Annotated in this window: 161 protein-coding genes, 7 tRNA genes and 6 pseudogenes; 101 read left to right on the top strand and 73 right to left on the bottom strand. The window is 41.6% G+C overall.

What is annotated here, in order from left to right:
* Nucleotides 1-129 precede the first annotated feature (129 nt).
* Together ACG9ZB_RS06805 and ACG9ZB_RS06800 are read right to left on the bottom strand one after the other, a co-directional pair.
* Nucleotides 130-306: pseudogene (locus tag ACG9ZB_RS06805) on the bottom strand (hypothetical protein); the annotation flags it as partial.
* 220 nt (nt 307-526) lie between these two features.
* Nucleotides 527-667 carry a transposase family protein gene (locus ACG9ZB_RS06800; RefSeq protein WP_419325044.1) on the bottom strand — a complete coding sequence of 47 codons (141 nt, stop codon included), beginning with the start codon at nt 665-667 and terminating at the stop codon, nt 527-529.
* A 309-nt stretch (nt 668-976) separates the two neighbouring features.
* Between ACG9ZB_RS06800 and ACG9ZB_RS06795 the strand changes: the two genes are divergently transcribed.
* Nucleotides 977-1543: a TetR/AcrR family transcriptional regulator gene (locus ACG9ZB_RS06795; protein ID WP_419325036.1), complete on the top strand. Its 567-nt coding sequence runs from the start codon at nt 977-979 to the stop codon at nt 1541-1543.
* A gap of 387 nt (nt 1544-1930) precedes the next feature.
* Here ACG9ZB_RS06795 and ACG9ZB_RS06790 read toward each other — a convergent pair whose 3' ends face one another.
* Entirely contained in the window at nt 1931-2731 is an 801-nt protein-coding gene (locus ACG9ZB_RS06790) for a DUF2071 domain-containing protein (RefSeq protein WP_419325034.1), read from the bottom strand.
* 109 nt (nt 2732-2840) lie between these two features.
* Nucleotides 2841-3620, bottom strand: coding sequence for a ferredoxin--NADP reductase (locus ACG9ZB_RS06785; protein ID WP_004696086.1), 780 nt, complete (start codon nt 3618-3620; stop codon nt 2841-2843).
* A 102-nt stretch (nt 3621-3722) separates the two neighbouring features.
* On the opposite strand from ACG9ZB_RS06785, the gene tsaA reads away from it, so the two are divergent.
* Complete coding sequence (gene tsaA, locus ACG9ZB_RS06780; RefSeq protein WP_419325042.1) at nt 3723-4433, top strand: tRNA (N6-threonylcarbamoyladenosine(37)-N6)-methyltransferase TrmO; 711 nt, start codon at nt 3723-3725, stop codon at nt 4431-4433.
* A gap of 5 nt (nt 4434-4438) precedes the next feature.
* On the opposite strand, the gene ACG9ZB_RS06775 is transcribed toward tsaA, so the two are convergent.
* Entirely contained in the window at nt 4439-5695 is a 1257-nt protein-coding gene (locus ACG9ZB_RS06775; protein WP_419325032.1) for an MgtC/SapB family protein, read from the bottom strand.
* Between the two features lie 208 nt (nt 5696-5903).
* Between ACG9ZB_RS06775 and ACG9ZB_RS06770 the strand changes: the two genes are divergently transcribed.
* From ACG9ZB_RS06770 to ACG9ZB_RS06755, 4 genes are all read left to right on the top strand, one after another.
* On the top strand, nt 5904-7661 hold the full coding sequence (locus tag ACG9ZB_RS06770; protein WP_201702831.1) for a GspE/PulE family protein: 1758 nt from the start codon (nt 5904-5906) through the stop codon (nt 7659-7661).
* Between the two features lie 101 nt (nt 7662-7762).
* Nucleotides 7763-8125, top strand: coding sequence for a NirD/YgiW/YdeI family stress tolerance protein (locus ACG9ZB_RS06765; protein ID WP_004696098.1), 363 nt, complete (start codon nt 7763-7765; stop codon nt 8123-8125).
* A 144-nt stretch (nt 8126-8269) separates the two neighbouring features.
* Nucleotides 8270-8932, top strand: coding sequence for a response regulator transcription factor (locus tag ACG9ZB_RS06760; RefSeq protein ID WP_419325030.1), 663 nt, complete (start codon nt 8270-8272; stop codon nt 8930-8932).
* Nucleotides 8932-10269 carry a sensor histidine kinase gene (locus tag ACG9ZB_RS06755; protein WP_419325028.1) on the top strand — a complete coding sequence of 446 codons (1338 nt, stop codon included), beginning with the start codon at nt 8932-8934 and terminating at the stop codon, nt 10267-10269. The genes ACG9ZB_RS06760 and ACG9ZB_RS06755 overlap by 1 nt, the downstream gene beginning before the upstream one ends.
* A 123-nt stretch (nt 10270-10392) precedes the next feature.
* Here ACG9ZB_RS06755 and hemP read toward each other — a convergent pair whose 3' ends face one another.
* Entirely contained in the window at nt 10393-10560 is a 168-nt protein-coding gene (hemP, locus tag ACG9ZB_RS06750; RefSeq protein WP_004696105.1) for a hemin uptake protein HemP, read from the bottom strand.
* Nucleotides 10561-10710: 150 nt separating this feature from the next.
* On the opposite strand from hemP, the gene ACG9ZB_RS06745 reads away from it, so the two are divergent.
* Nucleotides 10711-11610 (top strand): NUDIX domain-containing protein, encoded by a 900-nt coding sequence (locus ACG9ZB_RS06745; RefSeq protein WP_419325026.1) that lies wholly within the window; start codon nt 10711-10713, stop codon nt 11608-11610.
* 12 nt (nt 11611-11622) lie between these two features.
* Here ACG9ZB_RS06745 and ACG9ZB_RS06740 read toward each other — a convergent pair whose 3' ends face one another.
* Both ACG9ZB_RS06740 and mrcB read right to left on the bottom strand, forming a co-directional pair.
* A complete protein-coding gene (locus ACG9ZB_RS06740) occupies nt 11623-12171 on the bottom strand; it encodes a tetratricopeptide repeat protein (protein ID WP_010327157.1) in 549 nt (182 codons plus the stop codon).
* A 21-nt stretch (nt 12172-12192) separates the two neighbouring features.
* Complete coding sequence (gene mrcB, locus ACG9ZB_RS06735) at nt 12193-14589, bottom strand: penicillin-binding protein 1B (protein ID WP_419325024.1); 2397 nt, start codon at nt 14587-14589, stop codon at nt 12193-12195.
* Between the two features lie 151 nt (nt 14590-14740).
* On the opposite strand from mrcB, the gene ACG9ZB_RS06730 reads away from it, so the two are divergent.
* The 3 genes and pseudogenes from ACG9ZB_RS06730 (at nt 14741) to ACG9ZB_RS06720 (ending at nt 16578) form a co-directional block, all read left to right on the top strand.
* Nucleotides 14741-15679: an NAD(+) kinase gene (locus ACG9ZB_RS06730; protein WP_419325022.1), complete on the top strand. Its 939-nt coding sequence runs from the start codon at nt 14741-14743 to the stop codon at nt 15677-15679.
* A 3-nt stretch (nt 15680-15682) separates the two neighbouring features.
* The gene (locus tag ACG9ZB_RS06725; RefSeq protein WP_062033696.1) at nt 15683-15949 is read left to right on the top strand and encodes a YeaC family protein; all 267 of its coding nucleotides are present in this window, start codon (nt 15683-15685) and stop codon (nt 15947-15949) included.
* Nucleotides 15950-16204: 255 nt separating this feature from the next.
* Nucleotides 16205-16578 (top strand): annotated as a pseudogene (locus ACG9ZB_RS06720) (hypothetical protein).
* A 28-nt stretch (nt 16579-16606) separates the two neighbouring features.
* Here ACG9ZB_RS06720 and ACG9ZB_RS06715 read toward each other — a convergent pair.
* Entirely contained in the window at nt 16607-17602 is a 996-nt protein-coding gene (locus ACG9ZB_RS06715; protein ID WP_201702839.1) for a glycosyl transferase family protein, read from the bottom strand.
* A 410-nt stretch (nt 17603-18012) separates the two neighbouring features.
* Here ACG9ZB_RS06715 and ACG9ZB_RS06710 point away from each other — a divergent pair, with 410 nt between their 5' ends.
* Both ACG9ZB_RS06710 and ACG9ZB_RS06705 read left to right on the top strand, forming a co-directional pair.
* The gene (locus ACG9ZB_RS06710; RefSeq protein ID WP_419325020.1) at nt 18013-19356 is read left to right on the top strand and encodes a dicarboxylate/amino acid:cation symporter; all 1344 of its coding nucleotides are present in this window, start codon (nt 18013-18015) and stop codon (nt 19354-19356) included.
* Between the two features lie 143 nt (nt 19357-19499).
* Entirely contained in the window at nt 19500-20642 is a 1143-nt protein-coding gene (locus ACG9ZB_RS06705) for an acyl-CoA dehydrogenase family protein (RefSeq protein ID WP_419325018.1), read from the top strand.
* A 52-nt stretch (nt 20643-20694) separates the two neighbouring features.
* On the opposite strand, the gene ACG9ZB_RS06700 is transcribed toward ACG9ZB_RS06705, so the two are convergent.
* Complete coding sequence (locus ACG9ZB_RS06700) at nt 20695-21213, bottom strand: DJ-1/PfpI family protein (RefSeq protein WP_419325016.1); 519 nt, start codon at nt 21211-21213, stop codon at nt 20695-20697.
* A gap of 451 nt (nt 21214-21664) precedes the next feature.
* Between ACG9ZB_RS06700 and pheA the strand changes: the two genes are divergently transcribed.
* The 4 genes from pheA (at nt 21665) to ACG9ZB_RS06680 (ending at nt 26659) form a co-directional block, all read left to right on the top strand.
* A complete protein-coding gene (pheA, locus tag ACG9ZB_RS06695; RefSeq protein ID WP_004696123.1) occupies nt 21665-22774 on the top strand; it encodes a prephenate dehydratase in 1110 nt (369 codons plus the stop codon).
* Nucleotides 22775-22840: 66 nt separating this feature from the next.
* Entirely contained in the window at nt 22841-23932 is a 1092-nt protein-coding gene (gene hisC, locus ACG9ZB_RS06690) for a histidinol-phosphate transaminase (protein WP_419325014.1), read from the top strand.
* 3 nt (nt 23933-23935) lie between these two features.
* Complete coding sequence (locus ACG9ZB_RS06685; RefSeq protein WP_419325012.1) at nt 23936-26185, top strand: bifunctional prephenate dehydrogenase/3-phosphoshikimate 1-carboxyvinyltransferase; 2250 nt, start codon at nt 23936-23938, stop codon at nt 26183-26185.
* A 108-nt stretch (nt 26186-26293) separates the two neighbouring features.
* Nucleotides 26294-26659 carry a hypothetical protein gene (locus tag ACG9ZB_RS06680; RefSeq protein WP_419325010.1) on the top strand — a complete coding sequence of 122 codons (366 nt, stop codon included), beginning with the start codon at nt 26294-26296 and terminating at the stop codon, nt 26657-26659.
* Between the two features lie 114 nt (nt 26660-26773).
* Here the strand turns inward: ACG9ZB_RS06680 and ACG9ZB_RS06675 are convergent, their stop codons facing one another.
* Nucleotides 26774-27214, bottom strand: a complete 441-nt coding sequence (locus ACG9ZB_RS06675) for a DUF2147 domain-containing protein (RefSeq protein ID WP_411370362.1) — start codon at nt 27212-27214, stop codon at nt 26774-26776.
* Nucleotides 27215-27601: 387 nt separating this feature from the next.
* Nucleotides 27602-28231 (bottom strand): alpha/beta hydrolase, encoded by a 630-nt coding sequence (locus ACG9ZB_RS06670; RefSeq protein ID WP_010327145.1) that lies wholly within the window; start codon nt 28229-28231, stop codon nt 27602-27604.
* A 126-nt stretch (nt 28232-28357) separates the two neighbouring features.
* Between ACG9ZB_RS06670 and yaaA the strand changes: the two genes are divergently transcribed.
* Nucleotides 28358-29137, top strand: a complete 780-nt coding sequence (gene yaaA, locus ACG9ZB_RS06665; RefSeq protein ID WP_159152873.1) for a peroxide stress protein YaaA — start codon at nt 28358-28360, stop codon at nt 29135-29137.
* Nucleotides 29138-29152: 15 nt separating this feature from the next.
* On the top strand, nt 29153-29779 hold the full coding sequence (locus ACG9ZB_RS06660) for a metal-dependent hydrolase (protein ID WP_281962998.1): 627 nt from the start codon (nt 29153-29155) through the stop codon (nt 29777-29779).
* Here ACG9ZB_RS06660 and ACG9ZB_RS06655 read toward each other — a convergent pair.
* Complete coding sequence (locus ACG9ZB_RS06655) at nt 29776-31203, bottom strand: cryptochrome/photolyase family protein (RefSeq protein ID WP_281962999.1); 1428 nt, start codon at nt 31201-31203, stop codon at nt 29776-29778. The genes ACG9ZB_RS06660 and ACG9ZB_RS06655 overlap by 4 nt on opposite strands.
* Nucleotides 31204-32041: 838 nt before the next feature.
* On the opposite strand from ACG9ZB_RS06655, the gene ACG9ZB_RS06650 reads away from it, so the two are divergent.
* From ACG9ZB_RS06650 to ACG9ZB_RS06640, 3 genes are all read left to right on the top strand, one after another.
* Nucleotides 32042-33364, top strand: a complete 1323-nt coding sequence (locus ACG9ZB_RS06650; protein WP_004696144.1) for an NCS2 family permease — start codon at nt 32042-32044, stop codon at nt 33362-33364.
* A 67-nt stretch (nt 33365-33431) separates the two neighbouring features.
* Complete coding sequence (locus tag ACG9ZB_RS06645) at nt 33432-34433, top strand: adenosine deaminase (protein WP_178927684.1); 1002 nt, start codon at nt 33432-33434, stop codon at nt 34431-34433.
* A 54-nt stretch (nt 34434-34487) separates the two neighbouring features.
* The gene (locus ACG9ZB_RS06640) at nt 34488-34850 is read left to right on the top strand and encodes a hypothetical protein (protein ID WP_178927683.1); all 363 of its coding nucleotides are present in this window, start codon (nt 34488-34490) and stop codon (nt 34848-34850) included.
* A gap of 26 nt (nt 34851-34876) precedes the next feature.
* Here the strand turns inward: ACG9ZB_RS06640 and ACG9ZB_RS06635 are convergent, their stop codons facing one another.
* A complete protein-coding gene (locus tag ACG9ZB_RS06635; protein WP_419325006.1) occupies nt 34877-35431 on the bottom strand; it encodes a cytochrome b in 555 nt (184 codons plus the stop codon).
* 236 nt (nt 35432-35667) lie between these two features.
* On the opposite strand from ACG9ZB_RS06635, the gene ACG9ZB_RS06630 reads away from it, so the two are divergent.
* A complete protein-coding gene (locus tag ACG9ZB_RS06630; protein ID WP_035326742.1) occupies nt 35668-36045 on the top strand; it encodes a hypothetical protein in 378 nt (125 codons plus the stop codon).
* Between the two features lie 219 nt (nt 36046-36264).
* Here ACG9ZB_RS06630 and ACG9ZB_RS06625 read toward each other — a convergent pair whose 3' ends face one another.
* Complete coding sequence (locus ACG9ZB_RS06625; RefSeq protein WP_419325004.1) at nt 36265-36627, bottom strand: hypothetical protein; 363 nt, start codon at nt 36625-36627, stop codon at nt 36265-36267.
* 88 nt (nt 36628-36715) lie between these two features.
* Here ACG9ZB_RS06625 and rnhB point away from each other — a divergent pair, with 88 nt between their 5' ends.
* Nucleotides 36716-37303, top strand: coding sequence for a ribonuclease HII (gene rnhB / locus ACG9ZB_RS06620; protein WP_279701222.1), 588 nt, complete (start codon nt 36716-36718; stop codon nt 37301-37303).
* A gap of 48 nt (nt 37304-37351) precedes the next feature.
* Here rnhB and csrA read toward each other — a convergent pair whose 3' ends face one another.
* The 3 genes from csrA to alaS all read right to left on the bottom strand — a co-directional run bounded on the left by csrA (nt 37352) and on the right by alaS (nt 41917).
* A complete protein-coding gene (gene csrA / locus ACG9ZB_RS06615) occupies nt 37352-37606 on the bottom strand; it encodes a carbon storage regulator CsrA (protein ID WP_279701224.1) in 255 nt (84 codons plus the stop codon).
* A 270-nt stretch (nt 37607-37876) separates the two neighbouring features.
* A complete protein-coding gene (locus ACG9ZB_RS06610) occupies nt 37877-39157 on the bottom strand; it encodes an aspartate kinase (protein WP_419325002.1) in 1281 nt (426 codons plus the stop codon).
* A gap of 66 nt (nt 39158-39223) precedes the next feature.
* On the bottom strand, nt 39224-41917 hold the full coding sequence (gene alaS, locus ACG9ZB_RS06605) for an alanine--tRNA ligase (protein ID WP_419325000.1): 2694 nt from the start codon (nt 41915-41917) through the stop codon (nt 39224-39226).
* 392 nt (nt 41918-42309) lie between these two features.
* Here alaS and ACG9ZB_RS06600 point away from each other — a divergent pair, with 392 nt between their 5' ends.
* Nucleotides 42310-43344 carry a type I glyceraldehyde-3-phosphate dehydrogenase gene (locus tag ACG9ZB_RS06600; protein ID WP_419324998.1) on the top strand — a complete coding sequence of 345 codons (1035 nt, stop codon included), beginning with the start codon at nt 42310-42312 and terminating at the stop codon, nt 43342-43344.
* 113 nt (nt 43345-43457) lie between these two features.
* Entirely contained in the window at nt 43458-43763 is a 306-nt protein-coding gene (locus ACG9ZB_RS06595; RefSeq protein WP_126037229.1) for a hypothetical protein, read from the top strand.
* A 9-nt stretch (nt 43764-43772) separates the two neighbouring features.
* Here ACG9ZB_RS06595 and ACG9ZB_RS06590 read toward each other — a convergent pair whose 3' ends face one another.
* Nucleotides 43773-44072 carry an AzlD family protein gene (locus ACG9ZB_RS06590; RefSeq protein ID WP_419324996.1) on the bottom strand — a complete coding sequence of 100 codons (300 nt, stop codon included), beginning with the start codon at nt 44070-44072 and terminating at the stop codon, nt 43773-43775.
* Nucleotides 44069-44815, bottom strand: a complete 747-nt coding sequence (locus ACG9ZB_RS06585; RefSeq protein WP_419324994.1) for an AzlC family ABC transporter permease — start codon at nt 44813-44815, stop codon at nt 44069-44071. The genes ACG9ZB_RS06590 and ACG9ZB_RS06585 overlap by 4 nt, the downstream gene beginning before the upstream one ends.
* A gap of 163 nt (nt 44816-44978) precedes the next feature.
* Here ACG9ZB_RS06585 and ACG9ZB_RS06580 point away from each other — a divergent pair, with 163 nt between their 5' ends.
* Entirely contained in the window at nt 44979-45434 is a 456-nt protein-coding gene (locus tag ACG9ZB_RS06580) for an Lrp/AsnC family transcriptional regulator (RefSeq protein WP_004696172.1), read from the top strand.
* A gap of 88 nt (nt 45435-45522) precedes the next feature.
* Here the strand turns inward: ACG9ZB_RS06580 and ACG9ZB_RS06575 are convergent, their stop codons facing one another.
* Nucleotides 45523-45987 (bottom strand): hypothetical protein, encoded by a 465-nt coding sequence (locus ACG9ZB_RS06575; RefSeq protein ID WP_419324992.1) that lies wholly within the window; start codon nt 45985-45987, stop codon nt 45523-45525.
* Between the two features lie 477 nt (nt 45988-46464).
* On the opposite strand from ACG9ZB_RS06575, the gene ACG9ZB_RS06570 reads away from it, so the two are divergent.
* The 4 genes from ACG9ZB_RS06570 (at nt 46465) to ACG9ZB_RS06555 (ending at nt 50578) form a co-directional block, all read left to right on the top strand.
* On the top strand, nt 46465-47631 hold the full coding sequence (locus tag ACG9ZB_RS06570) for an ATP phosphoribosyltransferase regulatory subunit (protein WP_419324990.1): 1167 nt from the start codon (nt 46465-46467) through the stop codon (nt 47629-47631).
* A 69-nt stretch (nt 47632-47700) separates the two neighbouring features.
* Nucleotides 47701-49020 carry an adenylosuccinate synthase gene (locus tag ACG9ZB_RS06565; protein WP_419324988.1) on the top strand — a complete coding sequence of 440 codons (1320 nt, stop codon included), beginning with the start codon at nt 47701-47703 and terminating at the stop codon, nt 49018-49020.
* 200 nt (nt 49021-49220) lie between these two features.
* Nucleotides 49221-49526 (top strand): hypothetical protein, encoded by a 306-nt coding sequence (locus ACG9ZB_RS06560; protein ID WP_419324986.1) that lies wholly within the window; start codon nt 49221-49223, stop codon nt 49524-49526.
* A gap of 278 nt (nt 49527-49804) precedes the next feature.
* On the top strand, nt 49805-50578 hold the full coding sequence (locus ACG9ZB_RS06555; protein WP_419324984.1) for a M48 family metallopeptidase: 774 nt from the start codon (nt 49805-49807) through the stop codon (nt 50576-50578).
* A 123-nt stretch (nt 50579-50701) separates the two neighbouring features.
* Here ACG9ZB_RS06555 and ACG9ZB_RS06550 read toward each other — a convergent pair whose 3' ends face one another.
* Both ACG9ZB_RS06550 and crp read right to left on the bottom strand, forming a co-directional pair.
* Complete coding sequence (locus ACG9ZB_RS06550; protein ID WP_419324982.1) at nt 50702-51751, bottom strand: NADP(H)-dependent aldo-keto reductase; 1050 nt, start codon at nt 51749-51751, stop codon at nt 50702-50704.
* A gap of 201 nt (nt 51752-51952) precedes the next feature.
* Nucleotides 51953-52660 (bottom strand): cAMP-activated global transcriptional regulator CRP, encoded by a 708-nt coding sequence (crp, locus tag ACG9ZB_RS06545; RefSeq protein WP_159152886.1) that lies wholly within the window; start codon nt 52658-52660, stop codon nt 51953-51955.
* A gap of 147 nt (nt 52661-52807) precedes the next feature.
* On the opposite strand from crp, the gene ACG9ZB_RS06540 reads away from it, so the two are divergent.
* The 3 genes from ACG9ZB_RS06540 to ACG9ZB_RS06530 all read left to right on the top strand — a co-directional run bounded on the left by ACG9ZB_RS06540 (nt 52808) and on the right by ACG9ZB_RS06530 (nt 57716).
* A complete protein-coding gene (locus ACG9ZB_RS06540) occupies nt 52808-53230 on the top strand; it encodes an OsmC family protein (RefSeq protein WP_419324980.1) in 423 nt (140 codons plus the stop codon).
* 390 nt (nt 53231-53620) lie between these two features.
* Nucleotides 53621-56200 (top strand): ATP-dependent chaperone ClpB, encoded by a 2580-nt coding sequence (gene clpB, locus ACG9ZB_RS06535; RefSeq protein ID WP_419324978.1) that lies wholly within the window; start codon nt 53621-53623, stop codon nt 56198-56200.
* Between the two features lie 229 nt (nt 56201-56429).
* Nucleotides 56430-57716, top strand: coding sequence for a DUF945 family protein (locus ACG9ZB_RS06530; protein WP_419324977.1), 1287 nt, complete (start codon nt 56430-56432; stop codon nt 57714-57716).
* A gap of 120 nt (nt 57717-57836) precedes the next feature.
* Here the strand turns inward: ACG9ZB_RS06530 and rlmKL are convergent, their stop codons facing one another.
* On the bottom strand, nt 57837-60041 hold the full coding sequence (rlmKL, locus tag ACG9ZB_RS06525; RefSeq protein ID WP_419324975.1) for a bifunctional 23S rRNA (guanine(2069)-N(7))-methyltransferase RlmK/23S rRNA (guanine(2445)-N(2))-methyltransferase RlmL: 2205 nt from the start codon (nt 60039-60041) through the stop codon (nt 57837-57839).
* Nucleotides 60042-60272: 231 nt separating this feature from the next.
* Between rlmKL and ACG9ZB_RS06520 the strand changes: the two genes are divergently transcribed.
* The 5 genes from ACG9ZB_RS06520 to ACG9ZB_RS06500 all read left to right on the top strand — a co-directional run bounded on the left by ACG9ZB_RS06520 (nt 60273) and on the right by ACG9ZB_RS06500 (nt 65930).
* Nucleotides 60273-60626: a hypothetical protein gene (locus ACG9ZB_RS06520; protein ID WP_419324973.1), complete on the top strand. Its 354-nt coding sequence runs from the start codon at nt 60273-60275 to the stop codon at nt 60624-60626.
* Between the two features lie 286 nt (nt 60627-60912).
* Nucleotides 60913-61929 (top strand): aspartate carbamoyltransferase catalytic subunit, encoded by a 1017-nt coding sequence (locus ACG9ZB_RS06515; RefSeq protein ID WP_419324971.1) that lies wholly within the window; start codon nt 60913-60915, stop codon nt 61927-61929.
* Between the two features lie 10 nt (nt 61930-61939).
* A complete protein-coding gene (locus ACG9ZB_RS06510; protein ID WP_419324969.1) occupies nt 61940-63175 on the top strand; it encodes a dihydroorotase in 1236 nt (411 codons plus the stop codon).
* Nucleotides 63176-63335: 160 nt separating this feature from the next.
* Nucleotides 63336-64793 carry an OmpA family protein gene (locus tag ACG9ZB_RS06505; protein WP_419324967.1) on the top strand — a complete coding sequence of 486 codons (1458 nt, stop codon included), beginning with the start codon at nt 63336-63338 and terminating at the stop codon, nt 64791-64793.
* 111 nt (nt 64794-64904) lie between these two features.
* Nucleotides 64905-65930, top strand: a complete 1026-nt coding sequence (locus tag ACG9ZB_RS06500; protein WP_419324965.1) for a DUF1311 domain-containing protein — start codon at nt 64905-64907, stop codon at nt 65928-65930.
* A 99-nt stretch (nt 65931-66029) separates the two neighbouring features.
* Here the strand turns inward: ACG9ZB_RS06500 and ACG9ZB_RS06495 are convergent, their stop codons facing one another.
* From ACG9ZB_RS06495 to ACG9ZB_RS06460, 8 genes are all read right to left on the bottom strand, one after another.
* On the bottom strand, nt 66030-67439 hold the full coding sequence (locus ACG9ZB_RS06495) for a short-chain fatty acid transporter (RefSeq protein WP_419324963.1): 1410 nt from the start codon (nt 67437-67439) through the stop codon (nt 66030-66032).
* 134 nt (nt 67440-67573) lie between these two features.
* Nucleotides 67574-68203, bottom strand: a complete 630-nt coding sequence (locus ACG9ZB_RS06490) for a 3-oxoacid CoA-transferase subunit B (RefSeq protein ID WP_419324961.1) — start codon at nt 68201-68203, stop codon at nt 67574-67576.
* Nucleotides 68204-68206: 3 nt separating this feature from the next.
* Entirely contained in the window at nt 68207-68911 is a 705-nt protein-coding gene (locus ACG9ZB_RS06485; protein ID WP_004982282.1) for a CoA transferase subunit A, read from the bottom strand.
* 26 nt (nt 68912-68937) lie between these two features.
* Nucleotides 68938-69840, bottom strand: a complete 903-nt coding sequence (locus ACG9ZB_RS06480) for a hydroxymethylglutaryl-CoA lyase (RefSeq protein WP_419324959.1) — start codon at nt 69838-69840, stop codon at nt 68938-68940.
* Nucleotides 69837-71828 carry an acetyl/propionyl/methylcrotonyl-CoA carboxylase subunit alpha gene (locus tag ACG9ZB_RS06475; protein ID WP_419324957.1) on the bottom strand — a complete coding sequence of 664 codons (1992 nt, stop codon included), beginning with the start codon at nt 71826-71828 and terminating at the stop codon, nt 69837-69839. Before ACG9ZB_RS06475 ends, ACG9ZB_RS06480 begins: the two co-directional genes overlap by 4 nt.
* Nucleotides 71829-71848: 20 nt before the next feature.
* The gene (locus tag ACG9ZB_RS06470) at nt 71849-72643 is read right to left on the bottom strand and encodes an enoyl-CoA hydratase/isomerase family protein (RefSeq protein ID WP_419324955.1); all 795 of its coding nucleotides are present in this window, start codon (nt 72641-72643) and stop codon (nt 71849-71851) included.
* Nucleotides 72644-72653: 10 nt separating this feature from the next.
* The gene (locus tag ACG9ZB_RS06465; protein WP_419324953.1) at nt 72654-74255 is read right to left on the bottom strand and encodes a carboxyl transferase domain-containing protein; all 1602 of its coding nucleotides are present in this window, start codon (nt 74253-74255) and stop codon (nt 72654-72656) included.
* Between the two features lie 36 nt (nt 74256-74291).
* A complete protein-coding gene (locus ACG9ZB_RS06460) occupies nt 74292-75464 on the bottom strand; it encodes an isovaleryl-CoA dehydrogenase (protein ID WP_419324951.1) in 1173 nt (390 codons plus the stop codon).
* Between the two features lie 148 nt (nt 75465-75612).
* Between ACG9ZB_RS06460 and ACG9ZB_RS06455 the strand changes: the two genes are divergently transcribed.
* The 8 genes from ACG9ZB_RS06455 to ACG9ZB_RS06420 all read left to right on the top strand — a co-directional run bounded on the left by ACG9ZB_RS06455 (nt 75613) and on the right by ACG9ZB_RS06420 (nt 82468).
* Nucleotides 75613-76239, top strand: coding sequence for a TetR/AcrR family transcriptional regulator (locus ACG9ZB_RS06455; protein WP_419324949.1), 627 nt, complete (start codon nt 75613-75615; stop codon nt 76237-76239).
* Nucleotides 76240-76339: 100 nt separating this feature from the next.
* On the top strand, nt 76340-78028 hold the full coding sequence (locus ACG9ZB_RS06450; RefSeq protein WP_419324947.1) for an AMP-binding protein: 1689 nt from the start codon (nt 76340-76342) through the stop codon (nt 78026-78028).
* 74 nt (nt 78029-78102) lie between these two features.
* Nucleotides 78103-79095, top strand: a complete 993-nt coding sequence (gene bioB / locus ACG9ZB_RS06445) for a biotin synthase BioB (protein WP_419324945.1) — start codon at nt 78103-78105, stop codon at nt 79093-79095.
* A 70-nt stretch (nt 79096-79165) separates the two neighbouring features.
* Nucleotides 79166-79840, top strand: a complete 675-nt coding sequence (locus ACG9ZB_RS06440) for a class I SAM-dependent methyltransferase (protein WP_419324943.1) — start codon at nt 79166-79168, stop codon at nt 79838-79840.
* A gap of 53 nt (nt 79841-79893) precedes the next feature.
* Complete coding sequence (locus ACG9ZB_RS06435) at nt 79894-80691, top strand: thioesterase family protein (protein WP_419324941.1); 798 nt, start codon at nt 79894-79896, stop codon at nt 80689-80691.
* A 91-nt stretch (nt 80692-80782) separates the two neighbouring features.
* Nucleotides 80783-81556: a Rossmann-like and DUF2520 domain-containing protein gene (locus tag ACG9ZB_RS06430; protein WP_419324939.1), complete on the top strand. Its 774-nt coding sequence runs from the start codon at nt 80783-80785 to the stop codon at nt 81554-81556.
* Between the two features lie 127 nt (nt 81557-81683).
* Entirely contained in the window at nt 81684-82190 is a 507-nt protein-coding gene (locus ACG9ZB_RS06425; protein ID WP_419324937.1) for a fatty acid desaturase, read from the top strand.
* Nucleotides 82139-82468: a fatty acid desaturase gene (locus tag ACG9ZB_RS06420; RefSeq protein ID WP_419324935.1), complete on the top strand. Its 330-nt coding sequence runs from the start codon at nt 82139-82141 to the stop codon at nt 82466-82468. The genes ACG9ZB_RS06425 and ACG9ZB_RS06420 overlap by 52 nt, the downstream gene beginning before the upstream one ends.
* A 54-nt stretch (nt 82469-82522) precedes the next feature.
* Here the strand turns inward: ACG9ZB_RS06420 and trmB are convergent, their stop codons facing one another.
* Complete coding sequence (gene trmB / locus ACG9ZB_RS06415; RefSeq protein ID WP_419324933.1) at nt 82523-83239, bottom strand: tRNA (guanosine(46)-N7)-methyltransferase TrmB; 717 nt, start codon at nt 83237-83239, stop codon at nt 82523-82525.
* A 192-nt stretch (nt 83240-83431) separates the two neighbouring features.
* Here trmB and ACG9ZB_RS06410 point away from each other — a divergent pair, with 192 nt between their 5' ends.
* Entirely contained in the window at nt 83432-85885 is a 2454-nt protein-coding gene (locus tag ACG9ZB_RS06410) for an ExeM/NucH family extracellular endonuclease (protein WP_419325040.1), read from the top strand.
* 68 nt (nt 85886-85953) lie between these two features.
* Here the strand turns inward: ACG9ZB_RS06410 and ACG9ZB_RS06405 are convergent, their stop codons facing one another.
* A complete protein-coding gene (locus ACG9ZB_RS06405; RefSeq protein WP_419324931.1) occupies nt 85954-87396 on the bottom strand; it encodes a SulP family inorganic anion transporter in 1443 nt (480 codons plus the stop codon).
* Between the two features lie 219 nt (nt 87397-87615).
* Here ACG9ZB_RS06405 and ACG9ZB_RS06400 point away from each other — a divergent pair, with 219 nt between their 5' ends.
* From ACG9ZB_RS06400 to ACG9ZB_RS06390, 3 genes are all read left to right on the top strand, one after another.
* Complete coding sequence (locus ACG9ZB_RS06400; RefSeq protein WP_419324929.1) at nt 87616-88227, top strand: glutathione binding-like protein; 612 nt, start codon at nt 87616-87618, stop codon at nt 88225-88227.
* A gap of 156 nt (nt 88228-88383) precedes the next feature.
* Nucleotides 88384-88965, top strand: coding sequence for an NAD(P)H-dependent oxidoreductase (locus ACG9ZB_RS06395; RefSeq protein WP_419324927.1), 582 nt, complete (start codon nt 88384-88386; stop codon nt 88963-88965).
* Nucleotides 88966-88980: 15 nt separating this feature from the next.
* Nucleotides 88981-89292, top strand: a complete 312-nt coding sequence (locus ACG9ZB_RS06390) for a putative quinol monooxygenase (RefSeq protein ID WP_419324925.1) — start codon at nt 88981-88983, stop codon at nt 89290-89292.
* 40 nt (nt 89293-89332) lie between these two features.
* Here the strand turns inward: ACG9ZB_RS06390 and ACG9ZB_RS06385 are convergent, their stop codons facing one another.
* From ACG9ZB_RS06385 to ACG9ZB_RS06360, 6 genes are all read right to left on the bottom strand, one after another.
* Complete coding sequence (locus ACG9ZB_RS06385) at nt 89333-90058, bottom strand: hypothetical protein (RefSeq protein WP_419324923.1); 726 nt, start codon at nt 90056-90058, stop codon at nt 89333-89335.
* A gap of 185 nt (nt 90059-90243) precedes the next feature.
* Nucleotides 90244-91029 carry a thiazole synthase gene (locus ACG9ZB_RS06380; protein ID WP_419324921.1) on the bottom strand — a complete coding sequence of 262 codons (786 nt, stop codon included), beginning with the start codon at nt 91027-91029 and terminating at the stop codon, nt 90244-90246.
* A 12-nt stretch (nt 91030-91041) separates the two neighbouring features.
* Nucleotides 91042-91239 (bottom strand): sulfur carrier protein ThiS, encoded by a 198-nt coding sequence (thiS, locus tag ACG9ZB_RS06375; protein ID WP_004696245.1) that lies wholly within the window; start codon nt 91237-91239, stop codon nt 91042-91044.
* Nucleotides 91240-91258: 19 nt separating this feature from the next.
* A complete protein-coding gene (locus ACG9ZB_RS06370) occupies nt 91259-91624 on the bottom strand; it encodes a DUF423 domain-containing protein (RefSeq protein WP_419324919.1) in 366 nt (121 codons plus the stop codon).
* A 128-nt stretch (nt 91625-91752) separates the two neighbouring features.
* The gene (gene rpoH / locus ACG9ZB_RS06365; protein WP_348927987.1) at nt 91753-92622 is read right to left on the bottom strand and encodes an RNA polymerase sigma factor RpoH; all 870 of its coding nucleotides are present in this window, start codon (nt 92620-92622) and stop codon (nt 91753-91755) included.
* A 138-nt stretch (nt 92623-92760) separates the two neighbouring features.
* On the bottom strand, nt 92761-92994 hold the full coding sequence (locus ACG9ZB_RS06360; RefSeq protein WP_419324917.1) for a sulfurtransferase TusA family protein: 234 nt from the start codon (nt 92992-92994) through the stop codon (nt 92761-92763).
* 391 nt (nt 92995-93385) lie between these two features.
* Between ACG9ZB_RS06360 and ACG9ZB_RS06355 the strand changes: the two genes are divergently transcribed.
* Complete coding sequence (locus tag ACG9ZB_RS06355; RefSeq protein ID WP_004648643.1) at nt 93386-93598, top strand: cold-shock protein; 213 nt, start codon at nt 93386-93388, stop codon at nt 93596-93598.
* A gap of 97 nt (nt 93599-93695) precedes the next feature.
* Nucleotides 93696-94847, top strand: coding sequence for an ATP-dependent RNA helicase RhlB (gene rhlB, locus ACG9ZB_RS06350; RefSeq protein ID WP_419324915.1), 1152 nt, complete (start codon nt 93696-93698; stop codon nt 94845-94847).
* Nucleotides 94848-94906: 59 nt separating this feature from the next.
* Here rhlB and ACG9ZB_RS06345 read toward each other — a convergent pair whose 3' ends face one another.
* Complete coding sequence (locus ACG9ZB_RS06345) at nt 94907-95287, bottom strand: hypothetical protein (protein WP_419324914.1); 381 nt, start codon at nt 95285-95287, stop codon at nt 94907-94909.
* Between the two features lie 232 nt (nt 95288-95519).
* On the opposite strand from ACG9ZB_RS06345, the gene ACG9ZB_RS06340 reads away from it, so the two are divergent.
* The 12 genes from ACG9ZB_RS06340 (at nt 95520) to ACG9ZB_RS06285 (ending at nt 107907) form a co-directional block, all read left to right on the top strand.
* Nucleotides 95520-96095, top strand: a complete 576-nt coding sequence (locus ACG9ZB_RS06340; RefSeq protein ID WP_419324912.1) for a nitroreductase family protein — start codon at nt 95520-95522, stop codon at nt 96093-96095.
* Nucleotides 96096-96118: 23 nt separating this feature from the next.
* The gene (locus ACG9ZB_RS06335) at nt 96119-97192 is read left to right on the top strand and encodes an NAD(P)H-dependent glycerol-3-phosphate dehydrogenase (RefSeq protein WP_419324910.1); all 1074 of its coding nucleotides are present in this window, start codon (nt 96119-96121) and stop codon (nt 97190-97192) included.
* 102 nt (nt 97193-97294) lie between these two features.
* A complete protein-coding gene (locus tag ACG9ZB_RS06330) occupies nt 97295-97750 on the top strand; it encodes a phosphoglycerate mutase family protein (protein WP_005400615.1) in 456 nt (151 codons plus the stop codon).
* A 29-nt stretch (nt 97751-97779) separates the two neighbouring features.
* Nucleotides 97780-98919 carry a type II secretion system protein GspL gene (gene gspL, locus ACG9ZB_RS06325; RefSeq protein ID WP_419324908.1) on the top strand — a complete coding sequence of 380 codons (1140 nt, stop codon included), beginning with the start codon at nt 97780-97782 and terminating at the stop codon, nt 98917-98919.
* Nucleotides 98919-99398, top strand: coding sequence for a type II secretion system protein GspM (gspM, locus tag ACG9ZB_RS06320; protein WP_419324906.1), 480 nt, complete (start codon nt 98919-98921; stop codon nt 99396-99398). Before gspL ends, gspM begins: the two co-directional genes overlap by 1 nt.
* A gap of 90 nt (nt 99399-99488) precedes the next feature.
* Complete coding sequence (locus tag ACG9ZB_RS06315) at nt 99489-100499, top strand: quinone-dependent dihydroorotate dehydrogenase (RefSeq protein ID WP_419324904.1); 1011 nt, start codon at nt 99489-99491, stop codon at nt 100497-100499.
* Nucleotides 100496-101080: a CvpA family protein gene (locus tag ACG9ZB_RS06310; protein ID WP_419324902.1), complete on the top strand. Its 585-nt coding sequence runs from the start codon at nt 100496-100498 to the stop codon at nt 101078-101080. The genes ACG9ZB_RS06315 and ACG9ZB_RS06310 overlap by 4 nt, the downstream gene beginning before the upstream one ends.
* A gap of 24 nt (nt 101081-101104) precedes the next feature.
* Nucleotides 101105-102640 carry an amidophosphoribosyltransferase gene (gene purF, locus ACG9ZB_RS06305; protein WP_419324900.1) on the top strand — a complete coding sequence of 512 codons (1536 nt, stop codon included), beginning with the start codon at nt 101105-101107 and terminating at the stop codon, nt 102638-102640.
* Nucleotides 102641-102727: 87 nt separating this feature from the next.
* Nucleotides 102728-104614: a M48 family metalloprotease gene (locus ACG9ZB_RS06300; protein ID WP_419324898.1), complete on the top strand. Its 1887-nt coding sequence runs from the start codon at nt 102728-102730 to the stop codon at nt 104612-104614.
* A 132-nt stretch (nt 104615-104746) separates the two neighbouring features.
* The gene (locus ACG9ZB_RS06295) at nt 104747-105412 is read left to right on the top strand and encodes a hypothetical protein (protein ID WP_419324896.1); all 666 of its coding nucleotides are present in this window, start codon (nt 104747-104749) and stop codon (nt 105410-105412) included.
* 2 nt (nt 105413-105414) lie between these two features.
* Nucleotides 105415-106383, top strand: coding sequence for a 2-hydroxyacid dehydrogenase (locus tag ACG9ZB_RS06290; RefSeq protein ID WP_419324894.1), 969 nt, complete (start codon nt 105415-105417; stop codon nt 106381-106383).
* A gap of 84 nt (nt 106384-106467) precedes the next feature.
* Nucleotides 106468-107907 carry a M48 family metalloprotease gene (locus ACG9ZB_RS06285; protein ID WP_419324892.1) on the top strand — a complete coding sequence of 480 codons (1440 nt, stop codon included), beginning with the start codon at nt 106468-106470 and terminating at the stop codon, nt 107905-107907.
* A gap of 170 nt (nt 107908-108077) precedes the next feature.
* On the opposite strand, the gene ACG9ZB_RS06280 is transcribed toward ACG9ZB_RS06285, so the two are convergent.
* Both ACG9ZB_RS06280 and rpsU read right to left on the bottom strand, forming a co-directional pair.
* A complete protein-coding gene (locus ACG9ZB_RS06280; protein ID WP_419324890.1) occupies nt 108078-108524 on the bottom strand; it encodes a GatB/YqeY domain-containing protein in 447 nt (148 codons plus the stop codon).
* A 33-nt stretch (nt 108525-108557) separates the two neighbouring features.
* Nucleotides 108558-108773: a 30S ribosomal protein S21 gene (rpsU, locus tag ACG9ZB_RS06275; RefSeq protein ID WP_001136722.1), complete on the bottom strand. Its 216-nt coding sequence runs from the start codon at nt 108771-108773 to the stop codon at nt 108558-108560.
* Nucleotides 108774-108918: 145 nt separating this feature from the next.
* Between rpsU and tsaD the strand changes: the two genes are divergently transcribed.
* The 3 genes and pseudogenes from tsaD (at nt 108919) to ACG9ZB_RS06260 (ending at nt 111067) form a co-directional block, all read left to right on the top strand.
* Nucleotides 108919-109935 carry a tRNA (adenosine(37)-N6)-threonylcarbamoyltransferase complex transferase subunit TsaD gene (gene tsaD, locus ACG9ZB_RS06270; RefSeq protein ID WP_419324888.1) on the top strand — a complete coding sequence of 339 codons (1017 nt, stop codon included), beginning with the start codon at nt 108919-108921 and terminating at the stop codon, nt 109933-109935.
* Between the two features lie 176 nt (nt 109936-110111).
* A complete protein-coding gene (locus ACG9ZB_RS06265) occupies nt 110112-110285 on the top strand; it encodes a hypothetical protein (RefSeq protein WP_419324886.1) in 174 nt (57 codons plus the stop codon).
* A 159-nt stretch (nt 110286-110444) separates the two neighbouring features.
* Nucleotides 110445-111067 (top strand): annotated as a pseudogene (locus ACG9ZB_RS06260) (integrase core domain-containing protein).
* A 67-nt stretch (nt 111068-111134) separates the two neighbouring features.
* On the opposite strand, the gene ACG9ZB_RS06255 reads toward ACG9ZB_RS06260, so the two are convergent.
* Complete coding sequence (locus ACG9ZB_RS06255) at nt 111135-112007, bottom strand: ATP-binding protein (protein WP_005400626.1); 873 nt, start codon at nt 112005-112007, stop codon at nt 111135-111137.
* A gap of 204 nt (nt 112008-112211) precedes the next feature.
* On the opposite strand from ACG9ZB_RS06255, the gene ACG9ZB_RS06250 reads away from it, so the two are divergent.
* The 8 genes from ACG9ZB_RS06250 (at nt 112212) to ACG9ZB_RS06215 (ending at nt 115442) form a co-directional block, all read left to right on the top strand.
* On the top strand, nt 112212-113723 hold the full coding sequence (locus ACG9ZB_RS06250; protein ID WP_419324884.1) for a DUF3336 domain-containing protein: 1512 nt from the start codon (nt 112212-112214) through the stop codon (nt 113721-113723).
* A complete protein-coding gene (locus ACG9ZB_RS06245) occupies nt 113698-114522 on the top strand; it encodes a protein kinase domain-containing protein (RefSeq protein ID WP_419324882.1) in 825 nt (274 codons plus the stop codon). The genes ACG9ZB_RS06250 and ACG9ZB_RS06245 overlap by 26 nt, the downstream gene beginning before the upstream one ends.
* A gap of 107 nt (nt 114523-114629) precedes the next feature.
* Nucleotides 114630-114714: transfer RNA gene (locus tag ACG9ZB_RS06240), tRNA-Leu, on the top strand.
* Between the two features lie 35 nt (nt 114715-114749).
* A tRNA-Trp gene (locus ACG9ZB_RS06235) sits at nt 114750-114823 on the top strand.
* A gap of 33 nt (nt 114824-114856) precedes the next feature.
* Nucleotides 114857-114941 (top strand) — tRNA-Leu (locus tag ACG9ZB_RS06230).
* A 189-nt stretch (nt 114942-115130) separates the two neighbouring features.
* Nucleotides 115131-115215: transfer RNA gene (locus tag ACG9ZB_RS06225), tRNA-Leu, on the top strand.
* 35 nt (nt 115216-115250) lie between these two features.
* Nucleotides 115251-115324: transfer RNA gene (locus ACG9ZB_RS06220), tRNA-Trp, on the top strand.
* Nucleotides 115325-115357: 33 nt separating this feature from the next.
* Nucleotides 115358-115442: transfer RNA gene (locus ACG9ZB_RS06215), tRNA-Leu, on the top strand.
* A 129-nt stretch (nt 115443-115571) separates the two neighbouring features.
* Here ACG9ZB_RS06215 and ACG9ZB_RS06210 read toward each other — a convergent pair.
* From ACG9ZB_RS06210 to ahpC, 3 genes are all read right to left on the bottom strand, one after another.
* Nucleotides 115572-115775: a hypothetical protein gene (locus ACG9ZB_RS06210; protein ID WP_004696295.1), complete on the bottom strand. Its 204-nt coding sequence runs from the start codon at nt 115773-115775 to the stop codon at nt 115572-115574.
* Nucleotides 115776-116263: 488 nt separating this feature from the next.
* Nucleotides 116264-116995 carry a hydroxyacylglutathione hydrolase gene (gene gloB, locus ACG9ZB_RS06205; RefSeq protein ID WP_419324880.1) on the bottom strand — a complete coding sequence of 244 codons (732 nt, stop codon included), beginning with the start codon at nt 116993-116995 and terminating at the stop codon, nt 116264-116266.
* Between the two features lie 202 nt (nt 116996-117197).
* Nucleotides 117198-117761 (bottom strand): alkyl hydroperoxide reductase subunit C, encoded by a 564-nt coding sequence (gene ahpC / locus ACG9ZB_RS06200; RefSeq protein ID WP_419324878.1) that lies wholly within the window; start codon nt 117759-117761, stop codon nt 117198-117200.
* Nucleotides 117762-118104: 343 nt separating this feature from the next.
* Between ahpC and hrpA the strand changes: the two genes are divergently transcribed.
* The 3 genes from hrpA to ACG9ZB_RS06185 are packed head-to-tail and all read left to right on the top strand — an operon-like array spanning nt 118105 to nt 123966.
* A complete protein-coding gene (gene hrpA / locus ACG9ZB_RS06195; RefSeq protein WP_419325038.1) occupies nt 118105-122043 on the top strand; it encodes an ATP-dependent RNA helicase HrpA in 3939 nt (1312 codons plus the stop codon).
* Nucleotides 122044-122073: 30 nt separating this feature from the next.
* Nucleotides 122074-123186, top strand: a complete 1113-nt coding sequence (locus ACG9ZB_RS06190) for a beta-ketoacyl-ACP synthase III (protein ID WP_419324876.1) — start codon at nt 122074-122076, stop codon at nt 123184-123186.
* Between the two features lie 6 nt (nt 123187-123192).
* The gene (locus ACG9ZB_RS06185) at nt 123193-123966 is read left to right on the top strand and encodes a 1-acyl-sn-glycerol-3-phosphate acyltransferase (protein ID WP_419324874.1); all 774 of its coding nucleotides are present in this window, start codon (nt 123193-123195) and stop codon (nt 123964-123966) included.
* A 23-nt stretch (nt 123967-123989) separates the two neighbouring features.
* On the opposite strand, the gene ACG9ZB_RS06180 is transcribed toward ACG9ZB_RS06185, so the two are convergent.
* The 3 genes and pseudogenes from ACG9ZB_RS06180 to ACG9ZB_RS06170 all read right to left on the bottom strand — a co-directional run.
* Entirely contained in the window at nt 123990-124268 is a 279-nt protein-coding gene (locus ACG9ZB_RS06180; protein ID WP_419324872.1) for a hypothetical protein, read from the bottom strand.
* A gap of 270 nt (nt 124269-124538) precedes the next feature.
* Nucleotides 124539-125608: pseudogene (locus ACG9ZB_RS06175) on the bottom strand (ABC transporter substrate-binding protein).
* A gap of 33 nt (nt 125609-125641) precedes the next feature.
* A pseudogene (locus ACG9ZB_RS06170) lies at nt 125642-125830 on the bottom strand (ANTAR domain-containing response regulator); the annotation flags it as partial.
* Nucleotides 125831-125848: 18 nt separating this feature from the next.
* Here ACG9ZB_RS06170 and ACG9ZB_RS06165 point away from each other — a divergent pair.
* The 16 genes and pseudogenes from ACG9ZB_RS06165 to ACG9ZB_RS06090 form a co-directional block, all read left to right on the top strand.
* Nucleotides 125849-126016, top strand: a pseudogene (locus ACG9ZB_RS06165) (molybdenum cofactor biosynthesis protein MoaE); the annotation flags it as partial.
* 180 nt (nt 126017-126196) lie between these two features.
* Nucleotides 126197-127618 carry a cysteine--tRNA ligase gene (gene cysS / locus ACG9ZB_RS06160; RefSeq protein WP_419324870.1) on the top strand — a complete coding sequence of 474 codons (1422 nt, stop codon included), beginning with the start codon at nt 126197-126199 and terminating at the stop codon, nt 127616-127618.
* Nucleotides 127619-127682: 64 nt separating this feature from the next.
* A tRNA-Gly gene (locus ACG9ZB_RS06155) sits at nt 127683-127758 on the top strand.
* Between the two features lie 148 nt (nt 127759-127906).
* Nucleotides 127907-128545 carry a 2'-5' RNA ligase family protein gene (locus ACG9ZB_RS06150; protein ID WP_419324868.1) on the top strand — a complete coding sequence of 213 codons (639 nt, stop codon included), beginning with the start codon at nt 127907-127909 and terminating at the stop codon, nt 128543-128545.
* A complete protein-coding gene (cobU, locus tag ACG9ZB_RS06145) occupies nt 128545-129063 on the top strand; it encodes a bifunctional adenosylcobinamide kinase/adenosylcobinamide-phosphate guanylyltransferase (protein ID WP_419324866.1) in 519 nt (172 codons plus the stop codon). Before ACG9ZB_RS06150 ends, cobU begins: the two co-directional genes overlap by 1 nt.
* Nucleotides 129060-130112, top strand: coding sequence for a nicotinate-nucleotide--dimethylbenzimidazole phosphoribosyltransferase (gene cobT / locus ACG9ZB_RS06140; RefSeq protein ID WP_419324864.1), 1053 nt, complete (start codon nt 129060-129062; stop codon nt 130110-130112). Before cobU ends, cobT begins: the two co-directional genes overlap by 4 nt.
* 2 nt (nt 130113-130114) lie before the next feature.
* Nucleotides 130115-130717, top strand: coding sequence for a histidine phosphatase family protein (locus ACG9ZB_RS06135; protein ID WP_419324862.1), 603 nt, complete (start codon nt 130115-130117; stop codon nt 130715-130717).
* Nucleotides 130717-131460: an adenosylcobinamide-GDP ribazoletransferase gene (locus tag ACG9ZB_RS06130; protein ID WP_419324860.1), complete on the top strand. Its 744-nt coding sequence runs from the start codon at nt 130717-130719 to the stop codon at nt 131458-131460. The genes ACG9ZB_RS06135 and ACG9ZB_RS06130 overlap by 1 nt, the downstream gene beginning before the upstream one ends.
* A 271-nt stretch (nt 131461-131731) precedes the next feature.
* Nucleotides 131732-132709: a KpsF/GutQ family sugar-phosphate isomerase gene (locus ACG9ZB_RS06125; protein ID WP_058869901.1), complete on the top strand. Its 978-nt coding sequence runs from the start codon at nt 131732-131734 to the stop codon at nt 132707-132709.
* A 3-nt stretch (nt 132710-132712) separates the two neighbouring features.
* The gene (locus ACG9ZB_RS06120; RefSeq protein WP_419324858.1) at nt 132713-133252 is read left to right on the top strand and encodes a KdsC family phosphatase; all 540 of its coding nucleotides are present in this window, start codon (nt 132713-132715) and stop codon (nt 133250-133252) included.
* Nucleotides 133253-133286: 34 nt separating this feature from the next.
* Entirely contained in the window at nt 133287-133829 is a 543-nt protein-coding gene (lptC, locus tag ACG9ZB_RS06115; protein ID WP_419324856.1) for an LPS export ABC transporter periplasmic protein LptC, read from the top strand.
* Nucleotides 133819-134385, top strand: a complete 567-nt coding sequence (gene lptA, locus ACG9ZB_RS06110) for a lipopolysaccharide transport periplasmic protein LptA (RefSeq protein ID WP_010327067.1) — start codon at nt 133819-133821, stop codon at nt 134383-134385. The genes lptC and lptA overlap by 11 nt, the downstream gene beginning before the upstream one ends.
* Nucleotides 134385-135131, top strand: a complete 747-nt coding sequence (lptB, locus tag ACG9ZB_RS06105; protein ID WP_419324854.1) for an LPS export ABC transporter ATP-binding protein — start codon at nt 134385-134387, stop codon at nt 135129-135131. Before lptA ends, lptB begins: the two co-directional genes overlap by 1 nt.
* Before the next feature lie 262 nt (nt 135132-135393).
* Nucleotides 135394-135990, top strand: coding sequence for an IMPACT family protein (locus ACG9ZB_RS06100; RefSeq protein WP_419324852.1), 597 nt, complete (start codon nt 135394-135396; stop codon nt 135988-135990).
* Nucleotides 135983-136594 carry an acyltransferase gene (locus ACG9ZB_RS06095; RefSeq protein WP_184118261.1) on the top strand — a complete coding sequence of 204 codons (612 nt, stop codon included), beginning with the start codon at nt 135983-135985 and terminating at the stop codon, nt 136592-136594. Before ACG9ZB_RS06100 ends, ACG9ZB_RS06095 begins: the two co-directional genes overlap by 8 nt.
* 128 nt (nt 136595-136722) lie before the next feature.
* Nucleotides 136723-137565, top strand: a complete 843-nt coding sequence (locus ACG9ZB_RS06090) for a universal stress protein (protein ID WP_125273461.1) — start codon at nt 136723-136725, stop codon at nt 137563-137565.
* Nucleotides 137566-137706: 141 nt separating this feature from the next.
* Here ACG9ZB_RS06090 and ACG9ZB_RS06085 read toward each other — a convergent pair whose 3' ends face one another.
* The 22 genes from ACG9ZB_RS06085 to ACG9ZB_RS05980 all read right to left on the bottom strand — a co-directional run bounded on the left by ACG9ZB_RS06085 (nt 137707) and on the right by ACG9ZB_RS05980 (nt 163238).
* Nucleotides 137707-138372, bottom strand: a complete 666-nt coding sequence (locus ACG9ZB_RS06085; RefSeq protein WP_419324850.1) for an O-methyltransferase — start codon at nt 138370-138372, stop codon at nt 137707-137709.
* Between the two features lie 132 nt (nt 138373-138504).
* Entirely contained in the window at nt 138505-139224 is a 720-nt protein-coding gene (locus ACG9ZB_RS06080; RefSeq protein WP_419324848.1) for a peptidase M15, read from the bottom strand.
* A gap of 131 nt (nt 139225-139355) precedes the next feature.
* Nucleotides 139356-139679 (bottom strand): ferredoxin FdxA, encoded by a 324-nt coding sequence (gene fdxA / locus ACG9ZB_RS06075; protein ID WP_004696359.1) that lies wholly within the window; start codon nt 139677-139679, stop codon nt 139356-139358.
* A 206-nt stretch (nt 139680-139885) separates the two neighbouring features.
* Nucleotides 139886-142519 carry a DNA mismatch repair protein MutS gene (mutS, locus tag ACG9ZB_RS06070; protein WP_419324846.1) on the bottom strand — a complete coding sequence of 878 codons (2634 nt, stop codon included), beginning with the start codon at nt 142517-142519 and terminating at the stop codon, nt 139886-139888.
* 250 nt (nt 142520-142769) lie between these two features.
* Nucleotides 142770-144776, bottom strand: a complete 2007-nt coding sequence (locus ACG9ZB_RS06065; protein ID WP_419324844.1) for an esterase/lipase family protein — start codon at nt 144774-144776, stop codon at nt 142770-142772.
* Nucleotides 144777-144909: 133 nt separating this feature from the next.
* Complete coding sequence (locus ACG9ZB_RS06060; protein WP_419324842.1) at nt 144910-145812, bottom strand: ABUW_2363 family tetratricopeptide repeat lipoprotein; 903 nt, start codon at nt 145810-145812, stop codon at nt 144910-144912.
* 123 nt (nt 145813-145935) lie between these two features.
* On the bottom strand, nt 145936-146745 hold the full coding sequence (cysE, locus tag ACG9ZB_RS06055; protein WP_419324840.1) for a serine O-acetyltransferase: 810 nt from the start codon (nt 146743-146745) through the stop codon (nt 145936-145938).
* A complete protein-coding gene (locus ACG9ZB_RS06050; protein ID WP_279737154.1) occupies nt 146738-147586 on the bottom strand; it encodes an RNA methyltransferase in 849 nt (282 codons plus the stop codon). The genes cysE and ACG9ZB_RS06050 overlap by 8 nt, the downstream gene beginning before the upstream one ends.
* A 32-nt stretch (nt 147587-147618) precedes the next feature.
* Nucleotides 147619-151188: a DNA polymerase III subunit alpha gene (dnaE, locus tag ACG9ZB_RS06045; RefSeq protein ID WP_419324838.1), complete on the bottom strand. Its 3570-nt coding sequence runs from the start codon at nt 151186-151188 to the stop codon at nt 147619-147621.
* A gap of 187 nt (nt 151189-151375) precedes the next feature.
* The gene (locus tag ACG9ZB_RS06040; protein ID WP_419324836.1) at nt 151376-151633 is read right to left on the bottom strand and encodes a hypothetical protein; all 258 of its coding nucleotides are present in this window, start codon (nt 151631-151633) and stop codon (nt 151376-151378) included.
* A complete protein-coding gene (locus ACG9ZB_RS06035; RefSeq protein WP_419324834.1) occupies nt 151630-151914 on the bottom strand; it encodes a hypothetical protein in 285 nt (94 codons plus the stop codon). Before ACG9ZB_RS06035 ends, ACG9ZB_RS06040 begins: the two co-directional genes overlap by 4 nt.
* A gap of 113 nt (nt 151915-152027) precedes the next feature.
* Nucleotides 152028-152723, bottom strand: coding sequence for a methionine ABC transporter permease (locus ACG9ZB_RS06030; RefSeq protein WP_004696373.1), 696 nt, complete (start codon nt 152721-152723; stop codon nt 152028-152030).
* Entirely contained in the window at nt 152720-153745 is a 1026-nt protein-coding gene (locus ACG9ZB_RS06025) for a methionine ABC transporter ATP-binding protein (protein WP_419324832.1), read from the bottom strand. The genes ACG9ZB_RS06030 and ACG9ZB_RS06025 overlap by 4 nt, the downstream gene beginning before the upstream one ends.
* 73 nt (nt 153746-153818) lie before the next feature.
* Nucleotides 153819-154691, bottom strand: a complete 873-nt coding sequence (locus ACG9ZB_RS06020) for a MetQ/NlpA family ABC transporter substrate-binding protein (RefSeq protein WP_004696377.1) — start codon at nt 154689-154691, stop codon at nt 153819-153821.
* Nucleotides 154692-155272: 581 nt separating this feature from the next.
* Entirely contained in the window at nt 155273-156556 is a 1284-nt protein-coding gene (gene purD, locus ACG9ZB_RS06015) for a phosphoribosylamine--glycine ligase (RefSeq protein ID WP_419324830.1), read from the bottom strand.
* A gap of 128 nt (nt 156557-156684) precedes the next feature.
* Complete coding sequence (gene purH / locus ACG9ZB_RS06010) at nt 156685-158259, bottom strand: bifunctional phosphoribosylaminoimidazolecarboxamide formyltransferase/IMP cyclohydrolase (protein ID WP_419324828.1); 1575 nt, start codon at nt 158257-158259, stop codon at nt 156685-156687.
* Between the two features lie 91 nt (nt 158260-158350).
* The gene (gene fis / locus ACG9ZB_RS06005) at nt 158351-158620 is read right to left on the bottom strand and encodes a DNA-binding transcriptional regulator Fis (RefSeq protein ID WP_001086304.1); all 270 of its coding nucleotides are present in this window, start codon (nt 158618-158620) and stop codon (nt 158351-158353) included.
* Between the two features lie 380 nt (nt 158621-159000).
* Nucleotides 159001-159900 (bottom strand): DUF3426 domain-containing protein, encoded by a 900-nt coding sequence (locus tag ACG9ZB_RS06000; protein WP_419324826.1) that lies wholly within the window; start codon nt 159898-159900, stop codon nt 159001-159003.
* Nucleotides 159901-159918: 18 nt separating this feature from the next.
* Nucleotides 159919-160821: a 50S ribosomal protein L11 methyltransferase gene (prmA, locus tag ACG9ZB_RS05995; RefSeq protein WP_004696394.1), complete on the bottom strand. Its 903-nt coding sequence runs from the start codon at nt 160819-160821 to the stop codon at nt 159919-159921.
* 114 nt (nt 160822-160935) lie between these two features.
* On the bottom strand, nt 160936-161817 hold the full coding sequence (locus ACG9ZB_RS05990; RefSeq protein WP_419324824.1) for a bile acid:sodium symporter family protein: 882 nt from the start codon (nt 161815-161817) through the stop codon (nt 160936-160938).
* A gap of 44 nt (nt 161818-161861) precedes the next feature.
* Nucleotides 161862-162749 carry a bile acid:sodium symporter family protein gene (locus tag ACG9ZB_RS05985; protein WP_419324822.1) on the bottom strand — a complete coding sequence of 296 codons (888 nt, stop codon included), beginning with the start codon at nt 162747-162749 and terminating at the stop codon, nt 161862-161864.
* A gap of 138 nt (nt 162750-162887) precedes the next feature.
* Nucleotides 162888-163238, bottom strand: coding sequence for a hypothetical protein (locus tag ACG9ZB_RS05980; RefSeq protein ID WP_419324821.1), 351 nt, complete (start codon nt 163236-163238; stop codon nt 162888-162890).
* A gap of 253 nt (nt 163239-163491) precedes the next feature.
* Between ACG9ZB_RS05980 and mnmG the strand changes: the two genes are divergently transcribed.
* Both mnmG and ACG9ZB_RS05970 read left to right on the top strand, forming a co-directional pair.
* A complete protein-coding gene (mnmG, locus tag ACG9ZB_RS05975) occupies nt 163492-165372 on the top strand; it encodes a tRNA uridine-5-carboxymethylaminomethyl(34) synthesis enzyme MnmG (RefSeq protein ID WP_419324819.1) in 1881 nt (626 codons plus the stop codon).
* Nucleotides 165373-165465: 93 nt separating this feature from the next.
* On the top strand, nt 165466-166002 hold the full coding sequence (locus ACG9ZB_RS05970) for a hypothetical protein (RefSeq protein WP_419324817.1): 537 nt from the start codon (nt 165466-165468) through the stop codon (nt 166000-166002).
* A gap of 562 nt (nt 166003-166564) precedes the next feature.
* Here ACG9ZB_RS05970 and ACG9ZB_RS05965 read toward each other — a convergent pair.
* Nucleotides 166565-167566 carry a helix-turn-helix transcriptional regulator gene (locus ACG9ZB_RS05965; RefSeq protein ID WP_419324815.1) on the bottom strand — a complete coding sequence of 334 codons (1002 nt, stop codon included), beginning with the start codon at nt 167564-167566 and terminating at the stop codon, nt 166565-166567.
* Between the two features lie 238 nt (nt 167567-167804).
* Here ACG9ZB_RS05965 and ACG9ZB_RS05960 point away from each other — a divergent pair, with 238 nt between their 5' ends.
* Genes ACG9ZB_RS05960 through ACG9ZB_RS05940 form a run of 5 tightly spaced genes read left to right on the top strand, consistent with a single transcriptional unit; the run spans nt 167805 to nt 171991 of the window.
* Nucleotides 167805-169355 (top strand): circularly permuted type 2 ATP-grasp protein, encoded by a 1551-nt coding sequence (locus ACG9ZB_RS05960; protein WP_419324813.1) that lies wholly within the window; start codon nt 167805-167807, stop codon nt 169353-169355.
* 25 nt (nt 169356-169380) lie between these two features.
* Nucleotides 169381-169983: an alpha-E domain-containing protein gene (locus tag ACG9ZB_RS05955; protein WP_419324811.1), complete on the top strand. Its 603-nt coding sequence runs from the start codon at nt 169381-169383 to the stop codon at nt 169981-169983.
* Complete coding sequence (locus tag ACG9ZB_RS05950) at nt 169980-170759, top strand: transglutaminase family protein (protein WP_419324809.1); 780 nt, start codon at nt 169980-169982, stop codon at nt 170757-170759. Before ACG9ZB_RS05955 ends, ACG9ZB_RS05950 begins: the two co-directional genes overlap by 4 nt.
* 24 nt (nt 170760-170783) lie before the next feature.
* Nucleotides 170784-171518, top strand: coding sequence for a proteasome-type protease (locus tag ACG9ZB_RS05945; RefSeq protein WP_004696423.1), 735 nt, complete (start codon nt 170784-170786; stop codon nt 171516-171518).
* Between the two features lie 47 nt (nt 171519-171565).
* On the top strand, nt 171566-171991 hold the full coding sequence (locus ACG9ZB_RS05940; protein WP_419324806.1) for a BLUF domain-containing protein: 426 nt from the start codon (nt 171566-171568) through the stop codon (nt 171989-171991).
* The last annotated feature ends 192 nt before the right edge of the window (nt 171992-172183 follow it).

Below are 172183 nucleotides of genomic sequence, written 5' to 3'. Positions count from 1 at the left end.
TTTGGGAAAAAAGAAGAGTTTAAGGAAATTTTGGCAATTTTAAGAAGGCAGAAGCCTGATAGGATAAGGGTTCTGTGAAATTTGTCGTGTACAGAGAATTCAGAATCTAGTTTTTCAGTTTTCTTTGCTTTAGATGGCATGAGGCATCCAAAACCCAATTTTTTTTATCCCTAAATACCCCTTATCAACGATAAAAAAGGGCTTAAATTTTAATTTCCTCATGCTTTTTTTAAATATTTTAAAATCATGCATGCTTCCATGACTTCCACATACACTCAGTATTTCACCTGTTGTATAGTGCATAGATAACTGAAATTTAAAGGTATGTCGCTTTTTTTTACCGCTATACCATTTCTTCTGTTTTTTTTGGACGTTGAACTAATATTTCAGTTGCATCAATCACAACAACTTCCCAATCCACTTCATCTCGATTAGGAAGTTGTTTTGGCAAATTAAATTTTCCAGAACGGATTAAGGTATCTTCAATAACACGTGTGATACGAATTGCACTCGTTTCAGATACACCTTAACTCATACCAAGATGGAAAAATGTTCGATATTCTCTCCAATATTCTATACATAAGAGCAAACGATCTTCCAACGGTAATTTATGCGGTCGTCCTTTACCAATATGACCAGGTAAATGCTTATTTAGCTCGGCCAACATGAGGTTAAATGTAGCCCAACTAACACCGGTAAGCCTACGAAACTTAACGTCTGATAATTTTTGAATATCTTTGAATTTCATCCAAGGATTATCTCTTGAATTAAATAATTTTGCTGATTAGTTTAAGATCAAATAAATTGTACGTTTTTTGATTTATGACGGAAGTCTATTGATATTGTTTCTTATAAAAAACGGTGTTGATCTGAATTTGATATATAATATCGTCTTCAATCGATGTATTTCGTTTTCATGTGCTGTTCTTTTGGGTTAATGGCTTAATTTTAAAGTTTTGTGCATCAGGTAAAATAAATGTCAAAAAAAGAAGACATCATTAACACAGCGCTTAATCTCTTTAACTCACATAGTTATAATTCTATCGGTGTGGATCGAATTATTAGTGAGTCTGGCGTTGCTAAAATGACGTTTTACAAACACTTCCCATCTAAAGCTAAATTAATTGAAGAATGCTTAGTGACCAGAAACAAAAAATTACAGCAGTCGCTTGAAGCGACGATTGCTGCATGTGACCCCAGTGATTATCTCTCCCATATTCGTGCAATTTTTGAATGGTACCATGCATGGTTTCATAGCGTGGATTTTAATGGTTGTATGTTCCAAAAGGCAGTTGAAGAAATTTCAAAAATTTATCCGTCTTCGCTACAGCCTGCAATTGATTATAAAGAATGGTTAAAAGGCAAGCTATGTCAGGCTTTGAATCGTCTAGGTGTGAAGCAGGATGAACAGTTGGCGGCTTTTTTATCGAGTATTTTGGATGGCATGACCATACAAGCGCAAATCGATCCGAACCAAGTGCATTTGGAAGATTATTGGAAGCGTGTGAACACTTTAATTCAAATGGAACTCTCGGCTACTTAATATATAAACTTTGATTTTAAGTTTAACTCAATACACATTATCTTGCTGGCTTAAATACATTTTAAATAAATCAAGTGCAAATAAATAAGCGCGATAACGGTTAAGTTATCGCGCTTTGCTGATAATGATTATGTTCCATATCGCACATTATTTTACAATAAAGCATGATATGAATATGAGCAACTTAATGTGCCTTCTTATATTTTTTGTACCCTCTGAATGTTTTCGGTCATTCAGTATTTCAGCAAAAATAGACAGACTTGTCTGTTTAGTTGAATTATAGAGAATTTGTGGAGAAAAACAACCAATCTCTCATTATCTAAGCTGAAATTTATTCATTATGCTTAATATTCCTTAAAATATGTAGGGTATTCATTATTTATTGCACTATTTATCCGAGTAATTAAGACAACTCGGCGGTAAATAAATGGTGAATTCATTGATTGGTTCAATCAGAACGCTATAAGGTTTGAGCTGATCGTCATAGGATACCAGATTGAGCCTTGCTAAAAGTTCAAAGCGAGCGTAATGTAGCGTTGCGGGTTTCGGATTTAAGCGGCCATGCCAGACGCGATAGCTGCCGAGTTTTCCATCGCGGCGATGATAAAATCCTGCCAAAGGGTGAGTCAAGAAGACTTGATAACTTTCTAAATTGGTAAAGCCTTCAAAATGCCATTGGTCATGTTCCGACTGAGACAAATGTACATCTGAAGTGGCCCATGCCGATTGAGTACGCATTTTATATTGTCTATATCGCCCCTCTGCATCTTGTTGGCAATCAAACTCAATCTGTGCAGGATGCCACGGTAGTTGCCAAACATAACGAGGAACGATCAGTGTCCAAGAGTCCAAAGTCGTTCCTAAAAACCAAACACAACGTTCTTGTGTCTCCTGATCAATCACGTAGACTCGATAATTGGTTTGACCCATCGTGAATTTTGGAAAAGGATAAACCGCAGAGCTGAAATCGACATCGATGAAGGGCACTACCGACATCAGTGCGTGTTGTCTGCCTTGGTACTGGACCGTGTCTAACTTAAATCGCGCTGGAATGATCTCTTTAAAACGAGCTGGGTCAACGGCATAAGTAATGAGGGCAAAATGCTGGAGTTTGCACTGTACATCGAGACCGCTGGGCTTGGGTTTTGGATGTAAATAGTCTTTAAATTTAAGTTCTGGAAAGGCCATGGGTTTAAATTCTAGATTTGTTATTTTTTTTAATATTAGATAAAACTATACGTAGAGTAAATAAAAAACCGAAGCCTAAGCTTCGGTTTTTTAATATCTTTATACGATCTTATTTTTCAACGAATGCACGTTCAATTACGTAGTCACCAAGTACACCCATACGTGGCGACTCTTTTAAACCATGTTGGTCTAGAAGTGCAGCAACGTCATCGAGAAATGCAGGGCTACCGCAAAGCATTGCACGGTCCGTTTCTGGGTTAAAACGTGGTAAACCGATCTTCTCAAAAATCTCGCCAGTTTCAATCACTGTTGTGACACGACCTTGGTTTGGATACTCTTCACGAGTAACCGTTGGGTAGTAAACCAATTTGTCTTTAATGCCTAATTCTTCAAAGAACTCATTGTTCGGAAGTTCGTCTAAAATAAGGTCTTGATACGCTAACTCAGAAATGAAACGTGTACCATGAACCACAATCACTTTCTCAAAACGTTCGTACGTTTCAGGATCACGAATGGTTGCTAAGAACGGCGCAAGACCTGTACCAGAAGAAAGTAGGTATAGGTTTTTACCTGGGTTTAAGTCATCAAGTACTAAAGTTCCAGTTGGTTTTTTAGATACCAAAATTTCGTCGCCCACTTTAACTTTTTGTAAAATAGAGGTTAAAGGGCCATCAGGAACTTTAATTGAGAAAAACTCAAGTTCTTCTTCGTAGTTTGCGCTAGCGATAGAATAAGCACGCATTAACGGTTTGCCATTTACTTCAAGACCGATCATCACAAATTGACCGTTTTTAAAACGTAGAGCAGTGTCGCGCGTCGTTTTAAAAGAGAATAAAGTATCATTCCAATGGTGGACGTGAGTAATCTTTTCGACGTTGAAAGCAGCCATTAAAGGTCTCAATAAATTATCAAATTAGAACAGGTTGCTATTCTAATCTAAAATCATTCTCGATAAACTGAATATATTTAATTGAGCTTATTAGAAAAAGTGATGATGACTGAGTTAACGTTGCCAATTATTGGCTATATGCACTCTTCTTATAAGGAAAAGTTTGGTATTCCTCGTCAGCCTAATTTGGTTCAAGTGGAATCGTATATTGAAATGTTAGCACCCTATAATGATGTTCTGGGCTTTGAAGGAATTGAGGCATTTAGTCATTTATGGTTGGTGTGGCAGTTTCATGACAATAAAAATCCAGAAAAAACCCAGTTCCGGCCACAAGTTCGTCCGCCACGCTTAGGGGGCAATAAAAAAATAGGGGTGTTTGCTACGCGCAGCATGTATCGTCCTTCACCGATTGGTCTATCGGTGGTAAAGCTCAAGTGTGTCAAAAAAGAAGGGAGGTCTGTTCGAGTGTATGTCACAGGAAGTGATTTGCTAGATGGCACTCCGATTGTCGATATTAAACCCTATATTCACTACTCAGATGCCGTTATAGATGCGGAAAGTGGCTATGCGCAAGATGAACCTAAACGTAAATCGGTGATATGGTCGGATCGGGCGATCGAACAGAAGCAGCAGCTTTTGACGAGTGGGAAATTGTCTCTACAGACTGTGCAAGAGCTTGAAGCCGTTTTATCTTTAGATCCCAGGCCAGCGTATCAGAAGGATGAAGCGAGGGTATATAAAATGAAATTTGCTACTGTTGATATCGCTTTTACAGTGGGTGAAACTACAGTGAATATCACGGCCGTAGAATGAGAGATTTAAAAAGAGAAGCTCCAATACAATAGCCCAATCAAAACCACCATATGCAAAATCTGAATCGGGGCAAAAGCAATAAAGTATTGCTTACCACCTGTTAAGGCGGCATTAATGGACTTGGCAACAGCGTGTGCAGCCAAACCTAAGATAAATGCAGACATTGCTGCCGTGTCTGCTGGTGCTCCTTGCATGACCACAGTTGCCATCGCTGCATGGATTTCAAATAAAGAAGCCAGCAAAGTCCCAGCGATTAGACCTGCATCTCCCAACCAAAGGTTGAGTCCATACACAACCGTTTGGATGAGCGTCAAAGTCAGAGCAATAATGCCTGCCTCTTTTAAGCTAAACATGCGTGAATCAGTGGGTTGATGTTGTTCTTGTGCAGGCGCAGATCGTACCAACGCATAAGCACAGACCCCTAAAAGGACACTTGCTACAAGGGTCGGAAGCAGTATGGTTTTGAGCCAAAGTATACTCACACCTGCAACGATAATCAGCAGTTGTAACAAAGTTGCAATACAGGACATGAGCGCTGCACCTGCATTGGGTTTGGCAAGTGCTCGACCTGCACGTACTTCCATCCCTAAGCTGGCAACTGTCGCTGTACTGGATACAAAACCTGAAGCGATTGCCGATAAAATCATGGCATTTTTTGTGCTCAGTAGCCGTTTGGCGATATGTGCAAGCGCTTGAACAGCAAGAATGAGCGTGACTAATTTTAAAATAATATAGGGATTCAGCACAGCACCCCATAAAGACGTATTCGGCGTTAAGGGCAGGGCAATTAAAATCAGTGCTAGGAGAAAGATACCGTCTTTAAACTCAGCTTCAGTAATCCATTTCCCTGCAATGCTGTGCATCGGATGTTTGGTCATTAAAATAATGGTCAGGAGCACGGCTAAACCTGCTGCTAGAGGTGTATTCCATAAGCACATCGCCCCGATAAAATAGTTCATGACAAAGGCAAGTTCAGTGGTTGAACCCAAATCTTCTGTTTGGTTTTTCATTGAGAATATAACGATGCCGCCGATGATCAACGCACCGACTATGCCAATACTGACACCAAATAAAAAACAAATAGCGCCGAGGAGTGCACAAATGGCAAAGGAGCGTAGTCCTGCAAAGCTCTGTTGGTTTTCACGTTGTTTACTTCGTTCACGTTCTAAACCAATCAATAGGCCACAGCCTAATGCTGAAGCCAAGGTGATGAGGACCTCAGATAAAGTCAAGCTGTCGATGGAAACTGCGCTAAAGTCCAAGCATATCTCACAAAATTTAATGACCTGTCTAAAATATAGGCGAATGCTGAAGGTGGATTCAAGTTAAAAGAGCAAGATTTGTGAGTAAATTCGTGATTCTATTGATGAGCTTGGCTACTTCTCGATATTTGTAGGATTTGCTTATGCTTTGTGCGAATGAATACAGAAAATCTTGCTATAGTGGGGTTATGTTTGGGGATGTATAACAATGAATTTTAATTTTGAAATTGATACCACTTGGTGCTTAGATCAACTGTTTAAAGATGGGAGAATTACTGAAAAAGAAAAAAATCTAGTACAAACCTCGCACCGTCAACGCGATCAATTGAAGTGGCATCCATTACAGTGGATTGCTCATTTTAATCTGGTAGATCAGTCGCATCCACAGTCGAGACTGACATTAAATCGGCTTTGTCAGTGGTTAGCTGAAAAGACCCAATTACCGTTTTATGTGATTGATCCACTCAAAGCCGATGTGCAAGCTTTGACTTCGGTGATGTCTCAAGAATTTGCCTTCCGAAATAAAATCTTGGCTGTTGAAGTTCAGGCAAATCAAGTGTTGATTGCAACAGATCAGCCGTATATGAAAGATTGGATCGCAAATTTGGAGCACAATGTTGCGCCGAAAAAAATCCAGCGTGTATTACTCAGTCCTGAACAATTACAGCGCTATATGGTCGAGTATTATCAGGTGAGTCGCGCTGTCAGTAATTCACAGAAGTCTGGGAGTTACGAGCGAGATAATAAAGGCGTTGAAGCACTTTTACAGTTAGGGGATAGCCAAAACCCTGATGCGAATGACCAACACATTGTTAAATTAGTCGACTGGGTTTTACAGTTTGCTTTTGAGCAAGGTGCCAGTGATATTCACTTAGAACCACGTAAAGACAACGGCAAAGTTCGTTTCCGTATTGATGGGGTATTACATACGATTTATAACATGCCAGCTAATACTTTAACCGCGGTGATTTCGCGGATTAAAATTTTAGGTCGAATGAACGTGGCAGAGAAACGTAAACCACAAGATGGACGTTTAAAAACACGGACACCGAAAGGACAAGAAACAGAACTGCGTCTTTCGACTTTACCGACCGCTTTTGGTGAAAAGTTGGTGATGCGTATTTTTGACCCTGAAGTTTTAGTGCGCAGCTTTCAGCAGTTGGGTTTTGAAGGGCATTTACTCAGTGATTGGCAAGCGCTGACGTCGCATAGTCACGGCATTATTTTAGTGACAGGACCAACGGGTTCAGGCAAAACCACCACGCTTTATTCTTCTTTGAAACAATTGGCTACCGAACAGGTGAACGTCTGTACCATTGAAGACCCGATTGAAATGTTAGAGCCGAGTTTTAACCAAATGCAGGTGAATACAGGTATTGATCTTGGTTTTGCTGATGGTGTTCGTGCGCTGATGCGTCAAGACCCTGACATTATTATGGTCGGTGAGATTCGTGATCATGATACGGCCAATATGGCGATTCAGGCCGCACTTACAGGGCATTTAGTGCTGTCAACTCTGCATACTAATGATGCACCTTCCAGTCTGACGCGTTTGCATGATTTAGGCGTACAACCGTTCTTAACCGCGGCAACCATTTTAGGGGTATTGGCACAGCGTCTCGTACGTCGTTTATGTCCACATTGTAAAGTTGAAAAGGAAATCAATAGCCAAGAATGGGAGCATCTGACTTTTGATTACATTATGGAGATGCCTGAAAAAGTCTTTACCGCAGTGGGATGTGAAGAGTGTCGTCAAACGGGCTACAAAGGACGAGTCGGCATCTATGAGTTTATGCCCGTGAGTTTAGAGGCAAAGCAACTGATTGGTGCCAATGGTGACTTGACCGCACTGCGTCAACAAGCCAAAAAAGAAGGCATTGAGCCTTTAAGAATTGCAGGGGCTCGTAAAGTTTTAGAAGGCATCACGACACTAGAAGAAGTGTTACGTGTCGTCCCACTCAACTAAGTGTTTAATACGTTACTTGACGCTTTCTTAAGATTCAGCTCATCTAGTTTTGGTTTAATGACTTCATCAAATAGATGAACAATTAAATAGAGGTACTGGATATGAATATGATGATGAAAGCGTTATTGGTTGCTGGTGTTATTGGTTCAACGACTGTCGCTGTAGCAAACACCGCAGTGAACCAAGCGGCAGTTGCTGCTTCAACACCAACTACGGTTAAGCATGCATTAACATTAAAAGATGACAGTCACGTCCAGTTAAAAGGTTATGTGGTCAAAGCTATTGGTGATGAGAAGTATGAATTCCGTGACCAAACGGGTTCAATCACTGTCGACATTGATGATGAGTTATGGGGTGGCAAAGCAATTTCGGCTAAAACACCTGTAACCATTATCGGTGAAGTAGATATTGACTACAAACCAGCAAAACGCGTTGAAATTGATGTAGATCAAGTGAAATTCTAAACACACTTGCCCAAGCTCAATTCAATGTGATTGGGCTTTCTTAAAAAACCGCAGGGCTTCGATTGGATTTTAGCCCTGTGGTTTTTTGTATTTTGAGCCATTTCACGGCATGATCTAAACAATAGTGATTAGGCAGGTTAAGCAGTGCGGATATTATTGGCAGAAGATGATGCCTCTCAAGCTGAGAGTATTAAAACTTGGCTTGAAATGGATGGCTACAGTGTCGATTGGGTAGAACGGGGCGACCATGCCATTTTAGCCCTTGAACAGCATCAGTATGACTGTGTGCTTTTAGATCGTGGTTTGCCGCATGCCACAGGCGATGACATTTTGCTGAAAGTCCGTGCTCAAAATCTGTCGACCCCTGTGATTTTTTTAACAGCGCGTGACAGTATTCGAGATCGAGTCGAAGGGCTGGACTTGGGCGCTAATGATTATTTGGTCAAACCTTTTAGTCTAGAGGAATTATCCGCTCGAATTCGTTTACAACTTCGGCAGCAACAGCATAGTAGCTCGCAGGTATTGAGCTATGCCAATATCCAACTCGACCCACAAGCCAAAAGTGTGACTCAAAATGGTCAAGCTGTTAATTTAACCGCCAAAGAGTTTCAAATTTTGCATAAATTGATGCTCAAGCCCGAATATGTCGTTACGCGGGAACAACTTGAGGAAAGTCTTTATGCATGGGGCGATGAAATCGAAAGTAATGCGATTGAGGTCTTTATTTATCAATTGCGAAAAAAACTCGGTAGTCAGTGTATTAAAACCATTCGTGGTTTGGGCTACAGAATGAATCAGGACACATAATGGCTCAGCCCATTTCGCTACAGCGTCAGCTCGTTAAAAGTTCGCTCCTCAGTTCGATACTGGCGGGGCTTTTGGCATTGCTGATGTTCATTGGGGTGTCCGTTTATCAGACCATGTCTATGCAAGATGAAATCATGGATGAAATGGCCGATATGTTGTTGGCAGATGATTTAACGGTCAGCAATGGTCAAGCTTTGGCAGAGCTTAGTGATGAGTTTGATATTCACTATCGACTGGATAATACACAGCAACTTTTGACTGCATCCGAAGATGTACCTGAAAAAATTACCGTGGATCATTTGAGTTTGGTTTCAGATGCACCTTATGGTTTTTATTGGTCAGAGCACAAACTGTGGCGTATTTATACTGCACAGGATAATCACGGTTTACTGGTTCAACTGACCCAGTCAATGTCCCAACGTTTCCATGCCTTTTGGCAAAGCATCCTAGTTTTCAGCGGTGTGTTGTTTTTAGTCTGGTGTGTACAGTGGTTGTTGATGCATTTTGCTATTCGACGTAAATTTCGGGTGATACACCAAGTTTCAGAGCAGATTTCAAATAAATCAGTCAATGATTTAGCACCTATTTCTATGCCAGAACCTGAGCTGATTGAGTTGCAACCGATGTTATCGCAGCTGAATGCCTTATTGGCGCGTTTAGACCAAGCTTTAGTGGCAGAGCAACGCTTTACCGCAGATGCTTCACATGAGTTACGTTCTCCACTGTCTGCGATACAAATGCGACTTCAGGTGCTCAAGCGCAAGTTTCCTGAACTTGAAAGTGAGTTCAAATCGATCCAACAAGATGTCAGTCGTGGGGTGCAGGTCTTGGATAATTTGTTGTTGCTGGCACGTCTTGACCCTGAGCAAAAGGAAAGCTTGGTGAAGACTAAATTTGACTTCAGTCTGCTAATGCAGGACGTGATTAAAGCCTTACAGCCTTTTGCAGAATCAAAACAGATTGAGGTTCAGATGGTTCTTGCAAAAGAGGTCTATGTATTTGCCAATGAACAGCTTTTATTTAGTGCACTACGGAATGTACTTGATAATGCGATTCGTTATAGTCCTGAGCAGGCACAGGTGTTTGTCAATCTGATGATCGAAAAACAGCAGCTCAGACTGAGTATTGAAAATAGTGGACACGGTGTCGAAGCTGCGGTTATCCAGCGCTTGGGTGAACGCTTCTATCGGGCTTTAGGTACAAAAACACAAGGTTCAGGCTTGGGCTTATCGATTTGTCAGAAAATTGTCGATTTACACGCAGGGCAGTTGTTATTTAGTTCATCCGACTTAGGCGGTTTAAAAGTGGAGCTGCTGTTAAATAGGGTTGAGGCTTAGATATGCAGATTTGCGATCTGTGATAAAAACAGCATAAATGATCAAACTTAAAGACATTAAAAAGCAGTACGCGCTGACATACTGCTTGTTTCCACGATTATTGTTATTGGGTTTTTATAGTTCTTATTTGGTAAGAATGAGTCGGTTATTGCGAGTTAGTCGTAGACGATACTCTTCTCCAGCATGCATAATGCGAATTTCACGGCCTAGGGCAAATAAGTTGTTTGAGTGTAGCATTGGTAGTGAATGGGCTGTTTCGTTACGAGTAAATAAGCTAAATGGTGCGTTCATTCTGGCGACTCCGTGGTGTATGTTGAACGATTTAAATGATAATCATTATCGAATAAGGCTGTCAACATTTTCTCGCTGAAAATATAAAAAACTTCAATATCGTTACATGCAATCACTCAATACACTACACATCTGAAATGGAATCTGATTATGTCAAAACCTTTGGTTCAAGTTGCTATAGCCATCCTTTTACATCAAGGCAAAGTTTTGGTGGGCTGGCGCCAGGCGGAACAGCAGCAGGGCAATAAACACGAATTTCCTGGGGGAAAGGTGGAAGCAGGCGAAACGCCTGAACAAGCCTGTCGCCGTGAAGTGTTAGAGGAAGTTGGAGTTGATATACAAGATTGGCATGCTTTTGACTGTATTCAGTTTGAATATGACGATGTGATTGTCAATTTGCATTTATTTCATGCTGTAGTATCAAATCATCTATTGGCAGACATTCACTCACCATGGGAGTGGTTCAAGCGTGCCGAATTACAAGATCTTAACTTTCCAAAAGCCAATCAAGCCATTTTGAAGCGACTCTATGCTGCACCCGTGATTAAAATTTCAGATCAAATCGATGTGTTGAAGGATTTGCCTGAACAACAAGTGCTGTATTGGCGAGTGCCTGCCATTCCTGAACATATTTTAAAAATTGCAGAACTGAGTGTAGAACAATTGGCACGGGTGATTGTCAATATCGAATTATGGAAAGGTTTAAATCCACTACAACAGCAGGCAGTTGCGGCCATACACCTGAAACAATCTCAACTGATGCAATTGAGTAAAGGGGAGCTAAATGTTGGGCAGCGTTATATAGCGGCCTGTCATGACCGTAGCAGTGCTGAACATGCACAAGAAATTGGCTGTGATGCTCTTTTACTCAGCCCTGTACTTGAAACACTAAGCCACCCAAATAGTGAAACTTTGGGTTGGGAGAAGTTAAGCTTGATTGCAGAAGAGATTCATATCCCGATTTTTGCTCTCGGCGGCTTACATTTAGCCGATTTAGCCAAGGCAAACAGTTATGGTGCTTATGGTATAGCAGGGCAGCGCTCCATTTAACGGAGCGTGCTTTTAAGACAGACTTTTGATTGCTGTTTGGGCTTGTTGAATGGTTTTCTGATTCTTCTGCATTTGACCTGCTTTTAAGATAACGCTCCAAAGCTGCTTTTTCATGGCATTGCTTTGGGCATAACTCAAGCCGCGACGTGCAAGCGATTCCGCATTTGCAGGTTGTTTTTGTTGATTAGCAATTAAAGCCAAATACAAAAAGGTCTCACTCGACTGTGGTGCTAAACGCTGTGCTTGCATGGCGTAGCTTTGTGCTTGACTCCACTGGCCTTGGCGATAGGCCGTTTGTGTTTTTTGCATCAGACTTTTAAAAGCAGGAAGCTGTCGCCCATCATCAAACTGTTGTTTGCTTTTCTGCTCAGGAATCACAATCTTCTGACGTTGAATTTCTTCGCGGTCATAAGGGTGAATTGTAACTCCTGAGGGTGTTTTCTGCTCTTTATCCGCCTGTGTCGGCTTTTCAGGTATCTTTTTTTCAGATGGCTGTGGGAGGCTTTGACAGCCTGCCACAGTCACGATGGTTGCTAAGATACTTAAACGTTTAAACCACATCAAAATTTAAATCCGTCCTATTTATTCAGGTTGATAGCTACCACTCGAAATGACTTGCGTCTGATCTTCTAAGTTTCGCTGCATGTTCGATTCACTTTCACGAATATAGTTGTCTATGCTGTCGCCTTGTTCAGGTGTAGCTTGGTAACCATCTGTTTCAGGATTGTAAGTGGGTTCAACTTGATAATGCGGTAAGCCACATGTGGTTGCTTTGCGTGGTACGGTGTTTCGCAAGAGGGGAATGTACATTGCACCCTCACAACCTTGAGCGGCAAGATAACCCGTGCCACGATCAATCCAATGCCATTGCACATCATCCGGTTGGCGTAAGTTGACTGGTTTTTGACGCAGCTGGCTCATTACACTTGTCCACACTGGCAACGCACCTGAAGAACCTGTTAAGCCAGTTTGTTTATTGTCATCTAAACCTAGCCAAACCACAGAAACATAATTGCCCGAGTAACCTGCAAACCATGAGTCACGGGTGTCATTGGTGGTTCCAGATTTGCCTGCAAGCTGAAGTGAGTTTGGTAGAGTGTTATAAGCTGAACGACCTGTACCTGAGGTCATCACTTGTTGTAGACCATAGTTCAGGACATAGGCAGAAGCAGGGTCAATGGTTTGTTGGACATTTAAACCATAACGGGTCAGCAAGCGACCATTTTGATCGACAACAGTACGAATGGATTTAGTCGGATACTTAAAACCGCCTGTGGCAAAGTTGCCATAAATGCTGAGCATTTCCATCGGAGACATGTCTACCGCACCCAAGAAAATGGATGGATAGGTTGGGATGTTACTGGTCACACCAAAACGTTTTAGGTGGTTACTAAACGTCGATAAACCAAACTCTTGACCAAGGCGAACAGCTGATAAGTTATATGAATTAGACAGTGCTTGTACCATTGGCACAACGCCATGTTCACCACCGCTATAGTTCTTGGGTGTCCATGCTTTACCATTGGATTGAATACTAATGCTGCTATCTTCAATTGGGCTGGCCCAGTTGTAACGTCCCGATTGAATCGCACTGAGGTAAATCACAGGTTTAAGTAGTGAACCGACTTGACGTTTGGCATCGAGTGCACGGTTAAAACCAGTAAAGTCTTGGGTTGAACCAACAGCTGCAACCAATTCACCATTTTCAGGATGAGCAACCAATACCGCACCTTGCAGCTCTTTTAGACGGCTTGAGCCACGGCTTAAGCGACCAACAGTCGATTTAAACGCATCTTGAATTTTGATTTGGGCAATCGGATCAAGCGTTGTAAAGATGCGTAGACCTTGGTTGGTCAAATCACCTTCTTGGTATTCGGTACGTAACTGACGGCGTACAATGTCTAAGAAATCTGGGAAACGTGAAGGGCCGAGAGTCGGTTTGGCAATCACATTTAAAGGGCGAGCTGTTTCAGTTTCATATTGTTCTTGGGTCAGATAGCCCATGACCAACATGTTGTTTAAAACAATATTACGACGCTTTTTCGCAGCTTCTGGGTTACGCCAAGGGTTATATAAGGTTGGACCTTGTACCAAACCCACCAAATAAGCTTGTTGCGCAATATTTAGCTCACGCAAAGGCATGCCGAAGTAAAACTGTGAAGCCAAACCATAACCATTAATAGAATAGTTGCCGTTTTGCCCGAGGTTCACTTCATTGAGATAGGCTTCTAAAATTTCATCTTTGTCATAGTGAAATTCGACCAATAAAGCCATAAATGCTTCATTGACTTTACGCTTAATGGTTTTTTCAGGGGTCAGGTAGAAGTTTTTCACCAACTGTTGGGTCAGTGTTGAACCACCTTGACGTTTTCCACCCGTGACATTACTCACTACCGCACGTGCCGTACCACGAATTGAAACACCGTGATGGCTATAGAAATTACGATCTTCGGTTGCAATTAAAGCCTCAATTAAAGGCTTAGGGACTTTGTCGAGTTTAATCAGGACACGGTCTTCGTTATGCTGCGGATAAATCCCGCCAATCAACATCGGCTCTAAACGTGCAATCCCTGTAGAAGAGGGTTTAGTTGCACTGACTTCAGCCACTTGCTCATCGACAAAGGTGACTTTAAGTACTTGTTCAGGCTCGACACTATCACCGAAGTCAAAGCCACGGGTATGTACATATAGCTCATTGCCAGAACTGACAAAGTTCCCTGATTTGGTATAGTTTTCCGAGGACTTATAGCCCAAAAGTTTTAACTCTTGAGTGAAGTCAGCCTGATTGACAGGGGCATTGGTATACACTTCGAGTGGGCGTGCGAATACCTTCGCAGGAATGTCCCAGCGTTTGCCTTCAAACTTGTCACGTACAACGGAGTCGAGTCTTATTAAATAAATACTAAACACCAAGAATGCTGCAATGACTAAGATGCAGAAGATCAGTGCAATTAAACCTATGCCACGTTCTGACTTCATAAATACGAATAAGATCCTGAGAAATTGTGCTAATCATGCGAAGCTTTTCGCTAATTTGCAATAATTAAACTGTGAACAAACTGAAATATAGACAATTCCGCGTGTAGCAGCAGTCACTTTAGTTTTTGAATCAATTTAAATAAATAATGTTATGATAGGCGGGAATCGTAGCGGAGCGATGTTGCAGGTGCAAATTTCACATAAAACATTTCGAAACATAGGCTTAATTGGACGTCCAGATAAGTCTTCAGTTGTCGAAACCTTATGTCTTATTCATGATCATCTACTCAGCTTAGGGTTACATCCCGTTTTTGATGCGCAAACCGCTGAACTTGTTCCTTATAAAAACACACAAACGGTGAGTCGTGCACTTCTGGGTGAAGTGGTCGATTTGGTGATTGTGGTGGGGGGAGATGGCTCACTTCTGCATGCTGCACGTGCCTTGGTAAAATTCAATACCCCTGTAATGGGTGTAAACCGAGGCCGTTTGGGTTTTTTAACCGACATCAAGCCGACTGAAGTGATTTTTAAGCTCGATCAAGTCTTAAAAGGTGAGTTTCAGTTAGATCGTCGTTTCTTATTGGAAATGGAAATTCGCTCACAAGGTGAAACCATTTATGATGCGATTGCGCTAAACGATGTGGTACTACACTCGGGCAAATCGGTGCATATGATTGACTTCGAACTGAATATCGATGGTCAATACGTCTACCGTCAACACAGTGATGGTTTGATTGTATCGACGCCCACGGGTTCAACCGCTTATTCGTTGTCAGGTGGTGGCCCAATCGTGCATCCGGGGATGGATGCGATTGCTTTGGTACCGATGCATCCTCATACCTTGTCTTCACGCCCGATTGTGGTGGGTGGTCATAGTGAAATTAAGCTTCTGATTCGTGAAAACCGTGTCTTGCCGATGGTCAGTGCCGATGGTCAACACAGTATTTCGCTCAATGTGGGTGACAGCTTACATATTCGTAAGCACCCCTTTAAACTGAATTTATTACATCCACCGGGTTATGATTTTTATATGTCATGCCGTACTAAACTCGGTTGGAACCAAGATTTTGACTCTTTTCAACAGGATTAAATCATGAATATTGAACAGATGCTTTCTATTTTAGATGCCGATATTGTTGAGCGTTTAAAAACAGCTATAGAAATTGGTAAATGGCCAAATGGCGTTGCGTTGACTGCTGAACAACGTCAAACTTGTATGCAAGCCGTTATTGCTTGGGAGCATCAGAATACGCCTGAAAAAGAACGTACGGGTTATATTGATAAAGGGCATAAAGAAGAAGGTGAGGAGTGTGATTCTCATGTGCCTGAACCAGAATTTAAACCTATTCGCTTTATTTAATTGATTAAAAAGACGTTGAATCGCTTAGCAACAGATGTTTGGTGATTCAACAACTCAATTTAAAAAGAATAACCTTCAAACTGTTTCAATCATTATGCTTATAAAAATAATAAAGCTTACTCGACTCAGTTTGTTCTTCATTACTGCAATTTCGATCAATGTATAGCTGAATACTTAATTTATTATCACACCTAAAACCATAGGAAATGAGGTTTTACAGATGTTTCCATGTGCTAGTGTTTTTAGAATTTAGCTATATTTGCTGAGACAGCAACTGATGCAAGAAAAATTGAATGTTTATTAGATGTTTCTGTGTTACAGAGTCAAAATTTTCAAAATGCCGTCACACAATACACATCAATGAAAAATGATGGTTATCCGATGTTATTGATTGGGATAAACATCTATAACGCCCATGCAGGCGAAGTATCAAAAAAGATAAAAAGTCATCAACTCTATTGTTCAAACCTCATTGGACAATAAAAAATGTTTATTTATCTGGTACTTATTAATCCCAAAAAATTGAGGTCCATATTGATGATCAGTTGATACTCAGAAATATTCATTCTTCAGGAAAGCATTATCCTTACTGGGCCGACTTTTACTGGATCGAAAAGCGTGACGAATAACGTTCACGCTTTTGTTTGTCCTTTATGCTTAGAAACGAGTGTGCCAAAGCTGCTTGGCCTGTTGCATGGCATCGTTATATGTATCGCAGACCCCCATGGTATATAGTGCAATGCCAATAGTTTCAGTCACTGCCATTTCACCATACTCATGCTGTTTTTCACCCAGCCAAACTGCTTTGAACTCAGCCAAATCTAACTCTTCTTCAATTGGGCTTCGGTTGTCGGTAAGTTTGGGTAGCTCATGTTCGTAGAGTTCACCATTTTTAATGCCGCAGATCAGTGTTTTGGCATCTGGGTTACGTTCAAATTCACCGCCTTCACCTTTAATGACTGCACTATTTTGATAGCCCAGTTTAAATGCCGCTTGCTGATGCGAACTACGATAAGCAGGGTGGAAAATAGCTTGCAAGGTCGCTTTGGCATTAAACGGATTGATCAAGCGTGCAAGCGTATGAATGGGTGAACGAAGACCCATAACATTTCGTAGGGAAATTAAGTCACTTAAAATCGGGGAGATGGCGTGCAGTGGTAGATACGCAAAATTATGCGTCGCTAATTCCTGTTCCACATCTGCTTGAGTTTGGCAAATATTAAAATCGAGATACTTTAATACCTGTTCAGTATAAATACGGTTAATGGTATGACCAGATGCACCGTGCATCACGACCTTATAACCCGCTTTAGCTAAAGTCAGTGCCGCTAAGAGAAACCATGGGTAGTGTTTGCGTTTGCCTGCATAAGAAGACCAGTCTAAATCGACCTCTAAAGGCGTGAATGGCAGTTGATCTCGTGTGGCTTGAACAAAGCCTGCCAGTTCATCTACAGACTCTTCCTTAACTCGTAGTAGCATCAGAAATGCACCGAGCTGTACATCTAACACTTGATTTTTCAAGATCATATCAAAGGCTTGGTAAGCTTCTTCATAACTGAGTGAGCGTGCCCCGTTTTTCCCTTTGCCAATAATGCGAACAAACTGGGCAAAAGGATGCTCAGCATCTTTATAAATATTTCTTTTGTTGTTCATGGAAAAACCAAAGTAAGTGAAGGCTGTGTTGTGCTATTTTAGTGGAACAATCAAAAAAAACAGCACTTTTAATTTTAAATAAATTTTCTACCATTAGACTAAAGTATTAGCCATATTGTTTAGATTTTATACATTATGATTGAAATCAGTTTACTTTGATTAAAGAATGTTAGGTAAAATTTACCTAATACTTGTGACTCGCTAGTTTTTAGTCTCTCCCATTGCTGCAAATGTGAATGAACTGTGATTTTTGTCACATTGCTGTTGTTTGTACACCATGAGTTTTTTACCCGGTGTTTGGATGCGGTCCAAACTGTGGGCTTTTTTGTGTTTATCAGAAAGCCCACTACCTATGAGGAAGTATAGGTATGCCGATTTTTTCAGTCTTTTGATTTACAGAAGTATTCGTTATGACTAAGAAACCAATCTATAAGTCACTATATTTTCAAGTTATTGTCGCGATTATTGCGGGTATCTTAGTAGGACATTTTTTCCCTAGTGGTACGCAAGTTATCAATGGCGTTGAAAAATATGTACCCGGCTGGGGCGAGCTTTTTTATCCTCTAGGTCAAGGCTTTATTAAGCTGATCAAGATGATTATTGCGCCAGTAATTTTCTGTACTGTCGTGAGTGGTATCGCGGGTATGGAAAGTATGAAGTCTGTGGGTAAGACAGGCGGTGTTGCGCTACTTTACTTTGAAATTGTATCGACTATTGCACTATTGATCGGTTTACTGGTCATTAACATCTGGAAGCCAGGTGTGGGCATGAATGTTGACCCTTCAACACTAGATACCTCTGGGATCTCAAAGTTTGTTGAGTCGGGTCAGCAGCAAACCACTGTCGACTTCTTTATGCATATCATTCCAAACACGGTTGTTGGAGCATTTGCTGAAGGTGAAATCCTGCAAGTGCTACTTTTTGCCTTGATGTTTGGTTTTGCATTACATAAGTTGGGTGATGCAGGTAAACCTGTACTAAAGTTCATCGATCAAATTTCTCATGTGTTCTTTAACATTGTAAACATGATCATGAAACTTGCTCCAATTGGTGCTTTTGGTGCAATGGCATATACCATCGGTAAATATGGTATTGGTAGCTTGGCGCAACTTGCTCAGTTGATTATTTGTTTCTACATTACTTGTTTACTTTTCATTTTCTTGGTTCTAGGTACTATTTCACGTATTTGTGGCTTTAGTATTTTGAAAATGATTCGTATGATTCGCGAAGAGTTGTTGATCGTACTGGGTACCTCATCTTCAGAGTCGGTTTTACCGCGTATGTTGAAAAAGCTTGAAATTGCAGGTTGTGAAAAGTCAGTGGTTGGTTTGGTTATTCCAACAGGTTATTCATTTAACTTAGACGGTACCTCAATCTACTTAACGATGGCGGCAATTTTCATTGCACAAGCGACCAATACTCAGCTAGATATTATGCACCAAGTGACGTTATTGGGTGTGTTATTGATTTCATCGAAAGGTGCTGCGGGTGTAACAGGTTCGGGCTTTATCGTGATGGCAGCGACTTTGTCAGCCGTTGGTCATATTCCAGTGGCGGGTCTTGCACTCATCTTAGGTATTGACCGTTTCATGTCTGAAGCACGTGCTTTAACCAACTTGGTGGGTAACTCATTGGCAACGATTGTTGTTGCGAAATGGGTCGGTCAGTTAGACCAAAAGAAATTACATTTTGCACTAGCAAATCCAGATGAAGTAGACCGCCAAATGGCTGTTGAAGAAAATGCTCACGCATAATTTTAGTTCATCTTAAACAGGAAGCCTAAGGGCTTCCTTTTTTATTGGCATAAAAAAATGGCCTGATGCGGTCATGACAGTTGCGTTAAAAATGGCTAGCATGTGGGCTGAATAATAAAACAACGTCACTACAAGGAAGAAACATGTTGAATTACGATGCAGACCTAGAACTATTTCGCAATAACTTTCGCCGTTTTATGAATGAACAGATTGCGCCACACTATGAACAGTGGGAACGAGAGGGCCTAATGCCGCGCTCAGTCTGGAATGCCTTGGGTGAAAATGGTTTCTTATGTGTCGATGTTCCAGAGGAATACGGCGGTTATGGTGTTCCAACGCATTATTCACTCATGTTGGTGGAAGAGTCAGCACGTGCGGGTTTTAGTGCTTTATCGACAGGTATTTCTTGTCATTCCGAAATTGCTGCGCCTTATATTTTGCACATTGGAACAGAAGCACAGAAGCAGTACTGGCTACCGAAAATGGTGTCAGGTGAAGTGGTCGGTGCGATTGGAATGACGGAACCGGGTGCGGGTTCAGATTTACAAGCCATGCGAAGTAATGCCATTTTGCAAGGGGAGCATTATATTTTAAATGGTTCTAAAACCTTTATTTCAAATGGGCAGCATGCCGACCTTGTGGTGTTGGCAGTAAAAACTGATCCGCAAGCCCGCGCAAAGGGTGTTTCACTGATGTTAGTCGATACCCACTTAGACGGATTTAAAAAAGGCACCAACCTCGACAAAATTGGGTTACATTCGCAAGACACTTCTGAGCTGTTTTATGACAATGTGAAAGTCCCGAAAGATCAATTATTGGGACAAGCAGGTCAAGGTTTTGCTTATTTGATGCAAGAGCTACCACGAGAGCGTACAGCAATTGCAGCAACGGCTATAGGGGCAATTCGCGGTTCGATAGATGTCACTATCCAATACGTCAAAGAGCGTCAAGCCTTTGGTCAACATATTTCGCAGTTCCAAAATACACGTTTTGTTTTGGCTCAAGCCAAGATTGATGAACAAGCCACAGCTGCTTTTTACAATCAAAACGTTGAGCTTTATATGCAAGGCAAATTGGATGTCGAAACCGCGGCTGCGCTAAAAAGTTTTTCAACAGACATGCAAATGAAGGTGGCAGATAATTTACTGCAGCTCTTTGGTGGCTATGGCTATATGAGTGAATATCCAATTTCACGTTTCTTTGTCGATGCGCGTATCCAACGCATTTACGGCGGGACCAATGAAATTATGAAAGAAATTGTCGCACGTAGTCTACTTGGGCGCTAAGGCTTAAGTGTTGATATAAACATGCGTAAAAGAGCCTCAAGTAGGCTCTTTTTTATCGGTTCAGTATCAATAAACTTTCTTGTATAAAGGCGGGTAAGTCATATCGGGTTTGCGATGAAATGTATAAATTATTGTCATTCACAACACCTGTGTCATAAAGCACCGCACCTGCATCTTTTAAGTCTTGATGAAGGTGATGGATACACGTCATGCGTCTACCTTTCACAACTCCAGCATGCATTAAAATTTTGGGTGCATCAGCACTGCATAAAATGGGTTTTTGCATGTTTGCAAAGTGCCTGACAAATAAGATATAGCGTTCATCTTGGCACAGTTTATCTGGCGAAAAACCGCCAGGAATGAGTAATGCATCGAAGTCATGCACGGAGGCATCATCGATACTTTGGTCAATGGTGACAAAAGCTTTACGCTTTTTGCCATAAATGATTTTGCCAGCCTGACTTTCAAGGTTAATAATACTATGCCAAGCTGCTCGAAATGCTTCTACTGGTTCAGCATATTCGGCATCCTCAAAGTCATAGGTGACCAAGACTGCAATTTTTTTGTGCATGACAGTACCTACAGTTCATTATTGTTTTATTGAGACTATAGAGCAATCGCTACTGCTGCATACTCTCTTTGTTATGAATACGTCAACTTAAGCAAAGCATATTTTAAAAGATATTCTAACGCACTGAAATACGGATGAATGGTGATTTTTGTGAAGATGTAGCAAAATTTTTCAAAAGCTAGACAGAGCTTTAAAACGGAAGAGCTCAGACTCGCAAAACATCTTCGTGGTATTTGGATTGGGCGATATTCTATGCATAACTGCAAGAAGAAAATAGGCAGGGCTCAGTGGTTTTATTGATGTCTATTATTGGGGCAGTTTATTGATAAACTTGATGATTAAATCAACTGTATGTTTTTAGCACTGAAACATACAAAGTCTTATTGCGCAAGATTTCAAAGCTAACTATTGTTATACTGTTTGCACAATGTTTATGAAGGGCGACATAACAATGATCCAAGACGATCAAAACACAACGACTTCTCTTGACCTCAACCAAATCCGTCAGGATATCGACTCTGTTGATCAACAGATTCAACAACTTATTAATCGTCGAGCGAAACTGGCGGAAGCTGTTGCAAAAGCAAAATTTGCTTCTGAAGAGAATCCAATGTTTTACCGTCCAGAACGTGAAGCGCAAGTTTTACGGAATGTTATGGAGCGTAATGAAGGCCCTTTGTCTGATGTGACCATGGCACGTTTGTTCCGTGAAATCATGTCTGCATGTTTGGCTCTAGAAGCGCCGCAAAGTATTGCATTTTTAGGCCCTGTCGGTACGTATACACATTCTGCGGTGTTGAAGCACTTTGGACATGATGCTGTGGTTCGTCCGTTACCGACGATTGATGAAGTGTTCCGTGAAGTGGAAGCAGGCAGTGCCCACTATGGTTTGGTGCCGGTAGAAAACTCATCAGAAGGTGTGGTCAACCATACTTTAGATTGCTTTAAAGCCTCACACTTAAATGTAATTGGTGAAGTTGAATTGCGTATTCATCACCAGTTTCTTGTGTCTGAAAACACGCGTAAAGACAGCATTAAACAAATTTATGCACATCAGCAAACTTTGGCGCAGTGCCGTGCATGGTTGGACGCACACTATCCAGGTGTGGAACGTGTAGCTTTAAGCTCGAATGCTGAAGCAGCACGTCGTATTCGTACTGAATGGCATTCGGCTGCTATTGCATCTGATGTTGCAGCAAGTATTTATGACTTAGAAATTTTACACAGCAATATTGAAGATAATCCTGAGAACACTACGCGTTTCTTGGTGATTGGTCGTGAAAGAATCCCGCAAAGCGGTAATGATAAAACGTCATTGCTGATTTCTGCACATGATCGTGCAGGTGCATTATTGGAAATCCTTGCACCATTTGCAAAGCACAACATTAGTTTGACCAGTATCGAAACGCGTCCAGCACTGCCTGAAAAATGGGCTTATGTTTTCTTCATCGACTTAGAAGGTCATGTGGAACAAGACAATGTTAAAGCGGCGATTGAAGAGATTCGTCCACTCGTGAAAGAAGTTCGAGTGTTGGGTTCATACCCGATTGCAGTACTGTAATCTCTAAGGTGGTTGGGTTTACTCCAAACTCAACCATGTACACCACTTGTAAGAATGGAAGGTCACATGTCGTTTGCTCCAGCCAATGAAGGTATTGCGAAGTTAAAACCATATCAACCAGGCAAGCCAATTAGCGAATTAGAGCGTGAATTGGGGATAACCGATATTGTTAAACTTGCATCAAATGAAAACCCTTTGGGTTGTTCGGACAAAGTAAAAGAAGCAGTTGCTGCTGAATTGGCGGCAATTGGACGATATCCAGACGGTGGCGGTTTTATTTTAAAGGATCAAATTCATGCGCAGTTTGGTGTAGCACATGATTGTATTACTTTAGGCAATGGTTCAAACGATCTACTTGAAATTTTTGCCCGTGCATTTGTTTCAGATAAAGACTCGGTGGTGTATAGCCAACACGCATTTGCAGTTTATGCTCTGGTCACGCAAGCCATAAACGCTGAAGCGATTGAGGTACCTGCTCAAGGTTTTTCGCATGACCTTGACGCGATGGCGGGAGCAATTAAAGACAATACCAAATTGGTGTTTATTGCAAATCCCAATAACCCGACAGGAACTTGGTTTGAAGAGGCCGAATTTGAGCGCTTCATGCAAAAAGTACCGAGTCATGTGATCGTGGTTTTGGATGAAGCTTATGTGGAATATTTCCCAGAAAACTTTAACAGTTTAAAGTTTTTAGCACAGTATTCAAACCTGATTGTTAGCCGTACTATGTCGAAGTGCTTTGGTTTAGCTGCACTCCGTGTTGGTTTTGCTTTAGCATCGGCAGAAGTGACAGATTTCTTAAATCGTATACGTCAGCCGTTTAACGTCAACCATTTAGCCATGGTGGCAGCAGTTGCTGCACTGAAAGATGAAGATTTCATTGAGAAATCACGTGTGGTCAATAAAGCGGGCATGGTGCAACTTGAAACAGGGTTTAAAGCGCTAGGCCTAAACTATGAGCCTTCTCGTGCTAACTTTATTCTGGTCGATATACAAGCCGATCCTGAACAAACTTTTAATGCTTTATTAAAAGAGGGGGTGATTGTTCGTCCCGTGGGCATCGCCGATCATTTACGTGTATCGATTGGAACTGAAGCTGAAAATACGAAATTTTTAACGGCTTTGGCCAACGTACTAGGTTTAGAGGCGAACGCTTAAATTATGTCTGCGCCACTGTTTGAAAAAGTTGCATTTATTGGTCTTGGACTGATTGGTTCGAGTCTTGCACGGGTCATGATTGCTGAAGGTTTAACCCAAAATATTGTAGCCTCTACACGTTCGGAAAAAACCTTACAGGATGCCAAAGCTTTGGGTTTAATCCAACAGGGGTATAGCGATCCTGTACAGGCGGTTCAAGGTGCGGACTTGGTGGTTTTAGCCTTACCCGTTCGTGCAACGCAAAAAGTCTTGGAAACCATCAAACCATATTTGCAAGAACATACGATTATTACCGATGTAGGCAGTACCAAAGGCAATGTCGTCGACGCGGCTAAAGCAGTGTATGGCGAAGCATTACCTGCTGGGTTTGTACCGGGGCATCCAATTGCGGGGGCAGAACACACGGGTGTGCATGCAGGTAAGGTCGATTTATTTGCAAATCATAAAGTGATTTTGACACCATTACCGACCAGTGCTGATTGGGCTGTAGAGAAACTGATCCAACTATGGCAAGCTGCGAAAGCAGAAGTGATTTGTATGGATGTGGCCAAGCATGATGAAGTCTTGGCGCATACCAGTCATCTTCCGCATTTGATGGCCTTTAACTTAGTCGAACAACTGGCAAACCGTGAAGATAATTTGGACATTTTTCGCTATGCTGCGGGGGGATTCCGCGATTTTTCTCGAATTGCGGCAAGTGACCCACAAATGTGGCACGACATCTTTTTTGCCAATAAAAAAGCCATTTTAAATGCCGTAGATGGTTTTGAAAACCAACTGGCAACGATTCGTAAACTCATTGAAGATGAAGATTCACATGCTTTAATGGGCTTGCTTGGACATGCACAAGCAGCACGCCAGCATTTTAACCATATGCTCGCTCAAAAACCTTTCATGGAGAACAATAAAGTGACGACACAGCAATTCACCATATTACCGGGTAAAAAAAGTTTCCAAGGTAAGTTTAGCGTGCCAGGCGATAAATCTGTGTCACACCGTTCAATCATGTTTGGTGCAATTGCGGAAGGAACGACGCATGTGACAGGTTTCTTGGAAGGTGAAGATGCGTTAGCAACCTTACAAGCCTTCCGTGATATGGGTGTGAGCATTGAAGGTCCTAAAAATGGTGAAGTGACGATTCATGGTGTAGGCGTAAATGGCCTAAAAGCACCCGCAAGTGCGCTTTACATGGGTAACTCAGGGACTTCAATGCGTCTGCTTTCAGGGATGCTTTCTGCACAAAAATTTGACTCTGTCATGACGGGTGATGCATCACTATCGAAGCGTCCAATGGAACGTATTGCTAAACCGTTACGCGAAATGGGTGCACAGATTCAAACTACAGGTGAGCGTGGTACACCTCCTGTTTCGATCACGGGAAACCAAGCTTTACAAGGTATTCACTATGATTTGCCAATGGCATCTGCGCAGGTGAAATCTGGGATTTTATTGGCAGGATTGTGGGCAGCAGGTGAAACATCGGTCACAGAACCAGAACCTACACGTGACCATACTGAACGTATGCTACGTGCATTTGGTTATGATGTGAAAACAAAGGGTAATCGAATCTCACTGCAAGGTGGCGGTAAGCTAGTCGGTACAGAGATTCAGGTGCCATCAGATATTTCGTCGGCTGCTTTTTTTATGGTGGGTGCTGCGATTACTGAAGGTTCAGACGTCACTTTAGAAGCCGTGGGCATTAACCCAACCCGTACAGGTGTGATCGAGATTTTGAAGCAAATGGGTGCGGACATTACGGTTGAAAATGAACGTATTGCAGGCGGTGAGCCGATTGCAGATATTCGTATTCAAGGCACACGTACACTCAAAGGTATTCATATGCCTGAAGATCAAGTGCCATTGGCGATTGATGAATTCCCTGCATTGTTCATTGCAGCGGCATGTGCTGAAGGGCAAACCGTATTAACGGGTGCTGCTGAGCTGCGTGTGAAAGAATCAGATCGTATTCAAGTGATGGCGGATGGTTTAAAAACCATGGGTATCGATTGTACGCCGACTGACGATGGTATCATCATCGAAGGTAAAGGTCATTCAGGTGAGTGGGGCGCGATTTTCACTGGTGGCGAAATTGAATCACATCATGATCACCGTATTGCGATGAGTTTCTCAATTGCCGGTTTACGCACCTCTGGTGAAATTAAAATCATTGGTACTGAAACGGTTGCTACGAGTTTCCCAACCTTTACGCAATTAAGCAATCAAGCTGGTTTAGCGATCCAAGTCACGGAATAAGACTAAAGCTTATATATTTTGTGTGAGAACAGCCAAGCTTTTGCTTGGCTGTTTTGTATTAAGCCATTATGCTAAACCCATATAACAAAAAAGCCTTTGGGATGATCAATGAGAAAATTACAATTTACGGCGCAGCATGGACAGCAGCAGGAAGTAAGTGAAAGTAGTCTAGTACAGAAGCAGGTACAAGACCTACTGGTTCAAAAGTTAGGTCAATTTGGTTTTGAAACTTTGCCACAAAGTGGTGATCAAGTGGCTGTGAGTGTCGATAATCATACTTTGCCACTGTCTATTACGTGCCAAAGCCATGACAGTGAAGGAAATTTGGTGTGCGAAATTGCCTCTTATCCAGATGAGGAGCAAGACTGGTTAGACCGAATTGCTGAACGAAGCTTATTAAATCAATTGGCACAAGCGGTTGAAACCACACTAAAAACGGATAAAAGTTTTACTGAGTTTGAGTGGAAAGGCTAATTGAATAGATAAAAAAATGCTGAATTGGTTTTTCCTAATTCAGCATTTTTTAGAACAGAACACGTTTAATATTTTGATGAGGCAATCTGCTTATAACTGGATGTGCTAGAAGACTTATTCCACACGTAACCAAGTTTGGCTACGTCCCACAGCAGAAACACCTAAATAACCTCTTAAGAATAGCTTTTTACCATTTGGGCTAATTTTACCTTTTAGGCTATACAGCTTGCCTGAAATGGGGTCAATGATTTTACCATGCGTATAATTAATATTATTTTCAGTTTTTAAACCAGTAATCACTTGCATACCAATAATAGGCTTATCGGTGTAGGGTGCAGGGCAGTTGGTGCAGAACTCTTTTGCTGTATAACCTGGGCGAGGAGTTGCTTTCAGTGCAGTTCCTGCATAAGTTCCATTGGCTTGCTTTTCAATTTTCACCAGACCTTTGGGTTCTCCAGTTTTATCATCGATATAACGCCAAGTTCCTATAATGTCCTGAGCACAGACTGAAGTGGTGGCTATAGTGACTAAAATTGCCCCGAGAATTGTTTTCATAAAATCCCTGAATATTTTAAAAATTATTTAAATGAATAGCTCTCACGAGCTAAGGTATTGATTGTATAATTTATTATTTGAATAATAATGTGCAGAATATATCAAGTTCAAGCATAGATTGTTGCATAAACTACCATTAGCAGGATTCAACCCTCACTAATTTTTAAAACAGGTATTTGATGGAGATCGTGCTGGTTGAGTTTAGCGCTCAAAAGGAAGCTTAAAACTATTTTGACAAGAGATATAAGGGATGACTAATGAAGCTGCTGGAAATGGCTTATTAAGCGTTGGAATAGAAAAAGAGATAGGTCTAGATTAAAAATAAAAGTTCAAGAAAGAAAGGGGCTAATGTTAGACAGCCGTTTCTTTCCTGAACTGAGTGATGCGTTAAATCCAGAGGAAACGTGTAATAGCAATACGTAACTGTTTTAGGTAACCGGTAAAGAAATGGTTTGCACCAGGTAATACAGTCACTAAATGGCGCTGCGGTTTAGCCCATGTAATCATATCAGACAGTAAGGTAACTTCATCTGCTTCGCCATGGATGAATAAGATGTCACCTTTAAGCTGTGGTGTTACATAGTGGCGCACACCTGCGACCGTTGCCGTTGGTAGACCACATAAAATAGTTTGTTTTGGTCGAATTTCTTCTTGTAAAGCATCATAGCATTTTGCCATGACATGCGCACCGAAACTAAAACCACCCGCATAAAAGGGTAAAGTTGTATGTGCTGCACGAGCATGCTTAATCACTTCAAGAACATCATCAGTTTCGCCATGACCTTCATCGTGTAGACCAACACTTTGACCTGAGCCACGGAAACTTGGACGGTACACAATACAACCACGTTCTAAGAACATTTGCGCAAGTAATGCTGGAACCTTGTGTTGAGGCGTACCACCTTGGAGTGGATGGGGGTGAGTAACTACCGCGAATCCTTTCACTTCACCCTGTGGATAATCTACAAAAACTTCAATTTGCCCAACTGGACCTTGAATGAACATCTGCTCAGACATAGAGAATCGATACATATAACAGGAGAATCGGCTAGTTTAACCGTTTATGCTTATTAAAAACACAGATTGGCAATAAAATAAGTCTACTGATATAGTCTGTTTAATTGTTTTTTAATCAGGTTATCTATGCTTGCCCTTGTTTCTCCTGCCAAAACTTTAGATTACCAAACTGCTTTACCAACCGATGCGTATACACAACCCAGATTGTTGCAACATTCCCAAGAATTGATCGAAGTTAGTCGCAAACTGTCAGCAAGTGAAATTGCAAGCTTAATGAGCGTCAGTGAAAAAATTGCCACCTTAAACGTCGATCGCTTTCGTGATTGGCAGCCAGAATTCAGCTTTGCCAATGCCCGACAAGCTATGTTTGCTTTTAAAGGCGATGTCTATACTGGTTTAGATGCTTATCATTTGTCAGAGTCGAACATTGAATATGCACAGCAACATTTAAGAATGCTCTCTGGGTTATATGGTTTGCTACGTCCACTGGACTTGATGATGCCGTATCGTTTAGAGATGGGAACCAAGCTGGCTAACCCACGCGGACATAATCTGTATGAGTTTTGGGGCAATCACATTACCGATTTAATTAACCAAGATTTAGAGCAGGCAGGTTCTAAAATTTTGTTGAATATTGCTTCGGATGAGTACTATAAGTCTGTGAAAGAAAGCAAAATTCAAGCTGAAATTATTAAACCTGTGTTTTTAGATCAGAAAAATGGCAAGTATAAAGTCATTAGTTTCTATGCCAAAAAAGCACGTGGTTTGATGGCGCGTTATATGATTGAAAACCAAATTGATCAAATTGCGGGGTTAAAATCATTCCAAACAGATGGTTATTACTTTGATGCCGACAGCTCATTAAAAGGTGAGTTGGTCTTTAAACGAGATGAACAGGCGGCATAATGCAAGGGCATTCCAATGGCGCAGTATACAAAACAGTTTCAGGACTATTGGGCGCTTACCGCAAAGAAACTGAGTTTGGATGATGATACCACTCAAAAGTTCTATGTCTCGCTGTATGACGCCTATAGTGAATTACAGCGGCATTATCATAGCATTCAACATATTGTTGAATGCTTAGAGCATTTTCATCAGATCAAAACCTACCTAGATGATACTTTGTCTGTTGAGTTGGCTATTTGGTTTCATGATGTCATTTATAACCCGCAAGCACATGACAATGAGCAGCAAAGCGCTAACTACATGCAACAGATGCTTAAAAATGTGCTTGAAACTGAGCAAATTGCAAAGATCTATGCATGGATTTTGGCAACCAAAGCACATGCACCGACAGCTGACACTGATTTGGCTTATCTATTGGATATTGATCTGGCTATTTTAGCCAGCGATCCTATGCGTTTTGCTGAATATGAACGCCAAATTCAGCAAGAATATGCTTGGGTTGAGCCCGCACTTTATGTGAAGAAGCGCCAACAAGTGTTAAGGCACTTTTTAGAAACGCAGCCACTGTACCAGACGCCATTTTTCCAAAAGCGCTATGAGCGTCTGGCTAAGCAGAACTTAGCCCAAGCTTTGGGTGATTAAAGCCCTTTAAATGCTTCAATGGCACGAATACGACTCGATTTTAAATCGACGATTGGTTTGGGGTAGTCCAAATCCATATTTGGCTGCTTTGCATAAGGCTCATGAATGCTTTTGGCATCTAAATGTGCAAGCTCTGGCAGCCACTGTCGAATATAATCACCATTGTTATCAAATTTCTGAGATTGGCTCACAGGGTTAAAGACTCGGAAGTAAGGCACAGCATCAGTGCCGGTGGAGGCACACCACTGCCATCCGCCATTATTGGCAGCTAAGTCACCATCAGCCAAATGTTGCATAAACCATTGCTCGCCCATTCGCCAATCAATCAACAAGTTTTTAGTTAAGAACATTGCGACAATCATACGAACTCGATTATGCATCCAGCCTGTCGCAAGTAGTTGCCGCATACCTGCATCCACAATTGGGATACCAGTACGACCTTGTTGCCATGCGTTTAAATCTTCAGGCGAATCTCGCCAAACAATACGCTGTGTGTTGGCTTTAAATGGCAGGTGTTTAGAGACATGTGGAAAATCAAATAAAATATGCTGATAAAACTCTCGCCAAAGTAATTCATCTAACCAAGTCTGCTGACCTGTGTTATCAATCATAAATTGGCCGTGTTGAGCACGAAACAGGGCATTGAGACACTGTCGAATCGATACGATCCCGAGATTTAAATAAGTTGAAAGTTGACTGGTGCTATTTAAAAATGGAAAGTCTCTCTCTTTTTGATAGTCACTAACTTTGTGATCAATAAAATCATCGAGCACTGAAAGCGCATATATTTCCGTTTCAGGCCAATAGGCTTTAATTTGATTTAATTCATTCGTATTCACATCAATCAGCGATTCAATGTGTGGAATGGCTGTATTTAAATTGGCAGGAAGGTGCATAGGTTGCTGTGCAGAAGGGAGAGGGTAGCACTGCGGTAAGCCAATATTTAAGCGCTCATAACAGGTTTTTTTAAAAGCGCCAAAGACTTGATAGGGCTTACCAGATTGGTTACGAATACTGTTTAAGGGAAAGAGGGTTCGATCTTGGAAGAGTGTAAATTCAATGTGTTGCTGATTTAAGCATTGTTGAACTTCGGCATCGCGCTTAAGCTCATTCACGCCCATTTCGATATTTGCAAAAATCTGTTGTACTTGCAGTGTATGACACAAAGATGAAAGCCGACGTGGAATATCTTGCCACAGCGGAATATTTAGAATGAGCAAAGGAATATTCAGCTGAGCAAGGCTCTGTTTTAAATCGTGCAATTGTCTGACATATAAATCAATTTTTACAGCTGCATCATGATGTAATAGCCACTGTTGTGGGGATAGGATCACTAAAGCCAGCATAGGTCCATGTTGGCTTGCATGCCAAAGTGCGGCATGGTCGTGTATGCGAAGATCTTGTCTAAACCAAATTATGTTCATAAAAGGTTAATCAACTGTAATTTTTTGAAATATAAAATATTACAAAATTGAGCACTTTGATCATATTTTTTTCTCACTCATTTAATTTAATCTTATGTTATTGAAATAATTAAATCAGAAAAAACTATAAAGTGTGAAGATACTTTTTATCTGATAAATGTGTGGCCCTTTGTATTATTTGTTATGATTTGTAATCATGCTAAAGCAGTTGTGGATATTGTGAATGTCATGAAAAAAATTCTAATCCCTATTTTTGTGGCTGCTGTTTGTTTGCTTGGGTTTGTTGTTTTTCAGGATACAGAAACGAAAAAACAGCAACAGTTGAATCAACTCATGAACAGTACTGAGCCTAAAGTGCAAAAGTTGAGTCCTCTCTCAAAGGCAAACGTCGTGCCTGAAAAAGTCAATAGCTCGTTTTCAAAGTGATGCTGAAGCAATAATCGATCAGGTCTCCATTAAAGTAATTTGAAGCTTAAGATAGAATAAAATCATGTATAAATGACTTATCGTGTTGAATTTTAATTAAAAATAAATTTAAAACAATTAAAAATCAGTGTGTTATAATTCGCGCCAAGATATATTGAATTTTAGACTTTGAGTCTAAAATGACGTTTTTGTTGAAAGCTGCATACGGTTTATGCGGCTTTTTTGTTTAGGTATATATGGTTCGACCCTGCGTTTGAATCATTCATGGCTAAATAAACTTTTCCTAAATTGAGGAAATTTGGCATATTCATTGCTTTAACTTCCAGAAATTTAATCAGATTTTCATCGTACTGAGTGTCGAAATTTTTTGGCAGTTATACAGTTTTAAAAGTTTATTTACAGGGGCTAGGTCATGACGACTCCTAATCCATCTTCAGAAAATATGCTCGAGCGTATGTTCAAACTGAGTGAAAATAAAACCAGTTTTCGTACAGAGCTTCTTGCAGGTGTAACCACATTCTTAACCATGTGTTACATCATTATTGTGAATCCAATGATTTTATCCGAAACGGGGATGGATCATGGTGCTGTCTTTGTAGCGACTTGTCTTGCAGCCGCAATTGGCTGTTTGGTTATGGGTATTGTTGCAAATTATCCAATTGCATTAGCACCGGGTATGGGCTTAAACGCTTACTTTACCTATTCGGTGTGTATGGGTATGGGTGTGCCTTGGCAGACTGCTTTAGCTGCAGTGTTTGTATCAGGTTTGGTGTTCATTGCGATCAGTATGTTTAAGATCCGTGAAGCCATTGTGAATGCAATCCCAATGTCGCTTAAGCTTGCGATTGGCGGCGGAATTGGTTTATTCCTTGCGCTGATTGCTTTAAAAAATGCAGGCGTTATTGTGGACAATCCAGCGACTTTGGTTGGATTGGGCGACTTAAAGCAACCGACGGTTCTTTTGGCTTTATTTGGCTTCTTGATGGTGGTTGTACTGCATCACTTTAAAGTGCGTGGTGCTATTATTATCAGCATCTTGGCTTTAACTGCAATTTCAACAGCAATGGGCTTAAGCGAGTTTAAAGGTGTTGTTGGTGAGATTCCATCAATTGCTCCAACTTTCATGCAAATGGACTTTGAAGGTCTATTTACGGCAAGCTTAGTGGGTGTCATCTTTGTATTTTTCTTGGTCGATTTATTTGACTCAACAGGTACATTGGTTGGCGTGTCACACCGTGCAGGCTTACTGAAAGATGGCAAGCTTCCACGTTTGAAAAAAGCATTATTTGCAGACTCAACCGCAATTGTTGCTGGTGCAGCATTAGGTACATCTTCGACGACACCATATATTGAGTCGTCTGCGGGTGTTGCTGCTGGTGGCCGTACAGGTTTAACCGCAGTTGTGGTCGGTGTGTTATTTATCTTATGTTTGTTTTTAGCACCTCTAGCTCAATCTGTACCTGGTTTTGCAACAGCTCCAGCATTGTTATTTGTTGGTGTGTTGATGATTCAGGGGATTACCCATATTGATTGGGATGATATTACTGAAGCTGTACCTGCGTTCTTAACCATTGTATTTATGCCATTTACCTACTCAATTGCAGATGGTATTGCGATGGGCTTTATTAGCTATGCATTGGTTAAATTGTTCACCGGTAAAGCGGCGACTGTACCGTACATGGTGTGGATCGTGGCTGTGCTTTGGGCATTAAAATTCGCGTTATTTGGTGGCTAATTCATCAAATAGTGATAAGGGTGTAAACTCAGTTTACGCCCTTTTTTATTTTTAAAGAGGAAAAGATATGAGTCAATTGGAGCTCATTCGTGCTTTACCAAAAGCTGAATTGCATGTGCATATTGAAGGGACATTTGAGCCAGAACTCATGTTTGCAATCGCACAGCGTAATCAAATAGACATTCCTTATAAGTCGGTTGAAGAAGTGAAACAGGCTTATAATTTTCACAATCTGCAATCATTTTTAGACATTTATTATGCAGGTGCAAATGTACTGATTCATGAGCAAGACTTTTATGACTTGGCTTGGGCATACTTTGAAAAATGTGCCGAAGATCGTGTAGTGCATACCGAAATGTTCTTTGATCCACAAACGCATACTGACCGCGGTATTGCTTTTGAAACAGTGATTAATGGTCTGCAACGCGCATGTGATGATGCCAAGGCAAAATTTGGCATTAGTTCGCATTTGATTATGTGTTTCTTGCGTCATTTAAGTGAAGAAGCAGCCCTTGAAACTTTAGCACAGGCATTGCCGTATAAAGATCAAATCATTGGTGTGGGCTTGGACTCAAGCGAAGTTGGGCATCCTCCTTCAAAGTTTGAACGTGTCTTTGCTAAAGCGCGTGAAGCTGGCTTTTTAGTGGTTGCGCATGCGGGTGAAGAAGGTCCAGCAGAATATGTGTGGGAAGCTTTAGATTTGCTTAAAGTGAATCGTATTGACCATGGTGTGCGCTCTGAAGAAGATCCTGTATTAATGCAGCGTTTGATCGCAGAGAAAATGCCACTGACAGTTTGTCCACTCAGCAACTTAAAGCTATGTGTCGTTAACGATATGGCACAGCACAACATCCGCCGTTTGTTGCAACAAGGTGTGCAAGTGACAGTAAATTCAGATGATCCATCGTACTTTGGTGGTTATATGAATGATAACTTTATTGCCATTACAGATGCGTTAGACTTAACAGCAGCTGAGCTAAAACAATTGGCGCTGAACTCTTTTGAGGCGTCGTTTATTTCGGCAGAAGAGAAGCAAAAATGGGCGGCTGAAATTGCAGCCATTGCTTAATCTGATGCCCTTTTAAAGACAGAGTTCGCTCTGTCTTTTTTATGTGAGATCAATATGAAAAAAATGATTGCAGTGCTTGTGGTTATTTTTGTGCTCTTTGCAGTTTATTTGCTCAAAACCGATACAGGGTTAACTCAAAAGCTATTAAAGCCAGTGGTGGTGTATCAGTGCGGTGTTGAGCTTGAAGCGACAAGGCTGTGGAAAGTCAGTACAGCATTGCTTGGTGAAGAGAAAAAGAATCAGCTCCAAACGCAAATCTGTGGTTGCGTGGGTGAAAATGCGTTAAAGGATATTCCAGCAACAACCTTGCTACATGCCGTAGTTGATGAACAAGTCAAAAAACAGGTGGTCCAACAGGGTGTGTTGAATACGCTGAAAGGATGTGTGGTGGATGAAGTCCTAAAAGCAACAGATTGATGCTTTTAGGCTGGTTCAACTTGGTCTTACTTTGCCTGTTTGGTCATGCTATTTAACACATTATCTTTATCAATAAAGTGGTGTTTCAGTGCTGCTGCAATATGCCCTACCAACAGTAATCCAGCTGCCCATGAAATCCAGATATGTAAAGGTTTTACGATCGCGAGTAACTGTGGATTGTCTTGTACTAAACGGGGAATTTCAAAAAGGTACAATACCGGCGCAGGGTGCCCAGCACTCCAGCTAAATAAACAGCCAGTGATTGGCAAAGCCAACAAAATGAAATATAAAGCCAAATGACCGAGGTGTGCCATTTTTTGCATTAACGGTGACATGCTGTCTGGAAGTTTGGGTGCACGGTGGGTATAACGCCAAAAGATACGAATCACCACCAGAAAGATAATCGTGGTTGCAATGTTCTTATGTAAGGTAATGACATCCCCTTTAAAGCTACCGTCAGCATCATAGCTGAGGAAGTTTCCGCTATAAAAACCAATCAGCCAAGCAGCAATAAAGATAATTGCCATGAGCCAATGCAGAATTTGAGCAGTACGCGTGTAATGGGTATTTGCCGAGTTCATTAGATTCACATCCATTTTTATGTTGCGCTATTTTATAGAACTATAGATAGGTCAAAAATGTAGTAGATGCAACATAGCGTTGATATTCTGCAACGCTGCACAGACCAATGGTGCATGACTGATTTAAAACTGTGCAATAAGCGAAAGATATTAAAATGGCATGGAAATAGTGTTTCCGTAAACAGTAAAGTTTCGGCAAAATACGCGCACTTTAACTGTTATAAATGGATAACTCCGTGAAAAAAATGATTGCAGTGCTTGCTCCTTTGGCTTTGATCCTTTCGGCTTGTACAACGACTGATATGGCAACGACCAATACGACGACCACCACGCAACAACTAGGTACAGCAGCGCTTAAAATTGCCATTAATGCAAAATGTACGACTGAGTTGAATAATCTACCAGCATGGAAAACAGCAACCAAATTTATGACTGCTGACCAAAAAACCGATATTCAGACTGAAATTTGTGGTTGCGTAAGTGAAAAAGCCCCACAAAATATTACGGCTGTCGATGTGGCAACAGCGGCCATTGACCCTGCGGCACGTACAACTATTATTAGCAATGCAGTAACCAAAACCATCAATGCATGTGTGGCTGAAGCGGTGAATTAAGTTGTTATATATCAAAGAAGCAGGGACATGCTTCGCTTCTTTGCAGTTTTTTGTAGTTTTTGGCGTTTATCTTTTATATTAGACCTCTTGCGAAAGTATTATTTTTGACTATTTTAGACTTTGATATTTATTTAAAAATCAATGCTTATCACTGATTAAATTTTGACTAACGCAAGATGTCTATTGATGTGAATAATAACAATTGAAGCCTTATTTCTTTTACAACAAAGGGTGTGTGTCTGTATGAAAATGATAATTAATTCTCTGTTTGTTTGGCTCGCTTATGCTTTCCGCTTGTGTGTTGAATCCTCTATCTAGCTCATATGATGATGGAATCTCGGCCATCATGAAAATGGCGTCACATGCAAAATGTATGAATGAAATCGAAACTAATCCGACATGCATCATGGGCAGTAAGCTGTTATTAGAGGACCAAAAATAAAAGAAAAAACGTGTAGTATGTAACTGTGTAGGTGATAACTCTCCCAAAGTATTGTCTAAAGAGCAATTGGCTTTGGCGGCAATTGATCCCAAAGCAAAGGCAACCTGTGGCGCTTTAGCCGCAACAAAAACAACAGCCATATGCGCCTCTGAAATGCTAAACTAAGCCGAATAAATTGTTAAGTTTTTAAAATGGCTGTTGATCAGCCATTTTTTATGAGAGTAGAAAATGCAAATTGCAGGTGCAGATGAGGCAGGGCGTGGCCCTTTGGTGGGTTCAGTGGTCGCTGCTGCGGTAATTTTAGACCCGAATAAACCAATACAAGGGTTAAATGATTCCAAAAAATTGACTGAAAAAAAACGTGAAAAACTTTTTGTCGAAATCCAGGAGAAAGCATTGGCTTGGGCGATTGCTGAGGCGAGTGCTGCTGAAATTGATGAGATTAATATTTTACAAGCATCTTTGCTTGCGATGCGCCGCGCGGTTGAACAGCTCACGATACAGCCCGAACATGTCTTGGTTGATGGTAATAAAATTCCACAAGGCTTGAGTATGAGTTGTGAGGCCATTGTGGGTGGGGATGCTTTACATGCTGAAATCTCAGCAGCGAGTATTTTGGCCAAAGTGACACGTGACCATCAAATGATTGAGATGGATCGAAAATATCCTCAGTTTGGTTTTGCCAAACATAAAGGTTATCCAACTAAGGCACATTTTGAAGCGATTGCTGAATATGGGGTGATTGATGAACACCGCCGCAGTTTTGGACCAGTAAAAAAAGTGATAGAAGCACTTGAGCAAAAAGATATGCCATAAAAATTTAAAGCGGCTGATCGAGCCGCTTTATGTCAGAAAACTTCAACCTTAACGGTTGTAGTTGTTCTGATGTACACCTTCATCTTCAAATGCAGGCTGGTAATCCTGATCCAGATGTTGAAGGTGCTCATGCATAGCACGTTCATGCTGAATGCGTTGATAGATCTCTTCACGATGTACAGATACTTCTTTGGGAGCATTGACACCAATACGAACTTGGTTGCCTTTGACACCAAGCACAGTAACGCTTACTTGATCCCCAATCATTAATGTTTCACCGACACGTCGGGTCAAAATCAGCATGTTTATCTCCTTGCAAAACGCTAAACCTGCAGTTGTACTAAAATAAATACACAATTTTTTGTATTTAAAAAATTTAAACAAATGTTCAATACAACTACAGACATTCTGTTTTTTTAATGTCTAGCGGTATTTGGCATAACATAGGTTTAAATTTAAGAAAGCCTCGGGTTTAATATAACAGAGCCACTATAGAAAAAACTATAGTGGCTCTGAAATTTTGTAGTCTTTTGCAAAAACTGTCAGACAATGACAAGTTTTTCACTCGATTAGTTAAGCACGGGCACTTGACTCGCCATGTTCACGGTCTAAACCAAAAGCCGTGTGCAAAGAGCGAACAGCAAGTTCTAAGTAATTTTCTTCAATAATCACGGAAATTTTGATTTCTGAAGTTGAGATCATCAAAATGTTGATGCCTTCATCAGCCAGGGCCGTAAACATTTTACTTGCAACACCTGCGTGTGAACGCATACCCACACCTACAATTGACACTTTAACAATGTCATCACGTGTAGCAACTTCGCGAGCACCAATAGCTTGAGCCGTTTCTTGAAGGATTTTCGTTGCTTTTGCAAGTTCGCCGCGGTTTACCGTGAAGGTGAAGTCAGTCGTACCATCTTCTTCAACATTTTGGATAATCATATCCACTTCAATGTTGGCATTGCCAATTGGCGATAAAATTTTAGATGCAATACCTGGTTCATCAGGAACACCTAAAATCGTAAGCTTAGCTTCGTCACGGTTAAATGCGATACCAGAGATAATTGGTTGTTCCATGTTGTCTTCCGCCTCAGTGGTGATTAGTGTTCCGACGTTGTTTTTAAAGTCTTCGTCGAATGCGCCATCATCGTCATTATCAAAACTTGATAATACGCGTAAAGGCACTTGGTATTTGCCCGCAAATTCAACCGAGCGAATTTGTAGAACTTTAGAACCAAGTGATGCCATTTCCAGCATTTCTTCAAATGAAATGCGGTCTACTTTTTTCGCCTTTGGCGCAACTCGTGGGTCAGTGGTATAAACACCATCTACATCTGTATAGATTTGGCACTCATCTGCTTTTAATGCCGCAGCAAGCGCAACACCTGAAGTATCTGAACCGCCACGGCCGAGGGTGGTGGTGTTACCATCGGCATCAAAGCCTTGGAAACCCGCAACCACGATCACACGACCAGCATCTAAATGTGCACTCATGGTGTCAGTATCAATCGACTCGATACGTGCTTTGGTAAATGAACTGTCAGTTTTAATGCCGACTTGGCGACCAGTGAGCGACTTAGCTTCAACGCCAATAGAATTGAGCGCCATAGCTAACATTGAAATCGTTACCTGTTCACCCGTAGAAACCATTTGGTCTAATTCTCGTGGGTCAGGGGTTTCGGTAATGGCTTTCGCTAAAGCAAGTAGACGATTGGTTTCGCCACTCATTGCTGATACAACCACTACAACCTTGTGGCCGTGATCATGCCAACGCTTTACACGACGAGCAACATTTAAAATGCGCTCTGGAGTACCCATAGAGGTACCGCCATATTTTTGAACGATTAATGCCATAGTTGTTCCATATAAACCATGACCCTGAATGCATCATTCAGGGTCAGTTACACAAAAGGTGAAGTTTTATTTCGCTTCAAGCCAAGCAGTTAAATCTGCCATCACTGTTGCAAACTTCTCGTTTAGTGGCGCGCCACCTTGTGCTAAGTCAGGTTTGCCACCACCTTTACCACCAAGCTCAGTTGCTAGGTGTTTGATGATGTCACCTGCTTTAATAGAAGCAGTAAAGTCTTTTGCTACAGATGCAATCAGGCTAACTTTGTCACCTTCAACACCAGCAAGTACGATGACTGCATTTTCTAATTTTGATTTCACACCGTCATGTAGGTTGCGAAGTGATTTCGCATCCATGTTTTGAACAGTCGTGATTAGCGTTTGACGACCCGCAAGCGTTTGAACTTGGCTAAGCAGTTCAGCAGCTTGGAAGCTGGCAAGTTTTTGATTGAGTTGTTCAATCTGTTTTTGCAAGCTTGATGCTGTGTCGACTAAGGCTTCAACTTTTTCTAAAGTTTGGTCTTTTTGAGCTTTTAATAAACCGTTGATGGTATTGATATCACGGTCAGCTTTTTGAGCAACCTCAACGGCTTTGGTGCCCGTTACCGCTTCAATACGGCGTACACCCGCAGCTACACCACCTTCAGAAGTGATTTTGAAGAAGCCAATGTCGCCTGTGCGTTTAACGTGAATACCACCACACAGCTCAATTGAGAAGTTTTTTTCTTCAATGATTGAACCCATTGAAAGTACACGAACTTCATCACCATATTTTTCACCGAACAACATCATCGCACCTTTCGCTTTAGCAGATTCGATGTCAAGAAGTTCAGTGGTCACAGCGCTGTTTGCAATCACTTCCGCATTGACTAAACGTTCAATTTCTTGAAGTTGTTCAAATGAAACGGGCTGATCGTTGGCAAAGTCAAAACGTAAGATGTCTGACGCAACCAGTGAGCCTTTTTGTTGTACGTGTTCACCTAGAATTTGACGTAGTGCAGCATGCAAAAGGTGAGTTGCAGAGTGGTTGCGCGCAGTTGCAGCGCGGATATCTGCTTTGACTGTTGCTTCAACATTTTGAGCAAGCTTAATGCTACCTACAGTCACAATACCTTGGTGTACAAAAGCGCCGCCCGATTTCTTAGTGTCCTGGACTTCAAAAATACCTGTGTCATTTTTGAAAATACCTGTATCACCAATTTGACCGCCGCTTTCTGCATAGAACGGGGTTTGGTTCAGTACGATGAGGGCTTCGTCACCTTCAACGACTTCATCAACTTGTTCACCATCTTTATAGATCGCGATAATTTGACCTTCGCCAACCGTTGCATCATAGCCATCAAACTGAGTTTCGCCTTCAACTTTAACAACAGAGTTGTAGTCAATTGCGAATTTACCTGCATCGCGTGCACGTTGACGTTGCGCAGCCATTTCAACTTCAAAGCCAGCTTCATCAATGGTTAAATCACGTTCACGTGCGATGTCAGCAGTCAGGTCAGTTGGGAAACCGTAAGTATCATACAGTTTAAACACCACTTCACCTGGAATCACACAACCTTTCAGTTGAGCCAATTCACCTTCAAGCAATTTCAAACCTTGCTCTAGAGTTTTAGCAAATTGTTCTTCTTCTTTTAGCAATTGCGCTTCAATACGTACTTTCTGTGCTTCAAGTTCTGGGTAGGCTTGACCCATCACCTCAATTAAAGGTTGCAACATTTTATGGAAAAATGAGCCTGTTGCACCGAGCTTGTTACCATGACGAACTGCGCGACGGATAATACGGCGTAGTACATAACCACGACCTTCATTGGATGGGTTTACACCATCAGCAATCAGGAATGAACATGAACGTGCGTGATCCGCAACCACTTTAAGTGAAGCAGGGTATTCAACTGGCTTACCTTCAGCTTGTGCTTTCGCTTCAAGTGCAACGGTATCTAAACCAATAATTTCAGCGGCTGCTTTGAGTAGGTATTGGAACAGGTCAATTTCGTAATTTGAGTTAACATGTTGTAAAACAGCAGAAATACGCTCTAAGCCCATACCTGTATCAACAGAAGGCGCCGGAAGAGGGTGTAATACGCCATCCGCAGTACGGTTAAACTGCATGAAAACGTTGTTCCAAATTTCAATGAAACGGTCGCCATCTTCTTCAGGTGTACCCGGTAAGCCCCCCCAAATATGGTCGCCATGGTCAAAGAAGATTTCAGAACATGGACCACAAGGACCTGTATCACCCATTGCCCAGAAGTTATCTGATGCGTATTGACCACCTTTGTTGTCGCCAATACGAATAATACGGCTAGCATCTAAACCAATTTCTTTGTTCCAGATGTCAAATGCTTCGTCGTCAGTATGGTAAACCGTTGCGTAGAGTTTGTCTTTAGGCAGTGCTAACCAAGCTTCACCAGTGAGGAAATCCCATGCAAATTTGATCGCATCACGTTTGAAGTAGTCGCCAAATGAGAAGTTACCTAACATTTCAAAGAAGGTATGGTGACGTGCGGTATAACCGACATTGTCTAAGTCGTTGTGTTTACCACCTGCGCGGACACACTTTTGTGAAGACACTGCACGTACATAATCACGTTTTTCTAGGCCTAAGAAACAATCTTTAAATTGGTTCATACCCGCGTTGGTAAACAACAAAGTAGGGTCGTTGGCGGGAACTAGAGAACTCGACGCGACACGTGTATGCCCTTGCGATTCAAAATAGCTTAAAAAAGCTTCGCGAATTTCAGCTGATGTCATAAAACGAGTACTCACAACCAAGTCACTCCATAATTTCGATTTGGCTAATAGTAGCTGAAGAAAGTCTTATTCTAAATACGCTGACTTCAGATACTGGCTTAAAAATTTTAAAACGCCAAATTATAACGGAAAAAGGATGTCGCACCAATCACTTTAAGGCGAATTGATGACATTTCTATGTATTCGATAGTTCTAAGATTTTGCTTGTTATTGTTGGATATTTATATCATTTCGTGGAAATGAGTTGATTAGTGCGAGGTGGTCAGGTCGGTCAATTTATGACTTAAGGGTTCATATTCATCATCTTCACTGATGGGTTATAGAAAAAGAAAGCTTAACCAAATCTGTATAAATCCATTAATATAAGCCTGCTTTATCTTTCATCATTTTATACATAAGGGCAAGTCATGCAACGAGTGGCGATAAATGGATTTGGTCGAATCGGACGTAATGTACTTCGCGCTTGGTTTGAAAATCCAAAGAACTTTCAGTTTGAAATCGTCGCGGTAAATGATGTAGCAGATGTAGAAACCTTATTGCATTTATTTAAATATGACACCACGCATGGGCGTTTTCTGGGAAAAGTCGATTTAAGTTATGAAAATGAAAGAATTTATTTACATCTTTCTAAAGATCAATCGCAGCTCAAAGTTGAAGTATTGTGTCAGGCTAACCCGCAGGATTTACCTTGGGCAAGTCTCCATGTAGACGTGGTTCTAGAGTGCACAGGCTTATTTCGCTCGCGTGAAGCAGCAACAGGGCATGTCAGTGCCGGTGCAAAGCGGGTCATTATCGGTGCGGCACCTTTTGACTCGGTTGATGCCGCAATTGTGTATGGGGTGAATCACCATGAGGTCAAAGCCAGTGACCAAATCATTTCTAGCGTGTCATGTACCACACAGGCCTTAGTGCCTTTGGTTAAAATCATTGATGATGCTTTTGGAATTGATACTGCACTCATGACCGAAATTCATGCATTGACTGCCGATCAGTCTGTATTGGATCATGCGCATCGTGATTTAAGACGTGCCCGTGCTTCAGGTCAAAATATTATTCCCACCACATCGTCAGCCCTTGGTGCTTTAAAACAAGTCATGCCAAAAATGGCCGATCGTATCGATGGTTATTCCATCCGTGTGCCAACCATTAATGTGGCTGCAATTGATTTGACCTTTATTTCGCAAACACCAATTACCGACCATAAAATTAATGAAGTGCTGATTCAGGCGGCGAAGTCAGACTACAGTGAAATTATGGATGTGACGGATGAACCTTTGGTATCTTCGGATTTTAATCATTCACCCTATTCACTTATTGTTGATTTAACGCAAACCATGGTGGTGGGGCATCAAGCTAAAGTCTTTGCGTGGTATGACAATGAGTGGGGCTATGCAAACCGCTTATTAGATTTGTGTGAATCTTTTAGTGCGTCAACCACTTAAAGATCTTTATTTTTAAGCATCTTTTACTCTGAAAACAAGATGATAAGCATAGACCGAATACAGACATGTGGTTATCATGAATTTATAAACGAAAATAATGTAGAGCAGTGCTTATGTTGATCTTAATTTGGGGATTTATTTTGCTGTTGGCGGTCGCTGTCATTTTTTTAATTTGGTTTCAATTTAAAAATCAGGCAGATAAAACCGATCCAAGCGTAGAGCAAAATCAGCTGCAAGAAAAAGTACATCATCTTGAAGAAAATTTAAAAAAGACCTTGGAAATTATGCAAGATCTTGCAAAAAAGATGCATGTGCAACAGGAAGTGATCGAGCAGACCACGTCTAAGTTGCAAAAAGTTGAGTTACAAAACGCTGAATTGGTGAATATTCTTGCTAAAGCCGTACAACCAGAACGCTAAAAATTAAGTTTAGATGAGCACGGTACGTAATAATGCCGCGCTCAGCATACTAATCACAACGGTTGGTAAAAGTGAAAAGCGTGAAGCTGCAAGCAAAGTGATAGCAATAGCGAGTAGATCTGCGACATTGTCCTTCACAAAATAAGGTGCAATTACTGAAATAAGTACGCAGCCAGGAACAACTTCCAAAATCTTTCGTTGTTTGTTGCTTAAAGTTTTATTTTTTAGCAAAACATAGCCCAATATACGCGTCAGATAAGTGGTTGATGCGACCAATAAAATTGCGACAAGTGTTGTGCTGTGGATCATAGCTCATCCTCCTGAATAAATATGAAAGCAGAGGCGATGCCACAGATTGCACCAATAGGCACATACCAACCCGTCGGTAAATATAAATAAGCAATGGCCGCACTGATGAGACTGACGAGCCAAGGGCGTGCCGAACTGAATCCTTTCCACATACCACGCAGTAAAACCAAAAATACTGCAGCAAAGGCCATATCAAATCCATAACGGTGAACATCGCCTATTAAAGGACCAAGAATGGCACCTAAACTGGTAAAACTGACCCACATCAAGTACAGAGTAAAACAGATACCTGTGTAGTAGGACATGCTAAAGGCTTGTTGTAGCCCAAATCTTTTCTTCTTTTCTGCATCGGCAAGCGCTGCTACCCAACTTTCATCACACATGAAAAACAGAGCAGGGAAAACCTGTCGATTAGGCAAATGGCGTAAATAAGGCACGAGACTTGCACCCATGAGTAAATGACGGCTATTGACTAAAAAAGTAATGAAAATTAAAACGAGAAAATTTGGTGGATTGGTCCAGACTTCGAGCACAGCAAATTCGGAACCGCCCGCAAAGTTTAGGCCAGTGAATAATGGAACTTCTAAATGGCTAAAGCCTTTTTGAGTGGCTTGTGTTCCTAAGACCAAAGCAAAAGGAATAATGCCCAGTAGCATGGGGATAGATGTTTTAATACCACGTTTAAACTCGACGTAATCTGTAGAGTCATTGAGTTCTTGAGTCGTATTTTTAAGGGAGAACATTTTAAATCGCCTATGCGTGCTAGGTTTTGGTGCAGTAGGTGAATAAGTTTAGGCTTTTTCCGAGGATATTTTGTGCTTTATTTAGCTTAATATAGAGCTTTTTTGCAATAATATGTTGTGATTGGTTAAATATGAGCAAAATTATGCTTTAAGGGTGGAATTTATGGATCAAACCGATAAACGTATATTGCAAGTGCTACAAGTTGATGGAAAACTTCAAAATAATGAGTTGGCTCAGCGCATTGGACTGTCTGCCTCACCGTGTTTAAGACGAGTAAAACAACTAGAAGAAGACGGAATTATTCGGGCTTATGTGGCTTTGGTTGATCCTGTTAAAGTGAATCTGCGTTTGACCGTGTTTGCACGCATTTGGCTAAAAAGTCAGGACCCACAAACAGTGAATCAATTTGTCGAATCGATTCGTGAAGTTCCAGAAGTCGTTGAGTGCCATTTAATGGCAGGGGATTGCGACTTTTTCTTACGTATCGTGGTTGCAGACTTAGACGCCTATCGACAGTTTCAAATTCACCGTCTGAATAAAATTCCCAATATACAAAGTATAAAAACAGAAATTCCATTGCAAAATATCAAACAAACCACAGAACTGCCGATTTGGTAGCTCAAAAGTTGATAGTGAAATCGCCCGTGAGTCTGGCAGCATGACTCAAAGTGATAAGACTTGTACTCTAGTCATGCTAATTAGGATGTTATGACTCTTCGTTTAAAAAGCCTTCTTTAATTTCTTTAGGCAGATCTGCGTGCCACCATGCATAAATACTGGCTTTAATTTCTTCATCTTCTTCAGTGTCATTTAAAGGTTCATCATCTTCACGAACCAGTTCATCACCGTCAAATTTGAACCAAAATTCCCACGGGTCATCATCACCGCAACCCCATACTTGCGCATGGATGTCAGGAAGCAAGTCTTTCAGGAGGAACAAAATCGCTTCCATGAACTCATCACCTGATGAACCATGGACAAAGTGTGCGATGGAATAACCCGCGAGGGAGTATAGCGATTCAGGACCTAAGTCAAACTCGATATTATCGACGGTATTTAAAATATCTTCGGCCAGTTCAGTACCATGTTCTGGATTAATGTCACAGACTAAAGCCGTAAATTTACTAACATTGCCGCGATGTTCTTGAAATAATCGGTCTAATTTTGACATGATTTAAGCATCTGCATGCTTGTAATATAAGTTGCTGTGCATTTCCATCGAACTTTCCCCAAGTGAAAAATATGTGATTAAAAGTGTTATCGGTATAACGACGTAGTATTTATTGTTGCTGTCAAATTGAGCTGACGTATAAAAGAATGTGCCTTTTGTGCAAGCAAGGGTATAATTGGAAATAAAATATAAAACAAAGTCTTAAATGAATTTTTCCAATCTGTACAGAGCACTAGGATGAGTTAATATTATTGATTCTGATACTTGGGCACTGTCTAAAGCAATGTTTTGGATGGCTCGCTTAAAATCGGTAAGAATGTATAAAGTTGTTAACGATGACATCGAAACGATAAATTAAATTTTCCGAAATTGTCTAATGCACAGCACATTGTATCGTGATAGACTAAGAGAAATCGGGTGTGCCCCGATTTTTTTATGCGGATTCGTTCCGCGCAGACAAGATTTTAGGTTTACAACATGCCCATTTCAGAGACATGGTTATTACCTGATGGTGTAGCTGATGTACTACCAGAACAGGCGCAAGTGATTGAAACTTTGCGTCGTCAAGCATTAGATTTCCTCGCAACTCGAGGTTATCAGTTGGTGTACACGCCATTCATTGAATACATCGAATCGTTATCTTCTCTTTCAGAATCGAATCAAGATTTAGACTTAGCCACTTTTAAAGTGATTGATCAACTTTCTGGTCGTTTGCTTGGTGTGCGTGCCGATATGACACCACAAGTGGCTCGTATTGATGCGCATGTACATCCAGTTGAAGGCGTCGCTCGCTATTGCTATGCAGGAACAGTCCTACATACTAAACCACAGGGCTTTAATACCACGCGTACACCTTTGCAGTTAGGTGCTGAGTTATTCGGTTCAGACAGCATCGATGCCGATGTTGAGCTGATTGATGTGATGATCAGCCTGCTTGAAAAAACAGGTTTTGCAGACGGTATCCATTTGGATTTAGGCCATGTGGGCTTATTCCGTAGTATGGTGAAGGTTGCGGGTTTAAACAAAGCGACTGAACGTCAACTCTCTGATTTATACCAACGTAAAGCTCTGCCTGAATTGGCAGAATTTACCCAAGATTTAAACTTTGGTGCAGACTTTTATACTTTAGGTCGTTATGCAAGTGATTTAGATGCCTTGCAAACGCATTTAAGTACAGAAGTTATTGCCGATGCAGAATTTAAGCACGCTTTTGATGCATTAAAAACTACACAATCTGAGATTCAAGCACGTTGGCCAAATCTTCAGATGGGTATTGATGTGGTTGAGCTGCGCTCATATCACTACCATACGGGCTTAATGTATGCCGTTTATGCACCAAACCGTGCTGCGCCATTGGCACAAGGTGGACGCTATGACGGGATTGGTGAGCACTTTGGGCGTGCACGTCCAGCAACGGGCTTTAGTTGTGACTTATATGCACTCAGTGCAGGTCGGTTTCAGCAAAACAGTCTTGTGGTTGCACCCAAAGGTACTGAAATAGATTTGATCCAAGCGATTGAACACACGCGTGCTCAAGGCATGAGTGTGATTCAACTTTTGGGGCAGGATGATTTAACTACGCTTCCATATGCAACGCACCAGTTGGTGAATGTTGCAGGTCAATGGACTGTAGAACAAATTTAATCACTTCTTCAGGTAAGCTAAAACCTGAGAAGTTCTTCAATTTTAACAGCATGATGCAATGAGGCTATTATGGGCAAGAATGTTGTGGTACTCGGTACCCAATGGGGCGACGAAGGTAAAGGTAAAATCGTCGACCTGCTCACAGATCAAGCGGCTGCGGTCGTTCGTTATCAAGGCGGACATAACGCAGGTCATACACTTGTCGTTGGTGGTAAGAAAACTGTATTACACCTCATTCCATCTGGTATTTTACGTGAAAACGTACTGTGCTTAATTGGTAATGGTGTGGTGCTTTCTCCTGAAGCGCTCATCAAAGAGATGGACATTCTTGAAAAAGAAGGTGTGCCAGTTAAAGAACGTCTACGTATTTCTCCAAACTGTCCACTGATTTTGCCAAATCATATTGCTCTTGACCAAGCGCGTGAAATCAAGCGTGGTAATGCAAAAATTGGTACCACTGGTCGTGGTATTGGTCCTGCATATGAAGACAAAGTTGCACGCCGTGCAATTCGTGTTGCAGACTTGGTTCGTGGTGGCGAGCATCTTAAAGCTCAGTTAACTGAACTTCTTGAGTACCATAACTTCCAATTAACACAATTCTACGGCGTAGAAGCAGTTAAATTAGAAGATGTACTTGCGCTGTGTGATCAATGGCGTGAAGTGGTTGCACCACTTGTGATTGATGTCACTACAGAGCTGCATAATTACCGTAAAAACGGTGACAACATCATGTTTGAAGGTGCTCAAGGTTCACTTCTAGATGTTGACCATGGTACATATCCGTATGTAACGTCTTCAAACACGACTGCTGGTGGCGTAAGCTCAGGTTCTGGTTTGGGTCCATTACATCTTGACTATGTATTGGGTATTACCAAAGCATACACAACACGTGTAGGTGCAGGTCCGTTCCCAACTGAGTTGGTTTATGACGCTGCAAATGACGTAGGTGATGCGATTGGTAAGCACTTAGGGACTGTAGGTTCTGAATTTGGTGCCTCTACAGGTCGCCAACGTCGTTGTGGTTGGTTCGATGCTGAAATCCTTCGTCGTTCTGTAGACGTAAACTCACTTTCAGGTATTTGCTTAACTAAGCTTGATGTTCTTGACGGTTTAGAAGAAGTGAAAATCTGCGTAGGTTACGAAGCAGCGGATTCTGGTTGTGTTGGTTCTTCTGATGCGCTTGCATTTGAAACTTTAAAACCAATTTACGAAACAATGCCAGGTTGGTCTGAGTCTACGTTTGGTGTGAAATCAATGGATCAATTGCCACAAGCGGCGATCAACTATGTAAAACGCATTGAACAATTAATCGAATGCCCAATCGACATCATTTCTACAGGTCCAGACCGTGAAGAAACGATTGTTTTACGTCATCCATTTGATGCTTAAGCGATAAAACATTGAATAAAAAACCCTGTCTAGTACAGGGTTTTTTATTTGTGCGGTACATCTGTACATGAGCGTTACAGATATTGATTTAAACTGCTGAGCTGGAATGATTTTTCCGACTAAAGTTGCATGAATAAGCACGACATAGTGTATAAGTGCTTGTTAGAATAAAATGCACAATAAACAGATGAGCAGGCAGGATGCAAAAGAATATCGCGGGAACTATTTTTTACTCACTACTTTTTGCTATGGGTGGTGCGCCAACAATCGCGATGATGATTATTCAAGGGCAAACCACCAATCCAGACGTGATTTATAGTGCGCTCATTGGGTTATCTGTGATTATTGCTTGTATCTTGGTGCCAATCATATTGCTCCAAAATGCATTTCTGTTTGCAAAGCGTAAAAGTGCGACCCTTGAAGAAAAAATTGAACCCTTAAGCCACCTGTATTTGGGTTTAAATATCCTGTGTTTGATTTATTGGCTTTTGATTCAGTTTACGTAAGTAGGTTTAAGGTGGTGTGTATAGTCAAATCACTATAAAATAAATACAACTAAGTGATTGAATTGTTTTTATTTTTTTAAATCATGTATGTATAATAAAGTAGTTTGACTATAGATATCGCTCTAGCGCTGAAATTTGGCTTATTGTACTTAATTGTGAAGATATTTTTACATAATTGCTATGATAAAACGCGGTGATGATATTTAACACTTTAAATCTATTCAATATAATTCAGTACATTATGTAAAATGCTTTGAGATGGATGGAGTTAAGCAATAATGAAAAATAAAATATTAATGAGTTTGTGTGCAGCGAGTGTAGTTACAATTTCAGGTTGTGCAACTTTTGCGGAAGTGGCAGGTGCAGACACTGCAACATTAAATGCAGCAGCAACCCAAGGCTTCAACAAAACAGTGAATGAAGCACGAAGCACAAAAACCTTAGATACCTCATCAACAACGTATAAGCGTATTTATGGTGTATTCAATCGCTTGAAGCCATATGCCGATCAAATGAATCAAACTGGAACGAAATTTGACTGGCAGTTGGCGGTACTTAAGTCAAATCAGGTCAACGCCTATGTTGCACCTGGTGGGAAGGTGGTATTCTACACAGGTATTGTCGATAAATTAAACCTAACGGATGCTGAAATTGCAGCGGTGATGGGGCATGAGATGGTGCATGCTTTAGAAGAGCACTCGAAGAGTAAGGTTGGTGCGCAGGCATTAACGGATTTGGCTTTGGGCATTGGTTTAAGTGCGGCAGGTGTAGGTCAAACGGGTTCAGCAGCAGCGCAGTTAGGTAGTCAAATTGGTATTGGTTTACCATACTCACGTAGCCTAGAAAGTCGTGCAGACCAAGGTGGCTTAATGTTGATGGCTAAAGCAGGCTATAACCCTCAAGCCGCAATTAGTCTGTGGGAAAAAATGAATAAGCTTGATGGAGCAGGCGGTTCTTCATTCTTGTCGACGCACCCATCAAATAGTCAACGTATTGAAGCAATGCGTAAGAACTTAGCCGCTGCTCAAGCGATTTATAATCAAAGACGTTAATTTGTTTTGAATAAAAAAGGACGCTAAGGCGTCCTTTTTTACTGTCAGTTGCTGGTTTTGAAGATCATAAATTATTTGTGACGGTGAAGTCGTGTTTCACCTGAACAGCTAACTAAGAAATATCTATGGGGCAGGATTAGGTTGTTGCTGATGAATAGCTTGAATACCCTGTAAAACATCTTCGGATAAATCAATCTCAAAGGCTTGAATATTTTCTTTCAGCTGGTCTAAGTTGGTCGCACCAATAATCGTACTAGTCACAAAAAACTGCTGCTTGATAAAGGCTAAAGCCAGTTGCGTCGGCTTTAAATCGTGATGTTCAGCCAGCTGTGCATACTGTTCTGTTGCCCATTCACTCTCTGGGTTACTATAACGACTAAAGCGGCTAAAAAGCGTCACGCGAGCATTCGCTGGGCGTGCACCATTACGGAATTTACCTGTGAGATAGCCAAAAGCGAGTGGGGAGTAGGCGAGTAAACCAACGCCTTCATGTTTTGCAATTTCCGACATACCAATTTCATAAGTACGGTTCAATAGGCTATATGGATTTTGCACACTGACAAATTTAGATAGACCAAGTTGTTCTGCAATCTGCAGGAATTTCATAGTGCCCCATGGTGTTTCATTAGATAAGCCAATATAACGAATACGCCCTTTTTGAATCTCTGCTTCTAATGCTTGTAGTGTTTCTTGCAAAGAGGTCATGGTTTGCATGTTCTGGGCTTCACTGTTTTCATAGCCTAATTTGCCGAAAAAGTTGGTTGGGCGCTGTGGCCAGTGTAGTTGATATAAATCTATATAATCGGTCTGTAAACGCTTTAGGTTGCCATCTAGGGCAGATGAAATGTCTGTTGAATTAAAACGAGTCTGTCCATCACGAATATGACTACCACCTTGAGATGGCCCCGCAATTTTAGAGGCTAAAAATAGCTTGTCTCGACCGCCGCGCTGGGCAATCCATTGGCCAATAATACTTTCGGTTGCACCTTGGGTTTCAGGTTTTGGAGGAACAGGGTACATTTCAGCAGTATCCCAAAAGTTAATGCCTTGCGCTAAAGCATAATCAAGTTGTTCAAAGGCTTCAGCTTGAGTGTTTTGCTCACCAAAGGTCATGGTGCCGAGACAAATTTCAGGAACCAAAACGCCTGTATTGGCTAAGGGTTTAAATTGCATTCAACATTTCCTTTTATGGACTGCACTTTTTCGGTCGAATTAGGTTACACAGTTATGCCCAGTAGGTTAAATCACTATTTTTACAAAGTTTGTCATGATTTTGTCAAAGCAGGATTTAGTCAAAACAGCAATAGATTTAAAGACATAAAAAAAGCAAATCCTAAGATTTGCTTTTGGCTGTATTAGCTATGAAGAAAAGTCTTATTCTTCGTCTTCATCGTCATCAGCATTCGCTTTTGACTCTTCTAAAGAGGCATCAAAAATTAAGATGGCTTTACCATCAGTTTCGATCATGCCTTGCTCTTCGAGTGTTTTCAAAACACGACCAACCATTTCACGTGAACAACCGACAATACGTCCAATCTCTTGACGCGTAATACGAATTTGGCGGCCATTTGGTAAAATCATCGCTTCAGGCTGCGAAGATAGGTCGATTAGGCAACGTGCAATACGACCTGAAACATCGATAAATGCAAGGTCAGTCACTTTACGAGTGGTATTTTTTAGACGGCGTACCAGCTGCGCAAATACTGCATAGCTCAGGTCAGGGTATTGTTTGCTGAGTTCATGGAAGTTTTCATAAGTCACTTCAGCAATTTCGCAGACATCACGGGTACGCACTTCAGCAGTACGTTGTGAGTTTGCTTCGAATAGACCCATTTCCCCAAAAAAATCACCCGCATTTAAATAAGCCACCACGATTTCACGTTCATCGTCTTCACGCAGAATAATGGAGACCGAACCTTTTAGAATCAAATATAAAGATTTAGATTCTGAGCCTGCATCTACGATGGTGGTACGCTTAGGATAACGATTAATATATGCGCGTTTTAATAATGCTTTGACTGACTCAGGGAGTTGACCTGGAGACAGCGCATCAGTGCTTAATTGTGAAAAGCTTGAAGTCATGCTAACGGTTCCGAAAATGGATAAAATATAGATCGCACAGACCTAGGGTGAACTTGTCACACAGTCAGAGCTGAAATTCCTTATCAACTCAATTTATGTTAGTGTACAGTCACTTCGTCAATCTATAGCTTTTTTTAGGTACTTGCAATGCAAACAACTGTTCATTGGTTAGAGAATGTTGCTTTCGAAGCAAAAACTCAAAGTGGTCACAGTGTTATCATGGATGGATCGCCAGAATATGGGGGTGAAAACCGTGGTCCAAGACCAATGGAATTGATCCTGACAGGACTGGGTGGTTGTGCCTCTTTTGACATCGTAACCATACTGAAAAAATCACGCCAAGAAATTACCGATGTACGCTGTGAACTCAAGGCAGAACGGGCAGATAGCATCCCTGCAGTGTTCACAAAAATCCACTTACATTTCGTGATTACGGGTCATGCGGTGAAGGAAAAACAAGTCGCAAAAACTGTGGAATTATCGGCAGAAAAGTACTGTTCTGCGAGCAAAATGTTGATGGATGGTGGGGTTGAAATCACCCATGATTTTGAGATTATTGAAGCAAATTAAACGCTGACTTTTAAGTCATTTTAGGCTGATCTAGTGATCGGCCTTTTTCATGCTTCACGCTTTTGTTTTGATTCCGTAAACTGGGACACAATTCATCACACGAATAAATAGAAAAATGCGTTGCTTGTTTGGTTAATAATTGCTCAAATGATTTTGGTTGTCACTTATTGATAGGTCGTCGTGGTCTTTAATATATAAATAATGTGAGTTGGCGCTTGAAAATAAGGCTTATAAGGCCCATCTTATAACCGAGTCTTATAAGTTTATTATCAAGATAAACTAATGAAAAATAAGTTAAAATGTAGAAAAATTAATTAAATTTGAATTGAATTTTGAGCAATTGTTCCCATATATCCATCAAGTTCGAAATTTGTTGTGAGGAAAACAAGAATGCGATTTGAAAAATTCACAAACCGCTTACTGCAAGCTCTCTCAGATGCTCAATCACTTGCAGTGGGGAAAGACCATACCTCAATTGAAGGTATTCATATCTTATCAACATTGTTAGATGAAACCTCCAATCTGAGTTTGTTGCAACAAGCGGGTGCCAATTTACCTGCTTTACAAAGCAAATTAAAACAAGCACTAGCTGATGCACCAACACTGACAAATCCTACAGGAGACGTTAACTTAAGTTCAGAGGCAGTTAAAGCGCTGAATTTGGCAGATAGTTTTGCGCAAAAAGCAGGCGATGAGTTTTTGTCTACCGATTGGGTGATGCAAGCCTTGGCCGAAGTGGGGGCAACTAAAACGCTACTCAACAGCGTGGGCGTACAAGCAGACAGCTTACGCCAAGTCATTTTAAAAATTCGAGGTGATGAGAAAGTCATGAGCAACAATCATGAAGATCAACGTGATTCTCTAAATAAATACACCATTGATTTAACTGAACGCGCACTTGCAGGTAAGTTAGATCCTGTGATTGGGCGTGATGACGAAATTCGTCGTACTATTCAAGTTTTGTCGCGTCGTACCAAAAATAACCCAGTGTTGATTGGTGAACCAGGGGTGGGTAAAACAGCCATTGTTGAAGGCTTGGCACAGCGGATTATTAATCGTGAGGTGCCTGAAAGCTTACAAGGTAAACGTGTTTTATCTTTAGATTTGGGTTCTTTGCTTGCGGGTGCTAAATACCGCGGCGAGTTTGAAGAGCGCTTAAAAGCAGTACTGAAAGATTTGTCTAAACAAGATGGTGAAGTCATTTTGTTTATTGATGAATTACACACGCTGGTGGGCGCAGGTAAAGGCGATGGTGCGATGGATGCAGGGAATATGTTGAAACCTGCTCTGGCACGTGGTGAGTTACGTTGTGTTGGAGCAACCACATTAGATGAATATCGCCAATTCATTGAGAAAGATGCTGCGCTAGAGCGTCGCTTCCAAAAAGTGTTGGTCGATGAGCCGAGTGTGGAAGACACCATTGCGATTTTACGTGGTTTGAAAGAGCGCTATGAAGTGCACCATGGTGTGAAAATTCTAGACTCTGCCATCATTGCGGCAGCGAAAATGTCACATCGTTATATCACCGACCGTCAATTGCCTGATAAAGCAATTGATTTGATTGATGAAGCGGCTTCTCGTATCAAAATGGAGCTGGACTCTAAGCCAGAAGCTTTGGACAAACTTGAACGTCGTTTGATTCAATTGAAACTGCAACTTGAAGCAGTGAAAAAGGATGAAGATGCCGGTAGTCGTGCGGAAGTCGCTCATCTTGAAAAGCAAATTAGCGAAGTTCAGCGCGAATACAATGATTTAGAAGAAGTTTGGAAAGCTGAAAAAACCTTAGTTGAAGGTACCAAACAAGTTCAAGCTGAATTAGATCAGGCGCGTATTGCGCTTCAAAAAGCGCAGCGTGAAAACGACTTGGGTGAAATGTCGCGTCTTCAGTATGGTGTGATTCCAGAGTTGGAAAAACGTCTCAATGAAGAAGAAGTCGTTGAGGAAAAAGAAGAGCCAAAACTACTGCGTAACAAAGTCACTGACAATGAAATTGCAGAAGTCGTTAGTGCTGCTACGGGCATTCCAGTGGCTAAAATGATGCAAGGTGAACGTGAGAAACTTCTCCATATGGAAGAGTTCTTACATAACCGTGTCGTCGGGCAGGATGATGCTGTGGTTGCAGTATCCAATGCGGTTCGTCGTTCGCGTGCTGGCTTGTCCGATCCGAACAGACCAAGCGGCTCGTTCTTATTCTTAGGTCCAACGGGTGTTGGTAAAACAGAGTTGACTAAAGCACTGGCAAACTTCTTGTTTGATAGTGACGATGCCATGATTCGTATCGATATGTCCGAGTTTATGGAAAAACACTCTGTCAGCCGTTTGGTGGGTGCACCTCCTGGTTATGTTGGCTACGAAGAAGGTGGTGTATTAACCGAAGCTGTACGCCGTAAACCGTATAGTGTCGTACTGTTCGATGAAGTGGAAAAAGCACATCCCGATGTGTTTAACATTTTGCTCCAAGTGTTGGATGATGGTCGCTTAACGGATTCGCAAGGTCGCGTGGTTGACTTTAAAAATACCGTGATCGTCATGACATCGAACTTAGGTTCGAGTGATGTGCGTGAGTTGGGTGATAATCCTTTGGAAGAAGAAGTGCGAGCAGTGGTGATGAATGCTGTGACGCAACATTTCCGTCCAGAGTTTATCAACCGTATTGATGAGTTAGTGGTCTTCCATTCACTCAAAAAAGCGCAAATTCGTGGTATTGCCGATATCCAATTGGATCGTTTACGTGATCGTTTGGTTGAAAAAGATATGCGCTTAACGGTGGATGATCAAGCCTTTGACTTATTGATTGACGCTGGTTTTGACCCCGTTTACGGTGCACGCCCATTGAAACGTACCATCCAGCAACAGGTTGAAAACAACTTAGCTCAAAAAATATTGTCGGGTTACTATGTGGCCGGAGACAATATTATGATCACTGCACATAATGGTCAATTGAGCTTTGATAAAGTGAAAATGAGTTAATCATTTAAACGGTGCATTGAAACTAAAAAACCCAGCTTCGGCTGGGTTTTTTTATTGCGGGATAAAAATGTTAAAAGATGACATTTTAAAGCAAAAATGTGACCTAAGTTTTCACATTTATGTGATGGGTGTTGCATCTAAGTGATTTATTTGCAAAACAATTATCTTTATTTAAAGATTCTCTTTATAATTTATTTTAATAAAAAACAAACAACTTGAGATAGAAGAAATGACTCAATTGAAGTGGGGTATTGGAGGCGTACTTACGCTTGCTATGGTCGCAGTAGGGGGGAATCTTTATGCGGATAAAAGTTTGAAGGCTTATTATCAACACAGCACCAAACAGTCGAATGATTTAAAGTTGCAATATCAACAATTTCAAATGGGTGCTTTAAATGGCAGTGCGAACTGGACCGCTGAATTAGTCCTAGACCCATGTAAACCGAAAGAAGTGATCCAATTGAAGGGGCAGGATCATATTCAGCGGAGTTGGAATGGATATGCAATTCGTTCAGATATTCATATTATGCAAGCACCCAGCGCACTTCAGTCCTTGTTGAAGGAACCGCTGAAAGTACAAAGCAAAGTGAATTGGTTGGGTACTTTGAATAGTACCTTGACTGCGCCATTGATTACCCGCAATGAAGCTCAACTCCAGTCTAGATTAGACCCGATGACATTAAAGTTTCGTGCAAAACCGATCGAACAACAGTTAAAGATACTCGATTTACAGCTTGAAATTCCGAATCTAACAGTCACCGATCCAAATATACATTTGCAAATGGTTGGGCTAAAGCTAGAAAGTAACCAAGGGCTGAATGGCGAGTATCTGGAGGCGGGTGAAACCAAAATTAAGATCGATCTGCTGAAAATGTCAGATCGAAATATTAAGAAACCCATCAATGCTGAACTGAAAAATTTTAGTATCGAAACGCGCAGTGAGCTGACAGACCGAGTTTTAAACACTCAGATGCTGTTGCGTCTAGATGAAATGCAAATGCCTTCAGCACCAGCAGTCCAAAACGTACAGTTTAATTTTAATGTGCTCGATGTAAACCGACAAAAATTACAGACGTTGTTTGATATTTTGGCGAAAAGTGAAAACAGTTGTTTGGCAAAAGAGGCAATGGAAAAAGATATGGAACCTGCTTTATTGGCTGTGATCAATGAAGGTTTCCGTTTTGAATCCAAAGAGAACCAATTTGCTATCGGGGAAGGGGTTGCACAAGCGAGTGTGACGGGGCGTATTATGCCGAGTCATCAATCGACGGTGATGGGTATGGTGAAAATGATGCCGAGTTTAATGGAATACAAAGCAGATATTCAGTTTGATAAAAATATGATCTCGCGCATCATGAATAATTATCTGCAAAAAGGAGGCATCAGCATGTCTGATCAAGAGATCGAAAGCATGCTTTCGACCATGGAGAGTTCAGGGCAGGTGAAACGTGAAGGGAATGTCATGAAAATGTCAGTTGATTACAAATATGGGCAAACCAATTTCCTGACTGAATAATGCAAAAATGATGATCTAACATAATAAAAGGGACGTATTTCGTCCCTTTTATATCTGAAAATTGTCGAATGCAAAATTTACCGAAGATGAAAGGCCCGCTGGTATTTCATCTTCAATGCATTAGTTTTTGGGATGGGTAATTTTCCATGCACGGTGGATTTTTTGATTGCGCTTGAAATCAGGTCCAATAGTTTCACTGGTAATTTCTTCGACATCAAAGAATGCTAAAATTTCTTCGTCCATTTCAAAACCACGATAGTTGTTCGAGAAGTACAAAGTACCATCCGTAGTTAAACGGTTCATCGCGCGTTTGAGCAATGATAAATGGTCGCGTTGTACATCAAAGGTACCGTAGAACTTCTTTGAGTTTGAGAAGGTTGGTGGGTCAATAAAGATCAGCTCATACTGTTCATGACCTTCTTTTAACCACTCAAAACAATCACTAGCAAAGAACTGATGTTGTTCATCTGCATGATCGACTGTTAAGCCGTTCAAGACGAAGTTCTCTTTAGACCAGTTCAAATATGTATTTGAAAGATCGACGCTGGTGGTACTTGCCGCACCGCCTAAAGCTGCATGTAAGCTGGCTGTAGAGGTATAGCTATAGAGGTTCAAAAAGTGCTTACCACGCGCTTCTTGCGCAATGCGTAAGCGGATTTGACGGTGGTCTAAGAACAAGCCAGTATCTAAGTAATCAGTTAAGTTCACTAAGATTTTTGCTTTGCCTTCCTGCACGATAAAACGCTTAGAAGCAGTACTTTGCTTGGTATACTGGTTTTTACCTTCTTGGCGAGCACGTGTTTTGATAAAGATCGCATCACGGCCTAAACCTGTCACCGCACGAATCGCCTGTAAAGCAAGATTGAAACGTTTCTTGGCTTTTTCAGGATCGATTTTTTTCGGTGGCGCATATTCTTGAACGTGGAGACGATCACCATATAAATCGACTGCGACATTAAAGTCTGGAAGGTCAGCATCATATAAACGTAAACAGTGAATGTTCTCTTTCACCGCCCATTTCTTTAAAGTTTGCATGTTTTTTTGCAAGCGGTTAGCAAAGTCTTCAGCACCTTCAATTGCTTCAAACTGTTGTGGCTGCCATGTTTCCAAGAATGGCTTGACTACTGCAACTGGTTTAATTGAACCTGAACGCACGTAAATAGGCAGTTTACCATTCATCAAACGCATGGTTTGCGGGTCATTTAGCGCTAATACATCGGCTTGCTCAACAGCTGCTGCGATAACGGCTGCAGTTTGATTTGGGAAGTTCTTTTGTAGTAAAGCAGATAAGCCTAAATATAAAGCACGATTTGAGGCTTTATCACCTAAACGCTCACCATAAGGTGGGTTGGTCACAATAAAGGCTGTTTTGCCTTCTGCTTCAAAGTTTGGCCAGTCAGCCAAAGTCCGTTCTTCGATTTGGATCTGGTCAAGTACACGTTCAAAACCAGCAGCAATAATATTTTGCTTGGTGGCTTTTACTGCTTCCCAGTCTGCGTCAAATGCGTAGAACTTAGGGAGGGGTTGTTCCAATGCTGTTTGATGACGTTCAGCAGCTTCCGCTTTAATGCTCATCCACAGATCATGGTCATGGCCATTCCAGCCATTGAAACCGAAACGACGAACTAAACCAGGTGCACGGTCAGTCAGCATCATCAATGCTTCAATAATGAACGTCCCAGAACCACACATTGGGTCAAGGAAAATATCGGGTCTTTTTGCAAGGAGCTTAGCTTTTTGTAAAATCGCAGCAGCTAAGTTTTCTTTAATTGGGGCATCGGTCATATAACGACGGTAGCCACGTTTATGCAATGAATCACCAGATAAGTCTAAACAGTAGGTGTGTTCAGTTTTTCCTGCGAGTGCATAAATGGTAATTTCAGGTTGTTTAATATCAATACTTGGACGCTTACCGACAGCTTCCATGAATGAATCGACGATACCGTCTTTTACACGTAAAGTTGCAAACTGACTGTTCACCTTGATTTCACGTTCAATATGTAAACGAACGGCGAAGGTGCTTTGTGGTGCAAAAATCAGCGACCAATCAAAGTTCATTGCACCTTCGTAGAGCTCTTCAGCGACATCACGAGCATCATGGCTAAATTCTAGCTCATGGACATGAATGGGTGTGAGTACACGCGACGCAAGACGCGACCACATACAAATGCGATAGGCATGTTCCAGTGTACCTTTGAAAACTAAACGCCCAGGAAAACGTTCAATGTTTTGAACACCTAAACCTTCTAATTCTTCTTGGAGTAAGGTTTCTAAGCCATCGGCACACGTAACCCAATAGCTGCTTAAACGCGAAGCGGTTTTCATAAATTTGAGAGACCAAAATAAAACAAAATAAACTCGCTAAAGTTTAACGTATTTTGCCTCTGAATGGTTTTTTAAATATGTCTCTACTCAGCGGAAATATTAAAATAAATGAATCACCATGTGAACAATAACGTTTTTGGTACGTATTTTGCTAAATCCTTGCAAGTTTAATTTGCTGACGGATTTCTGATAGATCATCAGTAAAAATTTTTCACTTGAAAGGGGATGAATATGTCGACCAAGTTAGATCGCTGTGTTGTAAGTCATGCTGATGCTTTTTCAATTGCAACTTTACTTTATGCACGTCTGCGCCGTGTATCGGGGCGTGTAATTGATGTGATGTATTTGGTGGAAAACCCAAGTTATGCACGTCAAATGGCAGAGCTTGCTTTAAGTACAGAAGATGCTGAACTGATTCGATTGGTGAGTCGTTTAGACAGTGTCATGGATGTTTTTAACTATGAAGAAACCGCCGTGATCGAAAAACCTAAACAGTGCGACACGACACGACATGAGTTGGAAGCCACTGAAGAAGAAATCTACCGTGCCCAGGTGTCACATCACTATATTGGCGCTTTACGATAAGAATCGCTGAAGTTGGATCGCTCTCGTAAGAGAGCTTTTTTAAATGTCCGCTTGGAATAAATGAAATAAGAACCTCTATAGAATTGATATTTATAGCAATTTGATGAACTGTGAATTTGGCTAATTTAGCCTTTAATGGTTTAATTTAACTGGTTGAAATAATAGATAAGAATTTCATAATCTTAGTTTTGGGGCCGATGATAATTAAGGCAATTGTTTTAAACTGAGGTCCAAATCAAAAAGAAAATCTGTATAATGCGTTAACTTAACGTACAAGGAATCTCTCATGCACTTGGCAGCATTGCATACTCCGAGTCAGATTCAACTCAACCAAGATGGTCATCTCAAACACTTCCTCACCATCGAAGGTCTTTCTAAAGAAACTCTTACAAAAATATTGGACACCGCGCAGTCCTTTTTTAATGAACAAAATCAGCTGATTACCAACAACATCTTAGAAGGTCGAACGGTAATGAACCTTTTCTTTGAAAACTCAACCCGTACTCGTACCACTTTTGAAGCAGCGGCAAAACGTCTTTCTGCAAATGTATTAAATATTGATATCGCACGTTCAAGTACTTCCAAAGGGGAGACGCTCAGAGACACTTTGTGGAACTTAGAAGCGATGGCTGCGGATATTTTTGTGGTACGCCATTCTTCGTCGGGTGCGGCACATTTTATTGCCCAAACCGTTTGTCCGCATGTTGCAATTATCAATGCAGGTGATGGCCGTCATGCACATCCAACACAAGCTATGTTGGACATGCTGACCATTCGCCGTGAAACCAAAAAGAAATTTGAAGATATTTCGATTGCCATTATTGGTGATATTAAACACTCACGCGTAGCGCGTTCAGATGTTGCTGCATTACAAACACTGGGGTGTAAAGATATTCGTATAATTGCACCGAACACGCTGCTGCCATACGGCTTTGATGAATATGGCGAAGGCGTACGTCTATTTAATAACATGGAAGCAGGGATCCGAGACTGCGACGTGATTATTACCTTACGCATTCAAAATGAACGCATTGATTCGCCCGCGCTGTCATCTCAAGCTGAATTCTACAAAATGTACGGTTTAAACAAAGAACGTCTTGTGATGGCAAAACCTGATTGCATCGTGATGCATCCTGGGCCTATGAACCGTGGTGTAGAGATTGATTCCAGTATTGCCGATGGTCCACAGTCTGTGATTTTAAATCAGGTGACCAACGGGATTGCTGTACGTATGGCAGTTTTGGCGCTTGCAATGCAAGGTCAACTGCAAGAGCAAGGTTTGTTAGACGCGATTGCGGGATAAGGAATAAGTCATGACTGTTGTAAAAATTGAAAATGTACGTGTTCTTGACCCAATTCATCAAAAAGATGCGGTTCAAACAGTGTATATCGAAAATGGCAAGCTGGTTGCTGAAACAGACAATGTCACTGAAACAATTGATGGTCAATGCAAGTGGTTGATGCCGACCATGGTAGACTTATGTGCACGCCTACGTGAGCCGGGTCAGCAACAGCACGGGACATTAAAATCAGAAGGTCGTGCTGCGCGTGAAAATGGTATTTTGCATGTGTTTACACCGCCAGACTCAAAACCGATTGTGCAAGACAATGGTGCTTTGATTCATGGTTTGATGGAAAAAGCGATGCTGGATGGCGGTATTTATCTTGAAGTGATTGGTGCTCAAACCCAAGGCTTACAAGGTAAGCAACCTGCAAATATGGCGGGTCTTAAAAAGGGTGGTTGTACAGCCGTTTCAAATGCCAATGCGCCTTTTGCAGATGACGATGTGGTGCTGCGCACTTTAGAATACGCAGCAGGCCTTGGTATGACGGTGGTATTTTATGCAGAAGAACCGCAAATTGCCAAAGATGGCTGTGTCCATGAGGGCTTTGTGGCATCGCGTCAGGGCTTACCGACCATCCCAGCGATTGCCGAAACCATTGCCATTGCCAAGTATTTGTTAATGATTGAAGCAACGGGTGTTCGTGCTCACTTTGGCTTATTGTCTACAGGCGCTTCTGTCGATTTGATCAAAATCGCTAAAGATAAAGGCCTGCCAGTTACTTGTGATGTGGCAATGCATCAGCTGCACTTAACAGATCAGTTGATTGATGGCTTCAACTCACTTGCACATGTCCGTCCGCCGTTACGTGCTGAGTCGGATAAAGAGCTCCTGCGCCAAGGTGTGAAAAGTGGAGTGATCGATGCGATTTGTACGCATCATGAACCGCTGAGCAGCTCTGCAAAGCTAGCACCGTTTGCTGAAACACAGCCAGGCATTACCGCTTTTGATACCTATGTAGCTTTCGGTGCGCAATTGGTGCGTGAAGGTTTATTTAGTCCTTTGGAATGGGTCGAAAAAGTCACGATTGCCCCTGCCACTGTAGCCAATATGCTTGAACGTTGGACTGCTGAAGCAGGCTGGGTATTGGTTGATCCTGAGTTAGACTGGATTGTGAATAAAGACAATATTCTGTCGCAAGGTAAAAATACACCTTTGATCAATCAAGTGATGAAAGGAAAAGTTCTAAAAACTTTTGCAGCTTAAATATTGCATTAAATGTGGATTAAAAAGTCAGCTTCGGCTGGCTTTTTTATTGGGCATAGATAAAACTAATGCAAATACAATATTTTACAAAGTGTAAAAAATGAACAGATAAACTGGAGAATGATGATGAAAACAATGAGAAAAAGTGGGGTAAGACTTCATGAATGTCGATTTTATGGATTTACTAAAACAAAATGTCTCTGCAATTGTTTTAGAGGGTGATACACAACATTTACTTGAAAAAAATCAAGCAATTCAATCCTTTTTACCAATTTTACTGTCTATATTAAAGTCAAAGTCTGAACTGATTCCTGCATTTCAACAGCAGTTGAATCCACGTCTCAATGATGCTTTTGTATCGAATGTCAGTCTCAAGCAGCAGTTTTTGGAGCATGTCCGCGGGGCAGCGTCCGCAGATGAAATTGAAAGTACCTTGAGCCGTTCGATTACACCTGCATTAGCATTTTTAACGACAGAGGCAGGTTCTTCAGAACCTGAAGCGATTTCCCATTTACTACAGCTCAACACAGATTCCATTAGTCGTGCCTTACCTGAGTGGGCAACTGCATTACTGGCTGGATTAGGGGTAAATAGCTTACAAGGACAAGCTACACATGTCGCACCTGCAAGTGTACATGCTACAAAAGTAGATGAGAAACGGTCATTTTTACTGCCAATTTTGGCTTTAATTATTTTTGCGGCATTGTTTGCTTTTATTTTTAGAGCCTGTACCGAAAAAGCCACAACTGAAACAGCACCTGCTGCAAATGTGAATGCCAGCCAACCCGCTAAATTTCAAATCACCACAGGGGCAACAGGAGACTTGGTCACCTGCCAAATTTTCTCAGCCAATGCGGCTTATGCTGAAATTTTACAAAAAGAAGTAAAGCAAATTTTTAATAACAGCATCGGTTGTGGTGCAGATATGCAGAGTATATATCACACTGAATTTATCGACCAAGATGCGATACCCAGTGTAATTAGTGTATTGAAAGGTGTGCCAAATATAAATTTAACCTGGTTTGGCAATCAGTTATCGATTCAATCACAAGATCCAGCCAATGCACTTAAAGTGGCAGATCAAATTAAACCTTTACTGCGTAATATGACAGTTGTGACGCAGCAACCACTGGATGTAAACCGTGCCGTTGATACCAGTATTAGTGATGCTGAGCGTGCACTGGCAGAAATTAATCCTGAGCAAGTTCGAGCACTAGACGTTGCCACGGCATTGAACTTGCAAATTATTAACTTTGATACAGCTTCATCGAGTATTCCTGATGTTAATAAGTCGATTTTGGATCAGGCCGCAGCGCTGATGCAAAAAGCACCGCAAGTCAAACTGACCGTGATGGGGCATACAGATGCAACGGGAGATGCAGCAGTCAATAAAACCTTGTCGCAAAATCGAGCGCAAGCGGTTGTGGATTATTTAATTTTTAAAGGCGTCGATCCTGCGCAGTTGAGAGCGATTGGTTATGGTCAAGAAAAGCCAATAGCAGACAATCAAACCGATGAAGGCAAGTTTAAAAACCGCCGTATCGAGTTTGAGGTTTTAAATACAGACTCTGGTGTGGTGCGTGAGGTGGATGATCGTGGTGTTGAAAAGGTCAACTAAGCGATGTTTTAACCCTGCTACGGCAGGGTTCTTTTATATAGCTACTCGCATAAAAGCTTATTTTTTGGTTAAATACGCTGCGAAAAACAACAGCCTTATGGTTTTATAACAATGATGAAGAAAACAATTTTTACCAGTCTAATCTTGAGCAGTTTCTTTTTAAGTGCTTGTAACCGAACCGAGAATAAAACAGAAACAGTTGCTGAACCGCAAGAAATGTCAGATTGGAGTTGTACGGCTCCTGCCAATGTCGAACAAATTCAAGCGCATTTAAAAGCTGAATACTTAAAAGCCCTAGACCGCCGTTTGCGTGATAGCCGTGAATATGAGGCCGATGAAAAATTATTAACGCAGATTAATAACGGTATTCGCTTTGAAATTAAAGGCATTTCAACGACCACAGAAAAGCCTGAAACCGCGAAGCAATTGGACTGTGAAAGCCAGTTGGTGGTGATTTTCCCGAAAGGGTTACAGAAACGTGCTGAAAATGCGTTTTTAGCGCGTTCATGTGAAGAGTGTGAGGATGGTTATGGAAGTACTCTACGCGATGTCCTAGAAGATGGTGAATACTCACTCCGTTTGGACAATGATCAACTACAAGGTGCATTCAGCTATAACATCATTAAAACAGATAAAGAGGGCATTAGCCTCAACGTACCTAATCAAAATGGTGTGATTGATGGTGTGGTTCTCGTAACACAAAATGCAGTGCAGTTTGCAGCCTATGAAAAAGAAAATGCAGAAATCCAAGCGAATATGAAGCAATATAACGAGCAAGAAGTTGCGCAGATGGAACTGGCTCAAAAAGCCATGAATATCCGTAAAAAAGAACTGGATGCAGATCAAGTCAAAGTGGTGGAACGACTGAACCAAACTTGGGACAATTTTACTGAGGAGCAAAAACAGCAGCTACAACAAGACCAAACCGAGTGGTTTGAAAAACGTGATGTAGACTGTAAAGTGATTTCCCAAAAAAGCGTCTACCAAATGACGGATAGTGAAAAAGAAACCTATCAAAAGCAGTGGCGATATTGGGATGATGCTTTACGTGCTCAAGACCAACAATTGCAATATACCAAGTGCTTTAATCAAAAAACCAATGAGCGCATTGTGTATTTAAATAACGTGTTTAATTAATTGGGCTACATTAAAAATACGCTTTATTGAGTATTTATAGAATGAGAAAAGGACGAATATGATTCGTCCTTTTTTATTTAGATTGTGTTTTTTCCTCGTTTAGAAGGTGGGTGGCATATAGGTCAGGCTACGGCCTAAAATCCAAAGTAGGAACAGCACCAAAGGCAGATGGAAAACCAATTGAGTGACGGTAAAGCCGATCACATCTTTGGCTTTTAATTTGAGAATGCCAAGCATTGGCAGCATAAAAAATGGGTTGATTAAATTCGGCAAGGCTTCAGCAGCATTATAGATTTGCACCGACCAGCCTAAATGCACTTTTAAATCATGTGCAGCTTGCATGACATAGGGTGCTTCAATAATCCATTTACCACCGCCAGAAGGAATGAAAAAGCCTAAAATGGCAGAATATAAGCCCATCACAATGGCAAAGGTCTCTTTGGAGGCAATCGAAACAAAAAACTCAGCAATATAATGAGATAGCGATAAATCATGACTATTTAACGCTTGTGTCATCATAAAGGCGATACTGCCATACAGCGGAAACTGAATCAGAACACCTGAGACCGCTGGCACGGCTTTGGTAACGGCATTGAGGAAATTTCGTGGCGTACTATGTAGTGCAATACCCAGCATGAGGAAAATAAAGTTGTAGGTATTTAGGCTTGAAATGGCCAAGATCGGATTACTTTTGCTGAATTCATTGAACATCCAAACTAGCCCCAAGAGCACAATCAAGATACTCAATAAAGGTGAGTTCTCTAACCAGTCTCCTGGGCGTTTTGTGGTTGGTGTTGGTTTAACTTCTTCCTCAAACTGAATGGGGAATTGATCAATGGTTTTAATGTCTTGGCCTTTGGGTGCAGACCAAAATGCAATAGCGATCGAGGCAATAATCAACACAGCCGTCATGATCATCGACTGAGGCAAGAAAATGGTTTCGGTGAAGGGAATCACACCGGTTAGATTGTAAATTGATTCGGGCAGGCTGGCTTTGTTGGCTTGCAGTTGTGCCGCAGAAGAACTAATACCTAAGGCCCACGTCGCCCCCATACCAATAATCGCGGCAGCAGCAGCAGCACGATAGTCCATATTCAGTTCTTTGCGTTTAGCTAAAGCAATTACCAGCAGGGCAGTCAGTACTGTACTCATGGCCCAGTTTATCAGCGAAATTAATAAACTGACTGTCGCAACAAGTACAATCGCACCGCGGCCACTATGGGGGATTCGGGCCATTTTTTGAATCAGTAGTTCTACAGGCTTTGAAACAGAAACCACATAACCAACCACAATCAGCATACACATTTGTAAGGTAAAAGGAATCAGACTCCAAAAACCATCACCAAAGGAAACCGCGACATCTTTGGCAGGTGCGCCGATGCTGATTGAAGCAATCGCGACGATCACGACACCCAATAGGGCAAAAATATAAGAGTCTGGAAACCATTTCTCCGACCAATCACTGACACGTAGTGCAAAACGTTGCAAAATATTTTGAGAGTTTTCCATGCATTGATTCCATTTTTATCTATGAGGTATGAATTTTTGATTCAGCCTATCCGTGCTGATAGAAATGCCTTTAAAACAGGATCGCTGCTTTAAAGGCATTGGATTATTTTTTCTATTGTATAAATGATGTTGAATTAGCGGATCAGAGCAACACCTGTCACTTTTTGAATGTCTTCAAAACTGATATCTTTCGCCAGTTCAACCAATTTCACACCCTCCTGTGTAATGTCCATGACACCGAGATCAGTAATCACGCGATGTACGACATTTTTACCTGTCAGGGGCAGGCTACACTGCTCGACAATTTTCGATGTACCATCTTTTGCAGAGTGTTCCATGAGCACCACCACTTTTTGTACTCCAACAACCAAATCCATCGCGCCACCCATGCCTTTGACTTTTTTACCCGGAATCATCCAGTTGGCCAAATCACCATTTTGTGAAACTTCCATTGCCCCTAAAATGGCGATATTGACATGACCTCCACGGATCATGGCAAAAGAATCTGCACTAGAGAAAAATGCAGCCCCCTGACGTGCCGTAACAGTTTGTTTTCCAGCATTGATTAAATCGGCATCGACTGTTTCGGCTGTTGGAAACTCACCAATACCTAACAATCCATTTTCAGACTGCAACCAGACGTTGACGTTTTCAGGAATATAGTTGGCCACCAGTGTGGGTAAGCCAATGCCTAAATTGACATAAAAACCATCTTCCAGCTCAAGCGCTGCACGTTGTGCCATTTCATTACGAGACCAAGCCATGGGTTAAGCCTCCTCTTTTAATGTGAGTTGTTCGATACGTTTTTCAGGGTTTGCATTCAGCACAATGCGATTGACATAAATACCCGGCAGGTGAATCTGGTCTGGATCTAAAGCGCCAATTTCAACAATTTCCTCAACTTCGACAATGCAGACTTTTCCAGCCATGGCACATACTGGATTAAAGTTTTGTGCGGTTTTACGGAAAATTAAGTTACCTGCAGTATCGGCCTTGTATGCCTTCACGAGTGCAATGTCTGCGGTGAGCGAGTTTTCTAGAATATAAGGTTTGCCATTAAACTCACGTTCTTCTTTGCCTTCAGCGATGAGCGTACCCACACCTGTTGCGGTAAAAAATGCAGGAATGCCTGCGCCACCTGCACGAAGTTTTTCTGCCAGTGTGCCTTGAGGCGTGAGTTCAACTTCAAGCTCGCCACTTAAAAACTGCCGTTCGAATTCTTTGTTTTCGCCCACGTAAGAAGCAATCATTTTTTTTATTTGTTTGCTTTCGAGGAGTAAGCCTAAGCCGAATCCATCAACGCCTGCATTGTTGGAAATACAGGTCAGATTTTTTACGCCCGTTTGTTTTAAGGCCGCAATCAGACTTTCTGGAATACCGCATAAACCAAAGCCACCAACCGCTAAGGTTTGACCATCTTGAACCACATCTTGCAGTGCATCCTTTGCACTTGAATAAACTTTATTGACCATAGTGTTCTCGTTATCTATTGAATGGCTTAGGCACAGCGCTTTTGCCAGTAGGCATTGGCATAATTAGATGGATTGGTGCGTTGTAGTACTTGGCTGATGTTTTGGCTGGCAACCATCAGTGCATCAAGATCAATCCCTGTGTCATAGCCCATGTTGGAGAGTAGGTAGTAAAGGTCTTCTGTGGACACATTGCCCGATGCGCCTTTGGCATAAGGGCAGCCGCCTAAACCTGCAATGGACGAATCAAATACACGAATGCCTTGTTCTAAAGACTGGTAAATATTGGCAATGGCCATGCCATAGGTATTATGAAAATGTCCTGCTAAACTTGCGGCATCCATTTCAGCTAAACATGCCTGCCAGACTTTTTTCACGCGGTCTGGTGTCGCCGTGCCAATCGTTTCACCTAAGGATACTTCATAGCAGCCCATGTCTAGCAAACGTTGACTGACGTGTGCAACTTTGCTCGGTGCAATTGCGCCTTCATAGGGGCAGTCCACAATACAAGACACATAACCACGGACTTTGATGTGATGAGTTTTTGCAGCAGTCATGATATCTGCAAACTTTTCAAAGCTTTCATCAATTGAGCAATTGATGTTTTTTTGGGTAAAGCTTTCGGAAGCTGCGGTAAAAACGGCAACCTCCTGACAGCCGACAGCCAATGCAGACTCAAACCCTTTTAAGTTCGGAGTCAATAAACTAAAACTGATATTCGGATCTTTAGGTAAGCTGGCAAAGAGTTCATCACTCTGTGCCATTTGTGGAACCCATTTTGCAGAGACGCAAGACCCCACTTCAATAGCACTGAGTCCTGTCTGCATCAAATCTAAAATCAGTTTACGACGGTCATCCAAAGTGAGCGGTGTCTTTTCATTTTGCAAACCATCTCGCGGCCCGACTTCGACAATTTTGACAAATTCATTCATGCGGCACCTTCTAAGCTTGAAAACTCAACCAATTCATCGCCTGCTTTGACCTGATCACCGACTTGGAAGTAAGCCGCAGAGACAATGCCGTCATGTGGAGCACGAATTGAATATTCAATTTTCATCGCTTCAAGCGTAAGGAGGACATCATCTTTTTTCACTGCACTGTTGTTTTGTACCAAGACTTGCGTGATCACACCCGGCATTGGTGCTTTTAAGTTATTGGCATCAGAAGCATCATCTTCAGTATTAAAGTTAGGCTGAATATGTGCAAATTTATAGCTTTGACCGTCTGCATACAGCGTTAGGCCCTGTGCATTCGAACTATAAGCATAGGTCTTCTTGCTTGTTTCACATTCAATTTTAGCTAAATGTGCCTCTAACAATTCACCCTGAATGAAAACGCTCTTTCCATTGTACTTCGCTGTAAAGCCTTTTGCTGTTGGGCTGAAATAGACTTTATGTTCTTCATCGTTTAGTGCCAGTTTAATGGCATAGCTGGCATTAATATTTAAACGCCATAGAGACTCGGTTTGCCATACAGAATTTGCAGCTATTTTATTGCTGGCAAAGCGAGACAAGAGTTCAATCAATGCTGCCGTAATGATGAGCTCTGAAGAGGCTATTTCAGTGTGTTGCAGTAAAAACGCTTCTTCACGTTGAATTAAGTTGGTGTCTAGATTGGCGGTCTTAAACGATTCTGAACGGACCAAACGGTCTAAGAATGCAATGTTATTGCCCAAGCCATCGACATGAAACTGACTGAGTGCATGGTGCATTTGTGTGAGTGCTGCTTCACGATTCTTCGCCCACACAATTAATTTGGCAATCATTGGGTCGTAAAAGGTGGTGATTTCATCCCCTTCAACAATGCCACTGTCTACACGGACATGCTCATTTTGCTGAGGGTAGTGCAGGTAGTGGATTTTTCCAATCGCAGGTAAAAAGCCTTTTTCAGGCTCTTCAGCATAGACACGCGCTTCTAATGCATGGCCATGAATACTGAGCTCGTGTTGTTGTTTAGGTAGCGGTTCACCAAAAGCTACACGCAGTTGCCATTCCACCAAATCTTGCCCTGTAATCATCTCTGTTACAGGATGCTCAACTTGCAGGCGAGTATTCATTTCCATGAAATATGCCGTGCCGTCTTGTTCCACAATAAACTCAACTGTCCCTGCACCGACATAATCCACTGCACGTGCTGCATCAATAGCGGCTTGGCGCATGGCTTCGAGTTTTGGCTCTGCCATTTTGGGTGCAGGTGCTTCTTCTAATACTTTTTGATGGCGACGTTGTACCGAACAATCGCGTTCAAATAGATGCACATAGTTACCATGCGTATCACCAAAAACTTGTACTTCAATATGGCGCGGTTGTACTACATAGCGTTCAACCAGTACATCGTCATTGCCAAAGCTTGAACGTGCCTCACTTTTACATGAAGCTAGATGGCTTAAAAAGTCTTCGCCACGATCCACCAAGCGCATGCCTTTACCACCACCGCCAGCACTGGCTTTAATCAGTACAGGGTATCCAATGGCATCGGCTTGTTGTTTTAAAAAATCAGGATCTTGGTTGGTGCCATGGTAGCCCGGTGTCAGCGGTACACCTGCTTTTTCCATTAAGGATTTAGAAGTGGCTTTGAGGCCCATGGCTAAAATGGCATCTACAGGTGGGCCAATAAAGATAATGTTGTTTTTTTGGCAGGCATTGGCAAATTGGTCATTTTCAGATAAAAAACCATAACCTGGATGAATGGCTTCTGCACCTGTGTCTAAGGCAGCTTGGATAATACGTTCAATTTGTAGGTAGCTTTGTGCAGCAGGAGATTCGCCGATATAAATGGCTTCGTCGGCTTGTTGCACGTGCTGTGCCTGAGCGTCAGCATCTGAATAAACTGCAACGGTGGCAATGCCCATTTTTTTTGCAGTACGGATCACGCGACAAGCAATTTCACCACGGTTCGCAATTAAGATTTTATTAAACATATCGATATCCTTTCTTGTTGTTATGCCGTCGTCTTGATCCAGACTGGACTGTGTTTATTTAAAAAAGCATTTAAGCCACTTTTCGCCTCTGATCCTTGGCGTATATGGGCAATATGTTGTGCGGTTTGCAACAATAATGCTTCGGTTAACACTTGCTGGTCGACCATTTGGATGAGTTGTTTTGAAGACGTTTGTGCTTCTGGACCACCCAAAAGTAAGGCATCAACTATTTCTGCAACTTTTTCATCCAACTGTTCGGCATCGGCCACCACATGCGCCAGACCAATGTGTAGGGCTTGTTCCGCAGAAATACGTTCTGCGGTTAAAAAGTAGCGTGAAGCCTGACGTGCGCCAATCGCACGAATCACATAAGGGCTAATGGTTGAAGGGGCTAAACCTAAGCGCACTTCAGAGGTCGCAAACTTAGCATCACTGCTTGCTACACAAATATCACATGCAGAAGCCAGTCCCATGCCACCACCAAAAGCAATGCCTTGCACGCGGGCGATGGTCGGTTGTTTTAAAGTCGCTAAACTTTGTAGCATTTTCGCTAGTTTTAATGCATCGGCTTCATTTTCATCCTGTGAGGCTTGTCCCGCTTCTTTCATCCAGTTCAGGTCTGCACCCGCCGAGAAGCTTTTGCCACGTCCAGCTAAAATCACGACACGAACATCATCACGCGTGTTGAGTTCGCTAAAGCAGCGGTGCAGTTCTTCAATCACTTGAGTATTGAAGGCATTATGCATTTCTGCACGATTAATCCATACCGTTGCCACTTGGTCGCGTTGTTCGAGTTGTAAATATTGAAAGCTCATCGCTCATCTCCTACATGCGGAACACGCCGAATTTGGTCGGTTGAATGGGTGCATTTAAGGCTGCGGCTAAACTTAAACCGAGCACCTGACGGCTTTGTGCAGGGTCAATCACACCGTCATCCCACAAACGCGCCGATGCATAATATGGATGGCCTTGACGTTCAAATTGGTCACGGAAGGGTTGTTTAAAATCATCTTCTTCTGCGACTGACCAAGACTCACCACGTTTTTCGATTTGGTCTCGTTTTAAGGTCGACAATACACTTGCCGCTTGTTCACCACCCATCACCGAAATACGCGAGTTCGGCCATGTCCACATGAAGCGTGGTGAATAGGCACGACCACACATACCATAGTTGCCTGCACCAAATGAACCACCAATCACAAGAGTGAGTTTTGGGACATTTGCGGTGGCAACAGCCATGACCAGTTTAGCGCCATTTTTGGCAATGCCTTCATTTTCGTATTGGCGACCGACCATAAAGCCAGTAATGTTTTGAAGGAACAGGAGGGGAATATTGCGCTGCGTACAGAGCTCAATAAAGTGAGCCCCTTTTTGTGCAGATTCTGAAAATAAAATACCGTTGTTTGCAATAATGCCAATGGGCATGCCATAGATTTTGGCAAAACCTGTGACTAAGGTGGTGCCAAAGCGAGCTTTGAATTCATCAAAACGTGAACCATCAACAATACGCGCAATCACTTCACGAATATCGAATGGTTTGCGTGCATCACTTGGCACAACACCATACAGTTCAGTTGCATCAAATAACGGTTCTTCAATCTCTGTTGCACGCGTTTGTGGTGTTTTATTCAGGTTCGCCACGATATTACGAGCAATGGCAATGGCATGTTCGTCGTTCTCAGCCAAATGATCCGCCACACCAGACAGGCGAGTATGCACATCACCACCACCTAAGTCTTCACTGCTAACCACTTCACCCGTTGCCGCTTTCACCAATGGCGGGCCGCCTAAGAAAATCGTCCCTTGGTTACGCACAATAATGGTTTCATCAGACATGGCAGGTACGTATGCCCCCCCAGCTGTACAACTGCCCATTACCACCGCAATTTGGGCAATTCCCATGCTTGACATGCGTGCTTGGTTATAGAAAATACGGCCAAAGTGATCACGGTCAGGGAAAACTTCATCCTGCATCGGCAAATATGCACCGCCTGAGTCCACCAAATAAATACAGGGCAGATGGTTTTGCTCCGCAATTTCTTGAGCACGTAAGTGTTTTTTCACCGTCAATGGGTAGTACGTGCCGCCTTTCACTGTCGCATCGTTGGCGACGATCATGCAGGTCACACCATTGACCTGACCTACACCAGCAACGACACCGGCCGCAGGCACATCGTCTGCATAGACGTTTTGTGCCGCCAACTGACCAACTTCAAGGAATGCCGTGCCTGCATCAATTAACTGATCAATACGATCACGTGCTAACAGTTTTCCGCGTGCCAAATGTTTTTGTCGCGCCGCTTCACCGCCGCCTAAAGCAATTTGTTCTGCTTTTTGCTTTAAGTCATCGACCAAGCTTTGCATCGCGGTTTGGTTGGTTTTGAAGTCTTCACTTCGAATATTGATCTTGCTATGTAATTGATTCATCACGAACATCCTTGTCATTTTTATTGTTGTGGAGGGTTAAGCTGTTTCATTAAACAGTTCACGGCCAATCAACATACGGCGAATTTCAGAAGTTCCCGCGCCAATTTCATAGAGTTTTGCATCGCGCCATAGACGGCCTGCAGAAAATTCATTGATATAGCCATTTCCACCTAAGGTCTGAATGGTTTCACCTGCCATCCATGTGGCTTTTTCAGCAGCATATAAAATTGCACTGGCTGCATCTTTACGTAGGCTACGGCTATGGTCGGCCTTATCGCACTCAGCACCCACGGCATAGACTAGCGCTTTACATGCCAACCAAGTCGAATACATATCGGCAATTTTTCCTTGCATTAGCTGGAATTCACCGAGCGCTTGGCCGAATTGTTTACGGTCATGGATATAGGGAATCACGGTGTCCATGCAGGCATCCATAATGCCTAAAGGACCTGCACTTAAAACCGCACGCTCATAATCCAAACCACTCATGAGCACTTTGGTGCCGTTTCCAACACCGCCCATTACGTTTTCTTTTGGCACTTTCACGTTGTCAAAGAACAGCGGGTAAGTATTCGAACCACGCATACCCAATTTGTCTAAATGTGTCCCATGACTAAAACCTTCCATGCCTTTTTCTACAAGGAAGGCTGTCATGCCTTTAGCACCTGCATGCAGATCCGTTTTGGCATACACTACAAGCACATCAGCATCACCACCATTGGTGATCCACATTTTTGAACCATTTAACAGGAAGTGATCGCCACAATCTTCAGCTTTGAGTTTCATGCTGACTACATCTGAGCCTGCGTTTGGTTCAGACATTGCGAGTGCACCGACGTATTCACCTGAAATTAGCTTCGGTAAATAACGTTGTTTTTGTTCCTCGCTGCCATTTCGGTTAATTTGATTCACACATAGGTTAGAATGTGCACCATAAGAAAGACCAATCGAAGCTGAAGCACGTGAGATTTCTTGCATGACAATGATATGTGCCAAATAACCTAGGCCTGTACCGCCATATTCTTCACTGACGGTTAGACCGAGTAAGCCCATATCGCCAAATTTTTTCCACAGCTGAGCAGGGAATTTGTTGTTCTGATCGACTTGTTGCGCTATAGGAGCAATTTCTTTGGCACAAAACGCAGCAACGGAATCACGCAGTGCAATGAGTGTTTCATCTAAACCGAAAGTTAAGCTTTGGAAGGTCATTTCTTCATTCATCCTATGATTGTATTTGTTGTTCCTGATAAAGCATTTTTGTTGTGCTTGATTTTTACAATACATCGAATTTTTAAAAAAGTGAACTAAAATTCACAAATTGATTTACAATTCATTTTATCTGGTTGAGAATAGAATTATGAGTTATAAAAGATCATCGTTGATGCAAGAACGAATGGAACAAAATCGTGAAGCGATTTTGCAATCTGCTCGTGAACTTATTGCTCAAGGGGGGATTAAAGACGCGCAAATTCAAGCAATTGCTGAACGCGCGGGTGTTTCGAGTGGTTTGGTGTATCGATACTTCGATAACAAAAGCCAAGTGTTAATTGAGGTTTTGTCTGAGGCCATACAGCATGAGGTGAAAATTTTAAATCACATTGCTGAAAGTGAGCTCTCATCAAAACAGAAATTGGACAAGGCGGTAACCACGTTTGTGAAACGTGCCCTGAATAGCCCCCAACTTGCGTATTCACTCATGTTTGAGCCAGTCGATGCTGAGTTAGAACATGAACGTTTTCGCAGTAAACAGATGATTAAACAGAGCATGAAAGAAATACTGGCCGCAGGGAAAATTAACGGTGAGTTTGGATTTGAAGATTTAAATACCGCAGCACTTTGTGTGGTCGGTGCCATGACTTTTGTGGTGATTGAGCCTTTAAATCCGTCTCGAAATGTGATGTTTGATCAAAACTATAAAGACTACTTTGTGAAACAAATTGCCGAATTTTGTGTCAATGCAGTTCAGGTTCAGGAGGAAAAATAGTAGCAGGTGTGAACACAAAGGCTTGGTGTTTGAAGGGAAGTAGTCATAGAACAATTAAAATTGAATAACAAGATTACAATGAATCAAGGAGATCGATTCGATGACACAAGAACGGTTAAGTTATGCCTATGGAACGAGCAGTCAGCCCTTATTAGGCATGACGATTGGTGAGAAATTTGATCAGGCTTGTCAGCAGTATGCGGAACAAGATGCTGTTGTCAGCCTGCATCAAAATGTCAGACTCACGTATAAGGAATTACAAACTCAGGTCAATGCATTTGCCTGTAGTTTACTAAAACTAGGCTTGAAAAAAGGCGATCGACTTGCGATTTGGTCTCCGAACTGTGTGGAATGGGCGATTACCCAGTTTGCTGCGTTTAAAGCAGGTATCATTTTAGTCAACTTGAACCCTGCTTATAAAAGTAATGAGCTCGAATATGTGTTGAATAAAGTCTCTTGTAAGGGCTTAGTCATTGCATCACAATTTAAAAGCACGAATTATCAAGATATTTTAATGAAAATTGCCCCTGAAATTAAAGGTGCTGAAAATAAAGTGTTAAAGGCAGAACGACTGCCACATTTGAAATATATTATTAAAATTGATGAAGAAGAACATACGGGTTTACATCGTTTTAGTGATTTGCTCACTCCCCCTAGCAAGAGACAGCTCAATCAATTAGAGCTCGTTGCAAGCGAATTGCAGTTTGATGAAACCATCAATATCCAGTTTACTTCGGGCACCACAGGTAACCCGAAAGGCACAATGCTGACACATAATAATATTCTAAATAATGGTTATTTTGTTGGTGAAGCCATTCACTTAAGTCCTGCCGATCGAGTCTGTATTTCTGTGCCGCTCTTTCACTGTTTCGGTATGGTGATGGGTAATTTGGCCTGTATTACGCATGGTTCAACCATGGTCTATCCATCGGCAGTGTTTAATCCTTTAGAAACGTTAAAAGCCATTCAGCAAGAAAAATGTACGGCTGCATACGGTGTACCGACCATGTTTATTGCCATTTTAGAGCATGAACAGTTTGATGACTTTGATCTTTCCAGTTTACGTACAGGCATTATGGCGGGTAGTCCGTGCCCACGTGAAATTATGCAACGTGTTATTGATCGGATGCACATGTCCGAAATTACCATTTGCTATGGTATGACTGAAACGGCACCTGTCAGTGCACAAAGCTCAACCTCCGATTCAGTTGAACAACGAGTCGGAACCGTAGGGCGCGTCCATCCACATCTTGAAATTAAAATTGTTGATGAACAAGGCAAAGTTGTACCGCGCGGTCAGTTGGGTGAACTGTGTGTTCGTGGCTATTCGGTGATGTTGGGGTATTGGGAAGACCATGAAAAATCGCAAGAAGTGATTGATTCAGCACGCTGGATGCATACAGGTGACATTGCAGAAATGGATGAAGCTGGCTTTGTGAAAATTAAAGGCCGAATTAAGGATGTGGTCATTCGTGGCGGAGAAAACCTATTCCCGAAAGAAATTGAAGACTTTTTATATACCCATCCTGATGTCAGCGATGTCCAAGTCATTGGTCTGCCAGATGCGCGTTATGGTGAAGAGTTGTGTGCATGTATTATTTTACATGAGCATCATGAAATTACTGAAGAGTCGATCCGTCAGTACTGTGCAGAACACATTTCACACAACAAAGTTCCACGTTATGTTCGTTTTTTTAATGAGTTCCCAATGACAGCTTCAGGCAAAGCGCAGAAGTTTAAATTGCAGGAATTTATGCGTAATGAACTGAACTTGAAAGAAATCGCATAAGGTTGAAGACGGACTTTCCTTTGCTGCGTTGAAGCCGAAGGAAAGTCCGAAGTGAAAAGTAAAAGGAATAGCATATGCACCTGAAAAATGATTGGACTCGCGCTGAAATACAAGCACTCTACCAACAGCCTTTTTTGGATTTGGTCTTTCAAGCACAGCAAACTCATCGTCAGTACTTTGAAGCGAATGCCATCCAAGTCAGTACTTTACTGTCGATCAAAACAGGCAAATGCCCTGAAGACTGCAAATACTGTTCACAGTCTGCGCGTTATGACTCAAAGCTTGAAGCTGAAAAAAGAATTGCGGTTGAAAAAGTCATTAGCGAAGCACAGCAGGCGAAGGCCTCGGGTTCTACACGGTTTTGTATGGGCGCAGCATGGCGAAATCCACATGAGCGAGATATGCCTTATGTTTTGGATATGGTGCGTGAAGTCAAAGCTTTGGGTTTAGAAACCTGTATGACCCTAGGCATGCTGAATGCCTCCCAAGCAGAGCGTTTAAAAGGTGCAGGACTCGATTATTACAACCATAACTTAGACACGTCTCGTGAGTACTATCCCAATGTGATTAGTACGCGTAGCTTTGACGACCGTCTAGATACCTTAAGTCATGTTCGAGAAGCAGGCTTAAAAGTGTGTAGTGGCGGAATTGTTGGCCTAGGTGAAGAGACCAAAGATCGAATTGGCTTATTATTTGAATTGGCGACTTTACCCATACATCCCGAATCTGTGCCGATCAACATGCTGGTTCCTATGCAAGGTACGCCTTTGGCAGAAGTTGAAAAGTTAGATGTGACGGAGTGGATTCGCACTATTGCGGTAGCACGTATCATTATGCCGAAAAGCTATATTCGTCTGTCCGCAGGACGTGAATCGCTGTCCGATGCCGACCAAGCTTTGGCTTTTATGGCCGGTGCAAACTCACTGTTTTCGGGTGAAAAATTGCTGACTACGCCAAATACAGCACAAGGCAAAGACCAACAACTCTTTCAAAAACTGGGTCTACATGCAGAAAAAGCCAAACCGCAACTTGCTGAGTTAACGGTCGATGCTATGGCTGTAGCTTAAGTGCTAGAACATGCGGTCATGAAAGTGTAGATTTAGGGCGACGATTAAAAATAGATGAGTGAACAATAAAATGGCGAAAGACTTTCAGAGTCAAACTGTAGTGGATGGTTATGATCAACATATTCGTAAGCTCATTCCAGGTTATGAGTTGGTTCATCTGCAAATTCAAGCCATTTTAAAAACACATCTACCAGAACATGCGCATGTATTGATTGTGGGATGCGGTACAGGTTATGAGCTTTCATATTTGTTGGCGCAGCATCCGACGTGGAGTTTTACCGCTGTCGACCCCTCTTTGACCATGATTGAAAAAGCGCAGCAGTTATTGAGCGAGACCCATAGTGATTTAACGCGGGTTCACTTTGTTGATGGTGATACGACGGCATTACAGGAAAGTGCACAGTTTGATGCCGCTTTAGCCATATTGGTGGCGCATTTTATTCCACTTGAAGCAAAGTCATTCTTCTTTGCCGACATTTTACGCTGTCTTAAGACGCAAGCCATTTTACTGAGCTATGACCTGATGCGTTCCAGTGATGAAGCTGAACTCAAGGTTCTACAAACCTTATGTCAGAGCAATGGTTTGACGGTGGTACAGAGTGAAAAAATGATTGAGCGCCTGCAACAAGATTTTTATTTGGTCTCGGCCAGTCAGATGCAAGAGCTTCTGACTAAAGTTGGATTTCATGAAGTACGAACTTATAGTCAACTGTTGAATTATTATGGTTTTTTTGCACAAAAATAAAAACCAATGGCAGTGAAAAGATACATTTTAAAGATAAAAATGAAGGAATACACATGGCAGCCTATTATCAACTTTTAAATCGTGAACAGCACAGTGATGGGAGCTGCACGGCGTCGTATCTTTCCAATATTCATGCCCAAGGCGCATGGAACCCGCATGAACAGCACATGGCACCTGCAACAGGGGTTTTGTGTACGGAGTTAGAGCAGTTTCAACCACGCGATGAGATGCGCATTGGACGCGTGAGTTTAGATATTTTTGGGCTGATCGCTTTTGGTGAGTTTACGGTGCATACCCGTGTCATTCGTGCTGGAAAAACCATTGAACTGATCGAGGCGGAAATGCAGGCAAACGGGAAGACTTGTATTGTGGCCCGTGCTTGGAAAATGATGAAGCAAGATACCAGTGCAATTGCAGGGCTAGAAGATCAATCGATTGTACATCCTGAAACTTTGCCAGTATGGGATGGGATGAAATGTTGGCCGGGTGGTTATATTCAGAGTATTGAGACACGTGCGGCAGAAGGGCACCGTGCGGGTAAAGGCATTGTCTGGTTACATAATGATTTGGACATGGTGGAAGCTCAGAAAACATCAAGTTTTGTGCGCTTATTGGGTATGGTGGATACAGCCAACGGTATTGTGCCACGTCAAAATCCAGCATCTGGATGGGGCTTTCCCAATTTAGATCTACAACTGCATTTATACCGTTTACCCCAAGGGAAATGGTTAGGTTTGGAAGCGACTCAGCAATATGGTGATGATGGTATTGGCTTAACCAGTGCGGTTTTGCACGATGAACAAGGGCCATTTGGCCGTAGTGAACAGATTTTGACTCTTCGTAAGTTTTAGTGGGTCAGTGTCAATTTAATAAAAAAAGGATGAATTGCTTCATCCTTTTTTTATTGGCATGCTGTAGGCACTTTAAAATAGTGAAATGAAGATGCGGATCAGTTTAATTGGAGCGGGGCGGGTGGCTCATCATTTGGCCAAAGCCCTGATGTCTCAGCATGAAATCATCAATATTTATAGTCGAAGCTTCGACAAAGCTACAGATTTGGCGCAAGTCGTACATGCAAAGGCGGTCAGTCATTTTCAGCAGTTAAATGCTGATGTGGATGTGGTGATGATTGCAGTAAGTGATCAGTCTATTCCCAGTGTGATTTCGGCCTTGACTGAATATCTGCCGAATGTGTTGATTGTACATACTTCAGGGAGTACAGCGCTTTCAGTTTTGTCGACGAAACATGCACGTGCAGGGGTGTTTTATCCTTTACAGACCTTTAGCTTGGAACGTGAAATTGATTGGTCAAATACACCGTTATTTGTGGAAGCCACTGAAAATACGGATCTTCAAAGACTACATACACTGGCAGAAAGCCTGAGCCAACGCGTGTATAGCTACAGCTCTGCGCAGCGTCTAAGTTTGCATTTAGCGGCTGTCTTTGCTTGTAATTTTAGTAATTATTGTTATGACATGGCGAAACAAGTGGTGGATGCAGAGCAGGTCGATTTTAGTCTGTTATACCCTTTGATCTTAGAAACCGCGCAGAAAGCCACACAGAATGACCCGAAGCACATGCAAACTGGCCCTGCGATGCGTCAGGATCAGAATATTCTACAGATGCATCAACAGATGTTTGCACAAGTTCAACGAGAAGATCTTGCCGAAGTGTATGCCTTAATGAGTCAGCAGATCAGTCAACGTCACAGTTGACATTCAAAATAAGAAACGAAGAAGCGAGCCACAAAGAACAAGCAAAGCCACTGAAAACGTGGCTTTTTTTATGTCCTAAGATTCGGTACAGTATTGCTTAAAATAAATACAAACAAATAGAGGGCGTATGCGTTCACATTCATTATTAGAACAAGTGCAGTGGAAAGATCTCGTTCATTTAGGCCGTAGCGATGTGATCAGTGAATTATTTATTTCTTTACCGTGGTTGATTGTCTCTTTCATTTTTGCAAGTTTACAGTGGTATGTCTTAGCGCTGTTTTGCTCGTTTATGTTTTTCTTAACAGGACTCAGACAGGTCCATAACGCTTTTCATTTTGCCCTAGGTATTAGCCGTCCTGCGACTCATTGGGTCATGTTTTTTTTGAGCATCGTCATGCTCGGCTCGATGCATGCTGTACAAATTAATCACCTGCGTCACCATCAGCATTGCATGCAGGAAGAAGATATTGAAGCGAAAAGTGCAACCATGAAGTGGTGGCAAGCCTTACTTTTTGGTCCTATTTTCCCATGGATGTTGCATAAAAAAGCCTTTGAGGTTGGGACTAAAACCCAGAAAAATGGATGTCTACTGAGCTTGTTGCCAACGTCATGGTATTGTTTTTGGTTTTTGTGATCTTGGATATCAGTATTTTAAAATACCATGTCAGTGCCATGTTGATTGGACAATGCATGACGGCTTTTTTTGCGGTGTGGACGGTGCATCATGATACGGAAGATCATGTGTATATGACGCGTACTGTGCGTAATGAGTTTAAACGGGTCGTGACCTACAACATGTTTTATCATGTGGAGCATCATTTGTTTCCCGCAGTGCCGACACGACGTTTACATATTTTGGCAAAACGCTTGGATCAACATGATCCAACGGTTGAAATTCGGCATGTATTTTAATAATTTAAGCATAAAAAATAGGGCTCTCGGCCCTATTTTTATGAGATCTGAAATTTATTTAATTTTCTTAAATAAGAAGTCGTTGATCTTATGACCTTCTTCGAGTCCACGACGTTCAAATTTAGTTTGTGGACGCCAGTCTGGACGCGGGTAACTGTTACCTTTACCTGCCATATTTTCAAGATTTGGACGGTTATCGAGTACATCAATCATCCACTCTGCATACGGTTCCCAGTCTGTCGCTGCGTGGAATGTGCCATCCATTTCCAACTTTTGCTCAACCAGTGGCATACGGTCATGTGACACGAAACGACGTTTGAAGTGGCGTTTTTTCTGCCATGGGTCTGGGAAGTACAGTTGCACAGCGTTGATGCTGTTATCTGGCATTTCACGTAATACTTGAATGGCATCTGCATCTAAAAGACGAAGATTGGTTAAACCTGCAATTCCAGCTTCATACACACATTGCGCAATCCCCGGAACATGCACTTCAATCCCGACATAGTTACGTTCAGGGTTGGCCTGCGCCATCAAGACCAATGAACGTCCCATACCAAAGCCAATTTCAACCGTGAGCGGACGCTCTGGATGTTCAAACTGCTGGCGTAGGTCACCTACAGGGTATTCCAAAATCATGTGACCATATTGTTCAAGCGCAGTGCGTTGCGAGGTGTTCAGCGGAGATGAACGACGCATAAATGTCACAATTTCGCGGTGTTCATTTAAGTTGTCTAGCTCGACGACTTGCTGGTCTAATTGATCATTCGTCATAATTTTGGCAGATGTAGAAATTCGAAAGCGGTATTGTAAGTCCTGAGCAGGACAAGTCAAATTTTTTACTCAGAATTTATCAAATTCAGCACGCTCTATTTTGATTAGCCTAAAAACTGTCATCATTTATTAATCATGATGTAACGAATAAAAATTAACCTACCATACGATTTAACCAACTGATAAAAAATGATGAAAAATTTTAAGCCACAGATATTAAGCCTGAGCCTGATTTTGGCAGGTTGTTCTTTTCCTGCGTATGCACAACTATTATTTAGTCAGTATGTAGATGGAACTTCAAATAAGAAAGGATTGGAAATTTATAATCCAGATCCGACGACGGTCAACTTGGCAGAATATCAGATCAAGCAATACGCAAATGGCAGTAGCAGTGCAAATTTGACGGTGAGTTTGTCAGGGCAATTGGCAGCAAAGGGGCATTATCTGGTCGGGCATTCTGCTTTAAAAGAAGAGCTGGGCGATGCGGTACAACAGCAGGCGAACTTAGCTTTCAATGGTGACGATGCTTTAGTGCTTTATCATAATGGCGTTGCGATTGACCGCTTTGGCACAGTGGGTGAACGCCCAAGCACTGGATGGGGGGGTGTTGCAACAGCGAATAGTTTTAAACGCACACTATTAAGTAATCATGTTTCCAGTGCAGGGATTGACGTTACCGCACCATTTGATTTGGCATCGGCATGGGAAAAATGGTCAGATCGAAACGCATTTTCTAGTTATCTTGCTGGAAATGCGGCACCACCCCTAACCACTGTGAACTGTAGTACGACAGCGACCCCAATTGCGGCATTGCAAAGTGCAGCGCAAGATGCGGAATATGTGGTGAAAGGCGTAATCACGGCTGATTATCGTTATAACAATGGTTTTTCAGGTTTCTTTGTCCAAACCCCAGATGCTCAGGCAACTGCAAATACCAGTAATGCTGTATTTGTCTATGTCCCATCTTCAAGTAGTGTGACAGGTGGGCAAGTCGGGCAGGAAGTTATTTTCAAAGGCAAATTGAAAACCTATCAGAACCAATTACAGCTTCAAGATTTAAGCAGCGATATTAATGTCTGTAATCCTTCGGCAAGTGATTGGGTTAAACCAATGGCGATCAATTTGCCCTTTGATAATTTGACTGAAGTGTCAGGCCACGCACCAAAACGTTATCAGGGCATGTTGGTCAATATTCCTCAAACGCTCACGGTCAGTGAAAACTATGACTATGGACGTTATGGTCAGTTGGCTTTAAGCCCCGCGCGTTTATATATCCCAACCAATTTATATCCTGCCAACTCAACCGAAGCCAAAGCGCTTGCACAACAGAATTTACGTTCGAAACTTATTTTGGATGATGGTTACAACAATCAGAACAGAACGCCGTGGTTGCCAACGTCCTTTAGTGCTAAAAACACCCTACGTACAGGTGCACAACTGCAAAATGTACAAGGTATTTTAGAATACCGCTATAACCAATGGCGAATTCAACCTGTGCTTGGTGCAACATCGCCACAAGTCTTAGACGCGACAAACCCACGTGCAAGCGTTCCAGCAAAGGCTACACAGCAAGTTCGTGTTGCAGCATTTAATGTACTGAATTATGACAATGGTTTGGCACAAGGTTTTCCGACCGAACGTGGTGCAAGTTCCGAAGCTGAGTTTAAAAAGCAACATCAGAAAATTGTCAGTGCATTAAAAGCGATTGATGCAGATGTTTATGGTCTGATGGAAATTGCCAATAATGGTTATGGCGAGCGTAGTGCAGTTGCATATTTAGCCCAAGCGTTGGGGAGTGACTGGAAATATGTAACGCCTCCGAATGCTGACAAACTTGGAACTGATGCGATTGCTGTCGCCATTATTTATAATGCCAAGCGGGTCAAACCAATCAATGAAGCAGCGGTCTTTGATGACCAGAGCCAGAAAAATCGTGTCACGATGGCACAAACCTTTCAAGCTCTATCAGGTGGGAAGACTTTTACAGTTATTCCAAACCATTTGAAGTCTAAAGGTAGCTGCCCAGATGATAAAACTTCGATAGAGGCAGATCAGGGCGATGGTCAAGGATGCTGGAATCCAACCCGCGTTAAAGCAGTGCAAGCGTTAATGCAATGGGTCGCAAAAAATCCAACGCAGGTGAGTAAACCAAATGTCTTACTGTTAGGTGATCTGAATAGTTATGCCAAAGAAGATCCAATTTTGGCGCTTGAACAAGCCAACTATAAAGTGTTGTTGAATGATGAAAAAATCGGTCAGGGGAAAACAGCTTATAGCTATGTCTTCGGTGTAGCCAGTAATACCGAAGGTTATGGCGGTGCAGGCAACTTAGACCATGCGATTGCCGATGCAGCACTTTATCCTATGGTGAAAAAAGCATTTGCATGGCCTATCAATGCGGATGAGCCGACGGCACTGGACTATAACGAAGAATATAAAACTGAGGAGCAAATTGCTGCATTCTATGCGGACGATGCTTACCGCTCTTCTGACCATGATCCTGTGATTGTGGATTTAGACTTAAACGATGCAGTGGTTAACGATGATGATAAAACCAGTGCGGGAAGTACAGGACTGTGGTCTGCATTAGGGTTAATTGGTTTGGCCTTGTATGGCAGTTTAAGACGTCGCAAAAATCAGTCTTAACTCTCTTTATGGATAATAATAAAAGGGCGTCATCGCCCTTTTATTTTGTCTATGATTTTTGAAATCTTTTATGAGCTGATACGGTCAATGAGGGTGCTGCTGGCTTCATTTAAGCCTAACACCTCGACCACAACAGCGCGGGCTGCAAACTTTTCAACTACCGCATTTAACATTTGGACTGAAGTCATATCCCAAATATGTGCATGGCTGAGTTCAATTTCAACCTTCTGAATATGTTCGTTAAAGTCAAAAAACTGAAAGAATTTCTCTGAACTGCTAAAGAAAATTTGACCACTCACTACATAGCGACGAGTATGGTTATGCAGTTCAGACTGAACATGAACCGTACTTTCCAGTTTGTTGATGAAAAATAATGCGGACAGTAAAACTCCGACAAAGACACCCAAGGCAAGATTATGTGTGGCTAAGACAATCATCACGACACTGAGCATTACCACATTACTTTGTAGCGGGTGTTTAGCGATGTTTTTAACCGAGACCCATTGAAAGGTTGTAAATGCCACCATGATCATAATGGCAACCAATGCCGCCATTGGAATATAGGACAGCCAGTCTTTAAAAAACACCACCAAACATAGTAAAAATACACCAGCCACTAAGGTTGAAAGTCGAGTACGTGCACCAGAGCTGACATTAATCACAGACTGTCCAATCATGGCACAACCTGCCATGCCGCCCATAAAACCGCTCACAATATTGGCCATGCCTTGTCCGCGACATTCTTGATGACGGTCACCTTCAGTGCCTGTGACTTCATTCACTACTGTGGTGGTCATCATGCTTTCAAGCAAACCGACGGTCGCTAATGTGATGGCGTAAGGAAAGACAATTTGTAGCGTTTCAAAGGTCAGTGGAATATCAGGCAGTAGAAAAATAGGTAAAGTATCGGGGAAATGACCTAAGTCACTGACCATACGCATATCCGTGCCGAAAAACAGCGCCAAAGCGGTCAGGACAAGAATACAAATAAGCGGTGAGGAAATGCTTTTCCCCACTTTAGGCAGATAAGGAAACAGATAAATCACCGCGAGGCCAAGTGCGACAAATGCATAACCCCAGTGATTCATTTGGCTGAGTTCTGGAAGCTGTGCCATGAAGATTAAAATCGCCAATGCATTTAAAAAGCCATACACCACCGACTGCGACACAAAACGCATCAGTTTGGCAACTTTAAAATAACCCGCAACTATCTGAATGACCCCAGTGAGAATGGTTGCCGCCAGTAAATACTGTAGGCCATGCTCTTTGACCAGAGTGATCATGAGTAGAGCCATCGCGCCTGTTGCTGCTGAAATCATGGCTGGACGACCGCCAAAAAAAGCAATGCTCACTGCGATACAAAAGGAGGCATACAGTCCGACTTGAGGGTCTACACCTGCAATTGCTGAAAAAGCAATAGATTCGGGAATCAGGGCAAGTCCTACCACTAAACCAGCAAGAACATCGGTACGAATGTTAGAAAACCATTCATCTTTTTTAAGGCTAATCACAGATCAAATTCATTTTAGGGTCAAGGGGGCTATGTTAAAACAACTCTGTTGCAAATTGCAGTGTTGTTGTACTTGAAAAAAAATTTGAATTAGACAATATTCAATAGGCGAACGAGTGATTTTTCGTTTACGCTTTTTTGCAATTTACAGGTTTTGATCACTTGAAAGTTTGTTAGAAGCCATTTAAAACAGAGAATAGAGTTATAACAAGGATCAGATATGAAGCTTTATTATGCACCGGGTGCGTGCTCGCTTGCGGCGCACATTATCCTCAATGAAATTAATGTTGACTTTGATTTAGTCCGAGTAGATTTAAAAACACATAAAACAGAAAAAGGTGCTGATTATTACGAAATTAATCCAAAAGGATATGTCCCCGCTTTAGAGATTAATCCAGGTTTGATTCTGACTGAAAATGTAGCCATTTTGCCATTTTTAGCACAACATGATCCAAAACAAGATCTTATTCCGCCATCGGGTTTGGGGCGTGCCAAAGTTTTAGAATGGCTAGGTTATTTAAACTCTGAATTGCACGATGCTTATGCCGTTTTCTTTGGTGCGCCATTAGATGCTGCTGCCAAAGAAAAAGCCTATGCAGAGATTGATCGTTTACTCAGTTATATCGATAAACAAATTGGTGAGTCAGATCATGAATATTTGGTCGATGATAATTTTGGCCCCGCAGATGCGTATTTATTTGTCCTCACCAATTGGTCAAATGGCATCGAACATGATTTATCACCATATAAAAATATTATCTTTATCCGTAATAAAGTGGCAGAGCGTCAGTCAGTACAAATTGCAATGCGAGATGAAGGTCTAATTCCTTAATTTTGATGCATTGAAGAAGCGCCTAAAGGCGCTTTTTTTGTACTTTAAAATTTATTGTTGATCTTTACTCAATAATATTTTGCAGATTCACTACTTTTTAGCGCAGAACAGAGTCTTTATAGTGCCTGCATAGATTTTGGCATTTAGGCTCTTCCCATGAAAAATATTTTATTAATTAACGGTGCAAAAACCTTTGCACACTCGAATGGTCAGTTAAACGATACCTTAACTGAACTTGCACAAGAGGTGTTGTTAGACTTAGGACATCAGGTTCAAGTGACACGCGCCGACAGCGAATATGATGCAAAAGCTGAAGTGGAGAAATTCCTGTGGGCTGACACCGTGATTTACCAAATGCCGGGTTGGTGGATGGGTGCACCATGGACTGTGAAAAAGTATATCGATGATGTCTTTACCGAAGGGCACGGTAGTCTGTATGCCAATGATGGTCGCTCACGTTCCGATGCTTCAAAAAAGTATGGTTCAGGCGGTCTGATTCACGATAAAAACTATATGCTGTCGTTGACATGGAATGCACCGATGGATGCATTTAACGATGCTGAACAATTTTTTCATGGGGTTGGGGTCGACGGGGTTTATTTACCTTTTCACAAAGCCAATCAATTTTTAGGGATGCAAACCTTACCGACTTTTATTGTCAATGATGTGATTAAAGCTCCTGAAGTTGAAGCCTATATGGCAAAGTACCGTGAGCATTTGACGCAAGTTTTTGCTTAATTGGGAGATGTGAGTATGCTAACTGTCATTGCTGAAATTATTTGTCATTCAGAGCAAGATTTTATAACAGTTCTTGATTCATTCAACAACATCCGTGAGCAAGTATTACAAGAGCCTGGTTGCCATCTCTATGATGTGCATATCGACCATGCTGCTGTTGAGAGTGCATTACAAACCAAAGTACCGTTTTCAATCATGATGTATGAAAAATGGGAAAGCATGCAGCATTTAGAAACACATATGCACAGTATCAATATGCAGCAACATGCTCAAGCAACTGAAGGTGCAGTTGCTCATGTACAAATTCGTATTTTAGAAGTGCAATAAGTGATGCATATGAGTTTGACAGCGCTTTTCTTCGCTCTGTTTATTTAAACTCTAGTGCTTCATTAAACTGAACCTGTTCGAGTTTCAATGCGTAGCGCTGTTTTAATGTTGTCCATTGAACTTTGACAGGTTGTGTTGTTTCAGCAAACTCATTTTCACCTGTCGTACTTTTTACTTTACCTTTCATAAAGTTGATACTTCGCGCCGTGATGTCGCCTGATGCACGGTGGAAATCATCAACATCATAACCAATCAGTTTAAATGCACGGTCTTGGTATCGGAAGGTATGCGTGTGATTGGTCACATACCATGAACCACAGCTTAACCAGTAATGCAGATGAATTTTGAGCACACCTTTTTGAATGCTTAACGCTTCAGTCTCACCGAGCGGATCAGCGAGGCAAGGGGACTCTATGTCCCCTTCTGTCGGCAAAGTGCTATTAGTTGCCGCAAGTTGATAACCATGTGTTTGCTTCAATAAAACCAAAAGCTTTCGTTCATTGATATTGACGACATCACTCCCTAAGCGATCATTTTTAACGATATGTTCAGGATTGGTGTCTTCAATAATCAGGGCAATATCTGCTTGACCATCTTGGTTTAAATCACCTTGGACTTTTTCTAAAATCTTCCAGTTTTTTGGCACAAAAGATTGGTAACTTACTTTGAGAGTCGGTTTTTCCTCTACTTTGGCCCAAGCATTGCTTGCGAGTGTTATGAAAAATAGGGCATTAACTATGAGTGTTGGTCTGATCCATTTTTGCATGGGTATCGTTTCCTCTCATTTTTATATGGTTATAGATATTTGAATATGGATATTATTGAGTGTATCAAAGAGTACGACGGCATGTCCCTATAAGCTAGGTCAGCATAAAATACTGTCTTTATGTTGAAATAAATAAAAAAGGACTCCGAAGAGTCCTTTTTTATTGCTTAAAACAGATTAAAAGATTATTTAAAGAAATAACCTGTTTCTGGTGAGCTTGCATTCGCCATACGTTTGCGAGTCATACGGCCTGCGAGGAACGCTTCTCGACCCGCTTCAACAGCTTTTTTCATTGCAGAAGCCATTAAAATTGGCTGTTGAGCGGCAGCAATCGCGGTATTCATCAACACGCCATCACAGCCAAGTTCCATAGCAATGGCTGCATCGCTTGCCGTACCCACACCTGCATCCACCAACACAGGGACCTTGGCATTTTCTTTAATAATAGAAATCGTGTGTGGATTTAAAATACCTAAACCCGAACCAATCAAACTGCCTAAAGGCATGATGGCAACACAGCCCATGCTTTCAAGCTCTTGCGCCACAATTGGGTCATCCGAGGTATAGACCATGATTTCAAAACCATCGTCAATCAAGGTACGTGCCGCTTTCAATGTTTCGGTAATGTTTGGATATAGCGTTTTTTCATCGCCCAATACTTCAAGCTTGACCAAGTTATGACCGTCTAATAATTCACGCGCCAACATACAGGTACGCACGGCACTATTGGCATCAAAGCAGCCTGCTGTATTCGGGAGAATGGTGTATTTTTCAGGTGGGACCACGGACAATAAGTTTGGTTGGTCGGGGTGTTGACCAATATTGACGCGACGAATAGCAACAGTCACGATTTCTGCGCCACTGGCTTGAATGGCCAAATCGGTTTCTTGCAGGTCCTTATATTTACCTGTGCCCACCAGTAGACGAGATTGAAATGATCTAGAACCAATGATGAGAGGGCTGTCTTGCATGTGAACTCCGTATTAACCGCCACCGACGGCATGAATAATTTCAATTCGATCCATTGCACAAATTGGAGTGTGTTCCAATTTACTTTTACTAATAATATTTTCATTTTGCTCAACAGCAAAACGTTTGCCTTCAAGTGCAAAGGTTTGCACCAGTTCAAGCAGGTTTTTACATTCGGTGTGCTGTAGTTCGCCATTTAAATAAATTTGCATGGTGCTCATCTCTAGTTGTTTACTTGGCATATTTCATGGCATTCCATGCCAGAACCAACCAGCCTGCAATCATCAATGCGCCACCAATCGGGGTAATCGCACCTAGGCCACGCGGTAAGCCTAATGCCATGACATAAAGGGAACCACAGAAAAATAAGATGCCGACTTGAATCAGTAAAAAGCTGGTTTTGATGGGGAGTTGGGGAATAACTTTGGCCAAAATGCCGAGCACCAGTAAACCAAGCGCATGGTAAAAAAAGTAATCGGTTGCAGTTTGCCACCAAGCCAATTGGGCTTCAGTAGCACGTGCTTTGAGACCATGTGCGCCAAAGGCACCTAATATAACGGCAAACGCTAAATTCAGCGCTGAAATCGCAATCCACATATGCAATGCTTTATTTTATCTCTGTGCGCAACAAAGTACCATATTTTGAAGAAAGGTTAAAAGACAAAAAGCCTCATTTATTTGCAAAAAGAAAAGGGCATTTCGCCCTTTTCTGTATTGGTATCAGCTTAGTTTGATGACATTGCTACTTTAATTTTTTCCATGGCATTTTTTTCAAGCTGACGAATACGTTCGGCCGAAACATTATATTCAGCAGCCAGTTCGTGCAGTGTCGATTTTTCATCATCTAACCAACGGCGCTGTAAAATATTACGCGAACGGTCATCAAGTTGTTCCATTGCATCATGCAGAGCAGTGGTGCTTTGTTCTTCGTAATCTTCTTCTTCAGCCAAACGTGCAGGGTCGTAACGGTTATCTTCAAGATAGAGCGCAGGTGCAACATGGGTTGAACCTTCATCGTCATCATCGCCCTGAGCTTCAAACGCGGCATCATAAGCAGTCAAACGACCTTCCATTTCCAACACCTGTTCCGGTGTGACATTCAGATCATTTGCAATTGATTGAGCCTCTTGTAAAGTCAACTTCTTAGACGACTTTTTTAGACTACGCAAATTAAAGAACAGTTTACGTTGTGCTTTAGTTGTCGCAATTTTGACGATACGCCAGTTACGAATCACATATTCGTGAATTTCTGCTTTAATCCAATGTACCGCAAAAGAAACCAAGCGTACGCCCATGTTTGGGTCGAAACGTTTAACGGCTTTCATTAAGCCCAAGTTACCTTCTTGAATGAGGTCACCTTGAGGTAAGCCGTAGCCTGCATAACTGCGGGCAATATGAACCACAAAACGTAGATGCGACATGACTAAAAGTTTAGCGGCATCGAGGTCTTGGTCATAATAGTAACGTTCAGCTAACTCTTTTTCTTGTTCCGCTGTCAAAATCGGGATTTGGTTGACAGTACTAATATAAGCGCCCAAGTTTACACCTGGTGCTGATAATGACAGGGGCATCAATTGATTGCTGCTGTCACTCATGTGTTCTCCTTAGGGATTTCATTTTTACCCAACAATTGAATTTATCTTAATCCAATCTTCCGTTGAATAATGGAAAATTGGGTATAGAAATGTAAACTTTTATGCAAATGTTAATGGACTTAGTGTAATTGAAAAGAATTAAGATTCAATGAAGTAGTGAAATTCATGTTCATTAATTTGTTTCAAAACACAAGTTAAATGATGGATTTCGCAATAACGCGTGATATCGATCTGACTGTGCGGATCAGACGATTTTAATAGAAAATGCTGCGCCGAACTCTTCTTAAGTGCGCGTTTAAGCAACAACAGAGGCATAGGGCATGGTTGCCCCATTGCATCAATAGTGTTGGTATTTTGTTCGATATCACTCATATAGCTAGGGCAGGCTTAACAACATTTAGGTAGGTAGAAATATTAGCAAATTCAGTGCCAAAACCCAAATATTTAATGTGTTATAGGCCTATAGTCGCTATATCTAAAATTACAAATAACTAGTTAAAAAATATGCTGAATTAAAAAGACGATTAATCAAAAAAAGGGTATGAATTGTTTTTAACCCATGTTAAGCTCGTCGCGTACTGGGATTTAACACAACTATTAAATTGTTTTAAAGCCTATTTTACAAATGGATGTAACCGGGATTTTGTTAATAGTTATACAGAATGATTACAAGCTTAGAAATAATAAATATTTTTAAACCTTGTTTGGTCTGCTGTTTGCAACACCGGGTGGTCCTTCTTTTAGATACAATGAGGATTAACTTATGACAGCTCGTGAACAAGGCGTAGTTAAATGGTTCAACGACACTAAAGGCTTCGGCTTTATCCAACGCAATGGCGGCGACGATGTATTCGTTCACTTCCGTGCAATCCAAGGCGACGGCCACCGTTCACTACGTGACGGCCAACGCGTTGAATTCAGCGTTGTAAAAGGTCAAAAAGGCTTCCAAGCTGAAGAAGTACAACCTTTAGACTAATTGTCTGAAAGTACTTTAAAACGCCCCAATGTAAATTGGGGCGTTTTTGTTTATACTACAGATCAATTTTCGTGATTTTTCGTCAGAGCGCACTTATATGTCATCAGGTTTTGAAACCTTAAATTTACATCCTCAACTTAAACGAGCTATTGATGCTTTAGGTTTTAAGGATATGACGCCTATTCAGCAAAAGGTTTTAAAATTCACTTTGGCGGGACACGATACAATTGGTCGTGCGCAAACAGGGACTGGTAAAACAGCGGCATTTTTGGTGAGCGTGATTAACGACTTGCTGAATAATCCAATTCAAGAGCAGCGCTACCGTGGTGAACCTCGCGCCTTGATTTTAGCACCGACCCGAGAGCTCGCACTGCAAATTGAAAGCGATGCGAAAGAACTCACAAAATTCTCAGATTTACATGTCGTGACGCTTTTAGGCGGCGTTGACTTTGATAAACAAAAAGCACAACTCGATAAAAAACCTGTCGATATCATGGTGGCGACACCAGGTCGTCTTATTGACTTTGTTGAGCAAAAAGAAGTTTGGCTCGACCAGATTGAATTTTTAGTGATTGATGAAGCCGATCGCTTATTAGATATGGGCTTTATTCCTTCAGTCAAACGTATTGTTCGTTTCTCACCGCGTAAGGAACAACGTCAGACTCTGATGTTCTCTGCAACGTTTAGTTACGATGTTTTAAACCTTGCGCAGCAATGGTTGTTTGAACCTGTAACTGTTGAAATTGAGCCAGAGAAGAAGACCAATGCGGATGTTGAACAACGGGTGTACATGGTCGCAAAGTCAGATAAATATAAATTGCTACAAGACATTCTGCGCGATGAACCCATTGAAAAAGTGATGATTTTCGCAAATCGTCGCGATCAAGTGCGTAAGCTCTATGACAACTTAAAGCGTGATGGCTATAAAGTAGTGATGTTGTCAGGTGAAATCTCACAAGACAAACGTTTGAAAATGCTAGATCAATTTAAAAATGGTCAACATAACATCATGATTGCAACCGATGTTGCGGGGCGTGGTATCCATGTGGATGGTGTATCACATGTGGTAAATTTCACCTTACCTGAACAGTCGGATGACTACGTACACCGTATTGGTCGTACAGGCCGTGCAGGTACACGTGGTGTGAGTATTAGTTTCTTATCTGAAGATGATGCGTTCTATCTACCCGAAATTGAAAAAGCCATTGGGCAAAAACTGCCACTGACACGTTTAGAAGGCTATTGCTAATTATTTGAAGAGATTGGTGTAAAAAAACCGCTCAGATGAGCGGTTTTTTTATGGCATCTTTATTTTGCTTTACACGAAAAAGTCAGGACGGTTTGATAGTCACTGTCTTGGTTAATGCCTGAGTTTGTACCCGAAATAGAACCCAGTACGGAAGCTGCTGCTTGGATCATTTTTCCAGTTTCGTCACTCACTACGCCTTTTAAAGCACCTTGATATTCGGTTTTTTCATCACTCACAATCGCTGTTGCTTTAGAGCCACAAGTTTTAGCTGCTGCTTCAATCGCGTTGTTTTTTGCAATCAATGCAGTTTTCCCAATACCTGTAACTTCGTATTGATTGTCAGCTTTTTGGATCGCTAAAGAGTTGCTTGGTGTCGATGCGCAAGCGCTTAGAAGTAGTGTTAGTGCTGCTACTCCAGCAATAGCGATATTCTTTTTCATTTCATACCCCAGTCATGTTTTATTAAATCATTGTTTATTGGAACATAGCTTGTCGGATGAATCATGTAAGAAATGTATCAAAAATGCATTCTTATCGAACAGTTTGAAAAATGCTCAGGATTTTAAAATTAGTTTTGCCGAAACTGGGTATTTCATACTGAAGCGCTAGAGCAAACTTTTCAGAGTGTGCTACTCTAAAACGTATTGTTTAATTTGAAAGATTAAGAGCCTAATGACGGAACTCGCGGTAGATATTGTTCACCAGAATATGCATCAACGTCAATCGATTGGCCATTTGGTCGAGCCTGCTCCCAATGCAGAACAATTAGAGCGGGCATTTCAAGCCGCATTGACTGCGCCAGATCATCATCGTTTAAAGCCGACACGTTTTATCGTAATTGCTGAAGATCAACGTGAGGCATTTGGTGAGTTATTGTCACAGGCCTTGGCCGATTTGGGCGAAACGGAAGCAGTACAATTAGAGCGTGTTAAAAATCATCCTTTTCGTGCCCCATTACTGGTTTTGGCGCTGACTAAATTTCAATCGCATCCGAAAGTCCCTAATTTTGAGCAGACTTTAAGTAGTGGAGCAGCTATTCAGAATTTTATTTTGTCCTTACAAGCTCAAGGTTTTTCGAGCATGTGGCGTAGTGGGGTAGTGGTGGAGTCGGTGCATTTCAAACAGGCTTTAGGCCTCAGCGCAGATGATTTGATCTCAGGTATTTTATATATTGGTACGGCAGTTAAAGCGATTCCACCACGTGCCAAAATTCAAACCCAAGATTATGTAAGTTATTGGAATCAATAGTTCCATTTTAGGATATAAAAATAATGTCAGAGTTAAAGTTTTCAGATTTGGTTGAACCTGTAGCAGTAGATCAAAAAACGGCACTACGTATTACCGTTTTGGGTGGTGGTAGTTTTGGGACTGCGATGGCGAATACTGCCGTTCGTAATGGCTGCGATACCATGATTTGGATTCGTGATGAAGCCGTTGCAGCTGATATCAATGCAACGCATGTAAATAAACGCTATTTGCCCGATTTTAAACTTGAAGATGGTTTACGTGCAGTTTCAAATATAGAAGAGGCTGTTCGTGATCGCGACATTATTTTGGTGGCGATTCCGAGTCATTCTTTCCGTGATGTCCTTAAACAAATTAAACCGTTTATTACTTCGCAAGCAGTGGTGTCTTTGACCAAGGGTATTGAAGCGAATACTTTTAGTTTTATGAGTGATATTATTCGCTCAGAGCTACCAGAAGTGCCTTATGGCGTGTTATCTGGGCCAAACTTAGCCAAGGAAATTGTGGCAGGACAACCAGCCGGAACAGTGATTGCAAGCCAGTCTGACTTGGTGCGTTATGCGGTACAACAAGCTTTGCATAGTGCCTTGTTCCGTGTTTTCGCCAGTGATGATGTGCATGGTGTAGAACTCGGTGGTGCGCTTAAAAACATCTATGCGGTTGCGATGGGAATGGCAGCTGCATACAAAGTCGGTGAAAATACCAAGAGTATGATTTTGACTCGTGCTTTGGCAGAAATGAGTCGTTTTGCTGTGAAGTTAGGGGCAAATCCACTGACTTTCTTAGGTTTGTCTGGTGTCGGAGATTTATTCGCAACCTGTAGCAGCCCACTGAGTCGCAACTATCAAGTCGGTTTTGCACTGGGGCAAGGCAAGAGTTTGGAGCAGGCAACCACTGAATTGGGACAAACAGCAGAAGGCATTAACACCATTGTACAAGTCAAAGCACATTCTGAAGAGTTGGATGTGTATATGCCGATTACCAGTGCTTTATACAGTGTTATTTTTGAAAATGCGCCACCAATGACAATTGCATTATCCTTAATGAAAAATGGACACCGCAGTGATGTGGAGTTTGTCTTGCCGCATCATGAGGTTTAAAGTTACCTAAAAACCGAAATAAAATGAGCGTTTAAGTGGGTAGAATGACTGAATTGTCATAAAAATTAATTAAAATAATCAGGATTTGAATAAGGATTTTTTATGCAACTGACTTTGGTACGTCATGGTGAAGCTGCGCCACCGATCATGGGAAATGACACTAAGCGCCCACTCACCGAACGTGGGCATGCACAGGCAGAGCAAACTGCTGATTTTTTAAAGTCGCGTATCCAACCAGATGTCTTTGTGGTTAGCCCATTGCTGCGTGCGCAGGAAACATTGGCACACATTAAACAGCACTTTGCGGATGTACCTGTTGTAATCTGCAATACCATTAAGCCCGATGATGATGCAAAAGCGGCTGTGGAATGGTTATCACATTTGCCGTATGAGTCTATTGTGGTGGTGTGTCATATGAATGTGGTGGCACATATGGCCTCGATTTTGGTGACAGAATCTTTCAATCCTTATGCTTTGGCTGAAGCGCGGATTTATGAGCAAGCAGTTATCGCGGAAGGCTTGTCGACACAAACAAAAGCATTTATACCTAGTATATAAAAACCAATTATAACGGCAGAATATAATACATGTTGCAAATTTGGATGCCCGAAGCCGACGGAACATGGCACTGGTCTATAGGGGGAAGATGGCAATCTGCTCATACACTTGAGCAATTGATCCAAGATATACAAGCGCATCATGGTGAGGAAGCAACTGTTTTTTTTCCAAGCCGTGATGTGCAAATTATTCAGCAAAATATGCCTAAGGCCCAATACAAGCAGTTGGGGGCCGAAGGTGTGAAGTATTTGCTCGAAGAATATGTATTGAGCTCAATCGATCGGATGAAAGTATTACATCACTTTCAAGCGCCTGAGCAACTCACTGTTTTGGGTATTTCAAAGCACCGTTTAGAGACTTTACAGCATGCTTTGAGTTTGATTCCTGTGAAGCTGGTTAGTCTATTGCCTGATTTTCTGATTTTGCCTGTACCTGATGTAGAACAGGTAATCTTAGGTTGTATTGAAGAGCGACTTCTGTTTCGCGCTAATTCTTGGTTGGGTGGATCAATTGATGATCTTGCTGTATTTTTAGATTATCAAGCAGCCAATCAAAAATATAAGATTTGTAACTTGAGTGCTTCGCACATGCATAGCTTAAACGCCAGTGTGACGCAGGAGCAGTTTGAGTCGTTCCATTATGAATGGACTGCATTGCCACGAGCAAAACAACATCCATGGAATCTTTTGCCGAAGGTGAAAGAGCAACATGTTTCAACGGGCTATTGGAAAGCCTGTGCGGCGGTATTGGCTGCGTTGATTGTGACCCAACTGACCTACGATGCGACGCGTGGGTATCAAAATAAAAAGCTTGCAGAGCAAGTGGCTGTTCAGGCAGTCGACCAATTTAAATATTGGTTTGGTGCGAACTATCCTGTGACAGAGCAAACCCTGCGAAGTCAGTTTGAATATCAACTGAATATGAATAAACAGGCAGATGCTCAAGCTTTGTCTTTATTGAGTCGTGTTAGCCCTGTGCTTATGCAACAGCAAATTGTGGCTAATCAGGTGGTGTATGAAGCGAATAGCCTAAATATGCAACTTAAAGCCAACTCGGCAGAGGCTTTACAGACACTCACTCAGCAGCTTAATCAACAGGGTTTTCAGGTTGAGTTAGGCAATATTCAGCCGACCACGGGTGGGGCAATTGGAATGGTGAAAATACAATAATGAAAGCCATGCAAAATTTACAAACTGTTGTAGATCAGCGTTTAGGACTGATCAGTGCTTATTTTGATCGTCTTACACCGCGCGACCGTGTATTAGCCATCTTCTTGGTTATTTTCATCTTGGTGAGCTCGATAGGGGCTGCACTTTGGTATACTCATGCTGCGGCAGAAAAACAGCAAAAACGCGTGAACCAGCTCAAAGAAACCATGACATGGATGCAGAGCAATGCAGTCACCATGAAATCGAGCTCAGATGGGCAATTGACTCCGATGGAACAGATCCAACGTATTGCACAACAGCAGGGCTTATCGGTTGCTTCGCAGCAAAATGCTGAACAAATTCAGTTGGTGGTAAGCCATGCAAACTATGTGGTGTTGGCCAACTTTTTGACCCAACTAACGCAAAATGGTTTGAGTATTGAAAAAATGGAGTTGGTCTCAGATGCAGGGCAGATTAAATTATCAGCGAGCGTGAAATAATCGCTAAAAATAAAGCCAGACGAAGCATGGTGTTTTAGCTAGGCTATGCCTATAATATGGCGACTTAAAAAGCAGTAGACTTTTACAGATATGTTGTATTCTCTTGCCCGCCCTTTGTTGTTTACTTTAGCACCAGAGCGTGCACATGAGCTAACACTATCGCTATTGAAATCAACGCATAAGCTAGGCTTAATGCGTCAAAATATAGCGGCTAAACCGGTGACATGTATGGGCATCGAGTTCCCTAATCCTGTAGGTTTGGCTGCTGGTCTAGATAAGAATGGTGCTTATATTGATGCACTGGCAGGTCTAGGGTTTGGTTTTATTGAAATTGGAACCATTACTCCGCGTCCACAGCAGGGCAATCCTTTACCGCGTTTATTCCGTATCCCACAAGCTAAAGCCATTATTAACCGTATGGGTTTTAACAATGATGGTGTGGATCAACTGATTGAAAACGTCAAAGCAGCAAAATTTAAAGGTGTTTTGGGGATTAATATCGGTAAAAATGCGGATACCCCAGTCGAAAAAGCAGTAGATGACTATCTCATTTGTTTAGAAAAAGTCTATAACTATGCGTCTTATATTACTGTCAACATTTCTTCTCCAAATACTAAAAACCTGCGTAGTTTGCAAAGTGGTGATGCTTTAACCGAGTTACTAGAGACGCTGAAAAAACGGCAGTTAGAATTGGCTGAAGAGCAGCAGCACTATGTACCCTTGGTGCTGAAAGTTGCGCCGGATTTGGAAGCGGAAGATATTCAATTTATTGCGAAACAACTGCTTAAGTTTAAAATTGATGGTCTGATTGTGACCAATACGACTTTGTCTCGTGAAGGGGTAGAAAACTTACCTTTTGGTGATGAAGCGGGTGGTTTATCTGGTGCGCCTGTGTTCGAGAAAAGCACAGCGTGTTTAAAAGCCTTTGCTGAGGTTTTAAAAGGTCAGATTCCTTTGATTGGCGTGGGTGGGATTTTGTCGGGTGAGCAGGCGCTTGCAAAACAAAATGCAGGGGCAAACCTTGTACAAGTTTATAGTGGCCTCATCTATACAGGACCAACCTTAATTCAAGACTGCGTCTCTGCAATGAAAACAACATGAATGCCATTGATATCTTCATATTGATTGTATTGCTCATTGGAGGGCTCAACGGTTTGCGTCAAGGATTTGTTAAAGCCTTTGCGAACTTGATAGGATGGATTTTAGCGCTGATTGTTGGTGCTAAATTTGCAAGCGTCCTAGCACCTTCGATGGTCTCACTCAGTGAAGATCCAGTGGTTCAAAAAATTGCAGCTTTTGCATTTATTGTATTGGTTATTGTAGTTTTGACGTGGATTGTCACGGCATTACTGAATAACATATTGAAGAGTTTAAAACTCGGGCCTTTGAATCGATTAGCCGGCGGTGCTTTTGGTTCATTAAAAGGGTTGTTAATTGTTCTGATTACGATGCAAGGTGTGGGTTCTTGGGTTGAAAGCTCTCCATATTGGAGACAATCCAAGTTTGTCCAAACACTTTTGCCTTACGCGCCTTGGGCGATGGAGCTTTCTAAAGAGGCTGCAAGCGAGGCGATGTCACATATCAAGTCTAAAGATACACATGTATCTTCAGATTCTTCACCGAAAATTTCCTCGAAAAATGCTGAGGCACAGGGTGAGTCAACAAATAATCCTTTTTATTAATCCTAGCTTGTCTGCGAGGTTGCTATGTGTGGAGTAGTTGGTATAGCTGGTAAATCAGCTGTTAACCAAATGTTGTTTGATGCATTAACGATGTTACAACATCGTGGGCAAGATGCAGCTGGGATAGTAACCTGCCACGAAGGTCGTTTATTTTTACGTAAAGACAATGGCATGGTTCGTGATGTGTTCCACACTCGCCATATGCGTGCATTACAAGGTAATTACGGTATTGGTCATGTGCGTTATCCTACTGCGGGTTCATCGAGCAGCGCTGAAGCGCAGCCCTTCTATGTGAACTCACCTTACGGGATCACGCTAGCGCATAATGGTAACTTAACCAATGCTGAAGAAATTCATGACGACCTGTTTAAAACAGACTTACGTCATATGAATACGGATTCAGACTCAGAAGTATTGTTAAACGTATTTGCACATGAGTTGCAAAAACGCGGCAAATTGATACCTACAGCAGACGACATTTTTCATGTGGTTAGTAAAGTACATGAACGCTGTAAAGGTGGTTATGCTGTAGTTGCAATGCTTACTGGGCATGGTTTAGTGGGTTTCCGTGATCCAAATGGTATTCGTCCGCTGATTTACGGTTCGCGTGAAACTGATGCTGGTATGGAATATATTATTGCATCTGAGTCTGTCGCTATTACGGCACTCGGCTTTAAAGTTGAGCGTGATATTGCGCCGGGTGAAGCGATCTTTATCGACTCGCAAGGGCAGATGTTTACCAAGCAGTGTGCTGAAGCCCCAGAATACCGTCCATGTATTTTTGAATACGTTTACTTTGCGCGCCCAGATGCAATCATTGATGGCATTTCAGTCTACAAAGCACGTTTAAAAATGGGTGAGAAACTTGCTCAAAAAATTCTGACGGAGTGGAGTGAAGAGCACGATATCGATGTTGTGATCCCAATTCCAGATACCTCGCGTACTTCTGCTCTTGAACTTGCAAATATGCTGGGTGTGAAGTTCCGCGAAGGCTTTATGAAGAACCGCTACATTGGCCGTACCTTCATTATGCCGGGTCAGCAATTGCGTAAAAAATCAGTACGTCAAAAGTTGAACCCTGTCGAACTTGAGTTCCAAGGTAAAAATGTACTTTTGGTGGATGACTCAATTGTACGTGGTACTACGTGTAATGAAATTATCCAAATGGCACGTGATGCGGGTGCGAAAAAAGTATTCTTTGCTTCTGCTGCACCGATGGTGAAATATCCAAACGTGTATGGCATTGATATGCCAGCAAAAGAAGAGTTAATTGCATCTGAGCGTACAGTTGAAGAAATTCGTGAAATTATTGGTGCAGATCGTCTAATTTTCCAAGATTTGGAAGACTTAAAAGCAGCTGTGCGCACCAGCAAAGTGCCAGATTTACAAGAGTTTGATTGCTCGGTATTTGATGGTAAATATGTTGCTGGTGGTATCGATGAAGCTTATTTAGATGAATTACAGGCGAAACGCCGTGAAACATCGAAAAAGAAAGACAGCTATATTGATGTCAACATTGATGCAGCTTCCGTTGATTTGACGGGTGTGAAAGAAGTCTAATTGATTTAGATTTGAGAAAAGCGGGAGTTTCCCGCTTTTTTCATTTATGATGGTTTGATTCAAACAATGTAAGAAAAGGGATTTACATTGAAGGGTGTAAGTTATTCAATTATAAAGAATAAAAACATGTTGTGGTCTGCAAGTATCTGCTTGCTGGCGGTGCTTTTGTCGCTATTTATTTTAAATACTGTGGCTGGACTGCTGGTTTTTTATTTTGATTCGAGTCAAAGCATTTTTTGGCATAGCTTAAGTATTTATATCATTGGTTTATTGCTCTTGGTGATGAGTTATTCCGTGGTGTATGAGCTGTATGTGTTCCGTTCGGGTGGACATAGTCTGGCCAAGCAACTGCGTGCACGACGTTTAAGTTTGATTGAAAGTACACCAGAAGAAAGTATTGCACTGAAAATTACAGAAAAACTAGCTGATACTTTTTTAATTGAAACACCTGCTGTCTATGTTTTGCCCGATGAAGTGGGGGTGAATGCCTTAACTGCTGGTTTTTATCCCAAAGATATTGTGATTATTTTAACGTGGGGCGCCCTGCAAAACCTCGATGAACTTGAGCTGACAGGGTTATTGAATCATGAGTTTAATCAAATTTTATCTGGTGAGACCGCTGAAAATACACGGCTAAAAATTTTATATAGTGCTCTCACGACCTTTAGTCAGTGGGGTAGTAAAATTGCTAAATTGGGTTTTTCAACTCATCATAAAAAGTCGCAAAGTTTTGAAACCACTTTTGTCGCAATGGGTGGTGTGATTTGGCTGATTGGTAGTTTGGGGGTGCTGGTTACCCGCTGTATTAAGTTTCTGACGTTGGGAGGGCGTACTTTTAAAAATGATATGAAAACACGTCGCCTGATGCAAAATGATGCCAATATTCAAACCTTGATGCGTATCTATGTGCATCACGCAGGTTCGCAAATTCACAGTGAATATTCTGAGTCGATTGCACACATGTGTTTTGCCAACTCATTAAGTGCGCAAAGTTGGATGAATATTCATCCAAGCATTGAAGAGCGTATTTATGAAATGAATCCGAATTTGGTTCAAGACATACAGTTGGAAAACCTAGAAAAACTGCGCAACCGTCCGCTATTTGGCTTGTTTCGTTCCTTAGAAGAGCAGTATGCGGATTTTCAAGCCCCTTGGACTTCACCGCAGCCTTTGCCCTTATTACGATTGTCACCGATTAGTTTTGCCATTAAAGATGCGATTAAACCGCTGAACCCTGAAGTGCGTGCGCATATTGAACGTCCAGAGTTAATTCAGCGTGCTTTACAGACCGCAACAGGTTCACGCGAGCTGATTGTCGCGATTTTGATGATTCGGCAATTTCGTGAGTTCATTCCTGCTGAGGCTGAAGTCAGCCGTGCCATTGTTGATTCATTGTTAAACCTAGATGGTCGTGTTCATATTTCAATTTTCCATGAGGCATGCCGAAATATTGGTGGCATGCCAGCGACAATTGCACGCCAGTTTTTATTAAAGTTGGCGAGGATTATTCAAGAAGATGGTGAAATTGGACTGTTAGATGCACTGCTACTTGAACGGGTCAAGTTTGAGCTGAATTTGTTGCCCGTACATACACCTGCGGCCCTAGATGAAGTTAAACCGCAGATTGTGCGTTTAATTGATGCTTTGTTACATGTGCAACAAATCAATAGTGAAACACAGTTGGAGGTACGAGAGAAAATCTTGCGTCGAGTTTTAACTGTGCAAGAGTTAGAGCAGTATGCGGAAATTTCAGATGAGCCGATTGATTTGGCCGAAATTTTAAATGATATGGCAGGGCTGCTGCTGCGAGATCGTTTGAGTATTTTGGGGGTGGCTGAAATTTGTTTATGGAATGACCGCATTATTACCCAAGATGAGCAGGATGTTTTGGAGTTGCTTTATTGGCGTCTCGGTTTTGACAGTGAAGAGATCGTTGAACAAATGCAAAAGAAGAATCGCTTGATGATTATTTAATTGAGTGGTGAATTTTTCCTTTAGCATGCTCTTGATGTTTGCATACTGTCTATGCGAATAAAGTATGAAAAGAACAGCATCTCTAAGCATTTCTCGATAGAATATGCACTGAATGAAGTGTGAAGGTAAAAGATGATCGGGCATCAGCGTGAGGTTTTGGCGAGTTTAGGAATTGATTGGTGGGTTCCTGACTTTTTGCCGTCTCAACAAAATGTAGCCACATCGATCTGGCGAGATCAAAGCGCGACTGAGATTATTTCTGAAATTGTGCGACCTCGATCTCAGCCCGAAGCCAAAAGTATTCCTGAACATCCACCTGCACAGCATAAGCTTCCACATCCTGCGCCTCCTGCTGAAATTTCAACGCAGCCAGTTGAACAAAAAGTTGATACAGCATTAAAAGAAGAAATTGTTCGAGAGGGCATCCATGTTGAGGCTTTTCAGTTGCAAGCTGTTGCCTTGGAGCACTGCGCCTTGGTCATTGAAGCGACACAATTGAGCTTGGAGCAGCAACAGCTGTGGCAAAATATTGTGCAAGCCTTACCTGCGCAAAAGTATGCGCTGAATTGGCCTTTTCCTTTGTTGAATTTGCAAGATGGACGCGGTGTTCAGAGTTATATTCAAGGTTTCATTGATGGTTTAAGTCAGGGTAAAACTGTTATTGCATTGGGCTCTATACCAAATACTAATGGTATAAAAGTCACACAAGCAGCAAGCTTACAAGAAATGCTTGATCAGCCATTACTTAAAAAAGCCCTTTGGGACATGATGCGAGCAAAACAACAAAATATGGAATAGGTATGAAGCAGAAAGTCGTTGTTTTTAGTCAAATAGATGCAGAAGTATTACAGCGCCTAGAGCAGCGTTATCACGTGGTGGTTATCAACCCGAAAGTAGGTGATGTAAATACGCAAATCCGTGAGCAAGTTGCGGATGCGGATGCTATGATTGGTGCAGGGCGTTTACTGAATCAAAACAACCTAGAAACGGCGAAACAGCTCAAAATTATATCTAGTGTTAGTGTTGGCTATGACAACTATGATCTAAACTACTTAAACCAAGCAAAAATTTGGCTCAGCCACACCCCTCATGTGCTAACTGAAACGACTGCCGATTTGGCCTTCACTTTGTTGATGAGTGCGGCGCGTCAAGTGCCTTATTTGGATCAATGGACCAAAACAGGTCAGTGGTCGCGTACTGTCGGGCAGGCACAATTTGGTCAGGAAATTTTTGGTCAAACATTGGGTATTATTGGTTTAGGGAATATTGGTGCAGCAATTGCACGACGTGGTTTTCATGGGTTCAATATGAATATTTTGTATCACGGACGCCGAGAAAAATTAGAATTGGCACAACCCTTAAATGCACGTTTTTGCGAATTAGATGAGCTTTTAGAGCAATCGGACTTCATTGTCGTGGCGGTTGATCTAAACGCGAATACGCAGCATTTGATTGATGCAGAAGCTTTTAAGAAAATGCAATCTCATGCTGTTTTTGTAAATATTTCGCGTGGTGCCGTGGTGGATGAGCAGGCACTTATTCGGGCCTTGGAGCAAAAGCAAATTTTTGCAGCAGGTTTGGATGTTTATCAGAAAGAACCCTTGCAAGATTCGGCACTGTTCCAGCTTCACAATGTAGTGACGTTACCGCATGTCGGTTCAGCAACCTCCGTAACACGTAAAAAAATGGCAGAGTTGGCTTACCAAAACTTGGTGAAAGCATTGGAAGGTGGTCAACCTCAATATGTGGTGAATCCTGAATTTAGATAAAAATTTGATAACACTTCATTGCATTTTCATTCAATTATCAATGTTATAGTCATTCGATTCTTTTAAATAAAGTTGGGGTGAGGGTTGAAGCATTTTCTGTGTGCGTGCAGTTTAAGTCTTATTTCGACTGTTGGTTTTGCAGAAGGTCAATTTCTTACAAATGCCCCACAGTTTAATGTGCCTGAGATTGGTTCGGGTGTAGGTTTTATTGATCAATATAATGAGCGCTATATTGGTGAAAAAGTTTATCGTGAAGTACAGCGTCAGCTACCTGTTACGCAAAATCCGTGGCTAGAAGATCAACTGATGAATGCTTTTTCAAGCATTTTGAGTCAAACCCAGCTTGGTCAACCGATTGGTCTGGTGGTCATTAATGACCCGCAAATTAATGCCTTTGCAGTTCCGGGTGGATTGTTTGCATTAAACGCTGGTTTGATTACCAATGCTAATAATATGGATGAAGTTGCCGGCGTAATGGCGCACGAAATTGCGCACGTCACACAGCGCCACTACAGTCGTTCGCAAGAGGCGTTTAAGGGGCAGGGATTACTCGCGCTAGCAGGAATTTTGGTTGGTGCTTTGGTTGCATCTCAAGCCGATGGTGATGTCGGTTCAGCGGTCATGGTTGGTACGCAAGCCGCACTCATGGACAAGCAGCTGTCTTATAGTCGTAACCAAGAGCGTGAAGCTGACCGTATAGGGATGCAGTACATGTATAGCGCTGGTTATAACCCGCAAAGTATGGCTGATTTTTTTGAAGTGATGCACCGTGCAACCAGTCGTGTGAGTTTTTTACCAGACTTTTGGTTCACACACCCACTCACGACTGAGCGAATGAGTGAAGCGAGACTTAGAGCGAATCAGTTGCCTAAAGTGAAATCTACTTGGCGTGATGAAGACTTTGAGATCTTGAAGCTGTATACCATGGTGATCTCGAATCAGGCGACAGAACAGCAACTACAGATGTTGGTGAGTCGTAACAGCTATGCAGCACAACTGGCTTTGGCCAGTTTTTACCTTAAACAAGGTGACTATAAGCTTGCTCAACAAGTGTTAGATCAGGCTAAGTCACATCAGAAATTACATAATCTACAAACCTTAATTCAAACTGATATTTTGCTTGGACAAAATCGGGTGAATGAGGCTTTAGTAGTGATTCAATCACCTGCGAGCATTATGCCTGAAAATCGGGCTTTAAATTATAAGTTGGCTGAAGTTTACATTCGTCAGAATCGACCTGAGCTTGCGCAGCCTGTACTCAATCGGTTTTTGAAAAATAATCCGCGTGATGTGAATGTGTGGAGACTGATGCAGCAAGCCGCGAGTTTAGATAAAAAGTCGCCAATGCATACCATTAATGTTCTGCGCTATCGGGCTGAAGTGCAGTTTTGGTCGGGCTTTGAAGAAGAGGCGATTAAATCTTTATTGCATGCTCAGCGTTTAGTGAAAGATAATGAAGCAATGTCAGCGATCATTAAAACGCGTTTAACCCAAATGCAAAAGGATCGACAATTTAGAGCTTAGAAAAGTGGTATAGCAAATAGAGGGATAAAACAGAGATGAGTCAGAATTTGTTTTAAAGCTGAGAATTAATAGATAAAATAAAAAGAAGAATAATAATTTTTATAGAAAGTAAAACTTTGAACTGCCTTTCTTAAGGTCAGTTCAACGTAATCGATTTAAAGATTTTTAAATTAAGCCAGTTTTGCTTTAATTTTTGCTGAAACTTGAGAAGGATCGGCGCGCCCGGCTATGAGCGGACGCAGAGAATTCATCACCTTACCCATATCTTTCATGCTAGTAGCTTCTTGCGCTGCAATCGTTTGCGCAATCATGGAATCAAGTTCTTCCTCAGTCATAGCTTCTGGTAGAAATTGAGATAAAACCTCAAGTTCGGCTTGTTCCTTACTAGCTAAATCTTCTCGACCAGCACTTTCAAAGGCTTTGATCGATTCTTTACGTTGTTTAATTTGTTTTTCAATGACCGCAAGAACTTGAGCGTCGTCAAGTTCTTTGCGCTCATCGACTTCGATTTGCTTAATTGCTGCCTGTAGACCACGAATTACCGTTAACTTATCCATTTTTTTAGCACGCATAGTGGCTTTCAAAACTTCAGTTATTTGGCTTTTTAAAGTAGTCATTATTTAGTCCAGGCAGTCAATCACAAATTAATCTTAGTAAAGGCGAGTAGTACGTACTGATTCACGCGCCAATTTCTTTTGGTAGCGTTTAACAGCAGCAGCTTTTTTGCGCTTACGTTCTTGAGTTGGTTTCTCGTAGAATTCGCGCTTACGAACGTCAGCTAAAACGCCCGCTTTTTCGCATGAACGTTTGAAACGACGGATAGCTACGTCTACTGGTTCGCCTTCTTTCAATTTAACTTGTGGCATGAAGAATCCTCATTAAGTTATGGATAAGATCTGGGCGACATTGCCCTGATCACAAGTGAAGGTCAGTATTTTACTCATTTACATCTCATACCACAAGTCTATAATGGTTCACGCAATAGATTTGATACAGGTTATAGGCAGTTTAATGATCGTTTTAGGCTTAGAAACATCTTGTGATGAAACAGGACTTGCCCTTTATGACAGCGAGTCGGGTTTACGTGGGCAAGTGCTGTACAGCCAAATTAAATTGCATGCAGAGTATGGTGGTGTGGTGCCGGAGTTGGCATCGCGTGACCATGTGCGTAAGCTGATTCCATTGATGAATCAACTGCTTGAAGAAAGTGGTGTAAAAAAATCTGAAATTGATGCTATGGCATATACGCGTGGCCCAGGTTTGATGGGTGCGTTGATGACAGGCGCGCTGTTTGGTCGAACTTTGGCCTTTGCTTTAAATAAACCTGCAATTGGTGTGCATCATATGGAAGGGCATATGTTGGCACCACTTTTATCGGAAACGCCGCCAGAATTTCCTTTTGTAGCACTTTTGGTCTCAGGTGGACATTCTCAACTGATGGCTGCCTATGGTATTGGGCAGTACGAATTGTTGGGTGAATCAATTGATGATGCTGCAGGTGAGGCCTTTGATAAGGTTGCGAAAATGATGGGATTACCGTATCCAGGTGGCCCAAATATTTCAAAACTGGCTGAGCAAGGTGATCCGAATGCCTTTGCTTTCCCACGTCCAATGCTGCATCAAGGTTTGGAGTTTTCATTTAGTGGTTTAAAAACAGCCGTATCTGTGCAAATGAAAAAACTCGGTGACGAAAACCGTGATGCGGATATTGCAGCGAGTTTCCAAGAAGCTATCGTGGATACCTTGGTTAAAAAATCTGTGAAAGCGTTGAAGCAAACAGGTTTAAAGCGCTTAGTGATCGCAGGTGGTGTCAGTGCTAATAAACGTTTACGAGAGCGTTTGGAAGCAGATTTAACCAAGATTCGTGCTCAAGTTTACTATGCCGAACCTGCACTTTGTACGGACAATGGCGCTATGATTGCTTTTGCTGGTTATCAGCGCTTAAAAGCAGGGCAGCAAGATGGTTTAGCTGTAACGACAACACCTCGCTGGCCAATGACTGAGTTGACCAATCCCAGTGAAGTCTAAGATTTTCATTTGATAAGCTTAAAGCCCGACTAAATGTTGGTTTTTTTATTTCTTGGTTTTGAGTTGTAGTACATTGGAGTCTTTATCAAAGGGCTATTCAAAAAATGCTGGTTAGACTTTAAAAATATTTTTTGAATCACTTGAATGTAGCTTAGCTGTTTAGTCCCAGATTTTAATTGTACAGTAAAGCGGCAGCTCAGGAAAATGAAATTGCTCAATATAACCTTGGGGTTATGTATGATAGCGGTTACGGTACGGCCAAAAATGCTGTATTAGCAAAAAAATGGTACTTAAAAGCAGAGAATAATGGGAATGACCAAGCTAAACAGGCGCTTTCTGAAATTCAATAGTTATCGGCTCATATAATACACTTTATCTAAGATGGAAATTTTAGTGAATAAAAAAACAGAAACCTAAATTTAAAAAGCCCAATTGCATCCAATTGGGCTTTTTATAAAATGAGCTTTGTCCCGTCCTGAAATAAGTTTACACCTTAAGAGACTTATTTTATGGAACATGCACGAGAACAACGAGTTAAACGTACACAACGTGATTATAGCTTGGCCTTTAAAATGATGGTGGTACATGAAGTAGAAAAAGGGCAAATTACTTATAAACAAGCTCAGGCAAAATATGGTATTCAAGGAAGATCAACTGTGCTGGTATGGTTACGCAAGCACGGACAACAAGATTGGACTTCGAATTGGTGACAGATGCTTATACCCGTCAGATTAAAGGTTATAAGTTATCGAATGATATGCGTGCGGAGAATGTTGTGCAGGCTCTACATATGGCGATGCAGCATGTGACGGATCGAGCGACAAGGATGATTCACCATTCAGACAGAGGCTCTCAGTATTGCTCTGAACTATATCAATCGGCATTACGCCATTATGGGGTATGTCCATCTATGACAGATGGAGGAGACTGTTATCAAAATGCATTAGCAGAGCGGATTAATGGAATATTAAAGCAGGAGTTTTTAACTACACGATGTCAAACCATGAAGGAGTTAGATCACTTAATTACGGAATCTATCATGATTTATAATTGTTATAGACCACATTTAAGTTTAAATATGAACACCCCGAATCAGACGTATGAGCAAACTAAAACCGAGCTAATTGCTTAACTCGGTTTGAAGTGGAATACTGTCAATCTATTTCAGGACAAGACACTTTGCTTGGTTTGTAAATAGTTTAGAGCTGCTTTAATTGTTGTGAACCGACCCAGTGTTTAGAAAATTGATAGGCTGCACGTCCAGAGCGTTGTCCACGCGCCTGACACCAACGAAGCGCTTCGGCTCTTACCATATCGTCCATGACGATTTGAGCTTTTGCTAAGTAGTGCTGCACAATGTCCAAATATAAGTTTTGATCCATTGGATAAAAAGACAGCCATAATCCAAAACGATCGGAAAGTGAAATTTTTTCTTCAATCGCTTCTTGTGGATGCAGTTCAGTGTACTGCGGTACGTCGACTCGAGTCACAGGCGTGTTTTCATGCATAAACTCAGGCAGCAAATGACGACGGTTACTGGTGGCATAAATAATAAAATTACTTGAACCTGACTGTAAAGACCCATCTAGCACACTTTTTAAACTGCGATAGTTTTCATCTTCGGCGTTAAAAGCTAAGTCATCACAATACACAATAAATTTTTCAGGACGCTCTGCAATTAGCTTTTGAATTTCAGGCAGTTCGGATAAATCATCACGTTCAATTTCAATCAGCCTTAAGCCTTGATCTGCATATTCCGTTAATAAAGCACGCACAATAGAGGATTTACCTGTACCGCGTGAGCCTGTAAGCAGGACGTCATTGGCAGGTAAACCATTGAGGAACTGTTCTGTATTTTGCAGTACTTTTTCTTTTTGGCGCTCAATGCCTTTTAAATCATTTAATTCGATTCGTTTGAGCTGATGAATGGGTTTTAACTCGCCATTTTCCCATTTAAAGGCAATCGCTGAAAAATCAGGTGCTTGTTTAATTTCTGGTAGGCTTTGCTGTAGTTGTTGGAGTACAGTCGATAGTGCTTCTAAGATATTGTTCGGTAGGTCAATGGTCGCCATGATTAATCAGTTTATAATTACACTTGTTGTTGATCTTAACATCCGATTTAGTCGCATCAAACCCTTAACGTGGTGTAGATTTGCCAATTTTAGGGTTGAAATGGCAATTGTAATGCTCACATAATTTGCACATAGTCAGTTAGACTGACGGTTGAACGTGTCAGTGAAATTTTAGGAAAACAAAAAAAGTGGGTGAGGATGAATATGTTGTTTAAAGATTTCACACGGGAAATCAACCCGCACCAAGCCTATCGAATCAAAAAACTGAAAAACCAATTGGCTCAGGCAGAGAACTATACTGAGTGGAAAAGCATTGCGCTTAGAATTGATGAAGAGTCAGGGGCGCAAGAGTGGAAGTATGACAACTGTTCACCTTATTTCGATGCAGAAGTGATTACCCATCGTTTAGGGTTGTTGAAACGTTATCGCCAACAAAAGCGTACGACCGATTTAATGTACCTGCTACGGGAAGGTCTGAGTTATGATATTGCCAATATTGCTCACCCCATGCTGTTTACTGCAACCTATGTCGGCACCAAGAAAATTATTGAAGACTATATTGAAGAAGTTAGTCGAGGTTTAGCATTTGTAGCATCTACGGATTGCCAGTGTTTAGATAAACAGCAAAAAATTGAATTTTTTCAGCACTGCCAAAAAGCCTTTGGGCAACCAGCCATGATGTTTTCAGGCGGTGCAACATTAGGGTTGTTTCATACAGGTGTGTGCAAGGCTTTGCTTGAGCAAGACCTGATGCCGAAAGTGCTATCTGGTTCAAGTGCAGGTGCCATTATGACCGCGATGCTGGGGCGAGCAACGCCTGCAGAAATGCTAAGCATCTTAAATGGTGAAAACTTTTTCACCGATGCTTTTCAATTTCGAGGCTTTCGTGAGGTCTTAAAGGGCAATGGTGGTTTAGCGGATGTAAAGCATTTAAAAAACTTTTTAATTGCAAATTTGGGTGACGTTACCTTTGAAGAGGCCTTTAAGCAGTCAGGCTTGTATAATAATGTCGCGGTTGCACCTTATGACGCCTCACAAAATCCGCGCATTATGAATACCTTTACTTCACCTGACTTATTGGTATGGAGTGCGGTACTCGCGTCTTGTGCAGTGCCGATTCTATTTCCGCCAGTCAAGCTCACCAGTAAACGACATGATGGCTTATATACTCCCTATATGTCTTCTACTCGCTGGGTTGATGGCAGTGTGCGTAGTGATTTCCCGCAGGAAAAAATGGCGCGTTTATACAACTTAAACTACACCATTGCCAGTCAAGTGAATCCGCATGTGGTGCCGTTTATGCAGTCGGATGAAGCACGGTTTCGTAAAGATATGTTGAGCTGGCCTGAACGAATTGTACGCCGACAAGGCAAAGTGATTAGTAAAGGGGTGATGGACTTTGCTCGTGAGCGTGTGGGGATGATTCCACCGATCCGCCGTTTACTGGATCATGGCTATGGCGTGGTCGATCAGCGTTATTATGGCGATGTGAATATTGTAGGGAAATATGGCCTGCGCCATTATAGCTATATGCTGCAAAATCCAAGACCACACTTGTTTAAACTCTTACAACGTGAAGGCGAACGTGCAACTTGGCCAAAAATCTCAATGATTGAAACACATGCTCGTGTTGGGAAAACCATTCAACATTGTTTAGAGGTCTTAACTGCATTGGATACGGTAGAGATGAATGAATCCGAATTCTTGGCAGTTTAATCGTCAAGAATTAAATGCTCTCGCGATGTCGCTTCATATTCCGACTCAGCGTTTGGGCTGGGGGCGAAGGCTTTATCGCTTTGAAGTTGCAGGGCAGGGGTATTGGTTAAAGTATCAGTCGTTATCAGAGCATGTGGCGCTAATTCACGGCTTTGACACTGAACTTAGTTTTTATCAACATGCACTTGCGATGCTGCAACTGCCGAAGTTCTTGCCTGAAGTGCAAATCCTTGAAAATTTTGAGCTTCACTCAGAGCAGGTGAAAGTCGCACTCATCTTAAAAGATGTTCCATCATTATTTATGGCGAATCCCCATCAGTTAAGTCGAGATCATGTCATTCATATCATCTTTAAAATGCTGAATGCTGTTGAAGAATTACATCAGATGGGTTGGATTCATGCTGATTTAAAAGCTTCACATTTTTTGTTAGACGGTTCTACATGTAAATTAATTGATTTTGAGCAGAGCCAAAGAATTGGTGAAATAAGCTGTCAAAAGGTTCTAACAGCGACACCGCGCTATATGGCACCTGAATTATTTCATGGTGAAGCAAAGACTGTACAAACCGACCTATATGCACTTGGGATCATTCTACTTGAGTGGTTGACTGATCAACGTTTGCAGGCATCATGCTACCAAGATTGGGCGTATTTACACTGTCAGTCTTTGAAGATAGCGCTTCCAGAACCTTTTCAGGGTTTTAGTCCACTATTACATGGACTTTTAGCTAAGCAAAAAAGCCAAAGATGGCAAAATACCATGGCTGCAAAACGATGCTTAATGACTGAAATTGAATGAGAAAAAGCCAAGTATATGATTTTTGTTTCTTATTTAATCAAATGAGTGTGTTTTTCTTAAAAATTGCTTGTCATGCGAAAATGATCCCTATAGTATACACAGCCATTGGGGACGTGGCGAAATTGGTAGACGCACTGGATTTAGGTTCCAGCGCCGCAAGGTGTGAGAGTTCGAGTCTCTCCGTCCCCACCATAAATCATTTGAATTAAGATGGTTTATAAGGCAATAGAGGATTGGTGTAATGGTAGCATGACGGTCTCCAAAACCGTTCGTCAAGGTTCGAATCCTTGATCCTCTGCCAACTTAAAGTCTAACGCAAAGTTAGCACCCTGATGGGGACGTGGCGAAATTGGTAGACGCACTGGATTTAGGTTCCAGCGCCGCAAGGTGTGAGAGTTCGAGTCTCTCCGTCCCCACCATCAGTAATGAAGCAAGGTATAACGCCTTGCTTTTTTATTGCCTGAAATTTAGTGAAGAACGGAATAGCCTTTTTATACAGATAGAACATAAAAATAGATTCAACTGCTGATTTTATGACAGAAAAGCGGGTGATTGCTTATAAAAGCGCTTGTCATATAGTGTCTATCGCTATAATATACACAGCCATTGGGGACGTGGCGAAATTGGTAGACGCACTGGATTTAGGTTCCAGCGCCGCAAGGTGTGAGAGTTCGAGTCTCTCCGTCCCCACCATAAATCATTTGAATTAAGATGGTTTATAAGGCAATAGAGGATTGGTGTAATGGTAGCATGACGGTCTCCAAAACCGTTCGTCAAGGTTCGAATCCTTGATCCTCTGCCAACTTAAAGTCTAACGCAAAGTTAGCACCCTGATGGGGACGTGGCGAAATTGGTAGACGCACTGGATTTAGGTTCCAGCGCCGCAAGGTGTGAGAGTTCGAGTCTCTCCGTCCCCACCATCAGTAATGAAGCAAGGTATAACGCCTTGCTTTTTTATTGCCTGAAATTTAATAGATGATTCATATATAAAAAAAGCCCCTTTAAGGGGCTAAATTTTGATTCATCACGCGAAGTAAGTATGGAGCAATTTAGGCTTTCAAATGGTCTTCGAATTCTTCACCGAGCTGCATGGCCAAGTTATTGCCCGCTAGGTCGCAAGTCACCAGTCCATATTCTTTTTTAAAGCTAAAAGTAAAGCCACGGTTGTCTGCTAAGGTTTTAACTGAATAACCTAATTTCTCTAGCCAAATACGAAAGGCGATGAGGTTTTTTGCTTTCACTACTTTTTTCACGAGGATATTCCTTTTTCACTGATAAATTATTAATAGGGATATTTCACGCTTTTTTAAAGGGGATTTTTTTATATATTTTTGTTTTTGTCTCTTTTTAAAGCAATCTAAACTAAGGCGAAAACGTATAGAAAGCATAAACGAGAGTTTTTCATTGTTTAAAATAATTTTATCATGATGAAAAATAATAATATTTTGAGATGAGTCTCAATACAATGGAGTTATGTGCATTCGTGATAGAGAAGTATTTTGTCGTAAATAGAAATGTAATGATTTTTTTCAAAGGCTAGATACTTTGAGATAGTATTCTCAAACAGCCTTGCTCGTGATCATTCGATTCTGGCATTGTGTGGGTTGAAACTGCATTGGTTGAAATTTTGAGAGCGCAAAGGTTAAGGGTAGAAGCCCAACTGATCTTTTTAACTCAATAGAAGCATACATACATAATAGGAGACTGCGTTAGTCAGCAGTCTCTAGAAGGCGAAGACCAATTAAAATTGATCCTTCAGATCACGCAGTCGTTTAAACTCTTCAACATTTTCTGTACGTAAAAAAGGATTGGTTTCGAGTTCGATCTCAATACTGCTAGGAAGGGTGCATTGCCCCAAATAGCGCATGGTTTCCACACGGTCTAAGCGTTCTTGAATGGCGATATTGTCTGGTTCAACATGGATGGCAAACTTCGCGTTAGAGAGCGTGTATTCGTGCGTACAATAGACTTTGGTTTCGGCAGGTAAAGCCGCTAAACGATTGAGCGAATGGTACATCTGCTCATGTGTACCTTCAAACACTCGCCCACAGCCCATAGCAAACAGAGTGTCACCGCAAAATAAAGTCTGGATAGATTCAATAAAGTACACAATATGGCCCAGTGTGTGGCCTGGAACTGCTAAAACGTCGACATGTAAATCATGAAATGAAAAATAGTCATCATCCATCAATGCATGGGTGATGAATGGAATTTTAGATAATTCGTCACGTGGCCCATACACAGGAATATTCCGACTCGCAATCAGGTCAGAGACACCGCCAATATGGTCTTTATGCCAATGAGTCAGCCAAATTTGAGCAATATTTAAGCCATTTTCAGTGCAATAATCTTCAACTAATCCAGCCTCAATTGGATCAACCACCACGACTTGCTTTGATGAGCTGTGTTCCAGTAGCCAAATATAGTTTTGGAGTTGGTTTTTCACATCAATTATGTGAACTTGATAAGTCATCTTTTTTCTTCAATGTGTTACATGTATTCATTCTACTGTAGCGGGTACACGCACTGAATTCTAGTCATGAATCATGTAAGACGTAAAAGGATAGATATTTATTGTTTTATGCTTTCTCTTTTTTGTCATATTGTACTGTTATCTTGCTCATAAAAAACCACGCTAAAAAGCGTGGTTTTTTATGTGTTCAATCTAATTTAGATTAGATTTTACCTACTAGGTCGATTGAAGGAGCAAGAGTTGCTTCGCCTTCTTTCCATTTAGCTGGGCAAACTTCACCTGGGTGAGTGTGAACGTATTGAGCTGCTTTAACTTTACGAAGTAATTCTTGGGCATCACGGCCAATACCACCAGCGTTGATTTCAACGATCTGGATTTTACCTTCTGGATCGATTACGAAAGTACCACGGTCAGCAAGACCAGCAGCTTCGATTAGAACGTCGAAGTTTTTAGAAAGAGTCCAAGTTGGGTCGCCGATTAATGGGTATTGGATTTTACCAATAACTTCAGAAGTGTCGTGCCAAGCTTTGTGGGTAAAGTGAGTGTCAGTAGAAACACCGTAGATTTCCACGCCTAATTTTTGGAATTCAGCGTAGTTGTCAGCAAGGTCACCAAGTTCAGTTGGGCAAACGAAAGTGAAGTCAGCAGGGTAGAAGAATACTACAGACCATTTGCCTTTAAGATCTGCTTCAGTTACGTCAACAAATTGACCGTTGTGATATGCAGTAGCTGCGAATGGTTTTACTTCAGTATTAATCAAGCTCATCATTGTCTCCATGATTGGGGTTTGTATTTAATGTTGAATAGGCTATCGAAATTTTTGTTATTGCTGAAACAGTATTTTTACATTACGAGAATCGGAAAAACCGAATCTTACTCCAGACTATTTCAGCGAATGTGATCATTCTGTTCATTTAGCATGATAAATATGATGACCAAATGACAAAATCATCTATTCCGCAACTCATTTACAGACATGATGTCCCTAGGCTTAAAATTCAAGGGGATTTTTGAAAAAAGTTAAAATTAAAAAATTATGCTGTACTTTCGCTTCGCGGTATTACCACGTAAACTAAGCGATTGATGTTTTTGATGTGGGTATTTTTTCTGTGCAGCGTCCTTTAAATATAGAGCAATTGGTGATGGTCAAAGACCGTCATCGTTTAAATCGACTCAAAAAAGGAAAAGATGCCAACGAAAAGCAATATCAAGCATTATTTGAACAGTCGCATTTAAAAGTTCTAGAGCGTATTGAGCGCATTCCGAATATTAAACTTAACCAAGACCTGCCTGTTACGCAGTATGCAGATAAGTTAATTGATGCCATTCAAGAGCATCAAGTGATTATCGTTGCAGGGGAGACGGGTTCAGGTAAAACCACGCAGCTACCGCAAATTGCGATGTTGGCGGGTCGTGGTTTAACCGGTCTGATTGGTCATACACAGCCACGTCGTTTGGCTGCGCGTAGTGTGTCCCAGCGTATTGCGGAAGAAGTTGGTGAGAAACTTGGAGAGTCGATTTCCTTTAAAGTTCGTTTTAATGAACAAGGATCCCAGGATTCTATTGTCCGTTTAATGACGGATGGTATTTTGCTGGCAGAACTGGCCAATGACCGTTATCTCAATAAATACGACACCATTATTATTGATGAAGCACATGAGCGTTCGCTTAATATCGACTTTATCATGGGTTATCTCAAACAGCTTTTGCCTCGCCGTAAAGATTTAAAAGTCATCATCACTTCTGCAACTTTAGATGTAAACCGTTTTAGTCAGTACTTTAACAATGCACCTATTTTTGAAGTAGAAGGTCGTAGCTTTCCAGTTGAACTACGTTATCGCCCAGTCTCTGAAATGAGCATTGTTGGTAGTGATGATGATGAGTTTGATGACTTTGAAGAAAATCTACCTCGTGCTGTCGTGCAAGCTGTAGAGGAATGTTTTAGGGATGCACAAGAAAAAGGCCATCCTGAATATGCCGATACTTTAATTTTTGCCAGCACTGAACAAGAGATTCGTGAATTACAAGAAACTTTGCAAAAGCATGGGCCGCGGCATACAGAAATTTTACCCTTATATGCGCGTTTGGCCTTAGCTGAACAACAAAAAATCTTTAATCCATCAGGTGGCGGGCGACGCATTATTATCGCCACCAACGTTGCAGAAACAGCGCTGACTGTACCCAATATTCGTTATGTGATTGACAGTGGTTTTGCGCGTATTTCTCGCTATAACTATCGTTCACGTGTACAGCGTTTACCGATTGAAGCGGTTTCTCAGGCCGCAGCAAATCAGCGTAAAGGTCGTTGTGGTCGTATTGCTCCAGGTGTATGTATTCGTTTGTATTCTGAGGAAGACTTTCAAAGTCGCCCAGAGTTTACCGAACCCGAAATTAAGCGAACGAACTTAGCTTCAGTGATTTTGCAGATGCAAAGTTTAGGGCTGGGAGCTTTAGAAGATTTTGATTTCATTGAGCCGCCAGATCATCGTTTAGTTAACGATGGTCGTAAGTTGTTGGTTGAACTTGGGGCAATGACGGAGAAAAGTAAACCCCCTGTTTTGAAAAGAGGGGGCGGGGGAGATTCATCTGAAGAAAATCCCGCTCAATCCCCCTTTTCCAAAGGGAGAGGTAAAGGAGATTTAACCAAAATTGGTCAACAGATGGCCAAAATGCCAATTGACCCACGTCTGGCCCGTATGATTTTGGGTGGGGCACATTTTGGTGTGTTGAATGAAGTCTTGGTAATCGTTGCCGCTTTGGCCGTACAAGACCCACGTGAACGCCCTGCAGATAAACAAATGCAGGCAGATCAAAAACATGCGTTGTTCCGTGAAGCCGATTCTGACTTTTTATTTTATATCAAACTTTGGGAAGCACTGGTTGCCAACCGGGATATGAGTGAAAACAAACGTCGTACTTTTGCGCGTAATCATTTTTTAAGCTGGTTGCGTTTACGTGAATGGAAGAAAACTCATGAGCAATTGGTCGATTTAGCAAAAGGCTTAAAGCTGTCTTTTAATGAGAAAAAAGCCAATTATGAAAATTTACACCGTGCGCTTTTAACAGGTTTGTTGTCTTTTATTGCCAATAAAACCGATGAGCGCAATGTGTTTATGGCTGTGCGTCAGCAAAAAGCCCGCATTTTTCCAGCATCTACTTTACATAAGACCAATACGCCTTGGGTCATGGCTTTTGAGATGGTAGAAACCTCACAGGTCTATATTCGGACACTGGCAAAAATTGAACCTGAGTGGATTTTGCTTGCAGCAGGTGATTTGCTGAAGCACCACTATTTTGAGCCGCACTGGTCGAAAAAAGCAGGTGTGGTTAATGCTTATGACCAAATTTCACTATTTGGCTTAATTATTGAGCCGAAACGTCAGATCAACTATGAAAAAGTCGACCATGTTGCAGCACATGAAATTTTCCTTCGAGATGCGCTGACGACAGGGCATTTGGGCATTACTCCACCCTTTTTAAAACACAACCTGCTTAAACTTGAAGAAGTAGAGCGGGTCGAAGATAAGCTACGCCGCCGTGATTTGGTGGTGGATGAAGAGACTATTTACCAGTTTTATGCGGCTAAAGTGCCTGAAGAGGTGGCAAGCCGTCGTAGTTTTGAAGACTGGCGCGCAACGGTTGAACCGCAAAACCCACGTTATTTATTTATCGATGATGATGCGTTGTGGATGAACGACCGTCCAACCACGCAGCAGTTTCCCGATTTTTTACGCAATGGCGAACTGCGCCTTGCGGCCAGTTACCGTTTTGATCCAAGCCATGACGAAGATGGTGCAACAGTGAAAATTCCGTTGCAAGCCTTACCCCAGGTGGATGAAAACTTGTGGTCTTGGGGTATTCCTGGTTGGCGTCAGGATTTAATGGAAGCCTTACTCAAAGCACTGCCTAAAGATAAACGTCGTCATTTGGTGCCTATCCCTGATACGGCTGCAAAGCTAATGGCGAAAGTAGATGCGATGCATTTACAACAGCATATTTTTAGTTTTTTAGCCTTCCAGTTACGTGGCGAACAAATCACTGAAAAAGACTTTAGCTTTGAGCGGGTCGAACAGTATTTGTTGCCGCTGATTAAAGTGATGGATGACAAAGGCCGTGTAATTGAACAAGGTCGTGACTTGTCTGAGTTAAAAGCGCGCTGTCGAACAGAAACTCATAGTCCAGTCAAACAGCTCAAAGGTGAGTTCCAAACTTTCCCTAAAAGTTTTGTGTTTGCAGCATCACAAAAAGTGGCGGGTGTGGTGGTGAAGCAGTATCAAGCTTTGGTGCCAACCAAGGCATTTGCGGCACTGGAACAAAAGGATGAGTCTGGTGTGGTGATTCAGACCTTTAATGATCAAGCTGAGGCGATTAAACAGCACCGTGAGGGTGTACTTCGTTTGGTGCATATACAACTGGGGGATTTGGTCCGTCAGTTGAAAAAACAAATTTCCAAACCTTTGGAATTGGCGTATTCACCTTTGGGCGATAAGGCGCAGTTGGAGCAAATGTTAGTTTATGCCACACTGCAAATGTCGATCAATGAACTGCCGGTCAATGCACAAGAGTTTGAAAACTTGCTTGCAAATGTCAAAAAAAATTTTCTTACTCATGGGCAAAAAGCACTTGCAGATGTGACAGAGATCTATATTCAATGGCAGGATATACGTCGAAAACTGTTGGTCTTAGATGATGCTGTGTTTGGAAAAAATATTGATGATGTTGAAGATCAGCTAGATTTGATGTGCTTATCAAACTTTGTCTATGTAAAATCTTCCGACATTTGGCTTGAATTTCCTCGATATTTGAAAGCATTGGTCTTGCGTTTGGAGCGCCTGCCCAATAACCTACAGAGGGATAATTCTGCCATTGATCAAGTTGACCCGTGGATGGAAAAATTATTTAAGTTTAAAAATGACACTCGCCTTAAAGAATTGTATTTCATGGTTGAGGAGTTTCGGATTTCTTTATTCTCTCAACCGATGAAGACAAAGATGCCCATTTCTCCGACTCGCTTGCAAAAAGTATGGGAAAAGCTTGGAATCAGTTAAGATATAGGTAATTTAAAGAAGGAGTTTTACATGGGCATCCGCATTACAGGTACGGGTCTTTATCATCCTGAAGACATCATTACCAATGAAGAGTTAGTTGAAAGTTTAAATGCTTATGTGGAACAGTATAACCTAGACAATGCTGACAAAATTGCTTCGGGTGAGTTGGAAGCCCGTCGTGGGTCAAGCGCAGAGTTTATTGAAAAAGCGTCTGGTGTAAAACGTCGTTATGTGGTTGAGAAAACAGGGATCTTAGATCCGAAGCGTTTACGTCCATTGTTACATGAACGTTCAAATGATGAACTCTCGATTCAAGCCGAATGGGGTGTGATCGCTGCAAAACAAGCGATGGAAAATGCAGGCGTAACTGCAGAAGATATCGATGTGGTAATTTTATCGTGCTCTAATTTACAGCGTGCTTATCCCGCTGTTGCAATTGAAATCCAAACAGCATTGGGTATTCAAGGCTATGCCTATGACATGAACGTGGCATGTTCGGCAGCAACCTTTGGTATTAAACAAGCCTATGATGCAATCAAAGCAGGCGGACGCCGTGTATTATTGGTGAATGTAGAAATCACCTCTGGTCATACAGACTATCGTTCACGTGACTGCCATTTTATCTTTGGTGATGTCGCAACGGCTTCAATCATTGAAGAAACCAACAGCAAAACTGGTTTTGAAATTGAAGACATTAACTTATTCACACAGTTTTCCAACAACATCCGCAATAACTTTGGTTTCCTAAACTTAAGTGAAGTCGATGCAGAGATTGAAAACAATCGTTTCGCTCAAGACGGTCGTAAAGTGTTCAAAGAAGTTTGTCCACTGGTTGCCAAAATGATTACAGCGCAACTTGAGAAAAACAACATTGCACCGACTGATGTGAAGCGTTTTTGGTTACACCAAGCCAATGCCAGCATGAATGAGCTGATTCTGAAATTGGTTGTAGGCAAAGAAAATGCTCAGCCTGATTTAGTACCGATCATTTTAGATGAATTTGCAAATACCTCTTCAGCAGGCGTCATTATTGCGTTGCATCGCACAGCAGACCAAGTCAATGACGGTGAATACGGTGTCTTGTGTTCATTTGGCGCAGGTTACTCTGTTGGAGCTGTGCTTGTGAAAAAACACGTCGCATAAGCCCGTATGTTGCAGGTTGAGCATGATGCAAAATGGATTAAACGTCTGAGTGCTTTATCCAAACTCTATTTCACACCGACATTTATCGGTGCTGAACAGTTAGATGCATCACAACCTGCAATGTATGTAGGAAATCATTCTATGTATGGTGTGCTTGATTCACCTATGTTGATTGATTATTTCTACAATGAGCATCAAGTGGCTGTGGTCAGTATTGCTGATCATAGTCATTTTTATTTGCCACTGTGGCGCAGTGTGGTGAAAAAATTTGGTGCAGTCGATGGTGTCCCAGCCTATGTGCGTGAAGCCATGCAACAAGGCTATTCCATTTTGGTTTTTCCTGGTGGCGGACGCGAAGTTCTAAAACGTGAGGGCGAACAGTACCAACTGATTTGGAAACAGCGCTACGGCTTTTTAAAGCTCGCTCAAGAATTTGGCTATGACATTGTACCATTTGCTGCTTTGGGGGGAGATGAAGTCTTTGATATTGGCTTTGATGCTAATAAAGTGGTTCAGCACCAATATTTTCAAAAGTTGCTACAAGTGCCGCAGTTAAATCGCTTATTGCGTAAAGGGGAGGTGATTCCATCTTTACCGAAACATTTGATTCCGAAACGCGTGCCTTTTTATTTTAAGTTTATGCCTAGACAAAGTTTGATGCATATTGAAAACCTAGAACAGTTACAGCAGTTCCGCGACTTGATTGCAGCAGAAATTTATACTGGGCTTGCAGACTTAAGAGTATTGCGTCAACAGCAACATGGTGACCGATTTGATTGAGTATTTACAGGCGTAAACTCGGCTTAGTCTTCCTGTAAATCTTTCAACAAATGTGCAATTTTTAAAGTATGGGTCTTATTCCCTTTGACTTCCATAACCTTATTTTCCACCCACCATAAATATTCAAAAATTTCAGTTTCACTGGCTTGTTCACAAATGAACCGGAATAAACTGGGTAAGTATTCCTCATAATCATCTTGTAGTGCAGGATTGCGATAGATTCGCAGTGGATCCCAGTCTTTAAGCAGTATTTTGTTAATCGCATGTAATAAAGAAACATGTCGATTTTCCTCGGTAAACATAATACACCCCGCTGTCCCTAAGTTAGTTTGACGTTTAAAAAAGAAGTGGTGATGAAGATCATTTATCTATTGTTTTCATGTTTTAAAAGATCTTAGCGTGCTTTTCGCATGAGTAAATAGCACGCTCAGATAAATGGAAGCTAAAGAAAAATATCTAGTAAAGTGGCAGTAAAGTTAGAGCACTGATTTACTTAAAAATATTATTTAGAATAAATGTTTCAAAATAGTGAGTAATTACGGATTAAGTAACATATAGTAATAATTTAACAATCAAATCTTTGTTTGAATGACGCAATTTTCACTAATACTGCGAAGTTCATCACCATCTAAATTTACATCATCCCATTTTTGCATTTGCTGTATGAGCCAAACAAAATGTGAAACTTGAGGCTGGGCTTGTTCGGTAATAAAACCACGAATGATGTTCTGAATCAGGTGATATTTTCCGACGTGAACACTTGCTGGACACGCAAAGCGAATGATGTTGTAATCGAATCGACCAAGACTTGCTAAACAAGCTCAAGATATTGCATTTGTTTAAGTTCAACTTGTGCTTTTTGGATGCCTTGGACGAGGGCTGCAAGTGCATTAGGATTGGAAATAGCCCATTCTTGAGTCACAGCCAGTACTTTGTCTGCGACGTGAGGAATAATGTCAGAGCCAGTCGCAATGATTTGTCTATAGCCTTGAATTTCCGCTTGTGTGTTCCAAGGCTTCCCAACACAAAAACCATCGATCAATTGATTTGAAATGGCTTCCACCATATAGGGCGGTGGTAAAGTGCGGAGATGTACGCGTTTGGCAAACTCAGGATTGGCCAATGCCAACGACTCACGTAAACAATAATGATGAATAGCCTGCTTAAACACATGGGCAATCGGAAGATACATACTGTTCATGCTGCATGGCGCTAAAAATTTCTGTGCAGTGGTGGCTGCATCGTCAGTTTTTTTGATATCGAATGCATAGCATAGTTTTTGGCTTAAGCTAATAAAAGCACTGTTATATATAGCTGAATACTTAATTTATTATCACACCTAAAACCATAGGAAATGAGGTTTTACAGATGTTTCCATGTGCTAGGGTTTTTAGAATTTAGCTATAACTTAAGACAAGAGGGGTTGTAGCGGAATACCGAGTTGATCCTGAGCGAGTGTAGCAGCATGCAACATGGCAGATAAGCAATGTACTGCGTCTAGGAAACCAAAAGCCAAACGATCTCTTAAGCTTGCCCAAGACGCTTCTTTGACTAAGCTTACGTCTAAGCCTACTTCCTCAAAAAAACCACGTTCTTTAGCCCATAGTCAAGAGACACAGTCTAAAAGTGGGATATAGCCCAGATGAAGTTATGACTTTTCGAGTTGAGCCATGACTTAGTCCTTGAGTTGAGATTGTAAAAGCTGTTGAACATCCAACAGACGTCTTGCCATTTCACCGATCGTCATACGGTGGCTCATGGCATTTTTACGCAGCAATTGAAAGGCATCATCTTCAGATAGTCCATGTAATTGCATCAGTAAGACTTTCGCACGCTCTACATCTTTACGATCGGCGAGTTTATTTTTGGTGTCTTGTAAGTATGTGAGGAAGCGGTGGAACGGGTGAAACATGAAGTTCCTGTGTGGAAAGAGGAGTTTTATGTGGGTGGCACCAGTCAGTATGTCGATGGCTGTTGTATTCGAACAGATCATGAAGCGCCAAAACCTCATAGCCATGAGCATTGCGAGCATGCACATGTTCATCCCTAGCAAAGTGTGTCATGTAGTGCTAATAAATCTCTTTAAGATTTGAATAAAGGAAATTTAGTAACAGTTGAGTATGAATGAAAGTGGCGAGATAATTGAAAGAAAAATCTTCTGAAAACTTTATGAAAAATAATGCTTAGGTTAAAATAATCCATTCTTATATTTGAAGTCTTTTGAATCGCTATGCAACCATTTGTTCTATATAACTCAGAGCAACGCAAAAAAGTAGAATTCGTACCTCGTGTTGAGGGGCATATTGATATGTATGTCTGCGGTATGACGGTGTATGACTACTGTCATATTGGGCATGCGCGCGTGATGGTTGCATTTGACTATATTATTCGCTTCCTGCGTAGCCAAGGTTGGAGCGTGAAATATGTACGTAACATTACCGACATTGACGACAAAATCATTAAACGTGCCAATGAAAATGGCGAGTCGATTACGCAGCTGACAGATCGCTTTATTCAAGCGATGAATGAAGATGCTGAAAATTTAGGCTGCTTACATCCAGACGAAGCACCGCGTGCGACGGATTATATTGATCAAATGCAAAGCATGATTGGTAATTTGGTTGAAAAGGGCACAGCTTATCCATCTGCCAATGGTGATGTGTATTTCCAAGTGGAAAAATTCGCTAAATATGGTCGTCTTTCAGGACGTAAACTGGAAGATATGCAAGCGGGTGCATCTGAACGCATCGATGTTGAAGTTGAGAAAAAACATCCCTTTGACTTTGTACTTTGGAAACATGCCAAAGAAAATGAACCTGCATGGGCTTCGCCATGGGGCAAAGGTCGTCCGGGCTGGCATATTGAATGTTCTGCGATGTCGACTTGCTGCCTAGGGAATCATTTTGACATTCATGGCGGTGGTTCAGACCTCATGTTCCCGCACCATGAAAATGAAATTGCACAGTCTGAGGCTTCAACTGGCGAGCAGTATGTCAACTATTGGATGCATGTTGGTTTCATCAACGTTGATGGCGAGAAAATGTCGAAGTCATTGGGCAATTTCTTTACCATTCGTGATGTGATGGATAAGTTCCACCCTGAAGTGATTCGCTACTTCATTGTGTCATCACACTATCGTAGCCCTGTGAACTTCTCTGATGTTGCTTTAAAAGAAGCAAAAACAGCGCTGTCACGTTTCTATCATTCATTCAAAGCTTATCAACAAGTCTATGGCGATACCCAAGTCGATACCTTAGATGAAACATTGCTTGAGCGTTTCAACAGTGCCATGCGTGATGACTTCAATACCGCTGAGGCCATTGCGGTATTGTTTGAAGTGAACAAAGAATTGAACCGTGCCGTGAAAGAGCAACAAGCGGAACAAGCGGCGATTTACTATGCAACTTTACGTCATTTAACCAATATTCTAGGTTTGGTTCAGCACAATGTTGAAGAGTTCCTGAAGTCTGATATTGGGCAAGAGGCTTTGGCTTTGTCTGAAGAGCAAATTGAAGATTTGATTCAACAACGTCAAGATGCGAAAAAAGCCAAAGAATTTGCCAAAGCGGATGAAATTCGTCAGTCCTTATTGGATCAAGGTGTGGTTTTGGAAGACACTCGCCAAGGGACAATTTGGCGCCGTGCTGATTAATTCAGCAATTACATTATAGAGTGTTGACAGTTTGATGAAACTCTCTATAATGCACATCCATATTGCGGGAATAGCTCAGTTGGTAGAGCACAACCTTGCCAAGGTTGGGGTCGCGAGTTCGAGTCTCGTTTCCCGCTCCAAAATTTAAAAAAACCTCAAGTTCAACTTGGGGTTTTTTTATGCCTGTAATTTGAGTGTATTGAAAATAATTCATTTAAATGTGAAATTATCTTGGTATGTCAAACCATAATTTTGACAAAAATATGCTTAAATCATTCATCTTCATTTGTGAATAAAATTGTGTTTCTTCAACCCCATAGCACTGTCGTACCGACCGAAGCTCGAGACTATCCTGAATGGCATTTGGGGCGAGAACGCTATGCACTTTGGTATATTGAAGTGGATGATCCCGTTTTGATCAGCTATTTAACAAAGCTTCGTGAGCAGTTCTCAGATTTACTTTATCAACCAAATCAACGGCAGTTTCATATCACTTTATTTGTTGCAGGTTTTTGGGTAGAACAGGCAACACAGTCGGATGACTTTAGTCGAGTGCAACTGAATCAGCAGCTTGAACGCCTTAAAAAATTAAAGCTAGAATCTTTTCAGTTACAGATAGGTGGATTAAATAGTTTTGAAAGTGCCTTATTTTTAAAAGTGGATGATACCGCAGGCGTGTTGGATAAAATTAGAAAGACATTGCTGCAAACCTCGCAGGAAGTCGCAGCATTGAGTTATTGTCCACATATTACATTAGGTCTATACCGTGAAGCAGTGTGTAGTGATCATGTATTGGCACGGATGGCTGAAATTGAAGATATTAGCTATAGCTTAAATGTCTCAAAGCTCACGTTTGGTTTTTATCAGTCCCATGTACTACAAGGGTCATTGTTTTCACATACACAGTTTGAGTTGGGGAATGCGTAATGCAACTGATTTTAGGTGGTGCACGTTCGGGGAAAAGCCGCTTGGCGGAGCAGATTGCACAACAGTTGGCGCAGCCTGTGGTTTATGTGGCAACTGCACAAGCATTGGATGGGGAGATGCAAGCGCGTATTCAACACCATCAGCAACAACGACCCGAAGATTGGGGACTATGTGAAGAACCCATTTATCTTGCAGCGCAGTTGGTCAAATTAGACCGTCCAAACCAAACCATTTTGGTCGATTGCCTGACCTTATGGATGAGTAATTTACTGATGCATACTGACCCCGATTTGCAAGTTCAAGAATGCCAGAAGTTGTTAGAGGTTGTAGGATGTTTACAGTCCGAGCTAATTTTAGTGAGCAATGAAACAGGCTTAGGTGTAGTTCCAATGGGACAAATCAGCCGACGTTTTGTTGATGAAACAGGGCGGTTGCATCAGCAGTTAGGTCAAATCGCTCATAAAGTGGTGTTCTGCCTAGCAGGATTTCCAATGATTTTAAAAGGAGAACAAGTGTGAGTTGGTGGTTAGAAGCATGTCAAAGTCCGAGTGAGGCTGTATTGGCTCAAGCCCTAGCACGCCAGTCACAGTTGACCAAACCGACAGGCTCGTTGTCGGAGCTTGAATCGGTTGCAGTGACATTAGCCAGTTTGCAAAACACTGTAAAACCCAAGATTGACCGTCCATGGATTACGATTTTTGCAAGTGATCATGGGGTGATGGAAGAAAATATTTCTGCCTATCCACAAGCGGTGACGCGTCAAATGTTGCAGAACTTCGCAACTGGCGGGGCGTGTATTAGTGTGATTGCCAAAGAGTATCAAGCCAAATTACAAGTCATCGACTGTGGTTCAGTCGGTGAAGCGTATGAATATGTCGGGGTTGAACGCCACTGCATCCGCGCGGGGACGGCTAACTTTGCTCAAACCCAAGCCATGACTGAAGCTGAATGTGAAGCAGCTTTTGCTTTGGGGCAAAAAAGTGTAGAAGATGCTATCGCTTATGGGGCAGATATCTATGTCGCGGGTGAGATGGGCATTGGAAATACCTGTTCAGCCTCAGCCGTGGCTTGTTTTTTATTGGCTGAACCCGCTGAAAAGCTCACGGGTGTTGGAACGGGTATCCGTACTGAACAATTGATACATAAAAAACAGGTGATTGATCAAGCACTTGCACTTCATGCCCAATATGTCGGGAACGATCCATTTAAAGCCTTATGTGCCGTGGGTGGACTTGAAATCGCAGCCATGACAGGCGCGTATATTCGCTGTGCGCAATTGGGTCTGCCGATGGTGGTGGATGGGTTTATCAGTACTGTTTCGGCTTTGCTCGCAGTACGTTTAAATCCAGATGTTCGCGCTTGGATGCTTTTTGGGCATCAGTCGGCTGAATATGGTCATGTCCGTTTGTTAGAAGAACTTAAAGCGATGCCTTTATTGAAGCTGAACCTACGTTTGGGTGAGGGGAGTGGCGCAGGGGCTGCACTGGGTCTGATCAAGTTAGCCTGTCGCTTACACAATGAGATGGCAACATTTGCTGAAGCAGCCGTGATTGGTGAGAAAGTTTAAGGATGTTGTATTTAGATTTCCTACGCCACGGCGAAACTAGCTTAAGCCATACTCTACGGGGTAGAACGGATGATGCTTTGACTGCGAAGGGTTGGGCGCAAATGCGATCTACCATCACCCAGTCTGAGCAGACTGGGCAGGCGTGGGATGTTATTTATAGCTCACCATTACAGCGCTGCCGTCTATTTGCAGAGCAGTGGGCGGAGCAAAAACAGCTTCCTTTGTTTATAGAACCGAATTTGCAAGAAATGGATTTTGGGGAATGGGAGGCTCAGTCGACTGAGCGACTCTATCAACTCTACCCAGATGAATTGGCTCAATTTTGGCAAACGCCGTTAAGCTTTACCCCGCCTCAGGCGGAAAGTTTAATGGCATTTAAAAGCCGCGTTCTAGAGTTTATAGAGACCTTGACCCAGCAAATGTATGCGCAGGGCTGGACACGCGCATTGATTATTTCCCATGGTGGAGTGATTAAACTCTTAAAATGCCAAGCGCTGAAACAGCATGATAATGATCTTTTAAAAATGTCAGCAGAGTTAGGGCAGTTGAACTGCTTTGTATTCGATCAAGGGCAGTTTCAGTTTATTCAAAGTGAGGACGTGTAATGACACCGTTTTGGATTGCATTACAGTTTTTAACGACCTTTCCAGTTCGCCTAAGCGTAATGCCAACGCCTCAGCAAAATGCGCAGGCATTGTTGTTTTATCCTGTAGTGGGTTTGCTTATGGGAGGAATTCTATATGGGATCGCCCTGTTATTGCATGCTTTGCCACTTGTGCTGTTAAGCAGTGTGATTCTGGTGTTATGGATTTGGTTGACGGGTGGTTTGCATCTGGATGGTTTGGCCGATACCGCAGATGCTTGGGTTGGTGGTTTTGGCGATAAAGCACGCACACTTGAGATCATGAAAGATCCGAGTTGTGGGCCTATAGGTGTACTCAGTCTTATTATGGTATGCATATTAAAGTGGTCTGCACTGTATGTGTTATTGCAGCAGCAGTGTTATAGCGCACTCATTTTATTTCCTGTCTTAGGACGTCTCGTACCGCTATTCTTCTTTTTAAGTACAGACTATGTGCGCGATAAAGGACTCGGCAGTCAGTTGAGCCAACATTTAGCACGACCAATTGCAATGGCACTTTTACTGCTGATGCCTTTGGTGGCTTTGTATTGGGCATGGGTTGGTACTGTGGTGATTGCCACTTTTTATCTGGTACTGTGGTATTTGCGGTGTAAATTTATACAGCGTATTGGCGGTGTGACGGGAGATACCATTGGTGCCAGTATTGAAATGATTGAATTAGCGACACTCTTTAGTTTTGTGGTGGCTACTTTTTATTTCACTTAAGTTAGGGGATATATAAGAGTCTCTCAGTGTGAAAACTGTGCAGTCATGCGTTGCCGAAAGAAAAAAGAATAAAAAGGAAATGAGCTATATACATTTGAAACAAAGGTCTTCCAGCATAGGCAAAACACATTTGTAGATATGTTGTGAAAATCCAAAGATTTCCGCGCTAGTTGTCTACAGAGATATGATAAAATTGCGAAAATTATTTTTTATGTGCTGACGTTTCATTTCGTCACACGGTTCAGGTAAAACAAAGTTGAATTCTGAAAATATGTCAAATCCCATTGATTTCCAAAAAGTTGCTTTAGAAACACTAGAGATAGAGCGTCAGGCACTCTCGGTACTTGCTCAGCAAATCGATGATCGTTTTAGCCGTGCTTGTGAAATTATCCTAAAGTGTAAAGGTCGCTTAGTCATTACTGGCATGGGGAAATCAGGGCATATTGGCCGAAAAATGGCAGCCACCTTTGCCTCTACAGGTACACCATCATTCTTTATGCATCCAGGTGAAGCGGGGCATGGTGATTTAGGGATGTTGGTTGCAGGTGATGTGCTGATTGCGATTTCAAACTCAGGTAAGAGTGATGAAATCATGATGCTGATGCCTTTGATCAAATATTTGGGTGTGCCTTTAATTACCATCAGTGGGGATGAGCGTGGGCCGATGCCACAGAATGCTGATGTGGCGCTGACATTGGGCAATATTCAAGAAGCGTGTCCATTAGGTCTAGCACCAACATCGAGTACAACGGCGACTTTAGCTTTGGGTGATGCATTGGCTGTTGCACTGTTAGATGCACGCGGGTTCACTTCAGATGACTTTGCACGCTCGCATCCTGCAGGTGCTTTGGGTAAACGCTTGTTATTGCATGTGAAACATTTAATGCACACTGGGGATGAGCTACCAAAAGTGTCTCCAGATACAGCAATGAACAAAGTTCTGTACGAAATCTCTAACAAACGCCTAGGTTTAACCACAATTGTGGATGACAATGATCATCTATTGGGGATTTTTACTGATGGTGATTTACGCCGTTTGATTGATAAACAGCAAGGTTTTGATGTGAACTTGGCGGTGTCTGATGTGATGATTAAGAGCCCGCTGACGATTTCACCGGAAGCACGTGCTGTTGAAGCATTAGAGCGAATGAATGAAAAGAAAATTAACCAATTTGTCGTTGTTGATGAGAGCAATAAAGTCATTGGTGTTTTGAGTATGCATGACCTGATTCAAGCTGGGGTAAATTAAAAAATGGCTTCTTATATTTTGTTAGAACAAGCGCGTTATGTAGAAGCTCTAGTTTTGGATGTTGATGGTATTTTAAGTGATGGTTTTGTGACTTTGACCAACTCGGGGGACGAAATTAAATCTTTCGATATCCGTGATGGCTTAGGTATGAAACTGGTTCAGCAAGCTGGTGTGAAAGTGATTATTATCACAGGACGTAAAAGTCAGATCGTAGAAAAACGGATGTCTGATTTGGGCGTGGACCTTGTCTATCAAGGCCGTGAAGACAAAGGTGTTGCACTGCGTGAGGCTTGTGCAAAATTTAGTATTTCACCCGAAGATTGTTTATACATGGGTGATGATTGGCCTGATCTATCTGCATTTGCCATTGCAGGCATGAAAGTGACCGTGCCAAATGGTCATTTAGAAGTACGTCGCCGTGCCGATTTGGTAACTCAAGCGATGGGTGGACGTGGCGCGGTACGCGAAATCTGCGATATGATTTTACAAGCCAAAGGTGTATACGAAACTTTACTTGAAAAGTACACCGCAGTCCCGCATTAATCTGTATGCATGCATGAGAGTTTAGTTAACATTTATGGATACTAAAGTTTTATATATCACTGCTGTAGCCATTGCGGCTATCAGTAGTGGTTATTACTATTACAGCGGAAAAGGGCAAAAGCTCGAGGTCGATGGTGCGCAAAGCATGACCTATTCTGCTGAGCAGATCCAACTGACTCAAACAGATGAGCAGGGTAATTTATACGTCCGCGCAAAAGTAGATCGTCTTGAGCAGGACATGCAAAAGAAGACCTCTAAGTTAGAGAACTTAAATGCTGAGATGTATAAAGATGGAAAAGTGGATGCGACTTTCTATGCCAAGCAAGCCAATGGTATCAACGACAACGAAAAAGTCGTTCTGACAAACCAAGTGGTTGCAAAGAAAATGTTGGATCAAGGTCAGATGCAGTTTGACACCGCAGAACTGACTGCGTTTCCACAGACGCGTGAACTTGAATCTCAGCATCAAGTGGTTGTTACGACGCCACAAGCTGAATTTGTCAGTCAGGGCTTAAAAGCGAATTTAAATACGGGTCAATATGACTTTTTCCATATTCGAGGGAAGTATGAACCATAATCCAAAATTTTCTATTTCGAAAACTTTCCTCAAGCAAACACTTGCACTGAGTTTAGGCGTGGCTGTTTCAACTTTTGCTTTGGCATTGCCAAGTGACCGTAGTAAAGCGATTTCGTTGGTGGCAGATCGAGCAACGTTTAATGAAAAAACGGGTGTTACGACGTACACAGGCAATGTCATCATTGAACAGGGTACGATGAAACTACAAGCGGATTCGATTGTTGCCAATTTAAATCAAACCCGTCAAATTAGCACCATTACGGCCAATGGTAAGCCTGCACGTTTCCAGCAGCAAGTCAGTACCAATAAAGGTATTGCCAAAGGTCAGGCGCAAAAAATTATTTATAATGCAGAAACAGGCATTATTACCTTATCCGGCAGCGCACTTCTAGAACAAGATGGTGCTAGTATTCGCGGTAATACATTACGTTATAGTATGAACAAAGGTGATATCGAAGCGATTGGTACACCAAATAACAGTGGTTCGTCGAGTGGTCGTGTTCAAATTGTGATTCCACCTTCAAGTTCTCAATCCTTCCCAGGAGCGCGTGACTAATGGAGCAAACTCTCAATCAGCCACAAACCCTATGTATTAAGCATCTTGCGAAAAACTACAGTAAGCGTTGGGTAGTGAAAGATGTATCTTTTAGCATGCAAAGCGGACAAATCGTAGGTTTACTTGGCCCCAATGGTGCAGGGAAAACCACCAGCTTCTATATGGTGGTTGGACTGGTGCGTATGGACAAAGGTGAAATTCATCTTGATGACCTAGACATGTCTGATTTGGCCATGCATGAACGTGCGCGTAAAGGCATTGGTTACTTACCTCAAGAAGCCTCAATTTTTAGAAAACTGACCATTTCTGAAAATATTATGTCGATTTTGGAAACGCGTAAAGACCTGAACAAAGAACAACGTAAACAGCGTTTGCATGAATTGCTGGCCGATTTTAAAATTAGCCATATTAAAGATTCATTGGGTATGAGTGTGTCTGGTGGTGAACGTCGCCGTGCTGAAATTGCGCGTGCGCTGGCAGCCGATCCAAAATTTATGTTACTCGATGAACCTTTTGCTGGGGTTGACCCAATTTCAGTGGGTGACATTAAAGATATTATTCGCACCTTAAAAGACCGTGGTATTGGCGTTCTTATTACGGATCATAACGTTCGTGAGACTTTGGCGATTTGTGAGCGTGCTTATATCGTGAGTGAGGGTGCGGTGATTGCTGAAGGCTCTCCAGATGAAATCTTAACCAATGAAACCGTGCGTCAAGTTTACCTTGGTGATGACTTCACTGTATAAGCTTTTTCTGCGTCAATGAAAATAATCGGCGCAGATTTCCCTCTTATATTTTTAATCCATCGCTTTGTATTGAATTAATAATAGGGCATTCCCTTATATTCAAACTGCGCGCTCTGCCATCCTTTTGAAATCGCTTTTTCAGCATGCTACACAATATGCATATCTCTTTATTTTGTGTGGACTTAAAGCGAAAAGCCTTTTTCATACGCTAGCTGATTGAAAATACGTTATAATTTTTTGTGAAATTTTTAAAAATTACGCTATGCCATTTACCATCTCTAGTTTAGTGAGCTATGAAGAAGACATTAAGAAAAGTCGTTTTCAAGCTCTTGCTGTGCCTGTAGAAAATGAACAAGCCGTTAAAGATTTTCTAGAGCAATATAAAGATATCAGCACCACGCATCAGTGCTGGGCATGGAAAATTGGCCACAATGTTCGTTTCAATGATGACGGTGAACCTTCTGGTACTGCAGGTCGTCCTATTTTAGCAACCATTGAAGGCAATGAACTAACCAATGTTTTGGTTTTAGTCAATCGTTGGTATGGTGGCGTCAAGTTAGGCACAGGCGGGCTGGTACGTGCTTATGGTGGAACTGCAGGACAGTGTTTACTGTTGGCTGAAAAAATAGAGCTCATTGAGAAGAAAAAAGTGCATTTTGCCTGCCAATTTAATGAATGGGCGATTTTCCAGTATGAGCTGAATAGCCAGCAGATTGAATTTAATGAGCAATATACTGCTAATGGCGTAATTGTAGAAGCATTCTTACAAATGCATCAGATTAAAGCGCTCAGACTTAAAATACAAGACATAACGCGTGGGCGTGAAGCGTTAAAAATTGTGGATGACCATCATGACTGATCCCTTATTAAAATATCGTGAGCAGCATAAGCATCGCTTAAATTATATGCCCTGGTTGTATTGGTCGCTCAAGCCTAAAAACCGTGAGTGGGCTGAAGTATGGCAGCAAGAATACCAAGCTTATCTAATGGAAATGGAAACCGTTGAAATTGGTCAAAACTGTTTTATTTCTCCATTGGCACACATATTTGCAGAGCCTGGCCGCAAAATTGTCATTGGGGACAACACTTTTATTGCTGCCGATTGTACTTTGCATGGGCCTTTAGAGATTGGCAGCGAAGTCGCGATCAACCACCATTGTATTTTAGATGGTGGTCGTGTGGGGATTAAGTTACATGATCAAGTGCGTATTGCGGCTTATTGTCACTTATATGCCTTTGATCATGGTATGGCACTCAGTGATCCGATTTATCAACAGCCTGTGCGTTCACAAGGGATAGAAATTGGTCGGGATGTTTGGTTGGGGGCACATGTGGGCGTGAAAGATGGGGTGAAAATAGGTGCACATGCTGTGGTGGGGATGAATAGCATGGTGACTAAAGATATCGCCGAGCAATCGATTGTTGCTGGCAATCCTGCACAGTTTATTCGTTTACGTGATTAAGATATCAAAGAATATTGAACATTTATCAATACTTAATTACATAAAAACCTGCCATCAAAAAAAAAGATATGCTAAGTTTAGAACAACAATGAGACCTTATACCAAGTGCGGTGTAATGAGAGGCGATAATGAAACGAGTCATTGCATGTATTGATTCTTCACCTTGTATCAATGCTCTAGCAGAGGCTGCGGCGTGGATTGCAAAGCAGACGGGGCGGGAATTAGTTCTTTTACAAGTTTTGGATTATTATCCCGCAAGTTATCACTTAGGTGAAATTAGTGGGGTAATTGGATTTGAAAGTAATGCAATGTTGCTCAAAGAACTGGCTGAATTAGAGCAAAAACAAAGTGAACTTGCGCTCAGTTATAGCAATAATTTACTTGATCATATTTCTAAACTCATTCTCGAAAAGCATGGCCTACATACAACGAATATTCAAGAAAAGGGTGACTTTCTAGAGCAAAGTTTTAACTTATTGCATGAAGATGACATTGTGGTGATTGGGCGTGTGGGTGAGAAATCGGCTGAACGCAATAAACCATTGGGCAGTAATGTTGAGAACTTTATCCGTGGTGCAAACTGTACCGTCATGACGGTAGGTGATAGCTTTAAACCGCCTACGCGTTTCATTTTTGCTTATGAGTATTCACCGACGTGTGTGAAGATGATGAAGCGGATTGCGCAAAGTGATCTACTGCGCCTCTTACAATGCCATTTGGTCTATGTCGGTGACCATCCTGAAATTTTAAGAGAGCCTGAACAGTATTTGAAAGATGCGAATTTGGATGTGATTACAGAATATCGTTATGGCGACGTGGCTGAGAATATTCTGGAATACCAAAATGAGCATGGTATACAACTGATTGTGCTCGGTGCATTTAGCCACAGTAAAATTCATCAGTTCTTTCTGGGCAGCATTGCAACGACCATTTTTAGGAATGCCAAAGTTCCCTTACTGGTTGCCCGTTAATTTAGAGTGATTTCTCTAAATTGCAACTGTTTTATCCATAGTTATCCGCATTAATTGTGGATAACTATATGGACAGTAAATGCAAGTTTATGATTTATATAAGCTTAAATTAATCGATTGTTTTTTAATCTAAGTTTTAGCTTATTTTACAATGGCTAAGGCAAATCCATCATGTCCTTTGCTACCAACAGTTTGAAGTGCTGTGCACGACAAAATTTTCGGATGGTTTTGCATCGCTTTGAACATATCTCTAATCCCTTCAATACTTGGTTTATGATTTTCAGCATTGATAATATCGCCTGCACGAATTACGTTATCGAGGAAAATCAAAGTACCTGAATGAGATAGGTTCAGGCTTAATTCCAAATACTCTGGGTAGCTTTGTTTATCGGCATCAATGAAAATAAAGTCGAAAGGTTCAATATCTGCAGGCAGTGATTTAAGGATATCTGCTGCACGCCCACATTTGAGTTCAACGTTTTGTTTAAGCTGAGCTTTGTCGATATTTTCTTGACCCATCGCGGCATGCGTATCACGCCCTTCAATCGTTAAAATATAGCCGTCTTCAGGTAAAGCACGCGCTAACCACATGGTGCTATAGGCGGCAAAAGTGCCGAGCTCCAATACCCGCTTACATTGATTCATTTGAATCAGCATTTGTAAAAGCATACCTTGGTTGGGTGCAACAGCTAAGTGATCTGGAAAACCATGCTTCTCTGTATTTTCTAAAGTTTGCAGTAGAATAGGGTCTTCAGGAATTAAATGTGCATAGATATAGTTATCAATCTCTGTCCACATTTGTTGCATAGCATGTTCACCTCGGTTGCGATGAGGAGCATTTTAAACTTTTATTCTCAGAGTGCAATTTTTTCGACCATATTTGTTGAAATCAATGCTCAAAAAAAAGAGGTCATATTGACCTCTTTTAATTTTTAAAAACTAGTAACTACACATCGAAGAATTGCGACTGAGATCTGGGCCCCATGTGCGATATCCTTGGGTATCAATGTGAATCTGACCAGATGCATATAAGCCTAAGCCCATGTTCAAGCTTTGTCCGTGTTGAGTCCAAAATTGGCATAGACGGAATTTAGTATTTTCAATATATGCATAATCTTGTGGCTGCGGGTTTTCAGGTCCGATTCGAAAATCGATGGCAGAATTGAATAAGTGGCGGGATGAGTTGGCACCACCTGCACATTGGTTTAAAGGAAGATCACGATAAACTGAAGTGACTTCAAAATCGGTCAGTACTTTAGCTGCAACTAAATATTTAAATACTTTTAAGGTCGCAATTTGGTTTTTCCAAAGTTCACGATTTGGAATCATATATTGTGAGCGACCACATTTTTGCCAATCACGTGCTGTTCTGAGCAGTTCAAAGCTTGGAATGATATTCCCAACTCCATTACGTTCAAGGAAAACTTCATACTCACGTACGCTTGCTAGTGTGTCACCGACAGACATCCAAGCATTGTAGGTATAAGGAATAATTTTAGGTGGAGCAGGGCGGTCAAAACTAATTTTCTCTTGTGGGATAAAAATACGTTTTCCATCAGGTGTTGTGATGGTCTTGCCTTTGTGAGATGAAGTCGTACAGCCAATCATCACCAAGGGGATTATGCTAACCGCAAATAATCCCTTTAAAAATTTCTTCATTATAGAAATCAAATATTTAAAAAATATGCTTATTATTTTAATCCAAATTTGTGAGGAAAAATTGGAAATATTGCAATCAAATGTGTGTTTTAGGTATAAAAAAAGATCAGCTTATGCTGATCTTTTTAGAGTTACTTTTCTAAGTATTGTAACTTATCTGCTTTACCGTTCCATTCTTCACGGTCAGCAGGTTGGTCACCAATCTGGGTAATGTTCGGCCAAGTTTGTGATAACTCAGCATTCAGTTCAATAAAGACTTCTTGACCTTCTGGTAGTTCATCTTCTGAGAAAATTGCATTTGCTGGACATTCAGGTTCACACAGTGCGCAATCGATACATTCATCCGGATTGATCACTAGAAAGTTTGGACCTTCATAGAAACAGTCTACTGGACAAACTTCTACGCAGTCTTGATATTTACATTTAATACAATTTTCAGTGACAACAAAGGTCATGGCGAAGGCTACCTAAAAATATGGTTCTAATAACTAATGTGTATTTTAGGCAAAAACAGCACCAACTAACAATTGCTTTTATTGATATTTGTTATATGCACGGCTGTTAAATTTGATAAAAACTGAACATTCTGCTGAAAACTGCTTTTGACAATAAAAAGACCGTCATTTTGACGGTCTAGATGGGTTACAAAAATAGAGAACCACTATGAATGTAACTGATCTTTCAATGCATAAAGCTGCTGTAACGCTTCACGTGGACTTAAGTTATCGACATCAATGCTCTTGAGTAGTTCAAGTGCGGCAGAAGGCTTCTCGATTTCAACCACACGTTCAATGATTTCAAGTTCAGGTGTTTCTATTGCAGCAAACAAATCATTTTGAACGACTTTAGGTTTTTGCAGTTGTTGCTTCTCTAAAATTTTCAGACGATTTTGTGCTTCTTTGATCACACTGGCAGGAATACCCGCCAATTTTGCTACTTGTAAGCCGTGACTTTGGCTCGCAGGCCCATGTTGGACTTTATGTAACAAAATGAGGTTGCCATTGATTTCTTTTGCTGTGACATGGTAGTTATCAATAGCAGTTTCTTTCGCCAGCTCGGTCAGTTCAAAGTAATGTGTGGCAAATAAACATAAACATTTAATGCGTTTAGTTAAGTCAAGTACGCAAGCCCATGCCAAAGATAAACCATCATAGGTACTGGTGCCACGACCAACTTCATCCATCAAAACCAGTGATTGATTGGTTGCATGATGCAGGATTTGCGAGGTCTCAGTCATTTCCACCATAAAGGTCGATTTGCCTGTAGATAGGTCGTCCGCAGAACCAATGCGGGTAAATATTCGATCAATAGGGCCTAAGACTGCTGATTGGGCAGGTACATATGAGCCACAATAGGCTAATAGGCTAATTAAAGCCGTTTGGCGCATAAAGGTTGATTTACCGCCCATGTTAGGACCCGTAATAATGGCCATGCGGTGGTTAAAATCAAGTGTCGTGTCATTCGGTGTAAATGAGGCTTTGTTCAAAGCTTCAACTACTGGATGACGTCCCGCAATAATTTTAACTCCAATTTCTGGGCTATACTCAGGACGTGACCAATTGCGTAAACGAGCCTGATGTGCAAAGTTCGTTAATAGGTCGATCTGCGCAATAGCGCTACTCATCATTTGTAAATGACCAATGTCGGCGCGGAGTTCATCTAAGAGCATTTCGAACAGCATTTTTTCGCGGGCTAATGCACGGGACTCACTTGAAAGCACTTTGTCTTCAAAGGTTTTCAGCTCAGGCGTGATATAACGCTCAGCATTTTTCAAGGTTTGACGACGAATGTAGTGATCAGGTGCTTGCTCGGCTTGTGCACGGGTCAGTTCAATATAATACCCACTGACACGGTTATAACCAATTTTTAAGGTCGAAATTCCAGTATTTTGACGTTCTTGAATTTCAAGATCGATCAAGTACTGTCCTGCATGATCGCGGATTTTACGGAGTTCATCGAGTTCCTGATCGAAACCTTCCGCTATCACATTTCCATCCCGTAAAAGCACGGGTGGATGTTCAACGATGGCAGACATTAGACGTTGATGTAAGCCATGGAAATCACCCAATTCCTCATTCAATTGGCTAATGAGTGCAGACTGTTTGCTTTGGATCACGGGTTGAATGGCATGACGTAAATAAGGGATTTGTGCACAAGCTTGGCGCAGTTGCACTAAGTCACGCGGACGGGCACTACCTAAAGCCACCCGACTGAGGACACGTTCAATGTCTCCAATCTCTTTTAATACTAAACGGATTGGCGATTCATGGTAGCCATCCACAAGACTTTTGGTGGCATCTAAACGTGCGTCTAAGAGCTTGGTGTCTCGTAACGGTTGCATCAGTGTACGACTAAGTAAACGTCCACCCATTGCAGTTTGACAGTCATTGATGAGTTGGAATAATGACGTACCGTGTTCAAACAGAGGCTCAACCAACTCTAAGTTTCTACGTGTCACAGGATCAAGCGCAATGAAATCACTGCTTTGTTCTAGTTGAATCGAACGAATATGCGGCAAGGCAGTCTTTTGCGTTTCTTTGGCATAATGAATCAGGGATGCTGCTGCTGCTTTGGCAAGTGGTAAATGGTCAATACCGAAACCAGCTAAAGTCGATACTGCAAACTGATCACATAAGGTTTTTTGTGCATTGTTTAAATTAAAGTCGACATTTGGACGGCGTGTCACAGGGCAGTCGAGCAGTTTTTTAATGTGTTCAATGATGTTGGGGTCGACAATATTTTCATCGACCAAAATTTCACTTGGCATGAGGCGAGACAGTTCAATACCGAGTTGCTCAAGCTGAAACTCTTGTTGTTGAACTTTGAATAAACCTGCACTTAAATCTAACAATGCAATACCAATTTCGTTTTGTTGTACGCAAAGCGCCACAAGGTTTGAACTTTGATGTGCAGTCAGTAAGGCATCATCTGTCAGCGTACCCGGTGTAATAATCCGGACAACGCCACGTTCAACAGGGGCCTTACCTGTAACTTCACCAATTTGCTCGCAAATAACGACGGTTTCGCCTTTTTTCACCAAGCGAGCAAGGTAGCCTTCAGCTGCATGGTAAGGAACACCTGCCATAGGGATGGGTTGACCATTGGCTTTGCCACGATGGGTCAGGGTAATTCCGAGAAGTTTAGCGGCTTTATGTGCATCTTCAAAAAATAGCTCGTAGAAGTCACCCATACGATAGAACATCAAAGAGTGCGGATGTTGCATTTTGACGCCCATGTACTGTTGCATCATGGGAGTGAGGGTGGACAAATCAGTTATGATTCCCGAATTGCTCATGTAGGTGAAATCCTTAAATCTTTTAAAATGCACAATGTAAAAATAGACCGAGCGACACCGCTTACCGTGTGTATTTATGCGCTATGAACAGCTATGTATGAATGGCAATATCTTAGCAAAATTGAAAACGACTAAACAATAAATCATCTATAAAGCGAACAGTTGTTAAACAGCCAAGTGATTATTGCTGTAGGCGTTAGGTGTAAAGCAAAAATAAAAAAGCCTAAACATCTGTTTAGGCTTTTTAAGTTTAAGGCTTATACAGACCGAGTTCAGTCAGGTGTAACCGCAGGATACGACGTAACTCAAGAACGGCTTCAGGGGTTTCTTGAATAGAGTGCCCACCTTTAATAATTTTCTCCGACAATGCACCATCTAGATGGGCACTCGTATAAGGCACAACATCGTCTGTAATGATATTGAGGTCATCACTTTTGGTCGCATTACCCATGATGCTGTGGAATTTCATGCCTTTGTATGGAACGACATTTTTAGTTAACCGAGTAAAGTTAGAATTCTTGCTGAGATCACTTGGCCCATTTTGAATAAGCCCATTATCTAAATCTTTAATAAATTCTTGTAGGTCAGGGTCACTACTTTGTATAACATCGGTCAGTGCCCCCAAAAATGCACCTGGTAGACGAATGACTTTACGCGCCGCGAGGGTAAACCAGCGGTCAGCAAACTCTGTCCCACGATGTGGCGCTGCTAAGAAAATGGCCCGACTGAAATTTGGAATCGGTTGAATGTCGAGGCGCGATTTAAACAGAGGATCATTTTTAAATTGTTGCACACGTCGATTGGGTAGCAGTTTCATTGCCGCAGGGGTTAAGTCAGCATCGCTCACTAAAAGCCGCGCAATAATGCCGCCCATACTATGACCCACTAGTACGGCATCCTTTTTGGCAGGTGCTTTGCTGTCGACCAAATTAAAACTTTGTTGAATGATTGCATAGATTTGGAAACGACTTTCTAAAATTGGCATATTGGTCGAGTAGAACACTTGCCAGACTTGATAGTGCTCACGTAGCACGGGGTCGCCCATGACATCATTCGTCAAACGAATCCATGCCTCTGGACTACTGGCTAGTCCGTGAACGAGCACCACTACTTTTTTATTTGGGTTGTACGGCTCAAGCATGTATAGGTGCGGCATGGTGAGGCGTGCATCACGATCAATCAGTGATAAATACGCGGCTTTACCTAAATTGTTTTGTGCCAACCATAAGCCATAAGGTGCAGAAAAGTTTGCAGCAAGAGGGTAACTTTTGCCTGCAATTTTCGCAGATTCAAACTTGTAGGGATCATAAGCTGAGATTTCAAACTCAGGGGTGTTTAAGATTTCATCGATACTAGATGCAGAGCGTGGCTGTGCGGTAATAGTCGCTGCTAAATAACGGGCATTGTGAATGTTAGGATTACGACCATTGGTGTACTGATAATGCAGTGGATCGACAATATATTTGGCTTTTTCAGGTGAGGTATCGTTATGCTCAGGTGGGAGAACAATCAGAAACTCTGAACCAAAACCATCGCGACGCGTGATAGAGCGGAGGCCTGAAAAGTTCATATTGTAAGTTGACATTAGTTGTTCAACTTGACGGTTTTTTAAAAGTGGGTAGTTATCGTAATTAATGCGGTAAATACTTTGTCCCACTTTGATTTGATTACCGACTTCAGATGGTTCATGGCGTAGTCCATAACTATGTACAAGTTTAGCGATAGCTTGGTTATAAAAGTCACGCAGTTGGACTTGTCGGTTATCAAAAATACGATCTTGGGGACCACGTTTGGTGTTAAACATGTAGGCATAACTATAGCGAATACTTTTATCCAACATGCCGAGTTGCTGATCTAGGCAGCTTTGGTAGTTTTGTTTTTGTAGCGCTTTTTTTTCTTCGGACTGAGTCTTGGTTAAAATACTCACTTTACAGGTAGATGATTTTTCTAAGGAAATTGCTTTAGCGAGATACAGTTCGCTGGCAGTAGAGAGGAGCTGTTCATCCTGAATTTGTGGAATTTGTCTGAGTTCGCTGACACATTCTTCAGGTTGCTCTGAACAGATTTTGGCTTCTCGACCTGTCATGGACAACACGTTTAGACTCGCTTCACTGAGCTTATCTCGCGTTAAAATACTCTCACGCTCATTGGTAATCGTGACGTTCAGTGATTGATTTTTCACACTGACCACTTGGCAACCACTCAAGAGCGAAAATAGAGCGGTTACTATCAAGGTGCTACGGATGTATTTAGGCATATAAAGCATCGACTACCGTTTATTCTTTTGAATTTTTTAAATCATACGATAATTTTCTGATTTATCAATTCGCCTAAAATAAAAATAGACCGAAAATTTGGTCTATTTTTTAGGTACATCATAAATAATGGAATTATTTTGCAGTATTTAGAACTTGCCAAACATTCCAACGACCTTGTTTTTCAATTTCATTAATCAAGCGATCCGCAATTTCGGCTTCTTGTGGATATTTCAGCTTGTAGTTTTTCAAGGTTTGCACCGCATTTTTCTTTTGTTCCATCGCGATGTAGTTATTTGCGGTCGATAAATAGGCTTCTTGAACACCAGATTTCATTGCTTTATCGAGGTATGGCATTGCTTCGCGTTGACCACCACCTTCAGACAAAGCAAAACCGAACCAGAAGTTTGCTTCAGGGTCTTCTTGGTTAATTTTTAAAATACGCTGTGCATAAGCCAAAGACTTGGTGGTATAGACTGAACCAAGGTCTAAATTACGTGCCATAACGCTAGCTTTGAACGCACGGATCAGTACATCAAATGAAGCATTGTCTTTCGATGCTAACGTATCAAGCTGTTGTGTGACTTCTTTTAGTTTTAACTCAAAACCTTTACGTTCTTGGCGTTCTGTAAAACGTGGTGGGTAGTGACGGGCTTTGCCTTCAACCAACTGTAAGAAGTCATCAATTTCAGTAATGTCGACTTCATTGTCGCCTGCCAGTACGGCAAACTTTAATTGACGGTCTTTGCTGTTTATGGTTGGAATAATCAGTTTATTGGTGTCTAAAACCATTTTTTTAGATGGATCGTCAGAGCGAGTCACTTCCATTTTTGTTACAGGCTGAGCCGCTGCTTTTTTTAAGTTAATTTCAAATGGAGGTGGCGCATCATAATTAAATGGATTGAGTGCATAAAATGGTGCAGTTAATTCAGGCTCTGTAAAAACGATGGTATCGTTGTTATTCTTCGTTGGGTTTGAGCTACACGCTGTTAAAAACGAGACAGCAAGAACAGCAACCGCTAAGGGTTTAAGCATCATAAGGTTCTTCCATTCATTATTTTAAGAAGTGGTATAAAAAGCATGTTCGTCAGTCTAAAAAAACTCTGATGAACATGCAAGGTTTGCTATAGGCAGGTTTTCAAAAACTAACACTTTTCATGTTTAGTCGTTAGATGGCAGGCTTTGAGCTTCACATTCGCGGCGTACATCTTCCAAAATTTTCAATTCTTCAGCACTAAAGGGTTGTTCATTTTGTTGTTGCTTTTTAAAAGTTGGATCAAGTAAAGACAAACGTTGGCAAAGGGTATTCATCCGTTTTTCATTCAATTGAATGCGGTCAAGTAGAACACGCATACCTTCAAGAATTGGATCAGACTGGTCTTGCGTTGCAGCATAAGGTTGGAAACCAATACTTTCTGCATAATCGCGACGACGTGTTTCTGCTTCATCTTTCGGTTTATCTTTAGAAATAAAGCGTGCAGGGTTGCCAACTGCGGTGGTGTCGGCTGGTACAGCTTTGGTGACGACTGCATTTGAGCCGACTTTAGCATTTTTAGCGACAGTAAAAGGGCCTAAAATTTTAGCACCAGCACCAACTACCACGCCGTCTTCTAAGGTCGGGTGACGTTTGCCTTTATTCCATGTGGTTCCACCTAAAGTGACACCGTGATATAGGGTCACATCGTCACCAATTTCAGCGGTTTCACCAATCACGACGCCCATGCCATGGTCAATAAAAAAACGACGGCCAATTTTAGCACCCGGGTGAATTTCAATCCCTGTTGCAAAACGGCTAAAAGAAGACAATAAACGTGCTGAGCCTTTACATTCTTTTTTCCATAACTCATGCGCCATACGGTGCATGATCAAGGCATGAATGCCTGGATATGTGGCTAGAACTTCTAAAGTGTTTCGTGCGGCAGGATCGCGCGCGAATACAGCTTGTATATCTTCTTTGAGCTGTTTAAGCATTAGATTGATCCTCTGTTTGATCCGTATTTGACTTTTTCCATGTGCCATTATTTAAAGCTTGTACTCGACTAAAAATACCACGAAGTAAATGATATTCCATACGATCTAATTGTATACGTCCAAAAAGACGACGCAAGCGTAAAGGCAGTAATCGAGGATTTTTGGGGTCTAAAAATTCAATCTCGGCCAACATTTTTTCAATGTGCGGGTAGAACTGTTCCATTTGCTCATGGGTGACTAAAGGCTCATCCCATTGCATAGACTCAGTATCTGTGACAGGCATGGTTGCAGCTTCATCTTCAGCACTTTCTACAGCAGCAAGAGTTGCCATACGCATTTCATAACAAATCACTTGAATCGCTTGAGCCACATTTAGCACGCCATAGTCTGTATTGACAGGAATGGTGACATGATAGTTAGCCATGGCCAGTTCTTCGTTGGTTAGTCCGCGGTCTTCACGACCAAATACAACAGCAACCTCTTGCTGATCATTCACCACTGCTGAAATTGATTTTTCTGCCGCAGGACGTGCGTCTAGCAAAGGCCAAGGAATGGTACGACTACGCGCACTGGTGCCAAACACTAAATGGCAGTCTTTGATGGCCTCGGCAAGGGTTTCAACGATTTCAATCTGCTCGATTAAATCAGTTGCACCCGCAGCCAAAGCATCGATATCAGGATGTGGATAGGTTTTTGGCGCAACCAAAAACAGTTTTGAGAGTCCCATTGTTTTCATGGCGCGCAGTGCGCTACCAATGTTCGCAGGGAGTGTGGTATTGACCATGACAATACGCACATGGGAGAGATGCGCTGAAACAGCGGCATTGTCAAATTGGCTCATGATTTTTCCAATAAATTTTAAAATTTAAATAATTAAGAGAACTGACCGACTTCAGCTTGATATAAGTCCATGGCATCATCCATGCTCATATCCGCAGGGGGCGGTGGTACATCTACAGGTTTGGCTTCTTCATAGCTCACCGCTTTGGCTGCTTTGGATTTGACTTGATATTCCACATGAAGATTTTCTTTACCAAAATAGTCACGCAGTTTAGAAAGTAGTTCATCCAGCGGTGCCACTTTCCAATTGATCCCTAAGTGCAATTCAGCCGTGGCATACGGGTAGTCCAACAGCAATTGCAGCGGAATGTGATTACACATATCGACATTACAGAAGGGGGCAAGAATATTTTTCAAATCTTGGTTCAGTGTTTTTGTGCTATGTGTTGGGTCGAGACGAATTTGAATACAGTTGGCACGTTTTTGGCGAATTTCATTTAGTGTAAATGCTTTGGTTAAGCGTCCCATTGGACGGTCAAAACCTTCACGCTCGTAAATTTCGCCTTCAATTACCACGACTTTTTCATTTTGAATGATGTCTTTAAAACGCATAAAGCGTTCATGATTCGCAGAGACTTCAATTCGTGAGGTACCATCATCCAACGTCACCATCATTCGGTTTGGGAAGTTAGCTACATCAACCACGAGACCTGCAAAAACCGTAGTGACACCACGGCGGGTTGGGGTAAGTTCATTAATTTTATTCGGAATAAACGCTTTCAACTCAGTGCGATAGACATCAATTGGGTGGCCGGTTAAATACAAACCTAGGGTGTCTTTCTCACCTTTGAGACGGACTTCATCTGACCAAGGTTTAACGGGTTTAGCGGGTTTACGTTGTACTTCTTCAACTTCACCAAACAAGTCCATGATGCCTGTTTCACGATTTGAGCGAGCTTGTTCAGCCGCTTGTACCGCTTCAGGTAATTGCGCCATTAGACTTGAGCGTTCAATGCCGAGACAGTCTAAAGCACCTGATCGAATCAACGCTTCTAAAGTCCGCTTATTAATTTTTTTCAGATCAATACGATGGCAGAAATCAAATAAGTCACGATACGGCCCATCTTGAATACGTGAGTCAATGACTGACTGCATCGCTGCTTCACCCACGCCTTTAATTGCACCGAGCCCATAGACGATCGTTTTGTCGTCCGAAGCATGGAATTGATAGATAGACATATTGACCGAAGGCGGCAATACCTCTATATCGTTGTGTCGACAGTCATCAATCAAGAACACCACGTTATCGGTGTTTTGCATTTCCGATGACATCACCGCTGCTAAGAATTCAGCTGGATAATGCGCTTTGAGCCATGCCGTTTGATAGGCCACTAAGGCGTATGCTGCGGCATGTGATTTGTTAAAGCCATAACCTGCAAACTTTTCCATATAGTCAAAGATATGGTTGGCAGTGGCTTCATCAATATCTTTTTTCGCTGCCCCTTCCGTGAAAATTTGGCGCTGTTTGACCATTTCTTCGGGCTTTTTCTTACCCATTGCACGACGCAGTAGATCCGCACCACCCAAGCTATAGCCCGCACAATACTGCGCTGCCTGCATCACCTGTTCTTGGTAAACCATAATGCCGTAAGTCGGCTCAAGTACACCTTCAAGTAGGGGGTGGAGATATTCAAACTCTCCACCATGCATACGGTGGATAAAGTCAGGAATCAGATCCATCGGACCAGGACGGTAAAGGGATACGAAGGCGATAATTTCTTCAAATTTGCTTGGACGTGCTTCCTTGAGCATTTTTTTCATGCCCACGGATTCAAACTGGAAGACCGCTGTGGTGTTGGCATTAGCAAAGATCAGGTATGCATCTTTGTCATCAAGCGGAATGAACGCAATGTCTAAAGGCACATCTAGCTGAATGCGCTTATTGATATTCTTCACGGCATCTTCAATGACCGTTAAGTTGCGCAGACCCAAGAAGTCGAACTTTACTAGACCTGCAGATTCAACATCGTCTTTATCGTACTGCGCAACACGGCCTGTACCATCTGCATCACACATCACGGCAGAAAAGTCGGTAATTTTAGTCGGGGAAATGACCACGCCACCTGCGTGTTTACCTGTGTTACGGGTAATGCCTTCGAGCTTTAATGCCATTTCCCAAATTTCAGCCGCATCGTCATTGTCTGGGTTGGATGGGTTAGTGACAATGTCTTTAAGCTGTGGCTCTGCTTCAATCGACTCTTCGAGGCTTAAACCTAAAGGTTTGGTCGGAATCATTTTTGAGATTCGGTCTGCCAAACCATAGGATTTACCCAAGACACGTGCCACGTCACGAATGGCACCTTTGGCTGCCATGGTACCGAAAGTGGCAATTTGTGATACTGCATCGCGTCCATAGGTACGCGCCACATAGTCAATGACACGGTCACGACCAGCAATACAGAAATCGACATCGAAGTCGGGCATTGAAACACGTTCTGGGTTTAAGAAGCGTTCAAAAAGTAGCCCGTATGGGAGAGGGTCGAGATCTGTAATTTTTAAGCTGTAGGCAACCAACGAACCTGCACCTGAACCACGGCCTGGACCAACGGGCACGCCATTACCTTTGGACCATTGGATAAAGTCCATGACAATCAAGAAGTAGCCCGGGAAACCCATTTTAAGAATGGTCCCGATTTCATACTCTAAACGATCATCATATTCTTTACGTTTTTCAGGCCAGTATTCATCACGCGTTTCAGGTGGATATAAAAAGTCTAAACGCTCTTCTAAACCTACTTTGGATAAATGTGCAAAGTAGGTGTCGATGGTATGGCCTTCAGGAATAGGGTAGTCTGGCAGGAAGTATTTACCTAATTGCAGAGTGACGTTACAACGTTTGGCAATTTGATAAGTATTTTCAATTGCAGAGGGAATGTCTGCAAATAATTCCGCCATTTTTTGGCCAGATTTAAAATATTGCTCTGGAGAGTAATTTTTTGGTCGGCGGTTATCCCCTAATACATAACCATCGGCAATACAGACCCGTGCTTCGTGTGCTTCAAAGTCCATTTCTTTCATGAAATGCACATCGTTATACGCAACTACACCAATATTGTATTTTTTAGCCAGTTTTAGGGCTTCATAGTTGAAGTCATCTTCACCTGAACGCTCTGTTCGACATAAAGCCAAATAAACACGATTGCCAAATTTTGCAATCCATTCTTCGAGTAAAGGTTCGGCTTTTTGCGGATTCGATGTACAGAGCATTTTGCCGACATCAGATCGCATGCCAAGTAGCGCAATCAGGTCATGGTTTTGTTCTAAAATCCAGTCTTTTGCAACGCAAGGAATATCAAGCTGTTGACCACGGATAAAACCTTCTGAAACTAGTTCGGTTAGATTACGCCAGCCAACATTGCTCATCGCCAATAATGTCACGCGATGTTCAGCATCGTTCAAGCGAACTTCTGAACCCATAATCGGTTTGATACCATTATCTAAGCATTTACCATAAAATTTTACAGCAGCGTGTAAGTTAGATAAGTCAGTAATGGCAAGGGCTGGCATACCTTCTGCCTTAGCAGCTTTGACTAAATCAGGTATACGTACAATTGATTCTGTGATTGAAAATTCTGTATGAATACCAAGATGTACAAAGTGCATAAGTGAGTCCCTGCAAAAACCGCTGAATAGTTTAACATGCTCTGCCTTCATTCTGAGTGCGATTCAAATGAATTGGCAAAATTTAATAGGCCGCAGTGTTTGGACTGTTTATTTTATTGTCAGTAAGTTCTAAACGACTTAGAAAAGTCAATGTTAGTCGCATTGTTTCTTGGCATAAAAGCCTTTATCAGGCCACTGCTTGCTGAAGGGCAAAGTTACTTAACCGTCCATTTTTAAAACCAAAGTTGAGATAAGCCGTGTAGGGTGGGGCAAAGTCTTGGGGTTTTTTCAAAAATGCTTTGATTTCATTGAGCTGCAAGAGCAAAACTTGGGCTTCACCTGATGCTGCCATGCCTTGTGCACTGTATTTAAAGTCTTGTTTAAACTGCTGTAAAGTATAATTTTGTGTGACATGAATATTTTGCACGCGTATGTTTTCGCTCATGCCTTGAGTGCTTTCCAGTCAAGCCAAACACGGGCTTTAGTTTGACTGAGTTGTTTGAAACTCGTTTTGTCTTTATAGAATTCTTCAGCTTGAATCTTGGGATTATCTTCGCTAAAAATCTCAAATTTTAGGGTTTTTGGTTGGGCAGTTGTAATACTGTATTCATAGTTGCCTGTAAATTTTGCATATTGTTTGCTGGTTTTTCCATTCGGAGGAGCGAGTAATTGATTAACTTGATTTGGTGTCACAGATGCATTGAGTTCAACCTGATTCACTTTCACACTGGTGACGTAATTATAGGGATTTGAATCTGCGGCTTTTAAAAATTTAGTTTGCCAGATTATATAAAACTTAGACCTGAAAAAAAGCTCCCAATATTGAGAGCTTAATTTTGTTAACGCAGTTTAGACAGCCAATCCCCAACGGATTGTACAATTTGTACCATGATCAACAGCACAATCACTGTGAGTATTACGACACTAGTATCAAAACGTTGATAACCATAAGAAATAGCAAGGTCGCCAATACCGCCTGCACCCACTGCACCCGCCATCGCGGTTGCACCAATTAAGCTTATGGTGGCTGTGGTTAAGTTCAAAATCAGTGAACTACGTGCTTCAGGTAAAATAAACTTAAAGATGATTTGTAGCGGAGTTGCACCCATTGCTTGTGCAGATTCGATAATGCCTTCATTCACTTCTAGTAATGAAGTTTCCACCAAACGACCAATGTATGGTCCAACATAAATGGTGAGCGGAACAATTGCAGCCCACGTGCCAATCGATGTGCCGACGATGAGTTTGGTCAAAGGTAAAACCGCAATCAGCAAAATAATAAAGGGCAGAGAGCGTAGAGCATTCACAATAGGGTTCAGGCTGTGATAAATCGCTTTGTTCGGCAAAATACCATCAGGACGTGTGACCAATAAAATGATGGCCTGAATAAAGCCCCAAATACAGCCGAACAGCATTGCAAAAAACACCATATGAAATGTTTCTTGCAAAGCAGTAATAAACTGATCAATCGATAAAGAGCTTTTCCAAAAAGGTGCTGTGATTTGAGTTAACCACTGGACAATTAAATCTCTCATGGCAGCTCTCCTGATTGTTCAACAGCCACACCATGTTGTTTTAAAAACTCAACCGCTTCAGCAATCAGGCTTTCATCGCCCAAGAGCTGAACAAACATTTGTCCAATCACATTGCCATCAATTTCAATCATGTTTGCAAACAGGATATTGAGACTAATATCAAACTGTTTAATTAAGTTTTGAATTACGGTTTCGTGTGCAGAGTTACCCAGAAATTGTAAGCGGTAAATACTATGATGATGCTTATGTTCGAGTTTGTTCAGAAGCTTAATAGGTAACTGTTGATGCAAAATCGTTTGAATAAAATTCTGTGTTGTTGCATGTTGTGGGCGACTAAATAAGTCCACCGTTTTCCCAGTTTCAACCACTTTACCGAGTTCCATCACGGCCACATGTGAGCAGATGCTTTGAATCACATCCATTTCATGTGTCACCATGACGATGGTAATGCCTTGCTCTTGATTGATTTTTTTGAGCAAGTCTAAAACTGACTTGGTGGTTTGTGGGTCTAGTGCAGAAGTCGCTTCGTCACAAAGTAATATTTTAGGATGGTTGGCAAGCGCACGTGCAATACCGACACGTTGTTTTTGACCACCCGAGAGCTCATCAGGATAAGCTTCTTTTTTATGTTTGAGGTCAATAAACTCAAGTAACTCATTCAAACGCTTTTCACGTTCAGCTTTGCTATAACCTAAAAGTTTCATGGGCATTTCAATATTGGCTGCAACGGTTTTGGTTTGCAGTAAATTAAAATGCTGGAAAATCATGCCAATATTTGCACGTTCTTGACGTAATGCTTTTGCTTCTAATGCAGTAAAGTCTTTCTGATTGATAATTACTTGGCCTTCGGTTGGACGTTCAAGTAAATTGATCAAACGAATGAGGGTACTTTTACCTGCACCACTATAGCCAATAATGCCAAAAATACTGCCTTCTGGAATGTCCAAATTGATTTGGTCCAGTGCAGGAATGATTTGGCCTTTCAGCTGATAGTGCTTTGAAATGTTTTTAAATTGAATCATATCGTCAAAAACTACACAAAAATGAAAAAACAGGCAAAGAGACTTTGCCTGTTTCGTTGATTTGATTATATTACTATTTAGCTTGAGTAAGGTAGCTTACTGGTTTGTTCACATCAATTTTTGTGCCACCAAAATGCTCTTGAACATATTTGCCTACTGCAGCGACATGGTAAAGCTCACCAACTTTTTTCAGTACAGGGTCGTTTTGACGCGCTTCAGCCACAGCAAGAACGTTGACGTTCATTTTCGTGGTTTGGTCGATTGGCTCATAGTAAATCGCATCTTTCAATACGTTTAGACCACCTTCCATTGCAAGGGTATTACCCAAAACAATTGCATCAACTTCGTCTTTCACACGTACAGCTGTTGCCATTTGAATTGGCTTGATGACGAGAGCTTTGTTGTTTTCAACAATGTCTTTCGAAGTGCCTTTCACGAAGTCAAAGTCATTTTTTAACTTCACTAGACCCGCAGATTGTAATAATAACAATGCACGTGATTCGTTCGCACCATCATTTGGAATTGCAATCGTAGCACCATTTTTAAATTCAGCCAGAGTTTTTACTTTGCTTGAATAGATGCCCATTGGCTCTAGGTAGGTCGTTGAAAGTGGAGCAATCTTCGCTGTGTTCGCTTCGTTATATGCTACAAGGTAAGCATAAGATTGGAATGCATTGACATCGACTTCATTGTTTGCAACAGCAGTGTTCATTGCAACATAGTCAGTGAAGTTTTTAATGTCTAGCTTTAAGCCAGCTGCTTTAGTTTCTGGCAAAGTTGCAATATAGCGCCAAATGTCTGCATCAGACCCAGTCGATGCGATGGTTACTGTTTGCTCAGCTGCTGCAGTATCCGTTTTAGCCGCATCTGCTGCAGGTGCTTCAGGTTTGCTACAACCCGTTAAAACAACAGATAAACCCAGCGCAATTCCTAGAATTTTTTTCATTTTTTCTTCCCGAGTAAGCACCCAAACGAGGCTTAACTTAGCTGAACAATAGAGAGATCGATTGATTTTAAATCAGGTATTCCTGATTTGATGCATATGACTGTAATGTGAGTTTTGCAAGTGTGCAATTCGATATCAGTCGAATATGTACTTTCGCTTTGGAAAAGATTAACTTTTTCAACTCACTAGAAACATCTTTGCTCAATCGTTAAATTTTGCACATCATATCAACAAAGTAATATTCGATATAGAGCATAAAAGTTCAATACTTATCTTATTTAAAGATTAGTAATTTGAATTTTGTTTATAATTTTATAATGAAAACAATATATTATTTTTAATTAATCTATTTAAAAATAATAATTTGCATAAATTTTGTTCTTTATAAGATTTTATCTAAACTAAATACAAAAAATAGATATAACGAGTATAAAGTGCAAAAAGTATGTCTCATAATACAGGATGAATATAGCTACATATTTAGAACTTGATTTATATTCATACGGATATATTTAAAAAAATTCGCAGCGGTTTGCAATAAAAAAACCCGCATTTAGCGGGTTTTTACGGTATGAATGTTTTTAAGCATTTTCACGCGCAATCGCACGATAACCAATATCTGTACGGTATTGCATACCCGTAAATGTGACTTGACCACAAACCTCTAAAGCATTGACTTGCGCTTCAAGTACGGTATCACCAAGAGCTGTCACACATAAAACACGACCACCTGCAGTCAAGATGCGACCGTCGGCACTCATTGTAGTGCCCGCATGGAAGATTTTTGTGTTTTCAGGAGATTGACCAAGACCAGAGATGACGTCACCTTGACGAACGGTTTCTGGGTAACCTTCTGCTGCTAGGACAATACCAATTGATTTGCGTTCATCCCATTCAGCTTCTGCTGGAAGATTACCTGCAATACCAGCTTCAACCAGATCTACCAAAGAAGATTTTAAACGCATCATAATCGGCTGAGTTTCAGGGTCACCAAAACGACAGTTGAACTCGATCACTTTGGGTTGACCTTTGTCATCAATCATCAAACCTGCATATAAGAAACCTGTATAAACGTGACCGTCTTTTTTCATACCTTCAACTGTAGGACGCATCACTTCATTCATGGTTTTTTCAAATACGTCTGCAGTCACCACAGGAGCAGGAGAGTAAGCACCCATACCACCAGTATTTGGACCTTGGTCACCTTCAAAAATACGCTTATGATCTTGTGAAGTTGCCATTGGCAGGATGTTATTTCCATCGATCATACAAATGAAAGAAGCTTCTTCACCCGCAAGAAATTCTTCAATAACAACTCGTGAACCTGCGTCACCAAATTTGTTGCCTGCAAGCATGTCATCAATCGCATCAAAAGCTTCATCGTTAGTCATTGCAACGATAACGCCTTTACCCGCAGCAAGACCATCTGCCTTGATCACGATTGGCGCGCCATTTTTTTCAACAAATGCTTTCGCTGCATCGACTTCAGTAAATACATCGTAGAACGCGGTAGGAATGTTGTGGCGTTTTAAGAAGTGCTTAGCAAAGGCTTTTGACCCTTCTAGCTGGGCAGCAAATTGAGTTGGGCCCCAAATTTGAAGCTCTGCCGCGCGGCAAGCATCCACTACACCATTTACAAGCGGTGCTTCTGGACCCACAATAATCAAATCTACTGCATTGTTTTTTGCAAAGTCGATAATTGCAGCATTGTCTAAAATATTGAGTGCAACATTTTCACATTTGTTTTCTGTTGCAGTTCCTGCATTACCTGGTGCAACAAAAACTTTTGCAACTTTTTCATCTTGCGCGATTTTCCATGCCAATGCATGTTCACGACCGCCATTACCCAAAACTAAAATGTTCATCGGTTCATACTCCATGAATCGAAATGACATAAAGTCCTCAGCCTAAGAAGGAGAGGACTCTATGTAAGATTTAGAAATCTGTTTTAAACCACATGTATGACTTTGTCATTACGGTCTGCATCTATCACTTAGTGACGGAAGTGGCGCATGCCAGTGAACACCATTGCAATACCTGCTTCATCTGCAGCAGCAATGGTTTCTTCATCACGCATTGAACCACCCGGTTGGATAATACATTTAATGCCTGCTTTCGCTGCATTATCAATACCATCGCGGAATGGGAAGAATGCATCAGATGCCATGACAGCACCTTCAACCACTAAGCCTGCGTGCTCCGCTTTAATCGCAGCAATACGCGCTGAGTTAACACGGCTCATTTGACCTGCGCCTACACCAATGGTTTGACGACCTTTAGCATAAACAATGGCATTTGATTTTACGTATTTTGCAACTTTCCATGCAAAAATTAGGTCATCAATTTCAGCATCCGTTGGCGCGCGTTTCGTCACAACTTTTAAGTCATCTTTAGTGATCATGCCTAAGTCTTGGTCTTGAACCAATAAACCGCCATTTACGCGTTTATAGTCCAATTGTGGCGCACGCTCATCAAGTGCTGGTAATTCACCACAAACGAGAACACGAACATTTTTCTTCGCACCAGTGACTTCAAGTACGCCTTCAGCAATGCTTGGCGCAATAATCACTTCAACAAACTGACGGTCAACAATTGCTTGTGCAGTTGCAACATCTAATTCACGGTTGAATGCAATGATGCCGCCGAAAGCTGATTCAGGATCTGTTGCATAAGCCAAGTCATATGCCGCATGAATACCATCTAAAGATACCGCAACGCCACATGGGTTTGCGTGTTTAACGATGACACAAGCCGGTTTTGCAAATGATTTGACACATTCAAGTGCGGCATCTGTATCTGCAATGTTGTTATAAGAAAGTTCTTTACCTTGAAGTTGTTTCGCTGTTGAAACAGATGCTTCAGTTGCTGTGCTTTCTACATAGAATGCTGCTGACTGATGTGGGTTTTCACCATAACGTAAGTCTTGAGCTTTATTTAATTGTGTATTGATGGTACGTGCAAAATTATCAGCTTGACCTTCTTCCTTGCCTACGCGAGCGCCTAGGTAAGACGCAATCATGCCATCATACTGTGCTGTATGTTCAAATGCTTTAACGGCTAAGTCAAAACGAGTTTCGTAAGACAAAGCACCATTTGCTTTTAGCTCAGCAACAACAGTGTCATAGTCTGTAGCATTCACCACAATACCGACAGAAGCATGGTTTTTCGCAGCAGCACGCACCATAGTTGGACCGCCGATGTCGATATTTTCAATCGCATCTGCAAGTGAGCAGTTCGGTTTAGCGACAGTTGCAGCAAATGGATAAAGGTTCACTACCACAAGATCGATCGCATCAATATTGTGTTCAGCCATCACACCTTCGTCTAGACCGCGACGAGCTAAGATACCACCATGAATTTTCGGGTGTAGCGTTTTTACACGACCATCCATCATTTCTGGGAAACCCGTATGCTCTGAAACTTCGACTACAGCGATATTGTTGTCTTTTAACAACTTATATGTACCGCCAGTAGATAAAATTTCTACCCCTAGAGCAACAAGGTTGTGAGCGAACTCAACAATGCCAGTTTTATCGGAAACAGAGATTAAAGCGCGTTTAATGGTCATGATCTTCGTCACAGTTATCAAGAATTAAAACAAAAAGCCAAAAATAGCAGGTAAAAAAAAATGCCCGCGGAAGCCGCAAGCATTTTATCATTTATTCACTCATTAAACCGTGAGCTTTTAACTTTTTACGTAAAGTTCCACGGTTAAGTCCTAGAATCTCCGCAGCACGTGTTTGGTTACCGCGGGTATATTCTAAAACTACAGATAGAAGAGGTTTCTCCATTTCTGCCAGCACCATGTCGTAGACCTGAGATGGTTGCTCGCCTTGCAGTTGTGCAAAATAGTGGCGAACTGCGCGATCTACGTGAATACGAAGAGCGACATCAGACTGTGCAGTAAAAATAGGAGATTTGCTATTCATGCGAAGTAATCCGAAAAATCTAAATATCACTTGGGTAAAGTGACATATATAAAGTGGTCTAAAATTAAAATGAACTTCGTTTTAGATCCTAAAACGACTAGTTCTAAAACTGTACATTTAGCATGCCACAATATCGCTAAGTTGGTCGAAATATAAGCGTAACAATAGTTAAATATTTGTTACCGACCTTTTTTAAACAAAAAAATCTGCTCAATACGCGATATTTTGATAACGCGCATTTTTGCTGATGTTCTATTTGTATTAAAAGACTGAGGAGATTGCAGCACTAAGCTTTTGTGGCGCGTATCATACCATTGTCTAAGAAAAAGTGAGCAAGAAAACTGCATTTTTTTTCACTTTTTTTACATTTTTTTTAAATTTTAGGGCTGGACTATTTCTAAACTGTAATGATTGAAGCTTTTACGGCTAACTGGCAGGCTAAATTTGAATTTGAACGGACTATTTTTAGGAATTCGTTTGATTCCAACCAGACTATCAATCAAATATTCATTTGCATGTAGTTGATAAGTTGAATCGACTTCACCATCCACTTTTAAAATGACTTTAAGATCTGGTAGCGGAAGACTGGTGTCATGATAATTGATCAGTTCACCTGAAAATTGAGTTTTCTGTGCGTCTACACGTTTTACTTTTAATTTATTAATGCTGATCAGACTATAACGTTCTTGTAGGCTGCTACAGTTTAGTACAAGACAAATTTTATTATAGGTTGCACCTAATGCGGGGCTGTTATTGAGGATATGTGGGTTAAACCATAGGTATTGGAAACACAATAAAGCCAATAAGCTGAAGTTAATCACACCCCAAAGCATATAGTACATTGGGCTTTTTTGCGGTTTCTCTGGATTGTTGTCAGCCAAATTCATGGCAGGATAATTACCAATCGGGTCGGTACTAAAATAGTTTAAATTGTTTAAATAGGTTTTGAGGTCAATGTTGGAGTGCTCAACTTTCAGATTGAAAATATCAAGCAAATTTGATGTCGACATTGAAAGCGCAGCAGATTGCGATAAATCAAAATGAATGCTGTCTACACGAGGAGAGGAAAATGCTGAATTTGAAGACATGCTCATGTCATTCTGATTCGACGATCTTTCCTCACCTGTGTCAAAAGTATTACCCGTGGTTAAATGCGAGAGCGCATTAAAGGTCATCGAACACTTTGGGCAACAAACCATACCTTGCGCAACAGTGAGTTGCGCAACACTTACTTTGTAGATGGTTAGGCATTTAGGGCAAGAGGTTTGTTTGTCGCTCATAGTGTATTTAGAGTTCATTTAAAGGGTGTGGCGTTTACCCGAGATTCGACACCAGTTTTCATCACGTTTCTCGACCTCTAATATATCAAAAAACTCAGAATAAACACTAGAAACATCAGAAACTTGCTCTTCAATTACACCTGCAAGTGCGAACTCTCCCTCAGATTTAACCAAAGTTGCGAATTCCGGCGCTAACATCATAAGCGGGCCTGCCAAAATATTTGCAACAAAGACATCTGCTTTTTGGTCAGCCAGCTCTAAATTGAACTCGTCTGGTAAGCCGACATAAAGGTTCTCAGCCACGCCATTGAGTGCCGCATTTTGTTCAGTAGCTAAAATTGCTTGTGGATCAATATCTGTGGCATAGACTTTTTTTGCACCAAGGAGTAGAGCAGCAACACCTAAAATACCTGAACCGCAACCATAGTCGATCACGATTTTATCTTTAACATCAGTTTTACCTAACCACTGCAGGCAAAGAAAAGTAGATGCATGGTTCCCCGTACCAAATGCTAAGCCTGGATCAAGTTTAATGTTGACTGCATCTGGTTCTGGTGCTTCCATCCATTCAGGAACGATCCAGTATTTGTCTGCAATTTGAATCGGTTCGTAGGCATCCATCCATGTGCGTTCCCATTCTTGGTCTTCAAGAAATTCGCTACGCATCGGTGCATCAGGCATTTGAGTGCGAATAAACGTTTCTAATGCATTGACATCAATTTCTTCGTCGTCTTCTTGCGCATAGATACCCGTCACAATGACTTTATTCCAAAGTGGCGTTTCACCTGGAAGTGGTTCAAGTAAGTCTTGGTTTTCTGCATCATCTAATGTGACACTGACTGCACCCAAAGATTCTAAAAGGGTTTCAGTAAAATCGACTTGCGCTTGATCAACCGTAATATGAATTTGTAGCCACTTCACAGGAATAACCTAATATTTATGTATAAATAAATATTGTAGCGGAACAGGGGGCAGATCGACAGCATTCCTCGAAATAAAAAAGGATGCCGAAGCATCCTTAGACCTACATCTGTCCTAGGCTTGTTCTGTACTGGTTTGAACCGATGGGGCATAACGGTTGAGTAATGTCCCAAAGATGGCAGCAAAGATATACATAAAAATAGAATATACAGCTGCGGGCATGGCAATGGTCGTACTGGCCATCACGGTGAGTGCAATAGTCATGGCAAGAGTACTGTTATGAATGCCAATTTCAAAGGCACAAGCCCGTGCTTGAGCACTGTTAATCCCCAGTAGTCGCGGTACAAAATAACCAATCATTAAACTACAAATACAGAAAATGACTGTGGCTAAACCGACCTGAGTCAGATACTCCAGAATATGTGCGCGTTCTTTGGCTATTGCTCCAACAATGATTAAGACCAAAAACACAACAGAAAAAATACGTAATGGCTTATTCAAATTCTTGGTAAAAGAGGGGGCATAGTGACGAATCAACATACCAATGCAGACGGGGATAAGAATAATTGAGAAAACCTGTAAGATTTTACTAAATTGCATACTGACATGTTGTCCATCCTGCATAAAGTACTGAATGGCAAAGTTGACAATTAGCGGCAAGGTAAACGCTGCAATAACAGAGTTAATTGCGGTTAACGTAATATTGAGCGCAATATCACCTTTAAACAAATAGCTAAATAAGTTTGCAGTGCTGCCACCTGGAGAAGCTGCTAAGAGCATTAAGCCGACTGCAAGCAGTGGTGGTAAGTTGAGCACTTTGCAAATTACAAAGGCAATCCCAACAAGAAGTACCAACTGACAAAATAAAGCAACCAATACTGCTTTGGGATGTTTACTGACACGTGCAAAATCCTTCGGGGTTAACTCTAAGCCCAAGCCAATCATGATGATGGCAAGAGCTAGGGGTAACATAATAGTTATCATTCCTGAATCCATATGCGCATATTCTCCTTAAAATTATATAAATCATGACCGTGAAATTATTCAGTTGCGGTATCTTTCTTCAAAAATAAACTGTCATTTCTTCGCGAGATTAATACGCCCAATAACGCAGAAAATACAAACATGAAAATAGAATAAATACCGGCAGGAATGGCCATGGTGGTGTTGCCTAAGACGGACAGGGCAACCGTAATGGCAAGCGCGGTGTTGTGAATGGTGATCTCAAAGGAGCAGGTCAACGCTTGTTTTTCTGGAATATTGGCCAGATGTGGCACAAAAAAACCAATAAACATACTACAGAAGCAGAATAAGGCTACGGCTGGCCCAATCTCAAACACATATTCGACAAAATTATGTCGCTCTAAGTACAGTGCAAGAAAAAAGATAAAAAGAAGACAGCTTGCAGACAAAATACGCATTGGGCGGTTTAATCTGTCGGCAAGTTTTGGAAAGTAATAACGTACAAACATGCCCATACTGACAGGAAGTAAAGTGATGAAAAATACCTTCATCATTTTCATGGCGGGCATGTCAACAGGTTGTGATGTTTGTAGAAAGTACATCATTGAAAAATTAATAATAAAAGGAAGGGTGATTGTTGAAATGATGGAGTTCGTGGCTGTAAGAGTAATGTTGAGCGCAACATCACCTCTAAATAAATAAGTCAATAGGTTTGACGTTGGCCCACCAGGTGAGGCTGCAACGAGCATCAAACCAATCGCGAAACTAGGCGCTAAATTTAAAAACTGGCAAATGAGGAACGCAATCCCCACCAGTAGAACTAACTGTGAAAATAACGCGATGAAAATGACTTTGGGGTTTAGTGCGAGGCGATAAAAATCAGCTGGGCGTAGGTGTAAACCAAGCCCCATCATCATCAAGGCCAAAGTCAAAGGCAAAAAAACTGTAAACAATTCCGAATCCATGGAATACCTTTTTTTATTCGTTTTTATCTTTTGTGTTTTTGAGTTTATACAGAATTCAATAATTTACAAGGTAGAAAAAAGGGTAAAAAATGGACTATTTTTTACCCTCAATACAGCATGAACTTTAAGCCGTTTTGATTACATTCTTGGTTTAGGTGCTACAAAACCAAGGGCACATTTGCCTTTAATTTCTTTACCTTCGATATTGATTGATGTCGCATTAGAGTCACCTTGACAAATGCTGGCTAACTCAGCTTCATCACCATGAATATTGGCATTTTTTGAGTTTGGGAAAAATTGAGGTTCACAGGTACCATTCCAAATAATGCCTCGATAGGCAAAACTAACCGCTGTTCCTTGTGATTTGCCTTTACAGACTTGTTGATAACGTTGATTCTCATAGACCTTTTCAACTTTGTCGTTGGCTGATACAAAAGGCGAAAAAAATAAACCGCAGAGAATGGATGAAAAAAGGATCTTCTTATTCATAATGCTTACCTTTGGTTGTCGTATGATCAAATTATAGGATAAAAAATGATCAAATTAATACAAGGCTTTTCAGGTAACAAAACGCATCCTTTGTTGAGTTTTTGCTACTGCTCTGCAAGTAAAATTACATAAACCTAGCGCTGGTGCAGTAAGCATGGCGCTGCATATACAATAAATTCCACGGAATCTGTCAACTTACAATCGAAAATTTGCTATAATCTTTCGTTATCATTTTTTAATCTCCTTTACCACTATGCATTATCCTAAAGTTTACGATGTCATTGTTATCGGCGGCGGTCACGCAGGTACAGAAGCAGCATTGGCTGCGGCACGTATGGGGCGACAGACTTTACTCTTAACTCATAATATTGAGACTTTAGGGCAGATGAGCTGTAATCCAGCAATTGGTGGTATTGGTAAATCGCATTTGGTGCGTGAAATTGATGCCTTGGGCGGTGCAATGGCATTGGCTGCCGATAAAGGGGGTATTCAATTCCGTATCCTAAACTCACGTAAAGGTGCAGCCGTTCGTGCAACTCGTGCACAGGCAGACCGTATTCGCTATAAAGCTGCGATTCGTGACACTTTAGAAAACCAAGCAAATCTCGATATTTTCCAACAAGCCGCAGACGACCTGATTGTTGAGGGTGATACCGTAAAAGGTGTTGTAACTCAAACGGGTATTCGCTTTGATGCGAAAACAGTTGTACTCACCGCAGGAACATTCTTAGGTGGTGTAATCCACGTGGGTCTTGAAAAATCAAGCGGCGGCCGTGCAGGTGATCCACCTTCAATTTCACTGGCACACCGTTTACGTGAATTGAATTTGCCAGTGGGTCGTTTAAAGACAGGTACGCCACCACGTATTGATGCGCGTTCAGTTGATTTTTCTGTGATGATTCCACAGCCGGGTGACTTCCCATCACCGACCATGTCATTCATGGGTGATGTGTCTATGCACCCTGAACAAGTGAATTGTTATATTACACATACCAATGAAAAAACCCATGACATCATCCGTGGTGGTTTAGATCGTTCTCCGATGTACACTGGTGTTATTGAAGGTGTGGGCCCACGTTATTGCCCATCCATTGAAGACAAAATTCACCGCTTTGCCGATAAAGACTCACATCAAGTGTTCTTAGAGCCTGAAGGTCTAGATACACATGAGCTTTATCCAAATGGTATTTCAACTTCACTTCCGTTTGATGTGCAGTTTGAGCTGGTTCGTTCAATTCGCGGGATGGAAAATGCGCACATTTTACGTCCGGGCTATGCCATCGAGTACGATTATTTCAACCCGCAAGCGTTGAAGTTTACTTTAGAAACCAAAGCTATTAATAACTTGTACTTTGCCGGTCAAATCAATGGTACGACAGGTTATGAAGAGGCGGGTGCGCAAGGCTTGCTTGCCGGCTTAAACGCTGCGCGTCGTGCGTGGGATCAAGAGCAATGGACACCAAAACGTGATGAAGCCTATATGGGCGTATTGGTGGATGATTTGATCACGCTAGGCACGAAAGAACCGTACCGTATGTTTACTTCACGTGCCGAATATCGTTTGATGCTACGTGAAGACAATGCGGATCAACGTTTAACGCCAGTGGGTCGCGAAATGGGCTTGGTGGATGATGAGCGTTGGGCAGCTTACTGTGAAAAAATGGAAGCGGTTGAACTGGAAACAGGTCGCTTACAACACCTTTGGGCGGCACCAAACAATTCAATGGGCAAAAAATTTGTTGAGATGACGGGTGCAGATTTATCGAAAGAGTGTTCTGCGATTGATTTGTTAAAACGTCCGAATATTTCATTTGCTCAAATTGCTGAGCTCACAGGTTCTGAAGTCTCTGCACAAGTGGGCGATCAAATTGAAATCGCGGTGAAATATGCAGGTTATATTAACCGGCAGCATGAAGACGTCGCGCAAATGAAGCGTTTGGAAGAAACCAAAATTCCAGCCGATTTTAATTATGATGTGGTTTCAGGTTTATCTCGTGAAATTACTTTAAAATTGAAAGATGTACTTCCTGAGACATTAGCTCAAGCAAATCGTATTCCGGGGGTAACACCTGCAGCAGTGCAATTGATCATGATTACGATCCGTAAAAATGCACAAGCGAAAAAATCTGCTTAAGACTTTAAGTTGAAATAAAAAACCCGCTTAGGCGGGTTTTTTTTGGGGTGAAATCTGTGCAGGGGAAATATACAATAAAAAATAAGGTGGATTATGTCATTACATTATAAAAGTGGAGAAGAGATTCGCGCGGGTGATGTGGTTATCTGGCTCAATCAAAGTGGTGAGTTTTATCAATTTGATCAAGCCATTATGAAAGTTTGGGAGGTTGTTAAAACCAATGATGGAGAACTGGTTGGGGTAAATTTAATGCCACCACAAGCTGAATCTCCTATGCAGATGCTGAGAGCTTTGGTTCCACCCGAAGATCCTGAGCTATCTTCTGACATTGTAAAAATGGGAGATGTTCCGGGACTCTATACCATTACACGATGGTTTCTACCCATTGAGCAAGTGTCTAAGAGTTTGGGATTGATTGAACGTATTGAGTATTTTTCTGAGCATGAAACAGGTCATGGAGCATTAATCCTTCAACTCATTCGAGGTAAAGCCGAGCAATATCGCGGTATTTATCAATATTATTTGGCAAATCAAGCCTACCAAGAGCGTGAGTTTCAGCTCTATATTGATTTACTATGTCAATCCGCTCAGTCAGGTTATTCCCCTGCGATGTGTCAATTAGCGCAGTAATTATTGATTGGTGGAATTTTACAAAAAAGTCTGGAAGGAAGTTTTAACTGGTATCGAGAAGCCGCGTCCAAAATGGATAGCATTGCGCTATATCAGTTGGCGGGATGCTATGCACGAGGTCATGGTACCGAACAAGCTTTACAAAGGCTCTAGACTAGCAGATTACACTTAGTTTTACCTAATGAGGTCTCACAACCCTGTTGCTAGCTCACCATAAGGCTGGCTTTTTGTTTTGGCAGATAAACAAAGCAAAGGAGTTGTTTAAGATAAAAACAGATAAAAATAGCCAATCATGTTATTTCAAAAAAGTATCGCCGTCTTTTAAATTGATTTTACGTTCTTAACATGAGGTCAACACCATGACGATGAAATCGATCCGTTTTAACAGTGGAGAGCTTGCATGCGAATGCTAGTTTTTATCAATCACCAAAAACAACGCACTTATCTTGGTTTAGGGGAGGCATTAAACCACGATGAGCAATGAAAACGACAAACCCAAGCAATTCAAATATCTAATACCAAAAAGACTGTAAAGCCCCGAATACTTGGGGCTTTTTTTATTTTAGTCGGAGATGGTCTGATTAACTGCATCACGAACTTCTTTGGGTTCAATGTGACTAATTTTATGCCCAAAACTACGTAACCACCACACCAGTTGATTGGTAAAAGGGACGGTCGCATGAACCAAGATTTGCCCATTTCCAAGCGGTTCTAAAACCTGATTGGTACTGAGTTTGGTTTCTTCTAAATACAGTGCATCTATTTCAGTCATAGTCAGGGTAAGTGCAACAGTTTCTGTAGGTTTTGAAAAGTCTACACGGAAACCTAATGCACCCGATTCGATGTATTCATCGATATCAAAATTGACTGGGTGCAAGGCACGAGTGTTTAAAACCGTCGCTGATTTGAAACGGTGCAGTGCAAAGGTTTGAATATCAGTTTTGTCGTGACGGGTACAAATCAGATAAATAATTGCACCTTTTTGAACCAATGCTAGAGGGTTGAGGGTATAGGTTTTTGCTTCAGCTGCTTGGTTTAAACCTTGATAAACGCATTCTAGTTGTTTGTCTTGGAGTAGTCCTTCATAAATGGCTTGCTGTGCTGTTTTCTCCACAATCGGGGGAATCAGCGGTTGTGTGGCAGGTACAATGCGTACGCGGTTAATCCATTGACGCACATTGTTTTGGGTAGAGAGGCTACGACGTGCTAAGTCAAACCATGGATTCATTTCTTCAATTAAACTTGGAGGAAGGAGGTGTTTAAGGTGTTCTTCAACCATCATAAACGTCACCGCTTGAGAGCTGGTCATGTGCGGTAAGCTTTGAATCGGAGCATCAGAACGCCAACGCCAACCTTGAGGCACAGCCCCATTGTTTTCAATCGGGAAGCGTTGAGAGATTTGGTTTAAATCACGTTGAATAGTTCGCAAAGTAATATCGATGCCTTCACGTTGTAAAATCTCTTGCAGCTCTCGAGTGCCCATCCATTTTCCAGTGGAAAGGCGAGACAAAATTTGCCATTGGCGATAAAGACTATTGGACGTTTCTTTTTCTTGTATAGACATAGTTTAATAAATATAGGAGTCGAAATTACTTAATTGAATGTGAACACAATAAGAAAACTCATTCGTTTAAGCAAGCTTTGCTTGAAATTTTTCAGTTATATTTTTTGACACAACTTAATGCGAAATAGCATTGAAGCAATGTGTTTTTTATCGATTAATAAACAAAGCATCTTTAGAAATCCATGGCATAGATATTGCTTGGTATGGGTTACATATCGATAACAATTGAGAGGTTTGTATGTTTAAAGAAGATAAAGATACAAATGTAAATACGATGTTGGACGGATATAAGCATAGCTCTCCTATATTAAATCCGATTCACTCTCATGATCGTCTATCGAGCCAGTCTGTTGGATTGTTTCATCAAATGACCTCGAATTTCTTTAATGAAATGACAGATGACCAAGCGATGTCTGGTGAGGCTTGTGCGCGTATTGAGCACTGGTTGTCACAGCATAGCGTAGAAGAACTCGAAGAACTAAACCAAATTGCCAAACAGCATTTTTTATATCAAGGTATTACGTTTACTGTATATGGTGAATCTGAGGGCCTTGAGCGCACCATTCCTTATGATTTAATTCCACGTGTGATCGCTAAACAACAATGGAATAAAATTTCCCTTGGCTCTGCACAACGTGTGCGGGCTTTAAATCTATTTTTACATGATATTTACCATCAACTAGACATTCTCAAAGCGAAAATTATTCCAGAACTGCAAGTGTTGACGCATGAGGCTTATCAACCGCATATGTATGAGCACCGTTTAAAAGGTCAGATTTATAGCCAAATTAGTGGAATTGATATTATCCGTGATGGGCAGGGTGAGTTTTATGTACTCGAAGATAATTTAAGAACGCCGTCGGGCGTGTCTTATATGCTTGAAAGTCGTAAGATTAGTGAAAAACTTATGCCTGATTTGGTGCAGAAGAACCATATTTTAGGCATAGAACAATACCCACAATTACTTAAACAAATCTTGGCTGAAAATGCTTATGTCGATCAGCCTTTCATCGTGGTGTTGACACCGGGCCGTTTTAATAGTGCCTATTATGAACATGCTTTTTTAGCCCGTGAAATGGATGTGCCTTTGGTGACATCGCGCGATTTGTTTGTAGAACATGATAAGGTCTATGTCAAAACTATTCGTGGCCGTCAACGAGTAGATGTAATTTACCGCCGTTTGGATGATGCATACCTTGACCCGCTGTGCTTTATGCCGAATAGCACTTTAGGTGTCGCAGGGTTGATGTCGGCTTATTTGAGTCATAACGTGGTCATTGCGAATGCACCAGGCACAGGGGTTGCGGATGATAAATCGATTTATCCTTATGTCGATAAAATGATTCAGTTCTATTTAGGTGAACAACCTATCTTAAAAAATGTTCCGACATATCAATGCCGTAACAAGCAAGATTTGGCTTATGTACTGGAGAACCTTGAGCAGTTAGTGGTCAAAGAGGCGCAAGGTTCGGGTGGATATGGTATGCTGATTGGACCGCAAGCCTGTAAAAGCCAAATTGAGCAATTTAGAGATAAGCTCATGGCGACACCGCATTTATATATTGCCCAGCCCACTTTAGAGCTTTCAGTCAGTCCAACTATGACTGAATCGGGTGTTTCTGAGCGTCATATTGACCTTAGACCGTTTGTACTCAGTTCACCTTATCGTACCGAAATTGTCCCTGGCGGTTTAACACGGGTTGCGATGAAAGAAGGTTCGTTGGTGGTCAACTCATCCCAAGGAGGAGGAATTAAAGACACTTGGGTCGTGGAAAACTTACATTCATAAAATAAACAAATATGAGGGTAGAACTATGATTTTATTAAGCACCAATGCTGAAAATATTTTTTGGTTAGGGCGTTATTTAACACGTACTCAATATTTGTGTGCTCAGTTTCCTTTTACCCAAGATCAGCCTGCAATAGATTATGCACATGCATTTTGTTTGCCTGCTTTTGATGCGTGCTCACTGAATGAGCTGATTTTAAACCCAAACAACCCTGCTTCATTTAACCAGCAATTTCAAAGTGCAAAGAGTAATGTACAAGATTTGCGTGGGATTTTATCTGCAAAGGCCTATGCAGAACTGAATCAATTTATCAAAAATGCCACTGAAAATACAGCCTACATTTGTGATGTGGTTGGGGAGTGTCAGGATGTACTTGAGTCTGAAGCCAGTGATGTCTTTTTATTCTTTAGTTTGGGGCAAATGATTGAGCAGCTTGACCGTCAAATTCGCCTAAAACAAGATGCACAAAATACTTTAGTTAAAATAGAAAACATCGTCATGTTGTTAAAAGAAATGGGCTGGCTAAATTTGGCACAGGCTTGGCTAGAGCTCAAATCGCAACCTGATGCGATGAGTTTTTATCATTTTAGTGATTATATTCAACAATTGTTTGAGGTTGATGTATGAAACTTATGATCAATCATCAAACGCATTATCAATACAGTGAATTGGCGCTGAACAGTATTCAATATATCAAAATGACACCCACGAATAATTCACACCAAAAGGTATGTCATTGGCATGTGAGTGTGCCAGGAGAGCGAGAAGAAAAACGGGATGCCTTCCAAAATATTTGGATTACCAGTTCACAACGTGAAGCATATCAACAGTTGACCATAATGGCGCAGGGCATTGTTGAAATTAATAGCTTGGCAGAACATGGCATCCAAGATCGACTGAATCCCAATTTATTTTTACAGCCGACGCCCAATACCCAGTGCAATGCCGAAATGAAGGCATTTGCACATCAGTATGTGCCTGAGCTGAATCGGGAAAGTTTGATGAAACTATCAGAAGCAGTTTTAGCACATATTCCTTATGTACCTGCCGAAACCTCAGTGCTAACTTCGGCAATCGATGCATTCAATGGGCAGCAAGGCGTATGTCAGGACCATAGTCATGTTTTTATTGCCATGTGTAAGCATCTTGGCTTACCGGTACGTTATGTATCGGGGTATTTGCATGTACCTGAAACTTCACACCTCGCCAGTCACGCGTGGGCCGAGGTGTATATTGATGATGCATGGTATTGTTTTGATACCAGTAATCAATTGTTCAAACCACAGTCACATATCTATGTAGCTATTGGGCGCGATTATTGGGATGTGGCTCCCGTTCGTGGCGTACGTGAAAAAGGTGGGGTGGAATCGATGCATTCCATGGTACAAGTTTTAAGTTGTTAAGGTTTAGCTGAAAAAGGATGTTCTATGACCTATTGTTGTGCACTTCGTCTTCAAGATGGTTTGGTTTTTATAAGTGATACACGTACGAACGCAGGTGTAGACCATATATCCGTGTTTAGGAAGCTGTATACCTTTGGTGTGGAGGGTGAACGCTTTATTGCGATTCAAACCTCAGGAAACTTAGCAACGACCCAAGCGGTGATTGGACATTTAAAAAATCATCTGGAGTTAAGCCAAGAACCGAATTTATATAGTGTCAATACCATGTTCGAAGCGGCTGAGTTGGTTGGACATACTTTGAAAAAAGTCTTGGCGGATATGGCACCGGACACGCAGGAACAGAGTAATTACTACTGTAGCTTATTGGTCGGTGGACAAATTAAAGGGGCAGAAATGCAACTTTATAATATTTATCCGCAGGGCAATTTTATTTGTGCGACCAAAGATACGCCGTATTTTCAAATTGGTGAAAGTAAATATGGAAAGCCGATTCTAGATCGTGCATTACGGTATGACATGCCCTTAGATGAAGCGGTGAAGTGTAGTTTGATTTCTTTTGATTCGACCTTGCGTTCCAATGTTTCTGTAGGTTTGCCCTTAGATGCTTTGGTGTATACAAGAGATAGTTTACATATTCCAGTGGGTAAGCGGATTGATGAAGAAGATCCGTATTTTTCAAGCATTAGTAAGCAATGGTCAGATACCTTAAGAAAAGGGTTACAAGAATTGGCAAAGCCGACGGATGACTATTTAGTATAAATGTGGTAAATGCTAAAAATAATGAAATCAATAAATTGGGACGTTCTATGCAGCAAATTTGCTATGCAAGTACTTCAACTTCGGATCACCTACAGCTTCTTGAAGATGTTCGGGACATTTTAAGCGAAGCACGTGATTTTAATACAGTACATAATATTTCAGGCGTTCTTTATTATGCAGATCAGCATTATTTCCAGTGCTTAGAAGGGGATGAATCGGTTTTACAATTATTAATGTCGAAACTATTGAAAGACCCTAGACATAAAGATATCAAAGTCTTTGAAGTGAAAACTATTCATGCGTCACATTTTAGAGCTTGGGGCATGAAATATGTGCAACGTATGAGTAGTGTACATACCAAAATGCGTGAGATGGGTTTTGCAACATTTGAACCGCAGAGTATGAGTCAGCAACAAATTGATCTGTTGTTACAAGACCTTTACGATACCCAGCCCGATGAGAGTTTGTGTTGAAAAAAGCCCAAGTAGAACTTGGGCTTTTTTGTTAAATTTGCTGTCCCGTCCTGAAATAAGTTTACACCTTAAGAGACTTATTTTATGGAACATGCACGAGAACAACGAGTTAAACGTACACAACGTGATTATAGCTTGGCCTTTAAAATGATGGTGGTACATGAAGTAGAAAAAGGGCAAATTACTTATAAA

Source organism: Acinetobacter johnsonii, assembly GCF_048551975.1.
Lineage (GTDB): Bacteria > Pseudomonadota > Gammaproteobacteria > Pseudomonadales > Moraxellaceae > Acinetobacter > Acinetobacter johnsonii_A.
Note: the sequence above shows the minus strand (reverse complement) of the source record. Positions and strands in the feature narration are given on the sequence as shown.

Excerpts from the sequence above, each read along its gene's own strand:
- ACG9ZB_RS06800 (WP_419325044.1), bottom strand. The coding sequence starts at position 667 with ATGTTGGCCGAGCTAAATAAGCATTTACCTGGTCATATTGGTAAAGGA.
- ACG9ZB_RS06795 (WP_419325036.1), top strand. The coding sequence starts at position 977 with ATGTCAAAAAAAGAAGACATCATTAACACAGCGCTTAATCTCTTTAAC.
- ACG9ZB_RS06790 (WP_419325034.1), bottom strand. The coding sequence starts at position 2,731 with ATGGCCTTTCCAGAACTTAAATTTAAAGACTATTTACATCCAAAACCC.
- ACG9ZB_RS06785 (WP_004696086.1), bottom strand. The coding sequence starts at position 3,620 with ATGGCTGCTTTCAACGTCGAAAAGATTACTCACGTCCACCATTGGAAT.
- tsaA (WP_419325042.1), top strand. The coding sequence starts at position 3,723 with ATGATGACTGAGTTAACGTTGCCAATTATTGGCTATATGCACTCTTCT.
- ACG9ZB_RS06770 (WP_201702831.1), top strand. The coding sequence starts at position 5,904 with ATGAATTTTAATTTTGAAATTGATACCACTTGGTGCTTAGATCAACTG.
- ACG9ZB_RS06765 (WP_004696098.1), top strand. The coding sequence starts at position 7,763 with ATGAATATGATGATGAAAGCGTTATTGGTTGCTGGTGTTATTGGTTCA.
- ACG9ZB_RS06755 (WP_419325028.1), top strand. The coding sequence starts at position 8,932 with ATGGCTCAGCCCATTTCGCTACAGCGTCAGCTCGTTAAAAGTTCGCTC.
- hemP (WP_004696105.1), bottom strand. The coding sequence starts at position 10,560 with ATGAACGCACCATTTAGCTTATTTACTCGTAACGAAACAGCCCATTCA.
- ACG9ZB_RS06745 (WP_419325026.1), top strand. The coding sequence starts at position 10,711 with ATGTCAAAACCTTTGGTTCAAGTTGCTATAGCCATCCTTTTACATCAA.
- ACG9ZB_RS06740 (WP_010327157.1), bottom strand. The coding sequence starts at position 12,171 with ATGTGGTTTAAACGTTTAAGTATCTTAGCAACCATCGTGACTGTGGCA.
- mrcB (WP_419325024.1), bottom strand. The coding sequence starts at position 14,589 with ATGAAGTCAGAACGTGGCATAGGTTTAATTGCACTGATCTTCTGCATC.
- ACG9ZB_RS06730 (WP_419325022.1), top strand. The coding sequence starts at position 14,741 with ATGATAGGCGGGAATCGTAGCGGAGCGATGTTGCAGGTGCAAATTTCA.
- ACG9ZB_RS06725 (WP_062033696.1), top strand. The coding sequence starts at position 15,683 with ATGAATATTGAACAGATGCTTTCTATTTTAGATGCCGATATTGTTGAG.
- ACG9ZB_RS06715 (WP_201702839.1), bottom strand. The coding sequence starts at position 17,602 with ATGAACAACAAAAGAAATATTTATAAAGATGCTGAGCATCCTTTTGCC.
- ACG9ZB_RS06710 (WP_419325020.1), top strand. The coding sequence starts at position 18,013 with ATGACTAAGAAACCAATCTATAAGTCACTATATTTTCAAGTTATTGTC.
- ACG9ZB_RS06705 (WP_419325018.1), top strand. The coding sequence starts at position 19,500 with ATGTTGAATTACGATGCAGACCTAGAACTATTTCGCAATAACTTTCGC.
- ACG9ZB_RS06700 (WP_419325016.1), bottom strand. The coding sequence starts at position 21,213 with ATGCACAAAAAAATTGCAGTCTTGGTCACCTATGACTTTGAGGATGCC.
- pheA (WP_004696123.1), top strand. The coding sequence starts at position 21,665 with ATGATCCAAGACGATCAAAACACAACGACTTCTCTTGACCTCAACCAA.
- hisC (WP_419325014.1), top strand. The coding sequence starts at position 22,841 with ATGTCGTTTGCTCCAGCCAATGAAGGTATTGCGAAGTTAAAACCATAT.
- ACG9ZB_RS06685 (WP_419325012.1), top strand. The coding sequence starts at position 23,936 with ATGTCTGCGCCACTGTTTGAAAAAGTTGCATTTATTGGTCTTGGACTG.
- ACG9ZB_RS06680 (WP_419325010.1), top strand. The coding sequence starts at position 26,294 with ATGAGAAAATTACAATTTACGGCGCAGCATGGACAGCAGCAGGAAGTA.
- ACG9ZB_RS06675 (WP_411370362.1), bottom strand. The coding sequence starts at position 27,214 with ATGAAAACAATTCTCGGGGCAATTTTAGTCACTATAGCCACCACTTCA.
- ACG9ZB_RS06670 (WP_010327145.1), bottom strand. The coding sequence starts at position 28,231 with ATGTCTGAGCAGATGTTCATTCAAGGTCCAGTTGGGCAAATTGAAGTT.
- yaaA (WP_159152873.1), top strand. The coding sequence starts at position 28,358 with ATGCTTGCCCTTGTTTCTCCTGCCAAAACTTTAGATTACCAAACTGCT.
- ACG9ZB_RS06660 (WP_281962998.1), top strand. The coding sequence starts at position 29,153 with ATGGCGCAGTATACAAAACAGTTTCAGGACTATTGGGCGCTTACCGCA.
- ACG9ZB_RS06655 (WP_281962999.1), bottom strand. The coding sequence starts at position 31,203 with ATGAACATAATTTGGTTTAGACAAGATCTTCGCATACACGACCATGCC.
- ACG9ZB_RS06650 (WP_004696144.1), top strand. The coding sequence starts at position 32,042 with ATGACGACTCCTAATCCATCTTCAGAAAATATGCTCGAGCGTATGTTC.
- ACG9ZB_RS06645 (WP_178927684.1), top strand. The coding sequence starts at position 33,432 with ATGAGTCAATTGGAGCTCATTCGTGCTTTACCAAAAGCTGAATTGCAT.
- ACG9ZB_RS06640 (WP_178927683.1), top strand. The coding sequence starts at position 34,488 with ATGAAAAAAATGATTGCAGTGCTTGTGGTTATTTTTGTGCTCTTTGCA.
- ACG9ZB_RS06635 (WP_419325006.1), bottom strand. The coding sequence starts at position 35,431 with ATGAACTCGGCAAATACCCATTACACGCGTACTGCTCAAATTCTGCAT.
- ACG9ZB_RS06625 (WP_419325004.1), bottom strand. The coding sequence starts at position 36,627 with ATGGCTGTTGTTTTTGTTGCGGCTAAAGCGCCACAGGTTGCCTTTGCT.
- rnhB (WP_279701222.1), top strand. The coding sequence starts at position 36,716 with ATGCAAATTGCAGGTGCAGATGAGGCAGGGCGTGGCCCTTTGGTGGGT.
- csrA (WP_279701224.1), bottom strand. The coding sequence starts at position 37,606 with ATGCTGATTTTGACCCGACGTGTCGGTGAAACATTAATGATTGGGGAT.
- ACG9ZB_RS06610 (WP_419325002.1), bottom strand. The coding sequence starts at position 39,157 with ATGGCATTAATCGTTCAAAAATATGGCGGTACCTCTATGGGTACTCCA.
- ACG9ZB_RS06600 (WP_419324998.1), top strand. The coding sequence starts at position 42,310 with ATGCAACGAGTGGCGATAAATGGATTTGGTCGAATCGGACGTAATGTA.
- ACG9ZB_RS06595 (WP_126037229.1), top strand. The coding sequence starts at position 43,458 with ATGTTGATCTTAATTTGGGGATTTATTTTGCTGTTGGCGGTCGCTGTC.
- ACG9ZB_RS06590 (WP_419324996.1), bottom strand. The coding sequence starts at position 44,072 with ATGATCCACAGCACAACACTTGTCGCAATTTTATTGGTCGCATCAACC.
- ACG9ZB_RS06585 (WP_419324994.1), bottom strand. The coding sequence starts at position 44,815 with ATGTTCTCCCTTAAAAATACGACTCAAGAACTCAATGACTCTACAGAT.
- ACG9ZB_RS06580 (WP_004696172.1), top strand. The coding sequence starts at position 44,979 with ATGGATCAAACCGATAAACGTATATTGCAAGTGCTACAAGTTGATGGA.
- ACG9ZB_RS06575 (WP_419324992.1), bottom strand. The coding sequence starts at position 45,987 with ATGTCAAAATTAGACCGATTATTTCAAGAACATCGCGGCAATGTTAGT.
- ACG9ZB_RS06570 (WP_419324990.1), top strand. The coding sequence starts at position 46,465 with ATGCCCATTTCAGAGACATGGTTATTACCTGATGGTGTAGCTGATGTA.
- ACG9ZB_RS06565 (WP_419324988.1), top strand. The coding sequence starts at position 47,701 with ATGGGCAAGAATGTTGTGGTACTCGGTACCCAATGGGGCGACGAAGGT.
- ACG9ZB_RS06560 (WP_419324986.1), top strand. The coding sequence starts at position 49,221 with ATGCAAAAGAATATCGCGGGAACTATTTTTTACTCACTACTTTTTGCT.
- ACG9ZB_RS06555 (WP_419324984.1), top strand. The coding sequence starts at position 49,805 with ATGAAAAATAAAATATTAATGAGTTTGTGTGCAGCGAGTGTAGTTACA.
- ACG9ZB_RS06550 (WP_419324982.1), bottom strand. The coding sequence starts at position 51,751 with ATGCAATTTAAACCCTTAGCCAATACAGGCGTTTTGGTTCCTGAAATT.
- crp (WP_159152886.1), bottom strand. The coding sequence starts at position 52,660 with ATGACTTCAAGCTTTTCACAATTAAGCACTGATGCGCTGTCTCCAGGT.
- ACG9ZB_RS06540 (WP_419324980.1), top strand. The coding sequence starts at position 52,808 with ATGCAAACAACTGTTCATTGGTTAGAGAATGTTGCTTTCGAAGCAAAA.
- clpB (WP_419324978.1), top strand. The coding sequence starts at position 53,621 with ATGCGATTTGAAAAATTCACAAACCGCTTACTGCAAGCTCTCTCAGAT.
- ACG9ZB_RS06530 (WP_419324977.1), top strand. The coding sequence starts at position 56,430 with ATGACTCAATTGAAGTGGGGTATTGGAGGCGTACTTACGCTTGCTATG.
- rlmKL (WP_419324975.1), bottom strand. The coding sequence starts at position 60,041 with ATGAAAACCGCTTCGCGTTTAAGCAGCTATTGGGTTACGTGTGCCGAT.
- ACG9ZB_RS06520 (WP_419324973.1), top strand. The coding sequence starts at position 60,273 with ATGTCGACCAAGTTAGATCGCTGTGTTGTAAGTCATGCTGATGCTTTT.
- ACG9ZB_RS06515 (WP_419324971.1), top strand. The coding sequence starts at position 60,913 with ATGCACTTGGCAGCATTGCATACTCCGAGTCAGATTCAACTCAACCAA.
- ACG9ZB_RS06510 (WP_419324969.1), top strand. The coding sequence starts at position 61,940 with ATGACTGTTGTAAAAATTGAAAATGTACGTGTTCTTGACCCAATTCAT.
- ACG9ZB_RS06505 (WP_419324967.1), top strand. The coding sequence starts at position 63,336 with ATGAATGTCGATTTTATGGATTTACTAAAACAAAATGTCTCTGCAATT.
- ACG9ZB_RS06500 (WP_419324965.1), top strand. The coding sequence starts at position 64,905 with ATGATGAAGAAAACAATTTTTACCAGTCTAATCTTGAGCAGTTTCTTT.
- ACG9ZB_RS06495 (WP_419324963.1), bottom strand. The coding sequence starts at position 67,439 with ATGGAAAACTCTCAAAATATTTTGCAACGTTTTGCACTACGTGTCAGT.
- ACG9ZB_RS06490 (WP_419324961.1), bottom strand. The coding sequence starts at position 68,203 with ATGGCTTGGTCTCGTAATGAAATGGCACAACGTGCAGCGCTTGAGCTG.
- ACG9ZB_RS06485 (WP_004982282.1), bottom strand. The coding sequence starts at position 68,911 with ATGGTCAATAAAGTTTATTCAAGTGCAAAGGATGCACTGCAAGATGTG.
- ACG9ZB_RS06480 (WP_419324959.1), bottom strand. The coding sequence starts at position 69,840 with ATGAATGAATTTGTCAAAATTGTCGAAGTCGGGCCGCGAGATGGTTTG.
- ACG9ZB_RS06475 (WP_419324957.1), bottom strand. The coding sequence starts at position 71,828 with ATGTTTAATAAAATCTTAATTGCGAACCGTGGTGAAATTGCTTGTCGC.
- ACG9ZB_RS06470 (WP_419324955.1), bottom strand. The coding sequence starts at position 72,643 with ATGAGCTTTCAATATTTACAACTCGAACAACGCGACCAAGTGGCAACG.
- ACG9ZB_RS06465 (WP_419324953.1), bottom strand. The coding sequence starts at position 74,255 with ATGAATCAATTACATAGCAAGATCAATATTCGAAGTGAAGACTTCAAA.
- ACG9ZB_RS06460 (WP_419324951.1), bottom strand. The coding sequence starts at position 75,464 with ATGACCTTCCAAAGCTTAACTTTCGGTTTAGATGAAACACTCATTGCA.
- ACG9ZB_RS06455 (WP_419324949.1), top strand. The coding sequence starts at position 75,613 with ATGAGTTATAAAAGATCATCGTTGATGCAAGAACGAATGGAACAAAAT.
- ACG9ZB_RS06450 (WP_419324947.1), top strand. The coding sequence starts at position 76,340 with ATGACACAAGAACGGTTAAGTTATGCCTATGGAACGAGCAGTCAGCCC.
- bioB (WP_419324945.1), top strand. The coding sequence starts at position 78,103 with ATGCACCTGAAAAATGATTGGACTCGCGCTGAAATACAAGCACTCTAC.
- ACG9ZB_RS06440 (WP_419324943.1), top strand. The coding sequence starts at position 79,166 with ATGGCGAAAGACTTTCAGAGTCAAACTGTAGTGGATGGTTATGATCAA.
- ACG9ZB_RS06435 (WP_419324941.1), top strand. The coding sequence starts at position 79,894 with ATGGCAGCCTATTATCAACTTTTAAATCGTGAACAGCACAGTGATGGG.
- ACG9ZB_RS06430 (WP_419324939.1), top strand. The coding sequence starts at position 80,783 with ATGCGGATCAGTTTAATTGGAGCGGGGCGGGTGGCTCATCATTTGGCC.
- ACG9ZB_RS06425 (WP_419324937.1), top strand. The coding sequence starts at position 81,684 with ATGCGTTCACATTCATTATTAGAACAAGTGCAGTGGAAAGATCTCGTT.
- ACG9ZB_RS06420 (WP_419324935.1), top strand. The coding sequence starts at position 82,139 with ATGTCTACTGAGCTTGTTGCCAACGTCATGGTATTGTTTTTGGTTTTT.
- trmB (WP_419324933.1), bottom strand. The coding sequence starts at position 83,239 with ATGACGAATGATCAATTAGACCAGCAAGTCGTCGAGCTAGACAACTTA.
- ACG9ZB_RS06410 (WP_419325040.1), top strand. The coding sequence starts at position 83,432 with ATGAAAAATTTTAAGCCACAGATATTAAGCCTGAGCCTGATTTTGGCA.
- ACG9ZB_RS06400 (WP_419324929.1), top strand. The coding sequence starts at position 87,616 with ATGAAGCTTTATTATGCACCGGGTGCGTGCTCGCTTGCGGCGCACATT.
- ACG9ZB_RS06395 (WP_419324927.1), top strand. The coding sequence starts at position 88,384 with ATGAAAAATATTTTATTAATTAACGGTGCAAAAACCTTTGCACACTCG.
- ACG9ZB_RS06390 (WP_419324925.1), top strand. The coding sequence starts at position 88,981 with ATGCTAACTGTCATTGCTGAAATTATTTGTCATTCAGAGCAAGATTTT.
- ACG9ZB_RS06385 (WP_419324923.1), bottom strand. The coding sequence starts at position 90,058 with ATGCAAAAATGGATCAGACCAACACTCATAGTTAATGCCCTATTTTTC.
- ACG9ZB_RS06380 (WP_419324921.1), bottom strand. The coding sequence starts at position 91,029 with ATGCAAGACAGCCCTCTCATCATTGGTTCTAGATCATTTCAATCTCGT.
- thiS (WP_004696245.1), bottom strand. The coding sequence starts at position 91,239 with ATGCAAATTTATTTAAATGGCGAACTACAGCACACCGAATGTAAAAAC.
- ACG9ZB_RS06370 (WP_419324919.1), bottom strand. The coding sequence starts at position 91,624 with ATGTGGATTGCGATTTCAGCGCTGAATTTAGCGTTTGCCGTTATATTA.
- rpoH (WP_348927987.1), bottom strand. The coding sequence starts at position 92,622 with ATGAGTGACAGCAGCAATCAATTGATGCCCCTGTCATTATCAGCACCA.
- ACG9ZB_RS06360 (WP_419324917.1), bottom strand. The coding sequence starts at position 92,994 with ATGAGTGATATCGAACAAAATACCAACACTATTGATGCAATGGGGCAA.
- ACG9ZB_RS06355 (WP_004648643.1), top strand. The coding sequence starts at position 93,386 with ATGACAGCTCGTGAACAAGGCGTAGTTAAATGGTTCAACGACACTAAA.
- rhlB (WP_419324915.1), top strand. The coding sequence starts at position 93,696 with ATGTCATCAGGTTTTGAAACCTTAAATTTACATCCTCAACTTAAACGA.
- ACG9ZB_RS06345 (WP_419324914.1), bottom strand. The coding sequence starts at position 95,287 with ATGAAAAAGAATATCGCTATTGCTGGAGTAGCAGCACTAACACTACTT.
- ACG9ZB_RS06340 (WP_419324912.1), top strand. The coding sequence starts at position 95,520 with ATGACGGAACTCGCGGTAGATATTGTTCACCAGAATATGCATCAACGT.
- ACG9ZB_RS06335 (WP_419324910.1), top strand. The coding sequence starts at position 96,119 with ATGTCAGAGTTAAAGTTTTCAGATTTGGTTGAACCTGTAGCAGTAGAT.
- ACG9ZB_RS06330 (WP_005400615.1), top strand. The coding sequence starts at position 97,295 with ATGCAACTGACTTTGGTACGTCATGGTGAAGCTGCGCCACCGATCATG.
- gspL (WP_419324908.1), top strand. The coding sequence starts at position 97,780 with ATGTTGCAAATTTGGATGCCCGAAGCCGACGGAACATGGCACTGGTCT.
- gspM (WP_419324906.1), top strand. The coding sequence starts at position 98,919 with ATGAAAGCCATGCAAAATTTACAAACTGTTGTAGATCAGCGTTTAGGA.
- ACG9ZB_RS06315 (WP_419324904.1), top strand. The coding sequence starts at position 99,489 with ATGTTGTATTCTCTTGCCCGCCCTTTGTTGTTTACTTTAGCACCAGAG.
- ACG9ZB_RS06310 (WP_419324902.1), top strand. The coding sequence starts at position 100,496 with ATGAATGCCATTGATATCTTCATATTGATTGTATTGCTCATTGGAGGG.
- purF (WP_419324900.1), top strand. The coding sequence starts at position 101,105 with ATGTGTGGAGTAGTTGGTATAGCTGGTAAATCAGCTGTTAACCAAATG.
- ACG9ZB_RS06295 (WP_419324896.1), top strand. The coding sequence starts at position 104,747 with ATGATCGGGCATCAGCGTGAGGTTTTGGCGAGTTTAGGAATTGATTGG.
- ACG9ZB_RS06290 (WP_419324894.1), top strand. The coding sequence starts at position 105,415 with ATGAAGCAGAAAGTCGTTGTTTTTAGTCAAATAGATGCAGAAGTATTA.
- ACG9ZB_RS06280 (WP_419324890.1), bottom strand. The coding sequence starts at position 108,524 with ATGACTACTTTAAAAAGCCAAATAACTGAAGTTTTGAAAGCCACTATG.
- rpsU (WP_001136722.1), bottom strand. The coding sequence starts at position 108,773 with ATGCCACAAGTTAAATTGAAAGAAGGCGAACCAGTAGACGTAGCTATC.
- tsaD (WP_419324888.1), top strand. The coding sequence starts at position 108,919 with ATGATCGTTTTAGGCTTAGAAACATCTTGTGATGAAACAGGACTTGCC.
- ACG9ZB_RS06255 (WP_005400626.1), bottom strand. The coding sequence starts at position 112,007 with ATGGCGACCATTGACCTACCGAACAATATCTTAGAAGCACTATCGACT.
- ACG9ZB_RS06250 (WP_419324884.1), top strand. The coding sequence starts at position 112,212 with ATGTTGTTTAAAGATTTCACACGGGAAATCAACCCGCACCAAGCCTAT.
- ACG9ZB_RS06245 (WP_419324882.1), top strand. The coding sequence starts at position 113,698 with ATGAATCCGAATTCTTGGCAGTTTAATCGTCAAGAATTAAATGCTCTC.
- gloB (WP_419324880.1), bottom strand. The coding sequence starts at position 116,995 with ATGACTTATCAAGTTCACATAATTGATGTGAAAAACCAACTCCAAAAC.
- ahpC (WP_419324878.1), bottom strand. The coding sequence starts at position 117,761 with ATGAGCTTGATTAATACTGAAGTAAAACCATTCGCAGCTACTGCATAT.
- ACG9ZB_RS06190 (WP_419324876.1), top strand. The coding sequence starts at position 122,074 with ATGGGCATCCGCATTACAGGTACGGGTCTTTATCATCCTGAAGACATC.
- ACG9ZB_RS06185 (WP_419324874.1), top strand. The coding sequence starts at position 123,193 with ATGTTGCAGGTTGAGCATGATGCAAAATGGATTAAACGTCTGAGTGCT.
- ACG9ZB_RS06180 (WP_419324872.1), bottom strand. The coding sequence starts at position 124,268 with ATGTTTACCGAGGAAAATCGACATGTTTCTTTATTACATGCGATTAAC.
- cysS (WP_419324870.1), top strand. The coding sequence starts at position 126,197 with ATGCAACCATTTGTTCTATATAACTCAGAGCAACGCAAAAAAGTAGAA.
- cobU (WP_419324866.1), top strand. The coding sequence starts at position 128,545 with ATGCAACTGATTTTAGGTGGTGCACGTTCGGGGAAAAGCCGCTTGGCG.
- ACG9ZB_RS06135 (WP_419324862.1), top strand. The coding sequence starts at position 130,115 with ATGTTGTATTTAGATTTCCTACGCCACGGCGAAACTAGCTTAAGCCAT.
- ACG9ZB_RS06130 (WP_419324860.1), top strand. The coding sequence starts at position 130,717 with ATGACACCGTTTTGGATTGCATTACAGTTTTTAACGACCTTTCCAGTT.
- ACG9ZB_RS06125 (WP_058869901.1), top strand. The coding sequence starts at position 131,732 with ATGTCAAATCCCATTGATTTCCAAAAAGTTGCTTTAGAAACACTAGAG.
- ACG9ZB_RS06120 (WP_419324858.1), top strand. The coding sequence starts at position 132,713 with ATGGCTTCTTATATTTTGTTAGAACAAGCGCGTTATGTAGAAGCTCTA.
- lptC (WP_419324856.1), top strand. The coding sequence starts at position 133,287 with ATGGATACTAAAGTTTTATATATCACTGCTGTAGCCATTGCGGCTATC.
- lptA (WP_010327067.1), top strand. The coding sequence starts at position 133,819 with ATGAACCATAATCCAAAATTTTCTATTTCGAAAACTTTCCTCAAGCAA.
- lptB (WP_419324854.1), top strand. The coding sequence starts at position 134,385 with ATGGAGCAAACTCTCAATCAGCCACAAACCCTATGTATTAAGCATCTT.
- ACG9ZB_RS06100 (WP_419324852.1), top strand. The coding sequence starts at position 135,394 with ATGCCATTTACCATCTCTAGTTTAGTGAGCTATGAAGAAGACATTAAG.
- ACG9ZB_RS06095 (WP_184118261.1), top strand. The coding sequence starts at position 135,983 with ATGACTGATCCCTTATTAAAATATCGTGAGCAGCATAAGCATCGCTTA.
- ACG9ZB_RS06090 (WP_125273461.1), top strand. The coding sequence starts at position 136,723 with ATGAAACGAGTCATTGCATGTATTGATTCTTCACCTTGTATCAATGCT.
- ACG9ZB_RS06085 (WP_419324850.1), bottom strand. The coding sequence starts at position 138,372 with ATGCAACAAATGTGGACAGAGATTGATAACTATATCTATGCACATTTA.
- ACG9ZB_RS06080 (WP_419324848.1), bottom strand. The coding sequence starts at position 139,224 with ATGAAGAAATTTTTAAAGGGATTATTTGCGGTTAGCATAATCCCCTTG.
- fdxA (WP_004696359.1), bottom strand. The coding sequence starts at position 139,679 with ATGACCTTTGTTGTCACTGAAAATTGTATTAAATGTAAATATCAAGAC.
- mutS (WP_419324846.1), bottom strand. The coding sequence starts at position 142,519 with ATGAGCAATTCGGGAATCATAACTGATTTGTCCACCCTCACTCCCATG.
- ACG9ZB_RS06065 (WP_419324844.1), bottom strand. The coding sequence starts at position 144,776 with ATGCCTAAATACATCCGTAGCACCTTGATAGTAACCGCTCTATTTTCG.
- ACG9ZB_RS06060 (WP_419324842.1), bottom strand. The coding sequence starts at position 145,812 with ATGATGCTTAAACCCTTAGCGGTTGCTGTTCTTGCTGTCTCGTTTTTA.
- cysE (WP_419324840.1), bottom strand. The coding sequence starts at position 146,745 with ATGCTTAAACAGCTCAAAGAAGATATACAAGCTGTATTCGCGCGCGAT.
- ACG9ZB_RS06050 (WP_279737154.1), bottom strand. The coding sequence starts at position 147,586 with ATGAGCCAATTTGACAATGCCGCTGTTTCAGCGCATCTCTCCCATGTG.
- dnaE (WP_419324838.1), bottom strand. The coding sequence starts at position 151,188 with ATGCACTTTGTACATCTTGGTATTCATACAGAATTTTCAATCACAGAA.
- ACG9ZB_RS06040 (WP_419324836.1), bottom strand. The coding sequence starts at position 151,633 with ATGAGCGAAAACATACGCGTGCAAAATATTCATGTCACACAAAATTAT.
- ACG9ZB_RS06030 (WP_004696373.1), bottom strand. The coding sequence starts at position 152,723 with ATGAGAGATTTAATTGTCCAGTGGTTAACTCAAATCACAGCACCTTTT.
- ACG9ZB_RS06025 (WP_419324832.1), bottom strand. The coding sequence starts at position 153,745 with ATGATTCAATTTAAAAACATTTCAAAGCACTATCAGCTGAAAGGCCAA.
- ACG9ZB_RS06020 (WP_004696377.1), bottom strand. The coding sequence starts at position 154,691 with ATGAAAAAAATTCTAGGAATTGCGCTGGGTTTATCTGTTGTTTTAACG.
- purD (WP_419324830.1), bottom strand. The coding sequence starts at position 156,556 with ATGAACATTTTAGTTTTGGGTAATGGCGGTCGTGAACATGCATTGGCA.
- purH (WP_419324828.1), bottom strand. The coding sequence starts at position 158,259 with ATGACCATTAAACGCGCTTTAATCTCTGTTTCCGATAAAACTGGCATT.
- fis (WP_001086304.1), bottom strand. The coding sequence starts at position 158,620 with ATGAATAGCAAATCTCCTATTTTTACTGCACAGTCTGATGTCGCTCTT.
- ACG9ZB_RS06000 (WP_419324826.1), bottom strand. The coding sequence starts at position 159,900 with ATGAGCGACAAACAAACCTCTTGCCCTAAATGCCTAACCATCTACAAA.
- ACG9ZB_RS05990 (WP_419324824.1), bottom strand. The coding sequence starts at position 161,817 with ATGGATTCAGGAATGATAACTATTATGTTACCCCTAGCTCTTGCCATC.
- ACG9ZB_RS05985 (WP_419324822.1), bottom strand. The coding sequence starts at position 162,749 with ATGGATTCGGAATTGTTTACAGTTTTTTTGCCTTTGACTTTGGCCTTG.
- ACG9ZB_RS05980 (WP_419324821.1), bottom strand. The coding sequence starts at position 163,238 with ATGAATAAGAAGATCCTTTTTTCATCCATTCTCTGCGGTTTATTTTTT.
- mnmG (WP_419324819.1), top strand. The coding sequence starts at position 163,492 with ATGCATTATCCTAAAGTTTACGATGTCATTGTTATCGGCGGCGGTCAC.
- ACG9ZB_RS05970 (WP_419324817.1), top strand. The coding sequence starts at position 165,466 with ATGTCATTACATTATAAAAGTGGAGAAGAGATTCGCGCGGGTGATGTG.
- ACG9ZB_RS05965 (WP_419324815.1), bottom strand. The coding sequence starts at position 167,566 with ATGTCTATACAAGAAAAAGAAACGTCCAATAGTCTTTATCGCCAATGG.
- ACG9ZB_RS05960 (WP_419324813.1), top strand. The coding sequence starts at position 167,805 with ATGTTTAAAGAAGATAAAGATACAAATGTAAATACGATGTTGGACGGA.
- ACG9ZB_RS05955 (WP_419324811.1), top strand. The coding sequence starts at position 169,381 with ATGATTTTATTAAGCACCAATGCTGAAAATATTTTTTGGTTAGGGCGT.
- ACG9ZB_RS05950 (WP_419324809.1), top strand. The coding sequence starts at position 169,980 with ATGAAACTTATGATCAATCATCAAACGCATTATCAATACAGTGAATTG.
- ACG9ZB_RS05945 (WP_004696423.1), top strand. The coding sequence starts at position 170,784 with ATGACCTATTGTTGTGCACTTCGTCTTCAAGATGGTTTGGTTTTTATA.
- ACG9ZB_RS05940 (WP_419324806.1), top strand. The coding sequence starts at position 171,566 with ATGCAGCAAATTTGCTATGCAAGTACTTCAACTTCGGATCACCTACAG.